This window comes from Synechococcus sp. UW69 (assembly GCF_900474185.1).
Lineage (GTDB): Bacteria > Cyanobacteriota > Cyanobacteriia > PCC-6307 > Cyanobiaceae > Parasynechococcus.
In genome coordinates, this window is record NZ_UCNW01000009.1 from 57,338 (window position 1) to 283,949 (window position 226,612).

232 protein-coding genes, 1 tRNA gene and 1 pseudogene (2 of these 234 cut by a window edge) are annotated in these 226,612 nt (G+C 60.7%); 124 read left to right on the forward strand and 110 right to left on the reverse strand.

Annotation, left to right across the window (positions count from 1 at the left end):
- The 4 genes in view from DXY29_RS07925 to DXY29_RS07940 are tightly spaced (at most 51 nt apart) and all read right to left on the reverse strand, a layout consistent with a single transcriptional unit that may run on beyond the window.
- Positions 1-2,453: the beginning of an autotransporter domain-containing protein gene (locus DXY29_RS07925; protein ID WP_136987737.1), read on the reverse strand. It extends 4,249 nt beyond the left edge of the window; only the first 2,453 of its 6,702 coding nucleotides appear in the window; the start codon lies at positions 2,451-2,453; the stop codon falls past the left edge of the window.
- A gap of 51 nt (positions 2,454-2,504) precedes the next feature.
- A complete protein-coding gene (locus DXY29_RS07930) occupies positions 2,505-3,392 on the reverse strand; it encodes an RNA pseudouridine synthase (RefSeq protein ID WP_115024482.1) in 888 nt (295 codons plus the stop codon).
- Positions 3,389-4,126, reverse strand: a complete 738-nt coding sequence (locus DXY29_RS07935; protein ID WP_115024484.1) for a response regulator transcription factor — start codon at positions 4,124-4,126, stop codon at positions 3,389-3,391. Before DXY29_RS07935 ends, DXY29_RS07930 begins: the two co-directional genes overlap by 4 nt.
- Before the next feature lie 39 nt (positions 4,127-4,165).
- On the reverse strand, positions 4,166-4,678 hold the full coding sequence (locus tag DXY29_RS07940; protein ID WP_170952169.1) for a hypothetical protein: 513 nt from the start codon (positions 4,676-4,678) through the stop codon (positions 4,166-4,168).
- 53 nt (positions 4,679-4,731) lie between these two features.
- On the opposite strand from DXY29_RS07940, the gene DXY29_RS07945 reads away from it, so the two are divergent.
- On the forward strand, positions 4,732-5,865 hold the full coding sequence (locus tag DXY29_RS07945; RefSeq protein ID WP_115024486.1) for a cysteine desulfurase family protein: 1,134 nt from the start codon (positions 4,732-4,734) through the stop codon (positions 5,863-5,865).
- Between the two features lie 33 nt (positions 5,866-5,898).
- Positions 5,899-6,696: a hypothetical protein gene (locus DXY29_RS07950; protein ID WP_115024487.1), complete on the forward strand. Its 798-nt coding sequence runs from the start codon at positions 5,899-5,901 to the stop codon at positions 6,694-6,696.
- On the opposite strand, the gene rsmH is transcribed toward DXY29_RS07950, so the two are convergent.
- Complete coding sequence (rsmH, locus tag DXY29_RS07955) at positions 6,683-7,567, reverse strand: 16S rRNA (cytosine(1402)-N(4))-methyltransferase RsmH (RefSeq protein ID WP_115024488.1); 885 nt, start codon at positions 7,565-7,567, stop codon at positions 6,683-6,685. The two genes, DXY29_RS07950 and rsmH, sit on opposite strands and share 14 nt — an antisense overlap.
- 54 nt (positions 7,568-7,621) lie before the next feature.
- On the opposite strand from rsmH, the gene DXY29_RS07960 reads away from it, so the two are divergent.
- The gene (locus tag DXY29_RS07960) at positions 7,622-8,806 is read left to right on the forward strand and encodes an NAD(P)H-quinone oxidoreductase subunit H (RefSeq protein ID WP_115024489.1); all 1,185 of its coding nucleotides are present in this window, start codon (positions 7,622-7,624) and stop codon (positions 8,804-8,806) included.
- Here the strand turns inward: DXY29_RS07960 and DXY29_RS13625 are convergent, their stop codons facing one another.
- Positions 8,807-9,313 carry a DUF6790 family protein gene (locus tag DXY29_RS13625; RefSeq protein ID WP_187695011.1) on the reverse strand — a complete coding sequence of 169 codons (507 nt, stop codon included), beginning with the start codon at positions 9,311-9,313 and terminating at the stop codon, positions 8,807-8,809.
- 124 nt (positions 9,314-9,437) lie between these two features.
- Here DXY29_RS13625 and DXY29_RS07970 point away from each other — a divergent pair, with 124 nt between their 5' ends.
- Entirely contained in the window at positions 9,438-9,755 is a 318-nt protein-coding gene (locus DXY29_RS07970) for a DUF2752 domain-containing protein (RefSeq protein ID WP_371411074.1), read from the forward strand.
- 4 nt (positions 9,756-9,759) lie between these two features.
- Here DXY29_RS07970 and DXY29_RS07975 read toward each other — a convergent pair whose 3' ends face one another.
- On the reverse strand, positions 9,760-10,437 hold the full coding sequence (locus DXY29_RS07975; RefSeq protein ID WP_115024491.1) for a hypothetical protein: 678 nt from the start codon (positions 10,435-10,437) through the stop codon (positions 9,760-9,762).
- A gap of 59 nt (positions 10,438-10,496) precedes the next feature.
- Between DXY29_RS07975 and DXY29_RS07980 the strand changes: the two genes are divergently transcribed.
- On the forward strand, positions 10,497-10,946 hold the full coding sequence (locus DXY29_RS07980) for a thioesterase family protein (RefSeq protein WP_115024492.1): 450 nt from the start codon (positions 10,497-10,499) through the stop codon (positions 10,944-10,946).
- Here DXY29_RS07980 and DXY29_RS07985 read toward each other — a convergent pair.
- Genes DXY29_RS07985 through menA form a run of 3 tightly spaced genes read right to left on the reverse strand, consistent with a single transcriptional unit; the run spans position 10,917 to position 14,001 of the window.
- Positions 10,917-12,083 carry an AMP-binding protein gene (locus tag DXY29_RS07985; protein WP_115024493.1) on the reverse strand — a complete coding sequence of 389 codons (1,167 nt, stop codon included), beginning with the start codon at positions 12,081-12,083 and terminating at the stop codon, positions 10,917-10,919. The genes DXY29_RS07980 and DXY29_RS07985 overlap by 30 nt on opposite strands.
- Positions 12,080-13,060 carry an o-succinylbenzoate synthase gene (menC, locus tag DXY29_RS07990; protein WP_115024494.1) on the reverse strand — a complete coding sequence of 327 codons (981 nt, stop codon included), beginning with the start codon at positions 13,058-13,060 and terminating at the stop codon, positions 12,080-12,082. Before menC ends, DXY29_RS07985 begins: the two co-directional genes overlap by 4 nt.
- On the reverse strand, positions 13,057-14,001 hold the full coding sequence (gene menA / locus DXY29_RS07995; RefSeq protein WP_115024496.1) for a 2-carboxy-1,4-naphthoquinone phytyltransferase: 945 nt from the start codon (positions 13,999-14,001) through the stop codon (positions 13,057-13,059). The genes menC and menA overlap by 4 nt, the downstream gene beginning before the upstream one ends.
- Before the next feature lie 70 nt (positions 14,002-14,071).
- On the opposite strand from menA, the gene DXY29_RS08000 reads away from it, so the two are divergent.
- Positions 14,072-15,478 carry an isochorismate synthase MenF gene (locus DXY29_RS08000; RefSeq protein ID WP_115024498.1) on the forward strand — a complete coding sequence of 469 codons (1,407 nt, stop codon included), beginning with the start codon at positions 14,072-14,074 and terminating at the stop codon, positions 15,476-15,478.
- Here DXY29_RS08000 and gshB read toward each other — a convergent pair.
- Complete coding sequence (gene gshB / locus DXY29_RS08005; RefSeq protein WP_115024501.1) at positions 15,445-16,368, reverse strand: glutathione synthase; 924 nt, start codon at positions 16,366-16,368, stop codon at positions 15,445-15,447. The two genes, DXY29_RS08000 and gshB, sit on opposite strands and share 34 nt — an antisense overlap.
- 3 nt (positions 16,369-16,371) lie before the next feature.
- Complete coding sequence (gene grxC / locus DXY29_RS08010; RefSeq protein ID WP_115024999.1) at positions 16,372-16,629, reverse strand: glutaredoxin 3; 258 nt, start codon at positions 16,627-16,629, stop codon at positions 16,372-16,374.
- 77 nt (positions 16,630-16,706) lie between these two features.
- Between grxC and prfB the strand changes: the two genes are divergently transcribed.
- The 6 genes from prfB to DXY29_RS08040 all read left to right on the forward strand — a co-directional run bounded on the left by prfB (position 16,707) and on the right by DXY29_RS08040 (position 20,407).
- Positions 16,707-17,835 (forward strand): peptide chain release factor 2 gene (gene prfB / locus DXY29_RS08015; protein ID WP_115024503.1). Its coding sequence is split into 2 segments (ribosomal slippage): positions 16,707-16,781 and positions 16,783-17,835, totalling 1,128 coding nucleotides; the frame shifts between segments, so codons are not numbered across the junction.
- A 4-nt stretch (positions 17,836-17,839) separates the two neighbouring features.
- Positions 17,840-18,004, forward strand: coding sequence for a DUF3285 domain-containing protein (locus DXY29_RS08020; protein WP_115024505.1), 165 nt, complete (start codon positions 17,840-17,842; stop codon positions 18,002-18,004).
- A gap of 2 nt (positions 18,005-18,006) precedes the next feature.
- On the forward strand, positions 18,007-18,507 hold the full coding sequence (gene ybeY / locus DXY29_RS08025; RefSeq protein WP_115024507.1) for an rRNA maturation RNase YbeY: 501 nt from the start codon (positions 18,007-18,009) through the stop codon (positions 18,505-18,507).
- A gap of 122 nt (positions 18,508-18,629) precedes the next feature.
- Positions 18,630-19,037 (forward strand): diacylglycerol kinase family protein, encoded by a 408-nt coding sequence (locus tag DXY29_RS08030; RefSeq protein WP_226409623.1) that lies wholly within the window; start codon positions 18,630-18,632, stop codon positions 19,035-19,037.
- 18 nt (positions 19,038-19,055) lie between these two features.
- Positions 19,056-19,649, forward strand: a complete 594-nt coding sequence (locus tag DXY29_RS08035; RefSeq protein WP_115024508.1) for an aminodeoxychorismate/anthranilate synthase component II — start codon at positions 19,056-19,058, stop codon at positions 19,647-19,649.
- A gap of 35 nt (positions 19,650-19,684) precedes the next feature.
- A complete protein-coding gene (locus DXY29_RS08040; protein WP_115024510.1) occupies positions 19,685-20,407 on the forward strand; it encodes an MBL fold metallo-hydrolase in 723 nt (240 codons plus the stop codon).
- Here DXY29_RS08040 and DXY29_RS08045 read toward each other — a convergent pair.
- From DXY29_RS08045 to mnmE, 5 genes are read right to left on the reverse strand one after another with little or no spacing between them, the layout of a single operon-like run.
- Positions 20,391-21,374 (reverse strand): asparaginase, encoded by a 984-nt coding sequence (locus DXY29_RS08045; protein WP_115024512.1) that lies wholly within the window; start codon positions 21,372-21,374, stop codon positions 20,391-20,393. The two genes, DXY29_RS08040 and DXY29_RS08045, sit on opposite strands and share 17 nt — an antisense overlap.
- Positions 21,371-22,489 carry a histidinol-phosphate transaminase gene (locus tag DXY29_RS08050; RefSeq protein WP_115024514.1) on the reverse strand — a complete coding sequence of 373 codons (1,119 nt, stop codon included), beginning with the start codon at positions 22,487-22,489 and terminating at the stop codon, positions 21,371-21,373. The genes DXY29_RS08045 and DXY29_RS08050 overlap by 4 nt, the downstream gene beginning before the upstream one ends.
- The gene (argS, locus tag DXY29_RS08055; RefSeq protein WP_115024516.1) at positions 22,486-24,258 is read right to left on the reverse strand and encodes an arginine--tRNA ligase; all 1,773 of its coding nucleotides are present in this window, start codon (positions 24,256-24,258) and stop codon (positions 22,486-22,488) included. The genes DXY29_RS08050 and argS overlap by 4 nt, the downstream gene beginning before the upstream one ends.
- A 43-nt stretch (positions 24,259-24,301) precedes the next feature.
- Entirely contained in the window at positions 24,302-25,141 is an 840-nt protein-coding gene (gene nadC, locus DXY29_RS08060) for a carboxylating nicotinate-nucleotide diphosphorylase (protein WP_115024518.1), read from the reverse strand.
- A gap of 23 nt (positions 25,142-25,164) precedes the next feature.
- Positions 25,165-26,517 carry a tRNA uridine-5-carboxymethylaminomethyl(34) synthesis GTPase MnmE gene (mnmE, locus tag DXY29_RS08065; RefSeq protein WP_115024520.1) on the reverse strand — a complete coding sequence of 451 codons (1,353 nt, stop codon included), beginning with the start codon at positions 26,515-26,517 and terminating at the stop codon, positions 25,165-25,167.
- A 54-nt stretch (positions 26,518-26,571) separates the two neighbouring features.
- Here mnmE and DXY29_RS08070 point away from each other — a divergent pair, with 54 nt between their 5' ends.
- Positions 26,572-27,045, forward strand: a complete 474-nt coding sequence (locus tag DXY29_RS08070; protein WP_170952170.1) for a DUF2062 domain-containing protein — start codon at positions 26,572-26,574, stop codon at positions 27,043-27,045.
- Here DXY29_RS08070 and DXY29_RS08075 read toward each other — a convergent pair.
- Positions 27,042-29,375 carry a bifunctional (p)ppGpp synthetase/guanosine-3',5'-bis(diphosphate) 3'-pyrophosphohydrolase gene (locus DXY29_RS08075; protein WP_115024522.1) on the reverse strand — a complete coding sequence of 778 codons (2,334 nt, stop codon included), beginning with the start codon at positions 29,373-29,375 and terminating at the stop codon, positions 27,042-27,044. The two genes, DXY29_RS08070 and DXY29_RS08075, sit on opposite strands and share 4 nt — an antisense overlap.
- Positions 29,376-29,395: 20 nt before the next feature.
- Between DXY29_RS08075 and DXY29_RS08080 the strand changes: the two genes are divergently transcribed.
- Entirely contained in the window at positions 29,396-31,036 is a 1,641-nt protein-coding gene (locus tag DXY29_RS08080; RefSeq protein WP_115024523.1) for an ABC transporter ATP-binding protein, read from the forward strand.
- 209 nt (positions 31,037-31,245) lie between these two features.
- Here the strand turns inward: DXY29_RS08080 and DXY29_RS08085 are convergent, their stop codons facing one another.
- Both DXY29_RS08085 and ylqF read right to left on the reverse strand, forming a co-directional pair.
- Complete coding sequence (locus tag DXY29_RS08085) at positions 31,246-32,247, reverse strand: RluA family pseudouridine synthase (RefSeq protein WP_115024526.1); 1,002 nt, start codon at positions 32,245-32,247, stop codon at positions 31,246-31,248.
- Positions 32,244-33,110 carry a ribosome biogenesis GTPase YlqF gene (gene ylqF, locus DXY29_RS08090; protein ID WP_115024527.1) on the reverse strand — a complete coding sequence of 289 codons (867 nt, stop codon included), beginning with the start codon at positions 33,108-33,110 and terminating at the stop codon, positions 32,244-32,246. Before ylqF ends, DXY29_RS08085 begins: the two co-directional genes overlap by 4 nt.
- 118 nt (positions 33,111-33,228) lie before the next feature.
- Here ylqF and pgk point away from each other — a divergent pair, with 118 nt between their 5' ends.
- Entirely contained in the window at positions 33,229-34,434 is a 1,206-nt protein-coding gene (gene pgk, locus DXY29_RS08095; RefSeq protein ID WP_115024528.1) for a phosphoglycerate kinase, read from the forward strand.
- An 8-nt stretch (positions 34,435-34,442) separates the two neighbouring features.
- On the opposite strand, the gene DXY29_RS08100 is transcribed toward pgk, so the two are convergent.
- Complete coding sequence (locus DXY29_RS08100; RefSeq protein ID WP_115024529.1) at positions 34,443-34,811, reverse strand: hypothetical protein; 369 nt, start codon at positions 34,809-34,811, stop codon at positions 34,443-34,445.
- A gap of 72 nt (positions 34,812-34,883) precedes the next feature.
- Here DXY29_RS08100 and DXY29_RS08105 point away from each other — a divergent pair, with 72 nt between their 5' ends.
- Positions 34,884-35,771, forward strand: a complete 888-nt coding sequence (locus tag DXY29_RS08105; protein ID WP_115024530.1) for an NAD(P)-dependent oxidoreductase — start codon at positions 34,884-34,886, stop codon at positions 35,769-35,771.
- On the opposite strand, the gene DXY29_RS08110 is transcribed toward DXY29_RS08105, so the two are convergent.
- On the reverse strand, positions 35,768-36,520 hold the full coding sequence (locus tag DXY29_RS08110; RefSeq protein WP_244279352.1) for a hypothetical protein: 753 nt from the start codon (positions 36,518-36,520) through the stop codon (positions 35,768-35,770). The two genes, DXY29_RS08105 and DXY29_RS08110, sit on opposite strands and share 4 nt — an antisense overlap.
- A 58-nt stretch (positions 36,521-36,578) precedes the next feature.
- Here DXY29_RS08110 and murG point away from each other — a divergent pair, with 58 nt between their 5' ends.
- On the forward strand, positions 36,579-37,655 hold the full coding sequence (gene murG, locus DXY29_RS08115; protein WP_115024531.1) for an undecaprenyldiphospho-muramoylpentapeptide beta-N-acetylglucosaminyltransferase: 1,077 nt from the start codon (positions 36,579-36,581) through the stop codon (positions 37,653-37,655).
- A gap of 1 nt (position 37,656) precedes the next feature.
- On the opposite strand, the gene DXY29_RS08120 is transcribed toward murG, so the two are convergent.
- On the reverse strand, positions 37,657-38,730 hold the full coding sequence (locus DXY29_RS08120) for a threonine-phosphate decarboxylase (protein WP_115024532.1): 1,074 nt from the start codon (positions 38,728-38,730) through the stop codon (positions 37,657-37,659).
- 49 nt (positions 38,731-38,779) lie between these two features.
- Here DXY29_RS08120 and DXY29_RS08125 point away from each other — a divergent pair, with 49 nt between their 5' ends.
- A complete protein-coding gene (locus tag DXY29_RS08125) occupies positions 38,780-39,562 on the forward strand; it encodes a pentapeptide repeat-containing protein (RefSeq protein WP_115024533.1) in 783 nt (260 codons plus the stop codon).
- Here DXY29_RS08125 and DXY29_RS08130 read toward each other — a convergent pair whose 3' ends face one another.
- From DXY29_RS08130 to rnhA, 6 genes are all read right to left on the reverse strand, one after another.
- Positions 39,563-41,851, reverse strand: a complete 2,289-nt coding sequence (locus DXY29_RS08130) for a type II secretion system protein GspD (protein ID WP_115025003.1) — start codon at positions 41,849-41,851, stop codon at positions 39,563-39,565.
- 52 nt (positions 41,852-41,903) lie between these two features.
- Complete coding sequence (locus tag DXY29_RS08135; protein ID WP_115024534.1) at positions 41,904-42,623, reverse strand: hypothetical protein; 720 nt, start codon at positions 42,621-42,623, stop codon at positions 41,904-41,906.
- A complete protein-coding gene (locus DXY29_RS08140) occupies positions 42,620-43,300 on the reverse strand; it encodes a PilN domain-containing protein (RefSeq protein WP_115024536.1) in 681 nt (226 codons plus the stop codon). Before DXY29_RS08140 ends, DXY29_RS08135 begins: the two co-directional genes overlap by 4 nt.
- On the reverse strand, positions 43,297-44,232 hold the full coding sequence (locus DXY29_RS08145; protein ID WP_115024537.1) for a hypothetical protein: 936 nt from the start codon (positions 44,230-44,232) through the stop codon (positions 43,297-43,299). The genes DXY29_RS08140 and DXY29_RS08145 overlap by 4 nt, the downstream gene beginning before the upstream one ends.
- Positions 44,233-44,346: 114 nt before the next feature.
- Positions 44,347-45,528 (reverse strand): quinone-dependent dihydroorotate dehydrogenase, encoded by a 1,182-nt coding sequence (locus DXY29_RS08150; RefSeq protein WP_115024539.1) that lies wholly within the window; start codon positions 45,526-45,528, stop codon positions 44,347-44,349.
- A gap of 8 nt (positions 45,529-45,536) precedes the next feature.
- A complete protein-coding gene (gene rnhA / locus DXY29_RS08155) occupies positions 45,537-46,295 on the reverse strand; it encodes a ribonuclease HI (protein WP_115024541.1) in 759 nt (252 codons plus the stop codon).
- A 51-nt stretch (positions 46,296-46,346) separates the two neighbouring features.
- On the opposite strand from rnhA, the gene DXY29_RS08160 reads away from it, so the two are divergent.
- A complete protein-coding gene (locus DXY29_RS08160) occupies positions 46,347-47,087 on the forward strand; it encodes a DUF3747 domain-containing protein (RefSeq protein WP_115024543.1) in 741 nt (246 codons plus the stop codon).
- Between the two features lie 273 nt (positions 47,088-47,360).
- Here the strand turns inward: DXY29_RS08160 and rplL are convergent, their stop codons facing one another.
- The 4 genes from rplL to rplK all read right to left on the reverse strand — a co-directional run bounded on the left by rplL (position 47,361) and on the right by rplK (position 49,778).
- Positions 47,361-47,753, reverse strand: coding sequence for a 50S ribosomal protein L7/L12 (gene rplL, locus DXY29_RS08165; protein ID WP_115024546.1), 393 nt, complete (start codon positions 47,751-47,753; stop codon positions 47,361-47,363).
- A 54-nt stretch (positions 47,754-47,807) separates the two neighbouring features.
- Entirely contained in the window at positions 47,808-48,335 is a 528-nt protein-coding gene (gene rplJ, locus DXY29_RS08170) for a 50S ribosomal protein L10 (protein ID WP_006851480.1), read from the reverse strand.
- A 238-nt stretch (positions 48,336-48,573) separates the two neighbouring features.
- Positions 48,574-49,281, reverse strand: coding sequence for a 50S ribosomal protein L1 (gene rplA / locus DXY29_RS08175; RefSeq protein ID WP_115024548.1), 708 nt, complete (start codon positions 49,279-49,281; stop codon positions 48,574-48,576).
- A gap of 71 nt (positions 49,282-49,352) precedes the next feature.
- A complete protein-coding gene (rplK, locus tag DXY29_RS08180; RefSeq protein ID WP_006851160.1) occupies positions 49,353-49,778 on the reverse strand; it encodes a 50S ribosomal protein L11 in 426 nt (141 codons plus the stop codon).
- Here rplK and DXY29_RS13850 point away from each other — a divergent pair.
- Positions 49,771-49,905, forward strand: a complete 135-nt coding sequence (locus DXY29_RS13850) for a hypothetical protein (RefSeq protein WP_256377603.1) — start codon at positions 49,771-49,773, stop codon at positions 49,903-49,905. The two genes, rplK and DXY29_RS13850, sit on opposite strands and share 8 nt — an antisense overlap.
- Here the strand turns inward: DXY29_RS13850 and nusG are convergent.
- The 4 genes from nusG to gloA all read right to left on the reverse strand — a co-directional run bounded on the left by nusG (position 49,889) and on the right by gloA (position 54,037).
- Positions 49,889-50,557, reverse strand: coding sequence for a transcription termination/antitermination protein NusG (gene nusG, locus DXY29_RS08185; protein WP_115024550.1), 669 nt, complete (start codon positions 50,555-50,557; stop codon positions 49,889-49,891). The genes DXY29_RS13850 and nusG overlap by 17 nt on opposite strands.
- Before the next feature lie 21 nt (positions 50,558-50,578).
- Positions 50,579-50,821: a preprotein translocase subunit SecE gene (gene secE, locus DXY29_RS08190; protein WP_115024552.1), complete on the reverse strand. Its 243-nt coding sequence runs from the start codon at positions 50,819-50,821 to the stop codon at positions 50,579-50,581.
- Between the two features lie 70 nt (positions 50,822-50,891).
- Positions 50,892-53,633: an ATP-dependent Clp protease ATP-binding subunit gene (locus DXY29_RS08195; RefSeq protein WP_115024553.1), complete on the reverse strand. Its 2,742-nt coding sequence runs from the start codon at positions 53,631-53,633 to the stop codon at positions 50,892-50,894.
- 5 nt (positions 53,634-53,638) lie between these two features.
- Positions 53,639-54,037, reverse strand: coding sequence for a lactoylglutathione lyase (gloA, locus tag DXY29_RS08200; RefSeq protein ID WP_115024554.1), 399 nt, complete (start codon positions 54,035-54,037; stop codon positions 53,639-53,641).
- Positions 54,038-54,149: 112 nt separating this feature from the next.
- On the opposite strand from gloA, the gene eno reads away from it, so the two are divergent.
- Positions 54,150-55,442: a phosphopyruvate hydratase gene (gene eno, locus DXY29_RS08205; RefSeq protein ID WP_115025004.1), complete on the forward strand. Its 1,293-nt coding sequence runs from the start codon at positions 54,150-54,152 to the stop codon at positions 55,440-55,442.
- Positions 55,443-55,460: 18 nt separating this feature from the next.
- Here eno and DXY29_RS08210 read toward each other — a convergent pair whose 3' ends face one another.
- From DXY29_RS08210 to argJ, 4 genes are all read right to left on the reverse strand, one after another.
- A complete protein-coding gene (locus tag DXY29_RS08210; RefSeq protein WP_115024555.1) occupies positions 55,461-57,113 on the reverse strand; it encodes an AarF/ABC1/UbiB kinase family protein in 1,653 nt (550 codons plus the stop codon).
- On the reverse strand, positions 57,113-57,424 hold the full coding sequence (locus DXY29_RS08215; RefSeq protein WP_115024556.1) for a hypothetical protein: 312 nt from the start codon (positions 57,422-57,424) through the stop codon (positions 57,113-57,115). The genes DXY29_RS08210 and DXY29_RS08215 overlap by 1 nt, the downstream gene beginning before the upstream one ends.
- Before the next feature lie 45 nt (positions 57,425-57,469).
- Entirely contained in the window at positions 57,470-58,078 is a 609-nt protein-coding gene (locus DXY29_RS08220; protein WP_244279353.1) for a hypothetical protein, read from the reverse strand.
- 84 nt (positions 58,079-58,162) lie between these two features.
- Positions 58,163-59,401: a bifunctional glutamate N-acetyltransferase/amino-acid acetyltransferase ArgJ gene (argJ, locus tag DXY29_RS08225; RefSeq protein ID WP_115024558.1), complete on the reverse strand. Its 1,239-nt coding sequence runs from the start codon at positions 59,399-59,401 to the stop codon at positions 58,163-58,165.
- Between the two features lie 14 nt (positions 59,402-59,415).
- Between argJ and coaE the strand changes: the two genes are divergently transcribed.
- Complete coding sequence (gene coaE, locus DXY29_RS08230; protein WP_115024559.1) at positions 59,416-60,045, forward strand: dephospho-CoA kinase; 630 nt, start codon at positions 59,416-59,418, stop codon at positions 60,043-60,045.
- Here coaE and DXY29_RS08235 read toward each other — a convergent pair.
- Together DXY29_RS08235 and gatB are read right to left on the reverse strand one after the other, a co-directional pair.
- The gene (locus tag DXY29_RS08235) at positions 60,042-60,833 is read right to left on the reverse strand and encodes a 2OG-Fe(II) oxygenase (protein ID WP_115024560.1); all 792 of its coding nucleotides are present in this window, start codon (positions 60,831-60,833) and stop codon (positions 60,042-60,044) included. The two genes, coaE and DXY29_RS08235, sit on opposite strands and share 4 nt — an antisense overlap.
- Positions 60,833-62,314, reverse strand: coding sequence for an Asp-tRNA(Asn)/Glu-tRNA(Gln) amidotransferase subunit GatB (gatB, locus tag DXY29_RS08240; protein ID WP_115024561.1), 1,482 nt, complete (start codon positions 62,312-62,314; stop codon positions 60,833-60,835). The genes DXY29_RS08235 and gatB overlap by 1 nt, the downstream gene beginning before the upstream one ends.
- Before the next feature lie 82 nt (positions 62,315-62,396).
- Here gatB and DXY29_RS08245 point away from each other — a divergent pair, with 82 nt between their 5' ends.
- On the forward strand, positions 62,397-62,987 hold the full coding sequence (locus DXY29_RS08245; protein ID WP_115024562.1) for a cyclic nucleotide-binding domain-containing protein: 591 nt from the start codon (positions 62,397-62,399) through the stop codon (positions 62,985-62,987).
- 7 nt (positions 62,988-62,994) lie between these two features.
- Positions 62,995-64,107, forward strand: coding sequence for an FAD-dependent oxidoreductase (locus DXY29_RS08250; protein ID WP_115024563.1), 1,113 nt, complete (start codon positions 62,995-62,997; stop codon positions 64,105-64,107).
- Positions 64,108-64,111: 4 nt separating this feature from the next.
- Here the strand turns inward: DXY29_RS08250 and ndk are convergent, their stop codons facing one another.
- Positions 64,112-64,567 carry a nucleoside-diphosphate kinase gene (ndk, locus tag DXY29_RS08255; RefSeq protein ID WP_115024564.1) on the reverse strand — a complete coding sequence of 152 codons (456 nt, stop codon included), beginning with the start codon at positions 64,565-64,567 and terminating at the stop codon, positions 64,112-64,114.
- 81 nt (positions 64,568-64,648) lie between these two features.
- Between ndk and speA the strand changes: the two genes are divergently transcribed.
- Together speA and DXY29_RS08265 are read left to right on the forward strand one after the other, a co-directional pair.
- On the forward strand, positions 64,649-66,616 hold the full coding sequence (gene speA, locus DXY29_RS08260; protein WP_371411075.1) for a biosynthetic arginine decarboxylase: 1,968 nt from the start codon (positions 64,649-64,651) through the stop codon (positions 66,614-66,616).
- A 77-nt stretch (positions 66,617-66,693) separates the two neighbouring features.
- Positions 66,694-67,587 carry a methylglyoxal synthase gene (locus DXY29_RS08265; protein ID WP_115024566.1) on the forward strand — a complete coding sequence of 298 codons (894 nt, stop codon included), beginning with the start codon at positions 66,694-66,696 and terminating at the stop codon, positions 67,585-67,587.
- Positions 67,588-67,606: 19 nt separating this feature from the next.
- On the opposite strand, the gene DXY29_RS08270 is transcribed toward DXY29_RS08265, so the two are convergent.
- Both DXY29_RS08270 and DXY29_RS08275 read right to left on the reverse strand, forming a co-directional pair.
- Positions 67,607-69,379 (reverse strand): adenylate/guanylate cyclase domain-containing protein, encoded by a 1,773-nt coding sequence (locus DXY29_RS08270; protein WP_244279354.1) that lies wholly within the window; start codon positions 69,377-69,379, stop codon positions 67,607-67,609.
- Entirely contained in the window at positions 69,376-70,185 is an 810-nt protein-coding gene (locus DXY29_RS08275; RefSeq protein ID WP_170952171.1) for a FecR family protein, read from the reverse strand. Before DXY29_RS08275 ends, DXY29_RS08270 begins: the two co-directional genes overlap by 4 nt.
- Before the next feature lie 140 nt (positions 70,186-70,325).
- Here DXY29_RS08275 and DXY29_RS08280 point away from each other — a divergent pair, with 140 nt between their 5' ends.
- Both DXY29_RS08280 and DXY29_RS08285 read left to right on the forward strand, forming a co-directional pair.
- Positions 70,326-71,645 (forward strand): ATP-dependent 6-phosphofructokinase, encoded by a 1,320-nt coding sequence (locus DXY29_RS08280; RefSeq protein ID WP_115024568.1) that lies wholly within the window; start codon positions 70,326-70,328, stop codon positions 71,643-71,645.
- A 137-nt stretch (positions 71,646-71,782) separates the two neighbouring features.
- Positions 71,783-73,255 (forward strand): mechanosensitive ion channel family protein, encoded by a 1,473-nt coding sequence (locus DXY29_RS08285; RefSeq protein WP_170952172.1) that lies wholly within the window; start codon positions 71,783-71,785, stop codon positions 73,253-73,255.
- 15 nt (positions 73,256-73,270) lie between these two features.
- Here DXY29_RS08285 and alaS read toward each other — a convergent pair whose 3' ends face one another.
- Positions 73,271-75,940, reverse strand: a complete 2,670-nt coding sequence (gene alaS, locus DXY29_RS08290; RefSeq protein ID WP_115024570.1) for an alanine--tRNA ligase — start codon at positions 75,938-75,940, stop codon at positions 73,271-73,273.
- Positions 75,941-75,965: 25 nt separating this feature from the next.
- Between alaS and DXY29_RS08295 the strand changes: the two genes are divergently transcribed.
- The 5 genes from DXY29_RS08295 to DXY29_RS08315 all read left to right on the forward strand — a co-directional run bounded on the left by DXY29_RS08295 (position 75,966) and on the right by DXY29_RS08315 (position 81,529).
- Positions 75,966-76,382 carry a hypothetical protein gene (locus DXY29_RS08295; protein WP_115025006.1) on the forward strand — a complete coding sequence of 139 codons (417 nt, stop codon included), beginning with the start codon at positions 75,966-75,968 and terminating at the stop codon, positions 76,380-76,382.
- The gene (locus DXY29_RS08300; protein ID WP_115024571.1) at positions 76,379-79,576 is read left to right on the forward strand and encodes a DEAD/DEAH box helicase; all 3,198 of its coding nucleotides are present in this window, start codon (positions 76,379-76,381) and stop codon (positions 79,574-79,576) included. Before DXY29_RS08295 ends, DXY29_RS08300 begins: the two co-directional genes overlap by 4 nt.
- Positions 79,577-79,578: 2 nt before the next feature.
- Positions 79,579-80,466: an SWIM zinc finger family protein gene (locus DXY29_RS08305; RefSeq protein WP_115024572.1), complete on the forward strand. Its 888-nt coding sequence runs from the start codon at positions 79,579-79,581 to the stop codon at positions 80,464-80,466.
- Positions 80,467-80,490: 24 nt separating this feature from the next.
- Positions 80,491-80,970: an MEKHLA domain-containing protein gene (locus DXY29_RS08310; protein ID WP_115024573.1), complete on the forward strand. Its 480-nt coding sequence runs from the start codon at positions 80,491-80,493 to the stop codon at positions 80,968-80,970.
- A 166-nt stretch (positions 80,971-81,136) separates the two neighbouring features.
- Positions 81,137-81,529 (forward strand): Hsp20/alpha crystallin family protein, encoded by a 393-nt coding sequence (locus tag DXY29_RS08315; RefSeq protein WP_115024574.1) that lies wholly within the window; start codon positions 81,137-81,139, stop codon positions 81,527-81,529.
- Between the two features lie 110 nt (positions 81,530-81,639).
- On the opposite strand, the gene DXY29_RS08320 is transcribed toward DXY29_RS08315, so the two are convergent.
- Entirely contained in the window at positions 81,640-82,935 is a 1,296-nt protein-coding gene (locus tag DXY29_RS08320; protein ID WP_115025007.1) for an NRAMP family divalent metal transporter, read from the reverse strand.
- 82 nt (positions 82,936-83,017) lie between these two features.
- Between DXY29_RS08320 and DXY29_RS08325 the strand changes: the two genes are divergently transcribed.
- The gene (locus DXY29_RS08325) at positions 83,018-84,766 is read left to right on the forward strand and encodes a diflavin flavoprotein (RefSeq protein WP_115024575.1); all 1,749 of its coding nucleotides are present in this window, start codon (positions 83,018-83,020) and stop codon (positions 84,764-84,766) included.
- Here the strand turns inward: DXY29_RS08325 and DXY29_RS08330 are convergent.
- Positions 84,760-85,899: a hypothetical protein gene (locus tag DXY29_RS08330; RefSeq protein ID WP_115024576.1), complete on the reverse strand. Its 1,140-nt coding sequence runs from the start codon at positions 85,897-85,899 to the stop codon at positions 84,760-84,762. The genes DXY29_RS08325 and DXY29_RS08330 overlap by 7 nt on opposite strands.
- A 50-nt stretch (positions 85,900-85,949) precedes the next feature.
- Between DXY29_RS08330 and DXY29_RS08335 the strand changes: the two genes are divergently transcribed.
- From DXY29_RS08335 to DXY29_RS08355, 5 genes and pseudogenes are all read left to right on the forward strand, one after another.
- A complete protein-coding gene (locus tag DXY29_RS08335; protein WP_115024577.1) occupies positions 85,950-87,752 on the forward strand; it encodes a diflavin flavoprotein in 1,803 nt (600 codons plus the stop codon).
- A 78-nt stretch (positions 87,753-87,830) separates the two neighbouring features.
- The gene (locus DXY29_RS13890; RefSeq protein ID WP_115024578.1) at positions 87,831-88,544 is read left to right on the forward strand and encodes a rubrerythrin family protein; all 714 of its coding nucleotides are present in this window, start codon (positions 87,831-87,833) and stop codon (positions 88,542-88,544) included.
- Between the two features lie 100 nt (positions 88,545-88,644).
- Positions 88,645-89,160: an NADPH-dependent FMN reductase gene (locus DXY29_RS08345; protein WP_115024579.1), complete on the forward strand. Its 516-nt coding sequence runs from the start codon at positions 88,645-88,647 to the stop codon at positions 89,158-89,160.
- Positions 89,161-89,230: 70 nt separating this feature from the next.
- Positions 89,231-89,404, forward strand: a pseudogene (locus DXY29_RS13725) (pirin family protein); the annotation flags it as partial.
- Between the two features lie 157 nt (positions 89,405-89,561).
- The gene (locus DXY29_RS08355) at positions 89,562-89,768 is read left to right on the forward strand and encodes a hypothetical protein (RefSeq protein ID WP_115024580.1); all 207 of its coding nucleotides are present in this window, start codon (positions 89,562-89,564) and stop codon (positions 89,766-89,768) included.
- A 2-nt stretch (positions 89,769-89,770) separates the two neighbouring features.
- Here DXY29_RS08355 and DXY29_RS08360 read toward each other — a convergent pair whose 3' ends face one another.
- The 4 genes from DXY29_RS08360 to DXY29_RS08375 all read right to left on the reverse strand — a co-directional run bounded on the left by DXY29_RS08360 (position 89,771) and on the right by DXY29_RS08375 (position 94,713).
- A complete protein-coding gene (locus DXY29_RS08360; RefSeq protein WP_115024581.1) occupies positions 89,771-90,025 on the reverse strand; it encodes a hypothetical protein in 255 nt (84 codons plus the stop codon).
- Positions 90,026-90,151: 126 nt separating this feature from the next.
- Positions 90,152-92,965, reverse strand: a complete 2,814-nt coding sequence (gene gcvP, locus DXY29_RS08365; RefSeq protein WP_244279355.1) for an aminomethyl-transferring glycine dehydrogenase — start codon at positions 92,963-92,965, stop codon at positions 90,152-90,154.
- 112 nt (positions 92,966-93,077) lie between these two features.
- Complete coding sequence (gene gcvH, locus DXY29_RS08370) at positions 93,078-93,467, reverse strand: glycine cleavage system protein GcvH (protein ID WP_115024583.1); 390 nt, start codon at positions 93,465-93,467, stop codon at positions 93,078-93,080.
- 10 nt (positions 93,468-93,477) lie between these two features.
- Positions 93,478-94,713, reverse strand: coding sequence for an aminotransferase class I/II-fold pyridoxal phosphate-dependent enzyme (locus DXY29_RS08375; protein ID WP_371411076.1), 1,236 nt, complete (start codon positions 94,711-94,713; stop codon positions 93,478-93,480).
- Between the two features lie 203 nt (positions 94,714-94,916).
- On the opposite strand from DXY29_RS08375, the gene DXY29_RS08380 reads away from it, so the two are divergent.
- From DXY29_RS08380 to DXY29_RS08410, 7 genes are all read left to right on the forward strand, one after another.
- Entirely contained in the window at positions 94,917-95,828 is a 912-nt protein-coding gene (locus tag DXY29_RS08380) for a fatty acid desaturase (protein WP_115024585.1), read from the forward strand.
- Between the two features lie 77 nt (positions 95,829-95,905).
- On the forward strand, positions 95,906-96,364 hold the full coding sequence (gene rplI, locus DXY29_RS08385; protein WP_115024586.1) for a 50S ribosomal protein L9: 459 nt from the start codon (positions 95,906-95,908) through the stop codon (positions 96,362-96,364).
- Positions 96,365-96,434: 70 nt separating this feature from the next.
- A complete protein-coding gene (gene dnaB, locus DXY29_RS08390; protein ID WP_115024587.1) occupies positions 96,435-97,841 on the forward strand; it encodes a replicative DNA helicase in 1,407 nt (468 codons plus the stop codon).
- Positions 97,842-97,862: 21 nt separating this feature from the next.
- Positions 97,863-99,794 carry a tRNA uridine-5-carboxymethylaminomethyl(34) synthesis enzyme MnmG gene (gene mnmG / locus DXY29_RS08395; protein WP_115024588.1) on the forward strand — a complete coding sequence of 644 codons (1,932 nt, stop codon included), beginning with the start codon at positions 97,863-97,865 and terminating at the stop codon, positions 99,792-99,794.
- Between the two features lie 24 nt (positions 99,795-99,818).
- The gene (locus DXY29_RS08400; protein ID WP_244279356.1) at positions 99,819-100,487 is read left to right on the forward strand and encodes a pilus assembly protein PilZ; all 669 of its coding nucleotides are present in this window, start codon (positions 99,819-99,821) and stop codon (positions 100,485-100,487) included.
- Entirely contained in the window at positions 100,484-101,083 is a 600-nt protein-coding gene (locus DXY29_RS08405) for a chorismate lyase (RefSeq protein ID WP_170952202.1), read from the forward strand. The genes DXY29_RS08400 and DXY29_RS08405 overlap by 4 nt, the downstream gene beginning before the upstream one ends.
- Positions 101,084-101,173: 90 nt before the next feature.
- Positions 101,174-101,611: a hypothetical protein gene (locus DXY29_RS08410; protein WP_115024590.1), complete on the forward strand. Its 438-nt coding sequence runs from the start codon at positions 101,174-101,176 to the stop codon at positions 101,609-101,611.
- On the opposite strand, the gene DXY29_RS08415 is transcribed toward DXY29_RS08410, so the two are convergent.
- Positions 101,608-102,135 (reverse strand): hypothetical protein, encoded by a 528-nt coding sequence (locus DXY29_RS08415; RefSeq protein ID WP_115024591.1) that lies wholly within the window; start codon positions 102,133-102,135, stop codon positions 101,608-101,610. The genes DXY29_RS08410 and DXY29_RS08415 overlap by 4 nt on opposite strands.
- A gap of 105 nt (positions 102,136-102,240) precedes the next feature.
- Positions 102,241-102,816 (reverse strand): SprT family zinc-dependent metalloprotease, encoded by a 576-nt coding sequence (locus tag DXY29_RS08420; protein WP_115024592.1) that lies wholly within the window; start codon positions 102,814-102,816, stop codon positions 102,241-102,243.
- A 44-nt stretch (positions 102,817-102,860) separates the two neighbouring features.
- Here DXY29_RS08420 and DXY29_RS08425 point away from each other — a divergent pair, with 44 nt between their 5' ends.
- From DXY29_RS08425 to DXY29_RS08435, 3 genes are read left to right on the forward strand one after another with little or no spacing between them, the layout of a single operon-like run.
- On the forward strand, positions 102,861-103,280 hold the full coding sequence (locus tag DXY29_RS08425) for a hypothetical protein (protein ID WP_115024593.1): 420 nt from the start codon (positions 102,861-102,863) through the stop codon (positions 103,278-103,280).
- Positions 103,273-105,315 (forward strand): NAD-dependent DNA ligase LigA, encoded by a 2,043-nt coding sequence (ligA, locus tag DXY29_RS08430; RefSeq protein WP_115024594.1) that lies wholly within the window; start codon positions 103,273-103,275, stop codon positions 105,313-105,315. Before DXY29_RS08425 ends, ligA begins: the two co-directional genes overlap by 8 nt.
- Positions 105,312-105,497 carry a hypothetical protein gene (locus tag DXY29_RS08435; RefSeq protein ID WP_115024595.1) on the forward strand — a complete coding sequence of 62 codons (186 nt, stop codon included), beginning with the start codon at positions 105,312-105,314 and terminating at the stop codon, positions 105,495-105,497. The genes ligA and DXY29_RS08435 overlap by 4 nt, the downstream gene beginning before the upstream one ends.
- On the opposite strand, the gene DXY29_RS08440 is transcribed toward DXY29_RS08435, so the two are convergent.
- From DXY29_RS08440 to DXY29_RS08460, 5 genes are read right to left on the reverse strand one after another with little or no spacing between them, the layout of a single operon-like run.
- Positions 105,473-106,096, reverse strand: coding sequence for a TVP38/TMEM64 family protein (locus tag DXY29_RS08440; protein WP_115024596.1), 624 nt, complete (start codon positions 106,094-106,096; stop codon positions 105,473-105,475). The two genes, DXY29_RS08435 and DXY29_RS08440, sit on opposite strands and share 25 nt — an antisense overlap.
- A 34-nt stretch (positions 106,097-106,130) precedes the next feature.
- Positions 106,131-106,919, reverse strand: a complete 789-nt coding sequence (locus DXY29_RS08445) for an ABC transporter permease (protein WP_115024597.1) — start codon at positions 106,917-106,919, stop codon at positions 106,131-106,133.
- On the reverse strand, positions 106,919-107,716 hold the full coding sequence (locus DXY29_RS08450) for an ABC-2 family transporter protein (RefSeq protein WP_115024598.1): 798 nt from the start codon (positions 107,714-107,716) through the stop codon (positions 106,919-106,921). Before DXY29_RS08450 ends, DXY29_RS08445 begins: the two co-directional genes overlap by 1 nt.
- Positions 107,716-108,690 (reverse strand): ATP-binding cassette domain-containing protein, encoded by a 975-nt coding sequence (locus DXY29_RS08455; RefSeq protein WP_115024599.1) that lies wholly within the window; start codon positions 108,688-108,690, stop codon positions 107,716-107,718. Before DXY29_RS08455 ends, DXY29_RS08450 begins: the two co-directional genes overlap by 1 nt.
- 4 nt (positions 108,691-108,694) lie before the next feature.
- Positions 108,695-111,439 carry a valine--tRNA ligase gene (locus tag DXY29_RS08460; protein WP_115024600.1) on the reverse strand — a complete coding sequence of 915 codons (2,745 nt, stop codon included), beginning with the start codon at positions 111,437-111,439 and terminating at the stop codon, positions 108,695-108,697.
- An 88-nt stretch (positions 111,440-111,527) separates the two neighbouring features.
- Here DXY29_RS08460 and DXY29_RS08465 point away from each other — a divergent pair, with 88 nt between their 5' ends.
- Together DXY29_RS08465 and DXY29_RS08470 are read left to right on the forward strand one after the other, a co-directional pair.
- Entirely contained in the window at positions 111,528-112,778 is a 1,251-nt protein-coding gene (locus DXY29_RS08465) for an extracellular solute-binding protein (protein WP_115024601.1), read from the forward strand.
- On the forward strand, positions 112,775-114,100 hold the full coding sequence (locus DXY29_RS08470) for a mechanosensitive ion channel family protein (RefSeq protein ID WP_115024602.1): 1,326 nt from the start codon (positions 112,775-112,777) through the stop codon (positions 114,098-114,100). The genes DXY29_RS08465 and DXY29_RS08470 overlap by 4 nt, the downstream gene beginning before the upstream one ends.
- On the opposite strand, the gene DXY29_RS08475 is transcribed toward DXY29_RS08470, so the two are convergent.
- Positions 114,080-114,703: a 2OG-Fe(II) oxygenase gene (locus DXY29_RS08475; protein ID WP_115024603.1), complete on the reverse strand. Its 624-nt coding sequence runs from the start codon at positions 114,701-114,703 to the stop codon at positions 114,080-114,082. The genes DXY29_RS08470 and DXY29_RS08475 overlap by 21 nt on opposite strands.
- Positions 114,700-115,152: a protein phosphatase gene (locus DXY29_RS08480; RefSeq protein ID WP_115025009.1), complete on the reverse strand. Its 453-nt coding sequence runs from the start codon at positions 115,150-115,152 to the stop codon at positions 114,700-114,702. The genes DXY29_RS08475 and DXY29_RS08480 overlap by 4 nt, the downstream gene beginning before the upstream one ends.
- Positions 115,153-115,206: 54 nt before the next feature.
- Here DXY29_RS08480 and DXY29_RS08485 point away from each other — a divergent pair, with 54 nt between their 5' ends.
- The 9 genes from DXY29_RS08485 to DXY29_RS08525 all read left to right on the forward strand — a co-directional run bounded on the left by DXY29_RS08485 (position 115,207) and on the right by DXY29_RS08525 (position 121,457).
- On the forward strand, positions 115,207-115,464 hold the full coding sequence (locus DXY29_RS08485) for a hypothetical protein (RefSeq protein WP_011365486.1): 258 nt from the start codon (positions 115,207-115,209) through the stop codon (positions 115,462-115,464).
- A gap of 41 nt (positions 115,465-115,505) precedes the next feature.
- Entirely contained in the window at positions 115,506-116,297 is a 792-nt protein-coding gene (locus DXY29_RS08490) for a methyltransferase domain-containing protein (protein WP_244279357.1), read from the forward strand.
- Between the two features lie 39 nt (positions 116,298-116,336).
- Positions 116,337-117,245, forward strand: coding sequence for an oxidoreductase (locus DXY29_RS08495; RefSeq protein WP_115024605.1), 909 nt, complete (start codon positions 116,337-116,339; stop codon positions 117,243-117,245).
- Positions 117,238-119,211 carry a 4Fe-4S binding protein gene (locus DXY29_RS08500; protein WP_115024606.1) on the forward strand — a complete coding sequence of 658 codons (1,974 nt, stop codon included), beginning with the start codon at positions 117,238-117,240 and terminating at the stop codon, positions 119,209-119,211. Before DXY29_RS08495 ends, DXY29_RS08500 begins: the two co-directional genes overlap by 8 nt.
- Positions 119,212-119,215: 4 nt before the next feature.
- A complete protein-coding gene (locus tag DXY29_RS08505; RefSeq protein WP_115024607.1) occupies positions 119,216-119,626 on the forward strand; it encodes a transcriptional repressor in 411 nt (136 codons plus the stop codon).
- Positions 119,623-120,360 carry an MBL fold metallo-hydrolase gene (locus tag DXY29_RS08510; protein ID WP_115024608.1) on the forward strand — a complete coding sequence of 246 codons (738 nt, stop codon included), beginning with the start codon at positions 119,623-119,625 and terminating at the stop codon, positions 120,358-120,360. The genes DXY29_RS08505 and DXY29_RS08510 overlap by 4 nt, the downstream gene beginning before the upstream one ends.
- A 38-nt stretch (positions 120,361-120,398) precedes the next feature.
- Positions 120,399-120,635: a chlorophyll a/b-binding protein gene (locus DXY29_RS08515; RefSeq protein WP_115024609.1), complete on the forward strand. Its 237-nt coding sequence runs from the start codon at positions 120,399-120,401 to the stop codon at positions 120,633-120,635.
- A gap of 95 nt (positions 120,636-120,730) precedes the next feature.
- A complete protein-coding gene (locus tag DXY29_RS08520) occupies positions 120,731-121,030 on the forward strand; it encodes a TIGR03894 family protein (RefSeq protein ID WP_115024610.1) in 300 nt (99 codons plus the stop codon).
- A 103-nt stretch (positions 121,031-121,133) separates the two neighbouring features.
- Positions 121,134-121,457 carry a hypothetical protein gene (locus DXY29_RS08525; protein WP_115024611.1) on the forward strand — a complete coding sequence of 108 codons (324 nt, stop codon included), beginning with the start codon at positions 121,134-121,136 and terminating at the stop codon, positions 121,455-121,457.
- A gap of 40 nt (positions 121,458-121,497) precedes the next feature.
- On the opposite strand, the gene DXY29_RS13515 is transcribed toward DXY29_RS08525, so the two are convergent.
- The 3 genes from DXY29_RS13515 to DXY29_RS13520 all read right to left on the reverse strand — a co-directional run bounded on the left by DXY29_RS13515 (position 121,498) and on the right by DXY29_RS13520 (position 123,338).
- Positions 121,498-121,659 carry a hypothetical protein gene (locus DXY29_RS13515; protein WP_170952174.1) on the reverse strand — a complete coding sequence of 54 codons (162 nt, stop codon included), beginning with the start codon at positions 121,657-121,659 and terminating at the stop codon, positions 121,498-121,500.
- Positions 121,660-121,663: 4 nt separating this feature from the next.
- Positions 121,664-121,849, reverse strand: coding sequence for a hypothetical protein (locus DXY29_RS08530; protein WP_115024612.1), 186 nt, complete (start codon positions 121,847-121,849; stop codon positions 121,664-121,666).
- Between the two features lie 1,177 nt (positions 121,850-123,026).
- Positions 123,027-123,338 carry a hypothetical protein gene (locus tag DXY29_RS13520; protein ID WP_170952165.1) on the reverse strand — a complete coding sequence of 104 codons (312 nt, stop codon included), beginning with the start codon at positions 123,336-123,338 and terminating at the stop codon, positions 123,027-123,029.
- Between DXY29_RS13520 and DXY29_RS08535 the strand changes: the two genes are divergently transcribed.
- A complete protein-coding gene (locus DXY29_RS08535) occupies positions 123,337-123,696 on the forward strand; it encodes a putative quinol monooxygenase (RefSeq protein ID WP_371411077.1) in 360 nt (119 codons plus the stop codon). The two genes, DXY29_RS13520 and DXY29_RS08535, sit on opposite strands and share 2 nt — an antisense overlap.
- Before the next feature lie 1,195 nt (positions 123,697-124,891).
- Complete coding sequence (locus DXY29_RS08540) at positions 124,892-125,770, forward strand: phytanoyl-CoA dioxygenase family protein (protein ID WP_115024613.1); 879 nt, start codon at positions 124,892-124,894, stop codon at positions 125,768-125,770.
- Positions 125,771-126,027: 257 nt separating this feature from the next.
- Here DXY29_RS08540 and DXY29_RS13040 read toward each other — a convergent pair whose 3' ends face one another.
- Positions 126,028-127,329: a hypothetical protein gene (locus DXY29_RS13040; protein WP_136987739.1), complete on the reverse strand. Its 1,302-nt coding sequence runs from the start codon at positions 127,327-127,329 to the stop codon at positions 126,028-126,030.
- A gap of 315 nt (positions 127,330-127,644) precedes the next feature.
- A tRNA-Val gene (locus DXY29_RS08550) sits at positions 127,645-127,716 on the reverse strand.
- A 58-nt stretch (positions 127,717-127,774) separates the two neighbouring features.
- Here DXY29_RS08550 and DXY29_RS08555 point away from each other — a divergent pair.
- Both DXY29_RS08555 and mazG read left to right on the forward strand, forming a co-directional pair.
- Entirely contained in the window at positions 127,775-128,257 is a 483-nt protein-coding gene (locus DXY29_RS08555; RefSeq protein ID WP_115025011.1) for a metal-binding protein, read from the forward strand.
- A gap of 33 nt (positions 128,258-128,290) precedes the next feature.
- Positions 128,291-129,115: a nucleoside triphosphate pyrophosphohydrolase gene (gene mazG / locus DXY29_RS08560; protein ID WP_115024615.1), complete on the forward strand. Its 825-nt coding sequence runs from the start codon at positions 128,291-128,293 to the stop codon at positions 129,113-129,115.
- Positions 129,116-129,120: 5 nt separating this feature from the next.
- On the opposite strand, the gene arfB is transcribed toward mazG, so the two are convergent.
- Positions 129,121-129,552: an alternative ribosome rescue aminoacyl-tRNA hydrolase ArfB gene (arfB, locus tag DXY29_RS08565; protein WP_115024616.1), complete on the reverse strand. Its 432-nt coding sequence runs from the start codon at positions 129,550-129,552 to the stop codon at positions 129,121-129,123.
- 267 nt (positions 129,553-129,819) lie between these two features.
- On the opposite strand from arfB, the gene speE reads away from it, so the two are divergent.
- Both speE and speB read left to right on the forward strand, forming a co-directional pair.
- On the forward strand, positions 129,820-130,662 hold the full coding sequence (gene speE, locus DXY29_RS08570; protein ID WP_115024617.1) for a polyamine aminopropyltransferase: 843 nt from the start codon (positions 129,820-129,822) through the stop codon (positions 130,660-130,662).
- Positions 130,659-131,561, forward strand: a complete 903-nt coding sequence (gene speB, locus DXY29_RS08575; protein ID WP_115024618.1) for an agmatinase — start codon at positions 130,659-130,661, stop codon at positions 131,559-131,561. Before speE ends, speB begins: the two co-directional genes overlap by 4 nt.
- On the opposite strand, the gene DXY29_RS08580 is transcribed toward speB, so the two are convergent.
- Both DXY29_RS08580 and DXY29_RS08585 read right to left on the reverse strand, forming a co-directional pair.
- Entirely contained in the window at positions 131,555-131,950 is a 396-nt protein-coding gene (locus DXY29_RS08580) for a cyclic nucleotide-binding domain-containing protein (protein ID WP_115024619.1), read from the reverse strand. The genes speB and DXY29_RS08580 overlap by 7 nt on opposite strands.
- Positions 131,951-132,036: 86 nt before the next feature.
- Complete coding sequence (locus DXY29_RS08585) at positions 132,037-132,249, reverse strand: hypothetical protein (protein WP_115024620.1); 213 nt, start codon at positions 132,247-132,249, stop codon at positions 132,037-132,039.
- A 128-nt stretch (positions 132,250-132,377) separates the two neighbouring features.
- Here DXY29_RS08585 and gcvT point away from each other — a divergent pair, with 128 nt between their 5' ends.
- The 12 genes from gcvT to DXY29_RS08645 all read left to right on the forward strand — a co-directional run bounded on the left by gcvT (position 132,378) and on the right by DXY29_RS08645 (position 146,461).
- Complete coding sequence (gene gcvT, locus DXY29_RS08590; protein WP_115025012.1) at positions 132,378-133,481, forward strand: glycine cleavage system aminomethyltransferase GcvT; 1,104 nt, start codon at positions 132,378-132,380, stop codon at positions 133,479-133,481.
- 49 nt (positions 133,482-133,530) lie between these two features.
- A complete protein-coding gene (gene aspS / locus DXY29_RS08595; RefSeq protein ID WP_115024621.1) occupies positions 133,531-135,360 on the forward strand; it encodes an aspartate--tRNA ligase in 1,830 nt (609 codons plus the stop codon).
- Positions 135,361-135,463: 103 nt separating this feature from the next.
- Entirely contained in the window at positions 135,464-136,597 is a 1,134-nt protein-coding gene (locus tag DXY29_RS08600; RefSeq protein WP_115024622.1) for an RpoD/SigA family RNA polymerase sigma factor, read from the forward strand.
- The gene (locus tag DXY29_RS08605; protein ID WP_115024623.1) at positions 136,590-137,060 is read left to right on the forward strand and encodes a Dps family protein; all 471 of its coding nucleotides are present in this window, start codon (positions 136,590-136,592) and stop codon (positions 137,058-137,060) included. The genes DXY29_RS08600 and DXY29_RS08605 overlap by 8 nt, the downstream gene beginning before the upstream one ends.
- 69 nt (positions 137,061-137,129) lie before the next feature.
- Positions 137,130-138,779: a CTP synthase gene (locus tag DXY29_RS08610; protein WP_115024624.1), complete on the forward strand. Its 1,650-nt coding sequence runs from the start codon at positions 137,130-137,132 to the stop codon at positions 138,777-138,779.
- A gap of 9 nt (positions 138,780-138,788) precedes the next feature.
- Positions 138,789-139,406 carry a 7-carboxy-7-deazaguanine synthase QueE gene (locus DXY29_RS08615; RefSeq protein ID WP_115024625.1) on the forward strand — a complete coding sequence of 206 codons (618 nt, stop codon included), beginning with the start codon at positions 138,789-138,791 and terminating at the stop codon, positions 139,404-139,406.
- A gap of 209 nt (positions 139,407-139,615) precedes the next feature.
- Positions 139,616-141,238 carry a S8 family serine peptidase gene (locus DXY29_RS08620; RefSeq protein WP_170952175.1) on the forward strand — a complete coding sequence of 541 codons (1,623 nt, stop codon included), beginning with the start codon at positions 139,616-139,618 and terminating at the stop codon, positions 141,236-141,238.
- Positions 141,239-141,241: 3 nt separating this feature from the next.
- The gene (locus tag DXY29_RS08625) at positions 141,242-142,096 is read left to right on the forward strand and encodes an NAD(P)-dependent oxidoreductase (RefSeq protein ID WP_115024627.1); all 855 of its coding nucleotides are present in this window, start codon (positions 141,242-141,244) and stop codon (positions 142,094-142,096) included.
- Positions 142,093-142,773 carry a 7-cyano-7-deazaguanine synthase QueC gene (gene queC, locus DXY29_RS08630; RefSeq protein WP_115024628.1) on the forward strand — a complete coding sequence of 227 codons (681 nt, stop codon included), beginning with the start codon at positions 142,093-142,095 and terminating at the stop codon, positions 142,771-142,773. Before DXY29_RS08625 ends, queC begins: the two co-directional genes overlap by 4 nt.
- Positions 142,770-144,068 carry an anthranilate synthase component I family protein gene (locus DXY29_RS08635; RefSeq protein ID WP_115024629.1) on the forward strand — a complete coding sequence of 433 codons (1,299 nt, stop codon included), beginning with the start codon at positions 142,770-142,772 and terminating at the stop codon, positions 144,066-144,068. The genes queC and DXY29_RS08635 overlap by 4 nt, the downstream gene beginning before the upstream one ends.
- Positions 144,065-144,877 (forward strand): aminotransferase class IV, encoded by an 813-nt coding sequence (locus tag DXY29_RS08640; RefSeq protein ID WP_115024630.1) that lies wholly within the window; start codon positions 144,065-144,067, stop codon positions 144,875-144,877. Before DXY29_RS08635 ends, DXY29_RS08640 begins: the two co-directional genes overlap by 4 nt.
- Positions 144,878-144,904: 27 nt before the next feature.
- Entirely contained in the window at positions 144,905-146,461 is a 1,557-nt protein-coding gene (locus tag DXY29_RS08645; RefSeq protein WP_115024631.1) for an APC family permease, read from the forward strand.
- Here DXY29_RS08645 and DXY29_RS08650 read toward each other — a convergent pair.
- Together DXY29_RS08650 and DXY29_RS08655 are read right to left on the reverse strand one after the other, a co-directional pair.
- Positions 146,458-147,249 (reverse strand): HAD-IIB family hydrolase, encoded by a 792-nt coding sequence (locus DXY29_RS08650; RefSeq protein ID WP_115024632.1) that lies wholly within the window; start codon positions 147,247-147,249, stop codon positions 146,458-146,460. The genes DXY29_RS08645 and DXY29_RS08650 overlap by 4 nt on opposite strands.
- Positions 147,246-148,985: an alpha-amylase family glycosyl hydrolase gene (locus DXY29_RS08655; RefSeq protein ID WP_115024633.1), complete on the reverse strand. Its 1,740-nt coding sequence runs from the start codon at positions 148,983-148,985 to the stop codon at positions 147,246-147,248. Before DXY29_RS08655 ends, DXY29_RS08650 begins: the two co-directional genes overlap by 4 nt.
- Before the next feature lie 69 nt (positions 148,986-149,054).
- Between DXY29_RS08655 and DXY29_RS08660 the strand changes: the two genes are divergently transcribed.
- Positions 149,055-150,305, forward strand: a complete 1,251-nt coding sequence (locus tag DXY29_RS08660) for a glycosyl transferase (RefSeq protein ID WP_115025013.1) — start codon at positions 149,055-149,057, stop codon at positions 150,303-150,305.
- A 17-nt stretch (positions 150,306-150,322) separates the two neighbouring features.
- Here the strand turns inward: DXY29_RS08660 and DXY29_RS08665 are convergent, their stop codons facing one another.
- Entirely contained in the window at positions 150,323-150,454 is a 132-nt protein-coding gene (locus DXY29_RS08665; RefSeq protein ID WP_371411078.1) for a hypothetical protein, read from the reverse strand.
- Positions 150,455-150,779: 325 nt separating this feature from the next.
- On the opposite strand from DXY29_RS08665, the gene DXY29_RS08670 reads away from it, so the two are divergent.
- On the forward strand, positions 150,780-151,025 hold the full coding sequence (locus tag DXY29_RS08670) for a DUF1830 domain-containing protein (protein ID WP_170951223.1): 246 nt from the start codon (positions 150,780-150,782) through the stop codon (positions 151,023-151,025).
- A gap of 31 nt (positions 151,026-151,056) precedes the next feature.
- Here DXY29_RS08670 and urtE read toward each other — a convergent pair whose 3' ends face one another.
- The 8 genes from urtE to ureE form a co-directional block, all read right to left on the reverse strand.
- Positions 151,057-151,767 (reverse strand): urea ABC transporter ATP-binding subunit UrtE, encoded by a 711-nt coding sequence (gene urtE / locus DXY29_RS08675; RefSeq protein WP_115024636.1) that lies wholly within the window; start codon positions 151,765-151,767, stop codon positions 151,057-151,059.
- Entirely contained in the window at positions 151,764-152,519 is a 756-nt protein-coding gene (gene urtD / locus DXY29_RS08680; protein ID WP_115024637.1) for an urea ABC transporter ATP-binding protein UrtD, read from the reverse strand. Before urtD ends, urtE begins: the two co-directional genes overlap by 4 nt.
- The gene (gene urtC, locus DXY29_RS08685; protein WP_115024638.1) at positions 152,516-153,643 is read right to left on the reverse strand and encodes an urea ABC transporter permease subunit UrtC; all 1,128 of its coding nucleotides are present in this window, start codon (positions 153,641-153,643) and stop codon (positions 152,516-152,518) included. The genes urtD and urtC overlap by 4 nt, the downstream gene beginning before the upstream one ends.
- A gap of 4 nt (positions 153,644-153,647) precedes the next feature.
- Entirely contained in the window at positions 153,648-154,802 is a 1,155-nt protein-coding gene (locus tag DXY29_RS08690; protein ID WP_115024639.1) for a branched-chain amino acid ABC transporter permease, read from the reverse strand.
- Positions 154,803-154,895: 93 nt separating this feature from the next.
- On the reverse strand, positions 154,896-156,194 hold the full coding sequence (gene urtA, locus DXY29_RS08695; protein WP_115024640.1) for an urea ABC transporter substrate-binding protein: 1,299 nt from the start codon (positions 156,192-156,194) through the stop codon (positions 154,896-154,898).
- 111 nt (positions 156,195-156,305) lie between these two features.
- Positions 156,306-156,911, reverse strand: coding sequence for an urease accessory protein UreG (gene ureG, locus DXY29_RS08700; protein WP_115024641.1), 606 nt, complete (start codon positions 156,909-156,911; stop codon positions 156,306-156,308).
- A complete protein-coding gene (locus DXY29_RS08705) occupies positions 156,911-157,582 on the reverse strand; it encodes an urease accessory protein UreF (RefSeq protein ID WP_115024642.1) in 672 nt (223 codons plus the stop codon). Before DXY29_RS08705 ends, ureG begins: the two co-directional genes overlap by 1 nt.
- Entirely contained in the window at positions 157,579-158,031 is a 453-nt protein-coding gene (gene ureE, locus DXY29_RS08710; protein WP_371411082.1) for an urease accessory protein UreE, read from the reverse strand. The genes DXY29_RS08705 and ureE overlap by 4 nt, the downstream gene beginning before the upstream one ends.
- Before the next feature lie 105 nt (positions 158,032-158,136).
- Here ureE and DXY29_RS08715 point away from each other — a divergent pair, with 105 nt between their 5' ends.
- The 7 genes from DXY29_RS08715 to DXY29_RS08745 all read left to right on the forward strand — a co-directional run bounded on the left by DXY29_RS08715 (position 158,137) and on the right by DXY29_RS08745 (position 162,873).
- Positions 158,137-159,072 carry an urease accessory protein UreD gene (locus DXY29_RS08715; RefSeq protein ID WP_115025014.1) on the forward strand — a complete coding sequence of 312 codons (936 nt, stop codon included), beginning with the start codon at positions 158,137-158,139 and terminating at the stop codon, positions 159,070-159,072.
- Positions 159,073-159,090: 18 nt separating this feature from the next.
- Positions 159,091-159,393: an urease subunit gamma gene (locus DXY29_RS08720; RefSeq protein WP_115024644.1), complete on the forward strand. Its 303-nt coding sequence runs from the start codon at positions 159,091-159,093 to the stop codon at positions 159,391-159,393.
- A 10-nt stretch (positions 159,394-159,403) separates the two neighbouring features.
- Positions 159,404-159,724 carry an urease subunit beta gene (locus DXY29_RS08725; protein WP_115024645.1) on the forward strand — a complete coding sequence of 107 codons (321 nt, stop codon included), beginning with the start codon at positions 159,404-159,406 and terminating at the stop codon, positions 159,722-159,724.
- A 3-nt stretch (positions 159,725-159,727) separates the two neighbouring features.
- Entirely contained in the window at positions 159,728-161,437 is a 1,710-nt protein-coding gene (gene ureC, locus DXY29_RS08730; RefSeq protein ID WP_115024646.1) for an urease subunit alpha, read from the forward strand.
- On the forward strand, positions 161,434-162,192 hold the full coding sequence (locus tag DXY29_RS08735; RefSeq protein ID WP_115024647.1) for a type 1 glutamine amidotransferase: 759 nt from the start codon (positions 161,434-161,436) through the stop codon (positions 162,190-162,192). Before ureC ends, DXY29_RS08735 begins: the two co-directional genes overlap by 4 nt.
- A gap of 214 nt (positions 162,193-162,406) precedes the next feature.
- Complete coding sequence (locus tag DXY29_RS08740; RefSeq protein WP_115024648.1) at positions 162,407-162,574, forward strand: DUF4278 domain-containing protein; 168 nt, start codon at positions 162,407-162,409, stop codon at positions 162,572-162,574.
- An 80-nt stretch (positions 162,575-162,654) separates the two neighbouring features.
- Positions 162,655-162,873 carry a hypothetical protein gene (locus DXY29_RS08745; RefSeq protein WP_115024649.1) on the forward strand — a complete coding sequence of 73 codons (219 nt, stop codon included), beginning with the start codon at positions 162,655-162,657 and terminating at the stop codon, positions 162,871-162,873.
- A gap of 79 nt (positions 162,874-162,952) precedes the next feature.
- Here DXY29_RS08745 and DXY29_RS08750 read toward each other — a convergent pair whose 3' ends face one another.
- The 6 genes from DXY29_RS08750 to DXY29_RS08770 all read right to left on the reverse strand — a co-directional run bounded on the left by DXY29_RS08750 (position 162,953) and on the right by DXY29_RS08770 (position 169,895).
- Positions 162,953-163,627 (reverse strand): DUF1028 domain-containing protein, encoded by a 675-nt coding sequence (locus DXY29_RS08750; protein ID WP_115024650.1) that lies wholly within the window; start codon positions 163,625-163,627, stop codon positions 162,953-162,955.
- Positions 163,624-164,865: a Zn-dependent hydrolase gene (locus DXY29_RS08755; RefSeq protein ID WP_244279358.1), complete on the reverse strand. Its 1,242-nt coding sequence runs from the start codon at positions 164,863-164,865 to the stop codon at positions 163,624-163,626. Before DXY29_RS08755 ends, DXY29_RS08750 begins: the two co-directional genes overlap by 4 nt.
- A 142-nt stretch (positions 164,866-165,007) precedes the next feature.
- Entirely contained in the window at positions 165,008-167,032 is a 2,025-nt protein-coding gene (gene asnB, locus DXY29_RS08760) for an asparagine synthase (glutamine-hydrolyzing) (RefSeq protein ID WP_115024652.1), read from the reverse strand.
- Positions 167,033-167,041: 9 nt separating this feature from the next.
- Positions 167,042-168,157 (reverse strand): aspartate carbamoyltransferase, encoded by a 1,116-nt coding sequence (locus tag DXY29_RS08765; protein ID WP_115024653.1) that lies wholly within the window; start codon positions 168,155-168,157, stop codon positions 167,042-167,044.
- Between the two features lie 161 nt (positions 168,158-168,318).
- Positions 168,319-168,447: a hypothetical protein gene (locus DXY29_RS13865; RefSeq protein WP_255614063.1), complete on the reverse strand. Its 129-nt coding sequence runs from the start codon at positions 168,445-168,447 to the stop codon at positions 168,319-168,321.
- 17 nt (positions 168,448-168,464) lie between these two features.
- Entirely contained in the window at positions 168,465-169,895 is a 1,431-nt protein-coding gene (locus DXY29_RS08770; protein ID WP_115024654.1) for a sodium:solute symporter family protein, read from the reverse strand.
- Positions 169,896-170,210: 315 nt separating this feature from the next.
- On the opposite strand from DXY29_RS08770, the gene DXY29_RS08775 reads away from it, so the two are divergent.
- The 3 genes from DXY29_RS08775 to DXY29_RS08785 are packed head-to-tail and all read left to right on the forward strand — an operon-like array spanning position 170,211 to position 173,547.
- Positions 170,211-171,686, forward strand: coding sequence for a circularly permuted type 2 ATP-grasp protein (locus DXY29_RS08775; RefSeq protein ID WP_115024655.1), 1,476 nt, complete (start codon positions 170,211-170,213; stop codon positions 171,684-171,686).
- On the forward strand, positions 171,680-172,675 hold the full coding sequence (locus DXY29_RS08780; RefSeq protein WP_115024656.1) for an alpha-E domain-containing protein: 996 nt from the start codon (positions 171,680-171,682) through the stop codon (positions 172,673-172,675). Before DXY29_RS08775 ends, DXY29_RS08780 begins: the two co-directional genes overlap by 7 nt.
- Positions 172,648-173,547: a transglutaminase family protein gene (locus DXY29_RS08785; RefSeq protein WP_115024657.1), complete on the forward strand. Its 900-nt coding sequence runs from the start codon at positions 172,648-172,650 to the stop codon at positions 173,545-173,547. The genes DXY29_RS08780 and DXY29_RS08785 overlap by 28 nt, the downstream gene beginning before the upstream one ends.
- Here the strand turns inward: DXY29_RS08785 and DXY29_RS08790 are convergent.
- From DXY29_RS08790 to DXY29_RS08800, 3 genes are all read right to left on the reverse strand, one after another.
- Positions 173,535-174,026, reverse strand: coding sequence for a redox protein (locus DXY29_RS08790; protein ID WP_115025015.1), 492 nt, complete (start codon positions 174,024-174,026; stop codon positions 173,535-173,537). The two genes, DXY29_RS08785 and DXY29_RS08790, sit on opposite strands and share 13 nt — an antisense overlap.
- Before the next feature lie 79 nt (positions 174,027-174,105).
- Entirely contained in the window at positions 174,106-175,149 is a 1,044-nt protein-coding gene (locus tag DXY29_RS08795) for a GTP 3',8-cyclase MoaA (protein ID WP_115024658.1), read from the reverse strand.
- On the reverse strand, positions 175,146-175,718 hold the full coding sequence (locus DXY29_RS08800) for a molybdenum cofactor guanylyltransferase (RefSeq protein WP_256377604.1): 573 nt from the start codon (positions 175,716-175,718) through the stop codon (positions 175,146-175,148). Before DXY29_RS08800 ends, DXY29_RS08795 begins: the two co-directional genes overlap by 4 nt.
- A 286-nt stretch (positions 175,719-176,004) precedes the next feature.
- On the opposite strand from DXY29_RS08800, the gene DXY29_RS08810 reads away from it, so the two are divergent.
- Positions 176,005-177,546, forward strand: a complete 1,542-nt coding sequence (locus DXY29_RS08810) for a NarK family nitrate/nitrite MFS transporter (RefSeq protein ID WP_115024661.1) — start codon at positions 176,005-176,007, stop codon at positions 177,544-177,546.
- A gap of 81 nt (positions 177,547-177,627) precedes the next feature.
- Complete coding sequence (locus DXY29_RS08815) at positions 177,628-179,859, forward strand: nitrate reductase (protein ID WP_115025016.1); 2,232 nt, start codon at positions 177,628-177,630, stop codon at positions 179,857-179,859.
- Here the strand turns inward: DXY29_RS08815 and DXY29_RS08820 are convergent.
- Positions 179,840-180,307: a nitrate reductase associated protein gene (locus tag DXY29_RS08820; protein WP_115024662.1), complete on the reverse strand. Its 468-nt coding sequence runs from the start codon at positions 180,305-180,307 to the stop codon at positions 179,840-179,842. The two genes, DXY29_RS08815 and DXY29_RS08820, sit on opposite strands and share 20 nt — an antisense overlap.
- 278 nt (positions 180,308-180,585) lie before the next feature.
- On the opposite strand from DXY29_RS08820, the gene DXY29_RS08825 reads away from it, so the two are divergent.
- The 4 genes from DXY29_RS08825 (at position 180,586) to glp (ending at position 183,353) form a co-directional block, all read left to right on the forward strand.
- Entirely contained in the window at positions 180,586-180,897 is a 312-nt protein-coding gene (locus DXY29_RS08825) for a hypothetical protein (protein WP_115024663.1), read from the forward strand.
- Positions 180,898-180,989: 92 nt separating this feature from the next.
- Positions 180,990-181,646, forward strand: a complete 657-nt coding sequence (locus tag DXY29_RS08830) for a carbonic anhydrase (protein ID WP_244279359.1) — start codon at positions 180,990-180,992, stop codon at positions 181,644-181,646.
- A complete protein-coding gene (moaC, locus tag DXY29_RS08835) occupies positions 181,643-182,119 on the forward strand; it encodes a cyclic pyranopterin monophosphate synthase MoaC (RefSeq protein WP_115024665.1) in 477 nt (158 codons plus the stop codon). Before DXY29_RS08830 ends, moaC begins: the two co-directional genes overlap by 4 nt.
- Positions 182,103-183,353, forward strand: coding sequence for a gephyrin-like molybdotransferase Glp (glp, locus tag DXY29_RS08840; protein ID WP_115025017.1), 1,251 nt, complete (start codon positions 182,103-182,105; stop codon positions 183,351-183,353). Before moaC ends, glp begins: the two co-directional genes overlap by 17 nt.
- Here the strand turns inward: glp and DXY29_RS08845 are convergent.
- Complete coding sequence (locus DXY29_RS08845) at positions 183,338-184,147, reverse strand: DUF3598 family protein (RefSeq protein ID WP_115024666.1); 810 nt, start codon at positions 184,145-184,147, stop codon at positions 183,338-183,340. The two genes, glp and DXY29_RS08845, sit on opposite strands and share 16 nt — an antisense overlap.
- Positions 184,148-184,207: 60 nt before the next feature.
- Between DXY29_RS08845 and DXY29_RS08850 the strand changes: the two genes are divergently transcribed.
- The gene (locus DXY29_RS08850; RefSeq protein WP_115025018.1) at positions 184,208-185,071 is read left to right on the forward strand and encodes an NAD-dependent epimerase/dehydratase family protein; all 864 of its coding nucleotides are present in this window, start codon (positions 184,208-184,210) and stop codon (positions 185,069-185,071) included.
- On the opposite strand, the gene DXY29_RS08855 is transcribed toward DXY29_RS08850, so the two are convergent.
- Complete coding sequence (locus tag DXY29_RS08855) at positions 185,035-185,463, reverse strand: molybdenum cofactor biosynthesis protein MoaE (protein WP_115024667.1); 429 nt, start codon at positions 185,461-185,463, stop codon at positions 185,035-185,037. The genes DXY29_RS08850 and DXY29_RS08855 overlap by 37 nt on opposite strands.
- 3 nt (positions 185,464-185,466) lie before the next feature.
- On the reverse strand, positions 185,467-185,703 hold the full coding sequence (locus tag DXY29_RS08860) for a MoaD/ThiS family protein (protein WP_115024668.1): 237 nt from the start codon (positions 185,701-185,703) through the stop codon (positions 185,467-185,469).
- Positions 185,704-185,748: 45 nt separating this feature from the next.
- On the opposite strand from DXY29_RS08860, the gene moaB reads away from it, so the two are divergent.
- Entirely contained in the window at positions 185,749-186,246 is a 498-nt protein-coding gene (gene moaB / locus DXY29_RS08865) for a molybdenum cofactor biosynthesis protein B (RefSeq protein ID WP_115024669.1), read from the forward strand.
- A gap of 11 nt (positions 186,247-186,257) precedes the next feature.
- Here the strand turns inward: moaB and cobA are convergent, their stop codons facing one another.
- Positions 186,258-187,046: a uroporphyrinogen-III C-methyltransferase gene (gene cobA / locus DXY29_RS08870; protein WP_115024670.1), complete on the reverse strand. Its 789-nt coding sequence runs from the start codon at positions 187,044-187,046 to the stop codon at positions 186,258-186,260.
- The gene (locus DXY29_RS08875) at positions 187,043-187,705 is read right to left on the reverse strand and encodes a DNA mismatch repair protein MutS (protein ID WP_115024671.1); all 663 of its coding nucleotides are present in this window, start codon (positions 187,703-187,705) and stop codon (positions 187,043-187,045) included. Before DXY29_RS08875 ends, cobA begins: the two co-directional genes overlap by 4 nt.
- Positions 187,706-187,732: 27 nt before the next feature.
- On the opposite strand from DXY29_RS08875, the gene DXY29_RS08880 reads away from it, so the two are divergent.
- From DXY29_RS08880 to DXY29_RS08900, 5 genes are all read left to right on the forward strand, one after another.
- Positions 187,733-187,999 (forward strand): hypothetical protein, encoded by a 267-nt coding sequence (locus tag DXY29_RS08880; protein ID WP_136987740.1) that lies wholly within the window; start codon positions 187,733-187,735, stop codon positions 187,997-187,999.
- 256 nt (positions 188,000-188,255) lie between these two features.
- Positions 188,256-189,797 carry a ferredoxin--nitrite reductase gene (locus tag DXY29_RS08885; RefSeq protein ID WP_115024673.1) on the forward strand — a complete coding sequence of 514 codons (1,542 nt, stop codon included), beginning with the start codon at positions 188,256-188,258 and terminating at the stop codon, positions 189,795-189,797.
- Between the two features lie 72 nt (positions 189,798-189,869).
- A complete protein-coding gene (locus DXY29_RS08890; RefSeq protein WP_006851080.1) occupies positions 189,870-190,004 on the forward strand; it encodes a hypothetical protein in 135 nt (44 codons plus the stop codon).
- Positions 190,005-190,038: 34 nt separating this feature from the next.
- Positions 190,039-190,926, forward strand: coding sequence for a formate/nitrite transporter family protein (locus DXY29_RS08895; RefSeq protein WP_038552086.1), 888 nt, complete (start codon positions 190,039-190,041; stop codon positions 190,924-190,926).
- Positions 190,880-191,656 (forward strand): HEAT repeat domain-containing protein, encoded by a 777-nt coding sequence (locus tag DXY29_RS08900; protein WP_244279360.1) that lies wholly within the window; start codon positions 190,880-190,882, stop codon positions 191,654-191,656. The genes DXY29_RS08895 and DXY29_RS08900 overlap by 47 nt, the downstream gene beginning before the upstream one ends.
- A gap of 53 nt (positions 191,657-191,709) precedes the next feature.
- Here the strand turns inward: DXY29_RS08900 and cynS are convergent, their stop codons facing one another.
- A complete protein-coding gene (gene cynS / locus DXY29_RS08905; protein ID WP_170951222.1) occupies positions 191,710-192,195 on the reverse strand; it encodes a cyanase in 486 nt (161 codons plus the stop codon).
- Between the two features lie 195 nt (positions 192,196-192,390).
- On the opposite strand from cynS, the gene DXY29_RS08910 reads away from it, so the two are divergent.
- Positions 192,391-192,561, forward strand: coding sequence for a cyanate hydratase (locus DXY29_RS08910; protein ID WP_115024675.1), 171 nt, complete (start codon positions 192,391-192,393; stop codon positions 192,559-192,561).
- Positions 192,562-192,633: 72 nt separating this feature from the next.
- Positions 192,634-193,704 carry an anthranilate phosphoribosyltransferase family protein gene (locus DXY29_RS08915; protein WP_115024676.1) on the forward strand — a complete coding sequence of 357 codons (1,071 nt, stop codon included), beginning with the start codon at positions 192,634-192,636 and terminating at the stop codon, positions 193,702-193,704.
- Here the strand turns inward: DXY29_RS08915 and DXY29_RS08920 are convergent.
- Entirely contained in the window at positions 193,665-194,132 is a 468-nt protein-coding gene (locus DXY29_RS08920) for a GNAT family N-acetyltransferase (protein ID WP_115024677.1), read from the reverse strand. The genes DXY29_RS08915 and DXY29_RS08920 overlap by 40 nt on opposite strands.
- Between DXY29_RS08920 and DXY29_RS08925 the strand changes: the two genes are divergently transcribed.
- From DXY29_RS08925 to DXY29_RS08940, 4 genes are all read left to right on the forward strand, one after another.
- Positions 194,131-195,420 (forward strand): MFS transporter, encoded by a 1,290-nt coding sequence (locus tag DXY29_RS08925; protein WP_115024678.1) that lies wholly within the window; start codon positions 194,131-194,133, stop codon positions 195,418-195,420. The two genes, DXY29_RS08920 and DXY29_RS08925, sit on opposite strands and share 2 nt — an antisense overlap.
- Positions 195,421-195,465: 45 nt before the next feature.
- Positions 195,466-197,604 (forward strand): polyphosphate kinase 1, encoded by a 2,139-nt coding sequence (gene ppk1, locus DXY29_RS08930; protein WP_115024679.1) that lies wholly within the window; start codon positions 195,466-195,468, stop codon positions 197,602-197,604.
- Between the two features lie 204 nt (positions 197,605-197,808).
- Positions 197,809-198,795 carry an RpoD/SigA family RNA polymerase sigma factor gene (locus DXY29_RS08935; RefSeq protein WP_115024680.1) on the forward strand — a complete coding sequence of 329 codons (987 nt, stop codon included), beginning with the start codon at positions 197,809-197,811 and terminating at the stop codon, positions 198,793-198,795.
- Between the two features lie 5 nt (positions 198,796-198,800).
- Entirely contained in the window at positions 198,801-199,451 is a 651-nt protein-coding gene (locus DXY29_RS08940; protein ID WP_115024681.1) for a diacylglycerol/polyprenol kinase family protein, read from the forward strand.
- 2 nt (positions 199,452-199,453) lie between these two features.
- Here the strand turns inward: DXY29_RS08940 and DXY29_RS08945 are convergent, their stop codons facing one another.
- Positions 199,454-200,521 carry a 3-deoxy-7-phosphoheptulonate synthase gene (locus DXY29_RS08945; protein WP_115025020.1) on the reverse strand — a complete coding sequence of 356 codons (1,068 nt, stop codon included), beginning with the start codon at positions 200,519-200,521 and terminating at the stop codon, positions 199,454-199,456.
- A gap of 96 nt (positions 200,522-200,617) precedes the next feature.
- Between DXY29_RS08945 and acnB the strand changes: the two genes are divergently transcribed.
- Genes acnB through DXY29_RS08960 form a run of 3 tightly spaced genes read left to right on the forward strand, consistent with a single transcriptional unit; the run spans position 200,618 to position 206,289 of the window.
- Positions 200,618-203,200, forward strand: coding sequence for a bifunctional aconitate hydratase 2/2-methylisocitrate dehydratase (acnB, locus tag DXY29_RS08950; protein WP_115024682.1), 2,583 nt, complete (start codon positions 200,618-200,620; stop codon positions 203,198-203,200).
- An 18-nt stretch (positions 203,201-203,218) separates the two neighbouring features.
- Positions 203,219-204,664 carry a ClC family H(+)/Cl(-) exchange transporter gene (locus DXY29_RS08955; protein ID WP_115024683.1) on the forward strand — a complete coding sequence of 482 codons (1,446 nt, stop codon included), beginning with the start codon at positions 203,219-203,221 and terminating at the stop codon, positions 204,662-204,664.
- A gap of 56 nt (positions 204,665-204,720) precedes the next feature.
- Positions 204,721-206,289, forward strand: a complete 1,569-nt coding sequence (locus DXY29_RS08960; RefSeq protein WP_170952176.1) for a radical SAM protein — start codon at positions 204,721-204,723, stop codon at positions 206,287-206,289.
- Here DXY29_RS08960 and DXY29_RS08965 read toward each other — a convergent pair.
- Positions 206,225-207,508, reverse strand: a complete 1,284-nt coding sequence (locus DXY29_RS08965; protein ID WP_115024685.1) for an O-antigen ligase — start codon at positions 207,506-207,508, stop codon at positions 206,225-206,227. The genes DXY29_RS08960 and DXY29_RS08965 overlap by 65 nt on opposite strands.
- Positions 207,505-208,359, reverse strand: a complete 855-nt coding sequence (purU, locus tag DXY29_RS08970; RefSeq protein ID WP_115024686.1) for a formyltetrahydrofolate deformylase — start codon at positions 208,357-208,359, stop codon at positions 207,505-207,507. The genes DXY29_RS08965 and purU overlap by 4 nt, the downstream gene beginning before the upstream one ends.
- Positions 208,360-208,431: 72 nt before the next feature.
- On the opposite strand from purU, the gene psbQ reads away from it, so the two are divergent.
- Together psbQ and DXY29_RS08980 are read left to right on the forward strand one after the other, a co-directional pair.
- On the forward strand, positions 208,432-208,881 hold the full coding sequence (gene psbQ, locus DXY29_RS08975; RefSeq protein WP_115024687.1) for a photosystem II protein PsbQ: 450 nt from the start codon (positions 208,432-208,434) through the stop codon (positions 208,879-208,881).
- Positions 208,882-208,889: 8 nt separating this feature from the next.
- The gene (locus tag DXY29_RS08980) at positions 208,890-209,948 is read left to right on the forward strand and encodes an FAD-binding oxidoreductase (RefSeq protein ID WP_115024688.1); all 1,059 of its coding nucleotides are present in this window, start codon (positions 208,890-208,892) and stop codon (positions 209,946-209,948) included.
- A 44-nt stretch (positions 209,949-209,992) separates the two neighbouring features.
- On the opposite strand, the gene dnaK is transcribed toward DXY29_RS08980, so the two are convergent.
- Entirely contained in the window at positions 209,993-211,906 is a 1,914-nt protein-coding gene (dnaK, locus tag DXY29_RS08985; protein ID WP_115024689.1) for a molecular chaperone DnaK, read from the reverse strand.
- A gap of 116 nt (positions 211,907-212,022) precedes the next feature.
- On the opposite strand from dnaK, the gene DXY29_RS08990 reads away from it, so the two are divergent.
- From DXY29_RS08990 to DXY29_RS09005, 4 genes are all read left to right on the forward strand, one after another.
- Entirely contained in the window at positions 212,023-212,892 is an 870-nt protein-coding gene (locus DXY29_RS08990; RefSeq protein ID WP_115025021.1) for a shikimate dehydrogenase, read from the forward strand.
- 25 nt (positions 212,893-212,917) lie between these two features.
- On the forward strand, positions 212,918-213,394 hold the full coding sequence (locus DXY29_RS08995; RefSeq protein WP_115024690.1) for a Tic20 family protein: 477 nt from the start codon (positions 212,918-212,920) through the stop codon (positions 213,392-213,394).
- 80 nt (positions 213,395-213,474) lie between these two features.
- Entirely contained in the window at positions 213,475-213,861 is a 387-nt protein-coding gene (rpsF, locus tag DXY29_RS09000; RefSeq protein ID WP_115025022.1) for a 30S ribosomal protein S6, read from the forward strand.
- Between the two features lie 41 nt (positions 213,862-213,902).
- Entirely contained in the window at positions 213,903-214,253 is a 351-nt protein-coding gene (locus tag DXY29_RS09005; protein ID WP_115024691.1) for a hypothetical protein, read from the forward strand.
- On the opposite strand, the gene DXY29_RS09010 is transcribed toward DXY29_RS09005, so the two are convergent.
- Both DXY29_RS09010 and DXY29_RS09015 read right to left on the reverse strand, forming a co-directional pair.
- A complete protein-coding gene (locus tag DXY29_RS09010; protein ID WP_115024692.1) occupies positions 214,245-215,456 on the reverse strand; it encodes an argininosuccinate synthase in 1,212 nt (403 codons plus the stop codon). The two genes, DXY29_RS09005 and DXY29_RS09010, sit on opposite strands and share 9 nt — an antisense overlap.
- On the reverse strand, positions 215,456-215,662 hold the full coding sequence (locus DXY29_RS09015; RefSeq protein WP_115024693.1) for a hypothetical protein: 207 nt from the start codon (positions 215,660-215,662) through the stop codon (positions 215,456-215,458). Before DXY29_RS09015 ends, DXY29_RS09010 begins: the two co-directional genes overlap by 1 nt.
- An 86-nt stretch (positions 215,663-215,748) precedes the next feature.
- On the opposite strand from DXY29_RS09015, the gene DXY29_RS09020 reads away from it, so the two are divergent.
- The 4 genes from DXY29_RS09020 (at position 215,749) to DXY29_RS13525 (ending at position 218,025) form a co-directional block, all read left to right on the forward strand.
- Positions 215,749-216,018 (forward strand): DUF3134 domain-containing protein, encoded by a 270-nt coding sequence (locus tag DXY29_RS09020; protein WP_115024694.1) that lies wholly within the window; start codon positions 215,749-215,751, stop codon positions 216,016-216,018.
- A gap of 137 nt (positions 216,019-216,155) precedes the next feature.
- Positions 216,156-217,190: a phospho-N-acetylmuramoyl-pentapeptide-transferase gene (gene mraY, locus DXY29_RS09025; RefSeq protein WP_244279379.1), complete on the forward strand. Its 1,035-nt coding sequence runs from the start codon at positions 216,156-216,158 to the stop codon at positions 217,188-217,190.
- A 416-nt stretch (positions 217,191-217,606) separates the two neighbouring features.
- Positions 217,607-217,855 (forward strand): hypothetical protein, encoded by a 249-nt coding sequence (locus DXY29_RS09035; protein WP_115024697.1) that lies wholly within the window; start codon positions 217,607-217,609, stop codon positions 217,853-217,855.
- A complete protein-coding gene (locus tag DXY29_RS13525; protein ID WP_170951220.1) occupies positions 217,855-218,025 on the forward strand; it encodes a hypothetical protein in 171 nt (56 codons plus the stop codon). Before DXY29_RS09035 ends, DXY29_RS13525 begins: the two co-directional genes overlap by 1 nt.
- Positions 218,026-218,029: 4 nt before the next feature.
- Here the strand turns inward: DXY29_RS13525 and DXY29_RS09040 are convergent, their stop codons facing one another.
- Entirely contained in the window at positions 218,030-218,452 is a 423-nt protein-coding gene (locus tag DXY29_RS09040) for a M23 family metallopeptidase (RefSeq protein ID WP_115024698.1), read from the reverse strand.
- 172 nt (positions 218,453-218,624) lie between these two features.
- Between DXY29_RS09040 and DXY29_RS09045 the strand changes: the two genes are divergently transcribed.
- Entirely contained in the window at positions 218,625-219,224 is a 600-nt protein-coding gene (locus tag DXY29_RS09045) for an alpha/beta hydrolase (protein ID WP_115024699.1), read from the forward strand.
- Positions 219,225-219,310: 86 nt separating this feature from the next.
- Here DXY29_RS09045 and DXY29_RS09050 read toward each other — a convergent pair whose 3' ends face one another.
- Both DXY29_RS09050 and DXY29_RS13530 read right to left on the reverse strand, forming a co-directional pair.
- Positions 219,311-219,883, reverse strand: a complete 573-nt coding sequence (locus DXY29_RS09050) for a L,D-transpeptidase (protein WP_244279361.1) — start codon at positions 219,881-219,883, stop codon at positions 219,311-219,313.
- A complete protein-coding gene (locus tag DXY29_RS13530; RefSeq protein ID WP_170952166.1) occupies positions 219,825-220,022 on the reverse strand; it encodes a hypothetical protein in 198 nt (65 codons plus the stop codon). The genes DXY29_RS09050 and DXY29_RS13530 overlap by 59 nt, the downstream gene beginning before the upstream one ends.
- Here DXY29_RS13530 and purT point away from each other — a divergent pair.
- A complete protein-coding gene (purT, locus tag DXY29_RS09055; protein WP_115025023.1) occupies positions 220,021-221,199 on the forward strand; it encodes a formate-dependent phosphoribosylglycinamide formyltransferase in 1,179 nt (392 codons plus the stop codon). The two genes, DXY29_RS13530 and purT, sit on opposite strands and share 2 nt — an antisense overlap.
- Here purT and DXY29_RS09060 read toward each other — a convergent pair.
- The 3 genes from DXY29_RS09060 to uvrA form a co-directional block, all read right to left on the reverse strand.
- Entirely contained in the window at positions 221,185-223,308 is a 2,124-nt protein-coding gene (locus DXY29_RS09060; RefSeq protein WP_115024701.1) for an HAD family hydrolase, read from the reverse strand. The genes purT and DXY29_RS09060 overlap by 15 nt on opposite strands.
- Positions 223,309-223,514: 206 nt before the next feature.
- The gene (locus DXY29_RS09065; RefSeq protein WP_115024702.1) at positions 223,515-225,011 is read right to left on the reverse strand and encodes an alpha/beta fold hydrolase; all 1,497 of its coding nucleotides are present in this window, start codon (positions 225,009-225,011) and stop codon (positions 223,515-223,517) included.
- Positions 225,011-226,612 carry the 3' portion of an excinuclease ABC subunit UvrA gene (uvrA, locus tag DXY29_RS09070; RefSeq protein ID WP_115024703.1) on the reverse strand. 1,362 nt of this gene lie beyond the right edge of the window, so only the last 1,602 of its 2,964 coding nucleotides appear in the window; its start codon lies beyond the right edge, outside the window; the stop codon is at positions 225,011-225,013. The genes DXY29_RS09065 and uvrA overlap by 1 nt, the downstream gene beginning before the upstream one ends.

Below are 226,612 nucleotides of genomic sequence, written 5' to 3' on the forward strand. Positions count from 1 at the left end.
TTCTCAAAACCAGGCGATTGATCAGGTGTGAGATTTTGGTAGACATTGATTTCCCCTTGCCACTCGCCATCGCTGATCGAACCGATATCACCACCGTCAATTACGGATCCAGTAGGAATCGAAACCGTGGCTTGCTTGGTGAGCAAAAGATCATTGCCCTGATCAAGATGGATCGCAGCAGAGCAACCATCACCGCTGCATTCACCCTGGTTGGTGAACATCCCAGAGGACAGTGTTAACTCCGAGCCCTGATCCAAAGTGATGTCATCTGCACCTTCGCTCCCCTCTAAAACCACTGCCTTAGCGATGCCATGTAGCTCCATAAAGCCACCTGAGGTATTGCCTTTCTCAAAGAGATCAATATGTCCTTTCTTTACATCCAATGTGGAACCCGATTGAATGGTGATGCTGTGGGACAACACATCACCTTCGTTCAAGGTCAGGCTCGATTTGGAGGAAGAATCTTGGTGGCCAATCTCAATCGAGTTGGAAGTTAGATTGCCATCGCTGATTGTGAAGGTACTGGTACCTGATTGAGTTTTCTCAGCACCTACCATCAGACCCCCAAGATCAGCTGATGTTTGTTCAGCAACTCCCGTGATCGTGGTTCTTGAATTTCCACGCGTTAGCACAGAGTCCTCTGTTTCAAGAGAGCCCTTAATCGTGAGGAAGGCGGAATTTTCAATCGAATGGTTCGAACCTGACTGGTCAACTTTCAGATCTTCAAAAGTCGCATAAGCGCTATTGACCAAGGATTCGACTTCCGCCGATTCTTTGACATCGAGAGTGTCTGAGTTGGTGACGCGCGTGGCCTGCAGGCTTCCCGAGCCCAAGTTGATCTCACCTGCATTGACGATCGATCCCTGGGATTGGCTTAAGCCTGTGAGATTAATTTGACCCTCATTGATCAAATTGCGGTTCACCAACGTACCGTTTTCAACCTTTGATTTCCCCCCCTTTACGGTGAGTGTGTTGATGGTCTGGGTCTCTCCACCCAAATCGAGGGTGGCACCACCCTCGACGGTGGTGTCTGACGAGGCGCTGAAGGCGTTGGCCGCTGCTGCTTTTAATGTTCCCTCACGAACACTTGTTGACCCTGAATAGGAGCTGTTCGAAACAATCGTCGTTCCAGCGCCCTTTTTCACGACATCAGTGGAGCCGTTGATGGAATCAATCGTTCCAGCCTGAGCATCAATAGATTTCGATGATCCACTTTTTACAGATCCCGCCAGAAGATTCACAGTGACATCGGAATGTGCACGGCTGTTCAAATCCAGTTCAGACGTCCCTGCATGCAACGTGAATTCACCCGACGATCCACTGATGTAGCGAACAGGAGCGTATACGTCGATATCACCGTCGACATCCTCTAAAAGAGAAACGGAATTACCCGCACTAGCATCAACTTTAATCTTCGCATTTGCATTTTTTACATCCTGAATCTTGCCACCATCAGAAACAATCAGATCAGCAGCATCAAGATGACAGTCGGCATTCAGCGTTGAACCACTGCCTGAAACACTGATGGTCAGGCTTTCAAATTTATTTTTGGCAGCAGAGCAGCGAGTACTCGCCCCATTCACCGTGCCACCACCACGAATGGTGAGGGTGTTGTTTCCAGCGCCGGTGGGATCCAGGACATCCAGCCAGCCGCCATCAACTGTTTTGTCGAAGTTAATCGACTCGGAATAAATCAGCTTGGCATCACCAGAATTAATGTTGCCTGAATGGTGACGAGCAAACGGGTTGGTGCCGGCTTCAAAAGTAAATTCAGTGACTGCTGTACGTTTTTTACTTTTAGCACTATCTTTTGTCCAATCTGTCAAGATATTATTGGAAACGACGACCCCCAAGTTTTCCTGCCAGCTTTTTAGTTGAGCAAGCTGAGAGGAACCCCAAATAACGGGTGTTGTTCCATAGTAACCAGAGCCTTTATGAAGATGATTACTTGAGTTCTTATCCCACCAACCCACATCGTGAAAACTATTGTTCCCCGTCTTCCGGCGTATAACCACCCCCAACTGAAAACCATTGCGCAGGTCGCTATCACCACGCATTTTTAGCGCTGCATCATCAATCCAATCACTCAGATCAAGCCGATCAATTTTCCACTTACCAGATTCTGTATACATATCGGGGCAGTTATAGTAATGATCGCAGCCGTATTTAAAACGCTTGTCGATGCCCTTCCCCCATTTGACAGACGTATAACCACCAGAAAAATCGGCTGTTGGCTCAGAACGGAAAATCGGCAAGGAAGAATACTTGCCGCCGCCAGGCGCATGAGGCGAATCACTGGCCCGTGCCGGCATCTCACTGAACCAGGCCAGCTGAGCGAGGGCCGCAAAAAAGATCAGAAATTTGTAGCTCTGAGCTCTTGACTTGTGGCGATCTTTTTTCACTCTTCTGTAGAGGTTCTCTTCAAAAGCTAGAGATTTCCAGGTCGCACGCAACCCAACCCGAAAACAAACGATTGCGACCAACGCGACTGAGAATAATTCCCGCTATTGATCACATTGGAAGCGACGGCCAGGGCCCTCCAGCCGCCAGGCATGCAATCGATAGCCCCCATCCCCGGGGGTTGCGGTGGCTGAAATCTCGCGATTCAGCAGGTACAGCGGATCCCCCAGCAGCGGACTGCCCAGCTGCGCCAGATGAATGCGGATCTGATGCGGCCGCCCCGTCGTGATCGTCACCTGCAAGCGATCACCCTCAGCCGTGCGCTCCAACAGCTCCAGCTCGGAGTGGGCTGAGAGCCGTTTGCGAATCGGCGCATCGTCGAGCGGTTCCGGCCCCCAGATCCAACCGAGCAGCGGATGCGGCCGTTCCACCACATCACTGCTCACCGTCAACGACTGCCCCAGCTCCAACCCCGGCACCCGCTGGCTCCAGGCCTGATACACCTTGCGGCAACCACCATCAGGCCGGAACTGCTTCGACCAGAGCGCGCGGGTTTGCTGCGAACGGGCACACACCTGCAAGCCAGAGGTGAACCGCCCCAAGCGGTGCACCGGCCGCGCCCCGGCGGGTTCGAGCAAGGCGGTGAGGGTGTGGCGCAAAAAGCCACCACCGGGCATCACCGGCAAGCCCGAGGGCTTGTTGATCACCAACAGGTCGCCGTCATCGTGGATTGTCTCCCACTGATCGGGAATCGCCTCCTCCAGCCATGGCGGACGCCGCCAACAGAGAGTCTCTCCGCCCTGCAGCGCTCGATCCTCTGAGAGAAGCGTTCCGTTCAAATCCAGCTCACCAGCGGCGATTCTGTGCTGCCACACTGCCCTATCGGAGTGGCGGTAGCGGTCCGCCAGCCAACCGCTCACCAAGGTGCCAGCATCAGCCCGTGGCACCCGGTCGCGGTAGCTCCAGCCGTCGTTAAGCGCGGCCGCCTTCAAGTCACCAGACGGTGCTCCAACGCATAACGCACCAGTTCCGTGCGACTGGAGGTGCCCGTCTTGTTGAAAAGCCGGCTCACGTACTTCTCGACGTTGCGGATCGAGGTCTCCAGCTGACGGGCGATCTCCTTGTTCATCAAGCCTTCTGCCACCAGCTGCAGCACACTCGCCTCCCGCGGCGTGAAACTGTGCACCACCGGCTCGGTGGAGGGCAGCGCTTCCGCCTGGGCCAGCAGTGAGCGGATCTCGGTGATCTGCTTGGCCATCTGGCCCATGTCGGTGTCGGCAAAGCGAGCCGCTTCCTGCAGCAGCCGTTGCTGACGCTGGGCGACGTTGCGCACCCGCGCCACCAGCTCATCAGGATCGAAAGGCTTGGGGATGTAGTCATCCACCCCGGCGAGATAGCCCTGGGTGCGGTCTGCCGTCATGCCCTTGGCGGTGAGGAAGATCACCGGGGTACCGCCGAGCCGTTCATCCGCCCGCAGCTTCTGCAGCAAGCCATAGCCATCGAGCCGCGGCATCATCACGTCGCTGATCACCACATCCGGCAGCATCTGCTGGGCCTTGGCGAACCCTTCTTCCCCATCCACCGCGGTGGTCACATCGAAACCTTCGTCTTCCAGGTAGGCCTGCACCGCCGTGCGCAGGCCCGGCTCGTCATCCACCAGCAACAGCCTTGGCGTGGGCGCCGCGGCCTCTACAGATTCATCGGTGGGGGTGGGCGCGTCGCTCATGGCCGGAATCGCTCTGGTCGCAATGTATGGAGGCCAAGCTCATCGAGCTAGTGCGGGTAACTGCTCCTGCTGTTCGGGAATCAGGGTCGAATAGCCCAGATCCAGAGCTTTTTGACGCAACGTGGCGGGGTCGGTTCCCGCGACCTCCGGCACGCAGGCTGCCCACCACACCAGGTGATCCTCCCGGTTGAAATCGGTGATCGGGCCGCCGGGATTCAGGGTGCGCACGTACACCACCAGCGGCGTGCGTTTCACCCGCACAGGCTTGGTGGTGGAGCAGTTGACGCTCTCGACATAGACGTTCAGATCCGACGCCGACTCCTCCCACAAGCTGTAGCTGCGGGTATCGGGATTCGAAGGCGCTGGCGTCACCCCATAGATCCCGATCGACAAAGTGCCGACGGGGGCCGGTCGTTCGATCAACACCTTGAGATCGGCCGGCCGGGATTGGCGCATTTGCTCCAGCACCTGCTCACGATCGAAGCCACTGACAGGCTGCGCGCAAACCAACCAGCCCAAGCCCAGCAGAGCCATCGGCAATCGCAGACCCATGCCAGTGCTGTTCGCAATGCAGCACCATGATCGCAACATCTGCCTGATTCGTCCTGAGCGGTTCCGCTCTCGCCTTTGACTTCCAGGCCACCACCCCCTGTGCGGCCGAGGTGGTGGAGGCGATGGCGCCCTTCTGGAGTGCGGAATGGGGCAATCCCTCCAGCCGTCAGCATCGGCTCGGCCTCAGCGCCTCTGCAGCGGTGAAGCTGGCGCGACGTCAGCTGGCGGAGGCTCTGGAGGTGACCCCGGAACGGCTGGTGTTCACCAGTGGTGCGACGGAGGCCAACAATCTGGCGCTGCTGGGCCATGCCCGCGCCCTAGGCAAGGCCCATCTGATCAGCGTGGCCAGCGAACACCACGCCGTGCTCGATCCCCTCAAGCAGCTGCAGCGGGAAGGCTTCAGCGTGACCCTGCTGCCCCCAGGCCCCGATGGACTGATCACTCCGGAACAGCTGGAGGAGGCGATCACCCCCGACACCCGGCTGGTGAGCGTGATGGCAGCCAACAACGAAATCGGTGTGCTCCAGCCGCTGGAGCAGCTGGGTGCCCTCTGCCAGGCCCATGGCATCACCCTGCACAGCGACGGGGCCCAGGCCTTCGGGACGCTGCCGCTGAACCCCGACGCCCTGGGGGTTGATCTACTGAGCCTCAGTGCCCACAAGCTGTATGGGCCCAAAGGCATCGGCGCCCTGGTGCTGCGGGAGGGCATCGCCATCGAACCGCTGCAGTGGGGGGGCGGCCAGGAAGCAGGGCTCCGGGCCGGCACCCTGCCCACCGCCTTGATCGTGGGCTTTGCCGCGGCAGCCCGCCTCGCGCTTGAAGAGCGGGATGAGCGCAACAGCCGGTTGCAACGCCTGCGCGATCAGCTCTGGGAAGGCCTGCAGCAGCGCCTTCCCGGCGTGCTGCTCAATGGAGCGCTGCAGCCGCGCCTGCCCCACAACCTCAACATCAGCCTGCCTGGGGTGAACGGCAGCCGCCTACATCGGGCCCTGCGCCCCCACCTGGCCTGCAGCAGTGGCTCCGCCTGCAGCAATGGCGCTCCATCCCATGTACTGCAAGCGATCGGTCGCTCACGCGCTGAAGCCGAAGCCTCGCTGCGCCTGAGCCTGGGGCGCGACACCACAGCAGCCGAGGTGGAACAGGCCATCGCCGTGATCCACGACGCCGTCGCTGCCGCCCAGCTCTGATCCCCCTACGTTCCAGTCGACTGAGCTAGATCCATGAGCAGCAGGGCCGAACTCTCCGTCGGGACCGCCATCCAGGAAGGCTGGCGTGCCTTTCGCCTGGCCCCCTGGGTCTTTGTCGGTTTTGTGCTGCTCAGCGCGCTGCTCGCCCAATTGGCCAATCTCATTCCCGTCCTGGGCGCGCTGGTGGCGACTCTGGTGAACCTTTGGGGCGGCGTCGGCCTGATCCGCGGCTCCTGGATCGCCCTGGAAGGCACCGCCCCCAGCTTCGAAGACTTCACCCGCTGGAACGGCTCTGCCGTCTGGCGCCTATTCAGCCGACAGTTGGTGCTGACTCTGCTGCTGCTGCCCATCGCCCTGCTGGTGATCGTCGTGGCCCTCAATGCCGCAGATGCCTGGACCGTGTTTCGACCGCTGATGAACCTGGCGTTAACGGTGGACCCCAACGATCCGCAACTAGCAGACGCAGGCAGTGTGGCCGCCCTGGAGCTGGCGCTCAACGTCAGCAGCAGCCCCCTGGCGTTGCTGACCCTGGCCGTCGGCTGGTTGTTCGCCACTTACATGCAGGTGAACCAAAGTTTCCTTGGCTTCATTGCGCTGCTGGAGGACCGGAACCCGATCGCCACCATCCAACGGGGCATCTCCGTGGTGCAGGGCCAGTGGTGGCAAGTGCTGGGCCTGCTGATCCTGCAGGTGCTGATCCTGCTGCTGGGGGTTCTGGCCTGTGTGGTGGGTCTGGTGGCCGCCGCTCCGGTCTGCATTTGCATCACCGGCGCTGCCTACCGACAGCTGTTTGGCCAAGAGGACAAAACCGGCTTCATCAGCGCTCACTGACCCTGCAGGCCAGGCGCCATTTAGCACTGCGGCTGCGGGGATTGGCCTCTTCCTCCTGCTCGGTGGCCACCACCGGCTTGCGGGTGATCCGTTGCAAGCGCTCATCCCGCAGGAAAGCCGTCTTCACACGGCGGTCTTCCAAGGAATGGAAACTGATAATCCCGAGCAGGCCCTCAGGCTCCAGCCAGTCGGGGGCCTGCTGCAGCAAGCGATCCAGCACCCCCAGCTCATCGTTCACCGCAATGCGCAGGGCCTGGAAGGTGCGGGTAGCGGGGTGAATCCGCCCTCGCCGCGCCTTGGGGGGGTAACAGCCCGCCACGGCATAGGCCAACGCGGCGGTACCGCCATAGGCGCCTTTCTCCTTGATGTCGGCTTTGATCCGTCGGGCGATACGGCGGGAGAGCCGTTCCTCCCCATAGCCATAGATCAGATCCGCCAGCTCGTTTTCCTCCAGGCGTCCGATGAGCTCGGCCGCGGTCTCCCCCTCACCCCCCGCATTCATGCGCATGTCCAACGGACCATCGAGGCGAAAACTGAAACCACGCTCCGCCACATCCAACTGGGGACTGCTTACCCCTAAGTCGGCCAGCACCATCACGGCGGGCTCGGGCGGCACAAAGTCGGCAAAGTTGGTGGCGACGATCGAAACACGCTCTCCGAAGGAGGCCAAACGCTCCGCCGCCGCCGCCCGGGCCGTGGCGTCCTGGTCCAAGCCGATCAAGTGCAGGCCTGGATGCTGTTCCAACAACAGGGCGCTATGGCCGCCACCACCGAGGGTGGCGTCAATCAACAGGCCCTCTGGGCGCGGGATCTGCCGGGCTGCATCCAGCACCGCATCGGCCAGTACGGGCACATGGCTGAAGGGGGGCACAAGCCACAGGCGAAGACTCCTTAAGATCTACTCATCGATCGGACCACCGCTCCCATGACGCAGCTGGAAACGCGCACGGAGCCCATGGTGGTGAACTTCGGGCCCCACCACCCCTCCATGCACGGGGTGCTGCGGCTCGTGGTCACCCTCGATGGTGAGGATGTGGTCGACTGCGAACCGGTGATCGGATACCTCCATCGCGGCATGGAGAAGATCGCCGAGAACCGCACGAACGTGATGTTCGTGCCCTACGTGAGCCGCATGGACTACGCGGCGGGAATGTTCTACGAGGCGATCGTGGTGAACGCCCCGGAAAAACTGGCGGACATCCCCGTGCCCAAGCGGGCCAGCTACATCCGGGTGCTGATGCTGGAACTCAACCGCATCGCCAACCACCTGCTCTGGCTTGGACCCTTCCTCGCTGACGTGGGGGCCCAGACACCGTTCTTCTACATCTTCCGAGAGCGGGAGATGATCTACGACCTCTGGGAAGCCGCCACCGGCCAGAGGCTGATCAACAACAACTATTTCCGCATCGGCGGCGTCGCCGCTGATCTGCCCTGGGGCTGGCTGGAGAAGTGCCGTGATTTCTGCGACTGGTTCGGCCCAAAAATTGATGAATACGAAAAGCTGATCACCAACAATCCGATCTTCCGGCGCCGCATTGAAGGCCTGGGAACGATCGAGAAGCAGGACGCCATCAACTGGAGCCTCTCCGGCCCGATGCTGCGCGCCTCCGGCGTGCCCTGGGATCTGCGCAAGGTCGATCACTACGAGTGCTACGACGACTTCGACTGGCAGGTGGCCTGGGAGAAAGAGGGCGACTGCTACGCCCGCTATCGCGTGCGCATCGAAGAAATGCGCCAGTCGCTCAAGATCCTGCGCCAGGCCTGCGACATGATCCCCGGCGGCCCGACCGAAAACCTCGAAGCCAAGCGCCTCAACGAAGGCAAAGGCAGCGATGCCACTGGTTTCGACTTCCAGTACGTGGCCAAAAAAGTGGCGCCCACCTTCAAGATCCCCAACGGCGAGCTTTACACCAGGCTGGAGTCGGGCAAGGGGGAGATCGGCGTGTTCATCCAGGGCAACAACGACGTCACCCCGTGGCGCTTCAAGATCCGCGCTGCCGACAGCAACAACCTGCAGATCCTTCCCCACATCCTTAAGGGGCACAAGGTGGCTGACATCATGGCCATCCTCGGTTCCATCGACGTGATTATGGGATCGGTGGACCGCTGATCAACGCAGCCGGCAACGCTCCTTGCGGCTGAGCCAGAGCAGGAGCACCACCAGCAACGGGGTCAACAGATCTGTGTAAAGCACCGACCCGGCATTTGACGGAGCGGTGTTGCTGTCCACTAACAGCGACACCACATGGCCGACACCGTCGGCAAAAAACCAGCTGCAGTAGCCGACCATGGCTGCCAGCAAATAGTCGCGGCGGCGGTACCAAAAACTGGTGAGGCCCAGGATGCCGATGGTGAGGTTGGCGTAGGCCACTTCGTTCTGGAAGGGGCTGTTAGGCCAGCCGATCTGTTCAGCAATGAACGGACCAAACGCCAGATGAGCCACAAAGCCGTACACACCGCCGATACCCAGAACCCAGAAGGCGATCCAAAGCAGGGATACCTCCGCCCATCGATCAAGCCGCCAGGCCAGGCGGGTCTGCAGAGCAGCCAAGAGCAGGGCCAGGATCAAGGTCCAGACCGGCACATTGGCCAGTAAGGCACGACTCAGAGCTTCCATCCCCTCATCCGTCCAACACTGATCAGACTGTGGCCAGGTCAGCTGGTCGCATCAAGCTCTGAACCGTTTTCTTCGTCGGCTGCAACGCACGGGTTATCTGCTGCCCGCGACCCTGACGGGCACGTTGTGGCTCAAGGGCCTGCATCCAGGCCTTCCGGGCCTTGCCTGCCCCCTTCGCACACTCACGGGCGTGCCCTGCCCCACCTGCTTTCTGACCCGAGCGATGGGAGCAGCCCTCACTGGTGATCTCAACGGATCGCTGCAATGGCATCTGTTCGGCCCCATCACCGCCATGGGGCTCGTGCTCTGGAGTGGCCTGGCTCTCTACCAACGCCGTCTCATCCCAAAAGGCCTGCCCCTCTGGTCCGTTCCCATCGTTGGTGGAGCTTTGATCAGCTACTGGCTGCTGCGCCTAAGCACCAACAACTGGCCCAGCGGCTGAACCCTCAGCGCAACAGGCCGCGCTCATAGGCGACGTTCTGCAGGAAGAAGCTGGCCATGGGGATCACCACAAAGCCACCCAAACCACAGGTGACCAAGGCCAGAAACGCCACAACGATGCCGGTCAACACCTCAAGGCCCACAAAGCTCAAACCGTTCTCCGAGCGGTAGACCACCTGGAACGACTGGGCGAACGCTTCACCGATGCTCATGTCGGTGACGAAGATGCGATTCACAAACACCGGCGTGACCAACGCAACCGCAATGCCGGGAAGGATGCAGAGCAGAAAACCGATGGTCGTGGCCAGCGAAAAGAACAGCCCCGCCAGGAGATAACGCACCCAATGGCCTGTAAGCAGCTGACAGGCCGTCGCAATCGTCACCACCTCACCGCGCTCGTAATAGAGGGCAGGAACAGCCACCAGCAGCACTGACAACAGGCTGGCAAGGATTGTGAGAGGCAGCTGAACCAATTGAGCCAAAACCGCCCCGAGGCCCAGCGCCGCATCGCTGCTGCCGAGGGTCGCGGACACCACAACGATGATCAAGGCATAAGCGAGAACACCAAGCAGCGACAGCACGATGGAGCCCACCCAGATCACCAGCACCACGGGGATGTGGTGCAGAAAGGCCTGCCAGGCCTTCTGAATGGACGGAGGCTCATGAGCGATGGGCGAGGCCATGGTTCAAGCTGAACTTCTGTCAGGGTGACAGTCGGCACCGGCTTCAACAACACAACGCCATGACCTCTGCCCCCTGGCTGGAGCTGAGCCGAACCGTGCGCTTCAGCGACACCGACGCCGCTGGTGTGATGCACTTTCAGCAGCTGTTGGGCTGGTGCCACCAGGCCTGGGAAGAAAGCCTCGAATGCTTTGGTCTTCCGGCTGGTTCGGTCTTCCCCGGCGGACGCGGAGAGCAACCCAGCGTGGCCCTGCCGATCGTGCACTGCCATGCCGATTTTCGCGCTCCGGTGCAGGTGGGCGACAAGCTGCTGATCCACCTGGAACCAGAACGGCTCGATCCCAGCAGTTTTGCGGTGAACAGCCAGGTGATGCTAGGGGAGCAGCTTGTCGCCCTCGGCTGCCTGCGCCATGTAGCCATCGACGCCAACACGCGTCGCCGCTGTGTCCTGCCCGATGGCGTGGACCGTTGGCTGGAAGCATCAAGCCTCGGCCGAATCCAACCGCTGTAACCAATCCCGCCAGCGCTGGCGCTGCCATTTCCCCAGCGCGGAAGGTGCCAAGTCGGGGCACAACACCCAACGCCGTGGTGTCTCCGCCGGCGCCCAGGAACGCGTGAGGGTCGCAAGGCGCTGAAGCACCGCACTGTCAGCGCTGCCCACCAGCGCCACAAGCCGGTGCCCCCACTCCGGATCATCAACACCCAGCAACAACACTGAACTCACCGGAAGCAATGCCGACTGAACCGCCGCCATCAAACGCTGCTCAAGCTGCTCAGGAAACACGGTTTCACCACCGGAATGAATGGCGCCATCCATTCGCCCCACGATCTGAAGGCCTGGGGTGAAAGCGGCTCGATCCCCGGAGCGCCACCAGCCATCCGCATCCGTGAGCTGTTCGAACCGATCCGGCTGATCCGCACACCAACGTCCGAGGGCCAGCCGATCGGTGCGCACCTCTAGGGCGCCATCAGCGGCCAGGCGGAGCTCCACATCTACCAATGGATCCCCACAACCCTGCTCACCGGCGAGGAAGCGGGCCGGCGGCAACGCCGCCACCATCGCCGCCGTCTCCGTCGAGCCGTAACAGGGCGCTAGGGGCAGCATCAAGGCGCGAGCCTGCGCCGCCAACTGAGGCCCGAGAACAGCACCACCGATCCAGATCACCTGCATCTCCTGCAGGAAGGCCACCCCGACGGGATGGGCCAGCAGTCGCGCCAGCTGCGTGGGCACCAATGAGAGCAGTACCGGCTTGGTCCCCCAAGAGGGCAGGCTCCGGCACCACGCGAGCAATTCGGTGGGGTTTTTCATCAACCCCGGCTCCAGCTGCTGATGCGAGGCACCCCAGCACCGAGCTCGCCACCAAGGCATCAGACCACTGACATGCGCCATCGGCAGTGGATTGAGCAGCAGGGTGACGGCGGGGTCGAGAGCCATCCCCTTTAACCAGTGCGCGGTGGCTGCTGCCGAACGGTCCAGATGGTCCAGGGGCTGGGCGCAACAACGGCTGCTGCCACTGCTGCCTCCACTGCGCACCAGCACGCCCGGCCCTGGCGGCAGTTGAGCGATGGGAGCAGCGTCCGCCTCGGGCGACAGGCTCACCCACTGCCCTGCCGCCAGACCGCGCTCCAGCCTCTCGAACTCGCTCATATCGCCGCGGCCCAGACCACCTCTGGATCGGTGGAGAACAACGCCCCCGATGGCGTCCAGCCGGGGGCAAGACCCGGTGCCGCCGGCGTAGGGCCCTGCGCCTGAAGCCCAGCCAGATGCTCCAGCCAACGCCGACCAATGCCGGTTTCGAAGGCTGTGCTCACCATCCGTTGGGGCACCCCCGCCTGCAGCTCCCGCAACAGCACTCTGGGATCACCCTCCAGCGCGGGCCGCCGCACCTGCCAGCCGCTCCAGCTGCGCCGCAGCTCCGGCCGCTGGTGGAGTGATTCATCCAGGGCCACCGGTCCAAGCGCCGCCAACTGCTCCAGACCGGCTTGATCCTCCACCGCCAGAGGTTGTTCCAACCAGGCCAGGCGTGGGTCATCGCACAACCGTTGCATCCAGGCCTGCGCCGTGCTGCGATCCCAACCGGCATTGGCATCCAGGCGCAATCGAGCCGTGGGCGGCAGGTGCTGGAGCAGCTGATCGAGCAGCTGGTGCTCCAGGGGATCCGCCTCCGTCGCCACCTTCCACTTGAAGGTGCGCCCCTCAAGGCCTCTCACCGACTCCGCCACAGCTTCAAGGGCCGTGAGCATGGCCTCTCCTGACGGCAACAACAGCGCCGGCGCAGGAGCTTTCAGCCATCCCTGGGACGCCTGCCCCCCCACCAGCCCGTCCAACTCCGCCAGCGCCGCACCAAGGCCAAAGCCCACAGGTCCCGGCGCATCGCGCAGCACGGCTTCCAACTGAGCCAGGGAGGGCACATCCGGCAGCGACGCGAGGGCGCCCTCACAAGACGACCACGGCGACGTCGACTGATCTGACTGCAGCGGTGCCACTTCGCCCCAGCCGACCGCCCCGTGATCGTCGTCAAGCCGAAGCAACCAGCCACAGCGCTCAGTCAGCACGCCTGCTGCCGTGCGCAGCGGCTGCAGCAGGGCAAAACGGAAGGGGCGACGCTGCAACCGGAGCGTCATCCGCCGGTCCAAACCCGAGAGAGGGCCAAGCCCACACTGAGCGCGAGACCATTCCAGCCCTGAAAGCGCAACGCCAGAAACTTGCTGCCGCTGATCCGCTCCGGCTGGTCGTGGTGGCGCTGGAGCAGACGCATCAACTGCACACCAGCAGGAAGACCGAGAGCGCTCAATAAAACCGTCGGAGGCCAGTCCCCGTGCAGCACGGGCACCCACTCCAAAGCGAGCGTCAAGGCCACAAACCATGGCACCAGTGCCGCCGCCCGGCGCGTGCCAAGACGCACCACCGGCGAGCGTTTGCCGTGGGCCGCGTCCTCCTCCACCTGATGGAAATGGGAACAGAACAACACCAGGGTGGTCGCCAGGGCAGGGCCTGCCCCCAACATCCAGGCGGTACCCCATGGGATCGACTCAGCCCCCCTGGGCTGCAACACCAAAAGGGCCGCAGCGGTGGCGAACGGACCAAACGCCAGCCAGCACAGGGGCTCACCCAAGCCGCGGTAGCCCAATCTAAACGGAGGGCCCTGGTACACGTAGCCCAGGCCGCAACACACCAACACCAGGGCCAACACCGCCCAGCTGCTGTTCCAGGCCAGCAACGCCATCAACAGCAACCCCACCACCAAGGCGGCGGTCGCCCCCTGGGCAACGCGATCCCTGCGGCCGGTGAGGTTCACCACCGAATGGGGCTTACCGGAGGCATCAACACCCGTCGCCGCATCAAAAACATCGTTGCTGAGGTTTTCCCAGAGCAACAACAAAATGGCCGCCAGCAAAAAGCCGCCGAGCTGCAGCCATCGCAGGGACCCTTCAACACCGAAATGCCATCCAGCCGCGACCAGCACTGGCATCACGGCGACGGAATACATCGGCCACTTGATGGCTGCCTTCCACAAACGGCGCCGATCGGCGTAACGGGATGCGACAGCCTGCGGCTCAGACATGGACAGGTTCGGTTCCCGCAGGGCGAAGACCCATACATTTGAGCAGTAACCCTGGCCAAAAACGCCGCGGATGTCGGCTGATTGTTGTTTCAGCTCTCTCCTCTCCGCAGCCCAGCGGGGATGGATGGCCTGTGACGGCGATGAAGCGCTGCTCAGCCTGGCCCTGCCGATCGCAGGGGTCGACCCGCTTCTGGCCTTGCCGCAGCTGGCGGAGCAGGAAAACTTGCAGGTGCTGTGGGACAGCGCCCCTGGCCTGTGCCTGGCCGCAGCAGGGCCCTGCCAGGAACTGGAGCTGGCTGGCAGTCGTCGCTTTGAACAGGCCCAGCGCTTCGCTGACATCTGCCTCAGCCGCCTGCACGACACCGCACCGGAGAGCCCGGCCCATGCACGCCCCCGGGTGCTGCTGCGCTTCCGCTTCTTCGATCAGGTGAGTGAACGCCGCCGAAGTGAAGCGGTGGTTCCTTCAGTGCATGCGGTGCTGCCCCGCTGGCAACTCAGCCGTCAGGGACGCCGCGGCTGGCTGCGGCTGAACGGGATCGTGAGCAGTGCAGCGGACTGCCGCGAGCTAGCGGAACAGCTCTGGCTCAAGCAGGAACAGCTGCTCCAGACGCCAACCACGCCAACAGCACTCAAACCCCAGGCGCTGGTGGCGGCAACGGAACCGGAAACCTGGCGGCAGCGTTACGCCGCAGCGCTCACCCACGGGATTGATCTGGTCAACAACGGCGACCTGCACAAACTGGTGCTGGCCGTGCAGCACCGCATCGTTTTGGCCGAAACGTTCGACCCCTTGCCGCTGTTGAAACGGCTCCGGCGACAACAGGCCGGCAGCTGCCGGTTCCTCTGGCAGCGCCATGCGGGGGATGCCTTCTTCGGTGCATCCCCGGAACGGTTGCTCAGCCTTCGCGCCGGTTGGCTGCGCAGTGATGCCCTGGCCGGTACGGCTGGGCAGGGGGATTCGGGCGCTCAGCTGCTGCGCTCCGACAAGGACCGCCGTGAACACGAACTGGTGGTGGAAACCATCACCGACCAACTGCGCCGCAACGGACTGTCCCCGCGACGCCGCTGGCAACCCCAACTGGCCCGCCACGGCAACCTGACCCACCTGCACACCCCCATCACGGCGGAAACCCACGGTCAGCCCGTGTTATCGCTTGCCGAACAACTGCACCCCACACCCGCCGTTGCCGGGTTGCCCCGCCGTGACGCCATGGCCTGGTTGCGGACCCTGGAACCGTTTGAACGGGGGAGTTATGCCGCACCGATCGGCTGGATCGACAGTGCCGGTGATGCCGAACTGCGGGTGGCCATCCGCTGTGGGCACGCCAGGGGCTGCAACTTGGACCTCACCGCTGGAGCCGGTCTGGTGAGGGGATCCGTTGCCGAGCGAGAGCTGCAGGAAGTGGGGCTGAAACTGGCCGTACTGGCCGACCAGCTGGAACTTCAGACCAGCGCGCGCAACCGCTCGATCGTCTGATCGGCCAGGGGCTGATTCATCAGCCGCTCCACTTCACGCACACCGGTGGGACTGGTGACATTGATTTCGCTGAGCATGCCGCCGATCACATCGATGCCGACAAAGAAGAGCCCCTCCGCCCGCAGCGCCGGGGCCAGGGCGGCACAGATCTGACGTTCCCGCTCGGTGAGTTCTGTGGCCTCCGCCTGGCCACCGACGGCCAGATTGCTGCGGAATTCCCCCGCTGAAGGGCGCCGATTGATCGCGCCAAGGGGATCGCCATCCACCAACAGGATGCGCTTGTCGCCTTCGCTCACGGACGGCAGGAACGCCTGGGCCATCACCGGCAACCGCTCCTGCTCCGTCACCAGCTCCAGCAGGGCCTTCAAGCCCGGCGACTGCCCATTGACCCGAATCACGCCGAGGCCCGCGCGCCCCCCCAGCGGTTTGAGCACAATTTCCTGCTGCTCCTGGGCAAATGAGAGCAATTCAGACACCCGCCCCGCCACCAGCGTTGGAGCCATCCAGCGGCTGAAGCGCAACGCCCCCAGCTTTTCGTTCCAGCTGCGCAGCGCACTGGGGCGATTGAGCACACGAACCCCAGCCCGCTCGGCCACCTCCAACAGATGGGTGGCGTAGAGATACGCCTCATCCACGGGCGGATCCTTGCGCATCCAAATCACATCAAAGCCACCCAGGGCCTGACGTTCAGCCACCCCAACCGTGATCCATGGCTCTGGCGTCACAGGCAGGGCGAGCGCGAGGGGTTCATCCCCCCGGGCAATCAAATCGGAGGGCGTGCAGGCCCACACCTCATCGCCGGCACGATGGGCGGCCTGCATCAGCGCAGCGGAAGAATCCTTGGCTGGATTGATCTGCCCCAGCGGATCCAGAACAAACAGCTGGCGCATCGATCAGGCCTTCAACAGCGCATCGAGCTCACCGGAGCGATCCAGGGCGTGGAGGTCATCGCACCCGCCGATGTGGCGATCATCGATGTACACCTGCGGAACACTGCGGCGACCATCACCCCGCGCAGCCATGGCATCACGGCCGGGCTCATCCCCATCCACGCTGTGTTCGGTGTAGCTCACCCCCTTGCGATCCAAGAGTCCCTTGGCGCGGACACAGAACGGACAGGTGCACCAGGTGTAGATCTCAACCTTGGCCATTGCGTTGGTCATACCAGTGGTCGGATCCTATGCAGCAACTGCGCTGATAGCGTCAGAAGCTGATCAGGACCGAGTCCTTGCTGGATCTCACCGACTTCAAACGCGATCTCTCCGAGCTCACTGACCGCCTGGGCAATGCCCAGGACTGTCTTTGACGTTCCTGCACTGAACGCACGACAACAAGATCTCGAGCAACTCGCCGCCCAGCCTGATTTCTGGGATGACCAGCAGAACGCCCAGAAGCAGATGCGTCGCCTGGACGAGGTGAAGGCACAGCTGAGTCAACTGGCCGGATGGAGCGGCGCGGTGGACGATGCCAAGGCCACCCTTGAGCTCTACGAGCTGGAGCCCGACGAAGACCTGCTGCAGGAAGCCCAGAACGGCCTGAACCAACTGCGCCAGGGACTGGATCGCTGGGAACTCGAGCGCCTGCTATGCGGCGAATACGACAAGGAGGGGGCCGTCCTCAGCATCAATGCAGGAGCCGGTGGAACGGATGCCCAGGACTGGGCGCAGATGCTGCTGCGCATGTACACCCGTTGGGCCGAAGACCACGGCATGAAGGTGACCGTCGACGAACTCTCCGAAGGGGAAGAAGCCGGGATCAAGAGCTGCACGATCGAGATCGAAGGGCGCTACGCCTACGGCTACCTGCGCAACGAGAAAGGTACCCATCGCCTGGTGCGCATCTCACCGTTCAACGCCAACGACAAGCGCCAGACCAGCTTTGCCGGTGTGGAGGTGATGCCCAAGATCGAGGAGGACGTCAAGCTCGACATTCCTGAAAAGGACCTGGAGATCACCACCAGCCGCTCGGGCGGCGCCGGTGGCCAGAACGTGAACAAGGTGGAAACGGCTGTGCGCATCCTTCACATCCCCACCGGGCTGTTTGTGCGCTGCACCCAGGAGCGCTCCCAGCTCCAGAACAAGGAGAAGGCGATGGCGTTGCTGATGGCCAAATTGCTAGTGATCGCCCAGGAGCAACGGGCGGCCGAAATCGCCGACATCCGCGGCGACATCGTTGAAGCGGCCTGGGGCAACCAGATCCGCAACTACGTGTTTCAGCCATACCAAATGGTGAAAGACCTGCGCACCAATGAAGAAACCAACGATGTGCAAGCGGTGATGGATGGGGCCCTCGACCCCTTCATCGACGCGTCTCTGCGCCAAGGTGTCGACAGCCCCGGCGCCGACACCGATTCCTGATCCCATGGCCTCCGACAGCACTCCACCGCCGAGCTTCATCAAACAGGCGATGCGCAACATGGTGCGCAAGGGCAGTAAGAGCCTGTTTCACCTCGGCCTCACCGCCATGGGATTCCTCGGCTTCATCACCCTCGTGGCTTGGCTAGGTCGACCGACCCTGCCGGGCTAGGCATGGAGCTCGACCTCGCATTGGATCGAAACGAGGCGCCGCTAGATCCCTGCGACGCCTCCGACCTGCTCGACGAGACCACCTGGATCCAGCAGCTGGAGGATTGGCTGATCACTCTTTGCGGGGATTCGCGCCTGGACTGTCCGACCCTGGTGCGCACGGCAGAGGAACTGAGCCTGGGGCTGCGCTTCACCGATGACGCCAGCATTGCGGCGTTGAACAGCACCTGGCGCCAGAAAACGGGCCCCACGGATGTGTTGTCCTTTGCCGCCCTCGACGAAGCCGGCGACTGGATGGACGGACCCAGCATCGAACTCGGAGACATCGTGGTCTCTCTGGAAACGGCCCGGCGTCAGGCCCAAGAGCAGGGGCACAGCCTGAAGCGGGAATTGCGCTGGCTCGTGAGCCATGGCCTGCTGCACCTGCTGGGCTGGGACCATCCCGATGACGACAGCCTCGCCGCAATGCTCGCCCTGCAGGAAAGGCTTCTTGAGGATGGGTGATCTGGACAACCCGGGTAGGCTTCGATGAGCGGGCGTTCGCCCTGCGGATGCCGAATTCCGTTCCGATGACCAGCGAATCGCCCCGGACACCATCCGCAGACGCAGCAGCGGAGGAGGTGGCCATGGTGCCCAACGGAATGCGACGACGGGGCAGCTGGCGCATCGCTGGCGATCTGCCGGCAAGCTTTCGCTACGCCGCCCAAGGCCTCGGCTACGCCTTCGTCACCCAGCGCAACTTCCGGATCCATGTGGTGACGGGGCTGGTGGTGTTTGGTCTCGCCGCCTGGCTTCAACTGGATCTGATCCGCCTGGCCGTTCTGGTGCTTACGGTGGCTGCCGTTCTGGTGTTGGAGCTGCTGAACACAGCGATGGAAGCGGTGGTGGATCTGGCCATTGGCCGGCGTTATCACCCATTGGCCCGCATCGCCAAAGACTGTGCTGCTGCAGCTGTGCTGACAGCCGCCATCAGCTCTTTATTGATCGCTGTGTTTCTCCTGCTTCCGCCGCTCTTGCTCCGCCTGGGGCTCTGACTCCCGATTTGCACGCAGATGCTGCTGGTCATCGACAACTACGACAGCTTCACCTTCAACTTGGTGCAGTACTTCGGTGAGCTGGCCGCCCAGCATCCGCTGGCGGCGGATCTGCAGGTGCATCGCAATGACGCCATCAGCCTTGAGCAGATCAGGGCCCTGAACCCCGACGCGATCTTGTTGTCGCCCGGCCCGGGGGACCCAGATCAATCGGGCGTCTGCCTGGATATCCTCCAAGAGCTGTCGGCAACCGTGCCCACGCTGGGGGTGTGTTTGGGCCATCAGGCCATCGCCCAGGTGCACGGCGGCCGGGTGGTGCGCGCCCAGCAGCAGATGCATGGCAAGACCTCGCCTGTGCTGCACAAAGGCGACGGCGTGTTCGCAGGCCTGCCCCAACCGCTGACGGCCACCCGCTACCACTCCCTCATCGCCGAGCGCGAAACCCTGCCGGACTGCCTCGAGGTGACCGCCTGGCTTGAGGACGGCACGATCATGGGCCTGCGGCACCGGGAGCATCACCACCTGCAGGGGGTGCAGTTCCATCCCGAAAGCGTGCTGACCGATCAAGGCCACCAACTGCTGGCCAACTTCCTGCGGGAAGCCGAGGGATAACGCTGTTAGCGTCCAGAGCAAGTTCATCTCCGCCCATGTCCGTCCTGCGTTCCGCTGTGACCGCCGCTGCAGGCCTGACACTGAGCCTGACCTCTCCAGCCTTGGCGGGTGGTGGGGTGTCGATCAGCAGCTACGGGCAACGGGCCCTGCTGATCCAAGGCGGCGGCCAGTCGGTGCTGCTCAACCCCTACAAGGCAGTCGGTTGTGCTGCAGGGCTTCCTGAACCCCGGCTGACGGCCGGGGTCGTTCTGGCCAACTCCGAACTCGCCGATGAAGGGGCCCGCGACATCGCCGGTGGCCGCTTTCTGGGACAACCTGGGTCGTATCGCATCGGTGGCCTAAGCCTGGAGGGCTTTGCCAGCCCCCACGACCGGATGGGCGGACGCCGCTTTGGCAATGCCACCATCTGGCGCTGGCAGCAAGGGGGCCTCAGCTTTGCCCACCTCGGTGCCACCGCTGGAGAGCTCACCGCCGCCGCCCGGGTGCTGCTGGGCAACCCCGATGTGCTGATCATCGGCGTTGGCGGTGGCAGCAAGATCTACAACGCCGAGGAAGCCGCGGCGGTGGTGAATCAGTTGAACCCCAAACGCGTGATTCCAGTGCAATACGTCAACGGAGACGCGCCCGAAGGGTGTGATCAGGAGGGTGTGCAGCCCTTCCTCGATGCCATGGGCGGAACCGCTGTGCGTCGGGTGGGCCGGTCTCAAACCCTGCCGGGCAGCCTCGACGACACCACCGTGATCACGGTGATGCAGTAATCAGCGCAGCCAGCTCTGCGCGATCCAATCCAGCAAGAGAAGCCAACAACAACAGCACTCGAGCTTTCTGGGGATTCAGGCTCCCTGCCGCCAGCAGCCCAAGCCGTTCATCCTCAGGGCACCCGTGCACGGGACCTGATCCACAGCGGTTGGCCCGCAACATCAATGGCCGCGCCCCCTGCCACACCTGAAGGGCCGAACGCTCAGCTGCCGACAACTGGCCGGCGCCAGTGCCGGTGAACACCAGGCCCGCAACACCCGCTTGAAGACAAGCGATGAGCAGGAGCGGCTCCGGCTCCACACACCCATAGAGAATCGGCACCTGGGGCCATCGCTCGGGTAATGCGAGCCCAGCGAAGGGCACCTGCCGGGATCCGCTCGCCGTTGGCAGGTGAACGCCAACGTCATCGACCCAACCCAGCGGCCCGCTGCCGGGACTGGCAAAAGCCCCCACCCCCTGGGTCGCCACCTTGGTGACAGCTCGAGCGCTATGGATCTGGCCATCCATCACCACCAAAACACCGTGGCCGCGGGCTTCTCTGCTCAAGGCCACCTGCACCGCCTGCAACAAATTCAACGGGCCATCGGCACTTAGAGCCGTCGCCGGCCGCATCGCCCCCACCAGCACCACCGGCCGGGGATTATCGATCAACAGCTGCAGCAACCAGGCGGTTTCCTCCAACGTGTTGGTGCCATGGGTGATCACCACCCCGGCCAGCTCTGGGTCCGCCGCAAAGGCATCACGAATGCGATCCACCAGCGCGCGCCAATGCTCAAAGAGCAGATCGGCGCTGTCGACATTGGCGACCTGCTCGACGCTGATCGTGGCCAGGTCTTGCAGCTGCGGCACCGCAGCCAGCAGGGCATCACCCCCCAGCACGCCAGCGGTGTAGTCGTTCAGCGTTGTGCTGTCAGCCGCACAGCCGGCAATGGTGCCGCCGGTGGCCAGCAGCAGCAGGCGCTTCATTGCTCCAGGGGGAGGAACGCCTCCATGAAGCGCTGCATCTGGCTGGTGGTGCCGATACTCACCCTGAAGCACCCATCAATCAGGGGCTTGCCCGCCATCGAGCGCACCAGGATTCCCGCCTCGCGCAACGCCGCATCAACTGCATCAACGGGTCGCTGGGGCCAGATCAACAGATAGTTGCCGCCATCGCAGTGGTGGCGAACGCCAGCATCCCGCAGCGCCTGCAGGGTCCAATCGCGGGCCCGCAGCACCTCGGCCACGTAGGCATCCACATACGACTGATCCGCCAAGGCAGCGAACGCCGCGGCCACGGCCACGCTGTTGACGTCATAGGGGCCGGTAACGCGGCTGACCCGATCGACCACATCGGCATGGCCGATGGCAAATCCGATGCGCAGCCCCGCCAAACCAGCCGTTTTGGCCAGGGAACGGAACACCAGCAGGTTCGGTGTGGCCATGAAATCAGCGCTCGGCAAGACACTGTCTCCGGTGAAGGCCTCATACAACTCATCCACCACCACCAAGGTGCCCGGAGCTGAGGCAGCCAAAGCGATCACCTGATCCGCTGGCAAACGCGTGCCGGTGGGATTGTTCGGATTGCAGATCAACAGCAACCGCGGCGCTTGGGCCTCCAACGCTTGCTGAATGGCGGCCAGGGGGAACTCGAACGTCTCGCCTTGATAGGGGATCGCCTCGATCGTCATGCCCTGCATCCCGGCGCAGGGGCTGTAGTACCCGAAGGTGGGTACTGTCGTCAGCAACGTCTCACCGGCATCGCCATAGGCCTGAAACACGGCATGAATGGCGGCATCCACACCGTTGAACAGGCCCACCTGATCAGCCTTCAACCCCGGCCGGCAGCCGGTCTCCACCAGGTTCTGGAGCAGCGCTTCCCGCAGACCGTCGTACTCCGGATACACGGCAATCTCTTCGGTGCTGAAGTTGCGCAGCGCCTGGGCCACCAGGGGGCTGGGGCCAATCGTGTTTTCGTTGAAATCCAGCCGCAACATCGTGCGGCGACCCTCCAGCGGAGCGCTGTAGGCCTTGAGTTGCTCAACGGCACCACGGGCCGCAGGAGCACCATCGGGTGTGAACGGTTGGATGTTGTCGTTCACATGCGGTCCAGGGTGGCGATGCCCAGCAGTCCGAGCCCCAGTCTGAGGGTGTCCGCCGTCAAACGACAGAGGGCCAGGCGGGATGCCAGAGCTTCCGGATCTGCCTTGAGCACCGGCACCTGGTCGTAGAAGCGGTTGAACACCTGGCTGAGCTCGAACAGATAGCTGCACAAACGATTGGGCAGCAGCTCCTCCTCCACCTCAGCGATCACGGCGTCGAACTTGAGCAGCTCCCGCACCAGGGCCCACTCCTGGGGCTCACTGAACTGCAGTTGTGCACTGGTGGCGGCAAGGTCACCACCCTTGCGGGCGATGCCGGCGATGCGCACCACGGCATAAAGGAGATAGGGCGCCGTGTTGCCCTGCAACGCCAGCATGCGATCGAAGGAGAACTGGTAGTTGGTGATCCGGTTCTGGCTGAGGTCGGCGTATTTCACCGCCGCCAAACCCACGGTTCCCGCCACATGCTGAATGAACTCCTCCGACTCGCTGCGCTCCTCCTCCTTCAGGCGTGAGCGCAGATCGGTCTCGGCGCGCTCGACGGCTTCATCGAGCAGATCCCGCAGACGCACCGTGTCGCCCGCGCGGGTCTTGAGCTTCTTGCCGTCTTCCCCCTGCACCAGGCCAAAGGGCACGTGCTCGAGGCGAGCGCCTTCAGGGATCCAGCCGGCCCGTTCGGCCACCTGGAACACACCGGCGAAATGGTTCGCCTGACCGGCATCGGTGACGTACACCACACGGCGGGCACCATCCCCCTCAGGAGCAGCACCAAAGCGGTAGCGGATTGCCGCCAGATCGGTGGTGGCGTAGTTGAAGCCGCCATCGCTCTTCTGCACGATCACCGGCAGGGGGTTGCCGTCCTTGCCCTGCACGCCTTCGAGGAACACACACTGGGCGCCGTCATCGGTGACCAACAGCTCGGCGGACTTCAACCCATCAATCACCGCCGGCAGGAAGGGGTTGTAAAACGATTCACCGCGCTCACTCAGGCGAATGTCGAGCCGGTCGTAAATCTTCTGGAACTCACGCCGCGACTGATCGCAGAGCAGGCCCCAGGCCTTGAGCGACACCGGATCGCCCCCCTGCAGCTTCACCACCTCATCGCGGGAGGTGGACTGGAAGGCTTCATCGTCATCGAAGCGCTTCTTGGCCTCGCGGTAGAAGGCCACCAGGTCTCCGAGATCCACCGCATCGGCGGTCTCAAGTGCTTCCGGCGCCACCTGCTTGAGATGGGTAATCAACATGCCGAACTGGGTGCCCCAGTCGCCCACGTGATTGAGGCGCAGCACGGGATGGCCACGGAACTCCAGCACCCGCGCCAGCGAATCGCCAATGATCGTGGAGCGCAGATGCCCCACATGCATCTCCTTGGCGATGTTGGGGCTCGAGAAGTCGACCACCACCGGTGCCTTGTTCGTCACCGCCGGCACGCCGAGCCGCTCGTCCCCAAGCCGCACCGACACCTCCGCCGCCAACCGCTCCGGGCGAATCGTGAGGTTGATGAAACCAGGCCCGGCGATCTGAGGCTCCAGGCACAGTTCCGTGAAGGCCGTATCAGCCTTCAGCTGCTCCACGATCGCCGTGGCGATCTGCCGTGGGGCCTGCTTCAACGGCTTGGCCAGGGGCAGCGCACCGTTGGCCTGAAAATCGCCAAATTCGGGCTTACTGGCCGGTGCTAGCTGGGGATCCAGCACCGTTTCCACCTCAGGGAAGGCCCGTTGCATCGCCGCCCGCAGCTGGGCATCCAGGGTCTGGGACAGGCTGAGCATGGGCAGTGCGTGGCCGGAGGAATCCGGCTCTGATCATCCCTCTTCAGGTGAAGCGCATGCTCAGATCGAGCCAGCGGCTCCGGGTGACCGGCGCGCTGGTGGAGATCAGATCGATCCCGGTGGCGGCATAGGCCTGCAGCTGTTCGGGCTGAATGCCCGAGGCCTCAAGCACCACCCCACTAGCGCTGCAGTCACGCAGGCGAGGCACCAGAGCACTGAGCTGCTGGGGAGTGAACTCATCAAGGAGCACTCCATTGGCGCCCGCCTGAACCGCTTCCAGCGCCTGGGCATCGGTCTCTGCTTCCACAATCACGGCCGTGGGCCAGGGCGCCTGCTCGCGCACGGCTGCAATGGCCGCCGTGATGCCCCCCGCCCAGGCAATGTGGTTCTCCTTAAGCATGGCCGCGTCATCGAGCCCCATGCGGTGGTTGATGCCGCCGCCGCAACGCACCGCGTATTTCTCCAGCACGCGAAGCCCAGGGGTGGTCTTGCGGGTGTCAGCAAGACGCACACCCGTGCCCTGGAGTTGGGCCACCAGATCAGCGGTGGCTGTGGCAATGCCCGACAGCCGCATGGCCAGATTCAAGGCAGTGCGTTCTCCTGCCACCAAAGCCGTTGCAGGTCCCTGCAGCTCCAGCAGGCATTCGCCCACCTCGACGGCGGCGCCGTCCTCCCGCAGCAAACGCACGCTCACCCCAGGATCAAGGCGCTGAAACAAGCGCTGCACCAACGGGCCACCGCAGAACCGCCCCTCCTGGTTGGCGACCCAATGGGCTTGACCCTGCTGGCCCTTCAACGCAGCAGCCGTCAGATCACCGCGACCGATGTCTTCCTCCAGCCAGGTCTCCAACGCAGCGGTGAGTGCCGGGGATTGCCAGTCCAAACGGTTCCTGAAGTCCGATGCATCTATTTTCCGATGCAGAAGCGCGAAAACACCCGATCCAGCACCGCTTCGGTGAGCTCTTCCCCGGTGATCTCCCCCAGAGATCGGATTGCCTCCCGCAGGTCGATGGTCCAGAAGTCCCAGGGCAGCTGCTGGGCCGCCACCTCTTGGCTGCGGGCCAGGGCCTCAGCCGCTCGGGCGGCGAGATCGCGTTGACGTTGGTTCAGCGCCACCAACATGCCGTCGGTTCCTGCAGCACCACAACGTTCGAGCAGGGCCTGCACCAGAGCCGCTTCACCCGTGCCCTCCAACGCGGACAGCTGAACATCCACCGGCTGGGGGAACGAACCCGCAGGGAGATCCGCCTTGTTGGCGACAAGGATCCTGGGGATCTGCTCGGGGATGCGCGCCAGCAATGCTGCATCTTCGGCGGTCCAGCCCGCATGGCCATCCAGCACCAACAGCACCACATCCGCCGTGGCCAAAGCTTCCTCGCTGCGGGCAATTCCCAGCTGCTCCACCGCGTCATCGGTGCTGCGAATGCCGGCGGTGTCGAGCAGGGTGATCGGCACCCCCTCCAGCACGATCTCGCTCTCCAGCAGATCCCGGGTGGTACCCGGCAGATCGGTCACGATCGCCCGCTCGCGGCGGCTCAGACGATTGAGCAGGGAACTCTTGCCCACGTTGGGGCGACCCACCAGCGCCACCCGCAGGCCCTGGCGCAGGGCATCTCCCCGCTCTCCGTCACGAACCAGCTGCTGAAGCTCCAGGCGCACGGCTTGCAGCTGCTGCAGCAACGCATCGCCATCCAAAGGGGGCAAATCCTCCTCGAAATCCACCCGAGCCTCCAGCTCGGTGAGCTGGTCGAGCAGCCGTTCCCGTAGATCTGTGATCTGGGCCTGGATCCCGCCATCAAGGCCCGCCATCGCCAACTCGGCCGCCCGGCGGCTGCGGGCCGCCACCAGCTCACTCACCGCCTCGGCGCGGGTGAGGTCGAGCCGACCGTTGAGCACCGCCCGTTGGCTGAACTCGCCAGGCAAGGCCCGACGAACTCCCGGCTGCCCCAGCACCTGTTCGAGCACCCGCTGAACAGCGATCACCCCGCCGTGGCAATGGATCTCCACCACGTCCTCCCCGGTGAAGCTCCGCGGGCCCCGCATCAGCAGCATCAGCACTTCATCCAGTCGCCGGCCTGCGCCATCGATCACGTGGCCATACACCACCCGATGCGATGCCCACTCCTGACGGCCCGGGCAGTGCACAACGCTGCGCCCCACCGCTTCCGCCGAAGGCCCGGAGAGACGAATAACAGCAATCCCACCCTGACCTGGAGCCACTGCGGTGGCCACCGCCGCAATCGTGTCGGTGCTGGGCACAGCAGTCGCCGCTGATGATCCATACCTAGGATCCAGCCGACATTTGCTGGGTTCATGCGCCGGTTGCTGCGCCTCAGTCGCATCCGGATGCGCCGCGGGGTCCTCTGGTTGTGGAGACAGGAGGGAACCCCAGGACAACGGGCCCGTGGCCTGGCCGCCGGCGTGTTCTGCGGCTGCTACCCCTTCTTCGGACTGCAGATCTTCCTCAGCGTGGGCGTCGCCACCTTGGTGCGTGGCAACCACCTGCTCGCCGCCGCAGGCACCTTGGTCAGCAACCCCCTCACCTATCTGCCTCTCTACTGGTTCAACTATCTGGTGGGCTGTCAGCTGCTGGGCCCTGGCCGATGCGCGATCAACCTTGCGGAGCTCAATCGCAGCAGCCTGTGGTCCCAGGGCTGGGACTTCACCCAACGCATCCTGCTGGGCTCGACCGTTGTGGGGATGGTGCTGGCCATCGCCAGCGGCTGGATGGCCTACCGCCTGTTTCTGCGGCGCGGGGCCCATCCTGTGGTGAGCAGAAGTCGCTAACCCGTTCCCACCCGGGCAATCCCGATCACATCCGCCATCGAGCGGATCTGGACCATCGTGCGGCTGAGCTGATCCGCACCATCCAACTCAACCCGCAGATCAATGCGGGCCGGCCGGCCCGCTGCGGTGGTCACCCGAGCATCACTGACGTTGATGGCGCCATCGGAGAGGCGCATCAAGATGTCCTTGAGGATGCCAACGCGATCAATCACCTCGATCCGCAGCTGCACGGGGAAGCGTTGCTTCTCCCGTTGGGCGTGGGTGGTGTTCCAACGCACGGGTAAACGCCGTTCCAGCGGAATCGTCTCCACGTTGGAGCAGTCCTGCCGGTGAATGGTGATGCCGTGGTTGCCGAGGGCCACCGTGCCCACGATCAATTCGCCCGGCAGCGGGCTGCAGCAGCCTCCTAGGCGGTAATCCAATCCCTCCAGTCCAAGGATCGCCCCTTCACCTCCAGAACGATCCGGCGCCACATCCCGCGATGGCACCAGAGCCATCGCCACCTCTTCGTTGCTGGGCGGCGCCTGCTGCTGTTCCGCCAGCAGGCGCATCTCCTCCCGCAGACGATTGAGCGCTTGCTGCAGCGTCACATCACCGAATCCCAGTGACGCCAACAGATCCTCGGTGGTGGGCACATTGCAGCGTTGCGCCACCCGCTGCATCGCCTCACTGTTCAGCAGGGCATCGAAGCCATCACGCCCCAGCTCCCGCTCCAGCAGATCCTTGCCCCGTTCGATCGTTTCATCGCGGTGGCTGCGCTTGTACCACTGACGAATACGGTTGCGGGCCGTGGGCGTGGCCACAAAGTTCAACCAATCCAGGCTGGGGTGAGCCGTCTTGCTGGTGAGCACCTGAACGAAATCACCGTTTTGCAGCGGTGTGGCCAGGGGGCAGAGCCGATCATTGATGCGGACGCCATGGCAGTGGTCGCCCACTTCGGAGTGGATGCGATAGGCGAAGTCGACAGCGGTTGCCCCTTTGCGCAAACCGAGCAGATCACCCTTCGGTGTGAACACAAACACCTCTTCGTCAAAGAGGTCTTCCTTGATCGACGAGAGGTAGTCGTTGTGATCGTCATTTCCTCCTTCCTGTTGCCAATCCACCAGCTGACGCAGCCAGTTGAACCGCTCCGCATCACTGCTGCTGCTGGCCGGCGAGCCTCCTTCCTTGTATTTCCAGTGGGCCGCAATCCCGAATTCGGCCACATGGTGCATCTCAAGGGTGCGGATCTGCACTTCGATCGGGCGATGCCGACCGATTACCGCTGTATGGAGGGATTGATACCCATTGGGTTTCGGCAACCCGATGTAGTCCTTGAACCGACCAGGAATCGGACGAAAGGTGTCGTGAACCACCGCCAGCGCGCGGTAACAGCTTTCGACATTGGTGGTGAGAATCCGCAACGCCGCCACGTCGTAGATCTCGTTGAACTCCTTCTGCTGACGCTGCATCTTGCTCCAGATGCCATAGAGATGCTTGGGACGACCCGTCACCTCGCAGTGCTCTAAGCCAGCTCGTTCCAGCCGCTCATTCAGCAGCCCCACCGTGACACCGAGCCGCTCCTCCCGCTCGCTGCGCTTGGTGGCCACCTCCTCTTGAATCTCACGGAAGGCCTCCGGTTCCAGCAATTTGAACGCCAGATCCTCCAGCTCCCACTTGAAGCGGCCGATGCCGAGCCGGTTGGCGAGGGGTGCATAGATCTCACGCGTTTCGCGGGCGATCCGCTGGCGCTTCTCCTCCTTCAGAGCACCAAGGGTGCGCATGTTGTGCAACCGGTCCGCCAGCTTCACCAACACCACGCGGATGTCGCTGGCCATCTCCAGGAACATCCGCCGCAGATTTTCCGCCTGCGCTTCCGTGCGGTCGTTGAAGTGAATTCCGCCGAGCTTGGTGACACCCTCCACCAGTTCACGCACCTCTGAACCGAAGTACTGCTCGATCTGATCGGGGGTGACGTCGGTGTCCTCGACCACGTCATGGAGGAACCCAGCAGCAATCACGGGGGCACTGGCGCCGATATCCCGCAACAGATCCGCCACCGCCACCGGATGAACGATGTAGGGGTCACCACTGGCCCGGAACTGTCCCTCGTGGAGCTGAAAACCGAAATCGAAGGCCGACACCAGCAGCGCCTCGGAATCCGTAGGGCAGCTTTGACCGATGCCGGGCGGCACATTGGCGATGCACTCCCTCAACCAGTCCGGCAGAGAGATGTCGTAGTCATCCGGATGGCGGATGGGATGGCGCCGGACTTCTGGCAACACACACGCCACCGCAGCCGAACCAGTGCTGGCTCGGGGCTCGTTGGGTGTTGAGGCGGCGTTGAGCATCCGACCCAGCGGATCAATCCATGGTATTCAGTGCAGGACCTCCCGTCTTTCCTGCCGCACTGTTCATGGGCCGGCCTGTTCTGGAACTCGAACAGCTGCGACTGCGCTACCCCGGCAGTGAGTACTGGACGCTGGATGGGCTGAATTTGAGCCTCGAGCCCGGGGAGACCCTGGCCTTGGTGGGATCTTCAGGATGCGGCAAAAGCACCGTGGCCCGCGCCGTGATGCAGCTGCTGCCACGGGGAACAGTCTGTGAAGGTCGGCTGGACTTAACCGGCCAGGATCCACGCCAGCTCAGGCGACCGCAGTTGCGACAGCTGCGCGGTGAGGCCGTGGGTCTGGTGTTCCAGGACCCGATGACGCGGATGAATCCGCTGATGACCGTGGGGGGACATCTGATCGACACCCTCAGAGCCCACCGGCCTGACACCAGCAACACGGCCCACCAAGAACGGGCCCGAGAGCTGCTGGAACGGGTGGGCATCGGTGCCAACCGCTTCCGCGCCTACCCCCATGAGCTCAGCGGTGGCATGCGACAACGCCTGGCCATTGCCCTGGCGATTGCCCTGGAACCGCCGCTGCTGATCGCCGATGAACCCACCACCAGCCTGGATGTGGCTGTAGCAGGGCAGGTGATGGCCGAGCTGAGTGGTCTCTGCAAAGAACTGGGCAGTGCTTTGCTGCTGATCAGCCATGACCTGGCCATGGCTGCCCGCTGGTGCGACCGCATGGCGATGCTCGACAGCGGACGCAAGGTGGAGGACGGCCCCAGCCATCAGCTGCTTACCAGGCCGAAGTCTTCCGTGGGGCAACGCCTGGTCTCCGCAGCACAGGCCCGTGAAGGTGGGAGGTCGCCGGCACGTCCCGACAACAGCAGCGTGCTGAAGGTGGAGGAACTGCGCTGCTGGCATGCGGTGGGTGGCGCGCCTTGGTCTCCTGTCTGGCTGAAGGCAGTGGATGGGGTGAGTTTCGAGCTCAGGGCCGGGGAAAGTCTTGGAGTTGTCGGAGCATCCGGCTGTGGCAAAAGCACCCTCTGCCGAGCATTGATGGGGCTCAATCCCATCCGCGGCGGACGGGTCGACCTGCTCGGCCAGGCTCTGCTGAGCCTGCGGGGAGAAGCGCTGCGGTCAGCCCGTCGGGCCCTTCAAATGGTGTTTCAGGACCCTCTGGCCTGCCTGAATCCCGCTCTGCAGGTGGCTGATGCAATCGCCGATCCATTGCTAATCCATGGCATCTGCTCCAAAGCTGCAGCCCGGGAGGAAGCCCGACGCCTGCTGGAACGGGTCGGACTCAGCCCTGCAGAGCAGTTTCAGGAGCGCCTGCCAAAGCAGCTCTCCGGTGGACAGCAACAACGGGTGGCGATCGCGCGCGCCCTGGCCTTGAAGCCCAAGGTGCTGATCTGCGATGAGAGCGTCAGCATGCTTGATGCAGAAGTGCAGGCGGATGTTCTGGGCCTACTGAGGGAGCTGCAGCAGGAGCTGGGCCTCGCGATCGTGTTCATCACCCATGACCTCTCGGTGGCCAGTGGCTTCTGTCACCGGGTGATGGTGCTGGACAAGGGGAAGGTGGTTGAGGAGGGCCCAGGGGACCGGATCTTCAGCGCTCCACAGGCACCCATCAGCCAGACCCTGGTGGAGGCCTGCCCAAGGCTGCCCCGCTGAACTCAAGCAGTCTCTGAAAGGTCAACCACGATCAGGTGCCGGCGCAAGGAAGCAGGAAGCACCTCACGGCGCACGGAGCGGATCAAAGCGGAGACCCAAGTTCTGTTGCAACGAACCCGTATGACCATCGATCGGCCTATGGATCAACCACCATCAAAAAGCGGATTCAGCACTTGTCCAGTGCACCCCTGAACCTGCAACTCTCCCCATCAACCCGACGCGGCGCGCCGCCGCAACACCCCCAATAACTTCTCCATCACCGGCGGAAGGGGTGCCTCAAACACCATCCGTTCACGACTGATTGGATGGTCCAGCCCCAACTGCACGGCATGCAGCGCTTGGCCGGGCAGTTCGATCGGCAATTTGCGGCAGCGGCTGTAGGTGGGATCCCCCACCACGGGGTGATTGATATGGGCGCAGTGGACCCGGATCTGATGGGTCCGCCCGGTGTCGAGCTTGAACCGCAACAGGGAGTAGTCCCCGAGACGCTCCACCAGGGTCCAGTGGGTGCAGGCGTAACGGCCGTTTTCAGTGCTCACCACGGCGTACTTCTTGCGATCCACCGGATGACGACCGATGGCGCCGACGATCGAGCCGGAGTCGCCGTCGGGCACACCGTGGACAACGGCGAAGTACTCACGGGAAGCGATCCGTTTCTGGATCTGAACCTGCAACCGCACCAGGGCCTCCTGGCTCTTGGCGATCACGATGCAGCCGGTGGTGTCTTTGTCGAGACGGTGGACAATCCCCGGGCGCAGCTTGCCGCTGATCCCAGGCAGATCGGGGCAGTGATGCAGCAGACCGTTGACCAAGGTGCCGTCCTTGTTGCCCGGTGCCGGGTGCACCGTCAAACCTGCGGGCTTGTTGAGCACGATCAGATGATCGTCTTCAAACAGCACATCCAGATCCATCGGCTCCGGCTTGAGGTAAGGCAACGGTTCCGGGGGCGGCATCCAGAGCTGCACTTCGTCGCCCTGACGCAACGGTGTTTTGGCCTTGCCGGTCTTGCCGTTGACGCGCACATACCCCGCGTCGATGAACTTCTGAATCCGGGCTCTGCTCTGCTCCGTGCGCTGACTGACCAGCCAACGGTCCAGCCGCATCGGCAGCGGTTTGGGATACCTCAACGTGAGCAGCTCTCCCTCACCCTCCCCAAAGCGGTCGGTAAAGGTCTCTTCCGGCAGCGGAGGACGCTTCCACTGCGGACTCATGCCGGCAGCTCCAGGGCGATGCTGCCGAGGGCCGATTTACGGAAATCATCCAGCAGCCGCTGGGCCATGCGTGCTGTTTCCCCAGAGGTGTGGCGGGACGCTGCAGCCTCCAGCCAAAGGGCGGGGTCCGCCGTTTCACCGCTCAGGGGAATGCCATAACGCTCCTGCAGGAGCGGGAGCGTTACTCCAGCCGCGGCCTGCGATTCGGCATCGATCAATAGCTGCAGAAAGGCCTGAGCCACCAGTTCACCGTCGTAGGCGGCCTGGCCGATGTCGTCACAAAGGGCGAGCCTCAGGGCCGCTTGCTGGTCATCGAGCCGGGGGGGCAGAACCCCTGGTGCATCAAGGAGATCCAGGTCTTGCCCCAGACGCACCCAGCGCAGGGTTCGCGTCACCCCAGCCCGCCGGGCACTGGCCACCACCTTCTGCCTCACCAAACGATTGATCAGGGCGGACTTACCCACGTTGGGAAATCCCAGGGTGAGGGCCCGCACCGGCCTGGGCCGCATGCCCCTGTTGCGACGGCGTTCGTTGAGCTGATCTCCGGCGCGAATCGCTGCCTGCTGCACCTGCTTCACCCCGGTACCGGCCTTGGCATCACACCAAACGGTGCGCTGACCTTGGGCCTTGAACCAGGCCTCCCAGGCCTCCTTGGCGGCCGCTGTGACCATGTCACGCCGATTGATCACCAAGAGGTGCTGCTTGCCCTTCAGCCAGCGGTTGAGATGGGGGTGACCTGTGGCGAGAGGGATGCGGGCATCGCGGACCTCAATCACCAGATCCACCTTGTCGAGATGGCGTTTGAGCTGCTGCTCCGCCTTCGCGATGTGGCCGGGATACCACTGAATCGTTGGAGTGCTCACAAACGCAAACGCACAGAACAGGTGGCCCGCTGAAACACATTCACATTGAACTCGCCGGCGCTATCGCCCTTCACACGGGTTAATGTCACCCCGTTTTCTTACCGCACGAGACAACCCTATGGCGAAGCGTTCCCTGGCCAGCCTCCAAGCCGGCGACCTGAGCGGCAAACGCGTTCTCGTGCGGGTTGACTTCAACGTGCCCCTGAACGATGCCGGTGCGATCACCGACGACACCCGCATCCGTGCCGCCCTGCCCACGATCAACGACCTGATCAGCAAGGGCGCCAAGGTGATCCTTTCTGCTCACTTCGGCCGTCCCAAGGGCCAGGTCAATGACGCGATGCGCCTGACCCCCGTGGCGGCTCGCCTGAGCGAACTGCTGGGCAAATCCGTAACCAAGACCGACAGCTGCATCGGTCCTGATGCCGAAGCCAAGGTTGGCGCCATGGCCAACGGCGATGTGGTGCTGCTGGAGAACGTTCGCTTCTTCGCTGAGGAAGAGAAGAACGAAGCCGGCTTCGCCGAGAAACTGGCTGGTCTGGCTGAGGTGTACGTGAACGACGCCTTCGGCGCCGCCCACCGAGCCCATGCCTCCACCGAAGGCGTGACCAAGTTCCTCAAGCCCTCCGTCGCCGGCTTCCTGATGGAGAAGGAGCTCCAGTACCTGCAGGGTGCTGTGGATGAGCCCAAGCGTCCCTTGGCCGCCATCGTCGGTGGATCCAAGGTGAGCTCCAAGATCGGCGTGCTCGAGGCCCTGATCGACAAGTGCGACAAGGTGCTGATCGGCGGCGGCATGATCTTCACCTTCTACAAGGCTCGCGGCCTCGCAGTGGGCAAGAGCCTGGTGGAAGAGGACAAGCTGGAACTGGCCAAGGAGCTGGAAGCCAAGGCCAAGGCCAAGGGCGTGCAGCTGCTGCTTCCTACCGATGTGATGTTGGCCGACAACTTCGCCCCCGACGCCAACAGTCAGATCGCTGACATCAACGCCATCCCTGATGGCTGGATGGGCCTCGACATCGGCCCCGACTCGATCAAGGTGTTCCAGGACGCCCTGGCGGATTGCCAGACCGTGATCTGGAACGGCCCCATGGGCGTGTTCGAGTTCGACAAGTTCGCTGCTGGCACCAACGCCATCGCCACCACCCTGGCGGACCTGAGCGGCAAGGGCTGCTGCACGATCATCGGCGGCGGTGACTCCGTTGCAGCCGTTGAGAAGGCTGGCCTGGCCGAGAAGATGTCTCACATCTCCACCGGTGGCGGCGCCAGCCTTGAACTGCTGGAAGGCAAGGTGCTGCCCGGTGTGGCTGCCCTCGACGCCGCCTGATCAGACGTTCAGGTCTGGAGCTTCCGGCCTTTGGCATCGCGCTTCTTGCCGGTCCGCGCCGGAAGCCCCAGCTGATTCCGCACTTTGTTCACGTATGCCCGGTAGTCCTGCTTGAGGGACTTCCGGGCTTTTTTCATGTCCTTACGACACGTCTTGATCTCATTCGCGGATGCTGCCGCATCAACACAGAGCTGATGGCTCTGCAGGAGATCCAGTCGACGCTCGTAGTTGTCTTTGAACCAGGTCTTGCGGGCCTGGAACAGAACCTGGCTCTGCTCAGGGGACTGATCCCGCCCAGCCACTGCCGATGGAGACATTGTCATGACCGGTGCTGCCATCAGTGCAGCCAGAGCCAGGGAGGCGTTGGAGATGCGCATGGATGAAGCCTTCGCAATGCATCCATTCTGGTAACACACATCAATCAGGATCTGAATGGTCTGCCATGAGTCATGACCAGATCTGACTTGAGCCTGGGCTTCGTGGGGCTGGGCGCTCTCGGCTTACCGATGGCGATCAACCTGCACCGCGCCGGCTTTCAGCTGAGGGTGCACACCCGCAGCCGCACAGCCGAAACCAGGCCGGAGCTCGAGGGTGCAGCTCGATGTTCCAGCCCAGCCGAGGCCAGCGCCGGCGTTGACGTTCTTCTTCTGTGCGTCAGCGACGACGCAGCAGTTGAGGAGGTCTTGTTCGGACCCCACGGAGCTGCGTCACAACTCACCACCGGCAGCGTGGTGCTGGATTGCTCCACCATTGCTCCCGCCACAGCCCAACGCTGTGCCGAGCGCCTGGCGCGCCAGAACATCCATTACCTGGATGCCCCAGTCACCGGCGGCACGGAAGGTGCCAAACGCGGCAGCCTCACAGTGCTGGTTGGAGGAGCCACCGAGCCGCTGGAGCGTGTTCGGCCGATTCTCGAGGTGATCAGCTCCTCCATCCATCACTTCGGCAGCGTGGGGCGAGGGCAGCAGGTGAAGGCGGTGAACCAGGTACTAGTGGCCGGCAGCTATGCCGCCGTGGCTGAGGCAGTGGCCCTGGGCCAGCGCCTGGATCTACCCATGCCACTGGTGGTCGACGCTCTCAAAAACGGAGCAGCCGGATCCTGGGCTCTGGAGCATCGCAGCACCACCATGCTTGAAGGCACCTATCCCCTCGGCTTCCGGCTCAGCCTGCACCGCAAAGATCTCGGTATCGCCCTCGACACAGCCAGAGCAGTCGAACTGGATCTACCCGTGACGACGCTGGTGGAACAGCTGGAACTCGATCTGATCAACGACGGCCATGGCGATGAAGACGTGTCCGCACTGCATCGTTGGAACCCTGCGATGGGAGAGAGCTAATTGCTGCTGACCACCCGCACCCGCTTGGTGGCCGTCACCACCCCATCGGGATGCACCAGCATCACAGCCCAGGTCTGCGAACCGGGTTGCTGCGGTGCCTGGACGCTCTTGAACAAACCACCACCACCCAGAGGTGCCAGCGGCAGATTGGGGCGAATCTGAGCCGACAACTGCTCATCGGTGAGGTCGAGCAAGCCGCCCGCCACCAGTGCCTGGCCCAGCGGCTCTTCAACCACCAGATCAATGTCGTAGCGACTGCCGGTCAGCACGACATCGGGGATCGAGACGTTGACGGCCAACGGGCGTTCACCGCTGCGGAGCAACGACTGCTGGGCCAACAGTTCCTGCTCCACAAGCTGGCCGTCTTCAAGCCGAATCGCGATCTGTTCCGAGGCTTCCAAGGCGTAGTTCAGCCCCTCGGATTCGGCGGCACCACGCACCCGCAGGCTGAGGGTCTGACGGCCATCCGGCGTGGGCGCTGCAGGCTCCACTTGCCAGGTGACCTCAGGGAAATCCTGACGGAATCTCTGATAGCGCTGGGCCAATACTGGCTGCAGCTCAACGCTGGCCACCGTGTCGAACGCCGTAGGGGCACCACTCGCAGAACCACCGCTGTTCAACACCGTTTGCAGGCGGGAACTGAAGCTCTCCACCGCACTGCCCTCACGACCGGGCTGCTCGAGGGCATGGACCGGAGATAACACCAGCGCTATGGCCGACACCAGCGTGGCTCCCAGGAAACGACGCACGGGCCGGAACGCAACAACCCAATTAAGTTAGGCGTGGTGAGCGGAGACGGCCGACGCGATGACCCGGCTTCTGATCGCTGCCAGCGGCACCGGCGGCCATCTCTTTCCAGCTCTGGCTGTTGCAGAAGCCGTTGAAGACCAGTGGCCCGTGCGCTGGCTGGGGGTGCCCGATCGACTCGAAACGCGTCTGGTGCCCGAACGCTTTGGCTTGGTGTGCGTGAATGCCGGAGGCCTGCAGGGGCGTGGGCTGACCAAGTTGCTGCAGCTGCTGCGTCTGTTGCTGGCCAGCGTCAGCGTGCGGCGGGTGATCCGCCGGAACGCGATCGATGTGGTGTTCACCACCGGCGGCTACATCGCCGCCCCCGCGATCCTTGCGGCGCGCTGGTGTGGCATTCCCGTGGTGCTGCATGAATCCAATGCCATCCCGGGGCGCGTCACCCGCTTGCTGGGTCGCTTCTGCAGCGCCGTGGCCATTGGCCTCCCCGCTGCCGCCAAGCGCATCCCCGGCAGCCAGCCGGTACTGACCGGCACGCCGGTGCGTTCCAGCTTCCTGGCGGCGCAACCCCTGCCGGCCTGGGTCCCCAGCGGCGAGGGCCCGCTGTTGGTGGTGATGGGCGGCAGTCAAGGCGCGGTGGGATTGAACCGCATGGTGCGTGCTGCGGTGCCTCCCCTTTTGGAGCAGGGCTGCCGGGTGGTGCACCTCACCGGCGACAACGATCCCGACATCGAGCAACTGCAGCATCCACAGCTGGTGGAACGCAGCTTCAGCGATGAGATTCCCGGGCTGCTGCAACATGCCGATCTGGCCATCAGCCGCGCGGGGGCCGGCAGCCTCAGTGAACTAGCGGTCTGCGGGACTCCCAGCGTGCTGGTGCCGTTCCCGCAGGCAGCAGACCAGCATCAGGAGGCCAATGCCGCCTGCGCCGCGTCTTTGGGTGCTGCGGTGATCGTGCATCAACACGAACCAGACCAGCCGGTGTTGTTGAACACCGTTCAACGGCTCCTGGCAGCACGGCTGGGGCAGCCCACGGCCGCACCCGATCCCCTCGCACAGATGCGTGAAGGCATGCAGGCCTTGGCGGAACGGGATGCCGAGCGGCAACTGGCTGCCTTGCTTCAGGCGCTGGTGGACTGAGTCAAATCAGAGGGTTGCGCTGCAGCTCCTCACGCAACGCCCTCACGATGCGGCGGTTGTTGCGGCGAGATTGCAAGCCGATCCGTAGCCAGGTTTCACCCAAGCCCTCAAAGGAGCGGCAATCACGCAGAAGAATGCGATGCCGCTGCTCCAATGCTTCCCGCAATGGCACTAGGGAGCGGTTCGATCGAATCAACAGGTAATTCACTGCCGACGGCATGGGGGTAATGCCAGGCAGCGCCGCTAACTGCTGCTGCATCCAGGCGCCTTCTATGGCCACCCAACGCTGAACCCGCTCACACCAGCGGTGGTAACGCCGAGGTGATGCCAACAACCTTTCGCCAACAGCCAGGGCGATGCCATTCACGGGCCAGGGATCCCGCCACAGGGCCCAACGCTGCAGCCGCTGCGGTTGCGCAACGGCATAGCCCAAGCGAAGCCCGGCGATGCCATACAGCTTGGTGAGGCTGCGGATCACCACCAGGTTGGAATGCTCTGCCACCAACGGAATCATCGACTCCTGTTCGCCATTGGGCACCAAGGGCAGAAACGCTTCATCGCAGATCACCAGTGCGTAGCGCTCCAACAGCGACTGCAACGAGGCACGGCTCCAGAGCTGACCGGTGGGGTTGTGGGGATTGCAGATCCACAACACAGCCCCCTTCATGGCGGGATGCACCAGCGGGCCAGCGTGATCCCAGGTCAATGCCAAGGACCCGTCGATCCGAGAAGCGTTCCAACACTTCAAAGCCCGCCGGTAGTCGGCGAACCCGGGAGCGAGAAGCGCACTGACGCCAGCAGCAGCAGCGTCGCGCGCCGCCCAGGTGAACAACTCAGCTGCCCCGTTGCCAGGAAGCACAGCATCAGGATCCACGCCATGCAAGCCCGCCATCGCCTGGCGCAGGGACGTCTGCCCCCGATCGGGGTAGTTGCGGATGGCGGTCAGGGGGATGCGGGAGCAAGGCGGACTCCAGGGGGCCAGAGAAGCACTGGCATCCAGCAGCTGCGATGGCTTGCAGTTCAACCTCGCAGCGGCTGCTTCGCGGTTGCCGCCATGGCGCAGGTCGACGCCCATCCCGACTCCCGATAAAACGCAGAGATATCACCAGAGTGACCCACTGCCTATGCCAGCACGAGTGCTGCTGTTCACACTGCTGTTCGCCGCGCCACTGGTGGCACGGGCGGACGATCTGATCGTGTTGCTGCAGCAACGGAATTGCCCGGACTGTCGCCTGGTGGATGTGGATCTGGTGCACGCCGACCTGCGGGATGCAGATCTGCAGCGAGCCCAACTGCAACGCGCCAATCTTGGACAGGCACGCCTCGATGGAGCAGATCTAAGCGGCGCCGATCTCAGCTTCACAAGCATGCAAGGAGCATCCCTTAGAGGGACCAAGCTGCACGGAGCAAGGCTCTATGGCACTGATTTGAGAAATGCAGATCTCACTGGTGCCATGCTGGATCCCAACGCTCTCGAGGAAGCCCACTGGAGCGGTGCCAAAGGCATGCAACCTCAGGCCCAAAGTCATGCAGCCCTACATAATGCAGGGGTAGGCGCTGCGGAAAGTGATCGCTGGAAACAGGCAGAAAACTTATTCGGGCTTGCCATCAGCAAACAAACGGACGCTGCGGAAAGCTGGGTTGCGAGAGGCATTGCACGCGAGAAGCTGGGCAAACGTCAACTAGCAATTCAGGACTTCATCTACGCCAGCAACTTATACGCCAAAAAAGGTGCAACATCCCATGCCGGCCAATTACAGACAGCCGCAAGATCTTTGCAAGACAAAGTGAACAACGCTCAGAATGGCAATGGTGTGGGATCTGCACTTCTTGACGGGCTTCTTTCAACCTCGCAGGCGCTATTACCGCTGGCAATGAAACTATTTATGCCAGCAATTAGTTTCTGATCAGCTAGCCCCCATCAACCGTCGCGATTCTCTGGTTGAAGGCCGATAACCGTAACCATATGTACTTTCTTCATCGTCAAGAATTCGAGGAGACACCAATATCACCAGCTCACGCTTATTGCGGCGTCCCGCAGAGCTCCTGAAAAATTGACCGATCAATGGGATATCACCAAGGATCGGCCATTTCGAAACAGCTTGAACATCAGAATCAGATATGACTCCTGTCAATATAAGAGTCTGGCCGTCGCGAACCCTTACTGTACCTGTATCCAATCTCCGTAAACTCAATACAGATATTGGCCCACAACCCTGAACATCTTGCGTAGATGTAGTCGCCGATATTGCAGGAGAAAGCGTAAAAGTTACAAATCCATTATCATCAATTTTTTTCACTCTTGCGCCAACAGTCAATCCTGAAATACCAAATACAGGCTGACAAGTGTTTGCAGCGCCATTTTGACCAGATTCAACAGAATAATTCGTAATCTCGTTAGTACCTACGGCAACATAAGACTCGTTGGAGTAAGGCCTACCTATTCCAGTTGATTCCAGCCCCTGCTGCAAACTTTGCCCTTCCACTCCGCCTGGGACGGGCTCAGGATTTTCGCTTAATATCATCGTAGGGCTGGCCAATGTCTTTGCGCTACCAGAAGAAATAGAAGCGCGTAAATACTCAAAAATACGATTTTTAGGATAAACAAGCCCTGGATTTATACGCCCAGGAATTGTACTTGGAGGTATGACCTGCGTTTGCACTGCAGCCCCGTCACCTGAAACAGTTACTGTCTCAGGCTTTCCACTCGATGCTCCTCCAGCAATCACATCAAAGTTATTAGAGTTAGGTGGCAATAACTCGCCAAACGAAGCAGACAAACGGCCATCATCACTAACAATAAAATTATTGCCATAGCGGAAAGCAAAATCATTTTGAATTGACGAATCATTATCAAGAGTCACATCCAATATCCTGACCGAAAGCGCAACCTGCCTTTGCCTCAAATCAATTTTCTTCAAATAAGATGCTGCCACATCGACAACCCGAGAATCGCCTATCAATGTGATCGTCTGCAGTCTAGAATCAGTTGTCCCCGATAAGCCCTTTAAAGGGCCTTCAGAAGCACCGTAAGTATCTATCTGAGTTAAATTTGACCTGAACGAACTACTCCTTCTGCCAGCTCTGCTATCAATGTATCCCAGATCCCCAGACTCTTTCAGCTCTAACTTTCGAGTGGAATCGGTACCAATACCCTGTTTACCAGACTCACCTTCATCAACTGATCGAACTGTTGTAACCTGAGATATTTTGGCGCCAAGACTACCCAAAAACATTGCAGCAGAGAGGGCAGACACGCTATTCAACCGATACGTCTTAGAAAGAGTCGCCCCAAACCCTTTGGAAGAAACATTTTCACCGACTAAAAGCATTTTTCCCTCTAGCTTCCCCTGCAGACCAGAAGCCAACAGCACAGAATTTACAGCCCTGGAGTAATCTTCTTCAACAAACTGTAGGGTTACTGGATACAGACTTCTTGACAGAGTTTCATCAGCATTCTCTTTGGCAGAGCGCGCTTCGGCGAGGGTATTTCCAACGAATACGAATCCATACCCGCCTAGTTTTGCCAAAGACATTAATGCATCTTTTGCGGCAGCATTATTAAGAGTGAGAGATACCGGTGGCCCACTCAAATTCACATAGCTGCGGTTCTGCAACAGCATCGTTCCGACTGCCATGTCTCCCAGCGGCGGCGCCGAAGCCCGCGCATGCATGGGTGGAATGAACGCAGACTGCTGGACTCGGCCGGGCCGGTTTAAGTCAAGCCGGCCACTCATCAAGGCCGTCGTTTGAATCGGCAAACGTGTGAATGAGACGATCAGACTGGTGCCATCCACTTGAATCTTTGGCTTCGGCAAGGATGTTCCCTGCGAAGCTCGCACGGTCAGCTGCAATTCACCTGAACCAGTAGCGCTTAGACGAATTGATTGAAGACCAGCTTCTGACAACTCGACTTCTTGGGATCGACGGAGAAGCAACGGAGCCGCAGCTCGCAGCTGCCCGCTCCACTGTGTTGCCGAACTCCTCTCGCTTATGACGCGTGCATCAGACGACACTCCATCAACAACAACATCAACACGATCACCCAAACGGCGAAGTGTCAACACAGCAGAGGCAGCGGCAACCTCTGAAGAGGCGGCAAGCATGCACAGCTCAATGCATGGAGCACCGAACCCCAGAGCCATGACAAAAGGGAGCATGCGTCGAATCACCAAGCTGCTCACCTTGCCCGTCATCATTGAAGTTTCCTGAGCAGATGGTATCGATTGATATCGAGATACACCAGCCTCATGAAGGCGTTGATGTGGAAGCCTCCGCTGGCGGACCCGCCTTGGGAGCCAAGTCATAGAAACTGAGCTTCAAGGTGAGCTGCGTGCGGGCCACAGCAGCCTGAGCTGGCTCATCATCTTTTTTCTCGACCACTACCTCGATTTCAAGCTCACTGCTCTCGACCAGCAACTCCAAAGCCTCCATCCGTTGCAAGAAGGTTTGCAATCCGCCGAATGAACCGCTCACTTCAAGCGCAACAGACGACTTGCGGTAGCCGAGGGCTTGCAATGGATCTTGCGGAGTTTCAGCCTTCTGATTCGTATTGGATCGTCTGTTGTTCTGCCGGGATTGGCCCTGAGGTGGTGGTGGCGTTTTGAGCGGTTCGTAGCGCAGCATCTGCACACCCGACGCCACAGCCTGCTGATTCAACAGGGCCAGAAAGGTCTGCACCTTGTCACGCCCTGCCAGCAAACCCACCAACAAAGCCTGCTTCTCTTCAGCCATCCGCAGTTCAGCCTCAGCCTGGTTGAGCTGACGTTCCAACGCAGGAGCACTGCGCTGAAGACTGAGCAAGGTGTCTCGCCTCTCCTGCAAACCTTGCACCGTTTGCAGGAGAGGTCTCACCCCCAACACCACAACCGCAGCACTCACCAAGACACCAAGCCCAAGGGGCAAGCCGACCAACAAGCGTCCCCGTGTGAGCCATGGCTGGCTTGACGTTGTCGAAAGGTTGGTCATGGCAACAACCCCTCTCCTTGCAGCAACTCCAAGCGCTGGGCCAAACCCTCGGCACCAAGACCACGCAAGTGTTCCGGCGTGGGTTTCATGGCTGGATCGAGCTTGGCCTCAAGGCTGAAGGCAATTCGTCCCTGTTTGTCGGCCTGAGCTTTCACAACGGTTGTGCCATCGCGGAGCATGCCCGGCAAGGCTTCAAGGTTTAGATCCAAGGCGTTGATCCGCTGGAAGGCATCCGTTCCTTGGGATTCCCCCTTGATCAGCACTTTGGAAGGGTTGGCGTCGACCGACAGAAGGCGCACCCCCTGAGGCGTGACCCGTCGTAATTGCTCCAACAAGGCCGACCCCGAGCGCACCGCCACCAACTGCTCGGCGATGGATTGCGTCTGCTGCTCCAGGCTGGACCGGCGCGATGTCATGGCACGGAGCCGTGCCTTGGCATCACCAACACGCCTCTCCACGGGATTGAGTGCATCGACCTCGGACTGCACCAGCCGCTGACGATGCTGTAATCCCAACAGGGTGAGCACGGCCAACATCACCAACACCAACGCGCCGATGACGCCCTTACTAAACAGAGAGAGTGGCGGCGGGACAGGCGCCGGATCCAACGGCAAGCCGAGCTCGAGCCGGCGTTGCTGCAACAAATCCGGCTTGGGCCAGTCCTGAGGCGAAGTCATCGCTCCTCCTGCTGCAGCGCCAGCAGCGCCAACTGCTGCAGAGGTGACAGCACATCGGTCACATCTGCAGCGGCGCCCTGATCCGATGGTTCAGCCCAGGTGGGTAAGGGCTGGTTCAAACAGCACTCCCCACTCTCCTCGTCAACGAGCGGCATCCAATCGTCAACCTGTTCGATAGGAACCGACAACCACCAGCCCAGTGCAGATGGCGTATCGACCGAGCCCTGCCAGGCAGCAACACAGGCCCGAATCTCGCGCTGGCAGGCCAGAGGGTCGTCCTCCTCCAGTGCATGGTCAACCTCAGGAACTCCCTGGTGGAACAACACCAACCGCATGCGCTTCTCCTCCCGCACAAGCCAAGCCAGATCGCCATCCCACGCCTGCGTGAGTTGATGCAAGGACCGCTGGGCCGCGGTGAGCGACCAATCAACACGCCGCAGCGGCAGATCCGCCAGTTCAGCAACCTCGCTCCAGCCCTGAATCAACGACCGCGGCACACCCACCACCGCTAAGGCCTCTTGCACAGGTGACGACGTGATGTAGCTCTCCGCCAGATCAAAAGGCAACTCAACAGACTGCAGCGCCTGAGGCACAAGACCAGGCGCCCCATCCAATCCGTAGCCGTCGACCACGCACCAGGCAGCAGCGCGCAGGGGGAGACAAAGAACAAGTTCTGCCCCGGGAAGATCGCAGTCAAAGATCAAATCAGCGATGAACTCACCAACCACTTCCCGTTGCAGCGGCAAACCATCACGACACACACCATCGGGCCAGTCGACAACGCGTTGCCACCAACGCCCCCCCTTGTCCCAACAACACACCAAGCGCGTGTTCGTCACTGTGATCAACACCGGCTTGATCTCGACAAGCCGCCGCCAAGCCAAGCTCAATGCTGTGAGTTGAGGCAGCTCAGCGAGAGCAGGCAGTGGCACACAACGCTTCCCACTGTGTTCATGCTATCGACGATCAACACGTTTAATCACTCCACTCAGGAGACATTCAGAGGCACAACATCGAGCCGGTGAGGGAGCTTCGATGCATCGAGTTCAGTCCTGCCAGGGCAAACCGCTGCCAGACGCTTCCGCAATGGTGCGCAGGCCATGGCGATCCAGCTGCAGCAGCAGACCGTCCAGAATCCGCGGCACCAGATCCGGACCCTGAAAAATCCAGCCGGTATAAAGCTGCACCAGGGAAGCCCCTGCGGTGATGCGCTCCCAGGCAACTTGCGCAGAATCAATCCCACCCACACCGATCAACGGCAATGCAGGGCCCGCACTGGCCCGCAAACGACGGATCACTTCCTGGGCCCTGTGGCGCAGGGGGGCACCGCTGAGGCCACCGGCCTCCTCCGCCAGGGTGCGGCCGGTCTGCGGCAGACGCCGTTGCTCCAGGCCCAGCCGATTGAGACTGGTGTTGACCGCGATCACACCTGCCAACCCCTCCTCAAAGGCCAGACGTGCCACAGCATCAATCGACTCATCATCGAGATCCGGCGCGATTTTCACCAGCAGCGGTGGGCAGGCCGGCAGCCGTCGCAGCCGCTCCACAAGACGTCGCAATTGGACCGTGTCCTGCAGCTCCCGCAGGCCGGGGGTGTTGGGGGAGCTGACATTGATCACCGCATAGTCCGCCAACGGGGACAACAACTCCAGGGAAGCGGCGTAGTCGTCCGGAGCCTGCTCCAGGGCGGTGATCTTGGATTTGCCAACGTTGATGCCCAGCACCGCTGGCCGGCGGCCGGGGGGATCCAATCGTTGGCGCTCCAGGGTTTTCAACAAGGCCTTGGCCCCATCGTTGTTGAATCCCATCCGGTTCAACGCGGCCTGCTCCTCCGCCAAACGAAACAGACGTGGTTTCGGGTTGCCCGGCTGGCCATGCCAGGTGACGGTGCCCACTTCGGCGAAGCCAAAGCCAAAGCGATCCCAGATGCCAGCCGCCACCCCGTTTTTGTCGAATCCCGCCGCCAAACCCACCGGATTGGGGAACCGGCAGCCAAACAACACCTGCTCCAGGCGCAGATCACGCCGTTGCAGATCCGCCGCCACGCCATCCAGCACCGTGGACACCCCAGGCCAACTGCGCCGCAGGCTCGCTTGACCCAACGCCGTGAGCGCAGTGCGCGACAGCTGTTCCGCATCCAGGCCGTCGTCTCGCGCCAAGACCGGGCCAAGCCAACGCTGGTAAAAGGCACCGCTGCTGAGCGGTCCGGCCGAAGAGGACGGCGACATGCTCGTGCTCAGGACTGTTCTGATCCTGCCTCGCGACGTTCCAGGGTCCAGCGGCCATCCTCCTGGGGATGGACAGTCCAGTCCCTCCAGATCCAGCTCTCCCGCTTGGTTTCCAGCTGTTTGAACGGCTGTTCCACCAGCTGCGCCAGCTCCAGCAACGACAGGCTGTATCCGCCCTGCGCCAAGCGATCCGCCAACTCCAATCGTGACAACAACTGCAGCAGAGGCTTGGGAGCGGCCTCTGGAGCAGCCTCTAGAGCAGCCTCCGCAGCTGGCGGCTCGGATGATCCCTGCTGCAGGGCTAAATCCGGCTGGACGGCATGGGAGAACGCCACAGCGATGCGATCCACCCGTTCATTGTCTGGATCGCCGCTATGGCCTTTGACGTACCGCAGCGGGACGTCATCCAAGCGGGCGGCATCCAGAGCCTTCCAGAGATCCTGATTGAGCACTGGCTTGCCGGCAGCCGTCTTCCAGCCTTTGCGCTTCCAGCCTTTGATCCATGAGCCAAGCCCATCAATCAGGTATTTGCTGTCGGTGCGCAGGGTGAGGTCCGGATGACGGGGCAGCTGCTCAAGGCGTTGCAACACCTCCAAAGCCGCCTGCAATTCCATGCGGTTGTTGGTGGTGTCGGGCGCATGGCCCCCGAATTCCTCAACACTGCCGTCTTCGAAACGCAACAACGCGCCCCAACCTCCCGGACCTGGGTTGCCGCTGCAGGCGCCATCCGTCGCTGCAGCCACGACACGTCCCCGTCCTTCGGCCATTGATCTGTCCCAACACTGTTCGGTACAACACGGTTTCTGGCGTCACCGTGCATGAGCCGAACCTACCTGCGGGCTGCCGGCCTGACTGCCTTGGGGCTGATGGGCGCTGGCCTACCGCAGGAGGGCGCGGCGCGGCCCCTGTTTGAGAGCACAGCAGTTCCTCAGGAGCGCTTCGCTGTACTCGCACAACCCGTTGGGAGGGCCCAGTGGAAATTGCTGGTTCTGGAACAAATCAAGCCCCAACCGCGCTGCTGGACGCCACGCCAGGACGGACTGGTGGAGCCCAGCCTGAATCGCTTCGACTTCACCAGAATCTGCAAGCGCTACCTGGACAGCAATGGCTACTCGTTGCGCAGCGGTGACCAAGATCTCGGAACCCGCTTCCGCTTCCGTCTCAAACAATCCGGCGCATCACTGAAACTCGAAGCCCTCGACCCCCAGCAACGGGCACCACTCCTGATCGGGCAGGCCCCTGTCCACCGTCGTGATCCCAACGGATTCGTCCCCCTGCAACTGGCACCTGGCTGGGCACTGGAACGGCGCGTTTACCAAGGGCGCAAGCTGAACCATCTGTACTTTGCCCACAAGGCACCGGTGAACCTGCTGCTCGCACGGGCCAGCAGCCATGGCCAACGTTCCGGATTCAGGCGATTGGGAACGCCGATGCCACCGGTCGCACCACCTCCCCTCCCTGCCGCAGGACCAACGCGCAGAAGAGCAGGTCGAACAACAGCCAGCCGCATCATTAGCAGTGGCCCGATTCGATTGCAGGTGATTCCCTACGGCCGTTGACGGCCAACCGGCACAGTGCCAGTCGAGAGAGCGACCAGAAAGGGGCTGACAATCAAATCCTCGCTCTTAGTTTGCATTTGTGTGAGGAGTGCTGAACGCCTCTTCAGGGTCGAAACAAGGACAGACTCCTGAACGTGTTCCTCTCGACGAAAGCTCCGCCTTTGGCGGGGCTTTTTTGTTGGCAGCCGAAAAACATAAAAAAACCGGCCCACGAGGGACCGGTGACTGAGCAACAACAAGCAGGGGAGAGGGGCATGCCCTCTCCCGAGGCGATCACTTGAGGGTGACCTTGCCGCCTGCTTCTTCGATCTCTTTCTTGAGAGCTTCGGCGTCGGCCTTGGAGATGCCTTCCTTGACGGGCTTGGGGGCAGCTTCCACCAGAGCCTTGGCATCGCCGAGGCCAAGGCCGGTGGCGTTGCGGACGGCCTTGAGGACCTTGATCTTGGCTGCAGCGTCGAAGCTTTCGAGGATGACGTCGAATTCAGACTTCTCCTCAGCGGCTTCGCCACCGCCGCCACCAGCAGCGCCGGGGGCAGCCATCACAACACCAGCAGATGCTGCGGCAGACACACCGAAAGCCTCTTCGATCTGCTTAACGAGCTCGGAAGCTTCAAGCAGGGAGAGGGATTTCAGCGATTCGAGAATTTCGTCGGTTTTTGCAGACATGGTTTTGAAAAGGGAAGCAACAGATCAATGAACAGTGGTCTCGGCAGAGCCGAATCAGCCTTCGCCGCCTTCGGCGTGCTGCTTGAGCGCCCTGGCCATACCAGAGGGAACCTCGTTGATGCCCACAGCGACCTTCGTGGCCACGGCGTTGATGGCACCGGCGATCTGAGCCATGAGCTGCTCCTTGGAGGGGAGATCAGCAATGGCTTTGATCTCGTCCTGCGACAGAAGCTTGCCTTCGAAAAGGCCGCCCTTGGTCTCGGACTTTTTGAGTTCCTTCTGGAAGGTCTGAACGGCCTTCACACCAGCACCAACATCGCCCTTCACCAGGACGAAGGCGTTGGTACCGGTCAGCAGGGAGTCGAGGCTGGCCCAGTTGCTGTCGCCATCAATGGCACGGCGCATCAAGGTGTTTTTGGTCACCTTGCAAACGCTGTCGCTGGCCCGCAGACGATCCCGCAGGTCAGACATCTCCTTGATGGACAGGCCCTTGAAATCAAGGACGAGTGCCAGTTCGGCGTCGGCGAGGAGCTCCTTGAGCTCTCCGACGATCTGCTGCTTGTTCTCCAGCGTGCGGCCCATAGGGATTGGATCGGATCAAAGGAACAAGCCGGGCACACGGCCGATCGAGTCTTCTGAACGAAGACGAGGCCGCGTGCCGATCCAACCCCGAATGGGACAAAACCGTGTCGCGTCTGCCTCGGCAGGGATTACATCAATGGGAATGACTGACGTCATGCCCAGGGACATCCTGCTGTCTCTGGCCGGGCGCGTGCCCGATTTGGCTTTCGCCAAAGGTTGAGTGTAGAGGAGAGCCTGATCAGCTCCCCTGTTCAATGTCCTGCAGGGCAGAGAAATCGACCTCAACGGAGGGCCCCATGGTGGAGGTCACATACAGGGACTTCCAGTAACGGCCTTTGGCACCACTGGGCTTGTTGCGGTCAATGGTCTCTTGCAACGTCTTGAGGTTCTCAAGCAGGGCCTCAGGACTGAAGCTGGCCTTGCCGAAACGGACATGGACGATGCCGGTGCGATCGGCACGGAATTCAAGTTTGCCGGCCTTGAATTCCTTAATCGCAGCCGCAAGATCCGTGGTGACGGTGCCGGCCTTGGGGTTGGGCATCAAGCCGCGGGGGCCGAGGACTCGGCCCAACTTGGCCACCTTGGGCATCATGTCTGGGGTGGCGATCAGCAGGTCGAAATCCATTTCGCCCTTGCTGATGGTCTCCACCAGTTCTTCTTCACCGGCGAGTTCAGCACCCGCGGCCTTGGCTTCAGCCACCTTCTCACCACGGGTCACCACGGCGATGCGCACGCTCTGGCCGGTGCCATTGGGAAGGGCCACGGTGGTGCGCAGCTGCTGGTCGGTGTACTTGGGATCGATGCCGAGGCGCACATGGGCCTCCATCGTCTCGTCGAATTTCGCGTTGGCGTTGTCCTTCACCAGGGCAATCGCCTCGAGGGGGGCGTAGGCACGGTCCTCGATCTTGCCGGCCAGGCTGGCCAGGCGCTTAGAGATTTTGGGCATGTTCAGAGGTGGGGTTCAGGCGACATCAGCGATGTCTCCCCCGAAAGGGTTGGAGAAGAGATGCAGCGACGTCAGTCGCTGATGGAAACGCCCATGTTGCGGGCGGTGCCTTCGATGATCCGCATAGCGGACTCAACGCTGGTGCAGTTGAGGTCAGGGAGCTTGGTCTTGGCGATTTCCTCGAGCTGAGCCCGACTGATCGATCCAACACTGCCCTTGGCAGACTCACCGGATCCCTTTTGGATCTTCGCGGCCTTGGTGATCAACACCGACGCCGGAGGCGTCTTGGTGATGAAGGTGAAGCTGCGGTCTTCAAAGACCGAAATCTCCACCGGAATCACATAACCGGCCTTGTCCTGCGTCCGAGCGTTGTACTCCTTGCAGAACATCATGATGTTCACACCGTGCTGACCGAGGGCAGGGCCCACCGGCGGCGCGGGGTTTGCTTTGCCGGCATCTAGGGCCAGCTTGATCACAGCTACGACTTTCTTGGCCATCGGCTGGGTGGTTTGGACAGCTGCGGATCACCAGACCCTCGGGTCGGGTGCGGCGGAATGGTTGCCCACTCCTGAGGCCGCCCTCCGCAGGGAGACGGCCGCCGCATGGATCAGTTCTGTTTACTGATCTGAGAAAACTCCAGTTCAACCGGCGTCTCTCGACCAAAGATGGAGAGCAGGGCCTTGAGCTTGTTGCGCTCGCCAGACACCTCGATCACCTCTCCCTGGAAATCCTTGAACGGACCCGCCGTCACCAAAATCTGATCGCCTTCGGTCAGATCCACCTTGACGACGGTCTTCTTCTCAGCCGCCCGCTTGAAGATGCGATCAACCTCAGACCGACTGAGGGGACGTGGCTTGATGTGACCACGGGCCTTACCAGTGGCACGGCGGTCCTCAGCACCCACGAAATTGATCACGTTCGGGGTGCTTCTCACCGCCATCATCGTGTCCTCATCCAGCACCATCCGGACGAGCACATAGCCGGGAAACACCTTTTCCTCAGTGGACTGACGGGTGCCGTCCTTCTTCAACTTGACGGCAGGCGTCTGGGGAATCTCAATTTCAAGAATCCGATTGCTCACCCCCAGGGTGACGGCGCGCTGCTCGAGGGTCGCCTTGACCTTTTTCTCGCAGCTGGAGGCCACCTGAACGGCATACCAGCGGGCAATGGCCGTGTTGGCGACAGCTTCCAAAGGCAAGGTGCCATCTTCCCCCTCATTCGGGGCTGGCAGATCAAGCACTTCAGGGGCGTCCGGTGTGGTCAGGTCGTCGGGCACGGCGAGAAAGGTGATATCGAGTCAGCGGAACACCTGGGACGAAGCCCACCCAAAGAAGCGACTGACAGCCGCAATGGTGGCCGCCGAAAGGCTGACCATCAGGATCACAGCGATGGATTCGCTGAACAATTGCTGGCGGCTGGGCCAAACCACGAGTTTCAGCTCATCAACCGTGTCCGCCAAAAATCCACCGGATTTGGTGGGATCGGCGGCGGCTTTTGAGCCGTCAGATGTGGTGGTGTCCTCAGAGATGGGGCTGGTCACGGGGATGGGACCGGAAGTTGACAACGGTGCCGGCTGGCACTTCGCCAAACAACCACCCTACCGGATGCCCTCAAACTCCCATGGGATCAAACACCAAGGAATCTGCGCCAGCCTCGCCCAACCGCACCGTCACACCACTGGCACCGGTAAAGCGTTCCTCGAGCAACAGCGTGGAGAGCGGATTTTCCAGCTGGCGCCGCAACACGCGTCGCAGTGGTCTCGCCCCGTACTCGGGTTCATAGCCCTGACGGGCCATGGCCTCGGCGACAGCATCATCCACAAGAAGAGCAAGACCCTGCTCGGCCAACAGGGCGGCGAGATCTTGCAGTTGCAGCTGAACAATGCGCACCAGATCAGCCACCTCCAAGGGGCGGAAACGAATCACCTCATCGATACGGTTCAGGAATTCAGGCCGGAACTGACTCGACAGCGCTGCATCCACCTGCTGTTGAAGGGCTGACTCGTCCGTGGATCCCGAGCGGGCATGTTCAAGAATCGCCGGGCTGGCCAGGTTGCTCGTCATGACGACCACGGTGTGGCGGAAATCGACGGTGCGGCCCTGGGAATCGGTGAGTCGGCCGTCATCCAGCACCTGGAGCAGCAGGTTGAATACATCGGGATGCGCCTTCTCCACTTCATCGAGGAGCAGCACCGCATAGGGACGACGCCGCACAGCCTCAGTGAGCTGCCCGCCTTCCTCATAGCCGACATACCCAGGAGGAGCACCGATCAGCCGAGCCACGGCGTTGCGCTCCATGAACTCACTCATGTCGAGGCGAACCAGCGCCTCCTCTTCATCGAACAACGACGCTGCAAGCGCCTTGGCCAGCTCGGTCTTGCCCACGCCGGTCGGCCCGAGGAACAGGAACGATCCCACCGGGCGACGCGGATCCTTCATGCCAGCACGGGCACGGCGGATGGCAGCGGCAACGGCGATCACCGCCTCGCCCTGGCCAATCACCCGTTCGGCGAGATGGGCGTCCAGTTGCAGCAGCTTGCGGCGCTCACCCGCCAGCAGCCGCTGCACTGGGATCCCGGTCCAGCGGGCCACAAGATCAGCGATGTCACCGGCCTCCACCTGCTCGCGCAGCAGAGCAGTGCCGGAGGTCTGCGCCTCCGCCTGGGTCGCCTCCAGTTCATCCCGACGCTGCTGCACCCGATGCAACTGGTCGTACTGCAACCGGGCCGCCTCCTCGAGGTCGCCATCCCGCTCGGCTTCAGCGATGGCATGGCGCAGGTCTTCATCCTGCTGAAGCAGCTGACCGAGTTCCTCCAGCTGACCGCGCTCCTGCTGCCAGCGACGCCGCAGCTCGTCCAATCGCGTCGACACTTCAAGCCGGTTGCGCTGCAACTGAATCCGCTCCGATTCAGGCGCTTGCTCAGCAGCGAGCAATGCCAGTTCAACGCGGCGCAGATCCGCCTCGGCTTCCTCCACCACCTGCGGCTTGGAGGTCACCTCCATCTTCAGTTGCGCCGCCGCTTCATCGATCAAATCAATGGCTTTGTCCGGCAGACAGCGGTCGCTGATGTAGCGATCGGCGAGACGGTTGGCCGCCTGAATGGCTTCATCGGTGATCGTGACGCCGTGATGCAGCTCATAACGCTCCTTCAAGCCCCGCAGAATTTCGAGGCTCAACTCCAGATCTGGCTCCCGGATCACCACCTGCTGAAAGCGGCGGTTGAGGGCAGGATCCTTCTCCACCGTGAGCCTGTAATCCTCCGGCGTGGTGGCGCCGATGCAGCGCAAATCACCACGGGCGAGGGCTGGCTTCAACAGGCTGCCGGCATCGGTGCTGCTGCGATCGCTGCCAACAACGGTATGGAGCTCATCGATGAACAACACCACGCCGGAATCGGAGCCGCTCACCTCCTCAAGCACCGACCGCAGGCGTTCCTCGAACTGGCCACGGAACTTGGCGCCGGCAATCAAAGCCCCAAGGTCCAGAGCAACAAGGCGCAGACCCTGTAGAGATTCCGGCACTTCACCCGCCACGATCCGCTGGGCCAACAGCTCCGCAATCGCTGTTTTGCCAACGCCGGGTTCACCAATCAGCACCGGATTGTTTTTGCTCCGGCGTGAGAGCACCTTGATCAAGTTGCGAATTTCGGAATCGCGACCGATCACCGGATCGAGGCTGCCCGCCTCTGCTTCTTCGGTGAGATCCCGCCCATAGGACTCCAACGCCGTGGGCTGCGGCGCCGCAGGCTCTGGAGTTAGGACGGGCGCAGCGACCTCGGGGTCAGGGGAGAGAGGAGTTGCGTTGGGAGGAGCAGACGCACGGGGCTGACGGGACGATGACGGAGCGCGGGCCACCCGTTGGCGGCGTGGGGCCTCCTGGGGGGGAGAGGCTTCGGCGGAACCCCTTTGGATCAGCTGCTCAAGCTCATCCGCCGAAACACCAAAGCCGGCAAATAATTCGGCACCGATCCGTGGATCAGCACCGATGGCCATCAGCAATTCCGGCAAATCGATGACGTCGCCATTCCAGCGCCGACGAATGGCATCGGCCGCATCGAGCAGCTGCTCGAGGTCATCACCAATGAACAACTCATCGCCGCGCCCAGAGGGCTGATCGGCCAGCACATCCTCCAATCGATCCAAGAGCGCATCGGTTGGCAGGGGCAATCCCTCCACCATGCGGCGGCAGGAGGGGTCGGTGAACAGCACCTGAATTAGATGCTCCACATCCAACTGCTCATGGCGCCAGCGACGGGCGACGTCCTGACCACTCAGCAAAAGATCCCAGGCCGCATCGCTGAAGCGATCCGGCTCGTGGGTGAGGCTGCCGTTCAACGCTGGGGATGGGGTCATCCGTTTCAGGCGGGGACTTTGGAGGACAACTCAATCAATTCCACCTTGTAGCCATCCGGATCCTCAACAAAGGCGATGACGGTGGTGCCGTGCTTCATCGGGCCAGGTTCCCGCACCACGCGGCCTCCCTTATCGGCAATCCCGGCACAGGTGCTGCGGATGTCCTCAACCCCCAGAGCGATATGGCCATAGGCGTCACCCAAGGTGTAGCTCTCGGTGTCCCAGTTGTGGGTGAGTTCCAGAACCGTGTGATTCTGCTCTGATCCATAGCCAACAAAAGCCAGGGTGAAGCGGCCGCTGGGGTAATCCTTTCGACGCAGAAGCTGCATGCCCAGAACTTCGGTGTAGAAGCTCAAAGAGCGCTCCAGATCAGCAACCCGAAGCATGGTGTGAAGCATCCGCATAGGTGAGCGTCGTTCAGGATTTACCTCCCATCATTCTGGCCAGGTATGGCCCGTCACAACAGGGGAGAGAGGGGCGACTCATAGGATCCCCGGGTTAAGCGTGCGTCCCAACGTGATCGATTCCCTCGACCTCGTCATCGACACCATCGTGGCCCGAGAGGTGCTCGATTCCCGCGGCAACCCAACGGTTGAAGCCGAAGTGCTGCTCGAAGGAGGTGCCATGGGACGGGCCATCGTTCCCAGTGGTGCCAGCACCGGCGCCCACGAAGCCCACGAACTGCGTGATGGCGGCGACCGCTACATGGGCAAAGGCGTGGGCCAAGCCGTGAATCACATCGAAGAGCGGATCGCACCAGCCCTCTGCGGCCTTTCGGCCCTGGATCAGGCCGCTGTGGACGCCGCGATGCTGGAGCTGGACGGAAGCGACAACAAATCCAACCTGGGTGCCAACGCGATCCTGGCGGTGAGCATGGCCACCGCTCGCGCTGCCGCCAACGGCCTGGGAATCCCCCTCTACCGCTACCTCGGCGGTCCGATGGCAAACCTGCTCCCGGTGCCGTTGATGAACGTGATCAACGGTGGCGCCCATGCCGCCAACAGCCTGGATTTCCAAGAATTCATGCTGGTCCCCCATGGGGCTCCGAGCTTCCGCGAAGCGCTGCGCATGGGAACCGAGGTGTTCCACACGCTCAAAGGGCTGCTCAGTGCCAATGGCATGAGCACCGCCGTTGGCGATGAAGGCGGTTTCGCCCCCAATCTGGGCAACGTTGAAGCCGGTGAAATCCTGGTGGAAGCGATCACCAAGGCGGGATACAAGCCGGGCGAGCAGATCTCCCTTGCTCTGGACGTCGCCAGCACCGAATTCTTCGAGAACGGTCGCTATGCCTTCGATGGCGGCAGCTACACCAGCGCAGAGATGGTCGGCCAACTGGAACAACTGGTGAACAAATTCCCGATCGTTTCGATCGAAGACGGCCTGGCCGAAGACGACTGGGATGGCTGGAAGCTGCTAACCGAACGCCTCGGCAGCAAGGTGCAGCTTGTGGGTGATGACCTGTTCGTGACCAACACCAAGCGCCTTCAGCAAGGCATCGACAGCGCCACGGCCAACTCGATCCTGATCAAGGTGAACCAGATCGGCTCACTCACGGAAACCCTTCAGGCCATCGATCTGGCAGGGCGCTCCGGCTACACCAGCGTGATCAGCCACCGCAGTGGCGAAACCGAAGACACCACGATTGCCGATCTCTCCGTCGCCACACGCGCCGGGCAGATCAAGACCGGTTCCCTCAGCCGCAGTGAGCGGGTCGCGAAGTACAACCAGCTGCTGCGCATCGAAGACGAACTGGGGAGCCAGGCCGTTTACGCCGGTGCTGTCGCCCAGGGCCCCCGCGGCAAGGCCTGATCTCAGGCCCCAGACGGCTCAACGGTTGGAACCGGGCAACTGCTCCAACCGTTGATCGCGACGGATCTTGACCTGCATTTGGAACCAGCCCAATCCAACAGGCAAAGCAGCAGCAGCCGGAAGAATCGACCAGAGCGGGCGGGCACTCGCACCAACAATGGCTGTGGCCAACGCCAAGCATCCGAGCAGCACCGACTGGCCGATGGACTGTTGTGCAAGGGCCATCCGGCGGAACTGGCGATCCGATTCCCCCAGACGCACCTGGAGCTGAAGGTCGCCCTGCTCTAGGCGTTCAAGACTTTCATCAAGACGTCGTGGGAAGGCAGCAGCACGGCTGCTGAGAGCCCCGACCTGACGGCCGAGTTCATTGAACAGATCATTGCTGCCAGAGCCGCTTGAGGTCATGAGTGGAAGGAGGTAGGGCTTGGCAATTGCAACCAAGCTAAAAGCGGGATCGAGACTGCGGCCAACACCCTCGAACGTGGATAGGGCTCGCATCACGAAGATGAGTTCGACCGGCAGACGGAAGGGCTGCCCATAGACCAGGTCGTAGAGATCTCCGGAGAGTTTGTCGATCGCATTGGCCGTGAAGGGTGGGGTCAGGGCCTCCTGCAGCATCAGCCGCACAAGACGACGGACCGGACCAACATCAATGCCTCTGGAGATCACCCCGGCAGCCTGCATTTCCTCCACCAACGCCGCTGAATCCCTGGCGGCAGCAGCGCGAACCATGGCCCCAAGACGTCGACGCAAGCCGTCCGACAACAGGCCCATCATTCCGAAGTCGTAGTAGATGAGAGCGCCATCGCTAGCGACGGCAAGGTTGCCGGGATGAGGGTCGGCATGAAAGAAACCAAACCGCACCAACTGCTTCAGATAGCTGGCCGCACCCACTTCAGCCACTTTGACTGGATCAATACCGGCCTCGATCAACGCCTCACGGTCATTGACCTTGATGCCTGGCAGATAGTCGAGACAAAGCACACGGCGGTTGCTCAACTCCCAGATCACACCTGGGATCCTGATCCGTTCGTCATCCAGAAATTGTTGACGAAAACGCGCCGCATACTGGGCCTCAACCCGGAAATCCAGCTCACGCAGCAGGACACGTCGACATTCGCGTGCCATCGCCGGCCAATCTCGACCACGGCCCCAACTGGGGTGGCGCTGCAGCACAGCCGCCACCTGCTGCATCACCTCAAGATCAAGACGAAACAGACGATCCAGTCCAGGTCGCTGCACCTTGAGCACCACCTGCCGGCCACTGCGCAGGCTGGCGCGGTGCACCTGGGCCAAAGAGGCAGCACCAAGAGGCTCCGGGTCAAGGTCGATGACCTCTGCACAGCGCTGACCAAGCTCTCGTTCGAGAACGGTCTGCACCTGATCAAAACTGAATGCCGGAACGCTGTCCTGCAGCGCCTCCAGTTCAGCCACCCAGCCCGCCGGGAGAATGTCTGGCCTTGCGGACAGCAGCTGCCCCAGCTTGATGAAAGCTGAACCCAGAGACAGCAGCTCAGACGTCAACCAGCGAGCTCGGCCTTGCTGACGACGAGCACGACGCTCCGCGGTCACGCCACCGCGATAAGTCCAGGACTGACCATCCCACCAAAGCAACAGCAGCAGGGTCAGGACAGAGCGCCAAATCCGAAGCGCTCGCAGCAGTCCGAGCATCAGGGGCGTGCCTCGACCGCTTGACTGAGATCAGCCACCGTGGCCCGGAGGCGATCAATGACCGCTTGAGGGGTCTCCGATTGTTCCGCGGAGGGCTCGCCATCCGTGCTCACCACGGCCTGATCACCCCGTTCAATCCGTTCTGCCTCTGCAAGCACCTCGTCCTGAAATAGATCCCATTCCTGACGCAGCCGTTGCGGAGCATCTTGCGCCAACACCGCCAGCTCCGCCGCTGCGTCCGCAAAACCGTGGCCAAGCCGCGCGCTGATGCGATTCACGGTGGCGCGAATCAAGGCCTCCGAGGAACCCATGAACCGAAAGCAGACAAGCTCAACTGTGGCAGATCCAACAGGAGATCAGGGCTGAGGAGGGATCACGGGCTCAATGGTTTCGAAAAAAGCTTCGGCGCCAGGGGGAACTACAGCTGAATCCGGCTCGGCCAACAGCACCGGTGAATCATCGGCTGGGACAACAGCAGCAGGGACAATCTCGGAGGGCTCAGGGGTCACCAGGGGTTCAGTGCTGCCATCGTCCAGCTCTTGCTCCTGGGCCGTGGATGGCGCGGATCCGTCGGCTTCCGGGACATCCGGCTGGAGATCAAGCTGGTCCTCTGGGGCGATGCTTTGAGGATCGGACCAAGCGGGGGTCGTCCACACCGGGGGTTGGGGCGTCTGCAGCGCGAGATCAGGTTTGGTTGTCGTCTTCACCGCTGGATTGGCTGATCGGGTCGCGGCTTCAGCGGCTTCCAGCGCTGTGAGATCCACCTGCAGTGCTGCATCGTCATCGCTGAACCGGGATCGGATCTCCCGCAAGGAATTCCCTGGAAAGGCAAGCGGTGCGAAGGTCTGAGGGGCGGGATCTTCAGCATTGGTCTGCAGCGTCAGCACCCGATCGGTGATGCCGTAGCCAAGGGCAAAACAACAACCAGCCACAAGGGGGCCCACCCAAAAACGGGGCTGGGTCACGTCGGGAGCGTCAGGAGTGCTGGTCTTGTCCACAAGTGGATCTGACGAAGACAGGGATTGTGACAGGGATTCAGGACAGAGACCTCAAGTCGTGTAGTCGGCGTTAATGCGCACGTACTGATCCGAGAGGTCACATCCCCAGGCCTGACCACAGCCGGAGCCATGACCCAGACAGAGGCGAATCGGGACGTGCTCCTGCCGCAAGACTTCGCTGGCTGCATCACGATCAAAGGCCACGGGTTGGCCGGCCAACATCAATTGATGCGGACCAATCCACAGGGCGACCGCATCAGGATCGAAGGCCACGCCTGAGCGACCTGCAGCAGCCACGATCCGCCCCCAATTCGGGTCCCGACCATGGACAGCGGTCTTCACCAAGGACGAACCACAGACCGTGCGGGCCACCTGCAACGCCGAGGCTTCGTCAACTGCTCCCTCGACCTGCACGGCAATCAAACAAGTTGCCCCTTCGCCATCCCGAGCAATGGCCTGCGCCAGATGCTGCATCGCCTCGGTGAGGCCCTGTTCCAAAACGCCATGGTGCTCTTTCGCCAGCGGTGGACCTGCTGCGAAGGCCAGCACGGTGTCATTGGTACTGGTGTCGCCATCCACGGTGATGGCATTGAAGGAACGCTGAACCGCGCGCTGCACCATCTCCTGCCAAACGCCGGCATCCACACCGGCATCGCAACTGAAGAAGCCGAGCATCGTGGCCATATCGGGATGGATCATTCCCGAGCCTTTGGCCATCCCTCCGATGCGCACCCGGCGACCCTCAAGATCCAGTTCAAGCGCCACCTGCTTGTCCACCAAATCCGTGGTGAGGATCGCGTTCGCAGCGGCATCACCACCGGTGGCAACAAGGGTCTCGACCAAAGGAGCCAATCCAGCCAACAAGGTCGTCATCGGAATCGGAACACCAATCACGCCGGTGGAGCAGATCAACACCGCCTCCGCATCCACGCCGAGGTGATCAGCAAGCACTTGGGTGGCGCGCTGGCTGTCGACCAAGCCTCGATCACCGGTACAAGCGTTGGCCTGACCGGAGTTGATCAACACAGCACGGGCCTGGCCACCATTGCTGGAGAGGCGATCACGGCAGAGATCAACACAGGCCGCTCGCACCACTGAGGTTGTGAAAGTGCCAGCACAAACGGCCGCCTCCGGTGCCAATACCAGTGCCAGATCGGGCTTGTTCGAAGGCTTGAGGCCCGCAACGATGCCCGCCGCCTGGAACCCCTCCGGTGCCGTGACACCACCCTGGATCGGTTGCCAAGAAGAAGCCATCGCCACCGCTGATCCGCCGCGAGACACTGATTGCATCCTGCTCCGACACCATGGCGCCTAGCGAGCGGTTCTCGCAACGACGCATCGGACTCACGGGCGGGATTGCCAGTGGCAAAAGCAGCCTGGGCCATTGGTTGGCAGAACAAGGCCTACCGGTGTTGGATGCGGATCAATTCGCCCGAGAGGCCCTCGAGCCCGGTCTCAACGCCACCAATACCGTGCTGCAGCGGTATGGCTCCAAGGTCCAGGCCGAGGGAGCCGCGACCATCGACCGGGCTGCACTGGGTCGCATCGTGTTCCAAGACCCCGCTGAGCGGCTCTGGCTCGAGCAACTGATTCACCCGATCGTGCGAGACCGCTTCGATCAAGCACTCACACGCCATGCCGAGACGCCAGCGATCGTTTTGATGATTCCGCTGTTGTTCGAAGCGGGTTTGGAGTCGCTCTGTAGCGAAATCTGGCTTGTCGACTGCGATGAATCCCAGCAACTCCAGCGATTGATTGCGCGCGACGGGCTGAGCCCTGCAGCCGCCCAAGCCCGCATCGCCGCCCAATGGCCCCTGAGTCGCAAACGTGCTCTGGCGGATCACGTCATTTCCAATCAAGGCCAGCCCGGCGCATGGCATGCCCAAGCCGTGACGCTGCTCAACGCAACTGCGGAAACAGATCTCGGTTGTTAGCCGTTACGGCCAAAGTCTGCGCGGAACCACTTGGTGATCACCCATTTGTGGCCCGCCTCCACCGGCAAGGCCTCATGCAGTGTGAAGGGGTTGGGGGTGCCATCGGCCTGGAGGTTGTTCCAGGCCAACGCCATCCCAGGCACAGGCGTGAATGAACGCTCCAGGCGGCGAAACAGCGTCTCTCCCCCCCGCTCAACAGCATTGAGATAAACCATCACCGTCCAGGTGCGTTGCCCGCCGCTGTCGGTGTGGGTGGCGTATTCCTCCGTGCCCGGCGAAAACCAGTCCGTGTGTTCCTTGAAGTACTCGCCGGGGTCGTAGCGCTGCCCCTGAATCGGTTCCGAAAGACGCGGATCCACCCCAAACAAGGCCGCAAAGCGCTGATCCAGGGTCGCCGCCAGCTGGGGATGGTTCTGACGCAGATGGCAGGTGCGGCTGGTGCGGTAGTCACTGCTGCCGTGGGTCACCGTCGATGGCTGAAGTGACGCATTGATGGCGTCGATCACTTGCCCGCATTCCTCGTGGCTGAGCAGGGCCGGCAGCTCATACAACTGGGCGAGTGAGGTATCGAGCCGCCAGGCGCGGGGCCGGTGCTCCTTTCGGGTGAGGGGTGACTCAAACCAAGCGAGCCAATCCGGCGTGGACGACTGGAGAACGGCCGCAATCGCCTCTCGCGAAAACCCCTGATCGAGGACCCGCTGAATCAGCCCCTCAGCATCACAGCCTCGATCCCGGTTCTGCAGCAGCCACTCCTTCCAGGCGTCCGGAATGGCTGCTGCTCCGCTCATCAACCCTTGAGTTTCTTGCTCAGAATCTGGTTGGCGAGCTTTGGATCAGCTTTACCACCGGTCTTCTTCATCAACTGTCCGACAAAGAAGCCCTGCAGCTTGGTCTTACCACCACGGAAGGCTTCCACCTCATCGGGATGAGCTCCCAACAACTCATCGACGATGGCTTCGATCGCTGCTGGGTCGCTGATCATGCCAAGGCCACGCTCGTCGACGATCGCCTTGGGTGAGCCGCCTTTCTCCAGCAGCTCCGGAAGAATCTCCTTGGCGATTTTGCCGCTGATCTTGCCCCCATCGATCAGTTGCACCATCTCGGCCAACTGCTCAGGCCGAAAGGCCAATTCGGCATAGCTGAGCCGGTTGCTGTTCACATGGGCGGCGATGTCTCCGGTGATCCAGTTCGCCGCAAGCTTGGCGTCAGCACCAGCGCCCACAACGGCCTCGAAGTAGTCGGCCATCGGACGCTCATCGGTGAGCACCCTGGCGTCGTACTGGGACAGACCCAGATCCTGGGCGTAGCGATGGCGCTTAGCCGCCGGCAACTCAGGCAATTCAGCGCGCCAGGACTCCCGCTGATCGGCACTTACTTCAATGGGGCCTAGGTCGGGATCAGGGAAGTAGCGGTAATCGCTGGCCCCTTCCTTGCTGCGCATGCTCTTGGTGAGCTGCTTGCCCTCATCCCAGAGGCGGGTCTCCTGAACGATCGGCTCACCGGTTTCGTAGGCCTTGATCTGACGCTTGATCTCGTACTCGCAGGCCTTTTGAATGGCCGAGAACGAGTTCATGTTCTTGATTTCCACCTTCGTCCCGAAGGGCGCATCCGGCCCACGGCGCACGGAGATGTTGACGTCGCAACGCAAAGATCCCTCCTGCATGTTGCCGTCGCTCACACCCAGATAACGCATGATCCGGCGGATCTCCGAGGCGTATTCCGCCGCCTCGCGACCGGTGCGCAGATCCGGCTTGCTGACGATCTCGGCCAGGGCCACACCGGCGCGGTTGTAATCCACCAAGGAATGGGTGGATCCCGCAAGGCGGTCGCTGCCTGCATGCACCAACTTGCCGGCGTCCTCCTCCATGTGCAGACGCTCGATGCCGATCGTCTTCAGGTAGGTGTCTTTTCCCTTTTCAGCGACCTCCACCTCAATCCAACCCTCCTCAGCGATCGGCTGGTCGTACTGAGAGATCTGATAGTTCTTCGGCAGGTCTGGATAGAAGTACTGCTTACGGTCGAACTTGCTGTGTTCGGCGATATTGAGATTCAGCGCCATCGCGGCCTTCACCGCATACTCGAGAACCTTCTGATTCAGAACAGGCAGCGTGCCAGGCAAACCGCACACCACCGGGTCAATGTGGGTGTTGGGGTCATCACCAAAGGTGGTCGACGCCGCGGTGAAAATTTTGCTGTCCGTTCCCAGCTGCACGTGGGTCTCGAGACCGATCACGGCCTCCCAGGCCAGTTGGGTTGCTGCGTCGGCCATACGCCCCTGGTGTGTTGCAGTTTCCGGGATCCTATGGAATCAGGCCCTAGCCAATCAGGATGGGTGTCGTTGCCTGGCCGGAATGGACCCCGAAGCACAGGAGCAAGAACCCATCAACCTCAGGCTGTGGCATCTGCTTCAGACCCATTTGAAGCAACTTGAACCCGAGCTGCTTCTCCCTGAACACAATGCCGTTCTGATTGAGCAAGGCGATGTCGCTGACTCGCTCTTGCTGGTGCAACAGGGCCGTCTCTCCATCGAAATCCATCAGAACGGGAACGCGTCCCGAACCATTGCTGAAGTGGGGGCGGGCGCAGTTCTTGGGGAAATGGCCCTGTTTGGGATAGGAGAGACCCGGCACGGCGCGCGGGTTCGGGTGCTGGAGGCCAACACAGAAATCCTGCGATTTTCGCGAGAAGCACTTCACAGTGCGGTTCTCTTCGACGCCGAACTGGCTGCTGAAATGCTGCTGCTCAGCAGTGAACGCTGCCGCAACAGCAACCGGATGATCAACCTGTTGCTGGATGGGATTGATGCCTCATCGCGCGGTGATGCCACTTCACTGGCGAGCATCTGCAGCACACTGCGCCAAGGGCCTGACAGCATGGAACAAGCGGCTGGCCAGCTGGAGCATTTGCTGACAGTCGCTGCATCACCCCGCCTGGAGAGTTAAGCCAGCCATGACCCCTCCACAGACGCCAGCAACGCTCGTGCTGGGGGGTGGGTTGATGGGCTTAGCCATTGCCCATCAACTCGCCCGTCACAACCAAACCGTGCTGGTGATCAGCCGACGCCGCAGCGAAGCGGCAGGGTTTGTTGCTGCGGGCATGCTGGCGCCCCATGCCGAAGGCCTGAGCGGAGATTTACTACGCCTGGGGCAGGCCAGCTTGGAGGGGATTCCCCGTTGGGTCGCCCAAATCGAAAGTGACAGCGGCTTGAGCTGCGGACTTCGCACCAGCGGCATCGTGGTGCCATTCCGCACAGCCAGCGAACGGGACGCCTACCCAACGGCCCAGCTCGGACAAACGCTCGACCGCGCCAGCCTGGATCGAGAGATTCCAGGTTTGGGCCCGGATTGGACGACAGGGTTGCTCTTTGAACAAGACGGCCAAATCGACAACCGCCGTCGACTGATGCGAGCTCTAGAGCGCGCCTGCGTCTCCATGGGCGTTCAATTCATGGAAGGCGCCGAAGTGATTGATTTAGAGCGTGATTCCGCCGGACACCTCTGCGGGATCCATCTGCGCAGTGCCGAAGGAAGCGAGCAACACCTGCACTGCCGACAAGCGGTGATTTGCAGCGGCGCCTGGAGTCAACACCTGGTGCCCGAGCTCCCGGTGTTCCCTGTTAAGGGTCAAATGCTCTCCCTGCAAGGGCCGCGGGAAGCGCTCAAGCGCGTGATCTTCGGCCCCGGGACCTATCTCGTTCCACGGGAGGACGGACTGATCGTTGTGGGGGCCACCAGCGAACGGGACGCTGGATTCGCGGAAGGCCTCACACCCGATGGCCAAAAACAACTCCAAACGGGCATCACCAGCCTGCTCCCCATGGCCGCCAACTGGCCGCCCATGGAGCGTTGGTGGGGGTTCCGGCCCTGCACGCCAGACGAAGGCCCCTTACTTGGCTCAGGCCCATTTCCAGGACTCTGGCTGGCCTGCGGTCATCACCGCAATGGTGTTCTCCTCGCTGCCATTACCGCCGAGCTCACGGCCGGCGCCGTGATGCAAAAAGCCCCCAACGCGGCCGCAAAGGCGTTGTTGGAGGCTTTCCGCTGGAACCGATTCGAAAACTGAGCGATCAGCCCTCGACCCGCCACTCCTGATCGGATGGGGACCAGTCGTTCAGCTCAGAGGCTTCGAACCAGAGGCCGATCTCAAATGCAGCTGTTTCGGGGGCATCGGAACCGTGAATCACATTGCGACCGATGTTGACGGCCAGGTCGCCGCGAATGGTGCCGGGCTCGGCCTCGAGGGGCTTGGTGGCGCCGATCAGTTTGCGGGCGCTGGCGATCACACCATCGCCTTCCCAAACCATGGCCACCACAGGACCGGATGTGATGAAGTCGACGAGACCGGCAAAGAAGGGACGCTCCTTGTGGACGCCGTAGTGCTGCTCAGCCAGGGCGCGGCTAGGGGTGATCTGCTTCAGGCCCACAAGCTTGAACCCCTTGCGCTCGAAGCGGCCGAGGATCTCGCCAACCAGGCCGCGCTGGACGCCGTCGGGCTTGATGGCGATGAACGTGCGTTCGGCCATGGTGTGTGTCAACAAAAAGCGCCGCCATCGTCAGTGCTGGCCACCCCGCTTGGCAAGCACAGGCCTTGGGCAGCGCAGGGAATGTCCCTAGATTCCGACCATTCCCCACGACGAATGCCAGTGGCTGACAGCGAAGGCTGGTCGATTGAAGACAGTGCTGCGCTGTACGGGCTCGACCGCTGGGGAGATCCGTACTTCTCCATCAACGGGCGCGGACACATCAGCGTCCAACCCCAAGGAGATCGCGGCGGAAGCCTGGATCTGGTGGATCTGGTGTGGGAGCTGAAAAGCCGAAATCTTGCCCTGCCACTGCTGATTCGCTTCGACGACATCCTCGAAGACCGCTTGGAACGACTCCACGCAGCCTTTGAACGCGCCATCGCGCAATACAGCTACCAAGGGCGATATCAAGGCGTCTTCCCGGTGAAATGCAACCAACAACGCCACGTGGTGGAGGAGTTGGTGAGCTGCGGCCACCGCTGGAACTTCGGACTGGAAGCTGGCAGCAAAGCGGAGCTGCTGATCGCTCTATCGCTGCTGGACGATCCCGAAGCCTTGTTGATCTGCAACGGCTACAAAGATCGCCTTTACATCGAAACGGCAATCCTGGCGCGACGCCTGGGACGGCAACCTGTGGTTGTGATTGAACAGCCAGACGAAGTCGACCGAATTATTGAAGCCAACAAAAATCTGGGTGCTGCGCCCTACATCGGTGTGCGAGCCAAGCTCTCCAGCCGCAGCACAGGGCGTTGGGGCAGTTCCGTCGGCGACAAGGCCAAATTTGGTCTCTCCATTCCCGAATTGTTGGCAACGGTGGAACGTCTTCGGGACCACGACCTGCTCCAGGATCTCCGCCTGCTGCACTTCCACATCGGCAGCCAGATCAACGACATTGCCGTTCTCAAGGACGCTCTCCAAGAAGCGGGGCAGATCTATGTGGAGCTCACCCGCCTAGGGGCCCCGATGGGGTTCCTGGATGTCGGCGGCGGACTCGGCATCGACTACGACGGCAGCCGCACAGCATCGGCAGCCTCCACGAACTACTCGCTCCAGAACTACGCCAACGATGTCGTGGCCACGGTGCGGGAATGCTGCGAACCCAATGATGTTGCCGTGCCCACGCTGGTAAGCGAAAGCGGCCGCGCCATCGCCAGTCATTTCTCCCTGCTGGTGTTCGACATCCTGGGGAGTAGCGCACTCCCGGCGTCCATTCCCAACGCCACAGGAGACGAACCACTCACCGTTCGCAACCTCCGGGACACCCTCGCCACCATTCAACAGCTGTCGGTGACAGCGGATGCGCAGCTGGTGCGGCTTCAGGAAGCCTGGAACGACGCCTTGAAGTTCAAGCAGGATGCCCTCGCAGCATTCCGGCTTGGATACATGGGTCTGCCCGACCGAGCCACAGCCGAACAGCTGACGTGGGCCTGCGCCGATGCCATTGCAAAACGGCTGCCAAAAGATCAAGCCATCCCTGAAGAGCTCTCAGCCCTCAGCAAAGCCTTGGCAGGAACGTATTACGCCAACTTGTCGATCTTCCGCTCGGCACCCGACACCTGGGCCATCGATCAGCTGTTTCCAGTGGTGCCCATCCAGCAGCTGGATCAACGCCCGACACGGCTAGCCAATCTCGCCGACCTCACCTGTGATTCCGATGGACGCCTGGATCGCTTCATCGGGGATGGACAACCCAAACATCTGCTAGAGCTCCACGAGCTCAATGACAACAGCCCGTATCTAATCGGGCTGTTTCTCAGCGGCGCCTATCAGGAAGTGATGGGCAATCTGCACAATCTTTTTGGCACCACCAACGCCGTCCACATCCGCCTCAGCCCAGGCGGTAGCTATCGCATTGACCACGTCGTACGGGGTGACACCAATGCCAATGTGCTCGAGGCCATGGAGCACGACCCCCGCGCCTTACTTGAGCGCTTGCGGGTGGCGGCGGAGGCGGCCATCAACAACGGCCAACTCCGGATCGACGAATCACGTCGCCTTCTTGATCACCTCGAAAGCAGCCTTCGACAAACCACATACCTTCAGGACTAAGAACAACAGCTGCGTCTTGCCAAGTGCACAGCTGATTGACAAAAAACCCTTAAGGTCTGATCAACGTTTTATCGATTATGGATCGCAACGCACTGATCGAGATTCTTCAGCGCGAAGGCAACCTGAAGCATTCCTTCAGCACCGATGAGATCAAAAGCCTCGCTGAACATGTCTCGATCGAGGTGATCCAAGCAGAAACCATCTTGATGAAGAAGGGCGAACCCTCAGACAGCATGGTGTTCATCCTGGATGGTCTTGTTCAAATCCTTGACGGCGAACGACAGCTCTCCATTGAACAAACAGGATCCATTATTGGAGAGAGCCTCTTTTCAGAGGAAGCAACGCGCGTTGCAGACGTTCAAACCATTGAGCCAACAACCGTTGGTCGATTTTCAATACACGACTTCGAAAACTTCCTGGGCCAAAACCAGCCGCTGGCCCTGAAGTACCGAGAATACTTTCAAGCCATCAGGCGCGCACGAGCCGAGCAATTTGCTGCCGAAAACTATAGCGACAAGCGGAAATATTTAGCCCTGATTGCTCACAACAACATGAAAGAAAGTTTGATGGAATTTTGCGGAATACACACCAACAAATTAGAAACATTTTCACTGATTGCAACCGGCACGACAGGCAGCATTCTCTATAAGAAAACTGGGCTTTGCCTTAGCAAGAAAGTGGCATCAGGCCCCCTCGGTGGCGATCAGGCCGTCGGAACTCTGATTTCGACCCAGAACATCTGTGGCGTGATCTTTTTCAGGGACCCACTCTCCTCACATCCCCACCATGCTGATATCGAGGCGCTGGGCCGCCTCTGCGACGTTTATCAGATCCCATTTGCCACCAATCCGCAGAGCGGCGAAGCCATTCTCGACTATCTCCTCTCAGGGAAAGCAGAACGCGAATTGATTCCCAACCAAGTACTTCAGGCCTATATTCAGGGTCAGAAAAAAGTTGTTGAAGCGGGTTAAAACCAAAACCACCCTTCTTTTAACCAGAATCCGAATCAGACCGAAGCGCAAGCAAGCCAAAGACAGGGATGGGTTCAGGCCAACCTTTCACAGCATGGGACCCCAGATCCGCCACCACAACATCCTCCGCGATGAGATTCCTGACGTCTCCACTCATCAGGATTGGATAGTCAGGGAAGTGCCGTGTAAGGGATTCAAGCCGGCTGGCCAGATTCACCGGAGCTCCAATCACGGTGTACTCCAACCGGTGGCTCGACCCAAGATTGCCGGCGATCACTTCACCGCAGTGAATACCAATTCCCTGGCGTAGCGGTGCCAAGCCCTCCTGATCGAGTTCTCGATTCAGAACCTCAAGGTTGGCCTGCATCCCCAGAGCAGCCCGCACAGCCGCCAGAGCCTCGGCACGATCGCCCCGATGCACGGGCACCCCAAATTCCGCCATCAGGGCATCGCCAATGAATTTGTCCAACAACCCCTGCTCCCGCAGCACCGGAGCTGCAATTGCCTCGAAATAGCGATTCAACAAGCCAAACAGGGCCTCCGCATCCATCACGTTGCTGCGGGCTGTGAATCCCACCAAGTCGGTGAACAACACCACGCAGCGCTCGCGACGACCGCCAAGACGCGTCCAGCTCTCCTGCCCCGACCGCAGCATGTCGCGCATGAGATTCGGTGACACCCTGCGCGACAGCACCGAGTGCAGAAATCTCCGTTGAGAGCTTTCCCGCTGGAATTGGTCTCCCGCCCGGAGACTTCCCCCGATCAACGGCATCAGCATCAAAGCTGCGCCAGGCAACCAAAGGCCGTTGAACCAAGCCAAAACAACGCCCCCGGTTACCAGAGCCTCCAGAAGAGCGGTTGTGATCGCTGTGCCAAGGGCGGTCGATGGAGCTGCGATACGCCATTGACACAACAGCAACCAGAGGGCCATCAATGCCACCAAATGGGAGACATCAGGCGCGCGAAAGCCTCGTCCGCTTTGGAAGCCTGCAATGGCCGATAGCAAAACCTCAGAGCCGCTCTGCTGACCAAAAGGGGTCTCCAGCTGATCACCCAGCGAAGGGGCAGTGGAACCGATGATGACGACCTTGTTCCGCCAGGTGTCTTGCGGAAGCGTGCCCACGGCCCAGGCGGGAATCACCGGTATGTGTCCGCTGGGTCCGAGGAAATCAATGCCGTTATCACCTTGTGATGAAGCAACCCCTGCAGCGAGAGGCGCTAAAGGGCGAGGGTGGGGCTCAGAAAAGTCATTGAGCATCCCCTTCAGGCTCTGCCGTCCCGGAACAGCCTGCACAACACCGAAGGCGTTCATCGAAAACGCCGACAGTCCCACGGGATAGCTCGTGTACCAGGGACGTCTCAGTTGAACCTGCTCGTGACCCTCCAGCTGCTGTCGCACCAGAGAGGCGCTCAACACCACCCGGTCTTGCCATGGTTGCAACGCGTGTTGGAAGGCAAGGTCGTCGGTTGGACCAAAACCGCTGGGCCCAACATGAACGATGTTGAAGACGACACGACGGGCACCCTGACGGAGAACCGCACGGGCCAGGTCTGCCTGCAGCGCACGCGGCCAGGGCCAGGAGCCGAAATCAGACAGCTGTGGATCCAGTGACGCCTCATCGATGCCCAACAGCACCACGTCATCGGGGGGCTCAATCGGGCCACGCCATTGAAAAAGGAGCTGCCGGCCCGTGGCGTCCAAACGCGACAGCAACGGGAGCATGGCCAGGGGCAACAGCAGCGATGCCCGCCACAGACACGGAACAAGATGCCGGCGGATCAAACGTCTCAAGGAGCTGGCGCCGAAACCCCCAGTTCCCGCTCGATGTCCGGCAAGGTCTCCAAGGGGGTTGAGAAACCGTTGATGAGAAGGCTCTTCTGAAGGCGACGTTCAGCATCCTGGGCAGACAGCGGCTGGGGGGGCTCCCAGTCGTACTCCTGCTGATCCTGTTGACGCGAACGAGGACTGCTGTAGCCATCTCGCCCAGGAGTCGGCGGCGTCACGATGCCGCCGCCCAACTCACCTAAAGCGGATTCCAAACCATCCAAGCGACCGCTGACCTCAACCATCTGACGTTTGAGATCCAAAAGCAGCTGCTGACCACTGTTCAAGGTGAAGCGTTGGCCATTGCTCGTCTCCACCCGAACCCTGCCTTCCCAGCTGAACACCTTGAACTGCTTGTCGGTGAACTCCAAAAAAACGGTGGTGCCCTGAATCGAAGCCGTGGCCAACCGCGTTTTGATCGAGAAGGGACTGCGATGCGGAGTCCCTGGCTTAATCCAGCCGATGATGGAACCCTTCAACAGTTCGACGTCGGACGCACCCAAGCGCAACAGAGCATCACCCCCCATGCGGAACTGACGCCCGTTGCCCAACATGACCTGCATGCGACCTGGCTTTGTGGTGCGTAGCAACGCATTTGTCTTCAACGACTGACCCGAGCGTGCAGTGATCTCAGTAGCGCCGGGCAGCTTGACGAAGGCAGGCCCCGCCGGGACCTCAACAACACGAGGCTGAGCGGCACGGCTGGGCAGGGCCCAGAGGGCACTCCCGAGCAGCAGCAGCGCACCTGCCTGAACGAAAACTGCCTGTTTCAACATCTGTCATGCAGCAGTTTTTCAAGACTGGCAGCCGGACATGGATTACGCCACCAGCGAACCAAGACAACAACGACTTGACGTTGGTTGCAAAGTAAAAAATCTGTCGTCAGATTACGAGCACTGAGCGTCTTACACGCATGGCATACGAGAACGTTCTGAAAAATCCTGATAACTTCAATTTCGAAATTCAACAGCTTGGGGAAGCAACTTATGCCAACCCCTGCAGCCAAGAGATTTTTGTTGACGACTCAGAGAAAATTATTTTTTCCAGTCAGATCAAGAACCTGAATCATCAACTCGAAACATGCAAACAATTGCCGGCATTTGAGAAGGCCGGAGCCCGGGAAAGAATCTTTCACAATCTAGATACAACCCGCGCAGCAATTATCACCTGCGGTGGGCTATGTCCGGGGCTGAACAATGTGATCAAGGGACTGGTCAACGTATTGGAACAGGACTATGGCGTCAAAGAGATTATTGGCATTCGCTATGGCTACAAAGGCCTGACGCAACAATCAAATCAAGAACCGATCCAGCTGAATTCATCTGTTGTTGAACAGATTCACAAACAGGGCGGGACCATTCTTGGATCGTCGAGAGGCAATCAGGATCCAGAAATCATGGTGGACGAGCTCCAGCGTAGAAAAATCAATCTCCTGTTCTGCATCGGCGGCGATGGCACATTGAAGGGGGCTCAAGCAATCGCGGAAGCAGCCAATAAACGTCAAGCCAACATCAGCGTTGTCGGCGTGCCGAAAACCATCGACAACGATCTCGGTTTTGTTGAAAAAACCTTCGGCTTCGAAACCTCTGTCCAGGTAGCGTCGGAAATCATCACATCCGCCCACCACGAAGCAGAAGGGGCCGAAAACGGTATTGGAATCGTGAAACTGATGGGTCGAGACTCTGGCTTTATTAGCGCTACAGCATCACTGGCCAATTCCATTGTGGATGTCTGCCTTATTCCCGAGACCCCGTTTCAAATCAGTGGGCCCGAAGGCATCTGTGCAGCAATTCAACGCAGACTTCAACAGAACAACCATGCTGTGATTGTTGTCGCAGAAGGGGCCGGGCAAGACCTTTTCAACAACAGCGAAAGCAGAGTCGACGCTTCCGGGAACATCCTCAAGGATGATATTGGAGAACTTCTTAAGAAGGAGATAACGGCATACTTCAAACAAAATAATCTCGCAATCAGCATCAAGTATCTGGATCCCAGCTATCACATCCGAAGTGTTTCAGCAAACGCAGCAGATGCAGTGTTTTGCTACCTACTTGCGGAACATGCCGTGCATGCGGGTATGAGCGGAAAAACCAATCTTTTGATCGGCTACTGGAACAATTTCTTCACCCATGTCCCCATTCATCTGGCCACAAAAGAACGGCGGATGGTTGACCTTGACAGCGCCCTATGGCGTGGCGTCATTAGCGCAACCCAGCAGGACAAACATCCATAATCAGCACGAACTCAAACTGAACCAACGAGCAGGGGGTGAATTGATTCGTCACCCAACTGGAACAAGATCAAAAAAGTTCCGGCCTTGACCTTGGGATCTCCCCACAATGAGTTTCGACGGGTTGGTAGGTCATGGTCTTGGCATTGCAATGGTTACTCACAGTTGTCGGCCTGTTCGCCGGATTGGTCGCCAAGCGCATCTGCCAACGGTTCAGCATGCCACCGTTCCCTTGGCGCACTCCTTGGATTGCTCTACTGGCGCACACCACCGAACAGACGATCGAAAGCTTCCGCATTCCGATCTCAGCGGGGCTTGATCTCAGCCTCATCACAGGCATCCTCGCTTCGATTGCCATAAGCCGGTGCCTGGTTTGGGTCGCTCTCGAAATCCTGCCAACACTCCGGATTTTGCCGTCCTGTCCAAAAATTCTGCGCGATCTGATTTTCATTGTCGGCAGTTTGTTCCTTATCGCTCTAAATCTGAAGGAGCAAGCCAGCATCGACCTGGTGGGCCTGGTGACAACCTCAGCAGTTCTCACGGCTGTTGTTGGTTTAGCCGCCCAGGATCCACTGAAAGACCTCATCGGTGGCTTGAGCCTTCAACTCGAACAAGTGATCCGAGAAGGCGATTGGGTTGAAATTGATGGATACATTGGCCAAGTGCAATCAATCAGCTGGAGAGATACAGAAATCAACAGCCTTTATGGGTCAAGGCTGATCTTTCCACATACGAATTCCAACTCCAGCACAATCCAAAATTTCACAAGCAATGGAGCCCATGCCAACAAGCTGATTATTGGACTGGATTACAGCATGCCGCCAGATATAGCCAAGAAAATAATGCAGAAGATCTCTGATAATCACTCGCTGGTTCTTCGATCACCAGCCAACATCATTCGAATCCGCTCATTCGAAGAGAGCTGCATCAACTACGAATGGATCAATTGGCACAAAGACTTCGGCCAAAGCCGTGCGCTCCGTGGTGACCTTCAAGAACAGCTTTGGTATGCGCTACAACGTGAAGGCTTCAGCTTCCCATTCAGCGTTCGTGATGTACGAATTACACAAAATGAGCAGCAACCAAAACCACTATCTTCCAGCAAAGACAACTTACTCAAAAGCATTCACAAACTCCTGAGAGACAACCAACTCTTTTCCATCCTTTCCGACAATCAGATTCAAAAGATGATTGAAATGAGCTCATTCTGCTCATACGGACCCGGAGAAATTATCGTGAAAGAAAACGAAGACGGAGACTCACTCTTTATGCTAATCAATGGCAATATTTCTATCCAGAAACCATCAATTCCTCAGAACAATGTCGAAATAGCTCAACTGCAATGTGGAGACATCTTTGGGGAAATGACTGTTTTTACCGGAACCACTCGCAGTGCAACAATTCAAAGCATCAGCAAAGTCGACCTGCTCGAGGTGAGTCGACAAGCCATCGCCGAACTCATCGATGAAGAGCCAGGCCTGATTGAGCGCTTTGGCCAATTGATCAGCGATCGGCAAGCTCAACTGGCCCAACTCGCCATTCAATCGGTCCCAGCCAACAGTCGAGACGTGGTGGGGCGCATGAAAGAACTCTTCCAAAGCCTGCTCTCGTAGCAGCGACCTCTGTTGTCATACGGCGCCAAGTGCCGCAGCCAGTTCAGCTTGAGCTGCCTCAAGAGCACCAGGCAAGGCGGCACCATCGCGACCACCGGCCTGCGCCAGATTCGGGCGGCCACCACCGCCGCCGCCGCAGCGCTTGGCGATGGCACCGATGAACTTGCCGGCCTGGAGCTTGGCGCCGATCACCTGCTGGCCGAAGGCCGCCACCAGGATCACCTTGCCCAGATCGGCGGGATCCGGCAGACCACCGATCACCACCGCCGCGCAGTCCCCCAGCTGATCCACCAGGCTCTGGGCCGCTCCCTGCAAACCGGCGCCATCGACCCCGTCGAGGCGTTCCACCAGCAGCTGAAAGTCGCCCACGGCCTCGGCCTTGGCGGCCAAAGCACCGGCCTTGGCCACCGCCAGTTCCGCCTGTGCCGCCGCCAGCGCCTTACCGGTGGCCTTGAGCTCATCCTGAAGAGCCGCAACACGATCAACGATCTCGGCAGGCTGCGCCTTGAAGCGTTCCCCCAGCTGCTTCACCACCGCATCGCGCTCATTTAGATATGCGAGCACAGCGGGGCCAGCGACGGCTTCAATCCGGCGAATGCCGGCAGCGACGCCGCTTTCCGCCACGATCTTGAACAGACCGATTTCTGCGGTGTTGGCCACGTGGGTGCCGCCGCAGAGCTCCATCGACACACCGGGAACATCAACGACGCGCACCACATCGGCGTACTTCTCCCCGAACATCGCCACAGCGCCGGCCGCTTTGGCCTGATCAATCGCCATCTCCTGCACGTCAAGCCCGTGGGCTTCGGCAATCCAAGCGTTGATCAATGCTTCGATCTGCACCAGCTGCTCCGCCGTCACCGCGTTAGGGGAGTGGAAGTCGAAGCGCAGTCGATCGAAATCCACCAAGGAACCGGCCTGGCCGATCCCCGGATCCACCACCTGCTTGAGCGCAGCCTGGAGAAGGTGGGTGGCGGTGTGATTCGCCTGAGCCCGGCGCCGGCAGGCACGATCCACCTGCGCCTTAACGGTCTCACCCAAGGAGAGCTCACCGCGTTCCACACGACCGGCATGCACGAACACATCACGACTACGGCTCACGGAATCAATCCGCACGATCAGGTCCGTGCCGGCCAACAGCCCGCGATCGCCCACCTGGCCACCGCCTTCTCCATAGAAGGGTGTGGTGTCGAGCACCACCTGAACCGCATCGCCAGCCTTCGCGGTGGTAGCCGGTTCGCCGTTCACCACAAGCGCCTGGACGCAGGAGGGGTGGTCGAGAGCCACATACCCCTGGAAGCAGGTCGCCGCCTGATCGGCCACCACCTGATCGATCGCATCCTGAAGCGTGAGATCGATGCTCACCGCAGCGGCCTTGGCCCGCTGACGCTGCTGCTCCATCGCCGCCTCGAAGCCATCGAGATCGACGGCTAAGCCCTGCTCCTCAGCAATTTCCTGGGTGAGCTCCAGAGGGAAGCCATAGGTGTCATAAAGCTCAAAGGCCTGGGCACCGCTGATCTGCGTTGGCTTGGACGCCAGCACCTCCGCCAGCAGCTTCTCACCGCGCTCCAAGGTCTCGAGGAAACGAGCCTCCTCCCGTTGGAGTTCGGCCAGAATCACCTCCTGCCGCTCAATCACGCTGGGGTGGGCCCCCTTCAGCAAGGCAATCGCCGCTTCCCCCATGGTGAGCAAGAAGGGCTTGTCGATGCCCAGGAGGCGACCATGACGCACCACCCGGCGCAACAGCCGCCGCAGGATGTAGCCGCGGCCGAGGTTGCTGGCGGTGACGCCATCACAGATCAGCTGCGTCACAGCACGGCTGTGATCGCCGATCACTTTCAACGACGTCTTGCCCTTATCGTCGAGCTGGTGGTAGTCGACCCCTGCCAGCTCCGCGGCCGCCTGGATCAACGGAAAGATCAGGTCAGTTTCGTAGTTGTTGGGGACCTTCTGCAGGATCTGAGCCATCCGCTCCAGACCCATGCCGGTGTCGATGTTGCGATTGGCCAGCGGCGTGAGCGTGCCCTCAGCGTCGCGGTTGTACTGCATGAACACCAAGTTGTAGAACTCGATGAAGCGGTCGTCGTCCTCCAGATCGATGCCCTCATCACCCAGCTCAGGCGAGAAGTCGTAATAGATCTCCGAGCAGGGACCACAGGGCCCAGTCGGCCCCGAAGCCCAGAAGTTGTCGGCCTCGTCCATGCGGATAATCCGCTTGGGGTTCACCCCCACCACATCGCGCCAGATCTGCTCGGCTTCATCGTCTTCACGGAAGACACTCACCACCAGATTTTTGGGGTCGATGCCATATACAACAGTGCTGAGCTCCCAGGCCCACTCAATCGCCTGCTGCTTGAAGTAATCCCCAAAGGAGAAGTTGCCGAGCATCTCGAAAAAGGTGTGATGCCGGGCGGTGCGCCCCACGTTCTCGATGTCATTGGTGCGAATGCACTTCTGAGAACTGGTAGCCCGGGGAGCCGGCCTCTCCTGCTGGCCGAGAAAGACCGGCTTAAAGGGCAGCATTCCCGCAATGGTGAGCAACACCGTTGGATCGTCGGGAATCAACGAAGCGCTGGCCATCCGCTTGTGGCCGCGCTCGGCGTAGAAATTCAGGAAAGCCTCACGGATCTCCTCACCGCTGCGCGGTGCAGACGCTGCAGAAGACGACGATGCGGCGGCGACCATGACAGGAAGGGGGGATCCTGCCGTCATGATCGCCTTTGAACCGCCGGCGCCCGTGGCCGTTCCTCCCAGTGATCCTGAGATTCGCCAGCGATTGAGACTGCAGTCGATCGGCTGGGCTCTAATTGCCGGCATCAGCGCAGGGCTGATCAGCCTGCCCTGGGGCTTGGAAGCAGCCGTGCGTTCTGGCGGTTGCGGTCTGTTCTACGGACTACTGGCCTTCCACCTGCAGCGGGTGGACCCCGATGACGGGCATCTTCAAGCGGGTCTGGTGGGGGCGGTCTGCGGGCTGCGCAGCCTCGGCATGCCGCTACCCCTTGACAACTGGCAGGTCGATGGCCTGGCATCATTAGTACTGGAGCTTTTTCTGGCCTGGCTGCCGTTGATCGGCAGTGCTCTCCTGCTCCAAGGCATCCTCCGCTTCCTGCCCGCGTCGCGGCCATGAGCCTGCTGCACGCCACCTGGCTTCCCGCCATCCGTACCTCAAGCAGTTCCGGCCAACCGGCACTGCTCGTTTGGGCTGACACCTGGCGGGTGGCCACACCGGAAGGGCCAGGCCTCACCCCGGCGCTGCATCCCTTCACCCTCAGCCACGACGACCTCAAGGCCTGGCTCAGCGAACGCGACCTTCTGCCCGGCGGCAGCATCGATGCCACGGCTTGTCTCACCCTGCCAAGCCGCACGGTGAAGCCGCGCAAAAGCCGAAGCAAAGCAGCGGATCCAGCGCCAGAGCCACCGGGCTGGACCGGACTGCCGATGCAAGCCGGCGAACCGATCCCCAAACAAACGGAATGGTGGCCTTGGCAGGTGCAGGGGCTTGCCGTGGAACCCTCAGCAGCCACAGAGTGGCTGTCCCGCTTGCCGCTGTCGGGGACCAACCCGGACCTGGCCGATGAATTGCGCTGGTGGAGCCATCTGCAGCGCTGGGCCCTGAGTCTGGTGGCCCGTGGCCGCTGGATGCCCCAGATGGAACTGAGCAAAGGGGAGGGCTACCCCCATCGGGCCCGTTGGGTGCCGCTGCTTAACCGAGAAGAAGATCGACGTCGGCTGGAGGATCTGGCAGCCAGCCTTCCCCTAGTGGCCACCTGTGCCTTGCCCTGGCGCGAACCGCTGGGGCGCCGCAGCAACCGCACGACCCGGTTGCGGCCAGAGGCGATGCGGGCCGCCAATCCCGTCGCCAGCTGCAGGCCCCGCAGCGGTCGCCTGCGGGTGGCGACCCTGCTGGAAGATCTGGTGGACGCCCAGCTGCGCAAGGACTTCGAGCCCTCCAGTGATGGCCTTGATCCCCTGCTGACGCTCTGGCAGGAGGCCCTGGGATCAGAGACCGGGGTGATCGAGATCGGTGATGAGGAGGCCGAACGACTGGCCAGCGCAAGCCATCACTGGCGGGAAGGCATCGCCGGCGGATTCGCCGCGGCCCGGACCTGCCTGGAACTGCACACCCCACCGGATGGGGAGGATCTCTGGGAACTGCGCTTCGGACTGCAGGCGGAAGCCGACCCAAGCCTGAAGCTCCCGGCCGCCGCAGCCTGGGCCTCCGGCGCCGAAATGCTCCAACTGGGTGAGATCCAGGTGGACCAGCCCGGCGAAGTGCTACTGGAGGGCCTCGGGCGGGCCCTGACGGTGTTCCCACCGATCGAACGGGGGCTGGAAAGCGCCACGCCAGACACGATGCAACTCACACCGGCCGAAGCCTTCGTGCTGGTGCGCACCGCAGCTCGGCAACTGCGGGACGCCGGTGTGGGCGTGGACCTACCCCCGAGCCTCTCCGGTGGACTAGCCAGCCGACTGGGACTGGCGATTAAGGCTGAACTACCGGAGCGGTCGCGGGGCTTCACCCTCGGTGAGTGTCTGGATTGGGAGTGGGATCTGATGATCGGTGGGGTGACGCTCACCCTGCGAGAACTGGAGCGACTCAGCGGCAAGCGCAGCCCCCTAGTGCGCCACAAGGGGGCCTGGATCGAACTGCGTCCGAACGACCTCAAGAACGCCGAACGCTTCTGTGGCGCCAAAGCAGAACTGAGCCTCGACGACGCGCTGCGGTTGACGGGAACGGAAGGGGAGCTGCTGATGCGGATGCCGGTGCACCGCTTCGATGCAGGCCCACGGCTGCAGTCGGTGCTGGAGCAATATCACCAGCAAAAAGCCCCCGACCCACTGCCGGCCCCAGAGGGATTCTGCGGCCAGTTGCGGCCTTATCAGGAGCGGGGCCTGGGCTGGCTCGCCTTCCTGCATCGGTTTGACCAAGGGGCCTGCTTGGCCGATGACATGGGCTTGGGCAAAACAATCCAGTTGCTGGCGTTTCTGCAGCACCTCAAGGCGGAGCAGGAATTGAAGCGCCCGGTGCTGTTGGTGGCACCCACCTCAGTGCTCACCAACTGGCGAAGGGAAGCGGAAGCCTTCACCCCCGAGTTGGCGGTCACCGAGCACTACGGCCCGCGTCGTCCCTCCACACCGGCCGACCTGAAGAAAGCCTTGAAGGAGGTGGACTTGTTACTCACCAGCTACGGACTGCTGCAACGCGACAGCGAACTGCTGGAAACCCAGGACTGGCAGGGGGTCGTGATTGATGAAGCCCAGGCGATCAAGAACCCCGGCGCCAAGCAGAGCCAAGCAGCCCGGGATCTGGCCCGCCCCGGCCGAAGCAAAAGCAACCGCTTCCGCATCGCCCTGACCGGCACCCCAGTGGAAAACCGCGTCAGCGAACTGTGGGCGTTGATGGACTTCCTCAACCCCAAGGTGCTGGGGGAGGAGGACTTCTTCCGCCAGCGCTACCGGATGCCGATCGAGCGTTACGGCGACATGTCGTCTCTGCGCGACCTCAAGGGGCGGGTCGGACCATTCATCCTGCGCCGGCTCAAGACCGACAAAACGATCATCTCGGACCTTCCCGAAAAGGTGGAGCTGAGCGAATGGGTGGGGCTGAGCAAAGAGCAAAAATCCCTGTACAGCAAAACCGTGGAAGACACGCTTGATGCCATTGCACGTGCTCCGCGCGGGAAGCGCCACGGCCAAGTGCTGGCCCTGCTCACCCGGCTAAAACAGATCTGCAACCATCCCGCCCTTGCCCTGAGCGAAGGGGCTGTAGACGATGGCTTCCTCGGCCGCTCCGCCAAGTTGCAGCGGCTAGAGGAGATCCTTGACGAGGTGATCGAAGCGGGCGACCGGGCTTTGCTGTTCACCCAGTTCGCCGAATGGGGGCATCTGTTGCAGGCCTGGATGCAACAGCGCTGGAAGGCGGAGGTGCCCTTCCTGCACGGCGGCACCCGCAAGAGCGAACGTCAGGCGATGGTGGATCGCTTCCAGGAGGATCCCCGCGGTCCGCAGCTGTTCTTGCTCTCGCTCAAGGCCGGTGGTGTGGGCCTCAACCTCACCCGGGCCAGCCACGTGTTCCACATCGATCGCTGGTGGAACCCGGCCGTGGAAAACCAAGCCACCGACCGGGCCTACCGAATCGGCCAGACCAATCGGGTGATGGTGCATAAATTCATCACCAGCGGCTCGGTGGAAGAAAAAATCGATCGCATGATCCGGGAGAAATCACGCCTAGCGGAGGATGTGATCGGCTCCGGGGAGGATTGGCTCGGCAGCCTCGGTGGCGATCAATTGCGTGATCTCGTTTCCTTGGAGGACACCTGACCATGACCCTCAGCAACAACAGCACCAACGGCAGCACCGCCATCGGAGACGACGGCCTGGGCCAACAGCCCTGGTGGGTGGAGCAATGGATGGAGCTGATCAACGGTTACCGGTTCAAGAAGCGGTTGGAACGGGCCTGGGGCTATGCCCGGGAAGGCCATGTGACGTCGATCCGCTTCGAAGGCCGCCGGGTCCATGCCCGGGTCCAAGGCACCGATGAAGCGCCTTACAAAGTGAAGCTCTGGCTGGATGTGCTGAACGATGAAGATTGGGGCTATGTCATGGAAGCCCTGACCCAAAAAGCCCGCTGGTCGGCCCAACTCCTGGCGGGGATCATGCCCTCAGACATCGAACGGGCCTTCGCCGCCAGCGGCAAACGCCTGTTCCCGTTCAAGCTGCAGGAGGTGCGCAGCGAGTGCAGCTGCCCGGATAAAGCCAACCCCTGCAAACACATCAGCGCGGTGTATTTCCTGATGGGGGACCGCTTCAGTGAAGACCCCTTCGTGTTATTCCAACTGCGGGGCCGCACCCGAGCTCGGCTACTGGAGGACCTGGCGGAACACCGGCGCAAGGCCCTGGCTGAGCGGGCGGAGGCGGCCAAGGAAGCGGGCATTACCAACATCCCTGACGATGCCACCCCCCTGCCGCCCCATCCAGCAGTGCAGGATCCCGCCCTGTGGTGGCGCTACAACCGCAACCTCGATGGCGACCTGGTGGTGATCACCCCGGCGATGGATGGAGACACCGGCCTGGATGCCGCCGGAGAGCTGCCACTGGCGGAAGACCCGCGTTTCGCCGATGCCCGAAGCACCTTCCTCAGCAACCTCAAGGCCCACGGCCAGGCCAGTGCCCAGAAGGCGATGCTGCAGGCCATGGCGGCCGGCAGCTGAAGCGACGTGGAGGGGCCTGGAGCCATGGCCTGCGAAGCCGCCTGGCTCACCTCCGAAAAACAAGGGCTCGCCGGGGTGCTGCTGCAATCCCATCAACGGGCCTTCGGCCGGCCACTGATCGCCGCCGCCCAACCGGGCCGCTCCAGGCGCCTGCTGTGCCAGGAACTGTTCGCCTGCGGTTTTCCGGTGCTGGCCCACGGCACCGGAAACGATCCAAGGCTCAGTTACGCCAATGCGGCTGCGCTGCAGCTCTGGGAGACCAGCTGGCATGAGCTGATCGGCCTGCCCTCACGGCTCACCGCACCGGAAACCGAACGGGCAGAACGCAGCAACGCCCTGGGCCAGGCCAAACGTCTGGACGCAGTTGAGAACTATCAAGGCATTCGGATCAGCCGAAAAGGGCAGCAGTTCATGCTCAACAACGCCCGTATCTGGACGCTCTGGGATGCAGAAGAGCGGGTGTGCGGCCAGGCGGCCTGCTTCAGCGACTGGTGGTGGCTTTAGGGAGATTCGGTTTCAACACCATCCCTGTCGTGCCAGCCGAACCTGGTGGTAGAGACCGAATCAAAACGGGCGGTTCTCACACTTCTAGTTCTCATCCAAGCGGCGCAGATTGTGTTGGCGGGCAATCAACCAAGTCCGCAGATGTTCATTCTTCAGAGCAACCATCATGCTGACCCTCCGCCAATCACCCTTCGATCTGTTCGAGCGTCTCGAGCAGCAACTTGCGACCGCAGAGCGCGTCCCCAACGCCGAAATCCATGAGACTGAATCCAGCTACAACGTGCGGCTGGAACTGCCTGGCGTGGACCGCGACTCCATCGACATCAAGGCCACCGATCGCAATCTGGTGATCAACGCAGAACGCACAGCCGCAACCGGCGATGACAACAATGAACCTCTGCTGAGCGAATTCCGCTGCGGCACCTGGAGCCGCAGCTTCCGCTTCCCCCACAGCCTTGATCGCGACCAGCTCAAAGCCAGCTACCGCGACGGCATTCTTGAAATCAACGCCGGCAAAGCTGTTGAACACACCAGCGTTTCGGTGAAGATCGAGAACTGAACAGCCATCGCACTAAACAGCATTGAGCTGAAGCAGCTCATCCCCACACCGAGGAACGGAAGCTCAACCCCTGCCCATGGCAGGGGTTTTTTGATGGAACCGCATTCGGGTTAGCCCCCAAGGCCGAAGAAAAAGCGGCCGATGAACAACAGGCTGAATCCGCTGAAAAACACCAAACCAAACCAGCAAAACGCCTGGGTGAGCCGCCCATAACGGTGTGCAAGCGGAACCAAAGGACTGTTGATCGTGTCCATCGCCATCCAGGCGAACAGGGGCGCCGTGAGGAAACTGCCGGTCATCGCCCCGAACACGAAATCCTTCACCCCAATACCGCCGGTCTTGGCCACCACCAACGCCAGCACAGCCGCCAGAAAATGCACGATGACCCAGATATCGAAGCGACGCTGCATGGGCCCCGGTGCCGAGTCACCACTGTCGTGATGGCGCAGCAAGCCCTGAATCGCCGCAATGCTTCGGGGGTAGGCATCAAGACAGGTGAGGGTGGTGCTGAACATGGCGAAAAAGGCCGCCGGAATGATCACCCAAGCCGCCCAACCGCCCATGGCGGCCGTATAGAGCTTGATCAGCTTCTGAGCGAAGGAAACACCACTGCCAGCGAGCATTCCATCACCGCTGCCGTACATCGTGAAGGCGCCAAGGATCACGAAGAACATCGCCGTCACCACCGTGACGCCATAGCCGAGGTTGAAATCAAATTCCGCTTCCTTCGGCGTTGCGGTGTGGTCGGTATCCCGGGCACGGGAGAACATCCACAAGGATGGCCACACGCACATCTCCACCGGACCGGGCATCCAGCCCATCAAGGGAATCAAAAAGGCCAGGTTGGCAAGGGTCCAGGGACTGGGATCCGTGCTGACCCAACTCGCTGCCACATCACCGACGGGGCCGCGAATCAACAGTGATGCGGCCGCGATCCCTGTGAGCAAGGTGAGCAGCACCACCAGCAGCTTGGAGAGACGGTCCAAAGCGCGGTAGTGCCCCAACAGCAGCACCAGGCCACTCACCGCCAACACGGCGATCGACAGTCCATAGGGGTCCAATCCCGCCAGCAGGGGGATGTTGGTGAGCAGCAGCCCCGCAACAAAACTCACTGCAGCGATGGTGAAGGTGCCTGTCACCAGGCTCACCACCAAATACAGCGGGAGGTAGAGCGGATTGCGTTGCTGGAAGCCCTCCAGCAACGACAGTCCGGTGGCCGCCGTGAAGCGGGTGCCCACCCGCAGGAACGGGTATTTGATCAGATTGGTAAGCAGGATCAGTCCCACCAGCGCAAAGCCGAAACGGGCCCCCGCCGTGGTGGAAGACATCAAGTGGGATCCACCAATGCAGGCACCTGCCAACAGGATCCCGGGACCAATGCTGCGTCGCAGCGTCGATGACGCCATCACAAGGTTGCGGTTGCTACCAGTCTCCGCCGCCTTCCCCCGCTGAATCTCCGTAAAGTCGACTTCCGTCACGGTCGGTTTCATGGTCGTCGCTCCCGCTGCTCCGAAGCTGTCGCTGCAGTGCGAGGCCATTGCAGCCGACACCAGCACGATTCGTTCCCTGGACTGGGATCGCAGCCGCTTCGACATCGAATTCGGCCTGCGCAACGGCACCACTTACAACGCCTTCCTGGTGCGGGGCGAACGCACCGCCCTGATCGACACCAGCCACGCCAAGTTCCGCGATACCTGGATTCCCCTGCTGAAGGAGCAGATCGATCCAATCGCGATTGATGTGTTGATCGTGAGCCACACGGAGCCGGACCATTCCGGACTGATTGGGGATCTGATCGACCTCAACCCAAACATTGAAATCGTCGGATCGAAGGTGGCGCTGCAGTTCCTGCAGGACCAGGTGCACCGGCCCTTCAAATCCCGTGCCGTGAAATCCGGGGAAGAACTGGATCTCGGCACGAACCCAGCCAGCGGCATTCAGCACCGCTTCGAATTCCTGAGCGCTCCGAACCTGCACTGGCCAGACACGATCTTTTCCTTCGATCACGGCACAGGCATCCTCTACACCTGCGACGCCTTCGGCCTGCATTACTGCTCCGACGATGTCTTCGACGCCGACCCTGGCGCCATCGCTCCCGATTTCCGCTTCTACTACGACTGCTTGATGGGCCCCAATGCCCGAAGCGTTCTGCAGGCCCTCAAGCGCATGGATGGCCTGCCGGAGATCAACACGATCGCCGTGGGGCATGGCCCCCTGCTACGCCATCACCTCAGCCACTGGGTCAGTGACTACCGCGACTGGAGTGGTCAACGCAGCAAGGGAGAAAGTTATGCAGCCGTCTGTTATCTGAGCCAGTACGGCTTCTCCGATCGGATCAGCCAGGCCATTGCCCACGGCATCGGCAAGGCGGATGCCCAGGTGCAATTGGTGGACTTGCGGGCCACCGATCCGCAGGAACTCACCGCACTCATTGGCGATGCCAAGGCTGTTGTGGTGCCGACGTGGCCATCGGAACCGGAACCTGATCTCCAGGCCTCGATCGGCACCCTGCTGGCGGCCCTTCATCCCAAGCAACTGGTGGGGGTCTACGACGCCTTCGGCGGCAACGATGAACCGATCGACGCCGTCGCCGATCAACTGCGCAGCCAGGGGCAGAAACCAGCATTCAGCCCATTAAGGATCAAACAACTTCCCCAGGGCAGCGACTATCAACGTTGTGAAGAGTCCGGCACCGACCTTGGTCAGCTGCTCACCAAGGAGAAGACAATCGCGGCGATGAAAAGCCTCGATGGCGACCTCGACAAGGCTCTTGGTCGCATCAGTGGTGGCCTCTATGTGGTGACCGCAAGCCAGGGGGACGGCGAATCGCAGCGCCGCAGCGCCATGGTGGCCAGCTGGGTGAGCCAAGCCAGCTTCACACCACCGGGGCTCACGATTGCTGTCGCCAAAGATCGTGCGATCGAAGCCCTGATGCAGGTCGGCGACAGGTTCGTGCTGAATGTTCTCCGGCAGGACAACCACCAGGAGCTGATGCGGCATTTCCTCAAACGCTTCCCCCCCGGTGCCGATCGTTTCGCCGGGGTGAATGTGCTGGAAGGAACAGCCGATGGAGGCCCGGTGCTGGCCGATGCACTGGCTTTTCTTGGCTGCCGGGTGGAGCAGCGAATGGAAGGCCCCGATCACTGGATCATCTATGCCGTCGTGGAGCAAGGCAACGTGGCCGATGCCGAGGCCAGCACCGCGGTGCATCACCGCAAGGTGGGCAACCACTACTGAGCTTGCAGCTGATCCAGAGCGTCAAGAAGATTCGTGAGCAAGGCATCAACGTGTTGGCTCCTCCGCCATTCACGACGATGGAGCCACTGATCTGAGCAGTCGCGCCACCAGCCCTCATCAGCCGGCTGACAGAGGGCAACGCCTCGGTGATGAGGGGCCAGAAAGATGGCTGCAGCCAAGAGGTTGGTGCCGAAACCCAACACATTCAAGGGTCCACTCCCTTCACGCGACCATCCGCTCGACAGCCGCACCTCGAGGGGGGCATCTGATGAGAACAGCTCCAACGATCTTCCTTGATGCAGCGGATTCAACAGCTGCTGAACAAACGAATAGTGAGCTTCATTTTTGGGATGGGCTTGCACCCACAACGGTGCATCTGCGCGCACATGTCGCAAGGCGGAACGGATGGCGCGAATGAAGTACGCACTGTTCGCGATTCCTGGCGTCCGGCGCCAACCAAACGATCTGCCAAAGAGCCGCCAGCGAACATGCCATTTGGGCACTCTCAGGTAAGGCAGGCAAAGCATCACGCCCGGTTGATGCTTTCGGCTGATCGCTTCATCGTCAAGCAATGCAGAACGGAAATTCGCGCAAATGTCGAGAATGGCCTGGAGCCGCAACGGCTCAACAGGACGGTCAAAAGGCAGCAGCGGATCCTGACGAACCGAAGGAATGACTTCAGAACAATTCACGACCTCCAGCACCTTGCTGCGTTTGCGCTGTGCTTGATCTGAATACAAGCGCGTCTCGACCCCAATCGATTCCCCCAGCTCCACCACTTCTGAAGCCTGGTATGCAAGCAGCATCCGCTGCCCTTCACGATCATCCAACCGTGGCAGCAGCAGCAGGCTGCACTTCAGGGGCTCAGACCGAATCAGCAGGCTGTCCCCAGCACTGAGCTGGAGCACTCGAGTCTGATCAGGGGGGATCTGGATGAACTGGCACTGATGTCCATCCTGGGAAGCGAGATCCCGCAATAGCGGCTGGAAGGCTTTGGTCGAATGGCTGAACTCGTCGCGATAAGGCGAGACAACGTGCAGCCGGGTTCCTCGTATTCCTCGCCAGCGCAGATAGGCCAGAGCCGAGAGGGTGGTGATCAGCTGAGAAGAGAGAACAACAACGCTCTGTGCCACAGGTCTGCTGCTCTCATTAACAACACGCCTACATTCAACTGGCTTCGAAGATGAGCGTGACCAGCACCGCAACCACGCGTCGCACGATCCAACTGCCGATCGACGATGGGGTCGTTGGTCTCCGCGGTCTGAGCCCTCAACGAAACCGCTTTGAACTGGAGTACGCCCTGGAGCGGGGAAGCACAGCCAACAGCGTGTTGTTTGAGACCGGTGATGGTGCCCCTGCCGTGTTGGTTCACCCTCCAGGTGTGGCCTACAGCGGCGCCTTTCTTCCGGTACTTGCCGACGCCCTACCCAGCAACGATGCGCCGCTGCTGGTGGTCGTGGGTCACGTCAATCCCAATCGCGTTGCCTTGCTGCGGGATTTAGCGGAGGCCTATGCCGGGCTGGAACTGATCGTCTCCAACCCGGGCGCCAAGTTGATCAAGGAACTTTGGAGCCAACGCAAACCGGCCCCGCCCGGAGAAACGAGCGAACAACCACCCTTGCCCGACCTGCCGCCCCTGCGGATCATCCGCCAGGAGCAAACGCTTCCCCTCAGCCATCAGCGCAGCCTGATGCTGCTGCCGGCCCCAACCCCCCGTTGGCCTGGCGGGTTGCTGGCGTTTGAGGAAAGCCTCGGCTTGCTGATGAGCGACAAATTCTTCAGTGCCCACCTCTGCACGGACAGCTGGGCCGAAAGCAACCGCAGCAGCACAGAAGAAGAGCGCCGTCACTTCTATGACTGCCTGATGGCTCCCATGGCCAGTCAAGTGGATGCCCTGGTGGAACGGCTCGAAGAGCTCGATATCCGCACCATCGCTCCGGGCCATGGCCCCGCGATCGAAGCCAGTTGGCGCAGCCTGCTCAGCGACTACCGCCGCTGGGGAGAAGGCCAGCAGAACGCCAGCCTCACGGTGGCCCTGCTGTTCGCCAGCGCCTACGGCAACACCGCTGCCATTGCTGACGCCCTGGCCCGCGGGGTCAGCCGTACCGGCATCCGGGTGAGCAGCTTGAACTGCGAATTCACCCCGGCCGATGAACTGGTGAGCACCATCCAGCAGGCCGATGCCGTGTTGATTGGCTCACCGACCCTGGGGGGACATGCCCCCACGCCAATTGTTTCGGCCTTGGGCACCCTGTTGGCGGAAGGAGATCGCAACAAGCCCGTGGGGGTGTTCGGCAGCTTCGGCTGGAGCGGCGAGGCGGTGGATCTGCTGGAAACCAAGCTGCGGGACGGCGGCTTCAGCTTTGGCTTCGAGCCGATCCGGGTGAAGTTCAGTCCAGATGCCGCACGGGTGAAGGAGCTGGAAGAGACCGGCACCCGTTTCGCCCGTCAACTGCTGCAGAGCCAGAAGCGAGCGCAGCGGCGCAGTGCAGGAGGTTTGAGTGAAAGCCGCAGCGATCCAGCAGTCCTGGCCCTGGGCCGCGTGATCGGCTCCCTCTGCGTGCTCACCACTCGTAAAGCTGATCTAAGCGGCGCCATGGTGGCCAGCTGGGTGAGTCAGGCGAGCTTCAGTCCTCCCGGCATCACCGTGGCCGTCGCCAAAGACCGCGCCGTGGAAGCCCTTCTGCACAAGGGCGATCGCTTCGCCTTGAACGTTTTGGCAGAAGGTCGCGAAACAGCAGCAATGAAGCAATTCCTGCAACCGTTCGAGCCCGGTGCTGATCGCTTTGCAGGCCTTGAGCTCGACACAAGCCCCGCCGAGCAGCCGTTGCTACCGGATGCCCTGGCCTGGCTAGACGGGAAAGTAAGCCAGCGGATGGAATGCGGCGACCACTGGCTGATCTACGCCGAAGTGGATCACGGTGGGGTGCTGGATGCGAAGGGCAGCACTGCGGTGCACCAACGCCGCAGCGGCGCCAACTACTGAGCCGGCAACCCGTACCACCGCCTAACTCATAGCGAGTATGAGTTAGGCGTAATCTGTTGGAACGATCGCTTCTCCTCGATGGACCTCTCCAAGCCATCCACCCACGCCAATCTCGAAGCCGCGTTCGGCGGCGAGAGCATGGCCAACCGCAAGTACCTGTTCTTTGCGGATGTGGCCAAACAACTGGGTCACAAAGACCTGGCCAAGTTGTTTCGTGAAACCGCGGCCCAAGAAACAGAGCATGCCTTTGCGCACTTCCGCCTACTGCATCCCGAATTAGTGGTGGGCAACCCCGACCAGCTCAGCGACAGCGAGAAGCAAGCGATGCTGACCCGCTGCCTGGAACTGGCGATTGAAGGCGAAACCTACGAGTACACAACGATGTATCCGGAGTTCGCCGCCCAGGCCCGTCAGGACCGGGACAGCGGAGCCGAGGCGGAATTTGCCGAGCAAAGCAGCGAATCCAAGGAGCATGCCGGCACCTTCCGGACAGCCGCTAAGAACTTCGGCCTGCTAACCCCGATAGAACAACATCACGCCGAAACCTATGGCGTCGCCCTGGAAGCACTGCAAGGCAAAGGAACGGCAGGCCAAGCCGATCAACCCCTTCCAGGCAAATGGATCTGCAAGGTGTGCTCGATGATTTACGACCCCGCCGAGGGAGATCCGGATTCCGGCATCGCCGCAGGCACACCCTTTGAAGCGATTCCGGAGGACTGGGAGTGTCCGATCTGCGGCGCCCGCAAAGCCAGCTTCGTCCCCTACCGGGAAGCCGAGTTGAAGGCCGCCTGACCCTTACTCCCAGGTCCGTCAGCGCATCGTCCAAGCGCGGCGGGCCTTGTTGTGAGAACAAGCGAGAACTTGCACGATTCAATCAAGTTCAGAATTCTCCATGCCCTCCGATCTCATCGTTCTGACAGCAAGCAATGGCGAAAACCTCAAGCTTGCTGAACGGTTCGTGAAGGCCGCAGCAGCTCAGAACGCCACCGCCAAACTGATCGACCTCACGCAGCTCGACCTGCCTCTGTTCACTCCGAGAGTCAAGGAAGCGGGTGCTGGCCCTGATCTTGTGACCCTGCACGACAAGCTGCAGCAAACTCCGCGCTGGGTGATCTGCGCACCGGAATACAACGGCTCAATACCGCCATCCCTTACCAATGCCATTGCCTGGCTCTCGGTGACAGGAGATGACTTCCGATCCCTCTTCAACGGGCGGCCGATTGCCATGGCCACCTTTTCCGGTGGTGGCGGCATGGAACTGCTCCTTTCCCTGCGCATCCAGCTGACGCACCTTGGAGCCCAGGTCGTCGGGCGACAGCTGCTTAGCAACTACGCCAAGCCACCCCAAGACGACAGCATCGCCGACCTGGTGCAACGGCTGCTGCAGATGACTCCCCTCGAGCTCTGAAGCGAACACCTCACCCCGAATACCCCCTTTCCACGCGATCAACCTGACCGCTCTTGTCAACACTCCATCAATGCGGATGGGCCCGGCTTCCGAGCGCTTTCTCACCCAACTGGACTGGCTTGAGTCGTAGCAGAGCTTTTCGTTCGGCCGCCATCAGGATCCGAACTGGATGGGCTTCGGCCCCTTGCGGGTGATCAACGACGACACCATCGCTGCTGGAAAGGGTTCCGGCATGCACCACCACCTGTGGGGGCACGACTCACAGGCCGTTGCAATCTCGCAAGCTGATCTCCGTTTGACCACTTGAAACGCAGCAATCCTGAAGAGATTCGGTGCAAGCGCGTAACACCAGATATTGCGCCCTGAAATGACGTAGTCACTTTCAAACAATCCCTTGAGCGATGGGATTCATGAACGGTCATGAGACCGCGGTGCGTTACCGCGGGTTCCTTCTGATGCCTCAAACCAATCAAAGCTGGTTGGTGCGACCTGAACGCAGCCCCATGCTGCTTCTGCCGTTCCGCACACCGACCTGCTCGTTGGCCGACGTCAAAGCCCTTTTGGACTGGCGTCTTTCGCAGGAAGCATCAGAAATCGGAGCGGCCTGAATTCAGGCCGCTGCCGGTGGAGGGGTGGGATCGCCCACCGGTTGAAGAGGGATGACGAGAGTGGCCCAGTGATCGGGCCGCTCAGGGCGACTGCGACGGGAGCGGCGGGTGCCGAACGGAACCCGAATCACATTCGTCCCTTCAATCGACAAAGTGTGACCACGATTGAATGCCGACTCGAGACCGTCCGGAAGTTGAGGAAGGGCAGGTCCTTCAACGGTCCTGAGGCCAGATTTCTTGATGTTGTCCCGATCCATGGTGTCCCCCGACAGACGAATCAGTTGTCGAACAGTTTGACCGAACCCGCAAGGGCGATGAACGGAATCAAACCAATTTTTCCACTTTCAGTGAAAATTTACACGTTCTGATGCCCTCGCACCAGGTCAAGCCGCCAGAGCCACCTCTTCCACAGAGGGACAGGTGCAGATCAAGTTGCGGTCACCGAAGGCGTTGTCAATCCGAGCCACAGCTGGCCAGACCTTGTTCTCCTGCTGACCCTCCATGGGGAATGCGGCCTGCTGACGGCTGTAGGGACGATCCCAGTCATCCACTGTCACTGCAGCCAGGGTGTGCGGGGCACGCTTCAACGGGTTGTTCTGAGGGTCGATGGCGCCGTTTTCGATGGCACGAATCTCCTCACGGATCGCCACCAGGGCATCGGCGAAGCGATCCAACTCCGCCAGGCTTTCGCTCTCCGTGGGTTCAACCATCACCGTTCCAGCCACCGGCCAGCTGACGGTGGGTGCGTGGAAGCCGTAATCCATCAAGCGCTTGGCGATGTCATCCACATCGATTCCTGCGTCCCTTTTCAACGGCCGCAGATCAAGGATGCATTCATGGGCCACTCGACCGGTGCTGCCCCGAAACAGCACGGGGTAATAGGGGTCAAGCCGATGGGCCAGATAGTTGGCTGACAACAGCGCCACGGCACTGGCCTGCCGCAGGGCATCCGCCCCCATCATCCGTAGATACATCCAACTGATCGGCAGGATGCTGGCGCTGCCGAGCGCTGCTGCGGAAACGGGTCCGATGGCGGCTGAGGTACCGGCTTGCAACGGATGACCCGGCAGGAAGGGCGCCAGATGCGCCGCCACACCAATCGGTCCCACGCCTGGGCCACCGCCCCCGTGGGGGATGCAGAAGGTCTTGTGCAGGTTGAGATGGCACACATCGGCACCGAACGCACCAGGACGGCAAAGCCCGACCTGCGCATTGAGGTTTGCCCCATCGAGGTACACCTGCCCACCGTGCTGATGCACAACGGAGCAGATCTCACGGATGCCGGTTTCAAAGACGCCGTGGGTGGAGGGGTAGGTGACCATCAACGCCGCCAGCTGATCGGCATGCTCAGCAGCCTTCGCAGCAAGATCCTGCTGATCGATGTTGCCCTCGTCATCGCAGGCGACAGCCACAACCTTGAGTCCGGCCATGACGGCACTGGCGGGGTTGGTGCCATGGGCGCTGGTAGGAATCAGACAGATATCGCGATGGGCCTCCCCGCGGGAGCGGTGCCAGGCGCGAATCACCAGCAGCCCCGCATATTCCCCCTGAGAACCGGCATTGGGCTGCAACGACACGGCTGCAAACCCCGTCAGAGCCGCCAACCATCGCTCCAGATCGTCGGCCATGCAGCGATAGCCCTCCGTCTGATCCACTGGAGAAAACGGATGCAATGCCGCAAAGGCAGGCCAACTCACCGGCTGCAGCTCAGCGGCGGCATTGAGCTTCATGGTGCAACTGCCCAAGGGGATCATCCCGTGCACCAGGGAAAGATCACGGCTCACCAACCGCTGGATGTAGCGCAACAGCTCCGTCTCGCTGCGGTACTGATGAAACACCGGCTGGGTCAGCCAGGGTTGGCTGCGCTGCGGCAGGGACAGGGACTCGGGCAGAGCAGCCTCAAGTTCTGGTATCTCCTGACCGCAGGCCTCAGCCAGGAGCCCCAGGAGCACTTGCAGCTCCCGTTCATCCGACAACTCATCCAGGCTGATGCCGAATCCGGTGGCGTCCGCCGGAGCGGCGCCATCTGGCAGCACCCGCAGATTGAAGCCTGCTGCTGCTGCCGCGCGGTGGACGGCAGGCGCCGCCGCACAGTGCACGGTGACGGTGTCGAAGCGGTCCGCCAAAGCCAGCGGATACCCAAGAGCCTTCAGGCCCTGCTCCAACTGGCTGCGCAGCCCAACGATGCGCTGGGCGATGGCCTGAAGGCCGTCGGGCCCGTGGTGCACTGCATAAAAAGAAGCCATCACGGCGAGCAACACCTGAGCAGTGCAGATATTGCTGGTGGCTTTGTCACGGCGGATGTGCTGCTCACGGGTCTGCAGCGCCAGCCGCAGGGCCGAGCGGCCTTCTACATCCTTAGACTGCCCCACTAGACGACCCGGGATCTGGCGCTTGTAGGCCTCAACCGTGGCGAAAAAGGCGGCATGGGGGCCACCGAATCCCATCGGCACCCCCAGGCGTTGGGCACTGCCCACGGCAATGTCGGCCCCCAGGGATCCAACAGGCGCCATCAGGGTCTGGGCCAACGGATCGATGGCCACAGTGGCCAAAGCGCCAGCCGCATGGGCCGCTTCGATCACGGCAGTTGGATCCCAAAGACAACCATCAGCCCCGGGCAATTGGAGCAGAACTCCGAACACGGAGGCATCGATCGGCGCCGTTGCCGGGTCGATCCGCTCAAGGGTGATGCCAAGAGGTTCCGCGCGGGTCTGCAGCACGGCCCAGGTCTGCGGCAGCACATTGGCGTCCACCAAGAACCGGGTCGCCTCGGGGCGACGGCAAACCCCGAAGCTGAGGCTCATGGCCTCCGCTGCTGCGGTGGCTTCATCCAGCAGCGACGCGTTAGCGATCGGCAAACCCGTGAGCTCACTGATCAGGGTTTGAAAGTTGAGAAGGGCCTCAAGACGGCCTTGGGCGATTTCCGCCTGATACGGGGTGTATGCGGTATACCAGGCCGGATTTTCAAAAACGTGGCGCTGAACTAGAGCCGGGGTTGCTGTGCCGTAGTAACCCAAACCAATCAAGGAGCGTCGAAGTGAATTGGACTCGCTCAGCTCCTTCAGCTGCCTGAGGGCTTCCGCCTCTCCACAGCCCTCGGGCAACGCTTCGTAAGGCGGCGCTGGGTCAAGGATGTCGTCGGGCACGACATCAGTGATGAAACCCTTCAGATCGCTGTAGCCGAGAGCGTTCAGCATCCGGCTCTGTTCCGCCGCACTCGGGCCGATATGCCGCTGCGAAAAAGGAGAGATCAACGTCTAAAGCAGCAGCGCACGGAGCGATCGTAAGAGCCGCGTCCCGTGGTTGATGTCAGCCGGCGTTGACCTTCGCGCCGTAGGCCTCCGCAGTCATCAGGCTGTCGAGCTCGGAGGGATCGGTTGGACGCAGCACCAAAAGCCAGCCCTCGCCATGGGGATCGTTCTGGAGTTCCTCCGGACTGGCCAGCACCGCTTCATTGCGCTGCACCACCTCGCCGGCAATGGGTGCATACATGTCTTCCACCGCCTTCACTGATTCCACCGATCCGAAGCTGGTGCCCTTCGCCAAGCTGGAGCCCACGTCCGGCAGGTCGACAAACACGATGTCGCCCAGCTGATCAACGGCGAAGGCACTGATGCCCACCCGCACCAGATCACCATCGGCGTTGGCGTACTCGTGGCTGTCGGCGAAGCGAAAAGAGTCGGGGAACGCGAACGCCATCGACGCAGTTTCAGGTGATCCCAGTTTGCGTGAGATTGATCAGTCCTGCCGCATTCAGGTCACACAACGCACGGGACAACGCCAGGCGGATGTGGGCCCGATGGGTGCCGCCCTGCACATACAGGTTGAAAGGTTCACGCAGCGGCGCATCGGCCGAAAATTCACTGGTAGAGCCGTCAATGAACGTCCCCCCTGCCATCACGAGATCGGAGGCATACCCCGGCATGGATGCAGGCACCGGATCGAGATAGGCGCCAATCGGTGATGTCGACTGGAAGGCTCGACACACGACTTTGAGGGCTTCCGGACTTCCCAGCCGAACCGCCTGAATCAAATCGCTACGCACCGCGCCTGGCATGGGATTGACAGGGAAACCAAGTCGCGCGAACACCCCCGCCACAAGATCCGCGCCGATCAATGCCTCCGACACCATCTGCGGTGCCAGGAACAGGCCCTGCAGCACCAGCCGCTGCAGGTCAAATCCCGTGCCGCCCTCACGACCGATCCCCGGCGCCGTGAGCCGGCAGCAGGCCTGCTCGACAAGATCAGCCCGTCCGGCGATGTAACCGCCAGTGGGGGCAATGGTGCCGCCGAGATTCTTGATCAAGGATCCAGCAATGAGATCCGCCCCAACAGCGGTTGGCTCCTGCTCCTGCACCAACTCTCCGTAACAGTTGTCGACAAAGACAACGCAGTCGGGCTGGCGCGCATGGATGCGTTCACACAGCTTTGCGATCCGATCGACCGTGACCGAGGGCCGCCAGCTGTAACCACAACTTCGCTGGATCAGCACCAGCCGACAGGGCTGCTCCAAGGCCTGACTCAACGCCACCTCATCCACTGCCCCGTCGGGCTGCAGATCGATTTCGTCGTAAGCGATCCCGAACTCTGCAAGGGAGCCCTGACCCTGACCGCGGAGACCGATGACCTCTTCCAAGGTGTCGTAGGGGCGCCCCGTGATGGACAGCAAACGATCACCGGGCCTCAACACCCCAAACAACGCTGCCGCAATGGCATGGGTGCCGCTCACGAATTGCAGGCGCACTGCTGCGGCTTCGGCCCCCAGCACCCGGGCAAAGACCCGATCCACCACCTCACGCCCTTGGTCACCATGGCCGTAGCCGGTCAGCGAAGTGAAGTGCTGTGTACCCACACGCTCAGCCGACAGCGCATCCAGGACCCGTTGCAAACGCAGCTCCACGGACGCCGTCCTCGCTGCGGCAAGTTCAGCCTGATCCCTTGCCACCACTTCGATCAGATGATTTGCGATTGCACTAATCACCCGTTTCCTTGCTGAGTTCTTGCCTTCATAGGTCCTGACCGACGCGACTCTTCCGAACGTGCCAAGCCTCTGCACTTCGTGAACTCCTTTAGATTTCTGTCACTAACGGCACCATCCGCTCCAAGGTTTCCCTGTCTGAGCGGCTTGTCAATTTCAGGAGAATCCGATTGGTTTCCTCGCAAACAGCTGACACCCGTGAGCTACGCCAGCGGGCAGCGGTGGTGGCACGGCGTGAGCCCCTGCCAGCCCGTCAGCGCAAGCTGAAGATGGGTACCACCAGCTTCATGCTGGTGATGCACGTGCTAGCCACCGTGGCCCTGCTCCCAAGGTTCTGGAGCTGGCAGGGCGTTGTGGCTTTCGGAGTTTTGTACTGGATGACTGTGCTGGGCGTCACGCTTGGTCTGCACCGTCTGGTCGCACACCGCAGCTTGGTGGTTCCGGTATGGGTGGAGCGCATCCTGGTGCTCATGGGCACCCTCGCCTGTCAGAGCGGCCCGATCGAGTGGGTGGGATTGCATCGCCATCACCATCGCTTCTCCGATCAACCCAATGATCACCATGACGCTGGGCGTGGGCTGTGGTGGAGCCACAGCGAATGGATGCTGCACGACATCCCTGCTTTAAGAGAGCTCGACCGTTACGCCGGCGACCTTCAATGCGATCCGTTTTATCGCTGGCTCGACCGCTGGTTCCTGCTCCTTCAAATCCCCCTGGGACTTGGGCTGTACTGGTTCGGGGAAACTGCACAGGTGCATGGTGGAGGCCTTGGCTTGGTGCTGTGGGCCATCCCGCTCCGCCTCGTGGTCGTCTATCACGTGACCTGGCTGGTGAATTCAGCCACCCACGCCTTCGGATACCGCAACTTCGATTGCCCTGACCTGTCGCGCAATTGCTGGTGGGTGGCTTTGCTCTCGTTCGGTGAGGGTTGGCACAACAACCACCACGCTCACCCCGCAAGCGCTCGCCACGGTCTGCGCTGGTTTGAATTTGATTTCACCTGGCAACACGTGCGGCTGCTCAAGCGTCTTGGCCTGGCAAGCCGTGTCCGCACTGCTCGTTACGTCAACGAAGCCTCCTGAGGCTCTGAGACTTTTGACCAACAGGCCACGTCGTAACGTGGTCGATCGCACCCGCCTTCATCCATCGTTCCGGTCCCATGCCTAAGCGTGTAAAAGTCGTTCTGAATGAGGACCTCCTCAGCCTGGGCAAGGACGGAGACCTGGTGGAAGTTGCTCCGGGTTATGCCCGTAACTTCCTGCTCCCCTTCGGCAAAGCTGTGCCCCTCACCCCAGCGGTGATGAAGCAGGTGGAGCACCGCCGGGCCAAGGAAGCTGAACGCCAGGCAGCTCTGAAGCAGGAAGCGCTCGACTTCAAGACCGCCCTTTCCACCATCGGTCGTTTCACCGTCAAGAAGCAGACCGGTGAAGACAACGTGCTGTTCGGCACCGTGACCAACGGTGATGTGGCCGAAGCCATCGAAGCAGCCACCAAGAAGGAGATCGACCGCCGCGACATCGTGGTGCCTGAAATCCACCGCACCGGCAAGTTCACCGTCACGGTGAAGCTTCACAGCGAAGTCACCGCCGAGATCAACCTGGAAGTGGTCAGCTACTGATCTCTGTCAAACAACACTCAAACGGCTCATCCGAGCCAGAGTGTGATTCCTTTCGTAACGCCCTGCCGCCATGGTGAGCGTCCCCCTGCCAGAGAAGAATGATGGGGGACGCCGTGGTTATGGCCAGAGCCGTCGCGACGACGAGCCGAACTTCGAGGCCCTGCCCGATTCCGTCCCGCCCCAGAACCTGGAGGCGGAAGAGGCGGTGTTGGGGGGCATCCTGCTGGATCCTGATGCAATCGGGCGTGTGGCTGACGTGCTGCAGCCGGAAGCCTTCTATCTGAACGCCCACCGGGAGATCTTTCGCACCGCGCTGATGCTGCACGGCCAGGGCAAGCCGACGGATCTCACTGCCATGAGCGCCTGGCTGGCCGACACCGGCGCCCTCGAGAAGGTAGGCGGCAACAACCGACTGGTGGAGCTGGTGGAGCGGGTTCCCTCCACCGCCTCGATCGAGCAGGTGGCCCGGCTGGTGATGGACAAGTTCCTACGCCGCCAGCTGATCCGCTCCGGCAACGAAGTGATTCAACTGGGATTTGATCAGAGCCTGCCGATGGAGCAGGTGCTGGACCAAGCGGAGCAGAAAATCTTCGCCATCAGCCAAGAGAAACCTTCCAAGGGTCTGACCCCCACAGCCGAAATCCTCACCCAGACCTTTGAGGAGATCGAGAGCCGCTCGCTGGGCACCTCAGTGGCCGGCATCCCGGTGAACTTCTACGACCTGGATGCGATGACCCAGGGCCTGCAACGCAGCGACCTGATCATCGTTGCCGGCCGGCCAGCCATGGGAAAAACCTCGATCGTTCTGAACCTGGCCAAGAACGTGGCCCAGCTGCACGACCTGCCGGTGTGCCTGTTCTCCCTGGAGATGAGCAAGGAGCAGCTCACCTATCGCCTGCTCTCGATGGAGGTGGGCATTGAAGCGGGCCGACTGCGCACGGGCCGACTGCAACAGGAGGAATGGCCACTGCTGGGCCAGGGCATCAACAGCCTGGGACAACTGCCGATCTTCATCGACGACAAACCCAACTCCGGGGTACTGGAGATGCGCTCGCTCTGCCGGCGGCTGATGGCGGAACAGGGCAAGGAGCTGGGGCTGGTGATGATCGACTACCTGCAACTCATGGAAGGCTCGGGCTCGGACAACCGGGTGCAGGAGCTGTCGCGCATCACCCGGGGCCTGAAGCAGATGGCCCGGGAACTGAACGTTCCCGTGATTGCCCTGTCCCAGCTCAGCCGTGGCGTGGAATCGCGCACCAACAAACGACCGATGCTCAGCGACCTGCGGGAATCGGGCTCGATCGAGCAGGACGCCGACTTGGTGCTGATGATCTATCGCGACGAGTACTACAACCCGGAAACCCCAGACCGAGGCATCACCGAAGTGATCGTGACCAAGCATCGCAACGGTCCGGTGGGCACGGTGAAGCTGCTGTTCGAGCCACAGTTCACCCGCTTCCGCAACCTGGCGGCCTGATCCAGATCAGATAATGAAGCCATGAGCTTCAGCGCCGCCCCCACTGAATCCTTCGAAGTGATCGTGGTTGGCGGCGGCCATGCCGGTTGTGAAGCTGCGATCACGGCAGCTCGGCTGGGCCTGAACACCGCCCTGTTCAGCCTCAATCTCGATCGCATCGCCTGGCAGCCCTGCAACCCGGCCGTCGGTGGCCCCGCCAAAAGCCAGCTCGTCCATGAAGTGGATGCCCTCGGTGGGGTGATCGGTCGCCTGGCCGATGCCACCGCCATCCAGAAGCGCATCCTCAACGCCAGCCGCGGCCCGGCGGTGTGGGCCCTGCGCGCTCAAACCGACAAGCGCCTCTATTCCCGCCAGATGCTGCAACTGCTGCAGCACACCCCCAACCTCGCCCTGCGCGAAGCGATGGTGACCGGCCTGGAAACAACGGGGGACGGCGACCAGCAACGCATCAGCGGCATCCGCACCTATTTCGGCAGCGTCTATGGCGCTGAGGCGGTGATCCTCACCGCCGGCACCTTCCTCGGCGGCCGCATCTGGGTGGGACATCAATCCATGGCCGCCGGCCGCGCCGGTGAACAGGCCGCCGAAGGCCTCACCGAGGCTCTCCAGCAACTTGGCTTCCACACCGACAGGCTGAAAACGGGCACCCCCGCCCGGGTGGACCGGCGCAGCATCGCCCTCGATCAACTGGAGGAGCAGCCCAGCGATGCGGCCGATCGCTTCTTCTCCTTTGACCCGGCCGCCTGGGTGAGCGGTGAGCAGATGAGCTGCCACATCACCCGCACCACGGCAAAAACCCATCAGCTGATTCGCGACAACCTGCACCTCACCGCCATCTACGGCGGCGTGATCGACAGCAAAGGCCCGCGCTACTGCCCCTCGATCGAAGACAAGATCGTGCGCTTCGCGGACAAGGACAGCCACCAGATCTTCCTCGAGCCGGAGGGTCGCGACACCCCGGAGATCTATGTGCAGGGCTTCTCCACCGGCCTGCCGGAGCCGATCCAGCTGCAACTACTGCGCAGCCTGCCGGGCTTGGAACAAGCCGTGATGCTGCGGCCGGCCTATTCGGTTGATTACGACTATCTGCCCGCCACCCAGCTCAAGCCATCCCTGGAAACCAAGCGAGTGCGTGGCCTGTTCAGCGCCGGCCAGCTCAATGGCACCACGGGCTATGAGGAAGCCGCCGCCCAGGGTCTGGTGGCCGGCGTCAACGCAGCCCGGCTGATCGGCGGCCAGGAGCCGGTGCACTTCCCCCGTGAAGGCAGCTACATCGGCACGATGATCGACGATCTGGTGAGCAAAGACCTGCGCGAGCCCTACCGGGTGCTCACCAGCCGCAGCGAATACCGCCTGATCCTGCGGGGTGACAACGCCGACCGCCGGCTGACGCCCCTGGGCCGTGAGCTCGGCCTGATCGACGACCGCCGCTGGCAGCTGTTCGAGAAGAAACTCGAAGCAATGGAGGCCGAAAAACAGCGACTGGAAACCGTACGCCTCAAGGTGAGTGATCCAGTGGCTCCGGCGGTGGAGCAAGAAACAGGCGCAGCGATCAAAGGCTCGATCACCCTGGCCGACCTGCTGCGACGACCCGGCATGCACGCCGCTGATCTGGTGCGCCATGGTCTGGCCGACGCCGACCTGCCCCTGCCAGTGCGAGAGGGGGCTGAGATCGACATCAAATACAGCGGCTACCTGCAACGGCAACAACAACAAATCGATCAGGTGAAACGCCAGAGCCAGCGCAAGCTGCCTGCCGATCTGAACTACGCCGGCATTGGCACTCTCTCCAACGAAGCCCGCGAAAAGCTCGCTGCGATTCAACCGAGCACCCTTGGTCAGGCCAGCCGGATCCCCGGCGTCAGCAAGGCCGACATCACAGCCCTGCTGATGTGGCTGGAACTGCAGAAAAGGGAACACCAACCCCTCGCCCCCACCGCAGAAGCTCGATAGCGTTGGCGTCCTGAAACGTCTGCGGTGTCAGCACGGGTTCCCACCTCACGCGCCTACTGGAACCTGCGAGCCGAGCAGGTGATGGACCAGGTGTTTGACCATGAGACGGTCACCGCCCCGAGCCAGCCACACCTGGTGCCGGTTGATGTTGATGTGCACGAACCAACGGCAGCAGCACCCGACCGCCGCTCCCCTACCCCCTGGCTGCTGCCGCTGATAAGTGGCGTCGCCGTTGCCGGGGTGATCTGCAGCGCCTGGCTGGTAAGCAGCCTGCAGCGCTCCCGCCTGGACCTGGAACGGCAGCAAAGCGTCGCCATGATCGAGCGGCTGCGCGACCAACTCGCTGCGCAGGAGACCCGCCCAGAACCAACGGTCACGCCTGAGGAGGCTTCAGAAGCGGTCTTGAGCCTGGAACCGCTGACCCTGCCGATCAAACAGCCGTTGACGGCCGTTCCCCAAAGCAGCGATCAAGCCCCGGCTCCGATCGAGCCCACCCCCCAACTCACAGGCGTGGTGAAGGGCCCGGGTGGAACCAGTTCCGCCATTTTTCAGCTGGGACAGGGATCGGTGTCCGCCGGCATCGGTGATGCCATCGGCAGCAGCGGTTGGGTTCTCAACAACGTCACCGATAGCGGTGCTGTAATCAGCCGCAACGGCCAGAGCCAAACCCTTTCGGTGGGAGGACTCTTCTGAACCCCACCCAGCGACTTCACCCATCACCGCACCAGCTCTGGCAAGCCCCCACCGACGCCGTGCTCTCGGCGGAGGGACCGCGACAACTACCAGGACCCTGGCGGCTGATGCTGCTGGGTGATGGCAGCCCAACCCGCCACCTGCGACTCCTAACCGGTTCACCCGTCGCCGTGGATTTGATCGCCATGGAGGCCGACCAGAGCGACCACCCCGGGGCACCGGAGGAAGTGAAGGAACTGATGGCACCCTTGCTGCGCCGTCAGGTCTGGCTGACCTGCGGCGGCACACCCCTGGCCTGGGCGGAAAGCTGGTGGAACCAAGCTGAAGCGGATTGGCACCTGCGGGACCGCAATCAACCGATCTGGAAAAGCCTGACGGAAGGACGCTCTGAGCTGTTCCGGGAGGTGGACGGCTTGGCGCTGGTGGAGGGAGATTGGCTCGACCAGACCTTTGGCTATCGCGGCCCGTATTGGAGCCGCCACTACCGCTTCTTCCGCCAAGGCAAGGCCCTCACCGTGATTCGCGAAGTGTTCAGCCCCCAGCTCGAAACCTGGCTCGGGCCCACGCTGCGCCAAGAGTTTCAACAAAGTTCATGAACAAACCCTCGAGTTTGTTGGGATTTGCTCTTGACAACTTGCCAAGAGTTGTGCTCTCAGGAAGATGTAGGCACTTCGGTTCACCGTGTCATGGCTGCCACAACCTCTTGGCTCAGCCTCACCGACCTCGGTCGGATCTACGGCATTTCAGCCATTCACTGCGGCAAGACCCTCGAGCATCAAGGCTGGCGTGACCGTCGGGGTCGCCCCACCCAGAGCGCACTCGACGCCAATGCCGCCATGCAGACAGGGCCCCACGGCCAAGGGCGAAGCGTGCTCTGGAACCGCGAAATCTGCAGCCATCTGCTGGAACAAAAGGGGTATGAGCCCATGAGCCGCAGCCTCCAAATCGAACAGTGGACACAACTGCTGGAGGCCCTCCAGGTCGGATCGCCGTCGATCACCGCCACAGCCGACCAAATGGCGGAAGACATGCCCGGGGAACTGCTCGACGATGTAAACCACAAACTGGCCGAACGGGGCTGCCGCTATCGGGTCAACCCACGTTCGCTTCACGCCAGCCGTTAATCGGCCCGGACGCGGCTGGAACGCGGCAGTGCCCTTCTTGCGGAAGTCGGATTCGGAGCGGCTTCGGGCTCCGGACGGGGGGTCGTTTGCGCCGACCGTGACCAACGCTGGACTCGAAAGCTGTCATCCTCCGGCCAATCCTGCTGATCTGATTTGAACTCCTGAGCCACAGGCGGCGTTGACGTTGGCACTGGTGCAGGCACAGAACGGCGGCCCCGGCGTGAGATTGCATCGAGGGGTCGCCTGGTGGAACGCGAAGGACGCGCTGACTCCGGGCGGCCCCGCCCGGACTCTTGCCAAGGCTCCTGCCAGTCGTCGTCCTCTTCCAGCAGCCACTCGACTTTTTCACTGACCCAGCGGCCCATTGAATCGAGGTCCAAACCGGAACGCCGCTGCCCGGGTCGTTGTCCAGGCCGCCGGCCGGAGACACCATCGACGAGCTGACGTCCGGTTTCCAAAAATTGGTCAAGACGGCGATCCCGCTGATCACGGAACCGGTCCAACCGATCGAATCGATCCTCCATCCCCTGACGTTACCGACGGCGGCGGCGCAACCACTGTTCCCGCCGCAATCCCAACAACACAATCACCACACCACCGCATTCAAGGGACAGCCAGAACACCTCCATCTAGCCCTCCGCCTCCACATAACTGAGCACACAGCTGACATCCCAGCGGCCGTGAAAGTGCTCGATGCAACAGGCGCGGCAGGCGGCATTACGCGTGCGTCTCCGGCAAGGAGTGCGACGCCCGCAGCGGGGACAGACCGCCAGCCAGCGGGGCGGCCGGGGCGGCACCGGATAGCTGTGGCGGATGCTCACCTGAAAGCGACTCTGGGCCGCATTGATCGCTGCCATCCGAGCCCGGAACAGCGGTCCATGGCTTTCCCGGCGGCGCTGCACCAGATCGACCCATGCGTGGATCATCTCGTGACAAAGCGTGCTTTCCGTAGCGGTCTGCGGCAGCGGTTCCAAGACGGGTCGCGACAGAACGATCTCGCTGCCGCGTCCCTCGCCCACCCCTGGGCCACGCCGATAAAACCCCGCGGTGCGGCTCATCCGCCCATCACTCCAACGCACAGCCGTCAGCGGCTGCCCACCATCCACCAGAACACCTCCGAAATGCTCCCGGTTGAGGCGGTGAAACAACGGCAGCAGGGGCTGCAAAGGCACAGAGCGAGGGGAGGAGATCCGAATCAGCGCCATCTTGCCGTGGTCAGTCAGACTCGGCCCTGCTTTGACAGCTGGTGATGGAACTAGGACTGGTGCGTGACATCGGCAGCAAAGCTTTGCTGGCGGGAGGGGTCACCCTGCTGGGGTACTGGATCTACAACGCCGTCAAGTTGGTGCTTGACGCCCGCGGGATCAACCCCCTGATCAAGCAGTTCTTCACGCAGGTTGCTGCCGGCCGCATCGATGCCGCCTACCTGCTCACCACCAAGGCCTATCGGCAGCACGTGAGCCGCCAGCAGTTCATCCGCTTCCTGGCCGACCTCAAGCTGAACAAGTTCCGCAATCTCAAGTCCGGACGCCCCCGCGTGCAGGAAGGCAACTTGCTCCTCACCGTGAAATTGAAGTCCGAGGGTGCCGAGGAGCTGCCCCTCGACTTCACCTTCACCAAGGTGGAGGACAACTGGCGCATTGCCCGCATCAACCGGGTCAATGCCTGATCCGCACGAGCGGGCCGCGGAACTGCGGCAACTGCTCAACCGTGCTGGCCACGCCTACTACGTTCTCGATGCTCCGGTGATGGAGGACGCGGTCTACGACCGCCTCTATCGCGAGCTGCTCGAGTTGGAAGAGAGCCATCCTGATCTGCAACGTCCCGACAGCCCCACCCAGCGGGTGGGCGGGGCCCCAGCCGAAGGGTTCAGCAGCGTTGAGCACCGTGTGGGGCTGCTCAGCCTCAACAACGCCTTCAACCGCGACGACCTAGAGGCCTGGCATGAGCGGCTGCTCAAGGTGCTGGACCGACCCAACGACACCCAGCTGCCCCTGGTGGGGGAACTGAAAATTGATGGCAACGCCCTCGCCCTGAGCTACCGCCATGGGGTGCTGGAGCGGGCCGCCACCCGTGGCGACGGCAGCCGCGGGGAAGAGATCACCGCCAACGTGCGCACGATCAGCTCGATTCCCCTTCGCCTGCAGATCGACAATCCACCGGAATGGGTGGAGGTGAGAGGGGAGGCCTTCATCCCTGATGCCACCTTCGCGGCGATCAATGCCGAACGCGAACAACGGGGCGAAGCCCTGTTCGCCAATCCCCGCAACGCCTGCGCCGGAACCCTGCGCCAACTGGACCCAAACGTGGTGGCCGCCCGCCGGCTCGACTTCTTCGCCTACACCCTGCATCTGCCAGGTGACGCCCAACCCCCAAGCCAATGGGCTGCTCTGGAGTGGCTCAACACGGCTGGTTTCCGCGTCAACCCGAACCGGGAGCTCTGTGCCGATCTGGCCGCCATCGAACGCTTCTGCGACCACTGGGAACAGGGTCGCCATGACCTCCCCTATGCCACCGACGGCGTGGTGGTGAAACTGAACGACCTGCTGCTGCAGGACGAAGCCGGCTTCACCCAGAAGGCACCGCGCTGGGCAATCGCCCTCAAATACCCCGCCGAAGAGGCCCCCACCCGTCTGCTTCGCGTTGGCGCGCAGGTGGGCCGCACCGGTGCCATCACCCCCGTCGCCGAATTCGAAGCGGTGGCCTTGGCCGGCACCAGCGTCAGCCGCGCCACCCTGCACAACGCCGATCGGATCGCTGAACTGGATCTGCATCTGGGCGACACCATCGTGGTGCGCAAAGCCGGGGAGATCATTCCCGAAGTGGTGCGGGTGCTGCCGGAGCTCAGGCCCAGCGACGCCACACCGGTGCAACTGCCGCAACACTGCCCCGAATGTGGCTCCAGCCTGGTGCGGGAGGGCGATGAAGCCGCCACCCGCTGCGTGAACAGCAGCTGCCCGGCGATCCTGCGGGGTGGCCTGCGGCACTGGGTGAGCAAGGGCGCCCTGGATGTGGATGGCCTCGGCAGCAAGTTGATCGAACAACTGGTGGACCGCGGCCTAGTGCGCTCTCTCGCCGATCTCTACCGGCTGGATGCCGCCCTGCTCGCCAGCCTGGATCGGATGGGGGACAAATCGGCCACCAACCTAGTGGCCGCCCTGGAGTCCTCCAAACAGCAGGCCTGGCACCGCCAGCTCTACGGCCTGGGAATACGCCACATCGGCGAGGTCAACGCCAAAGCTCTCGCCGCTGACTTCTTCAGCATCGACAGCCTCGCAGCAGCGGCTCTGGAGGCACCAGAGCGGATCGCCGAACTGCACGGCATTGGCCCGGAAATCAGCGCCAGCCTTGGCCAATGGCTGCGCACACCCGCCAACCAACAGCTGCTGCAGGACTTGCGCAGCGTCGGGCTCTCCCTGGAAGCAAGTGCCTCCGAGCAGGAGGCCGCGAGCCAAGCCGGAGCTGACGCCGACGGCGTGCTGCAGGGCAAGACCCTGGTTCTCACAGGAACACTCCCCAACCTCAGCCGCAGCGATGCAAAAGCCTTGATCGAAGCGGCCGGCGGCAAGGTGAGCGGCAGCGTCAGCAAAAAGACCGACTACCTGGTGGCGGGAGAGGCCGCCGGCAGCAAACTGACCAAAGCCGAGAGCCTCGGGGTGGCGGTTCTCAGCGAAGACGACCTCACCGCCATGCTGCTGCCATGAACCCATCCCCCCCTGCGCTGCATCGCTGGATCAAGACCGACTGCGGACGGGCCAAGTTGGCTGACCTGCAGCAGCGCACCGGCACAATCGCCCGCATGCGACTGGCCTGGTTCATCCTGATCGCTGCCCTGAGGGACTGGCGACTCGCCGATCCCGATCAGAGCGACGTCTCCACATCCTGAAGCGCCCGCCGGGCTGCCCGGCTCACCAACCAGACCACCGCCAGCGTGGCGAGCACCCCCACCACCCGCAGCGCCCAGGTACCGGCATCGGCCTCACCCCCCAGCACTTCACCGAAACGGGCCACATCTCCAGCCAGCGCCCCCAAGCCGCAAAACAACACGGTGCCGGGAAGAATCCCAATCAAGCCGATGCTGTAGTCACGCAGGCTCACCTCACTAAGGCCATAGGCGAGGTTGAGCAGGGAAAAGGGAAAAGCGGGCGAGAGGCGCGTCAGTAAAACGAGCTTCAGCCCCTCCTTGCTGACGGCCCGCTCCACCGCCTGCAGCTTGGGGAGCTGCTCCAAGCGGCGCTGGGCCCAGTCGCGCAGCACCGAACGCCCCAGCAAAAACACCACCACCGCCCCCAGGCAGGCCCCAACGAACACCAGGCCACTGCCAAGCCAGGTGCCATAGAGCACTCCGGCCAGCATCGAAGCCCACACCCCCGGCAGCAGCAGCGTCACCCAGAGGGCATAGAGCGGAATGAACAACAGCGCACCGGCCGGGGAGCGCAGCAGCTCCAACACATCCGGCAGCCAGTGCTGAACCAAGGAGATCAAGCGAAATCACCATGCATGCAGCGGAGCATTGCACTCAACTGGAGGCTGAGGTGTAAAACCGCAGGGCAAACAACCAGAAGGCCCGCGCCGCTGCAAAGAACAGCACCGCCAGCGCCAAGCCAGCCAGCAGCATTGGTCCCGCGGCTTTCCCAAGCAACACCTGGGCCGGAACCGTGGTGAGAAACGCCACGGGCAGCACCAGGGTGAACAGCAGACGCAAGGCCGGCGGGTAGGCGTTGAGGGGATAACGACCGGAAGCCAGCAGGGCCCGCAACACCTCGGTGGCATTCCAGGTTTTGACGAACCAGATACTCGTGGCGGCGATCAGAAACCAGAGCGAATAAAGGATCAAGCCACCGGCCAGCAGCATCACCAGCACGGTGAGCAGTGAGGACAAGGTGAGCACTACGCCGGCCTGATGGCTGCCCCAGGCCAGCAGCACAAGCCCCAGGCCAATTTCCGGCAACCCAGCCGGAGACAGGGTGCGGAGCGACAACCAGAACTGGCTGTCGATTGGCTTGAGCAGCACGAAATCCAGGGTGCCCTCCCGCACATGGGTGACGATCGCCCCAAGATTCGGGCGCAGCCAGGTGGTGGCCATGCCATCGAACACGGTGTAAAGCCCCTGCACCATCAGGGCCTGGGCCCAACTCCAACCCCCCAGGGTCTGATCGGGGCCATAAAACAGCGAAAGTAGAAACAGGCTGCCGCTGAGGCTCATCGCCACCGCCAGCAGCTCGATCAACACGTTGGCCTGGTATTCCAACTGCACCGCCACGGCGGTACTCCAGAAGCGACGCAACGTCCGCCAGTACCGCCCCATCAGGCCCCCATCGCGCTGTAACGGCGAACGCCGGACCGCCAGAGCAACAGCACCAACGGCAGTAACAGAGCCACCCAGGCCAGCTGCGCCCCAAAGCCCGCCATCAAATTCACCGGCTGACCGGCCAGCACCCGGGCCGGGAAATCGATCAGATACGGGAAGGGCGTCCACTGGGCCACCGCCCGCACCGCCGGCGGAAACGCCGTGAGCGGCGCCAACAGACCGGACAGAAACACAAACGGGATGAACTGGAGCCGCTCCAGGGCGCTGGCCTTCTCACTCCAGAAGCACAGGGCCGCGATCAAGCTCTGGAACAAAAAGGCGATGGCAAAGGCCATCCAGGTGGCGAGCCAAGCCAGCACAAAGCCCCCCAATGACGGCAACCAGAAGGCCTGGGGCTGCACAGCAAAAAACACCACAGCAATCAAGGCTGCGAAGGGCAGGCGGGTGAGCTGCTCACCCAGATGGGCCGCCACATAACGCCAGAGCGGGTGGAGCGGCTGCAGCAGATAGGGCGACAGCCGGCCCAGTAGGGCGTCCTCCTCGAAGGCATAGACGACCCAAACCACCGAGAACTGGCGCACCAGATAAGCGCTGAGGAAATAGCGATCCAGGGCCACACCATCGAGCCCCAGTCCCGAGCGGGCCTCGCTGCCACTCCAGACGCTGAGCATGATGAACGGCAGCACCCCTGAGAGTGCCCAGAGGGCGATCTCAGCGCGGTACTCGAGCATGTGGGCGTACTGGGAGCCCAGCAGCACCCGGATGATCCTGCGGTTCAACCCGAAGATCCGCATCAGACGCGCCCCTGCCGAAATAGCCCACCGATCAATTCTTCGATGGGCGGATCAGTCACATCCAAATCACGCACGGGGAAGCGGTCCAACAACTGGGCCACCACCGCGGTGAGCTGGTCCCGCGGCACCAGCAGCCGCACGTCACACCCCTCCAGCTGCTCAAGACGTCCCAGCCCGGCCAGTGCTCCCGGCTCAATCGGCGACTCCAATTTCAGCCGCACCTCCCGCTCCGGCGCCAATTGATCGGCCAGAGCCTCGAGGGGGCCGTCATGGAACAACCGCCCCTGGTGGATCAACAGCACCCGAGGGCACAGGGCCGTGATATCAGCCATGTAGTGACTGGTGAGCAACACGGTTGCCCCCGTGCGGCGGTTGTAGCCCGCCAGGAACTGACGCACCCGGGCCTGGGCATTCACATCCAACCCAAGAGTCGGTTCATCGAGGAACAGCACCTCCGGCTCGTGCAACAAGGCCGCCAGCAATTCGGCCTTCATGCGCTGGCCAAGGGAAAGTTTGCGCACCGGCCGGGTGAGCTCCTCCCCCAGCTCCAGCAGATCGGCCAGCTCGCTGACCCGCCGCCGGGCCACACCATCGGGGATGCCATACACCGCCGCATTCACCCGCAGGGAATCCATCGGCGGCAGATCCCAGAGCAGTTGCTGCTTCTGCCCCATCACCAGGGTGATCCGGCGCAGGAACTCCGCCTGGCGGCGCTGCGGCCGGTGCCCCGCCACCTGCACATCCCCAGCGCTCGGATGGATCAAGCCGCAAAGCATCTTCAAGGTGGTGGTTTTGCCGGCGCCGTTGGCGCCGAGAAAGCCCACCATCTCGCCGGGCTCGATCGTGAAAGAGACGTCCTGCACCGCCGTCACGTCCCGCGTGCGGCGCCGAAGGAAATGGCGCAGGGTGCCGGCCAAACCGGGCTGCTTCTCGGCAACCCGGTAGGTCTTGCTCAGCCCCTGAACCTGAATCACCGAATCAGCTCAGGTCGGCCAAACGCTTACGGGCCAAATCGGCCTGGGCCTGCTTCTCATCCAAGTTGGCCTGACACTCAGCCACCACCTCCGGCGGTGCCTTATCAGCGAAGTTGGGATTCCCCAAACGGCCCGCCAGGCCCTTGATCTCCTTCTCCGCCTTGGCGATGTCTTTCTCGAGGCGACTCTTCAGCGCATCAAGGTCGACCAAACCTTCGATCGGCAGCAGCACCTGCAGCTCACCGCTCACCCCCGCCAAGGCCTTGGCCACCGGAGCGGCATCAGCCTCTGTTGGTGTCATCACCGCAACCGACTCCGCCCGGGTCAGCGCCGTGATGTCGGCCGTGCCTTGGCTGAGCACAGCCGCCAGCTCACCGCGGCCGGTAACGAAGCGCACCGGCACCGACTGGGAGGGCTTGAGACCCGCCACAGCGCGAAGGTTGCGCACCACACGAATGGCACCGATCAGCTCGGCGAAGGAGGCTTCTAACCCATCATCCAAAGCGCTTTGATCCAACACCGGCCAGGGTTGCAGGGCCAGGAAGCTGGTCTCCGGCTCACCGGTGACGCTGTGCCAGAGCTCCTCAGTGAGGTGGGGCATCAGCGGATGCAGCATCAGGTGCATCTGGCTGATCACCTTGGCCAACACCTGCTTGGCCACCCGCTGATCGGCGAGGGCCTCGGCTGAGGGGTTCTCACCGGGGTTGAGCCGGCGCTTGCTCAGCTCCAGATACCAGTCGCAAACGTCGTTCCAGGCGAACTCGTAGAGGCCCTTAGCCGCTTCACCCAGGCCGTAGTTGCTGTAGCGCTCGGCTGTCTCCCGATTCACCCGGGCCAGGCGGGAGAGGATCCAGCGGTCCGCCAGCTGCAGCGCAGCGGGGTCGGGATCCCCGAGTTGAGCCGGCGTTTCGCCGCCCAGGTTCATCAGGGCGAAGCGGGTGGCGTTCCAAAGCTTGTTGGCGAAATTGCGCGAGGCCTCCACCGTGGCGGAGGTGTCCTTCTTGCGGTCGTAGTCCAGGCGGATGTCCTGACCAGCGCCAGCCACCTCCCGCACCAGGGCGAAGCGCAGGGCATCGGTGCCGTAACGGTCGATCAGCAGCAGCGGATCGATGCCATTGCCGGCGCTCTTGCTCATCTTGCGGTTCTGCTCGTCCCGCACCAGGCCGTGGATGTAGACGTCCTGGAAGGGCATCTCTCCGGTGAAGGCGCCGGCCATCATCGTCATCCGGGCCACCCAGAAAAAGATGATGTCGAAGCCCGTCACCAGGGTGCTGGTGGGATACCAACGCTGCAGATCGGCGCTGCTCGCATCGGGCCAGCCCAAGGTGGAAAAGGGCCACAGGCCACTGGAGAACCAGGTGTCGAGCACGTCTTCGTCCTGCTCGATCTCCGCCGCCGCGCCGTATTCCGCCTTGGCCTTCTCCAGGGCTTCGGCTTCGTTGCGGGCCACCACGTAAGGCGTGGTGTCGGTGTACTTGCCGCCGCTCTCACTGATCACGAACCAGGCGGGGATGCGATGCCCCCACCAGAGCTGACGGCTGATGCACCAGTCGCGGATGTCGGTCAGCCAGTCGCGGTAGACCTTCTCCCATCGCTCAGGAATGAAGCGGGGATCCTGCTGTTCCAGAGCCTCACGGCAGCGGGCCGCTAGGGGCTCGGTTTTGACAAACCACTGGGTGGACAGCAGCGGCTCCACCGGCACTTTGCCGCGGTCGGAATAGGGAACGCTGTGGCGGTAGTCCTCCACCTTCACCAGCAGCCCCAGCTCCTCCAAGCCGGCCACCACGGCCTTGCGAGCCTCGAAGCGATCGAGCCCCTCGAACTGGCCAGCCTCTTTGTTCATCGTGCCGTTCTTGCGCATCACCGTGATCTGGGGCAGACCGTGGCGCTGACCGATGGCGAAATCGTTGGGATCGTGGGCCGGCGTCACCTTGACGCAGCCGGTGCCGAAGTCTTTCTCCACGTGGTCGTCGGCCACGATCGGAATCTCGCGATCCACAAACGGCAACTTGAGGGTTTGACCCACCAGATGTGCGTAGCGCTCGTCGGTGGGATTCACCGCCACCGCCGTGTCGCCCAACATCGTTTCGGGCCGGGTGGTGGCCACCTCCAGATGACCTTCACCGCTGCTGAGGGGATAACGGAAATGCCAGAGGTGACCGTCCACCTCCTTCATGTCCACCTCCAGATCGCTCACCGCCGAGCCCGAGGCGGGGCACCAATTCACCAGGTATTCACCCCGGTAGATCAGCCCCTGCTCATGCAGCCGCACGAAGGCCTCCTTCACCGCCTCACTAAGGCCCTCATCGAGGGTGAAGCGCTGGCGCTTCCAATCAACGGAATAGCCCAGACGGCGCAGCTGGCCCACGATCCGGCCACCGCTTTCGGCCTTCCACTGCCAGGCCCGCTCCAGGAAGGCGTCACGGCCGAGGTCGTGACGGGTCTTGCCCTCCTCCTTCAGCTGCTTCTCCAGGATCGTCTGCACCGCGATCGAGGCGTGGTCGGTGCCGGGCAGACACAACACGTTCTTTCCAGCCAAACGCTGATAGCGCACGATCGTGTCGATCAAGGCCGTGTTGAAGGCATGGCCCATGTGCAGGCTGCCGGTCACGTTCGGTGGCGGGATCACCACCGAGAACGGTTCACCGGGCGCCTTCGGGTCGGGATGGAAGGCTCCCTGGTCGTCCCAGGCCTGTTGCCATCGGGCCTCCGTGCCAACCGGGTCGTAGGTCTTGGCCAGTTCGGGCACGGAATGCTCAGCGTTTCAGCAGGACATGCTCGCAAAGCCCTGCCCACTCCGGCCAACGTCCCTAGCATCGGCCCACCGAAGCGATGGCATGGGCGCACTCCGGATCCAGCATCTGGCCCTGGGTATCGCTCTGGCAACCCTCAGTGCAGGCTGCAGCAGCTGGCGTCCACCGGTTGTGATCAAGGTGGTTCGAACGGTGAACAGCGCGGAGACCATCTCGAGCAAGGATTACGAGCGTTTGCGGGAGGTCACCGAAGACGCAATCGATCACATCAGAAGTGTCGACCCCTCGATTCGGCCTCAGCTGACACTGTCGACCCAAGCCAACTTCGTTGACGAAATTGATGATCAAACCCGAAGCGGATTTGGCCCAGACCTTTTGATCACTGACAGCGACACCGCCTTGGAGCTCTACCGGCGCAAGCTGACCGATCCCATAAAAATCTCCCCAGAGGATCGAGCTGACACGCCGAATTACTTGTTCGACCTCGTTACCGCTGAAGACGGCCTGTTGGTGGGGCGACCCGTGAACCAATTTGTGCAATTGGCTTGTTTCAACAACGAGCGGATGGAGATTCCGCCAGAAACTCTGGAGGACATGGAAGAAGAAAGCGAAAACAACAACTTCGGCATGGCATTGCAACTGAAAGACCTGTTTTGGAGTGCCGAAGCCTTTGACGCGGGGGAAGCGATGGAAGCAGCCCTGGCGAAGCGTCCTCCCGATCCAGATCGCCAATCCAAAGTCACCCAATGGCTTCATTGGCTCGAATCCGCGAGCTATCAGCAAAACATCCGCTTTTTGAATAACCAACGCAGCCTCAGAAAGGCATTGATTTCTGGCGAGCTCGACTGGATCACCTGCTGGAGCAGCAGCCTGCGGGAATTGCGAGAGCAAATGGGAGAAAAACTTGCCCTTGCACCGCTCCCCAAAGGACCATCAACGAAGCTCAAAGCCGCCACCAAACTTCAGGTGTGGTCGCTGGGGCGAAATTCAAGCGGAACACAGCGGGAAAAGGCCCTGGTGATGATCGACTTCATCACCAAACCCTGGGCGCAGAAGACCTACGCCCTGGCCGGACGAAATTCGCTGCCGGTGAATCGCAAAGCAGCAAAAATCGTGGCCTCCAAAATTCCTGGCGGGACGGCTGCTTTGGTGATGTACGCGCAGGAGTCGATCAAAGAAAAAGCCGCAAAAGGCCAATCCAAAGCACGCGTGTTCCGCGATCCAGCTCGATATCAAGAGATCTCTGATGCCTTGATGGACACCATCTATGACGTACGCAGCCCGGAAGAATCGACCAAAGACATCATCAACAGTCTTCGCGGAGAGAAGCAGTGATTACAGCTCTGGCATCGGAAACAACCACCTGGCTGGGCTATTTGCAGCGTGGCTCTGTGCTTATCCAAGTGGGATTGTTTGTTGCAGCAATTAGCAGTGAATCTCGGGTGAAGCGCAGGCTCAATAGCCCCCTCATCGCCAGCCTGACCCATCTGATCGTGCCGTTGGCGCTGCTCCTCAGCTCCACGGTTTTAACCCTGGCCGGCATCACAGCGGGCTTTCTGCAGTATCTGGCGCTGCTCTGGGTGCTGTGGCGCTGCGTCGAGCCCAGCAAACAGCTGATCCTCGGCCGCTTCCCCAAAGTTCCCGTGGAAGAGATCGATAAATCGTTCTTCCGGCCTGTGCTCCTGGTGGTGTCGATCCTCACCTTTTTCCAGATGCTGGGAAGCCGGGAATCGCTTTCGCTGATTTCCCTCGGTGACGTGTTTGGGGTGACGCTCACCATCGGCAAATTGTTCACCGCCCTGGTGATCGTTTATCTGGTCATCGCCCTGGCCAGCCGTCCGGCAGCCTTCGTCTCCTGGCTCGGGGGCAACTTCTTCGGCATGAAGACCCAAAGCCGCGTAGCGCTGGAAGTGATTCTTCGGTACTCGGTAATCGGCGTCGGCGTGATGGGGGTGGCGTATTACATCGGAATCAATGGCACGGCCTTAGTGGCAGTTGCCGGGGGCCTTTCCGTGGGAATCGGTTTTGGCATCAAGGAGATCATCTCCAACTTCATCAGCAGCCTCTGGTTGTTGTTTGAGGGATCGGTGCGCCCCGGCGAAATCCTGATGATCAACGGCGACCCCTGCACCGTGCGAAAGCTGGGATTGCGCGCCACACAATTGCGCCGGGGCCGCGATGGAGCCGAACTGTTGGTCCCCAACCAGAACTTCTTCACCCAAGAGGCTGAGTCGTACACCGCCGGAGAAACCTCCCGCCGGGATGTGGTGGCCGTGGGAGCGGCCTATCACCACGAACCCAGTCAAGTGATTGCGGTCTTGGTGGAGGTCGCCCGCAAACACGAAAAGGTGCTGCAGTACCCACCCCCGGCAGCCTTCACCGTCGATTTCGCTGATTCATCGATCAACTACAAACTGCTGTTCTGGGTACGCAACCCACTGGAGGCGTTTGCTGTTGGGAGTGATTTACGCCAAGCCATCTGGACGGCTTTTGAAGAGAACGGCATCGGCATCCCCTTCCCACAACGCCAGGTGTATCCCATGGAATGGCCTCCCTCAAAAGATCAGACCCTGCGCATGGGTGCTGCCGCCAATCAATTGCAAGTGGAAGACGCCATCCCAGAGGACCAGCCCAGCTCAACGGGCGAGGCGACTTAAGTAATCCTCCTGGCGTCCGGCATTGATCCAACCAGTGGCGATCAGCTTGCTGGCGCTCTCACTCACCCGTCCCCGGTGAATGTGGGATGGACCCGCCGGGAAGATCACCAGCTTGCCCCGCTCCGCCGGTTCGTGGTGGTCCTGCCAATGAAACTCGGTGCCCGCCTCATCCACATCGTTGCAGTAAAGAATCCAGGCCAGCACTCGGTGCACCGGTTCGGTGGCCTCATCGCTGATGGTCCAATCACAGTGCCATCGCTTGAACCCTTCCCCCGGGGCATAGTGCTGAAGGTTGAAGATCGGAGTGACAAACAGGCTCCGCTGCGGGCAGCACTGCAGGAAGAGCGGTCGCTCCTGCAAATAGCGCGCCAACCCTGCCGTCACCCCACGAAGAATCAGTTGCGATAGGGCGAAGGATTCGGAGTCCGAACGATCAATCCCCACCAAGCTGATGTCGGTGCTCTGCTTGGCCGGTTCCTTATCTGCCTTTGGCCCGAAGGCCACGCCAGGCCGCTGCAAATCCAAGCGGCGCTGGAAGAATTCACTTACGGCATCGGCCACCGACTCGAACCCGGCATTGCGGTAACGGCCGATCAAGTTCATGCCTTTGCCACCATGCGGGGAATCGCCACCACAGCATCCAGGGCCTGCCAGCGACCCCGATCCGCCACCACCTGATCCTGAAGCTTCACCTGTTCAATCACCGCCGCGGCCCGTTCGAGATCCAGAGGAACACCAGGGCCCATCGGCAGCACCAACACCTGCTGCTCAGCCGGATCCGCCATCACCTGAAGATCAAGAGCCTCCAGTTCCCGTTCAAAGAACACCCGCCGCATCCTTGTCGTGAGGCTCGGACCGAGCGCCTCGACGAAATGGGCCATTGCGGCTTCATCCCCGGAGCTGCCGCAATTCAACGACAACCAGATCAACAGCTTCACCCAACTTTCCGCCGTCCAGAAGGGCTGGAAGCTCTCCCGGTGTTGCCGCACAAGCTCAGCAATGGCGAAATCAAACAGCGTGGCCTGGAGGCCAGTGGCATCAGCGGAATCCATGCTCTTCATCCTCTCCTGTTAAGGGTCAGACTGTGATGAGTGGTTGCTCTCACCATGGCCCTGGACCTGAACGATCCCGAACTCGAGTTCTCCGATCTGGTCTACGCCTACCAGAGCTGGGTGATGGCGGTGATCAACGACGAAAAACTCGACAGCGACGACAAGCTGCTCACCGATGACATCGCTGAGGACGCTCTGAACTCGATGCGCTTCCTGCCCGGCGAGGTGACCAGCGCCATCGAAACCAGCCTGGCCCGCGTCTACGACGTCGATGCCGACGAACTGGCCGAATTGCTCTTCCCGGAAGACTGAAGCTGGGTTCGGACGCCGCATCACCAAGGGACCCCTACCTATTGGGAACCCACACCGAGGAGCTGGAACGCCTGCGTTTCCAGCACTCTCTGTGGCGACCGACGGCCCAAGCCGCCTGGCAGCGCGCCGACCTCCATTTGGGGCAGAGCGTGCTCGACCTGGGTGCGGGGCCAGGGTTCGCTGCAGCAGATCTGGCGAACGCTGTGGGTGCCCAAGGTCGCGTCCTGGGGTTGGAACGCAGTGAGGTTTACGTCGCATCGGGTCGCCGCATGGCGGAACAAGCGGGCTTGCATCAACTGGAACTCCGCCAACAGGATCTGCTCAAAGATCCCTGGCCAAGGGAATTCTTCGATCTGGTGTGGTGCCGCTGGGTGGCCATGTTTTTGCCCCAGCTGGAGCCCCTCTTGGCTGGGGTGGATCAGTGCATCCAACCGGGCGGACGCTGGCTGATCCATGAATACGTTCACTGGGACACCTTCGGGCTGCATCCCCACGGACGAGCGATTCAGCGCTTTGGCCGGGCCTGTCAGAGGAGTTTTCGTGAAGACGGCGGCGATCCCGACGTCAACCGGAAACTCCCCGGTTTGCTCCACCAGCGCGGATGGCAGATCGAGCACCTAAAGCCAATCCCCGTATTGGGCAATGCAGCCTCCATGGCAGGGCAATGGATGGAGAGGTTTGTCCTGGTGTTCGGCAGGCGACTTCAACAATTGGGGCACTGGAGTGCCGACGACGCACTAGAGGCTCAAGATGAAATCGCCCGTGCACAGGCTGAACCAGGTTGCTACTGGGTTGGACCAACCTTGTTGGAGGTCCTGGCGCGACGACTCTGAAAGCGAACTCGGCACAATGAACTCACTCTCCCTCGAGACATGGGTTGGTCCGCTGCTGACATCCCGAACCAGCAGGGGCGCATTGCCTTGATCACCGGAGCCAACAGCGGCCTGGGCCTCGAAACCGCGCGAGCCTTGAAACGCTGCGGGGCAACCGTGGTGCTGGCGTGCCGCAGCCCCCGCAAAGCGGAGACGGCCAAACAAGATTTGCTGCAGGAGCGGGATGGAGGTGCGGTGGATCTGGTGGATTTGGATCTAGCGGACCTGGCCAGCGTCCAACGGGCGGCGAACTGTATCGGCGAGCGCTACGGCTGCCTCGATCTACTGATCAACAACGCTGGAGTGATGGCGCCGCCGCGCCGGAGCACCGCCCAGGGGCATGAACTGCAGTTCGGTGTGAATCACCTGGGGCACATGGCCCTGACCCAGGCGCTACTGCCGCTGATGCAGAACCGGCCCGACCCCCGGGTTGTGACGGTGACCTCCGGGGCCCAGTACTTCGGCAAGATCCACTGGGACGACCCCAGTTGGAGCAAGGGCTACGACCGCTATGGGGCCTATGGCCAAAGCAAACTTGCCAATGTGATGTTTGCCCTCGAGCTGGATGCACGCCTGCGCGAACAGGGCAGCCCCATCGGCTCACTGGCCGCCCATCCAGGCATCGCACGCACCGAACTGCAACCCACGGCGATCGCCAGCGTTGGCAATCGCTTGGAGGCCCTGGCCTACCGGCTGATGGATCCCTTGTTTCAAAGCGCCAGCATGGGCGCCCTGCCGCAACTGCATGCCGCCACCGCAGCGACAGCGCAGGGTGGCGAGCACTACGGCCCTGAGCAGTTCGGTGGATTGCGGGGTGCACCGGCGCTCTGCCGTGTTGCCCCAGCAGCGAATCAACCTGCCGAACGGCAGCGGCTCTGGAGCTTGAGCGAGCAGCTGATCGGTGGCTGAATCCAGCGCTGGGTTGCAGCGGTTGGCCCCCTTCGTTCTGGGCCGGGCCCGACGTGGCGTCGTGGGATCCAGTCGCTATGCCCAACGGCTGCGCAGTGCTGTGCTCGAGGCCGCCAGAGACCCGCAACGCCAGCCAGTGCTGATCAGCGGTGAGCCCGGCCTGGAAAAAGACAATCTCGCCGCCCTGGTGCACTACGGATCAGCGGAACGACGCCGTCTGCTGGTGCGACTAGATGCCAGTGATCTGCAGGGCAGCACGCTCAACCTGCTGAATGAGCTCGGATCCAGCACCCTGTTGGTGAGCGGCATGGACCGCATCGACAACGAGCTCCAGCAACGCTTGATCGCGATGGCCCGTGGCGAAGTGCCAGGGTTCCATGGTCGTGTGCTGTTCACCAGCGAAGCCGCCATCCCGGCTCTCGATGGCCTGGTGCGAGCCATCCGCGTACCTCCCTTAAGGGTGCGCCGAACCGACCTGGGGGACTGGCTGCGTTACCGGCTGAGACTGCAGAGCCCTGGACTCGGTTGGAACCAACCACCAGCCCTGCCCGACAGCGTGGTGCGACGGCTTCAGAACCACGATTTCGCCAACAACCTGCGCGAACTCGAAGCGATGGTCGATCGCGCCTTGCGTCAGGCGCGTCAGCAAAGTCAAGGCGAGCTTCCACCATTGCTTCCCGAAGAGGTCTTCTGGACCGAAGACAAAGCACGGCGCACCCGTTTTGACGTTTGGCGCTGGAAACCGCAGTTGCGGGAGTGGATGCGCGCACCGGTGCTCTGGAACACGCTGCTGTTCGGCCTGGTGAGCTGGCTGTTCGTGGCTGTGAACCTGGCGCTCTGGCTTGGCCCCCAGGAGCGCGCAGCCAATCCGATGCTGACCCTGTTCTGGGCTTGGTGGTGGCCTTTGATCCTGCTGAGCTACCCGCTGGTGGGTCGACTCTGGTGCTCGATCTGTCCATTCATGGTTTGGGGAGAAATCGTCCAACGGATCACTCCATGGCGAAAAAGGAGTTGGCCCCATGGAGACCTGGACCGCTGGGGAGCTCCTGCTCTAGCCGCCGGGTTTGCCGCAATTCTCCTGTGGGAAGAGGTCTGGAACCTTGAAGACACCGCCTGGCTGAGCAGCTGCCTGCTGTTACTGATCACGGCCGGGGCCGTGATCAGCTCAACGGTGTTCGAAAAACGCTTCTGGTGCCGATACCTCTGTCCCGTCGGAGGCATGAACGGACTGTTCGCCAAACTCTCGATCCTTGAATTGCGGGCTGAAGTCGGCACCTGCAGCGGCAGCTGCAGCAGCTACGCCTGTTTCAAGGGAGGACCAGCCGACGGCGAGGGGCTGGCAACCGAAGGCTGTCCCCTGGGCACCCACCCCGCCCACCTGAGCGACAACCGCAACTGCGTGCTCTGCATGACCTGCACCCAGGCCTGTCCCAACCGCTCTGTGCAGTTGCGACTGCGCCCGCCTGCCGCCGATCTGCAACGCAACATGCAGGCCCCCGATGGAGAGCGCGGACTGATCCTGGTGCTGGCTGGCGGACTCTGCCTGCACAACTGGCAGCGCCTGCTCGGCTGGCTGCCGCTTGCACCGTCTTCCTTGCATGAAGGCCCCCTGCTGGCACGGCTCAGCTTTGCGGCGCTGGCCCTCGTTCTTCCGGCAGCAGCGGGTTTGTGGCTCAAACGCCGTTGGCTGTATGCCGGATTGCCATTGCTCTGGGCCCTGCTCCTGGCCCGCCATCTGCCCATCGGCATGGCCGAAGCGGGCACAGTTCTGCCGGATGGTTGGCCGCAATGGTCCGCCGACCCCCATGTCATCGGCTTCTGCCAGAGCGTGGTGGTGTTGATCGGGTGGGTTGGTGCTGTGATTTTGAGCCGCCGCTTGCTGGATCTCAACCGTCGGGCCTGGGTCAGAGGCACCATGGTGCTGCTCCTGGTCAGCCTCAGCGGCCGCTGGTTGGTCGCTCTCTAAAACCATGGCCACTCGCCGCCCCTCAACGGAAATCAATGCCCGCCAGAAGGTGTTGCTGGAGAGTCTCCAGGCCTGTGGCGATGAGATGAGCGGTCAGCAACTGCACCGCAGCCTCGCTCCCGACCAAACCATGGGCCTGGCCACGGTGTATCGAAATCTGCGTCAGCTGCAGCAACGGGGCCTGGTGCGCTGTCGTCACCTGCCCAACGGCGAAGCGCTCTACGCACCACTGGAGCGGGATCGCCACCACCTCACCTGCGTCGATTGCGGCAAGACACAAGCGCTCGACCACTGTCCAATTCACGATCTGGAGGTACCCGAAGACCGCCGCAAGGGCTTCGATCTCCTGTTTCACACGCTTGAATTCTTTGGTCTCTGCAGCGACTGCCGCGAGCGGCAGCAAAATCCATCATGACCCTGGCCGCCACCTACTACGGAGCCAATGGTTGGTTGCTCGAATTCGATGATCTTCGGGTTCTGGTGGATCCCTGGCTGCGCGGCAGCCTGAGTTTTCCCCCGGGGGAGTGGCTGCTGAAAGGGGAGCTGCCCTGCGAACGCGACATCCCGGAGAACCTGAATCTGCTGTTACTCACCCAGGGGCTGGCGGATCATGCCCACCCTGAAACCCTGGCGTTGCTGCCGAAAACCCTGCCGGTGATTGGATCCATAGCCGCAACGCGCGTGGTTGAACGCCTGGGCTTCACCAACGTGAAAGCACTCTCCCCCGGAGAAAGCACCACCCACCAGAGCCTGCAGGTACGCGCCAGTGCCGGTGCACCGGTGCCCACGGTGGAAAACGGCTATCTGCTCGAGCATCCAGCTGGCGCGCTCTACTTGGAACCCCACGGTTTTCTGGATCCAGCCCTGGAACCGCAACCGCTGGATGCCGTCATCACGCCGATGGTGGATCTTGGGCTTCCCGCTCTGGGCGCATTTGTCAAAGGATGCTCCGTGGTGCCGCAACTGGTGGAACGCTTCCAACCCACGACGGTGCTCGCCAGCACATCCGGTGGCGATGTGCGCTTCGACGGCGCCCTGAGCCGCGCCCTGCAGATGAAAGGATCCGTGGCCGGAACTGGAGCCCAACTGCCAACAAGCAGCCGCTGGACCGATCCCACACCGGGGGAACGACTGCTGCTGAAAAACTGATTTCGTGGATTAAGCTTTGTAACAACAGCTTGAGCCTGATGAAGCCTACGCAAGCAAACGAGTCTTGGTTCCAAGGCGTCGCCGCGCGCGAGATCCATATGGAGCAACTCAAAAAAGCGGAACGCTTCAACGGGCGGGCCGCCATGCTCGGCATCGTGATCGGAATCATTACCGAAGGCCTCACCGGTGCCGGCATCATTCATCAAATCGGTCTGGGGCCCCTTGTGGATGGCTACGCCGCCTGCCGCACCCAATTCCTGCCCTTCTGCTTCTGATCCAATTGGGGGCTCTTACAGCCCCTGCATCTCCATCATCTCGGAAGGCGACTGACCCCCGATGACGAGAATGGTGCGATTCACGTTCGACTCGAATGGCTGCTGACAAGGAACTGCTGCAGGAAGTGGCTCTAGAGCTGTGGAATACCACCAAGAAGCTGCGGCCCGGCCTGCCCAAAGCGCCACGGGCCCAACTGGTCTTGAAAGCACTCCTGACCATCGGCGACATGAGCGATCAACTGGAAGCCGCCATGGTGCTTGGAGTCATCGAGGCGCAGGAACCCGACGACGAACCTGTCCAGGACGACACGGCTGGAGAAGACAAGACCGTCTCTGATGCCAAAACCGAACGAGAAACCCCCAGGGTTGTTCGCAAACGGACCAGCAGCCGCTGATCAAAACGGCCGGCTGATGCGGACGGGACGAAAAGGACGTCGCTGGCTGACAGGGAGCCAACCCAGCGCCAGCCTGAAGGAGTGGTGATGACCCGCTCCTTCATTGAAACTCTCCTCCCTTGCTGTTCTAGCTACTGGCGTTCTTGCTCTTGGCCTTGGCCTTGGCGCGTGTGCTGAGAAAGAAGCAGCCAAAGTCACAGACCTGAACAATCTCCAGGGTGACGTGATCGGCAAGGTGAATTGCAGCTCTCAGACGTTTGTTCTGGATGCCGACCAAGCCAAAGGCTTCGCCGAGTTCGCGGGGCAGTGGATGACAGCTGAAGGCTTCGCAGAGAAGTGGGTGGAGGAAACCGGTGACACCTACGGCAGTCAACTGGCAATGCAAGTTGCGGAAGCCGCGATAAGCGAAGCCTGCGCCCCCGAATAACCGAAACGGCATCTCTTAAGGGGGTCCACCACAGATCCCATCAGTAACGACGTGGCTGACGCTGGGGGTGCAACAGCTCAAAAACAGCGGGGCTGATCAGCCGATCGCGAAGAAGAGCCTTATTAGTTTGCGCTGCAGTGGGCCAAGTCAGCAGAACGCTGGCACTGGAAGCAACAACAACGCAGAAAAGGTGCCACATCATCAGCTCAACGCTGCATGGCCACCACCACCGCAGCGGCCGCAAGGGCCACAATTCCAGCCATCCAAATGGTGTTCTGGCGTGCCAACAACCAAGCGGCGTTCCGAGACAAGGCCAACCGGCCCGTCGCCAGCAGGGCAGTCAGACCCACGAGCAGAACAACGGGAACCACCAACGCCAGGAACAGTTGCATCACCGAATGCCGAGGGGACCTGCATTCCCAGGATGGTGCAGTCGAACGCTGAGTAGCTTGTAAAGCTCCGACTCACAGCTTGAACCTTGTCTCTGCTGATCGTCGCGGCTGGCTTCATCGGACTGCTCTGGTTGACACAAAGCCTGATTCGACGCGGCATGGATGACGGCAGCAACGGCTGACAACGCGCCACGACGAACCAAATCAAAATGCGCACATACACCGAAGAGTCACGTACCTCGGCATCTTGATCTCAACTCTTGCCGGCGGCCATCTACTTGGGTCTGCGTTCTTGGCACTGGAGCTACCTTTACCTCCTTTGGCATGATTAATCTCTCCGTGACTTGCCTGGGTTGCCCCGCAACCTTCAAGCTGATGCTCCAACAGTGGCCGCGTTAGCCCCCACGAATAAAGGACAAGTCTGAAGCGAAAGTCGCTCAGCTAACAGCTATCAAAGCGGTATCCAGACTCTGGCGCCTGAGTCACACCATCTGGTCCGACACCGCCGCCTCATCCCCCGAGGCCGGTTAAACACTGAGATCGAAACGACTGCATGGGTAAAACCGTACAAGGGGGAGACTTGCCCATTACGCCCATTCGCGTATGGTGACATTGTCAGCACCAGTTGCCTCTTGGCCCTCCAAGGGGTATAAATACCCCTAGTTTCTCTTCCCGAGGAACTCCCAACGAACCACCAAGCCGGGAGTGAGACCCCGGCTTTTTTTTGCTCGTCGGTCGACCAAGTCCGCATCAATGACATCAAATCGCACTGCCCAGCCTCAGGAAGCTGTTCTCAAATACTGCTCAGCTCCAGCTCTCAACACGCCTACAGAGGGCACATTCGAGAATGAAAAATTACACATTTCACTAGAGAGCTATAAACAGAAAAGCTTATCTTTATACCAAGCAGCTTACAAAAAACAGGCTTAGATTAAAATCCGGGAGACACAATTTCAACACCATAAACCACAAAGGCTAAAGAAAATATGGCAAGAAGAATTGACCATGGAACGGCCGATGGAGATTTTCCCATAAATTAAAACCTGCAATGCTCACAAAGGAGAGTAAAAACTGAGCAATGTAGTGAGCCCATCCTTCAAATAATCACACTACATCTACCCTAAAATGCCAAGAAAAACTCCATCCAGGCGAAAAACCAGCACAATCAGCTGACTCATCAAGTCCTCTGGGGGAGTGTGGATTCTGCACAGAAAAGCGTCATTGCTCCAACGATCGGAGCGGTGATTTTCGCCACAGAAAGCAGAACGTACAGTTCAAAATGCTTCCATGGGAGTTCCTGCATGAAATCCAGCTCTGCATCTGCCGTCTTGGTGGGAAAAGGGGAAGAGCCGCGTTCTTGCATTTGGGTTGGCCGGCTCAGGAATTGCTTGAATTGCAGGTTGCCCTGATGGTTGCCAAGCTGTTGTAGAAGCCCAAACCCAGACGCAGAAATGCCAATAGCAACATTTGCTGAAAGCACACCTTTCATGCTTTTGGCTCGCATTTACGTCAAACAAGGATGCGTGGACGCCTATTTAGAACTGGCACGAGCCACCGACACAGCCGTTCAGGCCTCTGAACCGGGGATGATCCACCACACCTTTAATCAAGATCCCGATGATCCACAAGCATTTGTTTGGTCCGAGGTTTACGCCAACGATGAAGCCTTCAGCACCCATGTCTCCAATCCTCCAGTCCAGGAGTACCTGAAAAAGCATGCTGAACTTGGTGATGGCTTCAGCATTGAGGTGTACGGCACGGTCGGCAATGCGTGCCGCACCCTGATGGAGTCCTTCGGATTACCACTCAAAATTTTCGAAACCAGGCTGGGGTATAGCAGGGTCTAGGCGTTGAAATCTTAGAGTGGGCGCCAATACAACATGCGTAGGGAGATTCCCTCAAATTTTGAACTCTCTGTGTGGCTGAGGATGGAAGGGTTAAAGCCGAAGAATGTCTTGAACAGCTCAGTCCTTTTGAGCTTTTGGAGAAGTCGTCAGTGAGGGATTGGCTCCCTTGGAGCGTGATCTGCTTCAGCTTTTAGAAAGCGGCGATGTTGGGCAGATGCATATCCGCTGAGGTCTATTCGGTTGGCATTGCTGCCAGCTATTCGCCACTCCCTGGATGGAGTGCTGGATCTTCGGTTCATGGAATCGAGTTATCGGTTCTCGCGCTGTGGGCCCCTGCAAGGCTCTTTGGCGTAGTACCACAATGGCACATCTCTGTAAAACTCACGCCAAAGCTTCACTGAAGGCATCCTGAACTCCGGGGGAATACCGGTGACTTCAGCAGTCCAAACAACCCAAAAAACCGCTACACAACTGGTTTTTCGAGCTGAGGGGAAGGGATCGAAGCAGCAGAGATGTCCTCCAAAGCATTCACTCAGTGAGCACCGCCGTGGCTCGAGGATGGGCATGGACGCAACTTCACCAGACATGATCTGATCTCCATCGCAGCGTAGGTATTCACCTCAGCTCTCCCAGCGCGGGATCAGAGCCCATTGCCGAAGGCTGGCGGCTGTCCCTACTCCTACCGGGCATCGGGTGACTACTGCATACCCCGCAAGAACTCAAAGGGCTACTTCATCCGAACTGGCAACTCTTGCCCCAGTCGGTATCCCAAGTCCTGTGAGGTACTGCATCTCCAATCGGTAAACACTGATCGCAGTCGATTGGGCCCACCGTCGAAGAGCTGGCCATCGTTATGTCGGAGCGAGCATTAAGGGATTGGAACTAGCGCTAGTACTGACTGCAGATCAATCACTTGCAGCTCAGAACAACCGGAACAGCTACTTGCCGCTGGCATCAGGCCAGGCCACGGCATGATGACCTGAAACCACACCCCCACCCGAGGGAATGTCTAAAGGTCTTACGCACCAATCACAAGTGAGCAGAGTCAATAAGCGCAGTAAGCTTGAATCACCAAGGGAGCAAAGGTTAAACTGAGATCACGTCAAGATAATGCATCAAATACTTTCAATGATTTACGCGATACAGCCTTTTTGGCTGCCACTTTTGCTCCAGCAGCAAGGGCAGATCCCAGCCAATGATTAGGCCAAAAGAGCAAAAATCAGTCCTGGGAAAACTTGGCTGGCGACTTTGCAAAAGCGCACTTCCCAAGCATCTGATTCAGTCAGTCAAAAGAGAATTATCCGAATTAATGGCAGACTTAGGCGCCCCTAAGAAGGGCTTATGTTGTCACAGAATTGACCAGCAAGCAAAAGTATTCTCGAATGACATCTCAAGCTTTCAGATTTTACTGCAAAAGAACTTGCACAAGCTTTCATCTGTATATGAGCTTGCTTTATCACAAGAAATAAAAGATGCACTCTCAACCAATACGGGCTGGGAGGAAATTGAGCTAAGCCCAATTCATAACATAAGAGTTAAATATCCCAGTAAATATGGAATTACTCCCTTTACCACTGTCCCTTGGCATCAGGACTATGGAGCGACCGATCCGAGACAATCTGACCTTGAAATCGTGACTGCGTGGATTCCGCTGACCTGCTCAAAACCGTACAACGGGGGGCTTGAAATACTTCCACGAAGTACAAAATTAGGATGGATCGAACATCGGCGAGGAGACCGCGGGCCAGCAGCAAAGGAAGAGCTAATGGAAAAAGCTCTAAAAGAACACGGTGACTTGCAACCCGTAAAGGTAGTTGCAAGCCCTGGTGACATAATTTTGTTTGATCAATACACCCTTCACCGCAGTCTTATAAACTCGAGCAACCAAATAAGGTGGTCTATAGACATGCGATACATATCAAAAGGATCAGAATCGGGGCGGCCCGGATTATGGTCGAAAAATCCTACCGTGGGTAATTTTGTCGACGACGAAGTCATGCGATTGATAAAGCAAAGGCAAGATTCAATGGACAACCCAAACGTAACCATAAAGAAACGTGTTGACTTTAATTAAGCCGATCATCCAGCTTGATCAAATAAAACAATCAATTTATCGCCAAGCGTCAAGAAGTGAGTAGCTTTAACGCATCATTACTCTTCAATTTATCAATATTTAATACTACAGAGTAGTTGTTCACTAACCTGCCATCCACATGCCAGGCAAGTACTGCAGTGGTGAATAAATAACACTCTGCCTTTCCCTTTCAGGCCTTCTATACCTTTAAGCCGATTAAATGCGGCATCAGGCTTGTCGTCACCAGGGGGTCATGCTTATACGCCTTCGGTCATTGACTGCAATTGCGAAGCACTTAAATTACTGCCAGTATAAATCCCTTCAAGGAATCCATTCGCATAAATTCCAATACCAGAGAAATTGCCCGTAGGCGCAGAGAAACTACTGACTTGATGGAAGGACAAGTCAGTAGTTTCAACCCCTTCAACAAATAGCTTGTCAGAGCGATCTAGCCCCTTAATGATATCAACCTTTTGCCCATCAGGATTCATTTCTGCACGACCATAAAGCCAATTGAACGCAAACTGATCACTTTTGAAAAACAGTTTATCAACTGAGCCATCTCTCTCATCACCAAAAGTATTATGACCAAAACCTCCATAAACATCATCAGCACCACTTCCTCCCCAAACATAATCTCTTCCGTTTCCTCCGTGAATAAGATCTTCACCCGAATAGCCAAACAACGTATCCCCTCCCTGACTGCCTCGCAATTCATCATCTCCCGCAAATCCTGCGATAATGTCCTTACCATTTGTTCCCTTAAGATAATTATCTGAACTTGTGCCTTCGATTCCTCTTCCATTATCGGTTTCAACACCCCATATGTCAATAAGGGTGGCTATGTCGTAATCACTAAACCAGGTATCCCAACCATCAGAGCTCTCATTATAAGACATAACCGTATCGTCAGTATCAAACTTTTCGTTGCCTCCAACATCAAAAGGATGAGATAGGCCTAAAGCATGACCTATCTCATGAATGATCGTATTTTCATCATAATCGCGATCACCAGTGTCTTTCCACAAAACATCCCAATAAGCATCTGAGCCTTCAGCCTGATCCAAGACCTGCCCCGTAGTGCCATCATCCCATTCGCTGTATTCCCTCATAGAGTAAATATCGAATGTGGACCCATCCCAATCACTTCTTTCCCGGAAATCCATATCAATGAATTTATCAATGCGACTAAATACGCCTCGTATAAAACTTTTATCGCTTACAGAATGACCATAAGAGTATCCATCAGTACCATCCTCAAAGCTCACACCTCCGGCTTCATTAAATATATAGTATTCAAGCACTTCGCCTTGAGCCACCTCTAAAGCGCCTGAAGTATGGGACACAAAATCATCATCCGTCATGCCATCTATCGTTAAGTAATTTCCACTCGCTGCGCTAATTTGTTCCTTAATTATTTGATTATCTCCAGCGTTTAGCTTGCAGGCACTGCATCCGCAAGTCCTGTAGTGAAAATCTTGACCTTCAAGCACAAATGAATCAGAAAGTGAATTAATGCCTTGCATAGCCAACCCTTCTGAAAAAGCACCGTCCTCCATCCATAGCAACTACACATTTTCCCAGAGGAAAAATCGGCTTTGCCTTAATCATCTCTCAGTTAGCTCTCTCGCTTGACCATTAATTAGCTCACATGCTCTTGGCATAAGAGCATTGTGCTGGCGCGGTTGGGGCCTGGCCGGGCAAGCTCCTAACGCACCAGATCAAGAACTGACGCAACTTCTTTAGCAGCCACACCCGAGGAAGGAAAGAGCCACTACGGGAAACACAAAGCAACAGATTCGTGTAGTCGCTTTACAAGTCAACGGACCTTGAAATCCATTGCCACAACTGAACAATCAAACCGTGAATCGAAGTGGGCGATACTGGGATCGAACCAGTGACAATCTCCTTGTAAGGGAGGTGCTCTACCGCTGAGCTAATCGCCCCACCGGGCAGATTCTGCCTTAACGCGTCACTTTGGGGGCGCACGAGAGCTCCGAACGCTTGGCAACGGGTCGCCGCCACGACCAAAGCATCTGGATCCTGAGCCTCCCGCTCGGAATCGCTGTTGGGTTGGTGCTGGGACTGCAAGCAGCAGTGTTCGCCACAGCGAGCTGTCTGGCTGGTGGGCTCTGGCTTTCCCCCGATCTTGATACGCGGTCAAACGCGCTGCGGCGTTGGGGAGCCCTCGGATTTCTCTGGTGGCCGTACCGACGTCTGATCCCCCATCGCTCGCTCTGGTCCCATGGTCCAGTACTTGGAACAAGCGTGCGACTGGGCGTGCTGCTGACCTGGTGCCTTGTTGTCACCCTTGCTGTTCCGACACTCTCGCCATCGATGCTCCTGGCGGACCTTCAGGAGCTGATACGCCACCACCCGCATGAGTTCACCGGACTGGTGGTGGGGCTGGAGGGCAGCGCATGGATCCATCTGATCCTCGACGGCGACCCCTGGCCCCAGGAATGGTCCAAAAAACGACAGCAGTGAGAGGGTGGGCGTCACCCAAGTTGTTGACCCTGCATGGCCAACGCTCCATCTGATGCGCTGCAGCGACTGATCGAGGTCGTGGCACAACTCAGAGATCCAACAACGGGCTGTCCTTGGGACCTGGAACAAACCCATGCGTCCTTGGTGCCCTACGTGTTGGAGGAGGCCCACGAGGTGGCTGATGCCATCCGTCATGGTGATGTCAACCACCTGAGGGAAGAACTCGGCGACCTTCTGCTGCAAGTGGTGCTGCATGCACAGATCGCTGGGGAGGAGCAACGGTTCGATCTCGATGCGATTGCCCATGGCATCAGCGACAAGCTGATCCGCCGTCACCCCCATGTGTTTGGCGATGCCGAGGCCTCCAGCAGTGACGACGTTCCGCGCAGCTGGGACGCCATCAAGAGGCAGGAGCAAGCCGAAGCCCTGGCTGACTCAACCAGCCCCCTCAGCGACCAGCTCAGAGGCAAGGTGCGTGGGCTGCCGGCCCTCGCTGGAGCGATGACCATCTCCAAGAAAGCTGCCAAGGCCGGCTTCGAATGGGATGACATGGACGGCGTCTGGGACAAGGTCCATGAAGAGCTTGATGAACTCAAGGAAGCGGTAGCCAGTGGCGATCGGAACCACGCCCAAGAGGAACTGGGCGATGTGCTGTTCACGCTCGTGAACGTGGCCCGTTGGTGCGCGATCGAACCCGAAGAGGGCCTCGCTGGCACCAACCGGCGCTTCCTCGATCGCTTTTCCCGCGTTGAGACCGCTCTGGGTGGGGATCTGCAGGGACGCAGCATCCACGAACTCGAGACCCTGTGGAAACAGGCCAAAGCAGCCATCAGGGCTGAACAGTCTTCGACGTCCTGATCCGATTAATCGTCCATGGATGGCCGGCTTCGCCGTTGACGCTTGAGGTCACCACGCTTTTTCTTCGTATCCAAACGCCGCTTCACCGCACCGCGGCCAGGCCGAGTTGATTTGCGCGCGCGCGGCGGCGGCTGCAAGCCCTCCCGCAGAAGCTCCGCCATGCGATGCAATGCCTTCTGACGGTTCTGCCATTGGGAGCGTTCTTCAGCGACCACAACTCGCAGACAGCCCTCCACCAACTTTGTCTGAAAATGTTCCACCAGTCGGGCTCGGCGAAACGGACCAAGGCAAGTGCAGTTCTCCACATCCAGTGCCAACTCCACACGGGAATCGGTGGTGTTGACCCCCTGCCCTCCTGGACCGGATGAGCGGCTAAACCGCCAGCGCAGATCCCTGGATGGAATGGTCAACCGCTCATTCACCACCAGGTCTTGCATCACGCATCTCCTGGTTCAGGAACGACGGAATACTTTTTACAGCTTGAACTTTCCAGTGCTTTGAAGTCCTGCAACAGGTTGCTAGAGACAACGCGGCAGCTTTGATCTGATGAAAATGGCTCTGGAGCTGCCCTCTTCCACAGCAGCTCCCCAACCAAACATATTCAATCAACACATCTTGTGTTAGTCAACAACCAAGACCACTAGATGTGGTGAATGAAAGCCATTCAACGGCGTCCTTAGCTGGAGAGATGCCCACCGCAGCCCATGAGCAGCTGGATTGATGAAGAACACCGCGGCGTCCGCTACGGATTAAAGGGAGAGGTTCTGGTCGAGGAGAGCAGTCCGTTCCAGCGGATCAGCGTGATTCGCAGTGAGCGCTACGGGCGGGGGCTGCTGCTAGATGGCTGCTGGATGACAGCGGAGCAGCAGGAGCGCCACTACCACGAGGCCTTGGTGCACCCAGCGCTATGCAGTGCCAGCTCGATTGAGCGAATCCTGGTGATCGGCGGGGGAGACGGCGGCACCGCCCGGGAGTGCCTGCGCCATCCAGGGGTCCAGCGGCTGGACATGGTGGAAATCGACGGGCGGGTGGTGGACCTCAGCCGAGAACACCTCCCCGAGATCGGTGGATCCGCCTGGGCCGATCCGCGGTTCCAGCTCACGGTGGGGGATGGCATCGCCTGGGCCGCTGAGGCTGACGACCAGAGCTATGACGTTGTCTTGGTGGATGGCTCTGACCCCGCCGGACCCGCCGAAGGCCTGTTCAATCGCGCTTTCTTCGACAACTGCCGACGCCTGCTCAAGCCCGGCGGGGTGTTCGGCACACAGAGCGAGTCTCCAGAAGCCTTCCGTGATGTCCACATCGCCATGATCCGGCTGTTGCGCGAGGTGTTTGACCACGCCGACCCGCTTTATGGCTGGGTGCCGATGTACCCCAGCGGCTGGTGGAGCTGGACCTTCGCCTCAATGGGAACCCCCCGCTACCGCACTCCCGATCCCGAGCGCACCAACGCCATCGCCGCAGGCTGTGAAATCTGGTCACCGCGCTGGCAGCGGGGGGGCATGGATGCCATGCCCGCCTTCATCGAACGGGAGTTGCAGTCATGACTTCAATCACGCCGAGCGGGCTGTTGGACAGTTTGTTTGACGGTTTGTTTGACAGCGACGGAACCATTTTCATGGGCTCCCGACGCGACCCTGCCGGCTGCCGCGTCGGCATCTTTGGTGTCCCGTACGACGGCACCACCTCCTTTCGCCCGGGCACCCGCTTCGGACCCGCCGCCATTCGGGAGGTCAGCACTGGCCTGGAGACCTATTGCCCGCAACTCGACCTGGATCTCGATGATCTCGACTTTGCGGATCTTGGTGCCGTTGACATTCCCTTCGGCAACCCTGAGCCCGTTCTGACCAAGGTGAAGCAGGCGACCGAAGCCGTGCTTGCTCTGAACCTCAAGCCCCTGATGCTGGGAGGGGAGCATTCGATCAGCTCCGGAGCAGTGGAGGCCGTTGCCCAACACCACCCCGACCTGGTGCTGGTGCAGCTGGATGCCCATGCAGATCTCAGGGACACCTGGCTGGGGGCGCGCCACAGCCATGCCTGCGCCATGCGCCGCTGTTTGGACATCCTTCCAAGCCAGACGCTGTTTCAACTCTCGATCCGCAGTGGAACGCGGGAGGAATTCAACGAACTGCATGGGAGCGGACGGCTGATACCAAACATCGATGCCCTTCAACAGGCGCTCTCTCCCTTAAGGGGAAGGCCCCTGTACCTCACCGTCGACCTGGACTGGTTCGATCCCTCCGTTCTTCCTGGAACTGGTACACCCGAACCCGGCGGTTACCACTGGTCTGATTTCACCAGCCTTGTGAAGGTCCTCCGAGAGCATCATCTGGTGGCTGCCGATGTTGTGGAACTGGCCCCACAACTCGACACCAGTGGCATCAGCTCCGTAATGGCCGCCAAGGTGACCCGCAGCCTTCTGCTCCTCCTAGGAGCCGATCAATAGAAGTGGCGCGCATCAACCCGCTGCTGCCGCAAACGGCTGTGTTGCTTGCTGAGCAGTTGCAGCGCCAGTGTTGGGTGCCGGTGGATGAGCGTCAGAAAGTTGGAACGACTGAGGCGGAACAGCGAAACCGGTGTCACAGCCGTGGCATCACGGCTGTGACACTCGGTGGGATCCACCAGATCCTCATAGAAAAACAATTCACCGCGACCAAACCGAATGCGGTTCAACGGACCACTGCTCAGTTCCATCCATCCACGTTCAATAACATGAATGAACTGCACAGGCTCCCCTGCTCGGAAGACGGTTGTGCCGGTCGGCAACATCAGGCGATCCACCTCAGGCTGTTCCTGGATGAGTTCCAAAGGAGTCAGCGGAGCTGAGGCAGACAACGTCAAAAACCTTGAATGAATGGAGTATCCAATGACCTTTTGATGCTGACAGTCAAAGAGGGCACAGCCAATTCTTCGATCCGAGCTCAACTCAAGCTGCGATCCAGTTCCAGCTGACACTCACCAACGCCGATGCTCTGCAGAACCGGAAGGTTGGGGGTACGGGGGGTCCAGTGGTGACAGACCACGAGATCCGCAAGTTCGGCATGCACCTCCAGCCGACGCAAACGGCACCAGCCTTTCGACCCTGCAGCAAGGCTGCAGTGCTGACAACTGCGACAGCAGGGGCTGTTGGCCAAGGAGGAAATCTGAGTCCGCCAACAGTAGTGACGGTTTGGGAAACGGACCGCAGCAAAGGGCGGATTTCCGGGTTCCCTTCCGGATGGTGAAGCCCTCCATAAGAATGCGCTTCGCAACGGCCGCCTCCATGTCTCTGCAGCGCACTCCCCTATTCGAGCACTGCCGCAGTGTTGGTGGCCGCATGGTGCCGTTTGCCGGCTGGGAGATGCCGGTTCAATTCAGCGGCCTCATCCAAGAACACAAGGCCGTTCGCGAACGGGTCGGCATGTTCGACATCTCCCACATGGGGGTGCTGCGCCTCGAAGGTGCCAATCCCAAGGATGCGCTGCAACGGCTCATCCCCAGCGATCTGCATCGCATCGGTCCCGGCGAAGCCTGCTACTCCGTTCTGCTGAACGAACGCGGCGGCATTCGCGACGACCTCATCGTTTACGACTGCGGCGCCATCGATGCTGAGCGGGGTGCGTTGGTGCTGGTGATCAATGCCGCCTGCGCCGACAGCGATACCGCCTGGATCCGTGACCAGATGGAACCTGCTGGCCTGACGGTGACTGACATCAAAAACGGAGGGGTGCTGCTCGCGCTTCAGGGACCTGAGGCCATGCCATTGCTGCAGGAACTGAGCGGCGAAGACCTCAGCGGCCTGCCCCGCTTTGGCCACCGGATGCTCAACCTCAACGGCCTAAGCCAACCGGTGTTCAGTGCTCGCACCGGTTACACCGGCGAAGACGGTGCAGAGCTGCTGCTCAACGCCGAGGACGGACAAAAGTTCTGGCAGCTTCTGTTGGATCGCGGCGTTACCCCCTGCGGCCTGGGAGCACGGGACACCTTGCGCCTGGAGGCCGCCATGCACCTTTACGGCCAGGACATGACCGACGAAACCAACCCCTTCGAGGCAGGGTTGGGTTGGCTCGTGCACCTCGAAATGCCCATGGATTTTGTGGGCCGACAGGCTCTGGAGCAGGCGGCGGAATCCGGCCCCGCCAAACGCCTGGTGGGCCTCAAGCTTCAGGGTCGTGCGATCGCCCGCCACGACTACCCCGTCATGCACAACGGGGAGACGGTCGGGATCGTCACGAGTGGAACCTGGTCGCCCACCCTGGAAGAACCGATCGCCCTGGCCTACGTACCCCAATCCCTCGCCAAGGTCGGTACTGAACTGAGTGTTGAGATCCGCGGCAAGGCCCAACCGGCAACGGTTGTTCGCAAGCCCTTCTACAAACGAGCCTGAACCTCACCGCTGCTGTGGGAAACTCGCTCTTCTCCAGTTGAGACATCCCATGCGCAGCAACGGTTGCGGTGACCTGCGCGAACAGAACATCGATCAGCAGGTGCAACTGTGCGGCTGGGTGGATCGACGCCGTGATCACGGTGGGGTGATCTTCATCGACCTGCGGGACCGCAGCGGCACGGTGCAGATCACGGTGGACCCGGATCTGGGGGCCGACGCCTTCGCCGTCGCCGAGCATCTACGCAGCGAAACCGTGCTGCAGGTTGAAGGAAAAGTTCGAGCCCGCCCCGACGAATCCCTGAACGACAAGCTGGCCACCGGGGCTGTGGAAGTGCTGGCCAACGGCATCACCGTGCTGAACAGCGTGAAGGGGAATCTGCCGTTCCCGGTGTCCGTGCACGACGAGGAGAACACCCGCGAGGAACTGCGGCTTCGGCACCGCTATCTGGATCTGCGCCGGACGCGCATGAACGACAACCTGCGGCTTCGGGCCCAGACGATCCAGGCCGCCCGTCGTTTCCTGGAAAACGAAGGCTTCATCGAGGTGGAAACACCGGTGCTCACCCGCTCCACACCCGAAGGCGCCCGCGACTACGTGCTGCCCAGCCGAGTCTGCGGCGGTGAATGGTTCGCACTGCCCCAGTCACCCCAGCTGTTCAAACAGTTGTTGATGGTGGGCGGCATTGAGCGCTACTACCAGGTGGCCCGCTGTTTCCGCGACGAGGATCTGCGCGCTGACCGCCAGCCGGAATTCACCCAGCTGGACATCGAGATGAGCTTCATGGATCAGGAGCAGATCCTGAAGCTGAACGAATCGCTGATCTGCGCCATCTGGAAGGCCGTGAAGGGCATCGAGCTGCCTCGTCCCTTCCCCCGCATGACCTGGCATGACGCCATGGAGCGCTACGGCACCGACCGGCCCGACACCCGCTATGGCATGGAGCTCACCAACGTCAGCGACATCGTCAAGGACATGGGCTTCAAGGTATTCAGCGGTGCCGTCAAGTCCGGCGGCGCGGTGAAGTGCATCGCCGTCCCCGGCGGCAATGACGCCATCTCCAACGTGCGGATCAAGCCCGGCGGCGATGTGTTCAGCGAAGCTCAGAAAGCCGGTGCCGGTGGCTTGGCCTTCATCCGGGTGCGCGATGGCGGGGAGATCGACACGATCGGTGCGATCAAGGACAACCTCAGTGACGAGCAGAAGCAGGAGCTGCTCAGCCGCAGCGGCGCAGAACCCGGCACGCTGCTGCTGTTCGGCGCCGGCGACACCGCCACGGTGAACAAGGCCCTGGATCGCGTCCGCCAGTACCTGGCCAAGGAGCTGGGCATGGTCAAGGCCGAGCGCGACAACGACCAGTGGAACTTCCTCTGGGTGGTGGACTTCCCGATGTTCGAGTTCAACAGCGACGAGAACCGCTACGAGGCGCTGCATCACCCCTTCTGCGCTCCCAACGCCGAAGACCTCGGCAGCGATGCGTCGCAATGGGCTGACACCCTCCCGGGTGCTCGGGCCCAGGCCTACGACCTCGTTCTCAATGGTTTGGAGCTCGGGGGTGGATCCCTGCGGATCCACGACTCCGCCCTGCAGCGCCAGGTGCTGCAGACCGTTGGCCTACCACTCGAGGAAGCCCAGGAGCAGTTCGGCTTCTTGATGGATGCTCTCGATGTGGGCGCACCTCCCCACGGCGGCCTGGCCTTCGGTGTGGACCGCATGGTGATGCTGCTGGCCGGCGAGGAATCGATTCGCGACACGATCGCCTTCCCCAAGACCCAGCAAGCCCGCTGCCTGATGACCAATGCCCCTGGTGGCGTAGCCGACAAGCAGCTGGAGGAACTGCATGTGGCCAGCACCTGGGTGGAGCCCGACCAGGAGGACTGACCCCTGAAGCTGAACTGAGCAGATCCCGAAGGGAATCAGCGCATTTGTCGCACCGCGGTCAACGGCGAGGAACCCTGAAGTTGGACTTCACCAAGGCCAGCTTTTGCCCAGTAAGCCCCGACGGACAGGGGGAACCCGTGAGCGCCGCAGCAGCGGCACGACGGATCTGCTGCGGCTTTATCTCCAGGACATTGGCCGCGTCGACCTTCTCACCAACGAAGAGGAGGTGATGCTGGCGCGTCTGGTGCAACGCCGCGAAGCCCTACTGCACCAGCAAAGGGATCTGGCCGAAAGCCATGCGGCCATCGGGGAACTGCATCGTCTCGAAGAACTGCAACGCCGCGAAGCGAACCAGCACAGCCACTGGCCGACCAAGCAGGAATGGGCCCGGGCGGCCGGACTGCCCTTGCCCGAGTTGCAGCAGCGAATCGACATGGGCTACCAGGTCTGGGCTGAGCAGGCACAACTGGAGGCCAAAGACCTGAGAGTTGCCCTCCGCAACGGTCGGCGGGCCAAAGACCACATGATTCAGGCCAACCTGCGGCTTGTGGTGGCGGTGGCCAAGAAATATCAGCAGCGGGGCATGGAACTCCTGGACCTTGTGCAGGAAGGGACACTCGGGCTGGAACGGGCGGTGGAAAAGTTCGATCCCACCCGTGGCTTTCGCTTCAGCACTTACGCCTACTGGTGGATCCGTCAGGGGATCACCAGGGCCATCGCCACCCAGAGCCGCACCATTCGTTTGCCCGTCCACGTCACCGAAAAACTGAACCGGATCAAGCGGGTTCAGCAAGAAATTGCGAGCAACGAAGGACGCATCGCCTCCATCGCGGATCTGTCGAGAGAGCTCGGCATCAGTGAGGACACCGTGCGCCAGACCCTGGCCCGGGTGCCCCGCTCGGTCTCTCTGGACACCCGCGTCGGCCGCGAACAGGACACCCAGCTCGGGGATCTAATCGAAGACGGTCATGCCACCCCTGAGCAGACCCTCACCCATGACGAACTCCACAACGATCTGGAACATCTCTTGGATGAACTCACCAGTCGGGAAGCCGCTGTGCTGCGCCGCCGCTTTGGGCTGGAGGACGACACGCCCCAAACGCTGGCCCAGATCGGAGAAGAACTGAAACTATCCCGGGAGCGCGTTCGTCAGATCGAAACCCGCGCCTTGCTCAAACTGCGACAACCCCAACGACGCAGCAAAGTCCGCGATTACATCCAGGGCCTGGATTCGTAAACCCAAAGCCCATCTGTCCCCACCACTCCAGGGACATGGAGATGGACTCGGCCGGCTTTTGGCGGATACCTATTTGCTGTACGGAAAAACCCATGGCTTTCACTTGAATGTCACTGGGCCGATGTTCAACACGGTGCACCTGATGTTCATGGAGCAATACACCGAGCTTTGGACAGCGCTGGATGAGATTGCCGAACGGATCCGAGCCCTTGGCCTGATGGCCCCCCATGGCGGCAGCACCCTTGCGGCCTTGTCATCCATCACTGAAGCCGAGCAAAATCCAGCTGCCTTGGACGTGGTGCGAGAGCTGGTGGCGGGCCATGAAGCGGTGGCACGAACAGCGCGCAGTGTTTTCGCTCTAGCTGACGCGGCAGACGACCAACCCAGTGCAGACCTTTTGACCCAACGCCTCCAGGTGCATGAAAAAACCGCCTGGATGCTGCGGAGTTTGCTCGACAGTTAGAGCATTCATCGCCTGGCCTCTGGAGCACACGACCAACGCCAGGTAATTTGAAGAATCGCCTGGCAGATCATGGCCAAATTCGTCTTCATCACTGGTGGTGTGGTCTCCAGCATTGGCAAAGGGATTGTGGCGGCGAGCCTCGGCCGGCTGCTGAAGTCACGGGGCTACGACGTTTCGATCCTCAAGCTGGATCCCTACCTCAATGTGGATCCGGGAACGATGAGTCCTTTCCAGCATGGGGAGGTGTTCGTCACCGAAGACGGCGCAGAAACAGATCTCGATCTCGGCCATTACGAGCGCTTCACCGACACGGCGATGTCACGGCTGAACAGCGTGACCACAGGCTCGATCTACCAATCGGTGATCAACAAAGAACGCCGGGGCGACTACAACGGCGGCACCGTTCAGGTCATTCCCCATATCACCGGCGAAATCCGCGAGCGCATCCACCGGGTTGCGTCCAACAGCAACGCCGATGTGGTGATCACTGAGATCGGCGGCACCGTCGGTGACATCGAATCGTTGCCCTTTCTCGAAGCCATTCGCGAGTTCCGAGGAGACGTGGGTCGCAACGATCTGGCCTACATCCACGTCACCTTGCTGCCCTTCATCGGCACCTCCGGCGAACTCAAAACCAAGCCGACCCAGCACTCGGTCAAAGAACTGCGCTCCATCGGCATCCAACCGGATGTGCTCGTTTGCCGCAGTGATCGCGACATCAGTGACGATCTCAAGCGGAAGATCGGCGGTTTCTGCGGCGTACCAAACCGCGCCGTCATTCCCTCCCTGGATGCCGACAGCATCTATGCCGTTCCGCTGACCCTCGAGCAGGAGGGGCTGTGCCGGGAAGTGCTGGACGTGCTGAACCTCGCAGACCATGACAGCGATATGGCGGCATGGGAACAGCTGGTGCACAACCTTCGCAATCCCGGCCCATCGGTGAAGGTGGCCTTGGTGGGCAAGTACGTCCAGCTGAACGACGCCTATCTCTCCGTTGTCGAGGCACTGCAGCATGCCTGCATTGCCCAGGATGCCTCCCTCGACCTGCACTGGGTCTGCGCGGAACAGATTGAATCCGACGGTGCCGATGCACTCCTACGCGGCATGGATGCCGTGGTGGTGCCCGGTGGCTTCGGCAACCGTGGCGTTGACGGAAAAATTGCCGCCATCCGCTGGGCCCGGGAACAACGCGTGCCCTTCCTGGGGCTATGCCTCGGCATGCAAACCGCAGTGATCGAATGGGCACGCAACCAGGCCGGTCTCACGGAAGCCACCAGTGCCGAATTGGATGCTGGCACCCCGCATCCCGTGATTCATCTCCTGCCGGAACAGCAGGACGTGGTTGACCTCGGCGGCACGATGCGGCTTGGGGTGTATCCCTGCCGAATTGCTCCGGGCACCCTGGCCCAGAGGCTTTACGGAGAGGAGGTGGTCTACGAACGTCACCGCCACCGCTACGAATTCAACAATTCCTATCGCAATCTGTTTCTGGAATCCGGATACGTGGTGAGCGGCACCTCACCGGATGGACGCTTGGTCGAACTAATCGAACTAAAAGGGCATCCCTTCTTCACGGCCTGCCAGTACCACCCGGAATTCCTCTCCCGCCCAGGAAAACCACATCCGTTGTTCCGGGGGTTGATCGAAGCGGCACAACAACGACTACCCGACTCGCCCGCCCAGGCCCTGCGTCAGCAAGGAGACATTGCCATCCCATGAGCCCGATCCATGGCTGATGCCTCGCCCCTCCCTGTGGTGGAGACGTTTCATTCCCTTCAAGGGGAGGGCCACCATGCCGGACGCAGCGCTTTCTTCATTCGATTAGCCGGCTGCACCGTGGGCTGTCCCTGGTGCGATACCAAGCACTCGTGGCCCACCCAGGGGCACCCTGAGCATCCAATCGATGACTTGGCTGAGGCAGCCAAAATGGCCGCCGACAAGGGGGCCAGCTTCGTTGTAATCACTGGTGGGGAACCGTTGCATCACGATCTCCATCCACTCACCCAGGCGCTCGATGCCCGATGTGGCCTCCCCCTGCACTTGGAAACCAGTGGGGTGGATCCGCTGAGCGGACGCTTCGACTGGATCACGCTCTCCCCCAAGCGACACCAGCCCCCCCTGCAGGGAGTGCTGGACAGCATGCAAGAGCTCAAGGTGGTGATCCATGCGCCTGCAGATCTGCACTTCGCTGATGGAATGGCGCAAGCAGGCCAAGGGGAGGCGCTTCACTACCTTCAACCTGGCTGGGACAGCCCCGAGGGTCAGCAACTCGCGATTGAGCACGTTCGTCAGAACCCAACCTGGCGCCTGAGCCTGCAAACCCACAAATGGCTGGGGGTTCGTTGATCAACTCCAAAATGATCAGCGAACTCTCAACAAATCCAAGATCTTCATACCCACTCCTCACACAACTTGATCCAGAATGAACTTATAGGTTGAATTGATCTCCTCCCTTCTCTATCTCGGATTATTCGGTCTATCCCGTAACCATGTCCATGATCCTCCGCCGCAGACGATCGTCCCGCAGACGCCGGCGAGATGATTTTGGCTCGACCATGGAAAGTTCAGGCCAACTGGACGTTGGTGGACGCAGCCAAGGAAGACTGGAACGGCGTGGAGATCGCGATTGGTTCTCCATCGATCTGGACACTGGAAGCAGCTACAGCGTTGACCTGAGGGGGCAATCGCTGCTGGATCCACACCTGCGACTGCGCGATAGCCGCGGGGAAATTTTGGCGGAGATCGACGACACCCCCACCAGCCTCGACCCGAGCGTCCAATTCAAGGTCTTGCAAGGTGGACGCTTTTACCTCGATGTGGGCAGTTTCCAGGGACTTTATAGGGGGAGTTACAGCCTCTCCGCCCAACTCTTAAGGCCTGCAGAACCCAGGCCACAAGTCAAACCTCGGCGAACATTCAGCCGCTTGGATGGCTACGGCCAGGTGAATGCCAAAGGTGCCTTTGAGGCTCTGCTTAATCGCCCCCTGATAGATCAAGCTCCCCTCGGAGGCGAGCTCTGGAACCTCGACATGATTGGCGCACCAGAGGTCTGGGCGGCCAGAACAGACGGAACCAGCACGACAGGCAAGGGCGTGACCATCGCCGTGGTCGACACCGGCATCGACTACAACCATCGCGAGTTTAAGGGGCGCATTGGGGCGGGCTACGACTTCGTTGATGGCGATTCCATCGCCGAAGACGCCAACGGCCATGGAACCCATGTCGCCGGCACAATCGCAGCGGCCAAGGACGGTCGTGGCATCACCGGAGTCGCGCACGACGCGACGATCATGCCCATTCGCGTCCTCGATCAGGACGGTGCGGGTTATCTCTCCGATGTCATTCGAGGCATTCGCTGGGCCACGAACAATGGCGCCGATGTCATCAACCTCTCCCTCGGCGGAGCGGGCTACAGCCAAACCATGGCAGATGCCATCCGCCATGCCTCCCGCCGCGGCACGGTAGTGGTGATGGCTGCTGGCAATTCGGAAGGAGCCTCACCTGAATATCCAGCCGCCCATTCCATCGAGCACGGAATCGCGGTGGGTGCTGTCCATCGTGATGGGCGCCTCGCCAATTTTTCCAATCGCGCTGGATCACAACCTCTTGATTACGTCACGGCTCCCGGCGTCGGAATCGCATCCACGCTGCCCGGTAATCGCTACGGCCGCTTCAGCGGCACCTCCATGGCAGCACCCCATGTAGCTGGCATTGCAGGGTTGCTGAAAAGCCACAACAGCAAGCTGAGCAGCGATGCCGTTGAAGATTTGATCACTGGTACGACGCAAGGGAGCTCCACCACCGATGGAAACCAAGCCGGCAATCAGCGCACGGGGCCGAGATCACTCGGGTCACGGGTGATCACATTGGACAACATCGACAGCTTCAGTACTGAAGCTTTGACAGACCCTCTGATTGGAAGCCTGAGCGGCAACAGCAAACGTCGGCAAGCAACGACGCGAACCATGAACCGCAGAATTCGACGCGATCAGGGTAACTATGCAGCCATCGACAACTTCACCAGCCTCGACAAACGAGATCATCTGTTCGCCAGCGTTGACTTCAACAACGCGCCAGTCTCCGATCAACGCGATCTTCTTCGAGACTTACTCGCCAACAACCACTTCGACTACTTCGAGCTCGATCAAGTGGTCCAGCTTGATGCCGTCCTCGCGTAATCCATGCGCAGCGTTGCTCTGCTAGGCACCGGTCTGCTCGGCGAAGCCATCGGCCGACGCCTCCTACAACAAGGCGTTTCTCTGTTCGTCTGGAACCGCTCCCAGGAACGCTCCAACGCTTTGATCGACGCAGGCGCTCAAGCCCTGAGCAGCCCCTGTGAGGCCCCACACAGTTGCAACAGCGTGATCACTGTGCTGCGCGACGGGCCGGTCACAGCCGCAGTCTTAAAAGACATCGGACACCTCGATGGCTCCACCTTGATCACGATGGGAACTGTGGGGATCACAGAAAGTCAGTCGCTGGCCAGACAAGCCGCTCAGCAAGGGGGGCACTATCTCGAGGCCCCGGTACTCGGCAGCAAACCACAAGCGCTCAACGGATCACTGCTGGTGATGGCCGGCGGCGAAGCCCAAGTCTTCGAAGAACAACAACCGCTTCTCTCTCATCTATCCCAAGAGCCCCTCCTCGTGGGCCCCGTTGGCAGCGGCGCTGCCACCAAGCTGGCCCTCAATCAATTGATCGCCAGCCTTACCCATAGCTTTTCCCTTTCCCTTCAACTGATCCAACGGGCCGGTGTCCCTGTGGAGACGTTCATGAATATCTTGCGAACGTCAGCGCTGTACGCCCCCACCTTCGACAAAAAGCTGCAACGGATGCTTGATCACAATTACGCCGATCCCAACTTCAGCACCGCCTTGCTGCGCAAAGACCTACGCCTGTTCCTGGAGGAAGCCACAACCGCTGGCCTCCAAGAGCATGGGCTCACCGGTTTGCTCAGCCTGCTTGAGCAAGCCAAGGGCACCGACCTGGACGACCAGGACTACTGCGCACTGCACGAGCTCACCGTCTTGCCATGAGTCAACGCACCGCGATTGCTCTGCTCTCAGGAGGGCTGGATTCCGCCACAGCTGCAGCTCTTGCACTTGAAGCCGGCGATCGTGTCATCGGCCTTTCCTTCGACTATGGCCAGAGGCATCGCCGCGAATTGAACGCCGCCACTGCCGTCGCACAGCACCTTGGATTGGCGGAACACCACTGCATCGCTGTGAATCTGGCCAGCTGGGGGGGCTCGGCGCTCACCGATGCAACGATCAGCATTCCGACCGAAGGTGTGGAGGAGGGAATCATCCCCACCACCTATGTGCCCGGCCGCAATACGGTTTTCATTGCAGTCGGACTCAGCCTGGCCGAAGCCCGGGGCGCCGAACGGCTGGTGCTTGGCGTGAATGCTGTCGATTACTCCGGCTATCCCGACTGTCGCCCCGACTATCTCGACACGTTCCAGGAGCTGGCGGCTCTGTCAAGCAAATCAGGGCGAGAAGGTCGTGGCACGAAGCTGTGGGCCCCCTTGGTGCACTGGAGCAAAACGCGCATCGTGGAAGAGGCACTACGCCTGGGCGTGCCGATCGAAACCACATGGAGCTGCTACGGCGGAGGCAGCTCTCCCTGCGGCGTGTGCGACAGCTGCCGCATCCGTGATGCGGCACTGCGGGAGGCAGGACGGCCGGACCTCTGCAGCCAAGCGATTGAATGATCAGCCCAAAGCGGTGTGAACTGCCCTGGCAGGAGCCCCAAGCCATGGCCCGAATCCTCAGGGCCAAGCATGGAGAACAAGGCCTGGTATGGCTGGATGGCGACGGAAGTGAGCTGGGCAGATGGGCAACCCTGGCCGTCGCCCCCCAGGAGATCATCTGCTGCCGGGGCCTCCCCGGAGAACCAGGAGCGACCAATCCCTTCAACGCTCTGCGTGGACTAGCCCCAGGACATTGGTGCGGCTGGCTGAGCTACGAAGCCGCCGCTTGGGTGGAACCAGGAAACCCCTGGGCCAGCGATGGCATGGCCACGCTTTGGATCGCCCGCCACGATCCGGTGCTGCGATTTGATCTCCAACAGCGCAAGGTGTGGATCGAAGCCACCAGCACGGCTGCTCTGGAGAGCCTGGCCCAAGAATTGGTCCCTAGCGCTCAGCAACCCAGGGCCGAGACCGTATCGATTCCGCTCGCAGCATGGCGTCACCACACCACAACAGAGCAGTACGCCGCAGGCGTGCAACGCATCCGTGATCTGATCGCAGCCGGCGATCTCTTCCAGGCCAATCTCACGGCGTGTTGCAGCACAGCCTGGCCCCAGGAAAGCAGTGCCATTGAACTGTTTCTCACCCTGCGGAACGCCTGTCCTGCCCCTTTTGCAGGACTGATCATCAGTGATCAAAACGAAGCGTTGTTGTCCTCTTCACCGGAGCGATTTCTGCAGGTGAGTGCCCAGGGAGCCGTGCAAACCCGGCCGATCAAAGGCACCAGGCCGCGCCATTCCGAACCCGAACAGGATGCGAACCTCGCCGCAGAACTTGTCTGCAGCGACAAAGATCGCGCGGAGAACGTGATGATCGTCGACTTGTTGCGGAACGACCTCGGTCGTACCTGCCAGCCGGGTTCAATCCAGGTTCCCCAACTGGTAGGCCTCGAAAGTTATGCCTCAGTGCATCACCTCACTTCGGTTGTGGAGGGTCAACTGAAAGCCGGGTTGAGTTGGGTCGATCTCTTGGAAACCTGTTGGCCTGGGGGGTCGATTAGTGGGGCACCCAAACTTCGGGCATGCCAACGTCTGCATGAGCTCGAGCCCACCAGTCGCGGTCCTTACTGCGGATCTCTCCTCCGAATCGACTGGGATGGCAGCTTCGACAGCAACATCCTGATCCGATCTCTCCTCCGACAGGGCGACACCCTCCGAGCCCATGCTGGCTGCGGAATTGTGGCCGACTCGGATCCCCTCGGCGAAGCGGAGGAGTTGATGTGGAAACTGCAGCCGCTGCTGGAGGCACTGACATGACCTCATCCATTGCCTGGATCGATGGCCAATGGGGAACTGCAGCAAGCCTGAAGCTTCCCCTCGACGACAGGGCCCTGCTCCTGGCCGATGGCCTCTTCGAAACCGTGCTGGTCCGCAACGGCCAGCCACAACTTCTGCAGGAGCACCTGCAGCGATGGAGCGACAGTGCTGCGCGGCTGGGCATGGATGCACCTCCCGAGCGCGACACGCTGGAGCCTCTGATTGAAGACGCGATTCAACGCAGCAAGCTGAACGCAGCCGATGGAGCCCTGCGGCTCAACTGGAGCCGTGGCAGCACACCCCAGCGCGGAATCGGGCTTCCAGCCTCAGGACACCACCGCTTTTGGCTCACGCTCCAGCCCTGCACGCCGACGTTTTCACCCGTCAACACCATCACCAGTCGCCATGAGCGCCGCAATACCTCCAGCCGGCTGAGCCATTGCAAAACATTCGCCTACGGACAAGCCATTCAGGCCCGTAGGGAAGCGCAGGAGCAAGGGGCTGACGATGCCCTGCTTTTGAACACTGCTGGGGCCATGTGCTGTGGAACGGCAGCCAACCTGTTGATCCGGCGTCGCGGACAGTGGCTCACACCAGCACTCAGCAGCGGCTGTCTTCCGGGCGTGATGAGGGGCCGCGCTCTGAGCCAGGGCGTTGCAATGGAAACCGAGCTGGAGGCCGAGTTCGAGGCAGATGATCAGGCCGTTCTGATCAACAGCCTCAGCTGTCGACCGATCGCATCCCACAACGGCAAAACCTTGGCTGCAATGACTGGTGCATTGGAGGTATGGCAATCCCTGCTCCATTGATCAGGATGAGGCAAACGGCTTGGCGCCATGGCACTGCAACGTGACCTCAGCCTCACCAACCTGATCTTGGCGGTGGTGACTGGCACCATCGGTTCCGGTTGGCTGTTCGCGCCTTACTTCACCGCCAAACTCGCGGGGGGAGGAAGCCTGCTGGCGTGGAGTGTCGGCGGATTGATGGCCTTCCTGCTGGCACTCGTTTTTGCAGAGCTGGGATCGGTTGTCCCCAGTTCCGGGGCACTGGCGCAGATTCCGTTGCTGAGCCACGGCCGCCTGTCTGGATTCATAGGAGGCTGGGCCGTCTGGCTGTCGTACGTCGCACTTCCAGCGGTTGAACTGCTGGCTCTGCTCGAATACCTCTCATCGAGCCTGCCTTGGCTAACCGTCCAGCACAACGGTGGCGAAGAACTCAGCCTTGCTGGCCATGCCGTGGCAGTGCTGCTGCTGATCCTGCTCTGCTGGATCAATCTCAACGGCATCCGTAGCCTTGCGCGGTGGATCGACAACCTCACCTGGTGGAAGCTGATTGTTCCAGTGGGCGTCGCGATCACTCTGATGCTGATTAGCGGTCACTGGGGCAACCTGCGACTTCCTGTAGGTGGAACACAGGGCGCCGATGTTGTTCAGGCCGTTGGCAGTGGTGGAGTGCTGTTCAGCCTGCTGGGCTTTCGCACCGCCATGGATCTGGCCGGGGAAGCGCGCAGGCCCAGTCGCGATGTGCCCCTCGCCATGGGGCTCGGCTTGGGAATTTGTCTGGCGATTTATCTGTTGCTGCAGCTCAGCTTTCTGGTCAGCGTTCCTCCTGACCAGCTGACTAACGGCTGGCACAGCCTCAGCCTGAGCGCCCATGGAGGCCCCATCGTTGCTCTCGCCATGGGGCTCGGTCTCAGTTGGATGGTCACCCTGCTGCTGATTGATGCTGTCGTGTCTCCGGGAGCGACAGCCCTCACATATGTCGGTGTCTCAGCCCGAATCAGCTGGATGATGGGGGAATGCGGCCTCGTCCCTAAAGCTCTAGGGCAGCTGAATCGCCAAGGGGTTCCCCACGTTGCACTGATCCTGAGCACCCTGGTTAGCGCCCTAATGCTGGCGGTAGGCCCTGGGTGGCAGAGCATCGTGAGCTTTCTCACCTCCACGTTGATCATCGCTCTAGCCACTGGCCCGATCAGCTTGATGGCGTTACGGCGACAGCTCCCGAATGCCCCCCGCGGCTACCAACTCCCCATGGCGTCATGGTTGTGCCCCCTGAGTTTTGTGATGGTCACCTGGGCCATCAGCTGGTGTGGACGAAGCGCCCTTGAAGGAGCTGTGCTCTGCATCGGCATTCCAACGCTGCTGTTCGTCGTCCATCGCCGTTGGACGGGCATCGACATGGACGTTCGTTCGGCTCTCTGGTGGCCGCTGTACTTAGGACTTCTGGTGGTGAACACCGAGCTCTTTGGCGACGGAGGTCTGCTGCAACTACCGCAGGCGGGGCAACTGCTGGTACTGGCGGGCATAGCACTTGGCGTAATGCCCTTAGCGGTCTTCTCCGCCCTGACCGAAGCATCTCCCCACGCCCAGCTGGAAGGCACCTCCACGACCTAGATCCTGAGAATCCGGCGCACAGCCTCATCCCAACCGGTGGCATGGGGGGCGCCGGCCAACTCAAATCGTCCAGCAGCGATGCCGGAACACAACTCCGGGTGAGGGCCATCGGGCCCTGGAACAACAACAGCGACATCGGCCACCTCGAGCAGCGGCAGATCGTTGGGGGAATCTCCCAAAGCCAAGACCTTCACCTGCTGAGCACCCAAATGTCGCTTCAGGGTTGCCAAGGCCTTGCCTTTGCTGATGTCAGGGCCCAACAGATGCCCCATGCGATTGCCCTGCACCACCGTGAGATCCATCCGCTGCGCTAAGGCTTCAAGTCGGCGCCGCCCCTCCGCCGAGGGCGGAACGAACGGCACACTGCAGCAACGCCGCTGGGCCTGGCGCAAGGACTCGCCGCCGAGCCCCAACAACTGCTGACCTTCTTCCTCGCTGAGTTCATCCAAGGGACGTAGCGGCTCACCCAACTCACGCTGGAGATGCTGCAACTGGGGTTTCAGCTCCGTCCAACCAGGGCCCAGCGGCAACTCCCAGGCATCCCCCTCAGGGGTTTCACCGTGCACGGCTCCGCCGTTTTCAACGATGTATGGATCATGAAGCCCCGCTTCTGCGCGAAAGCCACGCACCTCCTCCGCCGTTTTACTGGTGCACGGAATCACAGGAATCCTGCGCTCTTGCAGCTGGCGGATCAGATCCTTTGCGGGAGACCAGTCGTAGGTGTGATCCAGCAACGTGCCGTCGAGATCGGTCACCACCCACCACGTCAACTCGACCTTCGCGGTCATGGCTGAACCAACCAATGCACCGCATAAGGCTCTAGCGAATGCAACTGATGTGGTGCGAACACATGACCGCTCAGGCAATCGGCCCATGGCTGGTTCACATCACCCCCCAAGCGACCGAGGCGCAAGCTCAGCCGCGATGCCGTCATGTTGTGAACAGCCACCAACGTTTCCCCCCCATAGGAACGCTGCAGGATGACGCGATCAAGGCGATCAGCGCTCAGCACCTGCATAGGGGCATCAGGATGCAAGGCCAGATGAACAGCCCTTTCGGCAAGCGCCCGCTTCAGCACCGGAAGCAGCGCCGATGCATCGGCATCAGGATCCGCCAGGCGTCGCTCCAAGGCCTGGGCCGTGAATTGGGGCCGATTGAGATCCCGTCGATGACCCGTCCGACGAAAACGAGTTAGATCATTGGGAGCCGCCAAAAGAGCCGGCAGATAGAACGCGGGAACCCCTGGCAAGGCCAGGATCATGAGTTGGGTGAGCAGAAACCGCTCCCGTTGGAGATAGGTGGGATCAATCCCCCCATCCGCCATGGCACTCCACCAACTGATGTTGATCTCGTAGGGAACTTCTTCCCCAGAACTGAGCATCCTGTGGCTGACCAATCCACCCCGTTGCTCACAGCCGATCAACAGTTGAAGCAAACGTTTCTGGGACATCAGTCCCTCCAGCGGCCTTAAGCCGATGCCGTCATGACAGGCGGTGAAGTTGAGCAACCCCGTCTGCTGCGGAAGGTCGGGCCATCGACTTAACCAGGCATTCAGGAGATCGGCACGGCCACTGACGCTGGCCTCCAGCAGCAAGGGTGGCAGTGGAAAGTTGTAGGCCAGATGCGCTTCATCACCACTTCTCAGGTACGAGAGGTTTTCCTGCTCCGGCACGTTGGTCTCGGTGACCACAACGCCATCCGATCCCACCTGGTCGAGGAGCAGGCGAAGCACCTGGACCAGTTGATGCGCCTCAGGCAGATGAATGCATGAGGTGTTGGGCTGCTTCCAGACAAAACCCACTGCATCCAGACGGATCCAACGCACCCCATGCCGGGCCATGCGCTGCATCAGACGGGCAAAGCCCAGCAGCACCTCCGCACTGCGCCAGTTGAGATCCACCTGATCCGGGCCAAAGGTGGTCCAAACCTGACGCGCACCTTTTGGCCCCCTCAACTGCGTGAACAGATTGGAGCTGCGGGGACGAACGACATCTGACCAACACGGGTCGGGCGCAGCCTCCAGCACACAAGAGCGACCGGGATCTTCATCCCGCATGAACTGCTGCACCCAAGGATGAGACGCCGACACATGGTTGAGAACGAGATCGGCCATGAGCCTTCTCCCCTGGGCCAGGGCGGCCAGGTCGCTCCAATCGCCGAAACGCTTCTCAAGGGACGTGTGACTGGCCACCGCAAACCCTCCATCACTGGTGGATTGCAGGAACGGCAACACATGAATCACTGCTGCAAAGGGGTGCAGATGGCGATTCACAAAGGACTTCAAGGCTTGAAGACCAGGCACACCGTCATCAACAACCGTGTCGGCATAGGTGATCAAGACCACATCGCGGCCATCCCAACGCTCAACACGTCGCGCCGCATCTGTCTCGATATCGCCATCTGCAGACGATTCGCTCAAGATCTGCAGCAATTGCGACGACAACTCCTTGCCATCCCCGGAAGAATCGTTCGGGTACAAATTGCCAAGCAGGTTCCGCAGCGTCTCTTCGCGCGGGGGCTGCATTGCCTTCCTCCTCAACACCGTTCAGGTATGGGGCAGGACTCTGACCTCTGTTGTTGCATCGAACACCACATGGATTTTCAGCAGGGCCTGATCAGCACCGTTCACGACTACAGCTTGGGCAATCTTGATGCAGTTGCCTTTAACCAGGAGCTGAGTCAGCGACCAACCACGCTGCTGATCCCCTGCCTGATGGAGGAATTCAGCCGCCCGGCCCTCGGCCTGATCCGAGACACGCTCTCTGGATTAAAAGGCCTCAACGAGCTGGTGGTGGCACTGGCGGCCAACAGCCCCGAAGACGTCCAATCGGCAGAAAAGTTTTTTGAAGGGATGCCGTTCCCCGTACGGGTGCACTGGACCAACGGCCCCGCGGTTCGGGAGCTGCTCGAATCCGTCGGCGAGCTGGGGCTCGATGTAACCGGGCCACCAGGCAAAGGATGGGCCGTGTGGCAGGGGCTGGGGGTGGCTTGCCAAAACGCTGAGGTCGTTGGTCTGTTCGATGCCGACATCAGAACCTTTGGATCGGCGTATCCGGAGCGCATGCTTCGCCCTCTACTGGATCGATCCCACGGCATTGCCTACGTCAAAGCCTTTTACAGCCGCCTGTCCCTTGAGACCCAGGCGCTTCAAGGCCGCGCCACACGCTTGTTTGTCGGCCCGTTGCTCGCGAGCCTGGAACAGATTTTCGGGCCTCTCCCTTACCTGGCCTATCTGCAGTCGTTCCGTTATCCCCTCGCTGGTGAATTCGCCTTTACGAGCGATTTGGCCATGAATCTGCGCATCCCATCGGACTGGGGGCTGGAGGTTGGCCTGCTTTCGGAGGTGTACCGCCATGTGGCCTCCAGCCGAATTGCCCAAGTTGATCTCGGGCTGTTCGACCACAAGCACAAGGAGTTGGGCCATCAACCGACGGAAGGCCTGCAACGCATGGCTGGCGAAATCTTCGGCACCGTATTGCGTGGACTGATGGAACACGAAGGCTGCGTGATGTCGATGGACCAACTTCCAACGTTGGAGGTGCTCTATCGGCGGGTTGGAGAAGATCGGGTCCGTCAGTTCGGCCTCGACTCAGCCATCAACCGACTGCCCTACGACCGTCATGGCGAAGAACTCGCTGTTCAGAACTTCGCAAGCCTCTTGCGGCCTGGCCTCGCAAAACTGATGCGGGCACCCATTGCGCATCAACTGCCCAGCTGGTCACGACTTCGCAGTTGCAATTCAGCTCTACAGGCTGATCTGGCTGAAGCTGGACAAGCTGATCGAAGATCTCTGAAACGACCTAACCACAACCCACAACGCTTGGCCTCTGAGCTGGCTGCCTAAAGCCAAGCGATACAACTTCAGCCCAACTGCTCACGCTGCCGCGTCACCCAGGCCGTAGCAGCCCGTTGCGAGTGCCAGGCCTGAAGCAATTGCTTAGCCAGTACCTGCAATTGCTGTGCATCAAGCGTTGAATCAATGGCTCGATTCATCCGCTCAACATCGAACTGCTGAGTAACACTCAAGCTGACTTGCTCCTCCATTTTTCAATCCCTCATATCGACGGAACAATCATGCGCAGGAGCAAGCAAAAGAATTGTTTCATTTGAAACGGAAGGCCATCTTTGTGTCGATCCAAACGTTGAACAAAATTCTGCAATTCAAAAGGCTTGGGCAGAACGGTGATGGTGGTTACAAAAATGACTCGATCTGTATCAACGCATCTGTACCAAATCTAAAGCCGTGCTGATTCGGTGATCAATCAAACACTTTACTTGCGCTAAGAACACGAGATTGGCATGATTCAATATGCTCACAATGATTGAGTGCGTTTATCAAAACGACACCAGCCGAATGGTGATCGTGAAATGCATTGGCAAAGACCACTTCTATCGAGAGAAGGTGGTGATGCCAACGGAGGTTTTCTGGTTCGAAGCACCTCAGGATGCGCGCTTGGAAATTTGGAAAATGTCGATGACGGGGCAGATGCTGCATGTGCGAGCCGATGTCAGTGACTACGCCACAGATGAAGAGCCTGCCAGGGAATCCCTCTGGGCCAGCTGAACTGACCCGGATGAATTCGAGGAAAAGTGAGCTAAACGCTTAGGAACTGGTCGACAACCGCTTGGCTGAGTTCAGTCGTTGAACCACTGGCGACAATTCCGCCGCGTTGCATGGCGTAGTAGCGATCGGCCTGACGCACGAAATGGAGATGTTGCTCCACCAACAACACACCAATCCCGGTATCAGCAATAATCCGCCGAACAGCAGCTTCAATATCTTGAACAATATTGGGCTGAATGCCTTCAGTGGGCTCATCCAATAGCAGAAGTTTTGGCTTTCCTAGCAACGCTCGGGCAATGGCCAATTGTTGTTGCTGACCACCACTCAGATCCCCTCCCTTGCGCGGCAGAAACTCCTGCAGAATCGGAAACAGCTCATAGACAAATGGATCAATGTGGCGATGGCGCACCAAGCCACCCGGCAAAGCCTCCATCCCCAGAAGCAAGTTCTCTTCGACCGTGAGTTGCGGAATGATCTCGCGACCTTGAGGCACATAGCCAATCCCCGCCCGTGCTCGCTGATGGGGAGCCTGACGATCCAGTTCAGCGCCGTCGAAGGCCATCGTTCCGGAGCGAGGGCGCAACAAGCCGATCAGCGATTTCAGCAACGTGGTTTTTCCCACGCCATTGCGGCCGATCAAACACACCATCTCCCCCGACTTCACGCTGAGATCAACATCCCGAAGAATGTGACTTTCACCGTAAAAGGTGTTGAGGCCTTGGATCTCCAACAAATTCGTCATGGGTTCTCCTCCTCAGTGGTGCCGAGATAAACCTCAATCACCCGGGGATCTGCTTGCACCTGATCCATCGTGCCCTCACAGAGAACATGACCCTGGTGAAGCACCGTCACCGGACTTTCAAGCCGTCGAATGAATTCCATGTCGTGCTCAATCACCAACACGGTGTGATCCCCTGCCAACGACTTAAGTAGATCCGCCGTTAGGTCGGTCTCCTCATCCGTGAGCCCAGCCACCGGCTCATCCACCAGCAAGAGCTCGGGATCCTGCCCCACCAACATGGCGATCTCAAGCCACTGCTTCTGGCCATGGGACAACGACCCTGCAGCCCAATCGGCACGGTTTTGCAGGTTGACGATGCTCATCAAGTGATGAACACGGTCTCGCTGATCCCCATTGAGGCCGCCCACCAGCAATGACCAGGGCTGCTTCGGCTGGCTCACTGCCAGGGCCAAGTTCTCCTGGACGCTGAGCTTCTCGAAAACGCGGGGGCTCTGAAATTTGCGGCCGATGCCCAGGCGAGCAATGCGATGCTCCGCTCGCCCCACGAGGGAACGACCTTGAAACATCACATCGCCTTCCGTGGGAGCCGTTTTGCCCGTAATCACATCCAGGAACGTGGTTTTTCCGGCCCCGTTGGGGCCAATCACGGCCCGCAGCTCACCAGGCTGCAGGCTGAGGTTGAGATCTCGCAGCGCCAAAAACCCATCAAAACTGACAGTGATTTGGCGCAATTCCAATAAAGCCGTACTCATGACTGAACCTCCTCCTGACCTTCAAGATCGAGACGTGGATAGGTCTCACTCCGACGGGAGATACCGAATCGGTTGAGCCAATTGCGAGGACCATCTCCTCGGAACCAACCAATGACGCCTTCAGGCAAGGCCGTCACCACGAGGATGAACAACCCCCCTTGGATGAACAGCCAACTTTGGGGGAGAGCTTCGCTCACCAAACTCTTGGCGTAGTTGATGGCCACAGCGCCAAGGATGGCTCCCACGAGCGTGCCTCGACCACCGACCGCAACCCAGATCACCATCTCAATCGAGAAGGGAACAGTCATGTATTGCGGCGAAACGATGCCCGACTGAACGGTGTACAACGCGCCTCCGATTCCAGCCAAACCACCAGCGATGGCAAAGACGATCGTCTTGAACAGGGTTGGGTTGTAACCCGCAAAGCGCAGCCGAGGTTCGTCATCGCGAATGGCAATCAACACATCACCGAACCGACCCCGCACCACCCAACGCAAAAACAACCACGCCAGGATCACAACAATTGCGGTCAGCCAGAAAAAACTGCGCTGCATCTCTGCCGAACCCACCACCTGACCGAACAACTCCGTGACATCGGTCTTGAGACCATTGGTGCCGTTGATCAGCTTTTGCTGCCCATTGAAAAAATTGAAAAACACCAGGAGAGCGGCCTGGGTGAGGATCGAAAAGTAGACCCCTTTGATGCGGTTACGAAAGACGAGATTGCCCAGCACCGCTGCCAAAACAGCCGGAACCAACCAAATCCCCACCAAGGTGACGAGGGGTGAGTGGAACGGTTGCCAGAACGCGGGCAAACGATCAACCCCATAGAGACTGAAAAATTCAGGGATGCCATTGGGCAGGTCCGCTGAACTGTTCAGCTGCAAGTACATGGCTGCCACGTAACCGCCAAGCGCGAAAAAGATGCCCTGGCCCAGGCTGAGCAGACCGGTAAAGCCCCAGATCAAGTCAATACCCAGAGCAACGATCGCCAGGGAGAGGAAGCGACCCAACAAATTCAGCCGAAACACCGGCAGAACAGCAGGCGCAGCAACGATGGCCGCAACGATCACCACCCAAAGGATGATCAAGGGCCAACGGCGTTGTTGAAATGCTTGGAACATCAGATCAAGCCTCCACCATGCGGCCTTTTTGCGGGAAGAGACCCGCAGGACGGAACTGCAAAAACACCACGATCAGGGCAAACACCATCACTTGAGCCATGCTCGTTGTGGCAAAGAAATTGACGGCACCGGCCAGGGGAGCCGGCATGTCGGGCCAAATCGTGAGCAAACGTCCAGCACCGATCAGATCGGTCAGAACGCCAATGGCGAACGAGGCCAGCACGGTTCCCAGCAAATTGCCGACACCGCCCAGCACCACCACCATGAAACAGCCCACGATGTAAGACCCGCCCACGTTGGGGCCCACCGAACCAAGCAGGGAAACAGCAACCCCAGCCACACCGGCTAAACCCGAGCCAATGCCAAACGTGAGCACATCAACGGTCTCCGTCGGGATGCCAAGGCAGTCACTCATCGAGCGGTTCTGAGTGACGGCACGAATGCGCATGCCCCACACACTTTTGTTGAGGAACCAAGTCACCCCAACCACCGCAACGATCGTCAGGACGATGATCACGAGACGGGGCACTGGGAAGGTGATATCCATGTATTCGATCCCACCGCGCATCCATTTGGGCGCCGTCACATCCACGTTTCGGGAGGTGGCTCGGGCGATGCGGCTGATTTGTGAGGCCAAGCCACCAGCCAACAACACACCCGCCAGAGCTGAAACAGCCCAGCTCCCAGCCCGCACCAAGCGGGCTCGCGGCCCCGCCAAGAGAGACGACGGAAGCAACAGAGGCAGACCAAAACCCAGCACCAAAGCCAGAATCAGGCCGGCAGCGTGAGCCAGAGGGACACTCCGCACAAACTGCTGAAGAATCAGACTGACACCCCAGGTCGCCAAGAGTGTTTCCAACGGATTGCCGTAAAGACGGCGAATCACGGTGCGCTCTAACAAAATGCCAACAACACCGCTGACGATGAACGCCAGGGGAATAGCAACGAGAACGTAGGCGTTGTAAACGGGCTGCAAGGCAGGCAGCTTGAAGACAAGCTGCACCACATACGTGGTGTAGGCCCCGAGCATGATCAACTCGCCATGGGCGAGGTTGATGACACCCATCAAGCCAAAGACAATGGCCAGTCCAAGGGCAGCCATCAGCAGAACTGAGCCGATGGCGACGCCGTTGAACAGGGTTTCAAACAGCAGTTGCACGGACGTGTGAAACGAAGCGTTCAGTGAAACGACAAAAGGAGGGACCCGTTAACGGGCCCCTCCCTGAAGAGAAATCAGGCTGTGATCCGTGGATCAGAGCTTGTACTTCTCGCCTTTCGCAGCGTCGGTCCAGTCGCAAGCGAAGCCTTTGGAGCTGGGCTCGAACTGGTTCCAGGCCTGAGGAGCCACAGGACCATCGGTGGATTCGAGGATCTCGAACTGGCCGTCAGCCGTGATCTGGCCGATGCGGACGGTCTGAGACAGGTGATGGTTAGGCATCACCGTCACAGGACCCTGAGGTGCATCAAATTCGATGCCAATCAGAGCTTCACGCACCTTGTCGTCGTCGAAGCTGTTGGCTTTCTCGACAGCCTTCTTCCAGAGATAGACCATGTTGTAAGCCGACTCCTGAGGGTCAGCCACCTGACGGTCTTCGCCGTACTTGGCCTTGAAGTCAGCAGCGAACTTCTTGGATGCCGGGGTATCGATCGACATCATGTAGTTCCAAGCGCCGTAGTGGCCCTCGAGGAACTCAGAACCAATGGTGCTGATTTCCTCTTCCGCGATGGAATAGCTCATCACGTAGTAGCCGTTCTCAGGGGTGATCCCGGCGTCTTGGATCTGCTTGAAGAAGGCAACGTTCTGGTCGCCATTCAGGGTGTTGATGATCACACCGCCGTCAGGCAGAGCTGTTTTGATCTTGGCGATGATCGGAGCAACTTCGGTGTTACCCAGGGGCAGGTAGTCCTCACCGACCACTTCACCACCCAGAGACTTGAGCTGCTCTTTGGTGATGGTGTTGGAGGTACGAGGGAAGACGTAGTCCGAACCCACCAGGAAGAAGGGCTTGCCAGCGGCAGGCGACTTCTCATACATGAACGCGGTGGCAGGCTCTGACTGCTGGTTCGGAGTCGCACCGGTGTAGAAGATGTTGTTGGAACACTCCTGACCCTCGTACTGAATCGGGTAGTAGAGGAAAGCGTCCTTCGACTCGTACACAGGCAGCATCGCCTTGCGGCTAGCAGAGGTCCAGCCGCCGAAGACCACGGGCACCTGATCCTGATCGATCAGTTTCTTGGATTTCTCAGCAAAGGTGGGCCAATCGGAAGCACCGTCCTCGACGATGTACTCGATCTTGTACTTCTTGCCATCGACTTCAACGCCACCAGCGGCGTTGATCTCATCGATCGCCATCTTTTCAGTGTCCACCAGGGTGGACTCCGAGATGGCCATGGTGCCGGTCAGCGAATGCAGGATGCCAACGGTGACGGTGTCGTCAAAGTCGGTCGCGGGTGCAGAAGCTTTGTCGTCACCACCACAGGCAGTCACGGCAAGACCCAGCGATGCCGCGGCCATGCCAGCGAACAGGCGCTTAGAGAGAGAAGAGCTCATGGTGTTCCACAACACAGGAATGTGCCTGACGGCAGCTGACGGAAGGTACGAATCAGCACGCCTTTGCTTTGGTATCAAGAAGAACTAAATCGCGAGCCCAGCGGCCATGGATCAGCGATTCGGTAGCTGTTGCAACAAGAAGCCCACCACATGCTCCAGGCCCTCGCCGCTATGGAGGTTGGTGAAACACCACGGCTTGTCTCCACGCATCCGCCGGGTGTCCTGTTCCATCACCGCAAGGTCAGCACCGACCTGCGGAGCCAGATCAATCTTGTTGATCACCAAAAGATCAGACCGTGTGATGCCAGGCCCTCCTTTACGGGGGATCTTGTCGCCAGCAGCAACATCGATCACATAGATGCAGAGATCCACCAACTCTGGGCTGAAGCTCGCCGCCAGGTTGTCGCCGCCACTCTCAACAAGAACAAGATCCAGGTCAGGAAATTGGGCTTCCAGCTCTGCAACAGCTGCTCTGTTGATCGAGCAGTCTTCGCGGATCGCAGTATGAGGACAACCGCCTGTCTCCACCCCGCGGATCCGCTCTGGATCCAGGGCACCGGCACGGGTGAGGAACTGGGCATCCTCCTGGGTATAGATGTCATTGGTGACCACCGCGAGCTGCAGGTCGTCGCGCAAGCGGCGACAGAGCGCCTCCACCAGTGCGGTCTTGCCGGATCCCACGGGACCCGCCACCCCCAGGCGCAGTTTGCTGCTCATCAGCTTCGAAACAGGCGTGAATACAGCTCAGCATGGGCAAGCTGCGCCATGCCCGCACCCACACCGCTGCTCCAGAGCTGCTGCGGATCGGCAGCCTGAAGCTGCTGCGCTTGCGAGGCAATCATCGGTAGCAGCCGCTGTTGCAGCACCTGCGCTCGGGACGGACCCAACGGCAGCAGCCGCACCGACGCACTGAGCTGATTGGCAACCCAGCCATAGAGATATCCCTCCACCATGTCGCACGCTGGAACAGACAAGCCCACGGCAGCCCAAGCCCAGGCCGCTGGCCAGCTCAGGGGCACAGGTTCGGGCAGGTCCTGTCCCATGTCAGACATCAACTGCACCAGCGACATTCCCATCTGACGCTGTTGCGCTCGCAGCTCTGCTGCTTCACGGGTGGCCAACAGCCAACCGTCCAGATCGATCAGGCGCGCTTTGGCCGCGCCATCCGCCTGGGTTGACCACTCCACCAGGGCCTCTGCAAGGGGCCTCAAGGCAGCGGCCTCCAGTCGCACAGCACCCCGTTGCAATTCGGCCTCCAACCAAGCCTGAACGGCCTGCTCATCAGCGATGGAGCCAGCCTGAATCAGCACCTCGAGACCTTCCGAGTAGCTGAAGGCACCAACGGGCAACGCCGGGCTAACCAGTTGCAACAACGCCAGGGATGTCATCCGTGCTGATGCCCCCCATAGGCGCCACCCTCGGGAGCAAACGGCTGAAGGCAGCGACTGACCGTCAAACCACGCCCTTCCAGCATCGTGGCCAACACGGAGTCCTCCGGGAGCAACAGCTCCTGCTCATGCAGCTCAAGAGCAACGTGGCGATTGCCCAGGTGATAAGCCGCCTGCAACAGCTCAAGGGGATGCGAACCCTGCACCCGCAGCAGCGCTTCCGGCGCTGCCGTCACCTCCACCACGGTCGACCCGGACTGATCCCCCAGCAGATCACCAGGCTGCAGGGATCCCATACGGGGCAACTGAAGAAGAACAAGGCGACCGCAGGAGGTGGTGCGGCGACCGCGCAATACCGTGCGCTCTTCAGCCGTTAACGGCAAGTGCAGGGTTGCCATGGCACTGCTGTTCTGCAGGCGCTGCTCCAACACCACCACTGCATCTGTCACCACCATCTCCATTCCAGTTCCACAGAGAAAGCCTGCCCAGACATCAGCAGCACTTTGGTGTGCGTTGCTACAGAGATGAAGGCGATGGCAGCGGAGCGTGAAGCCATGCAACGTCTCGATCCTTGGCACGGCCGCTGCGACCTGCAATTTCGTGCAGCCAACGGCAGCACCCGACACCAAGGGGGCTGCACAGCTCCGTTCAAGCTGCTTCGCAGTGAACGCGGTGATGACGGACGCTGCGAGCTGCCGGTCCTGCACACCGCTGGAGGCCTGGTGGGCGGCGATCAACTCAGCCTCGACATCAAGCTTGAAGCCAGCAGCCGCAGCCTGATCACCAGTGTGGCGGCGCAGAAGGTTTACGGGTCCATCGGCCGCAGCCGCTTGCAGCCTGAGGGCTGCTCTGCTCAACAGCACGTGTGCTGCTCGCTGGCCAGCGGCAGTGATCTCGAATGGCTGCCGCAGGAATTGGTGCTGTACGCCGATGCCTTGTTCGAGCAGCACCTGACGGTGACCCTGCCAATGGATGCCTCCTTTGTTAGTGCAGAAATCGTGCGCCTGGGTCGAACCGCCGCTGGTGAAACCCTGCAGCAGGGGCGATGGCGGTCCAGCCTCACGATTCAGCGCATCACCTCAACCGGCTCGACATGGGAGTTGGCTGATCGCGTGGAACTGGGCGGAGCCAGCCTGGAGGGCCCCCATGGCCTAGCTGGTGCACCGGTTTTCGGAACACTGATCTGGGCCGCACCCATGGCCATGGGCGCCGAAACAACCGCAACGCTGCTGGACGGAGCGCGGGCCGACCGTGAGGGGCTGACGGGCACGATGCGCTGCGGGGCCCTCGGGCAAGGGCTGATCGCCCGCTATTCCGGCACTTCCAGCCGCGATGCCCGCTTCTGGTTCAGCCGAATCTGGGAGCGCACACGAAGGCTCCGGGGCCTGACAACACCTCGCATCCCCAGGGTCTGGCCCCTGCAGGAGCAGCCTCTGCGCCGACAAACGTCCACCGTGAACGCTTTCGAGGCTGCAGCGGAGACACACTGAAGAAGACCGAGCTTCGCTATGCATCTCAGTCCCCAGGAAAAGGACAAACTCCTGATCGTGACCGCGGCACTGCTTGCGGAACGACGATTGAACCGCGGCCTGAAGCTCAACCACCCCGAATCGGTGGCCTGGCTCAGTTTTCTGGTGCTTGAAGGTGCCCGTGACGGCAAGAACGTGGCGGAGCTGATGCAGGAGGGCACCACCTGGCTGCGTCAGGACCAGGTGATGGACGGCGTGCCCGAGCTCGTGCACGAGGTGCAGATCGAAGCCGTCTTCCCCGATGGCACCAAGCTCGTCACCCTGCACGACCCAATTCGCTGAGGCAGAACCCATGGCACCTCTCATTCCCGGCGAACTGCTTCCCGAACCGGGTGAACTTGAGCTGAATGCGGGACGACCCGTCACCACGGTGAGCGTCTCCAACAGTGGCGATCGACCGGTGCAAGTGGGCTCCCACTTCCATTTCGCCGAAGCCAACGCCGCCCTGCAGTTCGACCGGGCCGCAGCCCGCGGTCATCGTCTCGACATCCCCGCCGGCACCGCCATCCGCTTTGAACCTGGCGACAGTCGCGACGTGAACCTCATTCCCTTTGCCGGTGCCCGACGCGTCATCGGCTTCAACGGCCAGATCAACGGACCCCTCGACGCCTGACCCATGCCCTACCGCATCTCCCGCCAGGCCTACGCCGAGACCTACGGACCCACCACCGGCGACCGGGTTCGCCTTGCGGACACCGAGCTGATCCTCGAAGTCGAGAAGGACTACACCGTCTACGGGGATGAGGTGAAGTTCGGCGGCGGCAAGGTGATTCGCGATGGCATGGGCCAGTCCCAGACCCCTCGAGCCGAAGGCGCCGTCGACACAGTGATCACCAATGCCTTAATCCTCGATTGGTGGGGCATCGTCAAAGCCGATGTCGGCCTCAAAGACGGCCGAATCGTGGGCATCGGCAAAGCCGGCAACCCCGACACCCAGGAAGGGGTCACGATCGTGGTGGGCCCCGGCACCGAGGCGATCGCTGGGGAAGGTCACATCCTCACGGCCGGTGGCATCGACACCCACATCCACTTCATCTGCCCCCAGCAGATCGAAACTGCTCTGGCCAGTGGCGTCACCACCCTGATGGGCGGCGGCACCGGACCAGCCACCGGCACCAATGCCACCACCTGCACCCCTGGGGCGTTTCACATCGGGCGAATGCTCCAGGCCGCCGAAGGCTTGCCGGTGAACCTGGGCTTCTTTGGCAAGGGCAACGCCAGCACCCCGGAAGCCCTGGAGGAACAGGTGCGCGCCGGTGCCTGCGGCCTGAAGCTGCATGAAGACTGGGGCACCACGCCGGCCACCATCGATGCCTGTCTGTCGGTGGCCGACCGGATGGATGTGCAGGTGTGCATCCACACCGACACCTTGAATGAAGCCGGCTTCGTGGAAGACACGATCGCCGCCATCAAGGGACGCACGATCCACACCTTCCACACCGAAGGTGCCGGCGGCGGCCATGCCCCAGACATCATCAAGATCTGCGGCGAAGCAAATGTGCTGCCGAGCAGCACGAATCCCACCCGGCCCTACACCCGCAACACGCTCGAGGAGCACCTCGACATGCTGATGGTGTGCCACCACCTCGACCCCAAAATCCCCGAGGACGTGGCTTTTGCCGAATCGCGGATTCGCCGCGAAACGATCGCCGCCGAAGACATCCTTCACGACCTGGGCGCCTTCTCGATCATCGCCAGCGACTCCCAGGCCATGGGGCGCGTGGGCGAAGTGATCACCCGCACCTTCCAGACCGCCCACAAGATGAAGGTGCAGCGCGGTGCGCTCCCGGAAGACTCCAACCGCAACGACAACCATCGGCTGAAGCGCTACATCGCCAAGGTGACAATCAACCCCGCTCTTGCCCATGGCATCAGCAGCGAGGTGGGCTCGATCGAAACCGGCAAGCTCGCCGATCTCGTGCTGTGGAAGCCGGGCTTCTTCGGCATTCGCCCGGAACTGGTGATCAAGGGCGGTTCGATCGTGTGGGCCCAGATGGGGGATGCCAACGCCTCCATTCCCACCCCCGGGCCCGTGCACGGCAGGCCCATGTTCGGCGCCTTCGGCAAAGCCTTGGCTCCCAGCTGCCTCACCTTCGTGAGCGCAGCCGCCATGGATGCTGATATCCAACGTCAACTGGGTCTGGAGCGCACCTGCATGGCGGTGAAGGACACCCGCAGCGTGGGCAAAAGCGCTCTCAAACTCAATTCCGCACTGCCGAAGGTGAGCGTGGACCCGCAGACCTATGAGGTGTTCGCCGACGGTGAACTGCTCACCTGCGAGCCCGCCGAAGTGCTGCCCCTCGCCCAGCGCTATCTGCTGCTTTGACCACCACCCTGCTGGTGATCCAGCACGTTGACCACGAAGGGCCCGAACTGGTGGGACAACTGGCACGGGAACGGGGAATGACTCTCCGGACCCTGCGGCCCGACCGAGGCGACCGCCTGCCGCACCCAAGTGAATGCCCGAACAGCATCGCGCTGGTGCTGGGGGGACCAATGGGGGTGAACGAGCAGCATCATCAAGACCTGCACTGGCTCCAAGCCGAGCTGAACTGGTTGACGGCCTGGCACCAGCAGCGTCGACCGGTGCTGGGCATCTGCCTGGGGGCGCAGCTCTTGGCTGTCGCTGCTGGCGGATCCGTGGAACCCCTGCAGGTTGGAGCGCCACCACAGCAACTCAAGGAACTGGGACTGGGGGCAATCCACTGGGTTGCTGAACGGAGCGATGAGGCCTTACTGCAGGGACAACCGAGCAGCAGCTTGGTGCTGCATTGGCATGGCGATCGCATCCACCTGCCAGGCGATGCAACCCTTCTTGGTTCCTCGCTGCACTGTGCGGAACAGGTGTTTCGAATCGGCGATCACGCCATTGGCCTGCAATGCCACCTCGAGATCAACAGAGACGCACTGCAACGCTGGATCGCCAACGACCACACCTATGTGATGAGCGCCCTTGGGCCTGAAGGGCCCGAACGCCTGATGCGGGAGTGGCGCTGGCTTGGTAACAAGCTGCAGGAGCAAGGTCGACACTTTTTCAATGCTGCGCTCGCTCAGCTGCAGGAGTGCTGCAAGACCAGGTGATTCACATCAGCAAGGCCAACTAATTTCTACGGATAAAAATAAACAAAAGCAAAAACTTTTCAGATCAAGTGTCGAACCGAACATCAACACCACGACCGAAAACGCTTCAATAGCTCTGTAGCATCAGCTACCGATCGTTCACTTCGCACCACGCGAAGCGCAGTTCGCCTCAGGCCATGGAACGGGGACCTGAGCTTGCTTCGAGGACCTTCCAATGACCACCCTTCTCTATCGCGGGCATCAGTACCAGCAAAAGAACGCCACTGAGGGCAGGCCCGGTGTGCAGCTGGTCTACCGCCGCAACGTGTACCAATCCCGCCAGATCAACAGCCACCGCACTCCGGTGCAGCTCGTGTACCGCGGGGTGGGCTACACGCGCTAGGCCAACTTCTCAATCTGTAGCAACTCGAACATTCCAGTTCCGAGGATTAGGGCGTAATAGATCCAGCCTCAGCAACGACGTTGGATCTCATCACTTCCCGCCTCGACAAAGGCCTTGTGCAGGTGAATCCCTCCAGCGTGCACGGCGTGTTCTGGCTGCAAACCCACTTCCCAGCCAGCGAATGGGATGCCTTGCTGTCTGGCCAGGCTGCATTTGGAATCGATTGCATCGACGACCTCGTCAATGATGCGCGTCAAGCTGGTTTGAATGTGGAGTGGGAAGCCACAGTCCCCAGTTGAGCCATTCAGAGTTTTGCAAAAAGCCCTCGACACCCAGTGTTGATGGGCTTTTTTTAATGGCACAAACCAACGCGAATCATTAAGCCACCAACCGGTTGAGCATGGGCAACTCTGAGAGTTCATCCCTCCATTCCTGGGCCCAAAGTGCCTGGCTGCGTTCGTAAACCTCCATCAACTGTTCCACCGCACGCTCATGGAAATCAACCCGTAGGTCCAACAGCGGAAAGGCAGCTTCACCACTCACCTGCACCGCTGCTGAGGTGCAGAAATCGGAGCGGTGATCGCCTCCGGCAGCCTCCCCCGCCTGCAGTGCAGCCATCAGGCGTCGACCAAGTTTCCAGCTGGGATCGCTGGTGAGATACGCCTGCTCCATCACCTCCACAACACCGTCGTCGACCAAACAATTGCCGGCGACAGACAGATCACGCCGATGGCGGTGCCCAGCCCAAGCCCCGCAATCCTGCCCCGTCCAACAGGCCGTTCGACCATCCAGGTCGATCAGATGAAACTGACGCCGATCACGATGCTGATCATCCGCCAGAAGGCTGGCCAAAACATTTTCCGCATCCGCACTCTGCTCCAAGCGTTCAAGGCCACAGATCCCCAGATAGGGATTGGTGTGGGCCTGGGTCGCCACAGCGCCAACTCCGGCGCGGATGTGGGGCACGGTGGATCCAACGGCCAGATGACAGGTGGCAACAGCCACGCCAAAGCGGCCGTTGTTGGGATCACGGGCCAGGATCGAAAAGGTCACGGCAGCTGACGGTCGAGCCGCAGCAGCGTTTCCAAAAGCACCGCAGTGCCCGCCCAGCACTCTTCGTCGCTGGTGAACTCCGCAGCGGAGTGACTCAAACCACCCCGACTGGGAACAAAAATCATGCCCATCGGCCAACGGCGACCAACCTCCTGCGCATCGTGGCTGGCTCGGCTGGGGAGATGGCTGTAAGACAAACCGAGATCGGCCGAGGCCTCAGCAATCGTGGCCATCACCACAGCATCAGCAGGGGTGGGATCAACACTGAACTGTGGGTCCACCGAAATCGGGCAGCCCGTTTCAGCACCAATGCTTTCGACCTGCTGCATCAACTCCTCCACCAATTGATCGAGAACAGTCGGATCAACATCCCTCAGGTCGACCGTCAGGGCGACAGCGCCGGGGACGACATTGGCGGCATTGGGCCAAACCTCCAGTCGACCCACGGTCGCCACAGGATCTCCTGGATGGCGGGATGCCATGGCCTCGACGGCAAGAACAATGCGCGACGCCGCCACGAGGGCGTCCTGTCGCAGACCCATCGGTGTGGTGCCGGCGTGATTGGCCTGTCCCTGCACGTTGATGCTGAAACGACGCTGACCCACAACACCCTCAACAACACCAATGGCATCCCCGCGTTGCTCGAGAACGCCGCCCTGTTCAACATGCAACTCAAGAAAAGCGGCATAGGCCTCATCGGAGCGTCGGGCCGATGCCAGCGAAGGCCAATGCCCCCCGATTCGCGCCAGATTCTCCTGAATCGCCTGGCCGTTGCTGGTGACGTAACTCTCCGGGTTATCGGAAGCCGTGCCCGCCAAACCCTTGCAACCCACCATGGTCGATTCCTCGTCGGCAAAGGCGATCAACTCAATGCCGTGCCGCAGCCTCATGCCCTGGTCTTGAAGAGCGCGGCAGGCTTCCAGACCTGCAAGAACACCCAAGGCCCCATCAAAGCGACCACCGGTGGGGACGGTGTCGAGGTGTGAGCCTGTCACCAGCGCAGGACGGTGTGGCTCGAGGCCTTCAAGACGCCCGATCAAATTGCCAGCGGCATCCACACGCACCTGCATGCCCAACTGCTTCATCCAACTGGCCAGCAACTCACGGCCCTGGACGTCTTCCGCTGAAAACCCGCGTCGACAAACGCTGCCATCCGGCTTCGCGCCAATCCTGGCAAGCTGCTCAATCGTGCCAATCAAACGATTGTGGTTTGGTCGCGCCGCAATTTTGGCTGGCACGACCCTCGATGCAGGGGTAGTCGGAAACGCCGAGATGAGCCCTGGCAATGCCGTGACCTGCAGTTCAAAGGGAAAGACACCTTGACCTGAATCGGCCGATTGGCTTGTAGCTAGCGCAACGATTTAACGCTGATCAAAGAATTCAAACGGGCATCAGCACCCGCCACCCCAGGCGGTCGGCCTCCCGACGGGCCAGGGCTGGCACGTCCTCTGCCACAAACATCCGGTGCAACATCTGCACACCCAGCAGATGATTGATCACGGCATCCATCTGCACACGCTCCGCATCGGTGGTGGCAGGGTCCGCATGACGTGCAAACAAGGCGCTAACGCCAGCCTTGCTCAATAAACCAGCGGCATCGATCGCCTCATCACTGAGGTAGTCATCGGCGAGTTGCTTCATCTGCTCCCACTTCTCGGGCTCCGTATGGGCTGGCGGCGCCATGAAGGCGAACTTCTCACGCCGATACAACACCTCCGGCAACAAACCCGCCATGGCTTCCCGCAACACGTATTTCTCGGTTTTTCCCTTAATCCGCAGTTCGGGAGGCACTTGCACGGCAACAGCGGCCAGATGGTGATCCAGGAAGGCCGGTCGGGCCTCCATGGAATTGGCCATGTCGACCCGGTCACCGCCCCAGGTCAAGATCTGGCCCTCCAACATGGTCTTGATCCAGACGTACTGGGCCTTGTCCAAGGCATGGCGCCCTTCAAGTTGATCCGCATCCAATTGCTCAGCAATCGCTTTACCCGGGGAGTAATCCTGCAGGGCTGCAGCATGAGACTCCGCCAGAAGCTCCGGCACCAAGGGCGCACAGGCCAGCCACGGCTGCAGGCAACTGGGGGTAAAGCCAACCACCGCATCGAGGTCGGGATCGTCCACCTGGTTTTCAGCGAGCATCGCTCCCTGCACCAGGGCATTGGACTGCTGAAGCAAGGTTTCCCAGCTGGCGCGCTCCTCCTGAGGCAAGTCATCCAGACCGTGGAGGAACATGTCGCGGCGAAAGGCGGGATAACCGCCGAACAACTCGTCTGACCCTTCACCGGTCATCACGACCTTGTAGTCAACGTTGCTGACATGGCGACTCATCAAGAACTTCGCCACCGCCAAGGTGTTGTAGATCGTTCGCTCCGCATGCCAGATGGTGCGCTCCATATGGCCATAGAGCTCCTGACCGGAGAGACGCATCAGATCCTGCTCAGCCCCCGTGGCCTCGGCCATCTCCTGAGCAATCGGCGACTCGTCGTAACGGGCGTCATCGAATCCGATCGTGAACGCCTTCACCGGTGCCTGGCTGACAGCTGACGCCAAACCGAGAATCGAACAACTGTCGATGCCACCGGAGAGATAACAGCCCACAGGCACGTCGGCCACCATGCGCAGCTCGACCGCCTCCAGCAAGGACGCCCGGACAGCAGCGATGTGGTCGGCCTCCGTGAGGCGGCGATCGCGCTGATCCTGACGCGGAAAATCGACATCCCAGTAGGTCGTCTCCGACACCTCCAGCCGCCCATTCGCACGTTGCACCTTCAGCACATGGCCAGGCTTCACCTGCTGCACCCCAGCAAAGGCAGTGGTGCCAGGAACCATGGTCTGCATCAACTGGTGGAACAGACCCTCCGACGTGAAGCGTCGTTCCACCGCCGGATGCGCGAACAGCACTTTCAACTCGGAACCAAACACCAGACCCTCAGGCGTCATCACCCAGTACTGCGGTTTGATGCCGAAGCGATCCCGCACCAGGTAAAGGCAATCCTCCGCGCGATCAAACAACGCAAAGGCAAATTCCCCGCGCAATAGAGGCAAGGTCGCCTCCAAGCCCTGGCGCTGATAAAGCCGGAGCAGGATCTCGGAATCGCTCTTGCTGCTGAAGCGCACCCCCTGGGCGGTGAGGTCCGCCCTGATGCGTTGAAAGTCGTAAAACTCACCGTTGTGCGCCATCAGCACCTCACCGTCATCGGTGAGAAAGGGCTGACGGCCACGTGACTCGTTCAGATCGATGATCGAGAGGCGGGCATGGCAGAAACCAACACCAGCCTGATCAAGCACCTCCACGCCAAAGCCATCGGGCCCACGATGGGCCTGGATCGCTGCCATGTTGACCAGCAGCTGGCGGTCCACCGTCTGACGACGGTCTGCGTTGAAAACACCTCCGATTCCGCACATAACGCTCGCTCAGACGACATCCATGACGCGTTCGGCCCGGTTCACCATGCAGGTGAGCAGTGCCATCCGCAGGAACACAGCTCCCCTGGCCTGGCTGAAATACCAGTTGTGGGGTGTGTCATCAAGGCAGGTGCTCAGTTCCGCTCCCCGCGCCAAGGGATGGAGCACGATCGCTTCAGGCTTGAACGGCATGTCGCGGGTGAGGCGAAATCCTCTCCCGTGCACTTCATAGGTATCGCCAACCCAGGCGATGGCGTTGATGTAAATGACATCCAGATCGGGCACTTCAGCCTGTAGATCGGTGCTGCAGCGCACCTTCATGCCGCAAGCCTCGAGCTCCTCCAACTGCCCAGGGTCGAACAACTGCAGATCCGACTCCAACCCGGGAGCATGAATCACCACCACCTCATCCACGGTCTGCGGGAATTTGGCCAGGATCCTCAGCAGTGAGCGAACCGTTCGCATCCGCGATGGAATCCCGACGATTCCGATGCGAATCCGATCAGCCGCAGCCACCTCAACTTCGGCGAGCTTGGGCCGCCACTTGAAGATGGTGTACAGATCCGCCATTGCCTGAGTCGGATGTTCATCAATGCCGTTGCCTGCATTGATGATGGGAATCCGCAGGGTTGACGTCATCGCATAAACAGCACCGGGATCGCTGTCCCGAAGCACCACGCAATCGCCGTAGTTGTTGAACATGTGGGCGACATCTTCAAGGGACTCGCCCTTGGCAATCCCGGTGGTAGCTCTGTCGGTGATGTTGATCGAGCTGCCACCAAGGCGATGCCAGGCACTGTCAAAAGAGAGACGGGTGCGCGTGCTCGGCTCGTAAAACGCGTTAATCAGAATCTTGCCGGTCAGGGGCGTGTTGTGGCGGCAATACCGATCTGGATTGCTCTCGAATTTCGCCGCCAGCCGAAACACCTGCAACAAGGCCTCGGGTCGAAACGGTTGGATCGACACCACATGCTGATTCACCAGATCCAGCAACGGCTCTCCGTCCTCGGCAATCGCAGCCAGCAGCTCCTGGGGTTGGTTCTGGCCATAGACATCGGGACCCATCGGCTGAAACCGAATCTGTACCGACGACGCTTCAACTACTGCTGAATTTGCCTGTGCCATAGCTAAATCGGATCAACACTCTGTTTGCCAAACCGAGTGCTAAGGCCAAGAACTACATCTTTTACCGGTAACAACAACAACACCCCTTCGTCCACGAAGAAACAGCTTCTTAAGCAAAGATCCGGAAAAAATGTTCAGCTGGTTACTAATACCTGCAGCCGTCACCACACACGACCGTTCCGCCACTCAACCCACCAAATCAGTAGCAACACGAACACAGACAGCACCAAGGCAAGCTGACTGGCCACCAGCAGAAACTGAAAGCCGGAGAGTCCAACAAGGCTGGCCATCAAAAAAAGACTTTGGATCATCCCTCCTCCTGCAACAAAATGAAGTCAAACCGTTCCGGCCACGTGCGACTGCCGACCAGCATCACGATTGCTGACACACCCGCCGAAAACACAGCGGCGCAGTAGGGCGCAATCAGCACATAGGCGAGCAGGCCAACAACACTGCCGGCGAGCATGGCCGCAATGGCAGCCCTGCGGTTGGCCGTGCGCCAGTACAGGCCGCAGGCCACTGGCCAGACCGTGGAGGCCACCAGGGCACCGGTGAAGAACAGCACCGACGCCAAAGAATCAAGCCGCGGCCATGACAGCGCCAACGTGACGACCGCCAACCCCACCACCATCAGCCGCGCAGCCTGCTTGAGCTGCACGTCACTGGCCTGGGGCCGCAATAACCGGAAGTACACATCCTCCGCCAGAAGATCGGCAGTGGATGCCAGCAGCGAATCCAGGGTGGAGGTGAGCGACGCAAACACCACCACAAACACCAGAGCAGCGCCGCCGGCGCCGAGCAGATCAGCTGCCATCACTGGGAACACCATGTTCACCTGCTCGAGAGGCAACTCACGCGCCAATGCCACCAGCCCGATGGAGCCCGTCACCATCGGCACGCTCATCCAGGCGACCCCCCCCAACACAAAGGAGGTCATCACCACCGAGCGACGGCTCGCGAAAACCCGAGACCACCAGATGTTGTTGTGAAACACCTCGCCCATCGAGAAGAGGGCGGAATTCCACGCGATCAACAAACCAGCAGGCAACAGCAGATCAAGCCGATCGGGATGCCGGGCAAGCAACGATGCATGCACCTCGGGCATCGGGAATTGCCGGAAAGCGAGCACCGCCACCACCGCCAACAACACCATGATCAAGAGCGACTGGATGAAATCGGTGCCGATCACGGCCCGCATCCCCCCGAACAGGGTGTAAATCGTGGCGACACCAATGACCACCACCATCCCCACGTGGTAATCGAAGCCTGAAAGGGCCTGCAGCAGCAGTCCGGCACCCATCGCCTGGGTCATCAGAAAACCCAGGGTGTAAATAGCGGTGATCACCATGAACACCCACCACGCCAGGCGCCCGTAACGCAACCGAATGAAATCGCCGCTGGTGCGCCCGTTGGGCATCAACTGCTTGATCCGCGAAGCCAGGGGGGCAAACAGGATCAGTCCAAGCCCTGCCAGGGCATAGCTGAACATGCCCCAAAGCCCGGTCTTGTAGCCGAATTCAGGGGCAAGCAACGTGGTGTTGCCGGTGACCCAGGAAGCCATCAACGTGGCCGTGCTCAGGGCCAGCCCAATGTTGCGCCCCGCCAGCATGTAGTCATCGGCATTGCCTTGACCACGCCGACCCCAGGCAATCCCGAGGGCAACCCAGAGAACGGAGAACAACACCACCAGCGCCCAGGCAATCCCGGGCTGGAGGAAGGGAACCGAGTCAGCGGACATCCGTCGACCCCCTGCGGTTCCAATAAAGATGTCCGCGCAGAATCATCACCACAGTCGCCGCAGTAACAACGGCACCGAGGGCAAAGATCAGTCGCGCCCAGAGCAATTCATCCAAAGCGAAGACCCTTTGAACTCCAGAAACAGATAAGCAAAAGAGTCTTCCCCGCCTGGCCCTTCGCCCTCGATTCAGGTGCCTTCGGATACGCAAACATCAAGCGATCAGCGCCCTGTCACCTGAAATTGCGGAATGTGTAGCAACTACAACCCGAGGGGGTTGGGGCGACGCCTTGGATGAAATGTGCCCAGACCATCGGAATGTTCACCGACTACAAACCCACGGTCGGCTTCGACGAATATTTCTGCAGTGACACGGCGAGGCCTCGCGACGATCTGGCCACCCTGCTTGCATCGCTGGGGCAGATGGGATTGCCCGAGCTCAACCGCAGTCATGCCTCCGCCAGCCAGCTGCTGCGTCGCCTCGGTGCCACGTTCCGCCTGAACGATTCCGGCCTCAAGGGCAGTGAACGGATTCTTCCTTTCGATCCCTTGCCCCGACTGATCGGCCGCAGCGACTGGATCAACCTGGAGCGGGGACTGCTGCAACGCCTGGAAGCCATCGACTGCTTCCTCGCCGACATCTACGGCCACCAGCAGATCCTCAACGACGGTGTGATCCCGCGGGAAGACGTGGAAAGTTCCTCCGGCTGGCGACCTCAGATGCAGGGCATCAGCCTGCCCCTCAACCGCTGGTGCCACATCTCCGGACTCGACCTGATCCGCGACGGCAATGGCACCTGGCGTGTCCTGGAAGACAACCTGCGCTGCCCGTCAGGGGTGGCCTACTTCCTCGAGAATCGTCGGGTGATGAAACGGTTGTTCCCTGGCCTGTTCGAGGGCCGTGCCGTTCAACCGATCGACGCCTATCCCTCCCATCTGCTGCGCACCCTTCAGGACCTGGCGCCCTGGAGTGAAAGCCCTCGCGTGGCAATCCTGACGCCCGGGGTGTTCAACAGCGCCTATTTCGAGCACAGCTATCTGGCCCAGCAGATGGGCATTGCACTGGTTGAGGGACGGGACCTGGTCTGCGAAGACGGCCGGGTGTGGATGCGCAGCACCAACGGGCTCAAGCCCGTGGATGTGATCTACCGCCGTATCGACGACGATTTTCTCGATCCCACCGTGTTCCGGCAGGACTCGATGCTGGGGGTGCCGGGCCTGATCAACGTGCTTAGGCAAGGACGGGTCGCCATCGCCAATGCCCCCGGCACCGGCGTCGCCGACGACAAGCTGATCTACGCCCATGTGCCGGCAATGATCCGCTACTACCTCGATGAGGAGCCGATCATCGAGAACGTTCCCACCTATCTCTGTGCCCGGCCCGACGATCAGCGCTATGTGCTCGACCACCTCGAGCAACTGGTGGTGAAATCGGTGGCGGAAGCCGGGGGCTACGGAATGCTGATCGGCCCCCAGGCCAGCCGATCGGAACTGGCTGACTTCGACACCAAGATCCGTGCGAATCCCCGCAACTTCATCGCGCAGCCCACACTGCAGCTCTCCACCGTGCCATCCCTCAGTGATGGTGAGCTGTATCCCTGCCACGTGGATCTGCGCCCCTATGTGCTGCGCGGCTCAAACAGCTGGGTGAGCCCAGGGGGGCTGACGCGGGTGGCCCTCAAGCGGGGCTCACTGGTGGTGAATTCATCCCAAGGGGGCGGCTGTAAGGACACCTGGATCGTCGACGACCAGCGGATGTCGGCACCGCAACCAAAGGAGGCTGTGCCGTGTTGAGTCGCGTTGCCGATTCGCTCTACTGGATCAACCGCTATCTGGAACGCGCCGAAAACGTCTCACGTTTTCTGGAAGTGAGTGAAGCGATGGCGCTGGACTGCCCTCCGGGGAGCGCAGAACCATGGTTGCCGTTGGTGGAGGTGACAGGGGATCGGAACCGCTTCGACGCGGCCTATCCCGATGCCACTCCCAAACAAGTGGTGCGCTTCCTACTGCTGGACCGCAGCAATCCCAACAGCATCGTGAGCTGCATTGCGATGGCTCGGGAAAATGCAAGGCAGATCAGGGATGTGATCACCACGGAAATGTGGGAGCAGATCAATGATCTGCATTGGAGCCTGCAAGACGACGAAGACATCTGGCGGGAACCCGTGCAGGAGCAACTGCAGATCATCCGCCGCGGCTGCCAGCTTGTGTACGGGATCACCGACACCACACTGAGCCGCGATCTGAGCTGGCTGTTCAGCCAGCTGGGACGTCTGATCGAACGCGCTGACAAAACCTCCCGCATCCTCGACGTCAAATACTTCCTGCTGCTGCCGTCCACCGAGGAGGTCGGCGGGGTGCTGGATGAACTGCAGTGGATCACCCTGCTGCGCACAGCGGGCGCGTATCAGATGTACCGCCAAAGCGTCCAACAAGCGATCAGCCCCGCATCGGTGGCCCGCTTTTTGCTGCTGGATCCATTTTTTCCTCGGTCGGTGCGCTACTGCCTCCAGGGCATCAGCGACACCTTGCAACAGATCCAGCAGCACCCGAGCCAAGACACGCCGGATGATCTCGACTGCTTACGCGGCCAGCTCCTGGCCCGCTGGAGCTACGTGCGGATCGACAACCTGATCGAATCCGGTCTGCATCAAGCGATTGACCGGCTTCAGCAGGACCTCAACCAACTCCACAACCTGATCCAGACCCGCTACTTCACCAGCGCTGACCTCCGTTCCACCCCCACCGATCCCGCATGCGCGCTCTCATCGTTCACCGCCTGACGTATCGGTATGACGCCCCGGTGCATTTGGGGGAGCATCGCCTCTGTCTGAGACCCCGGGGACAAGGGTTCCAGACCCTTCTGGAGCATCAACTCAGCGTGCTGCCGGAACCGGAGCAACGTCGGGAACTGGTGGCCGCCAGCGGCGACGAAATCCAACGGCTCCGCTTTCTCGGCAGCACCGATGAACTGATCTTTGAAGCCCGCAGCCTGGTGGAGACCCGGCCAGCACCACCGCTGCAGAGCTGCTTCAACGGACTCGAACCACCCTTGCCTTACCCGCAAGGACAACTCAACAGCGATCTGCAGGGAGCCTTAGAAGGCTGGTTGCCGAATGGCCAGCATGAACCCGCAGCCATCGACCTCACCCAGGAAGCCCTAATGGGCAGCAACCAGCAGACCCTGGCCTTTCTGAGGCAACTGATTGACCTGATTCAAGAGCGCGTGAAATACACCCAACGCCATGTGGGGCCGGCCTGGCCAGCGGGCCGAACCCTGCGCGAGCGGATCGGCTCTTGCCGAGATCTGGCCATGCTGATGGTGGCCTGCAGCCGAGTGGTAGGGCTTCCCGCCCGATTCGTGAGCGGCTATCAACTGCAGCAACCTCCCCCGAAGGAATACGACCTGCATGCCTGGGCGGAGGTCTACCTGCCCGGGGCGGGCTGGCGCGGCTTTGATCCCAGTGCCGGCATGGAAATCAACGAGCGCTATGTGGTGCTGGCCACCTCCTCCAAGCCGGAACTCACCGCGGCCGTGAGCGGCAGCTTCAGCGGTCCTCCCGGAACAGCCAGTGAACTGAACTGGCAGATTCAGATCACTGAGGAAGCCTCCGGAACGGAAACCTGCTCACGCAACCTCGTTCAGGCCGCCTGAAGCAGAGGTTCCACCCCATGCAACTGGGGCTTCCGAGCAGAGCTAAGGGTTGCAGCCATCAAGGCCGGGATCTCGGCGCTGTTGTAGACGCGAAATTCCCGCACAAGAGAGACGCCCTCCTCACGGACCGCCTGGTTCAGAACGACAGAGCCATCGGGATCGGAAATCGAGCGGTGGAAGGTGCCGGGGGGAATGCGAAGGATGTCACCACCACTCTCCAGCCGAACGATGTGAAACGGCTGCTCCCAGGCCAGATTCACCAAAAAGAAGGTTCTCCCGCCACTAGCCGCCAGCAAATTGTCTTCCTGGTGGGGATGCAAATAAAACTGCCAGGCTCCGCTCTCAGGGTCGTTGGGTGGCGACACCGCCGGACCGCTGTGAATCACCAAGTCACGCGCGTTCGAGGTGTCCACAGTCACGTCGAAAAAACGAACCGATGGGGTGTCGCGAAAGCGCTCGTAGGCCAGCAGTTCGAACATCTCGATGGATCCTTGAAGATCCTTCAGCTGACCTGTTGTACCGGGAGCCTCACTCAAAAACGGTGACGATCACAACGGTTCAGCCCCCCAGATACGCCATCTCCGCATGCGTTGACGCACCGGCCTCTGGATCACGCTCCTCGCTGTAGCGGTCCTGGCGCCGCTGCCAGAGATCGCGCATGGCCTGCTCGAGGCAAGGCTCCGACGAGAGCACAGGCTTGAGATCCATGCCATGAGCGGAGAACAAACAGGTGAACGCCTGCCCATCGGCGGTGACACGCAACCGGTTGCAATCTCCACAGAACGGCTCACTGATGGAGGCGATCACACCGATGGATCCGGCGCCATCGCGATAGTTCCAACGCTGTGCCGTGCCACCCCTGGGGCGCCCCAGGGGTTCGAGCGGCCAACGGGCGTGAATGCGCTCCACCATCTGCGCCGCCGGCAGCACCTGGTCCAGCCTCCACTGGTTGCGGTTGCCCACATCCATGAACTCAATCAAGCGCAGCTCCACCCCCTGCTGCCGCGCCAAACCGGCCAAGGGAAGAAGTTGATCATCATTCATCCCCCGTTGGATGACGGCGTTGAGCTTGAGTTCACCGGCCGAGGGGTCAAAACCAGCGGCACGAGCCGCCGAAATGCCGTCCTGCACCTTGCGCACCAACCGTTCACCGGCGACAGCGCCACCCTGGAGACCAGCCATGCGCGCTGCTGCCTCCCCTTCTGCTGCATCCAAGCTGATGGTGATGCGATTCAACCCTGCTGCGCGCAGCGACCGAGCCATCGGTTCCGAAAGCAAAACCCCATTGCTGGTCAGCGCCACCACTTCAAGACCTGCTAAGGGATCTGATCGACGCCTCCGGGCCTGCGCCACCGCCTCAAGCAAGGGCAACAACCGACGGCTCAACAACGGCTCTCCACCCGTGAGCCGTAGCGTTTGGGTTCCAAGGCGCGAGGCAACACGAATAACGCGCATTTGCTGCTCAAGCGTGAGCAAGCCAGGGGGATCATCCACATCCGGACGGCAGTACGGACAGGCGAGATTGCAGCGGGCCGTCAGCGACAGCCGCAGTACTCCGAGGGGCCGGTTGAAACGATCTGCGAGCGGCAGCGAGGTGCTCATCCTTCCAACGCTGACAGATCTGCTGAGCAATTGGCATTCAGCAGAGCCTCTGCAGGCAACTGCACCGACTGATGAGGAACACGCATCAACCAGTCCATCCAGCGCAACTCTCCACGTTGCAATTGCTGATCGAGACAGGAGCGAAAGGGGGAGCCTGAAGGAATCACCGCCAACAACGGCTGCAGCCGCAGACCGTCATGGGCCACCGCTGCTTGCTCAGGAGCACAGTTCCAGGCCGCGATGAGCTGAAGAAATACAGCCGTCCGCAAGCGCGGCATGTCCACCGGAAGCACCAGCAACGCCTCCCCGGGCGGAAGCGGCAGCACCCTGGCAAGCGCCTGCAGGGGGCCATTCCAAGGAGGGGGCTCCAACAGCACGGAACATCCGGGTCGGAGCCCCAGCACCTCTGCATGCTGGCGATGGCGACTCAACACCTGCACCGGATACCCCAAGGGCAGCAGCTGGTCGACCAACGCCGTTAGCCAAACACCACCGGATGGATGGGGCAACAGCGCTTTGTCACGCCCCATGCGACGGCTGCTACCGCCACTGAGCAAACAAACCCGCAAGCCTTGGTTCACATCTCTGATCAACAATCTGCACCAGCGAAGTCCAACAACCCAACAAAGTTGCAACCGCTACCAAATCATCCAGGCACAAGAACACCTGATCCAATCAATCAGCTCCATTGATGTTTGCGGGGGAACACAAAAACAGAAATTGGTAACCAATCTGACCAAAGAGTGGCCCGACAAATTGATTAACTGCGCGAGTTAAACGGATCTTCTTTTCGACCGTTTTGCCATCCCCGGGCACCCTTCGTTTTGACGCCCGAGGTTTCACTTCTTCTTCTCAATGCTTGGCGACCTCTGGTCGTTCCAGGGCAGGTATCGAACCCTCCACCTGACCTGGATCGCCTTCTTCCTGACCTTCGTGGTCTGGTTCAACTTGGCCCCTCTGGCCACCACTGTGAAAGCGGACCTCGGATTGACCGTTGGTCAGATCCGCACCGTGGCCATCTGCAATGTGGCCCTCACCATCCCGGCTCGCGTGCTGATTGGCATGCTTCTGGACAAATTCGGACCCCGGGTCACCTATTCGTCGATCCTGGTCTTCTCAGCCTTCCCCTGCCTGCTGTTTGCGTCCGCTCAGGACTTCAACCAACTGGTGGTGGCACGTCTGCTGCTCTCCATCGTGGGCGCCGGCTTCGTGATCGGCATCCGAATGGTGGCCGAGTGGTTCCCTCCTAAGGAAATCGGCCTCGCGGAAGGGATCTACGGCGGCTGGGGCAACTTCGGCTCCGCCTTCTCCGCCCTCACGATGGTGGCCCTCGCCGGCTTCCTCTCCTTCTCCGGTGGTTTTGAACTGCCGACCGGTGCTGTTCTGAACTGGCGCGGTGCGATCGCCCTCACCGGCATCGTTTCGGCTGCCTACGGCTTCTTCTACTTCTTCAACGTCACGGACACACCCCCCGGCAAGACCTACCAGCGGCCTGAGAAGACCGCAGGCCTGGAAGTCACCTCCATGCGCGACTTCTGGGGCCTGCTCGGCATGAACGTGCCCTTCGCAGCCATCCTCTGTGTTCTCTGCTGGCGCCTGTCGAAAGTTGGCTTCCTCACCGCAAGCACCTATCCGCTGGCCCTCGGTGCCGTCGCCGTCTGGTTTGCCTTCCAAACCTGGGGAATCATTCGCACCAACCGCGATCTGATTCTTGGCAACAAGGTTTATCCCAAGGAAGACCGCTACGAGTTCCGCCAGGTGGCGATCCTCGAGCTCACCTACATCGTGAACTTCGGTTCCGAACTGGCCGTGGTTTCGATGCTGCCCACCTTCTTTGAAACCACCTTCGATCTGCCGAAGGCCACCGCCGGAATCCTGGCCTCCTGCTTCGCTTTCGTGAACCTGGTGGCGCGCCCTGCCGGTGGTCTGATCTCCGACCGGGTCGGCAGCCGCAAGAACACCATGGGCTTTCTCACCGCTGGTCTCGGCGTGGGCTACCTGGTGATGAGCATGATCAAACCAGGCACCTTCACCGGCAGCACCGGCATCGTCGTTGCCGTGGTGATCACCATGCTCGCCTCCTTCTTCGTGCAGTCCGGTGAAGGCGCCACCTTCGCTTTGGTGCCCCTGGTCAAGCGTCGCGTCACCGGTCAGGTGGCCGGTCTGGTGGGTGCCTACGGCAACGTTGGTGCTGTGACCTACCTGACCATCTTCAGCCTCCTGCCGATGTGGATGGGCGGCGGCGGCGAACCCACCCCCGAGGTGATTGCTGCCTCCAACAGCGCCTTCTTCCAGATCCTGGGCGTGGCCGGTCTGATCGTGGCCTTCTTCTGCTTCTTCTTCCTCAAGGAGCCCACAGGGTCCTTCGCAGAGCTGCACGAAGGCGAAACGGCCTGATCCATCAGCCTCAGCAGCAACGCGTTGCTGCGCAACGACCCGGAGCTTCCACTCCGGGTTTTGTTCTTTTTTGGTTCCTGCATGGTCAACTCCCCCCGCAGCGTGCGCAGCCAGTGCCCCTACTGCGGAGTGGGCTGTGGCCTGGAGCTGCTCCCTCCTGCTGTGAAGGGTCAAGCCGTGAAGCGGGATGCTGAAGGCAATCCAATGTGGACCGCCCGCGGCGACCGCGAGCATCCCTCCAGTCTTGGTCAGGTCTGCATCAAGGGCGCCACGGTTGGTGAAACCCTGGCCCAAGGGCGACTGCGCCAACCCCTATTCCGCGAAACGCTCGAGGACGACTTCGCACCGATCAGCTGGGACGAGGCCCTCGACAAAATCACCGGACAGATTCAGGCAAGCGTGACCCAGCGCGGCAATGCCGATGGCATCGCCATGTACGGCTCCGGCCAGTTCCACACCGAGGACTACTACCTGGCCCAGAAACTGCTGAAAGGCGCACTGGGCACCAACAATTTTGATGCCAACTCGCGGCTGTGCATGAGCTCAGCAGTGGCGGGCTACACCCGCAGCCTGGGCTCCGATGGCCCCCCCTGCAGCTACGAAGACCTCGACCACTGCACGGTGGCGTTTCTGATCGGCACCAACACTGCCGAGTGCCATCCGGTGCTGTTCCAGCGCCTGCTGAAGCGAAAACGAAAAAACCCCGGCAGCGTCACCATCGTGGTGGTGGATCCACGCCGCACCGACACCGCCAAAGCCGCCGACATCCACTTGCCGATTGCACCAGGCAGCGACCTGGCCCTGCTTCACGGCATTGCCCACCTGGTGCTCCGCGAGAACGGCCAGGACCCAGCTTTCATCGACGACCACACCGAGAATTACGACGCCTTTTTTGACGTCGCCGCCCGCTGGACTCCAAGGCGGGTTGCCCTGTTCTGCAACATCCCCGAAAAACGCCTGCGGGAAGTGGCCGCTCTGTTCCACCGGCGCGAAAAGGTGCTCAGCCTCTGGTCAATGGGGGTGAACCAACGCCGGGAAGGAACAGCAGTGGTGCAGGGGTTGATCAATCTGCATCTGCTCACCGGCCAGATCGGCAAGGAAGGAGCAGGCCCGTTTTCCCTCACCGGCCAACCAAATGCCATGGGCGGGCGTGAGGCTGGAGGGTTGGCGCATCTGCTGCCGGGCTACCGCTTGGTGGCCAACGCGGAGCACCGTGCCGCAGTGGAACAGGCCTGGCGTCTGCGAGAAGGAAGGATCAACGCCAAGCCTGGATTAGCGGCCTGGCAGCAGATCGAAGCAATGGAACAGGGCGCGCTGGATCTGTGGTGGGTGGCCGCCACCAACCCCCTGGTCAGCCTCCCGGATCTCGACCGGGTGAAGTCAGCCTTGAACAAGTGCCCGCTGGTGGTGGTGAGCGAGGCCTATGCCGACTCTGAAACGTCCCATTACGCCCACCTGCTTTTGCCCGCAGCCCAGTGGAGTGAGAAGGCCGGTGCCATGACCAATTCCGAACGACGGGTGACCTATTGCCCGGCCTATCGACGCCGCTTCGGCGAAAGCCGGCCCGACTGGGAGGTCTTCGCTGACGTGGGACGCCGCTTGGGCTACACCGAACAATTCAGCTTCGATTCAGCGGCTGAGGTTTACGCCGAATTCACCGAACTGACCCGAGGGCGCCTCTGTGACGTCAGTGGCCTGAGCCATGCGCTGCTTGAACAGGACGGGCCACAGCAGTGGCCGTACCCCCACGGCAGCAGCCCCAGCGCAGCAGCGAAACGCCTCTACGAAGACCATCAGTTCCCCACCCCGAACAAACGCGCCCGCTTCAGCACCGATCAACCGCTCGGGCTGGCGGAACCCCCCTGCGAGACCTACCCCCTGGTGCTGACGGTGGGCCGCTATCTGGGGCAGTGGCACACCATGACCCGCACAGGGAAGGTGGAACGGCTGATGAAACAGCATCCCGAGCCGCTGCTGGAGATTCACCCCGGTGACGCTCAGGATCTAAAACTGCGCAACGGCGAACTGGCAGCGATCAGCTCGCGCCGCGGTCACCTCACCGCGACCGTGAAGGTCACCGATCGCATTCGGCGTGGATCGGTCTTTCTGCCAATGCACTGGGGATTCACCCAGGAGAAGGCCTGCGAGGCCAACACCCTGATGCATGACGAGGCCTGCCCGGTATCGAAGCAGCCGGAACTCAAGGCCTGCGCGGTGATCGTGGCTCCGGCCGTCTCGGTGGTGAAGCCCGTCGAGCAGCAAAAAGGAAAGCTGGAGGCACTGCGCCGGCTGCTCACACCAGCACTTCGCTGAAGGCTGCTTCAAGGTTGTGGTGATCGTGCCCCGGCCGGGCCAACTTGCACAACGCAAAGCGATCCAGCTCACTGAGCTGAGCCCATTGCTCCAGGGTCAGCAACACACCTCGCGCCGTGGCCGCCTCCTGCACCGCAGCGGGCAGCTCGGCCAACTGTTGCCAGGGGGCGCCGCTGACCGGTGGAAGATCCTTCGCCATGCCATCGGCCATGGTGCTCGTGCAATCGCGCAGGTGTTGGCGAAGCTGCTCAAGGGCGTCGGCCCCATCCGGCCAATCCACCAGGGTTTGACGTTGATCCTTGGAGAGTTGCAACCAGTGATTGAGCTTTAACTTCACCCCACAGAGATCAAGTTTCCGACGCACACACAGCGGTATGCAGCGCCAGTTGCCGATGAAATCCTGCTCAAAGGCAAAGCAATGGCTGGCGGAATCACAACGGCTGGACATCAACCAAAGCCTTGATTGGTGTCAATGATGACAACAGAAGACCGCGGAAACAGAGATGTTTACGTTGATACAAATCTTGGCCCGTGCGCTTCGCCCTATCCCTCGGAATGTTGCTGGGAATGTCCCACGGATGGGTCACAGCTGAAGCTCTCCAGCAACATCCAATGCAAGACTTTGATTCCATAGGAACTGTTAATTCCACTACACAATTCAGCCCATTCAGTAGTCGTTCACACCAATTCTTTCCATACTGAAGCTCTGTTCTGAGAGTTTCTGCCGTGACCAGCAGCATCTCGTCCACTTCCGGCCGCAGCCCCATCACCCTGGCAGCCGGCTTCCTGGGTGCGTTCATCGTTGGCTCGCTCGCCGTTCAGCTGGTGCGCAGCCAAACGGCTTCCGTCCAGGCCGGCACGGCTGCAGTGGAACCAGTGATTGCCGGGCCAGCTGCTCTCTGGGCTCCCTTGGCCGAAGCGGATGTCTCCTCCATGAGCGCGAATGTGAGTGCTCAAGCGGCTGCTGCCAGCAAGCCCGCCGTGGAACCCGTGGTCGGCTCCGAGGCCACGCTCTGGGCCCCCTTCGGCGAGCGCTGATCGCACTAGCGCTAATCGCACTTCCCAACAGCCGGCCATAAGGTGCCGGCATGGGGATCCAACGCCGTCAATTCCTCCACTCAACAGGCGGCATGGCCTTGACCGCCCTAATACAAGCGCGGCCTGTTGATGCTGCCGAAGAAGGGTTCTGCGTTCCCGACGATCCACTTCAGGCCCTGATGGCGGGGAACCGCCGTTTTGCAGATGCGTGGCGCCTGGCGCTTCAGGAAAACAGGGCGACGCTGCGGACGACCGATCCTGACCCACGCTGCTTCAATTCCCCCAGAGCTTTGGCCACAAGCCAACGTCCTTGGGCGACTGTGCTCACCTGCTCTGATTCACGGGTGTCACCGAGCTGGGTGTTCGACACCACCCCTGGCGATCTGTTCGTGATCCGCAACGCCGGCAACAGCGCTTTTGACGAAGCGATTGCCTCGGTGGAGTACAGCGTCAGCGTTCTCAAAACGCCGCTGGTGATGGTGATGGGGCATAGCGGCTGCGGAGCTGTCACGGCGGCGATGGACGACAAGCCTTTGACCCCTTCGCTGGAACGGCTGATCCATCCCATCGAGGAGACCATTAGCGGCAGCAGCAATCTGGCGGAGGCCGTTAGACGCAATGCCCTTGCCACAGCATCCACGCTGATCCAACGCAGCTCGGCCTTGGCCGAAGCTAATAGCAGCGGTGCCCTGAAACTGGTGGTGGGTTATTTCGAACTCACTACCGGTGTTGTGACCTTGATCAAATGACGGAAGAGCTAAGTCATCTGAACCAACAAGGCGAAGTTCACATGGTGGACGTGGGTGACCGTCCTGCCAGCAAGCGCGAAGCCCATGCCAGTGGAGCCATTCGTATGGCGCCCGCAACCCTGACCCTGATCCAGCGGGGAGAGACACCCAAAGGGGATCTTCTGGCGGTCGCCCGGGTGGCTGCCATCCAGGCCGCAAAACGCACTTGGGAATTGATTCCCCTGTGCCACCCCCTACCGCTCAGTGGCATGGATGTGTCGATCGACGCGGACGAATCCCTGCCTGGCCTCGTCGTCCACTGCCGTTGCCGGACAACGGGCCAAACCGGGGTGGAAATGGAAGCAATGACAGCCGTTTCCGTGGGGCTGCTGACCCTTTACGACATGCTCAAGGCGGTCGATCCAGCCATGACGATCGAGGCCATCCAGCTTCATTTCAAAGAAGGGGGGCGCAATGGTGTTTGGAAGCGCTGAGCCGTACGGACGCGAAGGTCTACCCCTGGAGGATGCACGCCGACGGGTTCTGGCGGCAATCGAGCCGATCACGGCCAGCAGCACGGTGCCCCTCCAGGAGGCCCTCGGCCGCGTGAGCGCAGCAGCTGTGCTGGCCAGCGCGGCCGTTCCGGGGTTTCCGGCCTCAATTATGGATGGCTATGCCTTGGGGCAGAGCCACCAGCCCAAGCTCGGAGAGACCTGGAAGCTGAAAGGGCGCTCCGCCGCAGGCCAACCCTTCAACGGAACCCTGGCCAACGGCGATGCGATTCGGATCCTCACCGGAGCTCCACTGCCGGACGGTGCCGGCTGGGTGCTGCCCCAGGAGCTCATCACAGTGGACGGCAACACCCTCCAGCTGGCGAAAGAAGCGTCGGATCGTCCCTGGATTCGCCCGAAGGACGAGGAATGCCGGCCGGGGGACCTGCTGCTGGCCGCTGGACAGCGATTGGGGTCCGCCGATCTCGCACGCCTCGCCGGCTGCGGCATCGCCGAATTGGCCGTTGTGCCGCAACCCCGCATCGGGCTGCTGATCAGCGGGGACGAACTGGTGCCACCCGGAACAGCGCGGCACCCCGGTGCCATCTGGGAGAGCAACGGCACGCTTCTGGAGACGATGCTCCAGGCCCTCGGGCAGTCGGTGACCCAGCGACGGGTGGTGGCCGATCAACCCAACGCCCTGCGGCAGGCCCTGCTTGATCTGGCCAACGACTGCGACGTGGTGGTGAGTACCGGAGGCGTCTCCGCCGGCGATACCGACTGGATCCGACCGCTGGTGGCGGAGCTGGGTGCCGTGGACTTCTGGAAACTGTTCCTTCGCCCGGGTCGCCCCTTCGCCTTTGGAAGCATCGGTGAAGGCGTGCCGTTTTTCGGACTACCGGGCAATCCCGTGGCGGCGGCGGTCACCGCCCTGCAACTGCTCTGGCCCGCCCTGCAGGCCCTGGAGGGGCAGATCGAACCGGAGCTGTTCCCCCGGGTGATGGTGGAACTCGCCGACCCTTTAAGCCGCCGACCGGGACGGCCGGAACTGGCCCGAGCCCGCCTCGACACCAACGCCGCAGGAGCCCTGCTGGCACGGGTGGATGGCTCGCAGGCCTCCTCCCGAATCGGCTCCCTGCAACGGGCCGATCTTCTGTTGGAACTACCGGCGGAGGCCGGCTCCTTGCAAAGCGGTACGCGCCTCTGGGCCCAGGTGATCCGTCAGCGAATCTTCTGAACCGTCGCTGGGCGAAAGCATCGGCGCTCCCAGGCCAAGAGCTGGCCCGATGCATCGAAATGGATGCTGACCTGCTGAAACAACTCAGCGCCGAGACGTCCAGCGATCTCCAAGCTGAAAGGCTCCGCTGAAATTTCACTGGGCACCGAGAACACCAAGCCATCGGGCATCACGGCTGAGCAGTCATTGTGGAGAAATTGGTGCGCATCAAACACCACGGGAGCAGCGTCCTCGGCCTCGGCGTTCACCCCCAGCTGAGGTCGCAGCGTCTGCCGCTCACCGCTCCATCCCTTCACCAAATCCAGCAGAGCCTCGGGTGTCCCGCATGCGGGACGCTCGGGTTCGGGATCGGGGCTCAGACGACAACGAAAGCCCACCGCCCCAACGCGCTGCAAGCGCCAACGGCCGTTCCGCGGTTCCCAGAGCAGCACCAGCATCGAGCGGGAGCGACCGCAAAACAGGTTGATCTCGTGGCCGAAGCGCGGACGATCGGCATCCAACCCCAGGCTGGACTGGCCCCCCGCCCCGGGAAACTGCCAACAACCGCCACCGGCGTTGTATTTGGCTCGGCTGATGGGATAGGTGGCATGGCCACCGGGAGCAAACGCCAGCCCCGACCCATCCCAGACCCCGTGGTCATCATCGGAAAAGGAAATCGCGTATGTGGTGGGGTCAATCCGGCGGGATGGATGCTGTAGGTCCAGCCGATCGGCGCCGTCGCGTTCAAACCAGTGGCCACAGCCCTGCCAGTGGCCGGCGAAATTGCGACGGTTGAGGGTCCATTGATCAGTCATCTCCGTGACGGCATGGAACGGTCGATCTCCTTAGGGTCGCTGCAACAGCCATCCCCCGCCATGGACCTCACGATCGTTGGCTGCGGGTATGTGGGGCTTGCCCTGGCGGAGCGGCTGCAACTGAGACGGCCACAGCTAAGGCTGACGCTGACCACCACCAGCAGCGAACGGCTGGAGCACCTCAGCTCCTTGGCGGATCGGGTGAGGGTGTGCGATGCCACCAACCCTGCCCAATTGCTGGACGCACTGCAGCAGAGCAGCAGCGCCGTGTTCTGCCTCGGTCCCAAGGGAGATCGCCAGGTGGATGCCGACGGCTACCGCCACACCTTCGTCGACAGCTTCCGCTGCCTGAAGTCGCTGTTGCCACAACTGCCGAATCTTCGACAGATTCTCTACACGAGCAGTTGCTCGGTGTACGGCGATGCCCAGGGTGACTGGGTGGATGAGCAAACGCCGCCCGACCCGGGCCGCGGCCATAGCGATGTTCTGCTGGAAAGCGAGCAACTGCTCAACAGCATCAGCGACCGGCGCGTTTGCATCCTGCGCCTCGGAGCGCTGTACGGCCCCGGCCGCGATCTGGATCGACGTTTGCGCGGACTCGCCGGCCTGGAACGCCCCGGCAGCGGAGGCTCTTACAGCAACTGGCTGCATGTGGCGGATGCCGCCGGTGCCCTGGAAGCAGCAATGGATGGTGAATGGGCCAGCGTGGTGAATGTGGTCAACGACGAACCGATCCTGCTGCGGAATCTCGTGGAGCGAAGCCTGCGACGCCAAGGGCTGGCACCGGTGCACTGGCTTGGACAAGACGATCCGAGTTCAGCGGGCCGACGGATCCGCAACACCCGGCTCAAACAGCTGGGCTACCAACTGCAGCACCCAAGCGTTGATCAGAGCGGCGTATTTGCCGCCAGCCAGGTTCCCTGACCGCTGCACCACTCCCGCTTCCAGAACGGGGCCTGATGCTTGAGTTGCTCCAATAACGCGGCAGAGCAGCGCTGCGCCGCGCCGCGCCGATCCGCCTGGACCGCCACCAGCACAATCGGGTCCCCAGGGGCGAGCCTCCCCACCCGATGCAGCACCAAAATCGGTCCCACCCGGTGCTCCTGCTGCAAACGCTGTGCCATGGCCGTGATCTGACGTTCGCAAAGGCCGGGGAAGTGCTCCAGCTCAAGCGCCTGCAGAGGCCGGCCATCCATGGTGGTGGGACGCACCCGACCAATGAAGATCGCCGCGGCCGCGGCATCCCCACTCCAGTTCGCAAGCTGCTGCCAAGGATCAAAGGGATCCGGGCACACCTCCACACAACAACTGGTCATGCTTCAACCCCCCGTGAACGGTGGAAGAAAGGCCAGCTCATCACCGGCCTGCAACCGCTGATTCGCACCGACCAACTCCTGATTGACCGCAATGCTGATGCCCTCGAGCGGGCCAAGATCCAACTGGTTCCAGACCTCACGGGCCGTTGATACCCCTGGCGTGAAGGGGAGGGAACGCTCCGCCCAACCGGCACGTTCTCGGAGGGAGGCGAACAACAGCACCTTCAGCACCGCGTCCATGGCAGCTGGAGCGGTTCTAGCGTCCGAAGGCTCCGCCGCTGTGCCATGGGCCTGTCCATCGCCCTGCTCACCATCTCCGACACACGCACCCTGGCGGACGACAGCAGCGGAGATCAGCTGCTGCGCAGCCTTGAAGCCGCCGACCATCGGCTTCACGAGCGAAGACTCTGCCCCGATGATCGCTATCAAATCCGCAGTGAACTGAGCCGCTGGATCGCCGATCCCGCGGTTGATGTGGTGATCACCAGTGGGGGTACCGGTCTGACCGGCCGCGATGGCACCCCCGAAGCCGTGGCACCTCTGCTGGACAAAACAATCGAAGGATTCGGGGAACTGTTTCGCGTGCTCTCCTTCGAGAGCATCGGCACCAGCACCCTGCAAAGCCGCTGCCTTGCCGGCGTGGCCAACGGCACCTTTGTGTTTGTGCTGCCGGGTTCTCTGGATGCGGTGACCACGGCTTGGGACCGGCTCATCCGTGCTCAGCTCGATACCAACACCCGGCCGTGCAACCTGGCCCAGCTCCGGGCTCGCTTGAAGGAATAGAGCGTGGATTGTCAGAACGGAATCGGCATCGTGACCGCTGCCGGTGTGGGCATGCAGGCCTCAACCTGCTGATCAATCACCTCACCAACCACAACGATCGAGGGTGACTTGAAGGCTTGCGCTCGGCATTGATCGGCAACGTCAACCAAGGTTGCTTTGAGGCAACGCTGCCCCGCCACCGTGCCCTGCTGGATCACCGCCACGGGAGTTGTCGAAGCCAAACCACCCGCCATCAGTTCCTCCGCGATCCGGGGCAGATTGTGCAATCCCATGTAAATCACCAAGCCGTCACTGGCAGCGGCCAAGGCACGCCAATCCACAGAGGGACGGCGCTTGTCGATTTCCTCATGACCGGTGACGAAGGTCACCGATGACCCCGCCCGCCTGTGCGTGACGGGAATTCCGGCATAAGCAGGGGCAGCGATGCCGGCTGTCACGCCCGGGACCACCTGAACAGAGATGTTCCTTTCCGCCAAGTAAGCCGCTTCTTCACCTCCACGACCAAACAGAAAGGGATCACCCCCCTTCAACCGCACCACCGTGCTGTGTTTCTGGGCCATTTCCACGAGCACGGCGTTGGTGCTCGGTTGCGGCACTGAATGATGCCCACGACGCTTGCCGACAAAACGGCGTTCGCAGGCATCAGGGACAAGATCCAGCACTTCCTCGGGCACCAGCGAGTCGTACACCAGGGCATCGCACTCGCGAAGCAGCCGATGCGCCTTCAGCGTGAGCAACTCGGGATCGCCAGGACCGGCTCCCACCAGATAAACGGTTCCGGATTGTTCAGCGATGCTCACGGCAGAGAAACAAGCAGATCGATCAAGGCCTGACGGGTGGGGGGATGCTCCAGCAGAGGAGGCAATCCACCAGCTTCGCTTAACGCCTCCGTCATGCGATTCGGAGCTAGAGCCAACGGGAGTGGCCGGGCGCGGGGATGGCGCTGCTGGAACTCCGGCCAGGCATCGAAGGAAACCAACGGCAACGCCAATCGAGACGACAGCATCGTGAGAAACCGATCCGCCACACCGGGACGGAGAGGATGGTGCACCAGCACGGCATCACGGCGTTCAGGCAGAGGAAGCGCTGACAGCACAGCGTCCCACCAGGAGGTCCATGCACCGAGAAAGGGCAGCAAACGCACACTGGCCCCAACTCCATGAAGCCTGTCCCGAATTGCCGGCACGTCCGTTCGGGCGTGAGCTCCAGGCAGCAACAGCAAAGGAACGATCCAAGCGGGTTGGAGAGGAGGCGAAACGGCCTGTTCAGCTGTCAGCACCTCGAGCTGTACCGGCGCCGATCGCCGCCTAGCCAGAAGAGGCGGCAGGGATGCCAAACAGTCGGGAACAGCACCGCCACTGCGGCCATGCACCACGAGATGCAAACCACGCCGTCTCCCATCGGAAGCGTCATTCCGTAGCAATGGCCACGGATCGATGACCCTGCCGGCTGATGTCATCGGGTTGTTCTGAACGTTGAGGAAGTCATGGCGCCCCGCCGTAATTTTGATCGTGCTCCATTGGACAGCCGCTCCTACCGCGAGCCTCTGGACGGACGCATCGAGCGCTACGACGCCCGGAACGATCGCTACCGCAGGGGATACGACCCCAGGGACGCCCGCTACGACAGAAGACTCGATCGCGCGGCTGGGCCGTCCGAATTGGACCAAGACTTCGCTGCGATGAAGCGCGTTTGGCAAATGCTCCGGGCCGGAGCAGTGCGGATGGTTGGCGAAATTGGACGCCAATACTGAGGCCTAAGCAGGTTGCCTTTTACGGCCTCACGGGAACCACCAGATGTAGCCGGAATTACAAATTGGCCAAATCACAGCCCTGCAATCGATCAACACCAAAAGTGTTCTCTTTGTTACGGACCAGGGCTGCCTTCGCGTTGTTAATTCACTCATCCCAACGCTCCCTTCATTTTGAAGCGTTGCCGGTCTTCGGGCCATCTCGATTGATTTGCGCCTCGTCTCTGAGCAATCAATCCGCCCACTTTTCAATCGACTTATGACTATTAGCTCTCCCTCCAGGCCGTACCTGGATGGCAAGAAGCTCAACAAGATCGAGCAGAACAAGGCGGCCAAAGATGGCCTGTTGGTCGGTAGCGAGATCGAGAAATTCGCCGAACTTGGCTGGGAAGAGGTTGATGAAACCGACCTTCAACTGCGTTTGAAGTGGTACGGCATGTTCTGGCGTCCGAAAACGCCAGGCAAGTTCATGCTCCGCCTGCGTGTGCCCAATGGAGTGCTGAACGCAGATCAACTGCGTGTGGTTGGTTCGATCGTCGAGCGCTACGGCGAAAACGGCAGTTGCGACATCACCACGCGGCAGAACCTGCAGTTGCGTGGTGTGCTGCTGGGCGACCTGCCAGAGATTCTTAAACGACTAACGGAAGCAGGTCTCAGCACGATTCAATCCGGCTTCGACAACCCCCGCAACGTCACTGGCAACCCAATCGCCGGCATCGATCCCAATGAGATCGTCGACACGCGGCCCTACACAACCGAGCTGCAGAACTTCCTCACCAACAACTGCCAAGGCAACCCGGAGTATTCCAACTTGCCCCGCAAGTGGAACACCGCCGTTGCAGGGGCGAAGGACAACTTCCTGCTCCACAACGACATCGTCTTTCACCCCGTGGAACGGGATGGGGTGATGGGATTTGGCGTGTGGATCGGCGGTGTTCTGTCATCGCAGATGAATGCCTATGCCATTCCTCTGAATGCCTGGGTGAAGCCTGACGAAATCTGCAAGATGACCGACGCCGTGATCCGGCTCTGGCGCGACAACGGTGAGCGGGACAAGCGCCCCAAAGGCCGCTTCCGCCTCTATCTGGATCAGGTGGGCCACGACGTGTTCCGCGGCCAAGTGGAAGAACTCTTCGGTCCGCTGACACCGGATCCTGGCTCCGTGTTCAACACCACGCCGCGCTCCCACTACGGATTCCATCCCCAGAAACAGGAGGGCCTGTCCTACGCCGGTCTGCACGTTCCAGTCGGCCGCCTGACCGCCCAGGATCTTCAGGATTTGGCCACCGCCAGCCTCAATTACGGCAGCGGCGAAGTGCGTCTCACGGAAGATCAGAACGTCATTCTGGTGGGACTGGCCAACGACAAACGGGAAGCCTTGAAGGCCGATGCCCTCGTGCAGCGCTTCCCTCTGGAACCCGGTCACATCTCGGCTGGAACGGTGTCCTGCACCGGCAACACCTACTGCGGCTTTGCCCTGACCAACACCAAAGACCAAGCCCTTGAAGCAGCCAAGGAACTCGACCAGGAACTCAATCTTCCCGACGAGCTGAAAATCCATTGGACCGGCTGCCCCAACACCTGCGGACAGGCCTACATGGGTGCCATCGGCCTCACCGGCACCAAGGCAAAAAACAGTGAGGGAGTCATGGGTGAGGGCTACACGATGACCATCGGCGGTTCCCAAGGCGCCAACCCAAGCATCGGCGAAATCCACCGCAAGGCCATCCCCGCCGATGAGATCAAGGCAGCTCTGAAAGAGGTGTTGATCGACAAATTCGGGGCCACCCCGAAGGCCTGATCGCTCCCATCGCCGTGACGCTTCCTTTTGAAGTCACGGCTCCAACGCAACGACCACTCCCCCCTCACCGTCATGGCCAACCGCAACGACGTGTTCTCTCGTTTCGTCAACTGGCTTAGCGCCAGTGGTCGCGACGGAGCCGCCATCAACCGTCAGGGCGGCAGCCCTGATCTGTTCTCCCGCCTGATGAACCGCATCAGCGGCTGACATCAAACCTTCGTCCAACTCTCAATCTCAACCGATGGACTACGTCCTACCTAATGAGCTTGTCGACGGCATGATTGCCGCCGGCGGCAAAAAATCAACGGTCAGCGTGAAGAACCTGCTGATCCGCGGCTTTTACTCCGGAGCCATCCTTGGCCTGGCAGTGATCCTGGCCCTCACCGTGGGCATCACCGTGAAAGCGCCCTTCGTCGGCTCGCTGCTGTTCCCCTTCGGCTTCGCCAGCATCGTGCTGTTCGGCATGGAGCTGGTCACCGGTAACTTTGCGCTGCTGCCGATGGCCACCTGGGCTGGCAAAAGCACCTGGGGCGCCACCTTCCGCAATTGGGTCTGGGTCTGGATCGGGAACTGGATCGGCACCGCAGTTGTGGCCGTGATCATGGCGATCAGCCTCACCAGCGGCACCATGGATGGCGCTGCTGACAATGTCGGCCCGCCGATCTGGGACGCCGTGGCCCAGAAGATCATGGCTCTCAATCAAATCAACGTTGAGAAGAAGTACGAGGCCCTGGGAAGCATGGGCTTTTTCCTCGCCTTCCTGCGCGGACTGGTGGCCAACTGGCTGGTCTGCCTTGGCGTAACCATGGCTCTGGTGAGCAAGAGCGTTCCCGGCAAAATCCTGGCCTGCTGGCTTCCGATCACGGCCTTCCAATCGATGGGCATGGAGCACATCGTGGTGAACCAGTTCCTGCACACCGCTGGGCCGATCCTTGGTTCAGGTGTCCCCTTCACCAAGGTGATCTTCTGGAACTTCCTGCCGGTCACCCTGGGCAACATCGTGGGCGGCATGGTGTTCATCGGCATGCTCTTCTACAGCACCCATCGCACTCAGATGGAGAACGTGCTGCCCACCGAGCACGATGAAAAGCTGGAGCGTGAGCTCGCTGCAGAACTGGGTGCCCGCTGATCCATCCATGAACGACGAAGCCGTTCTCTGGGAACGGCTCGCTCGATCACGACGCGCTCCTTTGGAGCCCGCTTGGCTGGGGGAGGTCTACTCCCCCAGCCTTTCTGTTGATCTGCGGCGAGCCCTCTGCGAAAAACTGGGGATGCAAGCCGAGCGCGGCTGGCCCGTCATCCAAGAACTTCTCGCCAGCCATGGGGTTCTGCCCGATTTAGTCATGGCTGCAGGGCTGTGCCACCAGAGCGAAGCCCGCGATTGGTTGTTGGTTCAACTCGAGCAAACCTCGGACAACGAGGACGCCAACCTGATGGTGGTTCAGGCTCTGGCCTGCTGGGGAGCCGACGTTCCAGAATCAGTTGTAGTGAATTGCCTGCATCACCCAGGCCAACTGCACCGCCTCGCCGGTCTGCAACTGCTCAGCTTCCGGTCCCACTGCCTCGACGACGGCGAACTGCTGCAGTTCTGCCAAGAGGTCTTGAATGATTTTCGCGATCCAGTCGTTGTGGCTGCCATTCGGGTTCTGCAACGCCGCGATGGCGTGTTGATCAGCGAAAAGCTGGCAGAACTGTGTCGCAACGGTTCCCTCCCTGTTGCAGAGGCAGCATTCCGCGCGCTGGGTTGCATCGCCACACCTGCCAGTCAGCGCTGTCTGCTGGAACTGAGCGAAGAACTAAATGACGACACTCGAAGGAAGATGGCAAGCACCCAGCTGAGCCAACAGTTTCGCCAATAAAAAAGCCCCGCTGTTGCGGGGCCTTGATGTCTTTAATCAAGACAACTGGTTGTTCACCACTTTTTGTAAGGCAGAAACTTGCCGCACATGGTGATTTTGACCCGATCACCTTTGGGATCTTCCACTTTGTCGACATCGAGGGTGAAATCGATCGCGCTCATGATGCCATCACCAAAATGCTCCTGGATGACATCCTTCAGAGGCATTCCATAAACCTGCATGATCTCGTAGAAGCGATAGATCAAGGGATCGGTGGGGATCACAGGATCAAGACTTCCCTTGGTGGGGAACTCCTGCAAAGCCGCAGTGATGGCCGGATCAAGGGAGAGAAGCGCAGCCAGCTTGTCAGCCTCTTCCTTGGAAGCCGTGGCTTGACCGTAGAACAATGAAGCAATCCAGACCTCATCAAGGCCCATGGCCGCTTCCAGATCGGCAAAGCTCATTCCCTTGGCTTTCTTGGCAGCCATCAAGCTGGCTGTGACGGTCTCCTGAGAAGGAGCTGACAACGACGGGGTCGAAGGAACAGCTGAAACAGTCATGATTAAACGAAAAGTTGTTATAGCCGCCTCAAAAAAAGCGTCCCGAACCGGAACGTCTCAGCAGCTCAGAAACTGTTGCGCAAACACTGACTTAACAATGAAGCATCAACTACAAAACAACAGCCTGTTTTGAAGCAATCGGCACAGCCAACAGGCTCGTGGTGCGAGTGAAATTGGATTCAAAGAAGAATATCGATGAGCCAATTTTTCCAATCCATGGCAACCCTGCTTCAGGGTCAATTCCTCCCAGCAACCACAGCACCCCAACTGATGCTGGAACGGCTCTATTACGCCGATGGCCGCCACCACCCGGAGCATCCACGTCATGGCAGCTTCGAGGGGCTATCCCGTCTAGGCGGGCCCTGAGCTTTCGTAGCAATTGCTACCCCTGCCGGGTGAGTCGCTCCTGAAGACTGGCCACAGCTTGAGGCCGGACCTTTGACGAGCGCAGTTCTCTCCGGCCGCGACCGCTTCAAACAGCACCTGCGCAAGGTGGGAAGCGGTGAACACACCAGCAAGGGCATGAGTCGCGAGGAAGCGGCTGATGCCATGGAGCTGATGTTGCAGGGCGCAGCGACGCCCGCACAAATCGGCGCCTTTCTGATTGCCCATCGCATCCGACGGCCCGAACCCCAAGAACTCACGGGGATGCTCGACACCTACCGAACCCATGGGCCGGTGCTGCAGTCGATGGCCGGCAGTCGAGCACCGCTGTGTTTCGGCATGCCCTACGACGGACGCACGCGGACAGCACCGATTTACCCGCTCACCACATTGGTGCTTCTGGCCTGTGACCAGCCGGTGGTTCTGCAGGGCGGTGACCGGATGCCGATCAAATACGGCGTCACCGCTGTTGATCTGTTCCGCCTTCTCAATCTCGACCTCTCAGGCCTGCCGATCAGCGCCGTTGTAGACGGGTTCCAGCAAAACGGCTTCGCCCTGATCCATCAACCGGATCACTTCCCCATCGCGGAAACACTGATCGGTTACCGCGAAGAACTGGGCAAGCGTCCCCCGGTCGCCAGCCTGGAATTGCTCTGGACTCCCCATCAAGGCGACCACCTTCTCGTCAGTGGCTTTGTGCACCCGCCAACCGAGGCCCGCGCCTGGGAAGCCCTCAAGCAAGGCGGCGAGACCGATGTCCTCACCGTGAAGGGTTTGGAAGGAGGAACCGACCTGCCCATCGGCCGTGCCTGCATCACGGCACGGGTGCGGAACGGTGAAGCAGAGCGGTTGATCCTGCATCCCCGCGACCATGGTTGCCATGACGCCGACGTGGAATGGGCTGACGAAAGCACCTGGGCCGAGCAGGCGCGGGACGCCCTGCAGAACAAAGGCCCTCTCTGCGATGCCCTGCGCTGGAATGCCGGCGCCTATTTATGGTTCTCCGGCTGCAGTGAATCCCTGGAACTGGGCATTCAACGGGCGGAATCCGTCATGCAGACGGGCCAGGCCCAAGCCACGCTGGATCAACTGTGCGCTTGGCGAAGCAGCTTGACCATCCGATAGCGCTCAAACGACACGCCTCCGATCAGGATTGTTTCCGGCGACTCCACCACCCAGCCACGACGCTGCAGCAACGATCGGCTGAGCTGGCTGGCCTCCGTTCGCAATTGCAGGACGCCGGACGCCAAAGCATCAGCCTCAATCTGGTTCAGAAGGGCACTGCCATAGCCGCGCCGCGATGCCCGACCGCGGCAGTAGAGCAGCGACAGACGGTCTTCGGGATGACGGATCGCAAAAGCTGAACCGTCCGTGGTCAGCCAACCCGAGCCATCCCGGAACGTCGCATCCAGCACACCCGGCAACCAGGCCAGGGCTGCCCAGGCTCTGACTTGTTCCTCTGAATAGAGAAGAGGGGCCTGCGATTCGATCGCGTCGGCATAGATCTCCCGCAAAAGCGATTGATCCTCCGGAGCAATCGGACGCAAAGCCATGGCAACCGCCTGTGGGAATGTGAGTCTCTCCTGCGTGGCGACAAGCTTGCAGCGTCCCCGGATTCCCACACTGCTCAGCGCATTTCTCACACTGCTCAACGACCGGCTCAGCGAAAGCATTGTTTTTCCGCTGTTGCCATTTCTCCTGGCCCAGTTCGCCCCAGATGGACGAACCCTGGGTCTGCTGGCGGGGAGCTATGCACTCGCTCAATTCCTGGTGACCCCGTTGATCGGAGCGCTGAGTGATCGTTACGGGCGCCGACCCGTGATCAGCATCTGCGTCGCAGGCTCCGTTCTTGGACTCGGACTGTTTGCAGTAACCGTTTCCCTGCCTTGGCCCAGCCAAAGCCTTCTGCCCTTGCTGATGCTGTTCGCAGCGCGGATCATTGACGGCATCAGCGGCGGTACGGCTGCAACGGCCAGCGCAGTGCTTGCCGACATCACGCCTCCCGACAAACGAGCCCGTGCCTTCGGATTAATCGGCGTGGCCTTTGGCTTGGGTTTCATCCTTGGCCCCTTCGTTGGCGGACAACTGGCCCGGGTGGCGGTGTCACTTCCCGTTTGGGTCGCCACAGGATTCGCTGCACTCAACCTCTTGGTGGTGCTCAATCTGCTGCCGGAGACCCATCCCCAAGACTCCCGCAAAAGCCTTCCCAGAAAACGCGACCTGAATCCGTTTGCACGGCTGAGCCAAGTGCTGATGAACCCCAGCGTGGGTCGACTCTGCGCTGCATTTTTCCTCTTCTTCCTGGCCTTCAACGGATTCACAGCCATCCTGGTGCTCTATTTCAAGCAGCGCTTCGGCTGGGGCCCTGAGCTGGCCACCACCGCATTCCTGGTGGTGGGGGTGGTCGCCACCGTGGTCCAGGGAGGGCTGATCGGTCCCCTGGTCAAGCGGTTCGGTGAATGGCGTCTGACCTTGCTCGGCCTGGGTCTGGTGATCATTGGATGCCTGCTGATCCCCAGCGTCGGCTCATCAGACCGAGCCGGCGCGATTTTTACCGCCGTAGGAATCCTTGCTCTGGGCACAGGCCTGGTCACACCAAGCCTGCGCAGCCTGGTGTCCAGACGCCTAGGCCGGGAGGGGCAAGGCAGCGCCTTGGGCAGCCTTCAGGCCCTGCAAAGTTTGGGAAGCTTTCTCGGCCCCCCCTTGGCAGGGTTGAGCTACGACCTGCTCGGTCCTGTGAGTCCCTTTGCAGCAGCGGCAACCGTTCTGGTGCTTGTGATCGGCCTGGTCGCCGGAAGCCCTCTTCCAGACATCTCCGATACACGAACAAGCGAATCCTGATTGCTACCTTTTGGCTAACGACACGAACGCCGAGACGTTCAGCCCATGTGCGCAGCAGCCCTAGCCCCGGAGCACTACATCAACCGGGAGCTGAGCTGGATCGCCTTCAACGAAAGGGTGTTAGCCCAGGCCCTTGATCCGCGCACACCCTTGCTGGATCAAGCAAAGTTCAGCGCCATTTTCAGCAACAACCTCGACGAATTCTTCATGGTTCGCGTGGCTTCCTTGAAGTCACAGGTGGAGGCCGGCGTCAGCAAACCGAGTGAGGATGGCAAGTCACCCCTGGAGCAGCTGCTTGCGATCCGAGAGCAACTCATTCCCCTGCTGAAGCAGCAACAGGTGCACTACCGCCAACACCTGAAGCCAAAGCTGCTGGAACACAACGTTGAACTGCTCGATTACAAGCAACTCAACGAAGACCAGCGCACCTGGGTTGACAACACCTTCCACACGTCGGTGTTTCCGGTGCTGACGCCCCTGGCTGTAGACCCAGCCCATCCATTCCCTTTTGTCAGCAATCTGAGCCTGAACGTCGCCGCCGTGGTTGTTGACCCGGAAACAGGGCAACGTCAATTTGCACGCGTCAAAGTTCCGCAGAAGAATCTTGCTCGTTTCATCGCCATCCCCTCAGAACTGAGCGGAACTGAGGACAAACCAGTTCACACCGCCATTGCTCTCGAGCAGGTGATCGCCTTCAACCTTGAGGTGCTGTTTCCCGGCATGACGATCGAAGGTCACTACTTCTTCCGCGTGACGCGGGATGCGGATCTGGAACTGAGGGATCTGGAAGCCGATGACCTGATGCTGGCCCTGGAACAAGGGCTGCGGAAACGACGGATGGGCGGTGAGGTGGTGCGCCTCGAAGTTCCCAACGAGATGCCCAGAGACGTTGTGGAGATGCTGATGACCGGACTGAGCGTGGAAGAGGAAGACCTTTACGTGATCGATGGACCCCTGGGCCTGGACGACCTCTTCGGGCTGACCGGGCTATCACTGCCAAAACTCAAAAGTCGTACCCAGGGAGGCCAAACACCGGCTGTGCTTGCACGCAGTCAGCAGCACCTGGTTGAAGAGGGCGCGATCAAAGCGGATGAATTCGAATCGATCTTCTCGGTGATTCGTCGTCAAGACATCCTTCTGCATCATCCCTACGAGCTCTTCTCCACAACCGTCGAAGAGTTCATCAATCAGGCAGCGGACGATCCCCAGGTGATGGGCATCAAGATGACGCTCTACCGCACCTCCAAAGACTCTCCGATCATCGCTGCCCTGATCCGCGCTGCTGAAAACGGCAAGCAGGTGATGGCACTGGTGGAATTGAAAGCGCGATTTGACGAAGACAACAACATTCAATGGGCCCGGCACCTGGAGCAGTCAGGGGTTCACGTTGTCTACGGCGTGCTTGGGCTCAAAACGCACACCAAGATCGTTCTGGTGGTTCGTAAGGAGAAAGAGAAGCTGCAGAGTTATGTGCACATCGGCACTGGCAACTACAACTCCAAGACTTCGAAGCTTTACACCGATCTAGGCCTGCTCACAGCCAACCAAGAGCTGGGACAAGACCTGGTTGAACTGTTCAATTACCTCACCGGTTTTTCGAAGCAGCAAAGCTTCCGTCGCTTGCTCGTGGCCCCCGTCACGTTGCGAAAAGGTATGGAGCTGTTGATACGCCGAGAGATTGAGCATGCCCAACAAGGCAGACAGGCCGTGATCCGAGCCAAAATGAATTCCCTGGTCGATCCCAGCATCATTTCGCTTCTTTATGAGGCGTCTCAAGCCGGAGTGAAGATCGAATTGATCATTCGCGGCATGTGCAGCCTGTATCCAAACCGCCAGGGGTTGAGCGAAAACATTCGGGTGATCAGCATCATCGGCCAATTCCTGGAACATTCGAGGATCTTTTGGTTTGCCAACGGTGGCTCTCCAGAGGTTTATATCGGCAGTGCCGACTGGATGAGCCGCAACCTGGACCGCCGTATTGAAGCGGTCACACCAATCGAAGATCCAGAACATCGCCAGAAACTGGAACGCCTGCTGCAGCTTTACCTGAATGACAACCAAGGCGCCTGGGACATGCAGAGCGACGGCACGTTTACACAGCGCAAACCAACGAATGAGGCCCCAGAACGCAATTCCCAGATTCAATTGGTCAAGGAATGGAGCAAGGGCATCCAATCCTTGTAATTCTTTGGTTTTTTCAAGAGCGCTGCGTCTGTGATGTCCGATACAACATCACTTCAAAAACAAACTTGAAGCAGCCACGATCACGCCCGCAACAGTTGCTTCGAAAACGAAAAGATTTAGATCCGGAAATTCTTCCGATTCGAAACAGTCATCGCTGTTGCTCGGTGCTAAGTTCAGCCCAAATTCATTCAGGAGACCAGGGTGATGGGGATCCCTCTGGAATCTTCCGGCACGACACGTCAGTCGTCCCGGAAGGAACCTGCGTTGCCGTCCACTGGACGTCGACCATCTTCGCGACAAGGAGGGCGGCTCGCCACCGACTCCATCGGTTTTTACTTGAGCAGCATCGGACGTATTCCGTTGCTGACGGCAGCCGAAGAAATCGAACTTGCACATCATGTGCAAGCAATGAAACAACTTCAGGAGTTGCCTGAGGAGGAGCTGACCTCTCGGCATCGGCACAAGATCCGCATGGGCAAACGGGCCCGCGATCGGATGATGGCAGCCAACCTCCGCCTCGTGGTGAGTGTGGCCAAGAAATACCAGAACCAAGGTCTTGAACTTCTCGACCTGGTTCAGGAAGGTGCCATTGGCTTGGAGCGAGCGGTCGACAAGTTCGACCCCGCCATGGGCTACAAATTCTCCACCTATGCCTACTGGTGGATTCGCCAGGGCATGACGCGGGCCATCGACAACAGCGCCCGAACCATTCGCCTGCCGATCCACATCAGCGAAAAACTCTCGAAGATGCGTCGCATCTCCCGAGAACTATCCCACCGCTTCGGTCGTCAACCAAATCGGCTTGAGTTGGCGAGTGCCATGGGCATCGAACCCAGGGAACTGGAAGATCTGATGTCCCAGAGCGCACCATGTGCATCGCTGGATGCCCATGCCCGTGGCGAGGAAGATCGCAGCACCCTTGGCGAACTGATCCCGGATCCCAATGGTGAAGAGCCGATGGAAGGGATGGATCGCAGTATCCAAAAAGAACACCTCGGTGGCTGGCTGTCTCAACTGAACGAGCGCGAGCAAAAGATTCTGAAGTTGCGGTTCGGTCTTGGCGGTGAAGAGCCTCTGACCCTTGCGGAGATCGGTCGTCAGATCAATGTGTCCCGCGAGCGCGTCCGACAGCTGGAAGCCAAGGCGATTCTCAAGCTGCGGGCCATGACAAACCACCAACAAGCCGCATAAGCAACTTGCTTTCCATCACCGGACCCATCGCCATCCTCTGCTGGATGGCGATGGTGACAGCGGGAGCCGTGTTGTGTCGTCGCCTTCGTCCGAACCAACGGGAACTCAGTCGAAAAATTGTGCACATCGGAACCGGAGCCGTGGTTCCGATGGCCTGGGTCTTTCAGATTCCTTTCGTTGTCGCCATCCCAGTTGCGATGGTGATCACTCTTGCTACGGCGATCAACCACCAATGGCGCTTCATCCCCGCCGTTGAGGATGTCAATCGCAACAGCTACGGCACAATCGCCTACGGAATAGCAATCACAACGCTGCTTCTGCTGTTCTGGCCAACCCGAGCCGATGCCGTTTCCGCAGGGGTTCTCGTGATGGCACTGGGAGATGGGTTAGCAGGGTTGATCGGCAGGGGCGTCGACTCACCGAAATGGGAGCTCTTCGGTCAGACCAAGTCAACCGTTGGCACCATGACCATGGCAGGTGTCACGGGCCTGGTTCTGATCGGACTGGCCCGATGGTCGGAGGCTGACCTGCCCCTGCCAGCAGCCTTGAGCATGGTGGCCATCGCAACCGGCCTGGAACAGCTCAGCTGGCGCGGACTCGACAACCTCAGCGTTCCCCTCAGCGTTGGCGTTCTGTGGAGTCGACTGGTGGTCTGATCTCAAGCAGTGACCGTCTGTTTGCGACTGGCAACGGCCGCGGCCAGATCATCCAGCAGCGCTTCGGTGGTCTCGAGGCTGATGCAGGCATCCGTGACGCTCTGGCCGTAGGTCAGCTGCGACAAGTCGGCGCTGAGCTTCTGATTGCCTTCCACCAAATGGCTCTCAATCATGACGCCCATCACGTGATTGGACCCACCCCGCAACTGCTCGGCAACGCTGGCCAGCACCTCCGCCTGCCGCCGGAAATCTTTGTTGCTGTTGGCATGGCTGCAATCCACCATCAGCCGGTCCTGCAGACCGGCCTGGCTCAACTCCGCCGCGGCCGCCTGCACGGCCTCCAGGTGGTAGTTGCTGCCTCGGCTGCCTCCGCGCAGCACGAGATGTCCATAGGGGTTGCCCGTGGTGCTGACGATCGAGGCATGACCCTCACGATTGATGCCGAGAAAATGATGCGGCTTCGAGGCAGCCTGCATGGCATTGATCGCGATGATGGCGCTGCCGTTCGTGCTGTTTTTGTAGCCGATCGGCATCGACAGACCTGACGCCATTTCACGGTGGGTCTGACTCTCCGTCGTCCTTGCACCGATCGCAGTCCAGCTGATCAGATCAGCGATGTACTGCGGAACCACTGGATCGAGCAGTTCCGTTGCAGCAGGCATTCCCTCACGGGCGAGATCCAGCAGCAATCCCCTGGCCCGACGCAGACCCGTGTTGATGTCATAGGAGTCATCGAGATGGGGATCGTTGATCAACCCCTTCCAACCGACCGTGGTCCGGGGCTTCTCGAAGTACACCCGCATCACCACATCCAACTGATCCTTCAGGCGCTCACGGATGGGTGCCAAACGCTGGGCATACTCACGGGCTGCTTTGACATCGTGCACGGAGCAGGGACCCACCACCACGAGCAAGCGGTCGTCACGACCGCTGAGAATGTCCTGGATGCGCTGGCGGGCGGACGCCACGGTCTCGAGTGCCGCCACATCAATGGGCAGCTCCTGATGCAACACCGCAGGGGCAACAAGGGGACGTGTCTCCACCACATGCAAATCGGAGGTGGTGGCCATGAGTGGACGCGAGAGTCCGACCAAGGCTACGCACCCCGCTCACTGTCAACAGACACGGTCCGGAAGAATGGTGTTCGTCCCTGAACAGAGATCTCCATGCTGAGCGCTTACCGCGAGCTGGCCGCCGCCCGGGAAGCCCAGGGCGTTCCCGCTCTTCCGCTCAATGCCGAGCAGACCCAGGGACTGACCGAACTGCTGCAGAACCCTCCTGCCGGCGAAGAAGCGTTCCTGATGCACCTGCTGAGCGACCGGATCCCCCCGGGTGTGGATGAAGCCGCTTACGTGAAGGCCACATGGCTCAGCGCCGTGGCCCAAGGAGAAGCCACCAGTCCCCTGGTGTCACCGCTGGAAGCCACGCGCCTGCTGGGGACGATGGTGGGCGGATACAACGTGGCCGCCCTGATCGAGCTGCTGAAGAACCCTGACGCTGCACTGGCCGGCTGTGCTGCGGAGGGACTCAGCCGAACGCTGCTTGTTTACGACGCGTTCAACGAAGTGATGGATCTGGCGGCAGGCAACCGCTTTGCCCAACAAGTTGTGGACAGCTGGGCCGCAGCCGAGTGGTTCACCTGCAAGCCGGAACTGGCCGACAGCATCACCGTCACGGTGTTCAAGGTCGAGGGCGAAACCAACACAGACGATCTCTCGCCGGCCACCCACGCCACCACCCGGCCGGACATCCCTCTCCATGCCCTGGCGATGCTCGAAACCCGAGATCAAGAGGGTCTGAAAACGATCGCGACCCTGAAAGACAAGGGCCATCCCGTGGCTTACGTCGGTGACGTGGTGGGAACAGGAAGCTCCCGCAAGAGCGCCATCAACTCGGTGCTGTGGCACACCGGCAATGACATTCCCCATGTGCCCAACAAACGGGCCGGTGGCGTGATTCTTGGCGGCAAGATCGCCCCGATCTTCTTCAACACCGCCGAGGACTCCGGCGCCCTACCGATCGAATGCGATGTCAGTGAACTGAACACCGGTGATGTCATCACGATCCGACCCAATGCCGGCACGATCGAACGCGACGGCACCGTGGTGAGTCGGTTCGAGCTCAAGCCCACCACGATTAGCGACGAGGTGCGGGCCGGCGGTCGCATCCCCCTGATGATCGGTCGCGCCCTCACCGACAAGATACGCACCAAGCTTGGCCTCAGCCCTTCGGAACTGTTCATCCGCCCCTCGGCACCGGCGGACACAGGCAAGGGCTTCACCCTGGCTCAGAAAATGGTGGGCAAAGCCTGCGGCCTCGCCGGCGTCCGACCCGGTACCAGCTGCGAGCCGCTGATGACCACCGTCGGCTCCCAAGACACCACCGGCCCGATGACACGGGACGAAATGAAGGAACTGGCCTGCCTGGGCTTTTCCTCCGACCTGGTGATGCAGAGCTTCTGCCACACCGCCGCCTATCCGAAGCCGGTGGATCTGCAGACCCAAAAGGACTTGCCCGACTTCTTCGCCCAACGCGGTGGCGTGGCTCTGCGGCCGGGTGACGGCATCATCCACAGCTGGCTGAACCGGATGCTCCTCCCCGACACCGTCGGCACCGGCGGCGACAGCCACACCCGCTTCCCCCTCGGCATTTCCTTCCCAGGAGGCTCCGGGGTTGTGGCCTTTGCGGCCGCCATCGGCGCCATGCCGCTGGACATGCCGGAATCCGTGCTGGTGCGCTTCAGCGGGTCATTGCAACCCGGCGTCACCCTCCGGGATGTGGTGAATGCCATCCCCTGGGTGGCCATTCAGCGGGGGCTACTCACCGTTGAAAAGGCCAACAAGAAAAACCTGTTCAATGGCCGGATCATGGAGATCGAAGGTCTCCCCGACTTGAAGCTGGAGCAAGCCTTCGAACTCACCGATGCCAGCGCCGAGCGCTCCTGCGCCGGCTGCACCATCAAGCTCTCAGAAGACACGGTGAGCGAATACCTGCGCAGCAATGTGGCGCTGCTTAAGAACATGATCGCCCGCGGCTACAGCGATGCCCGCACCCTGGCCCGCCGGATCAAGGAGATGGAGGCCTGGCTGGCCAACCCGCAGCTGATGAGCGCCGACCCTGACGCTGAGTACGCCGAAGTACTGGAAATCAATCTGAACGAGCTCACCGAACCCGTGGTGGCCTGCCCCAATGACCCCGACAACGTGAAGTTGCTCAGCGAGGTGGCCGGTGACCCGGTACAGGAGGTTTTCATCGGCTCCTGCATGACCAACATCGGTCATTACCGAGCCGCGGCGAAAGTGCTGGAAGGCGCCGGTCAGAACACCGCGCGCCTCTGGGTCTGCCCCCCGACTCGAATGGACGAGGAAACCCTGAAAGCCGAGGGCTACTACACCACCTTCGAGGCCGCAGGGTCCCGCATGGAGATGCCGGGCTGCTCCCTTTGCATGGGCAACCAGGCCCGCGTGGAGGACAACACCACCGTGTTCTCCACCAGCACCCGCAACTTCAACAATCGCCTGGGCAAAGGTGCTCAGGTGTACCTGGGAAGCGCTGAACTGGCCGCCGTCTGCGCCCAGCTGGGTCGAATCCCCACGCCGGAGGAGTACAGCAGCATCGCGGCCGAGAAAATCGATCCCCTCTCCGACGAGCTCTACCGCTATCTGAACTTCGATCAGATCAGCGGTTTTGAAGACCAGGGGCGTGTGGTCAGTGCTGACGATGAAGCAACTGTTCTGGCTCAGGCCTGATCCCTAATCACCTCATCTGTGCCAGCCCTGAGCGAACCCAAACAACGACGCCACCTCCTGGGCTCCAGCCGGAGCATCAGGAGGTTGTTGGAGCGCCGCTGGCTGGTGGTGGTCCTGGCTCTGGCGCTCACTGGACTCGGAGCAGCCATCACCGGCCTGCTGTTCACCAGCGGTATCAACCTGCTGCGGGACTGGCGGCTCGATCTGCTCGATGAATTTCCTGCCTGGGTGGTGCTCCCCGCCCTCGGCGCCATCGGGGGCATGGTCTCCGCCTGGCTGATCACCAACCTGTCTCCAGCAGCTGGCGGAGCGGGGATCACCCACATCATGGGTTTCCTGCGCCACAGGTCGGTGCCGATGGGGCTTCGGGTGGGCCTGGTGAAGCTCGTGGCCGGCATCATTGCCATCGGCTCAGGCTTCCCTCTAGGCCCAGAAGGCCCAGCTGTGCAGATGGGCGGCTCCGTTGCCTGGCAGATGTCCCGCTGGCTGCGGGCACCGGTGGCCTTTCGGCGAGTGATTGTCGCTGCAGGCGGCGGAGCAGGCATTGCCGCCGTGTTCAGCGCTCCCATCGGCGGATTCATCTACGCCATCGAGGAGCTGCTCCACTCCGCTAGGCCCGTGGTCCTGTTGCTGGTGATCATCACCACCTTCTCGGCCGACACCCTGGCGGATGTGCTCGGCTTCCTCGGTCTCGACCCTGGGGGCAGTGGGTTGAACAGCACCATCGGTTTTCAACTGGAGCGGGAATACACCCCCCTGGTGCGCTTCCTGCCTGTCGATCTGCTGTACCTGATCGCTCTCGGCGTGGTGATCGGCGTGCTGGCAGAGCTGTACACCCGCTACGTGCTCACCATGCAGCGGCAGGGCAACCGTTGGTTCGGTGACCGGCTGATTCTGCGCATGACCCTGAGCGGACTCGTGTTGGGCTGCGTCTATGCGGCCCTGCCCGACGCCTTCCACAACCCCAGCGAGCTGAAGCACCTGATCGGAGCCGGCAAGGCCGACATCAGCCTGGCCCTCGCCAGCTTTGTGGTGCTGTTCTTCAGTACCGGTCTAGCGGCGGGCTCAGGAGCACCGGGGGGACTGTTCATGCCGATGCTGACGCTGGGAGGAGCCATTGGTTTGGCCGGCGGCATTGGCGTTGAGGCCCTCACCGGCCACGTTCCCACCACTTACGTGTTCGCTGGCATGGGTGCCTTCGTTGCCGGCTGTTCGCGAACCCCGATATCAGCCATGTTCCTGGCGTTTGCGCTCACCAAGGATCTGCTCATCCTCAAGCCCATCCTGGTGGCCTGCCTCACCAGTTTCCTGGTGGCCCGGTTGTTCAATCCGGATTCCATCTACGAACGCCAGATGGGTATGGAGCTGGCCTCCGAAGACCGAATGCAACTGCGCTTGAACCGTCACCGCCGACCGTTTGAAGCCCCCACACCAGCCAAAGGCCCTTCAGGAGATCCACTCTGAACCAGGAAACACTGCTGTTTGAGCCGGCCTTACCGGAGCCCGGAGCCCTGCAGGCCGTGTTGGCCTTTCCCAGCTCCTATTCCGTGGGGATCACAAGCCTGGGTTATCAGATCGTCTGGGCCACGTTGGCGCAGCGCAGTGATGTGGATGTTCGGCGACTGTTCACGGACCAGCACGATCCCTTGCCCCGCCATTGCGATCTGTTCGGGCTCTCCCTGAGCTGGGAACTCGACGGCCCTGTGCTGCCGGAGCTACTGCAAAACCAGCGGATTCCGATCTGGGCCCTGGAGCGGGGAGATGAGGACCCCATCGTGTTCGGCGGCGGACCGGTGCTCACGGCCAACCCCGAACCCTTGGCACCGTTCTTTGATGCCGTGCTGCTCGGAGACGGCGAACTTCTGCTGCCCGCCTTCATCGACGCTCTGCAGAGCTGCCGGCAGGCATCGCGGGCGGAACGACTCAGACACCTGGCTCAGGTTCCAGGGGTATACGTGCCGTCGCTGTATGCCCCGCAATACGACCCAGACGGCGAGCTGATCGGCATCGAACCGATCGATCCAGCGGTTCCAGCCCTCGTCGAAAAGCAGACCTGGCGAGGCAACACCCTCAGTCACTCAACGGTGGTCACCCCTGAGGCCGCTTGGCCCGACATCCACATGGTGGAGGTGGTGCGCAGTTGCCCTGAACTTTGCAGGTTCTGTCTGGCCAGCTACCTGACCCTTCCGTTCCGGACGCCGTCGTTGGATGACGGTCTGATCCCAGCCGTGGAGAAAGGCCTGCAAGCCACCAAACGCCTTGGCCTGTTGGGTGCTTCCGTCACCCAGCATCCCCAGTTCGCCGACCTCCTCCACTGGCTGGATCAGGACCGTTTCGATGACACCCGCGTCAGCGTTAGCTCGGTGAGAGCAGCCACCGTGACCCCGGATTTGGGTCGGATCCTGGCCAAACGGGGCAGCCGCTCCCTGACCATCGCCATCGAAAGCGGCAGTGAACGGATGCGCGAGGTGGTGAACAAGAAACTCACCACGGAGGCCATCCATGGGGCGGCCCGCCATGCCAAACAAGGCGGCCTCTCGAGTCTCAAGCTCTACGGGATGGTGGGCTTGCCGACGGAATCGGATGACGACGTCGAAGCAACGGCAGATCTCCTGCTGGCCCTCAAAAAAGGAACAGCCGGACTGCGCTTTACCCTGGGGGTGAGCACCTTTGTACCCAAAGCCCAGACCCCCTTCCAGTGGCAAGGGGTCAGACCGGAAGCTGAGAAGCGCCTCAAACGCCTGGCCAAAAGGTTGAAACCGAAGGGAATCGAGTTCCGACCGGAGAGCTATGGATGGAGCGTGATTCAGGCCCTGCTCTCCCGCAGCGACCGTCGCCTGGCCCCGGTGATCGCGGCCGTTGGCGAAGACCGCAACAGCATGGGCGGCTGGAAAAAGACCTACCGGGCTGCTCTCAACGGTGAGCTCCAACCGATGCCAGGGCCAGCCCTGCCGCCGCCGCCGCAATGGAGTGCCGTGATCCACGAACCATGGGAGGCCTCACGGATCCTGCCCTGGACCCACCTCAGGGGGCCCCTAGCTCCGACGACGCTGCGGAACCATCACGATCAGGCCTTGGATCAGGAGTAGGAGTCTGCGCAACCTCCTGGTTAAAGGCAGCCAAACCCGCCAACAGCGTCCAGCCGAGAATGTTGAGGCGACTGTCGAAAAACGGCAGGTCGGTGGCATGCATCGCCACCAACACCAGCGTGGCGGTCCACCAGGCCCGTTCCATCGGTGCTTTTTGCAGGATCCCCTTTCGCAGCGCCACAACCAGCAACAGGAGCACCGTTCCGACAATCAACAGCATCACCGGAAGGCCGTGGCTGATCGCCAACTCCAGCGGGAGATTGTGGGAATGGCCATGCCATCGCTTGGCCGCATAAATCGGATAAAGCACGCTGAACGCGGCTGCCCCCCAGCCAAGCCAGGGACGGGCCGCAACCAACTCCAAGGCATACCCCCACTGGCCCAGACGGGTGTGTTTCCAGGCGGTGGGCCCTCCCCGCTCCAGAAGCCGATCGAGAATCGGCTCCGGCACCACAGCCATGCCCAGTTGACGCCATCCAGGGGGGACACCGGGCAGCACCACCAAGAACAACGGAGAGGCCAACAACAACAGGAGGGGGAGCAACCAGAACCACTGCATCGGTCCCAGAACGAAGGGAATCGCCAAGGCCAGTGCTCCCATGGCATTGCGCGACTGGGTGAGCAAAACAGCAACAACCGTCGAAAGCGTGAGCAACAAAGCCGCACCACGCCGCCTCCACCCATCCGGTCGCAGAACAGCCGCCAGCATCAAAGGCCAAACCACCCCGAGCCAGGCTCCCGCCATGTTGGCGTAATCAAACAGGGCCGAAAGCCGCCCTTGCGGCTGGCCACCGGGGGCAACGAACCAGATGATGGCGCCGCCTCCAAGTTGCCAGGGACCCTGCCAACCCAGAAACATTTGCCCCAGGCCGGTCAGCAGCACCGGCAAGGTTCCGGCCAGCAACATCCAAGCCGCCTGGCGGCGCTGCCGTTCGCTGGCGAGATGGGGCCGAAAGGCCCAGAAAGCCCAGAAAAATGGCAACCAATTGGCCAACCCAGCCCAGGCAAGGGATCCTGTTTCGGCCACCAGGGACCCCACCAGCATCAACAGGGAAGCGACAAGAAACGGTTGCGTCCAGCGGTCCTGCCAAACAGGACAATCCCTGCCACGACTTCCGCTGACACAAGCCACAAGGAGACAGATGCCCGAGAGCAGAGCACTGGAGGGAAGCAGAAAAAGGCCGAGCTGGAACGCCTGACCGCCGCGATGAGACGTCATGCAAAAACGGCGGTGCGTCCTCGGTAAACCATCACCTGACGGCGCAGATGCAAGCGAAGGGCCCGCGCCAGAGCAAGGCGTTCGGTGTCACGGCCCTTGCGGATCAGATCCTCCACCTCATCCCGATGGCTGACGGGAACCGTGGTTTGCTCAATGATCGGACCATCATCCAGATCCTCGGTGACGTAATGCGCTGTGGCACCGATGAGCTTGACCCCACGGTCCCAGGCCCGGTGGTAAGGCTGCGCGCCCTTGAACGCTGGAAGGAAGGAATGGTGAATGTTGATGACCTGTGGAAATCGCTCGAGAAACTCCGAACTAAGAACCTGCATGTATTTGGCCAGCACCGCAAGTTCAACGGCGTTCTCCTCAAGCAGCTGCAAGATTCGGTGCTCCGCTTCGGCCTTGGAATCCTTTCTGACAGGCACATAAATAAAAGGAATCTCGAACGACGCACACAGGGGTTCCAGATCCGGATGATTGGCGATGACCAAGGGAACCTGCATCGGCAGCTCTCCGCTTTGGACACGCCAAAGCAGATCCTGCAAACAATGGCTCTGCTTGCTGGCAAAGATCGCCACGCGGGGAAAGGCGTCTGAGAAGTGGAGCTGTGCCTCACCACCAAGCCGCTCTCCCAGGGCCTGAGCTGCCTCGGGCAGGGCATCCCGGGGAATGCCGAAACCCTTGAGCTGCCATTCGATCCGGCTGAGAAACAACCCCGCTCCGGCGTCGGTGTGGTGATCGGCATGGCGAATGCTGCCGCCATTGGCTGCCACCCAACCCGCTAATTCGCTGACCAAGCCCGGGCGGTCGGGACAGATCATCTGGAGGATGACCGTGGCGTCACTCACAACAACCTTTGAAAAACAAATTCTCCCGCGCAGGAGGGGCTGGTTAAAGTCGCAGAAAATTTTTTGATCACCATGCTGAAGGCTCTGAGACGCCTGGCTGCGTTCTGCCTCTGCGTCGCGTTGAGCATGGGTCTGATGGCCCCGGCTGCTGTCGATGCTGCCGGCATCAATCCTGATGATCTGGGGGTGATCCGCCGCCAGGCCGCGGCATTTGAAGCCACCAAGTCTCGTCTGCCTGATCTAGCCCGGCTGGTGAGTGAAGAAGACTGGGTGTTCACTCGCAACCTCATCCACGGCCCCATGCAGGAAGTGGGCCGGGAAATGCTGTACATCAACCAGCGCTTGGATAAGAGCGACCGCAAAGCGGCCGACAAGGTGGCCCGCTCCTTGAAGGAAGCCATGGCCGATCTTGATGAGGCAGCGCGTCTGCAGGATTTCAGCCGCATGCAGAAGTCCTACAGCGCCGTCGCAGCCGGATTTGACGCCTACAGCGATCTGATCCCTGCTGAGGCCCTCAGCTGACCCGCTCCATTGGTGTCATTGGTGCTGGAGCCATTGGCCTCAGCACCGCCTGGCATCTGGCCCAACGAGGTCATCATGTCTCTGTTTACGACCCTCGCCTGAACGACCCCGTTCATCGCCAGGGATCGGCAAACGATCTCAGTGGCACGTCAGCCTCTCTTGGGGTGCTGATGGGACATGTGTTTCGCCGCAGCAGCGGGCGGGGCTGGAGGCTTCGCCGCCGGAGCATGGAGCTCTGGCCGCAATGGATCAGAGCGCTTCAAACGCACCAGCCTGAGCTCAAGCTCCATCTGGGCTTATTGCAAATCGCCGAGGACGAACAAGCGGCTGAACGGATGGAGTGGCTTGCTAGCCAACGCGTCGACCTGGGCCTGGAAATAGTCTCCAAAGAAGTGCTGAACAAGGTCTGGCCGACGGCCAGCCATGGTGGGCTCCACTCGCTTCAAGACGGTCGAATCGACCCGCTGCTGCTTCAGCAAGCTCTGCGAGAGGCTCTGAATGAACAGAGCGTGAAGCAGACCACCACAGCAGTGGTCCACCTGGAGCGCAACAAAAACCGGTGGAGTGTGCATCGAGCTGACGGTGAGAGCACAATCCATGACGTCGTTGTGCTGTCCACAGCACTGACCACGGATGCTCTGCTGGAACCCCTGGGCCACGCCCGAGCGATGACGCCGGTGTTGGGCCAGGCTCTGTCACTCCAGCTAACGACGGGGCCAACGAGCTGGACCCACTGGCCCTCAGTGCTGGTGGATCAGGGCTTCAACCTGATTCCCACATCACCCGGGCGCTTGCTGCTTGGGGCCACCGTGGAACCGGGTGATTGCGCTTCGGCAGACCCTCTGATCTTGATGCGCAGCCTGAATGAACGGGCACCTGCATGGCTGCGCACTGCCACCGTGTTGAGCCACTGGAGCGGCCTGCGAGCCCGACCCGTGGATCGCCCTGCACCGCTGCTGGAGGAGCTGGAGCCTGGACTGATTCTTGCCAGCGGGCATTACCGCAATGGCGTGCTGCTCGCACCTGCCACAGCGGAGTGGGTTGCCGCTGCACTCGAGCAGCCATGAAAAAAGGGCCCCGCAGGGCCCTAACGCGTCGATGGATCAACCGATCACTTGGTCTCAGTGAACTCCGCGTCGATAACGTCGTCGCTGGCGTCACCACCACCGGCGTTAGCACCGGCACCGGCATCAGCACCAGGAGCTCCGCCGCCCGCTGCAGCACCCTCCTGCTGATAGACGGAAGCACCAACGGTGTAGAGCTCCTGCTGCAGTTCCTCCAGCAGGGTCTTCATCGCGTCGTAGTCGTCTTTCTCGGTGGCTTCCTTGAGCTGGAGGCGCTTCTCCTCCAGCTTCGCCTTGGCGTCAGCATCGACTTTGTCGCCCAGTTCGCCCATCTGCTTTTCAGCTTGATAAACGAGGGTTTCGGCCTGGTTCTTAAGGTCGATCTTCTCGCGCTTCTCCTTGTCAGCGCTGGCATTGGCCTCGGCGTCCTTCACCATCTTGTCGACTTCGGTATCCGACAGGGTCGAGGCACCGGTGATCGAGATGGACTGCTCCTTGCCGCTGCCCTTGTCCTTAGCGGTGACGCTGAGGATGCCGTTGGCATCGATGTCGAAGGTCACCTCGATCTGAGGCACGCCGCGGGGTGCCGGAGGAATGCCATCAAGACGGAAGGTTCCGAGCGACTTGTTGTCGGATGCCATCTCGCGCTCGCCCTGGAGCACGTGAATCTCCACGTTGGTCTGACCATCCACAGCCGTGGAGTAGGTCTCTGTCTTCTTGGTGGGAACCGTGGTGTTGCGGGTGATCATCTTGGTCATCACACCGCCGAGGGTCTCCACACCCAGAGAGAGGGGCGTGACGTCGAGAAGAAGGATGTCCTTCACCTCTCCGGCCAGCACACCGCCCTGGATGGCAGCTCCAACAGCCACCACCTCGTCGGGGTTCACCGTCTGGTTGGGATCTTTACCGGTGATGCGCTTGACCAGTTCCAGCACCGCCGGGATGCGGGTGGAACCACCCACCATCACGATCTCGTCCAGCTCACCGGAAGAGAGCTTGGCGTCCTTGAGCGCCTGCTCCACGGGCATGGCACAACGATCAATCAGCTTGGAGGCCAGTTCCTCGAACTTGGCGCGGGTCAAGGTGAGGTCTAGGTGCTTCGGACCCTCGGGCGTTGCCGTGATGAACGGCAGGTTGATCTCGCTCTGAGTGGCATTGGACAGCTCAACCTTGGCCTTTTCAGCGGCCTCGGTCAGACGCTGCAGAGCCTGCTTGTCCTGACGAAGATCAATACCTTCGTTGGATTTGAAGGTCTCGGCCAGGTGATCCACGATCACCTTGTCAAAATCGTCACCGCCGAGGTGGGTGTCTCCGGCGGTGGAGAGCACCTCGAACACGCCGTCGCCGACTTCCAAAACGGAAACGTCGAAGGTGCCGCCGCCGAGGTCGAAGACCAAGATGCGCTCATTGCTCTTCTTATCGAGGCCATAGGCCAGAGCCGCAGCGGTGGGCTCGTTGATGATGCGCAGCACCTCAAGGCCAGCGATCTTGCCGGCGTCCTTGGTGGCCTGGCGCTGGGAATCGTTGAAGTAGGCGGGAACCGTGATCACCGCCTGGGTGACGGTTTCACCGAGATACTTTCCGGCATCCTCAGACAGCTTGCGCAATACCTGCGCTGAGACCTCCTCAGGTGCGAATTGCTTTTCGAGAACCGGGCACTTCACCTTCACGTTGGAGCCGGCCTTCTCAACGCCGTAGCTCACCTCCTTCGATTCCTCGTTCACCTCATCGACACGACGGCCAATGAAGCGTTTGACGGAATAAAACGTGTTGTCCGGGTTCATCACCGCCTGACGTTTGGCGATCTGACCCACCAACTGATCCTGGTTCTTGGTGTAAGCAACCACGGAGGGCGTCGTGCGGAAGCCCTCGGCGTTTGCGATCACGGTGGGCTTGCCGCCCTCCATCACGGAAACACAGCTGTTCGTGGTGCCAAGGTCAATGCCGACAACCTTTCCCATCGTTGCCCACCTCCTGAGATGGTGATTTGAATGGGCTCATCCTCCACATCAGACCCGGTGACAGGCGAGGTGTGGTTCCCGAACAGGCAGGCTGGTGGAGCGATCCGGCCCTGGCAATGATCAACGGCGGCACCAGCCTTTTGGGCCTGCTCGGCAATCCAGTGCGCCACTCGCTTTCGCCGGTGATGCACAACGCAGCCCTCGAATCAATGGGGCTCAACTGGCGCTACCTGGCCCTTCCTTGCGAAACCAAGAGCCTTGATTTGGTGTTGCAGGGTCTCAGGGCCGTTGGCTGCCAGGGCCTCAACGTCACCATCCCGCACAAGCAGGCCATCGCTGAACTTTGTAATGAGCTGAGCCCTCTGGCGCGGCGACTTGGTGCCGTCAACACCCTGGTTCCAGGGGTCGACGGTGGCTGGTACGGCACCAACACCGACGTGGAGGGCTTTCTGGCACCACTTGGTGCCAACGAAGACTGGGCCGGACGCGATGCCGTGGTGATCGGCTGCGGCGGATCGGCCCGTGCGGTGGTCGCCGGCCTGCAAAGCCTGAAGCTGAACACAATCACCGTGGTGGGACGACGAAGCGAAGCCTTGCAGGCCTTCAACACCGATCTGCAACAAGAGAATGCCCCTTTAACGGCCTGCCTCGAGAACGCGCCCCAGCTCAAAGAAGCCGTCGCCCAAGCAGCTCTCGTGGTGAACACGACCCCGGTGGGAATGGCAAAGCACGGTGACCCCAAAGCAATGCCCCTGGGTGCGGAACTCTGGTCAGGGCTGAGCCCAAAGGCGGTTTTGTACGACCTCATTTACACACCAAGGCCCACCAGCTGGCTCACTACCGGGCAACGCCGCGGCCATCGCTGCATCGATGGCCTCGAGATGCTGGTGCAGCAGGGCGCTGCATCGCTGCGGCTTTGGAGTGGACGCCATGACGTTCCAACCGAGGCGATGCGAAGCGCCGCCGAGACTGCTCTTGCGACCTAACGTCGCAGTAAGTCCTAGCCCCACCGTGCAGATTCCCCTCTGGCAGCGGCTACTCGCACCGCTGGTGTACCTGCTCCCCTGGAGTGACGCCATTCCCTTTGGCCTAGGGGCTGACGGTGTGTTTAACCAGATCCCTTTGCTCAGACTGCTGATCGTTCCAGCAGTGCCTCTGATCCAACTGAATCGGGGGGTGCCTTTTGGTGGCCTGCTGCTGTTCTTCGTGCTTTTTCTGGCGGTGGTTCGGAATCCAGCCGTTCCCTACTTCCTGCGATTCAACACTCTGCAGGCCTTGCTCACAGACATCGTGATCGTTGTTCTGAGCTTTGCCTTTGGAATCCTGCTCCAACCGATTGCTGGAGGCAGCTTGCTGCTGAGCACCCTGTCCAGCACGATCGTGATCGCGGTGCTGGCCATTCTGGTGTTCGCTCTTGTGGAGTGCTGGCGAGGGCGTGAACCGGATCTGCCAGGCATCAGCCAAGCCGTGCGCATGCAGCTCTACTGAAGGTGGAGGGGCACACCAGGGGATAAGGTGTTGGATCCGTCGCTCACTCCGGTGAGCCTGAAGCCCCGTTGGAGCTGCCCATGACGCACGATCCGTACTACGAAACCATGTACATCCTCCGTCCGGACATTCCGGAAGAGGAGGTCGAAAGCCATGTCACCAAGTACCGCGACATGCTCGTGGAAGCCGGTGCTGATGTGCTGGACAACCAGATGCGCGGAAAGCGCCGCCTGGCCTATCCGATTGCCAAGCACAAGGAAGGCATCTACGTGCAGCTGAGCCATAACGGTGATGGCCAGCACGTTGCTGTTCTCGAGAAGGCCATGCGCCTCAGTGAGGACGTGATCCGCTACCTGACCGTGAAGCAGGAAGGTCCCCTTCCCGCACCTCGGGTGATGCCCGGTAGTGAAGCTGCTCAGCAACAGCAAGCCGAAACAGCTACAGCTGCAGCTGCATCAGCTGACTGATCAGCATTGTGTGATCCATGGGTGGGCGATAGCGTCCGTCCATGGATTCACAACCTGATCAGCGTCATTCAACAGAACCCGCTTGGAACGAACGTCATGGCGACGTTGAGGTTGTTCGGTTGTTGAAGAAAAGAATCACAGAGCTCGAAGCCGAGATCAAGGCTTACGAAGACCTTCTTGCAGAACTGCCCGACGTTTTTGAGCGTCGATTCCAGCAGCGACTTGAGCCGTTGATGGAGCGGTATCAACTACTGGCTGAACAGGTTGATCAAGAACAGAACGAGCGGCCCCAGCAGGCAGCTCTCCCTGGAACCTCAGAACCGGACAACGTCGTGCGCTTTCCGGGCCTGAGGCTCCCCAAGTTCCTGCAGAGGCAGCAGCGTTCAGCCTGAACGACGGTGGGATGCTGACCAGAGCCGGGTTGGCAGACCCCAGACGTAAATGAAACCCTCCGCAGCACGGTGATCGAACTGATCCTCACTGCCGTAGGACGCCATCTCGGGAACATAAAGACTGCTGTCCGCTGAGCCGCGACCGGTGACCGTGGCTGTTCCCTTGTGGAGCCGGAGACGAACGACACCATTGACGTAGGTCTGGGTGCGATCCATGAAGCCGTCAAGAGCATCCTTGAGGGGGCCATACCAAAGACCTTGGTAAACGAGGTCAGCCCACTGCATCTCCAATTGCCGCTTGCTACGCAGAACATCGGCGGCCAGGGTCAGGCTTTCCAGTTCCTGGTGGGCCTGGATCAGAAGCAACAGCCCAGGCGTTTCATAGATCTCCCGGGATTTGATTCCCACCACACGGTTCTCGATCATGTCGAGACGACCAATGCCGTGGGTTCCCGCCAAACGGTTGGCTTCACGGATCAACGCCACGGGATCCAGACGCTGCCCATTGATCGCAACAGGATTGCCCGCTTCAAAAGCAATCTCGATCTCTTCTGAGGCATCGGGAGCAGCCTCCACCGATCGGGTCATCGCGAAGACCTCTTCCGGCGGAGCCACCATCGGATCTTCCAGAGGTCCAGCCTCGATGCTGCGGCCGAGCAGATTCAGATCAATTGAGTAGGGCGATTTCTTGCTCACCGGGGCGGGCATCCCAAAGCGTTCGCCGTAAGCAATGGTCTCCTCACGGCTCATGCCCCACTCACGGGCGGGGGTGAGGACCTTGAGATCAGGCGCCAGCGCTGCGATGGCCACATCAAAACGCACCTGGTCGTTGCCTTTGCCTGTACAGCCATGGGCGACAGCATCAGCACCCACTTCCCGGGCCACCTCGACAAGGCGCTTGGCGATCAGAGGCCTGGCCAGAGCGGTGGAGAGGGGGTAACGGCCTTCGTACAGGGCATTGGCACGAATCGCCGGAAAGGCGAAATCCTTGATGAACGGCTCGATCAGATCTCCCACCAGCGACTGACTGGCACCGGCATCGAGCGCTTTCTGACGAATCGGTTCCAGCTCATCGCCCTGGCCGAGATCTGCAGCAAATGTGATCACGTCCTCCACGCCCCATTCCTGCTTGAGGTACGGGATGCAGACACTGGTATCCACTCCCCCGGAATAGGCGAGTACCACCTTCTTGGCGCGGCCCATCAATGGGTCTCCTGATCACACTCCTCTGATTCTCTCGTCTCGCCGGCCGCATCCTGAGGTGAGGTCACAAGCAGCCATGCAGCCAACCCCGCAGCCGGAGCAAAGACCAGGACCAGCGCCAGGATCCAGGAGGTCTGCAACGGTTCAGGCCGCTGCAGACCCCACCAGTGCAAGCCAGCACTGATCATCAGAGCCAGACCCCACAAGACAATCAGAAGCGCAGGTTTATTCAGCTGGAGCTCGAAAACAGCACGTGGTCTATCTTGGTTGATTGGCCTGTGTCCGTCCCTGCATGAGCGATCTGGTTGATTTAAACGCCCTGGACAGCGTCAACCCGTCCCTCACCCGCTACGGGCGCCGTGACCCAGCACCCGTGCTGCCCCTGCGAGAGGAGCCCGATCTCCTGTCCTGGCTGGAAACCAGCGGCCGTCTCGTCGCGGACGAAGAATCCGGTTCCCCCGAAGTGAGCACTGTCGAAGAGGAAGAACTCTCGGCGCTCATGGGTGAGAAAGAGGATTACAACAAGGATGACGAGCAAAATGAGGAGCAGTGGGAGGACTGATGTCCCCCAACCACTGACTGGTCGTCACTGAGCGACTCATCTAGGGTCCCAGCGACCAGTCCAGTGCTGCTTTGCAATCCACGGATTCGATCCATCGTCCTTGGTGGGAGAACGGCTCGATTAGTGCCAGCTTGCTCATGCTGGTGGTCTTGGCGACCAGCTTTGCAGCCGACAAATGGATCCCCAATGCGCAGCTGAGCCTGCCTCTGTTGATTTCAACGGTCTGCGCAACCGCTACGGCAGCTTTAGGCATTCCGCTTCTGCGTCGCTTGAAGATGGGGCAGTTCATCCGCGAAGAGGGACCGGAATCCCATCGGAGCAAAGCGGGAACGCCAACGATGGGGGGTCTGCTCGTGGTTCCCGTCGGAGTCATTCTCGGCAGCCTGATCACGCGGGACTCCGTGGCATCGCAACAACTGCTCAGCCTGGCTTCGCTGACGTTGGCATTCATGCTGATCGGCGGCGTCGATGACTGGAGCAGCCTCACCAAACACACGAACACAGGTCTGACAGCGCGAGGGAAATTGCTGCTGCAGGCCCTTGCGGCCCTTATCTTTCTGGTCGTCGCAGCCTGGCAGGGCTGGATCAGCAGCAGCATTGCCTTGCCTTTGGGCCTTGAACTTCCGCTGGGGATCCTGATCTGGCCTTTGGGGCTGTTTGTTGTTCTGGCGGAGAGCAATGCCACCAACCTCACCGATGGCCTGGATGGTCTGGCCAGCGGCTGTGGAGCTCTGGTGTTTACGGGTCTGGCGCTTCAGCTAATGCTGCGAGGGGACAGTGGAGATCCCGCCCTAGCTGGATTTTGCATGACCATGGCAGGGGCGTGGCTGGGATTTCTTGTGCACAACCGAAACCCGGCTCGAGCCTTCATGGGCGACACCGGATCCCTCGCGATGGGGGCAGCCCTGAGTGGTGTCGCCCTGTTGTCCAACAGTCTTTGGCCACTGCTGGTGATGGGAGGCGTCTTCGTGGCTGAATCCCTCTCCGTGATCATCCAGGTTTGGGTGTTCAAGGCCACGAAAGGGCCTGATGGACAAGGCCGACGCGTTTTCCGCATGGCGCCACTTCATCACCATTTTGAGCTGGGAGGCACCGATGAACGAAGCGTGGTGCCTGCGTTCTGGCTGGTGACGGCAGGGCTGGTCTTTGTAGGAGTGGTGGTACATCCCTAAGAGCGAGACAGCTGAAGTGATAGATAACCTGAAAATCTCCGCAGCAATGTGATAATTATTCAACTTAAACACATTAAATTAGACACTCTAAGTGTCTGACGTTCATGAATAACTGAGCCAGCTCAGAAACATGATCAGGCATGAAAATAATAAGAGAAGTGATAGCACTTCTTTGAATGACCTTTACAGCGCAGCAACTCCATTTGTTACTTTTATCGATATTCTTTTCAAATAATGAGTCGTCATCAATAAAAACGATTGACATATCAAAAATAAAAGTAGCGATTAAGAACAAAAACCAAGTGAAGATCGGATTTGAGGCAACAAGACAGTAAAAAAAAGATTTTTATATCCGTCAAGAAAGCTTTCTGCAGCTTACATGCCTTAAAATTGTGCTTTCGAGGCATCAAGGCAGGATGACCTATTTCACCTGGCGTGAATCCGGTCTCACAGCTGACTGTTCGAGCCTCGAAGCGATGGCTGCCCGCTTTGAAGAGTCCGCCAGTTTGATGCGGCGCATGTCCAGCGAAGGATTCCATCTGGAACGGCATGGAACAGAGCAGCGCATCACCCATCCCGATCCCAAGGTGTTTGAAGCCTGGGGATTCGTCAACGAAGAATCACCAGTTCGCCAACTCACGCTGATCCCCGATCTTCAGAACTGATGGAAAACCTGCTTGCCAAAACCGCTGAGCTACTCGCCAGCGCAGCGGCTGATCCCGATCGGGTTCTGCGTTGGGTGCTGATCTATTTCGGTGTGTCGTCGCTTGGATTCATGGGCGTGTGGTTGATCGGAGAAGTGCGTCGTCAGAGCAACAACGCCGATTCGAACTGAGCCCTCAGCGGCTCGCTTCCACTGAACGCTGACGCCACTGAGGCGTCTGCTCCATCGATTTCAGCTGATCAGCACTGGGACTTTCAAGCGCGTCGAGGAAATGCAGCGGTTCCGCTTCAAAGTGAAGGTGAGGTCCGGTTGACCAGCGACCCGTATTCCCACAAAGACCAATGATCTGACCGCGGTCATAGGAACCTGCGGGGGCACCAGCATTGAGATGGCTGTAGCGGGTCTTAATCCCATCGCCCGCAAGATGGAACGTCCATCCGTGGGTGGATGTCCAGCGACTCCGACCAACACCATCATGTGCCGCGCGCACAGGACGACCAACACGGCAGGCGATATCCAACGCTGGGTGGTCTGGTTCGACGCCTTGGGTCACCACACCCGACATCGGTACAAGCAACGCGGCAAACAGACCCAGCAAACAATCAAAATGAGAATTGGAAGAGAACCTTAAGACACTGTCCCTTTCGTCAGAGAAAAGACAGGATTCTCATTTTTCCTTAACGCTCTCTTAAAAGGAAAAAAACCCTGTGCTTCCGGGCCACTCCGCCGGCGGTCTCGCGACGGTTCGAAGTGCAAATCAAACGCAGCTCATGCGCAGAGCACTTCTGTTCACTGGTGCCGGCCTGATGGTCGCCGCCGCTGGACTGCCTGGCTTCGCCGCCCCAAAACAAACCGCCCGGACCGTCACCAACGGTTTCGTTCGCTCCAACGTTCTGTTGCCCATCGGTGGCAAACAGCAGGTCTCCAATCCCGTTCCTCAGGATCTGAGCAATCTGTCCGGTTGGACCCGTGAAGAACTCGAAGTGGGTCTGGAGAAGCAGTACGACGTCGACGTTGCTGACGTCACTGAATTCCTCTATTCAGATGAGGGCGAGGCCTTCCTGAAAGCAAGCCTGAACGGCAACTATCACCCGTACTACAGCCAGCAAAACGATCTGCAGGCCGTACGCAGCGCCATCATTCTCGATGCTGAAGATGGCAAGCTCTCCAGCTACGGAATGATGGCCAAGCTGCCGACCGATCAGCGCCTGCAAGGTGCCATGAAGGTCTGCAATGCTGACGTGAAAGGTGATTTCCACAAGGACACCTCTCTGCTCAGCTGGTACATGAACACTCCGGCCTGCATCCAGGCCTACACCGCCAAGGCCCCTGAGCCCGCTCCAGCTGCTCCCGTTCAGGGACTCTGGTGATCTGACGGCATAACGACAAAAGACGTCGAACAAGCCCTGGGTAGTCCCAGGGCTTTTTTGATGCACTGGGCATCAAAAAAAGGGCATCAAGGCAAAACCACCACGGGAGTCCCCACCTCCACAAGCTCAAACACCCTGCGGATGTGTTCGTCATAAAGACGCACACATCCATGCGACACGGCCCGTCCGACAGTCCAACGATGGGGAGTGCCGTGCAAGCCGACGTGGGAGCAGCCTCGAACCTGCACCACTTTCTCGCCATCCCAACCACCGGGATTGGAGCAGTCCTGATGAAAGGCAATCCAGCGCGATCCCAGGGGGTTTCGACCTCCGGGGGGAACCAAAACACCGGTGCCTGGATGCCTCCAAACGGGATCCACCGTCTTGAAAAGCACCCGATGCTCCCCAACAGGGGTTTCCCAACCTTGCGTGCCAACAGCGGCAGGCACACGCAGACGAAGCTGGCCCTGCTCCAGCAGGATCAGCTGACGGCTTGAGCGATCCAACACAAGTTGCTTGTTGGAACGCGAGCGGACTGCAGCCGGCAGTAAAGCCAGCGCCTCTGCATCACTCAGCCAAGGAGCAACCGGTGGAATGGGATCAGCAGGCCTGGCTCTTGCCGCCCCGAGCTGAAGACATCCCCCAGCGAGAACCGCCAACAATGTCGCCCGAAGCACTGGACTCCATCAAGAACTCATCCTTGACGTAGCGGCACATCGAGCCCTGCACTCCCAGGCTGCGGAAAGTCTCAGGACTTGCGTTGATTGATGATGCGGCCAGCCATTCAAAGATCACCATGCCGTCGTTTCCTCGCACCGTGATGCTGCTGGGCAGTGGGGAACTGGGCAAAGAAGTGGCCATCGCTGCCCAGCGACTTGGCTGCAGGGTGATCGCCTGTGATCGCTATGCAGGTGCTCCAGCAATGCAAGTGGCTGACATGGCGGAAGTGCTGCCGATGACCGATGCCGATGCCTTGCTCGAAGTGGTCAGGCGCCACCAGCCCGACGTGGTGATCCCGGAGATCGAAGCGCTCGCAGTTCATGCGTTAGCGGAACTGGAACAGGAGGGAATCACCGTGATTCCAACGGCCCGTGCGACGGCCGTCACCATGAACCGAGACCGCATCCGCGACCTGGCAGCCGGCGAACTCGGTCTCCGCACGGCCCGATTCGCCTATGCCTCCAATGCTGAGGAACTCACAGAGGTAGCGAAACCTCTGGGCTGGCCCGTCGTGGTGAAACCGGTGATGAGTTCCTCGGGCAAAGGCCAAAGCGTGGTGAAAGGCCCTGAAGACTTGAAGCAAGCCTGGGATATCGCCATGGCCGGCGCCCGCGGCACCTCAGACCAAGTGATTGTTGAGGAATTTCTCAGCTTCGATCTGGAAATCACCCTGCTCACCATTCGCCAGCGCAACGGCGAAACCCTCTTCTGTGCACCGATCGGCCACGAACAGGAAGGAGGGGACTATCAGTGCAGCTGGCAGCCCGCCCAACTGACGGAACAGCAACTGAATCAGGCCCAGGCCATGGCCAGGACGGTGACCGACAACCTCGGCGGTGCAGGTCTCTTCGGTGTGGAATTTTTCCTCTGTGGTGATGAGGTGATCTTTTCGGAACTGTCTCCCCGCCCCCACGACACCGGCCTAGTCACATTGATCAGCCAAAACCTGAGCGAATTCGAACTGCACCTGCGTGCCGTTCTTGGCCTGCCGATCCCCACCATCACGGCAGCTGATGCCGCCGCCAGCCGAGTAATCCTGGCCCAAACGAATATGGACTCCGTCGCTTTTGAAGGGGTCGAAAAAGCGCTGACGGAAGCTGACACCCAATTGCTGCTGTTCGGCAAGCCCACGGCCCGCCCTGGTCGGCGGATGGGTGTGGCACTGGCAAGGGGAGGAGATCGGAAGGAAGCACAAGCCAAGGCCGACAGGGCAGCCGCCTGTATAACCGTGATCCCGGGATCAACGGCTGCCTGAAAACCGGTAGTGGGTTAAGCCATCCAGCACCGCTCCAACACTGGGGCGTTTCGACACATAAACCCGCTGCTGAGACCGTTGACCCAACAAACAAGGATCGTGATCCGCAGGCACAACCGTGGCGGGTAGACCATCCAGCAACTCTCCATCCCCCTGCTGACTGGCCACCACCAGAACCCGCTCCAGGGGGAGCCCCCAAGAGTGAGCCAGGAAGCGAATGGCCTCGCTGCGGGAGGCGCGCTGCGGCAGAACATCCAAGAACCAGTGGCAGCGGAGCTGGGGTTCAGCCTGCAAAGCATGGCGCCGCAAGCGCTGACGGGCCAACCCGATCAACCCACGGTTGGAGGCACGCAACAAGTAGCTGACCTTGAAACGACTTTGATGATCAAGGTCCTGAAGCTGAATGTGTTCCTGCAGGTGACCCATCGCTGCAAGAACAGCATCGCGATCCCAGGCCTCACTGATCCGCTGCGCCCAAACGGGGTCCGCTGCGCGATCCAAACCATGGTGGATCTCGGTTCCAGCCCGGCAGATCCAGGCCTTGGGATCGGGAAGGTGCAACTCGTGGTAGCGCTGACGTGCCTGAGCCAGGGAGCGACCCGTAAGGATGACCAACCCTGTCGAGGCGGAAAAGGGTTCGGCTTGAAGCCGATCGCGCAGATGTGCAAGGGAGCTTTCCTCCGGCAACTCCAAACTGCTGTCGAGATCCAGCGCCAGGAGCCTGGAGACAGGACTGGGCCGCCGCACCACCGACAACGCTCGAACAGGTGACGAACGAATCCTTTGCTGCATCAGGGCGAGGTATTGGCAGACATGGGCATCCCAACTGAAGTGGCGACTGATCGCCTCCACCCCGTTGTCACTCCAACGTCGCCAACGGGGTGCATCACTGCCGGCGAGTTCCAGGGCTTCCTGAAGTGCCCCAGGATCGGTGACGTCTGCCAAAAGACCGTTGTCGCAACGGTGTTGGATATCCCGTGGCCCCCCATCGTCGGTCGCCACCATCGGCAAACCACAGGCCGCGGCCTCCAGCAGGGTGAGTCCGAAGGGTTCCGTCAAAGCCGGGTTCACAAACAACCCGCCACGACGGGCAGCCCAGCGATACAGGGCGGGAATCTGGGCACGACTGTGTTGTTTGGGATAAGCCACCTGGCCATAGAGGTCAAAGCGATCCACCAAATCGAACACCTGCTGAAGCACATCGCGCTGCTGCTTCTCGAGCTGACGCGGGTCATCCCGACAGCCCAGCACAAGCACGAGGTTGTGACGCTGCCGCAGCACCGGTGACTGGCCGTAGGCCTCCACAAGCGCAGGAATGTTCTTGCGACGAACCGCACGGGAAATCGCGAGCAGGGGTGCGCGATCTGGCTCCCTCAGGAAAGGCTGCAACAGGCTTTCCAAAGCAGAGCATTCCTGCGACGAACCGTGGGGATGGAACCGTGTGGCATCGACCCCGGGGGGGACCACCTCCGCCTGAGCCGCCTGAAAGTGGCCGTAGCGCGAGTACTGCTGATCAGCTTCCTGACGGGTGCTGGTGATCACCAGATCGGCTTGCGCCAGAGCGCGCTCTTCGGCATCGATGCGACGGCTGATGGCATAGGTCTGCTCAATCTGAGAGCGATCAAGACCACCAGCCAGGAGGCGACGCTGTTTCTCCCGGCCGAGAGAGTGCCCGGTGAACACCAGCGGAATGCCCAGCCGCTGACTGACCAGAGCACCCACCAAGCCGGCATCGGCGTAGTGGGCATGAATCCAGTCCACCCTGTGGCCAGGCTGGCTCAGATGTTCCACCAGTTGATCAGCCAGCTCCTCGAGATGGGGCCAAAGGAGCTCCTTCCGCAGGTACCGCTTCGGTCCGAATGGGAAACGCAGGATGCGGGCACCCGGACAAATGACCTCCTCCCGTTTGCTGTAGTCGAGATCAAAACGACGGTCCTGAATCAACCGCGTCACCACATCAACCTGCTCAACCTCGGCCCGCTGCGCCAGGCTGCGCGCAAGCTCGAGGACATAGAGCGTCTGGCCACCGGTATCAGCATCCCGTCCGAGTTCGAGCTCATGGGAACGAAACAGACCGTGAAGATGCAGATGCAACAACCGGATCCCCATTCGCTCACCTCACAAACAACAACGGAACACAGATTCAGTGCCGTTGGTTTTTCTTTAGAGGCGGAAGAAGAGCTAAAAAATGAAAAAAACCTTAGAAGGCACGCAAATCAAACAGCTAAAAAAAGCCGACTCTCTTTCTCTCGCAGGTGATCTGAGCTCAAGAAACTGCACTCATGCCAACTGCTGTATGTAACAACCCGGCAATGTCAGAGGCGGTCGCTTACATCAACAAGACTTCCCTGCTCGTCACCCCAACCACCCGCAGAGAAGGTGACCGCGCCATCCACCTCAAGCTGCTCATTGATCCAGCCGAGGATGACCGGTCCAACCTGTGCGGGGGACGGCTCACCTTGAAAACTACGAAGGCTGAAGTGGTCGGCACCCTGCACCAACACCAAGCGGTGACCGAACTGCACGGCCTTGTTCTCACGCATCGGAGTGATGGCTTCCGGACCCGAAGGCACCACCCAATCGCGGGTACCACTGATCAGCAGCAACTTGGCCGGAAGGCTCTCCAAGCGACTGCCGTCAAACAACAAGTGCAAGGGCGGACTGACGGCCACAACAGCCTTGACCCTTGAATCGGCAACAGCGGCTTGGTTAACCCCCGACAGCCAACTGCATTGGAGCACCCAGCTGATGTTTCGCTCCGGATCCTTGAGGTCGTTGCAACGGGCTTTGAGTCTGTAATCAACAGGAACACCACCGGCCAACTGGAGCGTGGTGGTGGCTCCCCAAGAGTGACCCACCACCGCTACGGCATCGGTGTTCAAGTTGGCACCTGGCCGAAAACGCCCTGCACTGATGGCATCCAACAAAGCAGACACATCAAGGGGCCGAAGACGCAATTCTTCAGGCCCCGGTGGCGGCGCATCACCAGCGAGCATCGCCTTCTGCTGATTGAGATCGCTGCCGGGGTGGTCTGGAAGCAACACGGTGTAGCCATGGGCAGCCAACACCTCGCCCCAACCTTCAAAGGATTCCGGATCGTCCCAGAGCCCGTGGGAAATCATGACCAAGCGACCATTCCCAGGCGCTGCAGGCTGAAGCGTCAGAACCCGCAGAGGTTTCGGGCGGTGAGGCACGGGCACCTGAACAACCTCACGGGACCAACTGGGCCGCAGTGGTCCCCGCAGAGCAGCCGTCACGGATGCGGGCTCAACGGAACGGGCCAAAGCAACCCCCTCCTCAAGATTGGTTTTAAGCCGGTTGGCCACCTCAGCGAGGCGCGATAGATCGATCGATGCCTGTTCTCCCGGCAACTCCCGCAAAAAACCAAGGATGTTGGGTTGCCCCCGGCGTTCAGCACGAATCAGGGCCTCGGTCAGCATGCGCCCGCTCACATCCGGCTCAACTCCTTCAAGAGCCACCACCTGCGTCGCCGCATGGAGGGCCTGCTCCAGAAGCGGCTGACCGGTCGATCCCGCCAGCAACGCCTTGGTTTCCAAGGGCAGTGGCGTGAGGAACACCTGGCGCAACAGCGGCAACAACTTGCCACCACTGGCCAGTTCCAGATCCTGCAGATCCGGACTGGACTGGATCAATTGTTCAGCGGACTCGCCGTCATCGAAGTTGATCGTGATCTCCGTTTCCAGGAACGGCAGTCGCAACACCAGCCTCTCCAATGCTGAGGCGGGACCCCCTGCCAAGGCCAGCGAGATGCCGACACCCAGGGCCACCAGGTGTGTCCGAAGTCGAGCCATCAAGCCGCCAGGGGAACGGGAAGTTCAGGGGGATGCTGCTCCAAAACCCGGCTGAGGTAGCGCCCTGTGTGACTGGTGGAGTGCTGGGCAACCTCCTCTGGAGTCCCCGTCACCAGAATCTCGCCACCCTTGTCACCCCCTTCAGGGCCAAGATCGATAACCCAATCACTGCAACGGATCACATCGAGATTGTGCTCAATGCAGATGATTGAATTGCCCTTGTCCACCAACCGCTGCATCACATCCATCAGCTTGTGCACGTCATAAAAGCTGAGGCCGGTGGTGGGCTCATCAATCAAATAGAGGGTCTTGCCGGTGGCCCGCCGTGACAATTCCGTCGCCAGCTTCACCCGCTGGGCTTCACCCCCCGAAAGAGTTGGCGCCGGCTGGCCAAGTTTGACGTAGCCCAAGCCCACATCCACCAGCGTGCGCAACCGATCTGCAGCCTGAGGAATCGCATCGAACACCTCAGCGGCCTGCTCCACCGTCATCTGCAGCACATCAGCAATGGTGTAACCCTTGTATTTCACCTGCAGGGTTTCGCGGTTGAACCGAGCGCCCTTGCAGACATCGCACTGAACGTAGACGTCCGGCAGGAAGTTCATTTCAATCACATTCACGCCCTGACCGCGGCAGGCCTCACAACGGCCGCCCTTCACGTTGAAACTGAATTGCCCCACCTGGTAACCACGGGCCTTCGCCTCCACCGTGGCAGCGAACACCTGCCGGATCGGATCAAAAGCACCGGTATAGGTGGCCGGATTGGATCGGGGCGTCCGTCCAATCGGACTCTGATCGATCACGATCACCTTGTCGATCGACTTCAGACCCCGCAGCTCCCCAACACCCTGCGGGAAGGGGACTTTGAAACCCAGGCCGTTTTCCAGAGCCGGATGCAAAAGCTCATTCACCAGGGTGCTCTTGCCGCTGCCGCTTACACCGGTGACGGACACCAGCCGTCCCAGTGGAAACTCAACCGAAACGTTCTTGAGGTTGTTGCGATTGCAATCGATCAGCTTGAGGGAACGTGAACCGCTCTGGCGGCGTTCTGCTGGCGTTGGAATCGAACGGCGGCCGCTCAGATAGGCACCGGTGAGGGATTCGCTGCTCGCAACCAAGTCATCGAAACTTCCCTCGGCCACGATGTGGCCACCATGGACGCCCGCACCGGGACCGATATCCACCACGTGATCTGCAGCACGGATGGTGTCTTCATCGTGTTCCACAACCACCAGGGTGTTTCCAAGATCCCTGAGCCTCACCAGAGTGTTCAGGAGACGATCGTTGTCCCGCTGATGCAGGCCGATGCTCGGCTCATCAAGCACGTAAAGCACCCCTGTGAGACCAGCGCCGATCTGGGTGGCCAACCGAATGCGCTGGGCCTCACCGCCGGAGAGCGTCATCGCCGGACGATCCAAGCTGAGGTAATCCAGACCGACATCCAGCAGAAACTTCAAGCGCAGACGGATTTCCCTGAGCACCAGATCACCGATCTGAATCTGACGGGGACTCAACAAAGGCTCTGAACCCTCATAGGAACCAACGCCCATCAATTTTTCGATCCGTTCCAGGGTCTGACCGACGCTGACAGCCGTGAGTTC

Bases quoted from the DNA above. Each gene is read 5' to 3' on its own strand.
- DXY29_RS08720 (WP_115024644.1), top strand. From the start codon at position 159,091: ATGCATCTCAGTCCCCAGGAAAAGGACAAACTCCTGATCGTGACCGCG.
- DXY29_RS08665 (WP_371411078.1), bottom strand. From the start codon at position 150,454: ATGAATCGAGCCATTGATTCAACGCTTGATGCACAGCAATTGCAGGTA.
- rplA (WP_115024548.1), bottom strand. From the start codon at position 49,281: ATGCCCAAAATCTCTAAGCGCCTGGCCAGCCTGGCCGGCAAGATCGAG.
- DXY29_RS08210 (WP_115024555.1), bottom strand. From the start codon at position 57,113: ATGCTCGGACTGCTGCGAGCGCTTCGGATTTGGCGCTCTGTCCTGACC.
- DXY29_RS08770 (WP_115024654.1), bottom strand. From the start codon at position 169,895: ATGTCCGCTGACTCGGTTCCCTTCCTCCAGCCCGGGATTGCCTGGGCG.
- dnaB (WP_115024587.1), top strand. From the start codon at position 96,435: ATGGTGAGCGTCCCCCTGCCAGAGAAGAATGATGGGGGACGCCGTGGT.
- DXY29_RS07985 (WP_115024493.1), bottom strand. From the start codon at position 12,083: ATGAGCGAGTTCGAGAGGCTGGAGCGCGGTCTGGCGGCAGGGCAGTGG.
- DXY29_RS13865 (WP_255614063.1), bottom strand. From the start codon at position 168,447: ATGGCCAGCCTTGTTGGACTCTCCGGCTTTCAGTTTCTGCTGGTGGCC.
- menA (WP_115024496.1), bottom strand. From the start codon at position 14,001: ATGTCTGAGCCGCAGGCTGTCGCATCCCGTTACGCCGATCGGCGCCGT.
- menC (WP_115024494.1), bottom strand. From the start codon at position 13,060: ATGACGCTCCGGTTGCAGCGTCGCCCCTTCCGTTTTGCCCTGCTGCAG.
- DXY29_RS08425 (WP_115024593.1), top strand. From the start codon at position 102,861: ATGGAACTAGGACTGGTGCGTGACATCGGCAGCAAAGCTTTGCTGGCG.
- pgk (WP_115024528.1), top strand. From the start codon at position 33,229: ATGGCGAAGCGTTCCCTGGCCAGCCTCCAAGCCGGCGACCTGAGCGGC.
- DXY29_RS08845 (WP_115024666.1), bottom strand. From the start codon at position 184,147: ATGACTGATCAATGGACCCTCAACCGTCGCAATTTCGCCGGCCACTGG.
- mraY (WP_244279379.1), top strand. From the start codon at position 216,156: ATGCTGGTGGTCTTGGCGACCAGCTTTGCAGCCGACAAATGGATCCCC.
- DXY29_RS08860 (WP_115024668.1), bottom strand. From the start codon at position 185,703: ATGGACGCGGTGCTGAAGGTGCTGTTGTTCGCCTCCCTCCGAGAACGT.
- DXY29_RS09005 (WP_115024691.1), top strand. From the start codon at position 213,903: ATGGATTCACAACCTGATCAGCGTCATTCAACAGAACCCGCTTGGAAC.
- DXY29_RS08850 (WP_115025018.1), top strand. From the start codon at position 184,208: ATGGACCTCACGATCGTTGGCTGCGGGTATGTGGGGCTTGCCCTGGCG.
- DXY29_RS08135 (WP_115024534.1), bottom strand. From the start codon at position 42,623: ATGACCAACCTTTCGACAACGTCAAGCCAGCCATGGCTCACACGGGGA.
- gloA (WP_115024554.1), bottom strand. From the start codon at position 54,037: ATGCGGATGCTTCACACCATGCTTCGGGTTGCTGATCTGGAGCGCTCT.
- DXY29_RS08620 (WP_170952175.1), top strand. From the start codon at position 139,616: ATGGAAAGTTCAGGCCAACTGGACGTTGGTGGACGCAGCCAAGGAAGA.
- DXY29_RS08775 (WP_115024655.1), top strand. From the start codon at position 170,211: ATGTTCACCGACTACAAACCCACGGTCGGCTTCGACGAATATTTCTGC.
- DXY29_RS08485 (WP_011365486.1), top strand. From the start codon at position 115,207: ATGGCCCTGGACCTGAACGATCCCGAACTCGAGTTCTCCGATCTGGTC.
- DXY29_RS08520 (WP_115024610.1), top strand. From the start codon at position 120,731: ATGGCTGCTGACAAGGAACTGCTGCAGGAAGTGGCTCTAGAGCTGTGG.
- DXY29_RS08660 (WP_115025013.1), top strand. From the start codon at position 149,055: ATGGATTTTCAGCAGGGCCTGATCAGCACCGTTCACGACTACAGCTTG.
- DXY29_RS08810 (WP_115024661.1), top strand. From the start codon at position 176,005: ATGCTTGGCGACCTCTGGTCGTTCCAGGGCAGGTATCGAACCCTCCAC.
- rplL (WP_115024546.1), bottom strand. From the start codon at position 47,753: ATGTCTGCAAAAACCGACGAAATTCTCGAATCGCTGAAATCCCTCTCC.
- DXY29_RS08295 (WP_115025006.1), top strand. From the start codon at position 75,966: ATGATCGCCTTTGAACCGCCGGCGCCCGTGGCCGTTCCTCCCAGTGAT.
- DXY29_RS08650 (WP_115024632.1), bottom strand. From the start codon at position 147,249: ATGACCGCGAAGGTCGAGTTGACGTGGTGGGTGGTGACCGATCTCGAC.
- rpsF (WP_115025022.1), top strand. From the start codon at position 213,475: ATGACGCACGATCCGTACTACGAAACCATGTACATCCTCCGTCCGGAC.
- alaS (WP_115024570.1), bottom strand. From the start codon at position 75,940: ATGGTCGCCGCCGCATCGTCGTCTTCTGCAGCGTCTGCACCGCGCAGC.
- gcvP (WP_244279355.1), bottom strand. From the start codon at position 92,965: ATGCTGAACGCTCTCGGCTACAGCGATCTGAAGGGTTTCATCACTGAT.
- DXY29_RS08530 (WP_115024612.1), bottom strand. From the start codon at position 121,849: ATGCAACTGTTCCTGGCGTTGGTGGTTCCCGTTGTTCTGCTCGTGGGT.
- DXY29_RS08615 (WP_115024625.1), top strand. From the start codon at position 138,789: ATGGCTGATGCCTCGCCCCTCCCTGTGGTGGAGACGTTTCATTCCCTT.
- DXY29_RS13525 (WP_170951220.1), top strand. From the start codon at position 217,855: ATGGAAAACCTGCTTGCCAAAACCGCTGAGCTACTCGCCAGCGCAGCG.
- DXY29_RS09020 (WP_115024694.1), top strand. From the start codon at position 215,749: ATGAGCGATCTGGTTGATTTAAACGCCCTGGACAGCGTCAACCCGTCC.
- DXY29_RS08495 (WP_115024605.1), top strand. From the start codon at position 116,337: ATGGGTTGGTCCGCTGCTGACATCCCGAACCAGCAGGGGCGCATTGCC.
- speB (WP_115024618.1), top strand. From the start codon at position 130,659: ATGACTTCAATCACGCCGAGCGGGCTGTTGGACAGTTTGTTTGACGGT.
- DXY29_RS08335 (WP_115024577.1), top strand. From the start codon at position 85,950: ATGAGCGTGACCAGCACCGCAACCACGCGTCGCACGATCCAACTGCCG.
- DXY29_RS08505 (WP_115024607.1), top strand. From the start codon at position 119,216: ATGGCCACTCGCCGCCCCTCAACGGAAATCAATGCCCGCCAGAAGGTG.
- DXY29_RS08315 (WP_115024574.1), top strand. From the start codon at position 81,137: ATGCTGACCCTCCGCCAATCACCCTTCGATCTGTTCGAGCGTCTCGAG.
- DXY29_RS07940 (WP_170952169.1), bottom strand. From the start codon at position 4,678: ATGGGTCTGCGATTGCCGATGGCTCTGCTGGGCTTGGGCTGGTTGGTT.
- DXY29_RS08105 (WP_115024530.1), top strand. From the start codon at position 34,884: ATGACCAGATCTGACTTGAGCCTGGGCTTCGTGGGGCTGGGCGCTCTC.
- DXY29_RS08465 (WP_115024601.1), top strand. From the start codon at position 111,528: ATGGGCGCACTCCGGATCCAGCATCTGGCCCTGGGTATCGCTCTGGCA.
- murG (WP_115024531.1), top strand. From the start codon at position 36,579: ATGACCCGGCTTCTGATCGCTGCCAGCGGCACCGGCGGCCATCTCTTT.
- DXY29_RS08510 (WP_115024608.1), top strand. From the start codon at position 119,623: ATGACCCTGGCCGCCACCTACTACGGAGCCAATGGTTGGTTGCTCGAA.
- DXY29_RS08895 (WP_038552086.1), top strand. From the start codon at position 190,039: ATGGACTACGTCCTACCTAATGAGCTTGTCGACGGCATGATTGCCGCC.
- argS (WP_115024516.1), bottom strand. From the start codon at position 24,258: ATGCTCAGCCTGTCCCAGACCCTGGATGCCCAGCTGCGGGCGGCGATG.
- moaC (WP_115024665.1), top strand. From the start codon at position 181,643: ATGACGGAAGAGCTAAGTCATCTGAACCAACAAGGCGAAGTTCACATG.
- DXY29_RS09045 (WP_115024699.1), top strand. From the start codon at position 218,625: ATGCGCAGAGCACTTCTGTTCACTGGTGCCGGCCTGATGGTCGCCGCC.
- DXY29_RS08150 (WP_115024539.1), bottom strand. From the start codon at position 45,528: ATGTCGCCGTCCTCTTCGGCCGGACCGCTCAGCAGCGGTGCCTTTTAC.
- cynS (WP_170951222.1), bottom strand. From the start codon at position 192,195: ATGACTGTTTCAGCTGTTCCTTCGACCCCGTCGTTGTCAGCTCCTTCT.
- urtD (WP_115024637.1), bottom strand. From the start codon at position 152,519: ATGAGTACGGCTTTATTGGAATTGCGCCAAATCACTGTCAGTTTTGAT.
- DXY29_RS07950 (WP_115024487.1), top strand. From the start codon at position 5,899: ATGAGCAGCAGGGCCGAACTCTCCGTCGGGACCGCCATCCAGGAAGGC.
- DXY29_RS08045 (WP_115024512.1), bottom strand. From the start codon at position 21,374: ATGAAGCGCCTGCTGCTGCTGGCCACCGGCGGCACCATTGCCGGCTGT.
- dnaK (WP_115024689.1), bottom strand. From the start codon at position 211,906: ATGGGAAAGGTTGTCGGCATTGACCTTGGCACCACGAACAGCTGTGTT.
- DXY29_RS08245 (WP_115024562.1), top strand. From the start codon at position 62,397: ATGGACCCCGAAGCACAGGAGCAAGAACCCATCAACCTCAGGCTGTGG.
- urtE (WP_115024636.1), bottom strand. From the start codon at position 151,767: ATGACGAATTTGTTGGAGATCCAAGGCCTCAACACCTTTTACGGTGAA.
- DXY29_RS08030 (WP_226409623.1), top strand. From the start codon at position 18,630: ATGGTGCCCAACGGAATGCGACGACGGGGCAGCTGGCGCATCGCTGGC.
- DXY29_RS08360 (WP_115024581.1), bottom strand. From the start codon at position 90,025: ATGGATCGGGACAACATCAAGAAATCTGGCCTCAGGACCGTTGAAGGA.
- DXY29_RS08280 (WP_115024568.1), top strand. From the start codon at position 70,326: ATGGCATACGAGAACGTTCTGAAAAATCCTGATAACTTCAATTTCGAA.
- DXY29_RS08625 (WP_115024627.1), top strand. From the start codon at position 141,242: ATGCGCAGCGTTGCTCTGCTAGGCACCGGTCTGCTCGGCGAAGCCATC.
- DXY29_RS08795 (WP_115024658.1), bottom strand. From the start codon at position 175,149: ATGAGCACCTCGCTGCCGCTCGCAGATCGTTTCAACCGGCCCCTCGGA.
- DXY29_RS09035 (WP_115024697.1), top strand. From the start codon at position 217,607: ATGACCTATTTCACCTGGCGTGAATCCGGTCTCACAGCTGACTGTTCG.
- DXY29_RS08540 (WP_115024613.1), top strand. From the start codon at position 124,892: ATGATTAGGCCAAAAGAGCAAAAATCAGTCCTGGGAAAACTTGGCTGG.
- DXY29_RS08235 (WP_115024560.1), bottom strand. From the start codon at position 60,833: ATGAGCGGAGCAGCAGCCATTCCGGACGCCTGGAAGGAGTGGCTGCTG.
- gshB (WP_115024501.1), bottom strand. From the start codon at position 16,368: ATGCGCCAGCTGTTTGTTCTGGATCCGCTGGGGCAGATCAATCCAGCC.
- gatB (WP_115024561.1), bottom strand. From the start codon at position 62,314: ATGGCCGACGCAGCAACCCAACTGGCCTGGGAGGCCGTGATCGGTCTC.
- DXY29_RS08140 (WP_115024536.1), bottom strand. From the start codon at position 43,300: ATGACTTCGCCTCAGGACTGGCCCAAGCCGGATTTGTTGCAGCAACGC.
- DXY29_RS13890 (WP_115024578.1), top strand. From the start codon at position 87,831: ATGGACCTCTCCAAGCCATCCACCCACGCCAATCTCGAAGCCGCGTTC.
- DXY29_RS07975 (WP_115024491.1), bottom strand. From the start codon at position 10,437: ATGGCCTCGCCCATCGCTCATGAGCCTCCGTCCATTCAGAAGGCCTGG.
- DXY29_RS08215 (WP_115024556.1), bottom strand. From the start codon at position 57,424: ATGGGTTCCTCGGAGGCCTTGATTCGCGCCACCGTGAATCGCATCAGC.
- urtC (WP_115024638.1), bottom strand. From the start codon at position 153,643: ATGTTCCAAGCATTTCAACAACGCCGTTGGCCCTTGATCATCCTTTGG.
- DXY29_RS08535 (WP_371411077.1), top strand. From the start codon at position 123,337: ATGCTTTTGGCTCGCATTTACGTCAAACAAGGATGCGTGGACGCCTAT.
- rnhA (WP_115024541.1), bottom strand. From the start codon at position 46,295: ATGGCCGAAGGACGGGGACGTGTCGTGGCTGCAGCGACGGATGGCGCC.
- DXY29_RS08475 (WP_115024603.1), bottom strand. From the start codon at position 114,703: ATGAACTTGATCGGCCGTTACCGCAATGCCGGGTTCGAGTCGGTGGCC.
- DXY29_RS08265 (WP_115024566.1), top strand. From the start codon at position 66,694: ATGGATCGCAACGCACTGATCGAGATTCTTCAGCGCGAAGGCAACCTG.
- DXY29_RS08020 (WP_115024505.1), top strand. From the start codon at position 17,840: ATGGCCTCCGACAGCACTCCACCGCCGAGCTTCATCAAACAGGCGATG.
- DXY29_RS08070 (WP_170952170.1), top strand. From the start codon at position 26,572: ATGCGCCGGTTGCTGCGCCTCAGTCGCATCCGGATGCGCCGCGGGGTC.
- DXY29_RS08040 (WP_115024510.1), top strand. From the start codon at position 19,685: ATGTCCGTCCTGCGTTCCGCTGTGACCGCCGCTGCAGGCCTGACACTG.
- DXY29_RS08900 (WP_244279360.1), top strand. From the start codon at position 190,880: ATGAAAAGCTGGAGCGTGAGCTCGCTGCAGAACTGGGTGCCCGCTGAT.
- grxC (WP_115024999.1), bottom strand. From the start codon at position 16,629: ATGGCCAAGGTTGAGATCTACACCTGGTGCACCTGTCCGTTCTGTGTC.
- DXY29_RS08445 (WP_115024597.1), bottom strand. From the start codon at position 106,919: ATGGGGCGGTACTGGCGGACGTTGCGTCGCTTCTGGAGTACCGCCGTG.
- DXY29_RS08480 (WP_115025009.1), bottom strand. From the start codon at position 115,152: ATGGATTCCGCTGATGCCACTGGCCTCCAGGCCACGCTGTTTGATTTC.
- DXY29_RS08120 (WP_115024532.1), bottom strand. From the start codon at position 38,730: ATGGGCGTCGACCTGCGCCATGGCGGCAACCGCGAAGCAGCCGCTGCG.
- DXY29_RS08250 (WP_115024563.1), top strand. From the start codon at position 62,995: ATGACCCCTCCACAGACGCCAGCAACGCTCGTGCTGGGGGGTGGGTTG.
- DXY29_RS08705 (WP_115024642.1), bottom strand. From the start codon at position 157,582: ATGACATCCCTGGCGTTGTTGCAACTGGTTAGCCCGGCGTTGCCCGTT.
- DXY29_RS08880 (WP_136987740.1), top strand. From the start codon at position 187,733: ATGGCGCCCCGCCGTAATTTTGATCGTGCTCCATTGGACAGCCGCTCC.
- DXY29_RS08635 (WP_115024629.1), top strand. From the start codon at position 142,770: ATGATCAGCCCAAAGCGGTGTGAACTGCCCTGGCAGGAGCCCCAAGCC.
- DXY29_RS08035 (WP_115024508.1), top strand. From the start codon at position 19,056: ATGCTGCTGGTCATCGACAACTACGACAGCTTCACCTTCAACTTGGTG.
- DXY29_RS08645 (WP_115024631.1), top strand. From the start codon at position 144,905: ATGGCACTGCAACGTGACCTCAGCCTCACCAACCTGATCTTGGCGGTG.
- DXY29_RS08300 (WP_115024571.1), top strand. From the start codon at position 76,379: ATGAGCCTGCTGCACGCCACCTGGCTTCCCGCCATCCGTACCTCAAGC.
- queC (WP_115024628.1), top strand. From the start codon at position 142,093: ATGAGTCAACGCACCGCGATTGCTCTGCTCTCAGGAGGGCTGGATTCC.
- DXY29_RS08305 (WP_115024572.1), top strand. From the start codon at position 79,579: ATGACCCTCAGCAACAACAGCACCAACGGCAGCACCGCCATCGGAGAC.
- coaE (WP_115024559.1), top strand. From the start codon at position 59,416: ATGGCGCCTAGCGAGCGGTTCTCGCAACGACGCATCGGACTCACGGGC.
- DXY29_RS08130 (WP_115025003.1), bottom strand. From the start codon at position 41,851: ATGACGGGCAAGGTGAGCAGCTTGGTGATTCGACGCATGCTCCCTTTT.
- arfB (WP_115024616.1), bottom strand. From the start codon at position 129,552: ATGCAAGACCTGGTGGTGAATGAGCGGTTGACCATTCCATCCAGGGAT.
- ureC (WP_115024646.1), top strand. From the start codon at position 159,728: ATGCCCTACCGCATCTCCCGCCAGGCCTACGCCGAGACCTACGGACCC.
- psbQ (WP_115024687.1), top strand. From the start codon at position 208,432: ATGCTGAAGGCTCTGAGACGCCTGGCTGCGTTCTGCCTCTGCGTCGCG.
- DXY29_RS08740 (WP_115024648.1), top strand. From the start codon at position 162,407: ATGACCACCCTTCTCTATCGCGGGCATCAGTACCAGCAAAAGAACGCC.
- DXY29_RS08765 (WP_115024653.1), bottom strand. From the start codon at position 168,157: ATGGCACAGGCAAATTCAGCAGTAGTTGAAGCGTCGTCGGTACAGATT.
- DXY29_RS09060 (WP_115024701.1), bottom strand. From the start codon at position 223,308: ATGGGGATCCGGTTGTTGCATCTGCATCTTCACGGTCTGTTTCGTTCC.
- DXY29_RS13520 (WP_170952165.1), bottom strand. From the start codon at position 123,338: ATGAAAGGTGTGCTTTCAGCAAATGTTGCTATTGGCATTTCTGCGTCT.
- DXY29_RS08890 (WP_006851080.1), top strand. From the start codon at position 189,870: ATGGCCAACCGCAACGACGTGTTCTCTCGTTTCGTCAACTGGCTTAGC.
- DXY29_RS08655 (WP_115024633.1), bottom strand. From the start codon at position 148,985: ATGCAGCCCCCGCGCGAAGAGACGCTGCGGAACCTGCTTGGCAATTTG.
- rplI (WP_115024586.1), top strand. From the start codon at position 95,906: ATGCCTAAGCGTGTAAAAGTCGTTCTGAATGAGGACCTCCTCAGCCTG.
- DXY29_RS08195 (WP_115024553.1), bottom strand. From the start codon at position 53,633: ATGACCCCATCCCCAGCGTTGAACGGCAGCCTCACCCACGAGCCGGAT.
- ppk1 (WP_115024679.1), top strand. From the start codon at position 195,466: ATGTGCGCAGCAGCCCTAGCCCCGGAGCACTACATCAACCGGGAGCTG.
- DXY29_RS08945 (WP_115025020.1), bottom strand. From the start codon at position 200,521: ATGGCCACCACCTCCGATTTGCATGTGGTGGAGACACGTCCCCTTGTT.
- DXY29_RS13515 (WP_170952174.1), bottom strand. From the start codon at position 121,659: ATGATGTGGCACCTTTTCTGCGTTGTTGTTGCTTCCAGTGCCAGCGTT.
- DXY29_RS09010 (WP_115024692.1), bottom strand. From the start codon at position 215,456: ATGGGCCGCGCCAAGAAGGTGGTACTCGCCTATTCCGGGGGAGTGGAT.
- DXY29_RS08355 (WP_115024580.1), top strand. From the start codon at position 89,562: ATGGGATTCATGAACGGTCATGAGACCGCGGTGCGTTACCGCGGGTTC.
- DXY29_RS08820 (WP_115024662.1), bottom strand. From the start codon at position 180,307: ATGTCCAGCCGTTGTGATTCCGCCAGCCATTGCTTTGCCTTTGAGCAG.
- rplK (WP_006851160.1), bottom strand. From the start codon at position 49,778: ATGGCCAAGAAAGTCGTAGCTGTGATCAAGCTGGCCCTAGATGCCGGC.
- DXY29_RS08920 (WP_115024677.1), bottom strand. From the start codon at position 194,132: ATGGCTTTGCGTCCGATTGCTCCGGAGGATCAATCGCTTTTGCGGGAG.
- DXY29_RS08080 (WP_115024523.1), top strand. From the start codon at position 29,396: ATGGTATTCAGTGCAGGACCTCCCGTCTTTCCTGCCGCACTGTTCATG.
- DXY29_RS08310 (WP_115024573.1), top strand. From the start codon at position 80,491: ATGGCCTGCGAAGCCGCCTGGCTCACCTCCGAAAAACAAGGGCTCGCC.
- DXY29_RS08790 (WP_115025015.1), bottom strand. From the start codon at position 174,026: ATGTTCGAACTGCTGGCCTACGAGCGCTTTCGCGACACCCCATCGGTT.
- DXY29_RS08100 (WP_115024529.1), bottom strand. From the start codon at position 34,811: ATGCGCATCTCCAACGCCTCCCTGGCTCTGGCTGCACTGATGGCAGCA.
- DXY29_RS08000 (WP_115024498.1), top strand. From the start codon at position 14,072: ATGTCGGCTGATTGTTGTTTCAGCTCTCTCCTCTCCGCAGCCCAGCGG.
- DXY29_RS08725 (WP_115024645.1), top strand. From the start codon at position 159,404: ATGGCACCTCTCATTCCCGGCGAACTGCTTCCCGAACCGGGTGAACTT.
- DXY29_RS08435 (WP_115024595.1), top strand. From the start codon at position 105,312: ATGAACCCATCCCCCCCTGCGCTGCATCGCTGGATCAAGACCGACTGC.
- DXY29_RS07980 (WP_115024492.1), top strand. From the start codon at position 10,497: ATGACCTCTGCCCCCTGGCTGGAGCTGAGCCGAACCGTGCGCTTCAGC.
- DXY29_RS08910 (WP_115024675.1), top strand. From the start codon at position 192,391: ATGAGCCAATTTTTCCAATCCATGGCAACCCTGCTTCAGGGTCAATTC.
- DXY29_RS08410 (WP_115024590.1), top strand. From the start codon at position 101,174: ATGGCTGCCACAACCTCTTGGCTCAGCCTCACCGACCTCGGTCGGATC.
- urtA (WP_115024640.1), bottom strand. From the start codon at position 156,194: ATGAGCTCTTCTCTCTCTAAGCGCCTGTTCGCTGGCATGGCCGCGGCA.
- speE (WP_115024617.1), top strand. From the start codon at position 129,820: ATGAGCAGCTGGATTGATGAAGAACACCGCGGCGTCCGCTACGGATTA.
- DXY29_RS08610 (WP_115024624.1), top strand. From the start codon at position 137,130: ATGGCCAAATTCGTCTTCATCACTGGTGGTGTGGTCTCCAGCATTGGC.
- DXY29_RS13530 (WP_170952166.1), bottom strand. From the start codon at position 220,022: ATGGTGATCTTTGAATGGCTGGCCGCATCATCAATCAACGCAAGTCCT.
- acnB (WP_115024682.1), top strand. From the start codon at position 200,618: ATGCTGAGCGCTTACCGCGAGCTGGCCGCCGCCCGGGAAGCCCAGGGC.
- moaB (WP_115024669.1), top strand. From the start codon at position 185,749: ATGGGCCTGTCCATCGCCCTGCTCACCATCTCCGACACACGCACCCTG.
- DXY29_RS08875 (WP_115024671.1), bottom strand. From the start codon at position 187,705: ATGACATCAGCCGGCAGGGTCATCGATCCGTGGCCATTGCTACGGAAT.
- ligA (WP_115024594.1), top strand. From the start codon at position 103,273: ATGCCTGATCCGCACGAGCGGGCCGCGGAACTGCGGCAACTGCTCAAC.
- DXY29_RS08670 (WP_170951223.1), top strand. From the start codon at position 150,780: ATGATTGAGTGCGTTTATCAAAACGACACCAGCCGAATGGTGATCGTG.
- DXY29_RS08990 (WP_115025021.1), top strand. From the start codon at position 212,023: ATGATCAACGGCGGCACCAGCCTTTTGGGCCTGCTCGGCAATCCAGTG.
- DXY29_RS07960 (WP_115024489.1), top strand. From the start codon at position 7,622: ATGACGCAGCTGGAAACGCGCACGGAGCCCATGGTGGTGAACTTCGGG.
- DXY29_RS08125 (WP_115024533.1), top strand. From the start codon at position 38,780: ATGCCAGCACGAGTGCTGCTGTTCACACTGCTGTTCGCCGCGCCACTG.
- DXY29_RS08925 (WP_115024678.1), top strand. From the start codon at position 194,131: ATGGCAACCGCCTGTGGGAATGTGAGTCTCTCCTGCGTGGCGACAAGC.
- DXY29_RS08715 (WP_115025014.1), top strand. From the start codon at position 158,137: ATGCAACGTCTCGATCCTTGGCACGGCCGCTGCGACCTGCAATTTCGT.
- gcvT (WP_115025012.1), top strand. From the start codon at position 132,378: ATGTCTCTGCAGCGCACTCCCCTATTCGAGCACTGCCGCAGTGTTGGT.
- DXY29_RS08345 (WP_115024579.1), top strand. From the start codon at position 88,645: ATGCCCTCCGATCTCATCGTTCTGACAGCAAGCAATGGCGAAAACCTC.
- speA (WP_371411075.1), top strand. From the start codon at position 64,649: ATGTCCCTAGATTCCGACCATTCCCCACGACGAATGCCAGTGGCTGAC.
- argJ (WP_115024558.1), bottom strand. From the start codon at position 59,401: ATGCAATCAGTGTCTCGCGGCGGATCAGCGGTGGCGATGGCTTCTTCT.
- DXY29_RS08640 (WP_115024630.1), top strand. From the start codon at position 144,065: ATGACCTCATCCATTGCCTGGATCGATGGCCAATGGGGAACTGCAGCA.
- mazG (WP_115024615.1), top strand. From the start codon at position 128,291: ATGGCCAACGCTCCATCTGATGCGCTGCAGCGACTGATCGAGGTCGTG.
- rplJ (WP_006851480.1), bottom strand. From the start codon at position 48,335: ATGGGCCGCACGCTGGAGAACAAGCAGCAGATCGTCGGAGAGCTCAAG.
- DXY29_RS08935 (WP_115024680.1), top strand. From the start codon at position 197,809: ATGGGGATCCCTCTGGAATCTTCCGGCACGACACGTCAGTCGTCCCGG.
- purT (WP_115025023.1), top strand. From the start codon at position 220,021: ATGCCGTCGTTTCCTCGCACCGTGATGCTGCTGGGCAGTGGGGAACTG.
- DXY29_RS08855 (WP_115024667.1), bottom strand. From the start codon at position 185,463: ATGACCAGTTGTTGTGTGGAGGTGTGCCCGGATCCCTTTGATCCTTGG.
- DXY29_RS13625 (WP_187695011.1), bottom strand. From the start codon at position 9,313: ATGGAAGCTCTGAGTCGTGCCTTACTGGCCAATGTGCCGGTCTGGACC.
- ndk (WP_115024564.1), bottom strand. From the start codon at position 64,567: ATGGCCGAACGCACGTTCATCGCCATCAAGCCCGACGGCGTCCAGCGC.
- DXY29_RS08515 (WP_115024609.1), top strand. From the start codon at position 120,399: ATGAAGCCTACGCAAGCAAACGAGTCTTGGTTCCAAGGCGTCGCCGCG.
- mnmG (WP_115024588.1), top strand. From the start codon at position 97,863: ATGAGCTTCAGCGCCGCCCCCACTGAATCCTTCGAAGTGATCGTGGTT.
- DXY29_RS08075 (WP_115024522.1), bottom strand. From the start codon at position 29,375: ATGCTCAACGCCGCCTCAACACCCAACGAGCCCCGAGCCAGCACTGGT.
- DXY29_RS08450 (WP_115024598.1), bottom strand. From the start codon at position 107,716: ATGCGGATCTTCGGGTTGAACCGCAGGATCATCCGGGTGCTGCTGGGC.
- aspS (WP_115024621.1), top strand. From the start codon at position 133,531: ATGCGCAGCAACGGTTGCGGTGACCTGCGCGAACAGAACATCGATCAG.
- DXY29_RS08325 (WP_115024575.1), top strand. From the start codon at position 83,018: ATGGTCGTCGCTCCCGCTGCTCCGAAGCTGTCGCTGCAGTGCGAGGCC.
- DXY29_RS08815 (WP_115025016.1), top strand. From the start codon at position 177,628: ATGGTCAACTCCCCCCGCAGCGTGCGCAGCCAGTGCCCCTACTGCGGA.
- ureG (WP_115024641.1), bottom strand. From the start codon at position 156,911: ATGAGCAGCAAACTGCGCCTGGGGGTGGCGGGTCCCGTGGGATCCGGC.
- DXY29_RS07935 (WP_115024484.1), bottom strand. From the start codon at position 4,126: ATGAGCGACGCGCCCACCCCCACCGATGAATCTGTAGAGGCCGCGGCG.
- DXY29_RS08830 (WP_244279359.1), top strand. From the start codon at position 180,990: ATGGCCTTGACCGCCCTAATACAAGCGCGGCCTGTTGATGCTGCCGAA.
- DXY29_RS13040 (WP_136987739.1), bottom strand. From the start codon at position 127,329: ATGGAGGACGGTGCTTTTTCAGAAGGGTTGGCTATGCAAGGCATTAAT.
- ybeY (WP_115024507.1), top strand. From the start codon at position 18,007: ATGGAGCTCGACCTCGCATTGGATCGAAACGAGGCGCCGCTAGATCCC.
- DXY29_RS08160 (WP_115024543.1), top strand. From the start codon at position 46,347: ATGAGCCGAACCTACCTGCGGGCTGCCGGCCTGACTGCCTTGGGGCTG.
- asnB (WP_115024652.1), bottom strand. From the start codon at position 167,032: ATGTGCGGAATCGGAGGTGTTTTCAACGCAGACCGTCGTCAGACGGTG.
- DXY29_RS08415 (WP_115024591.1), bottom strand. From the start codon at position 102,135: ATGGAGGATCGATTCGATCGGTTGGACCGGTTCCGTGATCAGCGGGAT.
- gcvH (WP_115024583.1), bottom strand. From the start codon at position 93,467: ATGGCGTTCGCGTTCCCCGACTCTTTTCGCTTCGCCGACAGCCACGAG.
- DXY29_RS08785 (WP_115024657.1), top strand. From the start codon at position 172,648: ATGCGCGCTCTCATCGTTCACCGCCTGACGTATCGGTATGACGCCCCG.
- DXY29_RS08965 (WP_115024685.1), bottom strand. From the start codon at position 207,508: ATGACGTCTCATCGCGGCGGTCAGGCGTTCCAGCTCGGCCTTTTTCTG.
- DXY29_RS08420 (WP_115024592.1), bottom strand. From the start codon at position 102,816: ATGGCGCTGATTCGGATCTCCTCCCCTCGCTCTGTGCCTTTGCAGCCC.
- DXY29_RS08885 (WP_115024673.1), top strand. From the start codon at position 188,256: ATGACTATTAGCTCTCCCTCCAGGCCGTACCTGGATGGCAAGAAGCTC.
- DXY29_RS08085 (WP_115024526.1), bottom strand. From the start codon at position 32,247: ATGAGTCCGCAGTGGAAGCGTCCTCCGCTGCCGGAAGAGACCTTTACC.
- DXY29_RS08320 (WP_115025007.1), bottom strand. From the start codon at position 82,935: ATGGCGTCATCGACGCTGCGACGCAGCATTGGTCCCGGGATCCTGTTG.
- DXY29_RS09065 (WP_115024702.1), bottom strand. From the start codon at position 225,011: ATGGCTCGACTTCGGACACACCTGGTGGCCCTGGGTGTCGGCATCTCG.